At 42.4% G+C, this 230686-nt stretch carries 188 protein-coding genes, 1 tRNA gene and 2 pseudogenes (2 of these 191 running past the window's edge); 106 read left to right on the top strand and 85 right to left on the bottom strand.

Annotated features, from left to right (window positions below; genetic code table 11):
* On the bottom strand, window positions 1–771 hold the 5' portion of the coding sequence (locus L0657_RS22990; RefSeq protein ID WP_235153115.1) for an AGE family epimerase/isomerase. The gene continues 501 nt to the left of window position 1, outside the view; only the first 771 of its 1272 coding nucleotides appear in the window; the start codon lies at window positions 769–771; the stop codon falls past the left edge of the window.
* Window positions 772–1242: 471 nt separating this feature from the next.
* On the opposite strand from L0657_RS22990, the gene L0657_RS22985 reads away from it, so the two are divergent.
* Entirely contained in the window at window positions 1243–2952 is a 1710-nt protein-coding gene (locus L0657_RS22985) for a helix-hairpin-helix domain-containing protein (RefSeq protein ID WP_235153114.1), read from the top strand.
* 120 nt (window positions 2953–3072) lie between these two features.
* Here L0657_RS22985 and L0657_RS22980 read toward each other — a convergent pair whose 3' ends face one another.
* Complete coding sequence (locus L0657_RS22980; RefSeq protein ID WP_235153113.1) at window positions 3073–4518, bottom strand: S41 family peptidase; 1446 nt, start codon at window positions 4516–4518, stop codon at window positions 3073–3075.
* Window positions 4519–4800: 282 nt separating this feature from the next.
* Window positions 4801–5220: a hypothetical protein gene (locus L0657_RS22975; RefSeq protein WP_235153112.1), complete on the bottom strand. Its 420-nt coding sequence runs from the start codon at window positions 5218–5220 to the stop codon at window positions 4801–4803.
* Between the two features lie 523 nt (window positions 5221–5743).
* Between L0657_RS22975 and L0657_RS22970 the strand changes: the two genes are divergently transcribed.
* From L0657_RS22970 to L0657_RS22960, 3 genes are all read left to right on the top strand, one after another.
* On the top strand, window positions 5744–6754 hold the full coding sequence (locus tag L0657_RS22970) for an aldo/keto reductase (protein WP_235153111.1): 1011 nt from the start codon (window positions 5744–5746) through the stop codon (window positions 6752–6754).
* A gap of 66 nt (window positions 6755–6820) precedes the next feature.
* Window positions 6821–7747: an AraC family transcriptional regulator gene (locus L0657_RS22965; protein WP_235153110.1), complete on the top strand. Its 927-nt coding sequence runs from the start codon at window positions 6821–6823 to the stop codon at window positions 7745–7747.
* 125 nt (window positions 7748–7872) lie between these two features.
* Entirely contained in the window at window positions 7873–8556 is a 684-nt protein-coding gene (locus tag L0657_RS22960) for a hypothetical protein (protein ID WP_235153109.1), read from the top strand.
* Between the two features lie 16 nt (window positions 8557–8572).
* Here L0657_RS22960 and L0657_RS22955 read toward each other — a convergent pair whose 3' ends face one another.
* The 6 genes from L0657_RS22955 to L0657_RS22930 form a co-directional block, all read right to left on the bottom strand.
* Window positions 8573–8800 carry a DUF2905 domain-containing protein gene (locus L0657_RS22955; RefSeq protein ID WP_235153108.1) on the bottom strand — a complete coding sequence of 76 codons (228 nt, stop codon included), beginning with the start codon at window positions 8798–8800 and terminating at the stop codon, window positions 8573–8575.
* A gap of 4 nt (window positions 8801–8804) precedes the next feature.
* Window positions 8805–9095, bottom strand: a complete 291-nt coding sequence (locus tag L0657_RS22950; protein ID WP_235153107.1) for a Dabb family protein — start codon at window positions 9093–9095, stop codon at window positions 8805–8807.
* 124 nt (window positions 9096–9219) lie between these two features.
* Window positions 9220–10188 (bottom strand): DUF1080 domain-containing protein, encoded by a 969-nt coding sequence (locus L0657_RS22945; protein ID WP_235153106.1) that lies wholly within the window; start codon window positions 10186–10188, stop codon window positions 9220–9222.
* A 69-nt stretch (window positions 10189–10257) separates the two neighbouring features.
* Complete coding sequence (locus L0657_RS22940; RefSeq protein ID WP_235153105.1) at window positions 10258–10800, bottom strand: SRPBCC domain-containing protein; 543 nt, start codon at window positions 10798–10800, stop codon at window positions 10258–10260.
* 80 nt (window positions 10801–10880) lie between these two features.
* On the bottom strand, window positions 10881–13808 hold the full coding sequence (locus L0657_RS22935; RefSeq protein WP_235153104.1) for a PAS domain-containing protein: 2928 nt from the start codon (window positions 13806–13808) through the stop codon (window positions 10881–10883).
* Between the two features lie 205 nt (window positions 13809–14013).
* Window positions 14014–14430 carry a response regulator gene (locus tag L0657_RS22930; RefSeq protein WP_235153103.1) on the bottom strand — a complete coding sequence of 139 codons (417 nt, stop codon included), beginning with the start codon at window positions 14428–14430 and terminating at the stop codon, window positions 14014–14016.
* Between the two features lie 310 nt (window positions 14431–14740).
* Between L0657_RS22930 and L0657_RS22925 the strand changes: the two genes are divergently transcribed.
* Window positions 14741–14938, top strand: coding sequence for a KTSC domain-containing protein (locus tag L0657_RS22925; RefSeq protein WP_235153102.1), 198 nt, complete (start codon window positions 14741–14743; stop codon window positions 14936–14938).
* Window positions 14939–15021: 83 nt separating this feature from the next.
* Window positions 15022–15399: a hypothetical protein gene (locus L0657_RS22920; RefSeq protein ID WP_235153101.1), complete on the top strand. Its 378-nt coding sequence runs from the start codon at window positions 15022–15024 to the stop codon at window positions 15397–15399.
* A 53-nt stretch (window positions 15400–15452) separates the two neighbouring features.
* On the opposite strand, the gene L0657_RS22915 is transcribed toward L0657_RS22920, so the two are convergent.
* Window positions 15453–16379, bottom strand: coding sequence for a Nif3-like dinuclear metal center hexameric protein (locus tag L0657_RS22915; protein ID WP_235153100.1), 927 nt, complete (start codon window positions 16377–16379; stop codon window positions 15453–15455).
* Window positions 16380–16480: 101 nt separating this feature from the next.
* The gene (locus L0657_RS22910; protein ID WP_235153099.1) at window positions 16481–16786 is read right to left on the bottom strand and encodes a MoaF-related domain-containing protein; all 306 of its coding nucleotides are present in this window, start codon (window positions 16784–16786) and stop codon (window positions 16481–16483) included.
* Between the two features lie 205 nt (window positions 16787–16991).
* Between L0657_RS22910 and L0657_RS22905 the strand changes: the two genes are divergently transcribed.
* The gene (locus L0657_RS22905; RefSeq protein ID WP_235153098.1) at window positions 16992–17486 is read left to right on the top strand and encodes a DUF1772 domain-containing protein; all 495 of its coding nucleotides are present in this window, start codon (window positions 16992–16994) and stop codon (window positions 17484–17486) included.
* Window positions 17487–17502: 16 nt separating this feature from the next.
* Here the strand turns inward: L0657_RS22905 and L0657_RS22900 are convergent, their stop codons facing one another.
* A complete protein-coding gene (locus L0657_RS22900; protein WP_235153097.1) occupies window positions 17503–18522 on the bottom strand; it encodes an AraC family transcriptional regulator in 1020 nt (339 codons plus the stop codon).
* Window positions 18523–18979: 457 nt separating this feature from the next.
* Between L0657_RS22900 and L0657_RS22895 the strand changes: the two genes are divergently transcribed.
* Both L0657_RS22895 and L0657_RS22890 read left to right on the top strand, forming a co-directional pair.
* A complete protein-coding gene (locus L0657_RS22895) occupies window positions 18980–19597 on the top strand; it encodes a YceI family protein (protein WP_235153096.1) in 618 nt (205 codons plus the stop codon).
* 54 nt (window positions 19598–19651) lie between these two features.
* Window positions 19652–20530: a cytochrome c gene (locus L0657_RS22890; protein ID WP_235153095.1), complete on the top strand. Its 879-nt coding sequence runs from the start codon at window positions 19652–19654 to the stop codon at window positions 20528–20530.
* A gap of 110 nt (window positions 20531–20640) precedes the next feature.
* Here L0657_RS22890 and L0657_RS22885 read toward each other — a convergent pair whose 3' ends face one another.
* The 7 genes from L0657_RS22885 to L0657_RS22855 all read right to left on the bottom strand — a co-directional run bounded on the left by L0657_RS22885 (window position 20641) and on the right by L0657_RS22855 (window position 29608).
* Complete coding sequence (locus L0657_RS22885; RefSeq protein WP_235153094.1) at window positions 20641–23043, bottom strand: ABC transporter permease; 2403 nt, start codon at window positions 23041–23043, stop codon at window positions 20641–20643.
* Window positions 23044–23273: 230 nt separating this feature from the next.
* Window positions 23274–23843 carry a peptide-methionine (R)-S-oxide reductase MsrB gene (gene msrB / locus L0657_RS22880; RefSeq protein ID WP_235153093.1) on the bottom strand — a complete coding sequence of 190 codons (570 nt, stop codon included), beginning with the start codon at window positions 23841–23843 and terminating at the stop codon, window positions 23274–23276.
* A 192-nt stretch (window positions 23844–24035) separates the two neighbouring features.
* Window positions 24036–24767: a bacillithiol biosynthesis deacetylase BshB1 gene (bshB1, locus tag L0657_RS22875; RefSeq protein ID WP_235153092.1), complete on the bottom strand. Its 732-nt coding sequence runs from the start codon at window positions 24765–24767 to the stop codon at window positions 24036–24038.
* Window positions 24768–24821: 54 nt separating this feature from the next.
* Window positions 24822–25898, bottom strand: coding sequence for a M23 family metallopeptidase (locus tag L0657_RS22870; protein ID WP_235153091.1), 1077 nt, complete (start codon window positions 25896–25898; stop codon window positions 24822–24824).
* Window positions 25899–25982: 84 nt separating this feature from the next.
* A complete protein-coding gene (gene trxB / locus L0657_RS22865) occupies window positions 25983–26951 on the bottom strand; it encodes a thioredoxin-disulfide reductase (RefSeq protein WP_235153090.1) in 969 nt (322 codons plus the stop codon).
* Window positions 26952–27128: 177 nt separating this feature from the next.
* A complete protein-coding gene (locus L0657_RS22860; protein WP_235153089.1) occupies window positions 27129–29027 on the bottom strand; it encodes an OmpA family protein in 1899 nt (632 codons plus the stop codon).
* Window positions 29027–29608: a 7-carboxy-7-deazaguanine synthase QueE gene (locus L0657_RS22855; protein WP_235153088.1), complete on the bottom strand. Its 582-nt coding sequence runs from the start codon at window positions 29606–29608 to the stop codon at window positions 29027–29029. The genes L0657_RS22860 and L0657_RS22855 overlap by 1 nt, the downstream gene beginning before the upstream one ends.
* A gap of 275 nt (window positions 29609–29883) precedes the next feature.
* Here L0657_RS22855 and mnmE point away from each other — a divergent pair, with 275 nt between their 5' ends.
* From mnmE to L0657_RS22820, 8 genes and pseudogenes are all read left to right on the top strand, one after another.
* Window positions 29884–31251, top strand: a complete 1368-nt coding sequence (gene mnmE / locus L0657_RS22850) for a tRNA uridine-5-carboxymethylaminomethyl(34) synthesis GTPase MnmE (protein ID WP_235153087.1) — start codon at window positions 29884–29886, stop codon at window positions 31249–31251.
* 246 nt (window positions 31252–31497) lie between these two features.
* Window positions 31498–31788: pseudogene (locus L0657_RS28195) on the top strand (nucleotidyltransferase substrate binding protein); the annotation flags it as partial.
* Window position 31789: 1 nt separating this feature from the next.
* Window positions 31790–32119, top strand: a complete 330-nt coding sequence (locus L0657_RS22845; RefSeq protein ID WP_235153086.1) for a nucleotidyltransferase domain-containing protein — start codon at window positions 31790–31792, stop codon at window positions 32117–32119.
* Between the two features lie 182 nt (window positions 32120–32301).
* Window positions 32302–34671, top strand: coding sequence for a class I SAM-dependent DNA methyltransferase (locus tag L0657_RS22840; protein WP_235153085.1), 2370 nt, complete (start codon window positions 32302–32304; stop codon window positions 34669–34671).
* Window positions 34671–36008 (top strand): restriction endonuclease subunit S, encoded by a 1338-nt coding sequence (locus L0657_RS22835; RefSeq protein WP_235153084.1) that lies wholly within the window; start codon window positions 34671–34673, stop codon window positions 36006–36008. The genes L0657_RS22840 and L0657_RS22835 overlap by 1 nt, the downstream gene beginning before the upstream one ends.
* A gap of 162 nt (window positions 36009–36170) precedes the next feature.
* On the top strand, window positions 36171–36590 hold the full coding sequence (locus L0657_RS22830) for a GxxExxY protein (protein ID WP_255718243.1): 420 nt from the start codon (window positions 36171–36173) through the stop codon (window positions 36588–36590).
* A 233-nt stretch (window positions 36591–36823) separates the two neighbouring features.
* Entirely contained in the window at window positions 36824–39913 is a 3090-nt protein-coding gene (locus tag L0657_RS22825; RefSeq protein WP_235153082.1) for a type I restriction endonuclease subunit R, read from the top strand.
* A 25-nt stretch (window positions 39914–39938) separates the two neighbouring features.
* Complete coding sequence (locus L0657_RS22820) at window positions 39939–40847, top strand: DUF5655 domain-containing protein (RefSeq protein ID WP_235153081.1); 909 nt, start codon at window positions 39939–39941, stop codon at window positions 40845–40847.
* A gap of 123 nt (window positions 40848–40970) precedes the next feature.
* On the opposite strand, the gene L0657_RS22815 is transcribed toward L0657_RS22820, so the two are convergent.
* Complete coding sequence (locus L0657_RS22815; RefSeq protein WP_235153080.1) at window positions 40971–41423, bottom strand: lipocalin family protein; 453 nt, start codon at window positions 41421–41423, stop codon at window positions 40971–40973.
* Between the two features lie 246 nt (window positions 41424–41669).
* Between L0657_RS22815 and L0657_RS22810 the strand changes: the two genes are divergently transcribed.
* Window positions 41670–42533 (top strand): SGNH/GDSL hydrolase family protein, encoded by an 864-nt coding sequence (locus L0657_RS22810; RefSeq protein WP_235153079.1) that lies wholly within the window; start codon window positions 41670–41672, stop codon window positions 42531–42533.
* A gap of 76 nt (window positions 42534–42609) precedes the next feature.
* Here the strand turns inward: L0657_RS22810 and L0657_RS22805 are convergent, their stop codons facing one another.
* Window positions 42610–43464, bottom strand: coding sequence for a hypothetical protein (locus L0657_RS22805; protein WP_235153078.1), 855 nt, complete (start codon window positions 43462–43464; stop codon window positions 42610–42612).
* Between the two features lie 489 nt (window positions 43465–43953).
* Between L0657_RS22805 and katG the strand changes: the two genes are divergently transcribed.
* Window positions 43954–46227, top strand: a complete 2274-nt coding sequence (gene katG, locus L0657_RS22800; RefSeq protein WP_255718238.1) for a catalase/peroxidase HPI — start codon at window positions 43954–43956, stop codon at window positions 46225–46227.
* A gap of 63 nt (window positions 46228–46290) precedes the next feature.
* On the opposite strand, the gene L0657_RS22795 is transcribed toward katG, so the two are convergent.
* The 3 genes from L0657_RS22795 to L0657_RS22785 all read right to left on the bottom strand — a co-directional run bounded on the left by L0657_RS22795 (window position 46291) and on the right by L0657_RS22785 (window position 49012).
* Window positions 46291–47619 (bottom strand): glycoside hydrolase family 28 protein, encoded by a 1329-nt coding sequence (locus tag L0657_RS22795; RefSeq protein WP_235153077.1) that lies wholly within the window; start codon window positions 47617–47619, stop codon window positions 46291–46293.
* Window positions 47620–48157: 538 nt separating this feature from the next.
* Window positions 48158–48631, bottom strand: coding sequence for an Hsp20/alpha crystallin family protein (locus L0657_RS22790; RefSeq protein WP_235153076.1), 474 nt, complete (start codon window positions 48629–48631; stop codon window positions 48158–48160).
* A 78-nt stretch (window positions 48632–48709) separates the two neighbouring features.
* Entirely contained in the window at window positions 48710–49012 is a 303-nt protein-coding gene (locus tag L0657_RS22785) for a hypothetical protein (RefSeq protein WP_235153075.1), read from the bottom strand.
* Window positions 49013–49268: 256 nt separating this feature from the next.
* Here L0657_RS22785 and L0657_RS22780 point away from each other — a divergent pair, with 256 nt between their 5' ends.
* Entirely contained in the window at window positions 49269–49493 is a 225-nt protein-coding gene (locus L0657_RS22780; protein WP_235153074.1) for a hypothetical protein, read from the top strand.
* Between the two features lie 515 nt (window positions 49494–50008).
* Window positions 50009–52846: a pitrilysin family protein gene (locus L0657_RS22775; protein ID WP_235153073.1), complete on the top strand. Its 2838-nt coding sequence runs from the start codon at window positions 50009–50011 to the stop codon at window positions 52844–52846.
* A gap of 72 nt (window positions 52847–52918) precedes the next feature.
* On the opposite strand, the gene L0657_RS22770 is transcribed toward L0657_RS22775, so the two are convergent.
* Window positions 52919–54094, bottom strand: coding sequence for an acyltransferase (locus L0657_RS22770; protein WP_235153072.1), 1176 nt, complete (start codon window positions 54092–54094; stop codon window positions 52919–52921).
* 406 nt (window positions 54095–54500) lie between these two features.
* Between L0657_RS22770 and L0657_RS22765 the strand changes: the two genes are divergently transcribed.
* The 3 genes from L0657_RS22765 to L0657_RS22755 all read left to right on the top strand — a co-directional run bounded on the left by L0657_RS22765 (window position 54501) and on the right by L0657_RS22755 (window position 57483).
* Window positions 54501–55208, top strand: coding sequence for a hypothetical protein (locus tag L0657_RS22765; RefSeq protein ID WP_235153071.1), 708 nt, complete (start codon window positions 54501–54503; stop codon window positions 55206–55208).
* Window positions 55174–56637, top strand: coding sequence for a hypothetical protein (locus L0657_RS22760; RefSeq protein ID WP_235153070.1), 1464 nt, complete (start codon window positions 55174–55176; stop codon window positions 56635–56637). Before L0657_RS22765 ends, L0657_RS22760 begins: the two co-directional genes overlap by 35 nt.
* A gap of 87 nt (window positions 56638–56724) precedes the next feature.
* Window positions 56725–57483 (top strand): oxygenase MpaB family protein, encoded by a 759-nt coding sequence (locus L0657_RS22755; RefSeq protein ID WP_235153069.1) that lies wholly within the window; start codon window positions 56725–56727, stop codon window positions 57481–57483.
* Between the two features lie 91 nt (window positions 57484–57574).
* Here the strand turns inward: L0657_RS22755 and L0657_RS22750 are convergent, their stop codons facing one another.
* Together L0657_RS22750 and L0657_RS22745 are read right to left on the bottom strand one after the other, a co-directional pair.
* Window positions 57575–58012: a hypothetical protein gene (locus tag L0657_RS22750; protein WP_235153068.1), complete on the bottom strand. Its 438-nt coding sequence runs from the start codon at window positions 58010–58012 to the stop codon at window positions 57575–57577.
* A gap of 99 nt (window positions 58013–58111) precedes the next feature.
* On the bottom strand, window positions 58112–58849 hold the full coding sequence (locus L0657_RS22745) for an outer membrane beta-barrel protein (protein ID WP_235153067.1): 738 nt from the start codon (window positions 58847–58849) through the stop codon (window positions 58112–58114).
* Between the two features lie 265 nt (window positions 58850–59114).
* On the opposite strand from L0657_RS22745, the gene L0657_RS22740 reads away from it, so the two are divergent.
* A complete protein-coding gene (locus L0657_RS22740; RefSeq protein WP_235153066.1) occupies window positions 59115–60767 on the top strand; it encodes a glycosyltransferase family 39 protein in 1653 nt (550 codons plus the stop codon).
* A 39-nt stretch (window positions 60768–60806) separates the two neighbouring features.
* Here L0657_RS22740 and L0657_RS22735 read toward each other — a convergent pair whose 3' ends face one another.
* Window positions 60807–61802: a hypothetical protein gene (locus L0657_RS22735; protein ID WP_235153065.1), complete on the bottom strand. Its 996-nt coding sequence runs from the start codon at window positions 61800–61802 to the stop codon at window positions 60807–60809.
* A 247-nt stretch (window positions 61803–62049) separates the two neighbouring features.
* Between L0657_RS22735 and L0657_RS22730 the strand changes: the two genes are divergently transcribed.
* The gene (locus L0657_RS22730; protein ID WP_235153064.1) at window positions 62050–64374 is read left to right on the top strand and encodes a DPP IV N-terminal domain-containing protein; all 2325 of its coding nucleotides are present in this window, start codon (window positions 62050–62052) and stop codon (window positions 64372–64374) included.
* Window positions 64375–64519: 145 nt separating this feature from the next.
* Window positions 64520–64690 (top strand): hypothetical protein, encoded by a 171-nt coding sequence (locus L0657_RS22725; RefSeq protein WP_235153063.1) that lies wholly within the window; start codon window positions 64520–64522, stop codon window positions 64688–64690.
* 547 nt (window positions 64691–65237) lie between these two features.
* Here L0657_RS22725 and L0657_RS22720 read toward each other — a convergent pair.
* Window positions 65238–65933, bottom strand: coding sequence for a GNAT family N-acetyltransferase (locus tag L0657_RS22720; protein ID WP_235153062.1), 696 nt, complete (start codon window positions 65931–65933; stop codon window positions 65238–65240).
* 193 nt (window positions 65934–66126) lie between these two features.
* On the opposite strand from L0657_RS22720, the gene L0657_RS22715 reads away from it, so the two are divergent.
* Both L0657_RS22715 and L0657_RS22710 read left to right on the top strand, forming a co-directional pair.
* Window positions 66127–67401 carry an MFS transporter gene (locus tag L0657_RS22715; RefSeq protein ID WP_235153061.1) on the top strand — a complete coding sequence of 425 codons (1275 nt, stop codon included), beginning with the start codon at window positions 66127–66129 and terminating at the stop codon, window positions 67399–67401.
* 275 nt (window positions 67402–67676) lie between these two features.
* A tRNA-Lys gene (locus L0657_RS22710) sits at window positions 67677–67749 on the top strand.
* A gap of 559 nt (window positions 67750–68308) precedes the next feature.
* Here L0657_RS22710 and L0657_RS22705 read toward each other — a convergent pair.
* The 3 genes from L0657_RS22705 to L0657_RS22695 all read right to left on the bottom strand — a co-directional run bounded on the left by L0657_RS22705 (window position 68309) and on the right by L0657_RS22695 (window position 69600).
* Entirely contained in the window at window positions 68309–68596 is a 288-nt protein-coding gene (locus L0657_RS22705; RefSeq protein WP_235153060.1) for a hypothetical protein, read from the bottom strand.
* A 96-nt stretch (window positions 68597–68692) separates the two neighbouring features.
* Window positions 68693–68842 (bottom strand): hypothetical protein, encoded by a 150-nt coding sequence (locus L0657_RS22700; protein ID WP_235153059.1) that lies wholly within the window; start codon window positions 68840–68842, stop codon window positions 68693–68695.
* A complete protein-coding gene (locus L0657_RS22695; protein ID WP_235153058.1) occupies window positions 68839–69600 on the bottom strand; it encodes an MBL fold metallo-hydrolase in 762 nt (253 codons plus the stop codon). Before L0657_RS22695 ends, L0657_RS22700 begins: the two co-directional genes overlap by 4 nt.
* On the opposite strand from L0657_RS22695, the gene L0657_RS22690 reads away from it, so the two are divergent.
* Complete coding sequence (locus L0657_RS22690; RefSeq protein WP_235153057.1) at window positions 69599–69814, top strand: hypothetical protein; 216 nt, start codon at window positions 69599–69601, stop codon at window positions 69812–69814. The two genes, L0657_RS22695 and L0657_RS22690, sit on opposite strands and share 2 nt — an antisense overlap.
* On the opposite strand, the gene L0657_RS22685 is transcribed toward L0657_RS22690, so the two are convergent.
* The 6 genes from L0657_RS22685 to L0657_RS22660 all read right to left on the bottom strand — a co-directional run bounded on the left by L0657_RS22685 (window position 69807) and on the right by L0657_RS22660 (window position 75585).
* On the bottom strand, window positions 69807–70169 hold the full coding sequence (locus tag L0657_RS22685; protein ID WP_235153056.1) for a hypothetical protein: 363 nt from the start codon (window positions 70167–70169) through the stop codon (window positions 69807–69809). The genes L0657_RS22690 and L0657_RS22685 overlap by 8 nt on opposite strands.
* Window positions 70170–70240: 71 nt before the next feature.
* On the bottom strand, window positions 70241–71155 hold the full coding sequence (locus L0657_RS22680) for an SDR family oxidoreductase (RefSeq protein ID WP_235153055.1): 915 nt from the start codon (window positions 71153–71155) through the stop codon (window positions 70241–70243).
* Window positions 71156–71614: 459 nt separating this feature from the next.
* On the bottom strand, window positions 71615–72472 hold the full coding sequence (locus L0657_RS22675; protein WP_310588301.1) for a helix-turn-helix domain-containing protein: 858 nt from the start codon (window positions 72470–72472) through the stop codon (window positions 71615–71617).
* 76 nt (window positions 72473–72548) lie between these two features.
* Window positions 72549–73343, bottom strand: a complete 795-nt coding sequence (locus tag L0657_RS22670) for an SDR family oxidoreductase (protein WP_235153053.1) — start codon at window positions 73341–73343, stop codon at window positions 72549–72551.
* A gap of 467 nt (window positions 73344–73810) precedes the next feature.
* Window positions 73811–74536, bottom strand: a complete 726-nt coding sequence (locus L0657_RS22665; RefSeq protein WP_235153052.1) for a LytTR family DNA-binding domain-containing protein — start codon at window positions 74534–74536, stop codon at window positions 73811–73813.
* On the bottom strand, window positions 74533–75585 hold the full coding sequence (locus tag L0657_RS22660; RefSeq protein ID WP_235153051.1) for a sensor histidine kinase: 1053 nt from the start codon (window positions 75583–75585) through the stop codon (window positions 74533–74535). The genes L0657_RS22665 and L0657_RS22660 overlap by 4 nt, the downstream gene beginning before the upstream one ends.
* 248 nt (window positions 75586–75833) lie before the next feature.
* Here L0657_RS22660 and L0657_RS22655 point away from each other — a divergent pair, with 248 nt between their 5' ends.
* From L0657_RS22655 to L0657_RS22615, 9 genes are all read left to right on the top strand, one after another.
* Window positions 75834–78236 carry a TonB-dependent receptor gene (locus tag L0657_RS22655; protein ID WP_235153050.1) on the top strand — a complete coding sequence of 801 codons (2403 nt, stop codon included), beginning with the start codon at window positions 75834–75836 and terminating at the stop codon, window positions 78234–78236.
* Between the two features lie 593 nt (window positions 78237–78829).
* Window positions 78830–79738 (top strand): AraC family transcriptional regulator, encoded by a 909-nt coding sequence (locus tag L0657_RS22650; protein ID WP_235153049.1) that lies wholly within the window; start codon window positions 78830–78832, stop codon window positions 79736–79738.
* A gap of 335 nt (window positions 79739–80073) precedes the next feature.
* Complete coding sequence (locus L0657_RS22645) at window positions 80074–80415, top strand: hypothetical protein (protein ID WP_235153048.1); 342 nt, start codon at window positions 80074–80076, stop codon at window positions 80413–80415.
* Window positions 80416–80429: 14 nt separating this feature from the next.
* Entirely contained in the window at window positions 80430–81263 is an 834-nt protein-coding gene (locus L0657_RS22640) for a metallophosphoesterase (RefSeq protein WP_235153047.1), read from the top strand.
* Between the two features lies 1 nt (window position 81264).
* Window positions 81265–81849 (top strand): hypothetical protein, encoded by a 585-nt coding sequence (locus L0657_RS22635; protein ID WP_235153046.1) that lies wholly within the window; start codon window positions 81265–81267, stop codon window positions 81847–81849.
* Window positions 81850–81944: 95 nt separating this feature from the next.
* The gene (locus L0657_RS22630; RefSeq protein WP_310588300.1) at window positions 81945–82289 is read left to right on the top strand and encodes a helix-turn-helix domain-containing protein; all 345 of its coding nucleotides are present in this window, start codon (window positions 81945–81947) and stop codon (window positions 82287–82289) included.
* A gap of 246 nt (window positions 82290–82535) precedes the next feature.
* Window positions 82536–83591: an aldehyde reductase gene (locus tag L0657_RS22625; RefSeq protein ID WP_235153045.1), complete on the top strand. Its 1056-nt coding sequence runs from the start codon at window positions 82536–82538 to the stop codon at window positions 83589–83591.
* Window positions 83584–83928, top strand: a complete 345-nt coding sequence (locus L0657_RS22620; protein ID WP_235153044.1) for a hypothetical protein — start codon at window positions 83584–83586, stop codon at window positions 83926–83928. Before L0657_RS22625 ends, L0657_RS22620 begins: the two co-directional genes overlap by 8 nt.
* A 1-nt stretch (window position 83929) precedes the next feature.
* Entirely contained in the window at window positions 83930–84712 is a 783-nt protein-coding gene (locus L0657_RS22615) for an AraC family transcriptional regulator (RefSeq protein WP_235153043.1), read from the top strand.
* A gap of 619 nt (window positions 84713–85331) precedes the next feature.
* On the opposite strand, the gene L0657_RS22610 is transcribed toward L0657_RS22615, so the two are convergent.
* The 4 genes from L0657_RS22610 to L0657_RS22595 all read right to left on the bottom strand — a co-directional run bounded on the left by L0657_RS22610 (window position 85332) and on the right by L0657_RS22595 (window position 90412).
* On the bottom strand, window positions 85332–86231 hold the full coding sequence (locus L0657_RS22610; RefSeq protein ID WP_235153042.1) for an AraC family transcriptional regulator: 900 nt from the start codon (window positions 86229–86231) through the stop codon (window positions 85332–85334).
* Between the two features lie 128 nt (window positions 86232–86359).
* Window positions 86360–87328 carry an SDR family NAD(P)-dependent oxidoreductase gene (locus tag L0657_RS22605; RefSeq protein WP_235153041.1) on the bottom strand — a complete coding sequence of 323 codons (969 nt, stop codon included), beginning with the start codon at window positions 87326–87328 and terminating at the stop codon, window positions 86360–86362.
* A gap of 982 nt (window positions 87329–88310) precedes the next feature.
* Entirely contained in the window at window positions 88311–89000 is a 690-nt protein-coding gene (locus tag L0657_RS22600) for a hypothetical protein (protein WP_235153040.1), read from the bottom strand.
* A gap of 368 nt (window positions 89001–89368) precedes the next feature.
* The gene (locus L0657_RS22595; protein WP_235153039.1) at window positions 89369–90412 is read right to left on the bottom strand and encodes a phosphatidylinositol-specific phospholipase C1-like protein; all 1044 of its coding nucleotides are present in this window, start codon (window positions 90410–90412) and stop codon (window positions 89369–89371) included.
* Window positions 90413–90615: 203 nt separating this feature from the next.
* On the opposite strand from L0657_RS22595, the gene L0657_RS22590 reads away from it, so the two are divergent.
* Together L0657_RS22590 and L0657_RS22585 are read left to right on the top strand one after the other, a co-directional pair.
* A complete protein-coding gene (locus L0657_RS22590) occupies window positions 90616–93699 on the top strand; it encodes a TonB-dependent receptor (protein WP_235153038.1) in 3084 nt (1027 codons plus the stop codon).
* A 45-nt stretch (window positions 93700–93744) separates the two neighbouring features.
* Window positions 93745–95493, top strand: a complete 1749-nt coding sequence (locus L0657_RS22585; protein WP_235153037.1) for a RagB/SusD family nutrient uptake outer membrane protein — start codon at window positions 93745–93747, stop codon at window positions 95491–95493.
* 123 nt (window positions 95494–95616) lie between these two features.
* On the opposite strand, the gene L0657_RS22580 is transcribed toward L0657_RS22585, so the two are convergent.
* From L0657_RS22580 to L0657_RS27965, 3 genes are all read right to left on the bottom strand, one after another.
* Complete coding sequence (locus L0657_RS22580) at window positions 95617–96825, bottom strand: CehA/McbA family metallohydrolase (protein WP_235153036.1); 1209 nt, start codon at window positions 96823–96825, stop codon at window positions 95617–95619.
* A gap of 393 nt (window positions 96826–97218) precedes the next feature.
* On the bottom strand, window positions 97219–97455 hold the full coding sequence (locus L0657_RS28190; RefSeq protein WP_409015098.1) for an IS3 family transposase: 237 nt from the start codon (window positions 97453–97455) through the stop codon (window positions 97219–97221).
* Between the two features lie 247 nt (window positions 97456–97702).
* A complete protein-coding gene (locus tag L0657_RS27965) occupies window positions 97703–97834 on the bottom strand; it encodes a hypothetical protein (protein ID WP_255718206.1) in 132 nt (43 codons plus the stop codon).
* Window positions 97835–97916: 82 nt separating this feature from the next.
* On the opposite strand from L0657_RS27965, the gene L0657_RS22575 reads away from it, so the two are divergent.
* Both L0657_RS22575 and L0657_RS22570 read left to right on the top strand, forming a co-directional pair.
* Window positions 97917–98063 (top strand): hypothetical protein, encoded by a 147-nt coding sequence (locus L0657_RS22575; protein ID WP_235153035.1) that lies wholly within the window; start codon window positions 97917–97919, stop codon window positions 98061–98063.
* On the top strand, window positions 98060–98503 hold the full coding sequence (locus L0657_RS22570; protein WP_235153034.1) for a tyrosine-type recombinase/integrase: 444 nt from the start codon (window positions 98060–98062) through the stop codon (window positions 98501–98503). Before L0657_RS22575 ends, L0657_RS22570 begins: the two co-directional genes overlap by 4 nt.
* Window positions 98504–99098: 595 nt before the next feature.
* Here the strand turns inward: L0657_RS22570 and L0657_RS22565 are convergent.
* The 17 genes from L0657_RS22565 to L0657_RS22485 form a co-directional block, all read right to left on the bottom strand.
* A complete protein-coding gene (locus tag L0657_RS22565; RefSeq protein WP_235153033.1) occupies window positions 99099–101033 on the bottom strand; it encodes a T9SS type A sorting domain-containing protein in 1935 nt (644 codons plus the stop codon).
* A 91-nt stretch (window positions 101034–101124) separates the two neighbouring features.
* Window positions 101125–101895 (bottom strand): SDR family NAD(P)-dependent oxidoreductase, encoded by a 771-nt coding sequence (locus L0657_RS22560; protein ID WP_235153032.1) that lies wholly within the window; start codon window positions 101893–101895, stop codon window positions 101125–101127.
* Between the two features lie 82 nt (window positions 101896–101977).
* Entirely contained in the window at window positions 101978–103009 is a 1032-nt protein-coding gene (locus L0657_RS22555; protein WP_235153031.1) for a zinc-binding dehydrogenase, read from the bottom strand.
* Between the two features lie 54 nt (window positions 103010–103063).
* Window positions 103064–103444 (bottom strand): VOC family protein, encoded by a 381-nt coding sequence (locus L0657_RS22550; RefSeq protein ID WP_235153030.1) that lies wholly within the window; start codon window positions 103442–103444, stop codon window positions 103064–103066.
* The gene (locus L0657_RS22545) at window positions 103441–103836 is read right to left on the bottom strand and encodes a VOC family protein (RefSeq protein ID WP_235153029.1); all 396 of its coding nucleotides are present in this window, start codon (window positions 103834–103836) and stop codon (window positions 103441–103443) included. Before L0657_RS22545 ends, L0657_RS22550 begins: the two co-directional genes overlap by 4 nt.
* A complete protein-coding gene (locus L0657_RS22540) occupies window positions 103833–104624 on the bottom strand; it encodes a sialate O-acetylesterase (RefSeq protein ID WP_235153028.1) in 792 nt (263 codons plus the stop codon). The genes L0657_RS22545 and L0657_RS22540 overlap by 4 nt, the downstream gene beginning before the upstream one ends.
* Before the next feature lie 3 nt (window positions 104625–104627).
* Window positions 104628–106682 (bottom strand): heparinase II/III family protein, encoded by a 2055-nt coding sequence (locus L0657_RS22535; RefSeq protein ID WP_235153027.1) that lies wholly within the window; start codon window positions 106680–106682, stop codon window positions 104628–104630.
* 1 nt (window position 106683) lies between these two features.
* Window positions 106684–107373 (bottom strand): RraA family protein, encoded by a 690-nt coding sequence (locus L0657_RS22530; RefSeq protein ID WP_235153026.1) that lies wholly within the window; start codon window positions 107371–107373, stop codon window positions 106684–106686.
* Window positions 107373–108071 (bottom strand): SDR family oxidoreductase, encoded by a 699-nt coding sequence (locus tag L0657_RS22525; RefSeq protein WP_235153025.1) that lies wholly within the window; start codon window positions 108069–108071, stop codon window positions 107373–107375. Before L0657_RS22525 ends, L0657_RS22530 begins: the two co-directional genes overlap by 1 nt.
* Entirely contained in the window at window positions 108064–109725 is a 1662-nt protein-coding gene (locus tag L0657_RS22520) for a sodium:solute symporter family transporter (protein ID WP_235153024.1), read from the bottom strand. Before L0657_RS22520 ends, L0657_RS22525 begins: the two co-directional genes overlap by 8 nt.
* Window positions 109726–109729: 4 nt before the next feature.
* Complete coding sequence (locus L0657_RS22515) at window positions 109730–111235, bottom strand: glycoside hydrolase family 88 protein (protein WP_235153023.1); 1506 nt, start codon at window positions 111233–111235, stop codon at window positions 109730–109732.
* Between the two features lie 39 nt (window positions 111236–111274).
* Window positions 111275–112777 carry a GH39 family glycosyl hydrolase gene (locus L0657_RS22510; RefSeq protein WP_235153022.1) on the bottom strand — a complete coding sequence of 501 codons (1503 nt, stop codon included), beginning with the start codon at window positions 112775–112777 and terminating at the stop codon, window positions 111275–111277.
* Between the two features lie 12 nt (window positions 112778–112789).
* Window positions 112790–114748: a DUF4861 family protein gene (locus L0657_RS22505; RefSeq protein WP_235153021.1), complete on the bottom strand. Its 1959-nt coding sequence runs from the start codon at window positions 114746–114748 to the stop codon at window positions 112790–112792.
* Complete coding sequence (locus tag L0657_RS22500) at window positions 114748–116130, bottom strand: GH39 family glycosyl hydrolase (RefSeq protein WP_235153020.1); 1383 nt, start codon at window positions 116128–116130, stop codon at window positions 114748–114750. Before L0657_RS22500 ends, L0657_RS22505 begins: the two co-directional genes overlap by 1 nt.
* 115 nt (window positions 116131–116245) lie before the next feature.
* Complete coding sequence (locus tag L0657_RS22495) at window positions 116246–117304, bottom strand: glycosyl hydrolase (protein ID WP_235153019.1); 1059 nt, start codon at window positions 117302–117304, stop codon at window positions 116246–116248.
* A gap of 101 nt (window positions 117305–117405) precedes the next feature.
* Window positions 117406–119118, bottom strand: a complete 1713-nt coding sequence (locus tag L0657_RS22490; protein ID WP_235153018.1) for a RagB/SusD family nutrient uptake outer membrane protein — start codon at window positions 119116–119118, stop codon at window positions 117406–117408.
* A 13-nt stretch (window positions 119119–119131) separates the two neighbouring features.
* Entirely contained in the window at window positions 119132–122185 is a 3054-nt protein-coding gene (locus tag L0657_RS22485) for a TonB-dependent receptor (RefSeq protein ID WP_235153017.1), read from the bottom strand.
* A 284-nt stretch (window positions 122186–122469) separates the two neighbouring features.
* On the opposite strand from L0657_RS22485, the gene L0657_RS22480 reads away from it, so the two are divergent.
* From L0657_RS22480 to L0657_RS22420, 13 genes are all read left to right on the top strand, one after another.
* On the top strand, window positions 122470–123207 hold the full coding sequence (locus L0657_RS22480) for an IclR family transcriptional regulator (RefSeq protein WP_235153016.1): 738 nt from the start codon (window positions 122470–122472) through the stop codon (window positions 123205–123207).
* A gap of 171 nt (window positions 123208–123378) precedes the next feature.
* On the top strand, window positions 123379–124194 hold the full coding sequence (locus tag L0657_RS22475; RefSeq protein ID WP_235153015.1) for a sugar phosphate isomerase/epimerase: 816 nt from the start codon (window positions 123379–123381) through the stop codon (window positions 124192–124194).
* Between the two features lie 523 nt (window positions 124195–124717).
* On the top strand, window positions 124718–125353 hold the full coding sequence (locus L0657_RS22470; RefSeq protein ID WP_255718192.1) for an RNA polymerase sigma factor: 636 nt from the start codon (window positions 124718–124720) through the stop codon (window positions 125351–125353).
* Between the two features lie 90 nt (window positions 125354–125443).
* Window positions 125444–126292, top strand: a complete 849-nt coding sequence (locus L0657_RS22465) for a FecR family protein (protein ID WP_235153014.1) — start codon at window positions 125444–125446, stop codon at window positions 126290–126292.
* A 114-nt stretch (window positions 126293–126406) separates the two neighbouring features.
* A complete protein-coding gene (locus L0657_RS22460; RefSeq protein ID WP_235153013.1) occupies window positions 126407–129895 on the top strand; it encodes a SusC/RagA family TonB-linked outer membrane protein in 3489 nt (1162 codons plus the stop codon).
* A 7-nt stretch (window positions 129896–129902) separates the two neighbouring features.
* A complete protein-coding gene (locus L0657_RS22455) occupies window positions 129903–131732 on the top strand; it encodes a RagB/SusD family nutrient uptake outer membrane protein (protein ID WP_235153012.1) in 1830 nt (609 codons plus the stop codon).
* Window positions 131733–131781: 49 nt separating this feature from the next.
* Window positions 131782–134676, top strand: a complete 2895-nt coding sequence (locus tag L0657_RS22450) for a TonB-dependent receptor (RefSeq protein ID WP_235153011.1) — start codon at window positions 131782–131784, stop codon at window positions 134674–134676.
* Between the two features lie 20 nt (window positions 134677–134696).
* A complete protein-coding gene (locus L0657_RS22445; protein ID WP_235153010.1) occupies window positions 134697–136427 on the top strand; it encodes a RagB/SusD family nutrient uptake outer membrane protein in 1731 nt (576 codons plus the stop codon).
* Window positions 136428–136486: 59 nt separating this feature from the next.
* Window positions 136487–137806 (top strand): Gfo/Idh/MocA family protein, encoded by a 1320-nt coding sequence (locus tag L0657_RS22440; protein WP_235153009.1) that lies wholly within the window; start codon window positions 136487–136489, stop codon window positions 137804–137806.
* An 87-nt stretch (window positions 137807–137893) separates the two neighbouring features.
* Window positions 137894–138862: a hypothetical protein gene (locus L0657_RS22435; protein WP_235153008.1), complete on the top strand. Its 969-nt coding sequence runs from the start codon at window positions 137894–137896 to the stop codon at window positions 138860–138862.
* 2 nt (window positions 138863–138864) lie between these two features.
* A complete protein-coding gene (locus L0657_RS22430; protein WP_235153007.1) occupies window positions 138865–140205 on the top strand; it encodes a choice-of-anchor Q domain-containing protein in 1341 nt (446 codons plus the stop codon).
* 12 nt (window positions 140206–140217) lie between these two features.
* Window positions 140218–141714 carry a glycoside hydrolase family 28 protein gene (locus L0657_RS22425; RefSeq protein WP_235153006.1) on the top strand — a complete coding sequence of 499 codons (1497 nt, stop codon included), beginning with the start codon at window positions 140218–140220 and terminating at the stop codon, window positions 141712–141714.
* A gap of 1 nt (window position 141715) precedes the next feature.
* On the top strand, window positions 141716–143890 hold the full coding sequence (locus tag L0657_RS22420; protein WP_235153005.1) for an SUMF1/EgtB/PvdO family nonheme iron enzyme: 2175 nt from the start codon (window positions 141716–141718) through the stop codon (window positions 143888–143890).
* 127 nt (window positions 143891–144017) lie between these two features.
* Here L0657_RS22420 and L0657_RS22415 read toward each other — a convergent pair whose 3' ends face one another.
* Complete coding sequence (locus tag L0657_RS22415) at window positions 144018–144914, bottom strand: AraC family transcriptional regulator (RefSeq protein WP_235153004.1); 897 nt, start codon at window positions 144912–144914, stop codon at window positions 144018–144020.
* A 151-nt stretch (window positions 144915–145065) separates the two neighbouring features.
* On the opposite strand from L0657_RS22415, the gene L0657_RS22410 reads away from it, so the two are divergent.
* The 3 genes from L0657_RS22410 (at window position 145066) to L0657_RS22400 (ending at window position 149538) form a co-directional block, all read left to right on the top strand.
* Window positions 145066–147186, top strand: coding sequence for a glycoside hydrolase family 36 protein (locus L0657_RS22410; RefSeq protein WP_235153003.1), 2121 nt, complete (start codon window positions 145066–145068; stop codon window positions 147184–147186).
* A gap of 24 nt (window positions 147187–147210) precedes the next feature.
* Entirely contained in the window at window positions 147211–148062 is an 852-nt protein-coding gene (locus tag L0657_RS22405; protein ID WP_235153002.1) for a phytanoyl-CoA dioxygenase family protein, read from the top strand.
* Between the two features lie 99 nt (window positions 148063–148161).
* Window positions 148162–149538, top strand: a complete 1377-nt coding sequence (locus tag L0657_RS22400; RefSeq protein WP_235153001.1) for a sugar porter family MFS transporter — start codon at window positions 148162–148164, stop codon at window positions 149536–149538.
* 528 nt (window positions 149539–150066) lie between these two features.
* Here L0657_RS22400 and L0657_RS22395 read toward each other — a convergent pair.
* Window positions 150067–150969, bottom strand: a complete 903-nt coding sequence (locus L0657_RS22395) for an AraC family transcriptional regulator (protein ID WP_235153000.1) — start codon at window positions 150967–150969, stop codon at window positions 150067–150069.
* A gap of 206 nt (window positions 150970–151175) precedes the next feature.
* On the opposite strand from L0657_RS22395, the gene L0657_RS22390 reads away from it, so the two are divergent.
* From L0657_RS22390 to L0657_RS22355, 8 genes are all read left to right on the top strand, one after another.
* Window positions 151176–152660, top strand: coding sequence for an arabinose isomerase (locus L0657_RS22390; RefSeq protein ID WP_235152999.1), 1485 nt, complete (start codon window positions 151176–151178; stop codon window positions 152658–152660).
* 47 nt (window positions 152661–152707) lie between these two features.
* Window positions 152708–155818, top strand: a complete 3111-nt coding sequence (locus L0657_RS22385) for a TonB-dependent receptor (protein ID WP_235152998.1) — start codon at window positions 152708–152710, stop codon at window positions 155816–155818.
* A 32-nt stretch (window positions 155819–155850) separates the two neighbouring features.
* The gene (locus L0657_RS22380) at window positions 155851–157320 is read left to right on the top strand and encodes a RagB/SusD family nutrient uptake outer membrane protein (RefSeq protein ID WP_235152997.1); all 1470 of its coding nucleotides are present in this window, start codon (window positions 155851–155853) and stop codon (window positions 157318–157320) included.
* A 110-nt stretch (window positions 157321–157430) separates the two neighbouring features.
* Window positions 157431–160214, top strand: a complete 2784-nt coding sequence (locus L0657_RS22375; protein ID WP_235152996.1) for an alpha-L-rhamnosidase — start codon at window positions 157431–157433, stop codon at window positions 160212–160214.
* Between the two features lie 812 nt (window positions 160215–161026).
* The gene (locus tag L0657_RS22370) at window positions 161027–163795 is read left to right on the top strand and encodes a T9SS type A sorting domain-containing protein (RefSeq protein WP_235152995.1); all 2769 of its coding nucleotides are present in this window, start codon (window positions 161027–161029) and stop codon (window positions 163793–163795) included.
* Window positions 163796–164153: 358 nt separating this feature from the next.
* Window positions 164154–165425 carry a polysaccharide pyruvyl transferase family protein gene (locus tag L0657_RS22365; protein WP_235152994.1) on the top strand — a complete coding sequence of 424 codons (1272 nt, stop codon included), beginning with the start codon at window positions 164154–164156 and terminating at the stop codon, window positions 165423–165425.
* Window positions 165426–166339: 914 nt separating this feature from the next.
* Entirely contained in the window at window positions 166340–166861 is a 522-nt protein-coding gene (locus L0657_RS22360) for a DUF4142 domain-containing protein (protein ID WP_235152993.1), read from the top strand.
* Between the two features lie 36 nt (window positions 166862–166897).
* Complete coding sequence (locus tag L0657_RS22355; RefSeq protein WP_235152992.1) at window positions 166898–167653, top strand: OBAP family protein; 756 nt, start codon at window positions 166898–166900, stop codon at window positions 167651–167653.
* Between the two features lie 98 nt (window positions 167654–167751).
* Here L0657_RS22355 and L0657_RS22350 read toward each other — a convergent pair whose 3' ends face one another.
* Window positions 167752–168138: a hypothetical protein gene (locus L0657_RS22350; RefSeq protein WP_235152991.1), complete on the bottom strand. Its 387-nt coding sequence runs from the start codon at window positions 168136–168138 to the stop codon at window positions 167752–167754.
* A gap of 145 nt (window positions 168139–168283) precedes the next feature.
* The gene (locus tag L0657_RS22345; protein ID WP_235152990.1) at window positions 168284–168640 is read right to left on the bottom strand and encodes an SPW repeat protein; all 357 of its coding nucleotides are present in this window, start codon (window positions 168638–168640) and stop codon (window positions 168284–168286) included.
* A gap of 451 nt (window positions 168641–169091) precedes the next feature.
* On the opposite strand from L0657_RS22345, the gene L0657_RS22340 reads away from it, so the two are divergent.
* From L0657_RS22340 to L0657_RS22335, 3 genes and pseudogenes are all read left to right on the top strand, one after another.
* Window positions 169092–169319: a hypothetical protein gene (locus L0657_RS22340; protein WP_235152989.1), complete on the top strand. Its 228-nt coding sequence runs from the start codon at window positions 169092–169094 to the stop codon at window positions 169317–169319.
* Window positions 169320–169683: 364 nt separating this feature from the next.
* A pseudogene (locus tag L0657_RS28185) lies at window positions 169684–169896 on the top strand (cytochrome c oxidase subunit I); the annotation flags it as partial.
* Between the two features lie 70 nt (window positions 169897–169966).
* Window positions 169967–171403, top strand: a complete 1437-nt coding sequence (locus L0657_RS22335) for a cbb3-type cytochrome c oxidase subunit I (protein ID WP_409015096.1) — start codon at window positions 169967–169969, stop codon at window positions 171401–171403.
* A gap of 95 nt (window positions 171404–171498) precedes the next feature.
* On the opposite strand, the gene L0657_RS22330 is transcribed toward L0657_RS22335, so the two are convergent.
* The 3 genes from L0657_RS22330 to L0657_RS22320 form a co-directional block, all read right to left on the bottom strand.
* Complete coding sequence (locus tag L0657_RS22330; protein ID WP_235152988.1) at window positions 171499–172044, bottom strand: ferritin-like domain-containing protein; 546 nt, start codon at window positions 172042–172044, stop codon at window positions 171499–171501.
* Between the two features lie 101 nt (window positions 172045–172145).
* A complete protein-coding gene (locus L0657_RS22325; RefSeq protein WP_235152987.1) occupies window positions 172146–173696 on the bottom strand; it encodes an FAD-dependent oxidoreductase in 1551 nt (516 codons plus the stop codon).
* Window positions 173697–173905: 209 nt separating this feature from the next.
* The gene (locus L0657_RS22320; RefSeq protein ID WP_235152986.1) at window positions 173906–174820 is read right to left on the bottom strand and encodes an LEA type 2 family protein; all 915 of its coding nucleotides are present in this window, start codon (window positions 174818–174820) and stop codon (window positions 173906–173908) included.
* A 534-nt stretch (window positions 174821–175354) separates the two neighbouring features.
* Here L0657_RS22320 and L0657_RS22315 point away from each other — a divergent pair.
* Window positions 175355–175918 carry a DUF892 family protein gene (locus L0657_RS22315; protein ID WP_235152985.1) on the top strand — a complete coding sequence of 188 codons (564 nt, stop codon included), beginning with the start codon at window positions 175355–175357 and terminating at the stop codon, window positions 175916–175918.
* Window positions 175919–176027: 109 nt separating this feature from the next.
* Here the strand turns inward: L0657_RS22315 and L0657_RS22310 are convergent, their stop codons facing one another.
* From L0657_RS22310 to L0657_RS22300, 3 genes are all read right to left on the bottom strand, one after another.
* Window positions 176028–176285 carry a hypothetical protein gene (locus tag L0657_RS22310; RefSeq protein ID WP_235152984.1) on the bottom strand — a complete coding sequence of 86 codons (258 nt, stop codon included), beginning with the start codon at window positions 176283–176285 and terminating at the stop codon, window positions 176028–176030.
* A gap of 154 nt (window positions 176286–176439) precedes the next feature.
* A complete protein-coding gene (locus L0657_RS22305) occupies window positions 176440–177291 on the bottom strand; it encodes a ThuA domain-containing protein (protein ID WP_235152983.1) in 852 nt (283 codons plus the stop codon).
* 42 nt (window positions 177292–177333) lie between these two features.
* Window positions 177334–178071 carry an AAA family ATPase gene (locus L0657_RS22300; protein ID WP_235152982.1) on the bottom strand — a complete coding sequence of 246 codons (738 nt, stop codon included), beginning with the start codon at window positions 178069–178071 and terminating at the stop codon, window positions 177334–177336.
* A gap of 296 nt (window positions 178072–178367) precedes the next feature.
* Between L0657_RS22300 and L0657_RS22295 the strand changes: the two genes are divergently transcribed.
* The 5 genes from L0657_RS22295 to L0657_RS22275 all read left to right on the top strand — a co-directional run bounded on the left by L0657_RS22295 (window position 178368) and on the right by L0657_RS22275 (window position 183478).
* Complete coding sequence (locus L0657_RS22295; RefSeq protein ID WP_235152981.1) at window positions 178368–179360, top strand: DNA/RNA non-specific endonuclease; 993 nt, start codon at window positions 178368–178370, stop codon at window positions 179358–179360.
* A 29-nt stretch (window positions 179361–179389) separates the two neighbouring features.
* Window positions 179390–180586 (top strand): serine protease, encoded by a 1197-nt coding sequence (locus L0657_RS22290; RefSeq protein ID WP_235152980.1) that lies wholly within the window; start codon window positions 179390–179392, stop codon window positions 180584–180586.
* A 285-nt stretch (window positions 180587–180871) separates the two neighbouring features.
* Window positions 180872–182029, top strand: coding sequence for a glycosyltransferase family 1 protein (locus L0657_RS22285; RefSeq protein WP_235152979.1), 1158 nt, complete (start codon window positions 180872–180874; stop codon window positions 182027–182029).
* Window positions 181930–183267, top strand: coding sequence for an amine oxidase (locus tag L0657_RS22280; protein WP_235152978.1), 1338 nt, complete (start codon window positions 181930–181932; stop codon window positions 183265–183267). Before L0657_RS22285 ends, L0657_RS22280 begins: the two co-directional genes overlap by 100 nt.
* Window positions 183230–183478, top strand: a complete 249-nt coding sequence (locus L0657_RS22275; protein ID WP_235152977.1) for a hypothetical protein — start codon at window positions 183230–183232, stop codon at window positions 183476–183478. Before L0657_RS22280 ends, L0657_RS22275 begins: the two co-directional genes overlap by 38 nt.
* A gap of 13 nt (window positions 183479–183491) precedes the next feature.
* On the opposite strand, the gene L0657_RS22270 is transcribed toward L0657_RS22275, so the two are convergent.
* Genes L0657_RS22270 through L0657_RS22260 form a run of 3 tightly spaced genes read right to left on the bottom strand, consistent with a single transcriptional unit; the run spans window position 183492 to window position 187206 of the window.
* Window positions 183492–184508, bottom strand: coding sequence for a glycosyltransferase family 9 protein (locus L0657_RS22270; protein ID WP_235152976.1), 1017 nt, complete (start codon window positions 184506–184508; stop codon window positions 183492–183494).
* Window positions 184505–185491: a glycosyltransferase family 2 protein gene (locus L0657_RS22265; protein WP_235152975.1), complete on the bottom strand. Its 987-nt coding sequence runs from the start codon at window positions 185489–185491 to the stop codon at window positions 184505–184507. The genes L0657_RS22270 and L0657_RS22265 overlap by 4 nt, the downstream gene beginning before the upstream one ends.
* Window positions 185491–187206, bottom strand: coding sequence for a carbamoyltransferase C-terminal domain-containing protein (locus L0657_RS22260; protein WP_235152974.1), 1716 nt, complete (start codon window positions 187204–187206; stop codon window positions 185491–185493). Before L0657_RS22260 ends, L0657_RS22265 begins: the two co-directional genes overlap by 1 nt.
* Before the next feature lie 370 nt (window positions 187207–187576).
* Between L0657_RS22260 and L0657_RS22255 the strand changes: the two genes are divergently transcribed.
* The 20 genes from L0657_RS22255 (at window position 187577) to L0657_RS22160 (ending at window position 213152) form a co-directional block, all read left to right on the top strand.
* Window positions 187577–188581: a glycosyltransferase family 4 protein gene (locus L0657_RS22255; protein WP_235152973.1), complete on the top strand. Its 1005-nt coding sequence runs from the start codon at window positions 187577–187579 to the stop codon at window positions 188579–188581.
* Entirely contained in the window at window positions 188556–189881 is a 1326-nt protein-coding gene (locus L0657_RS22250; RefSeq protein ID WP_235152972.1) for a glycosyltransferase family 1 protein, read from the top strand. The genes L0657_RS22255 and L0657_RS22250 overlap by 26 nt, the downstream gene beginning before the upstream one ends.
* On the top strand, window positions 189868–190449 hold the full coding sequence (locus L0657_RS22245) for an HAD-IIIA family hydrolase (protein WP_235152971.1): 582 nt from the start codon (window positions 189868–189870) through the stop codon (window positions 190447–190449). The genes L0657_RS22250 and L0657_RS22245 overlap by 14 nt, the downstream gene beginning before the upstream one ends.
* Complete coding sequence (locus tag L0657_RS22240) at window positions 190442–191548, top strand: glycosyltransferase family 9 protein (RefSeq protein ID WP_235152970.1); 1107 nt, start codon at window positions 190442–190444, stop codon at window positions 191546–191548. Before L0657_RS22245 ends, L0657_RS22240 begins: the two co-directional genes overlap by 8 nt.
* The gene (locus L0657_RS22235; RefSeq protein ID WP_235152969.1) at window positions 191545–191955 is read left to right on the top strand and encodes a DUF4345 domain-containing protein; all 411 of its coding nucleotides are present in this window, start codon (window positions 191545–191547) and stop codon (window positions 191953–191955) included. The genes L0657_RS22240 and L0657_RS22235 overlap by 4 nt, the downstream gene beginning before the upstream one ends.
* A 126-nt stretch (window positions 191956–192081) precedes the next feature.
* Entirely contained in the window at window positions 192082–193902 is a 1821-nt protein-coding gene (locus L0657_RS22230; RefSeq protein WP_235152968.1) for a glycoside hydrolase family 2 protein, read from the top strand.
* Between the two features lie 270 nt (window positions 193903–194172).
* Window positions 194173–194523 carry a hypothetical protein gene (locus L0657_RS22225; protein ID WP_235152967.1) on the top strand — a complete coding sequence of 117 codons (351 nt, stop codon included), beginning with the start codon at window positions 194173–194175 and terminating at the stop codon, window positions 194521–194523.
* A 133-nt stretch (window positions 194524–194656) separates the two neighbouring features.
* Window positions 194657–195370: a DUF421 domain-containing protein gene (locus L0657_RS22220; protein ID WP_235152966.1), complete on the top strand. Its 714-nt coding sequence runs from the start codon at window positions 194657–194659 to the stop codon at window positions 195368–195370.
* Window positions 195370–196056, top strand: coding sequence for a DUF421 domain-containing protein (locus L0657_RS22215; RefSeq protein WP_235152965.1), 687 nt, complete (start codon window positions 195370–195372; stop codon window positions 196054–196056). The genes L0657_RS22220 and L0657_RS22215 overlap by 1 nt, the downstream gene beginning before the upstream one ends.
* Window positions 196057–196116: 60 nt before the next feature.
* Entirely contained in the window at window positions 196117–197835 is a 1719-nt protein-coding gene (locus L0657_RS22210; RefSeq protein ID WP_235152964.1) for an alpha-amylase family protein, read from the top strand.
* 508 nt (window positions 197836–198343) lie between these two features.
* Window positions 198344–201643 carry a PAS domain S-box protein gene (locus L0657_RS22205; protein ID WP_235152963.1) on the top strand — a complete coding sequence of 1100 codons (3300 nt, stop codon included), beginning with the start codon at window positions 198344–198346 and terminating at the stop codon, window positions 201641–201643.
* A complete protein-coding gene (locus L0657_RS22200) occupies window positions 201640–202041 on the top strand; it encodes a response regulator (RefSeq protein WP_235152962.1) in 402 nt (133 codons plus the stop codon). The genes L0657_RS22205 and L0657_RS22200 overlap by 4 nt, the downstream gene beginning before the upstream one ends.
* A gap of 296 nt (window positions 202042–202337) precedes the next feature.
* Window positions 202338–205439 carry a TonB-dependent receptor gene (locus L0657_RS22195; protein ID WP_235152961.1) on the top strand — a complete coding sequence of 1034 codons (3102 nt, stop codon included), beginning with the start codon at window positions 202338–202340 and terminating at the stop codon, window positions 205437–205439.
* 34 nt (window positions 205440–205473) lie between these two features.
* Window positions 205474–207018: a RagB/SusD family nutrient uptake outer membrane protein gene (locus L0657_RS22190; RefSeq protein ID WP_235152960.1), complete on the top strand. Its 1545-nt coding sequence runs from the start codon at window positions 205474–205476 to the stop codon at window positions 207016–207018.
* Between the two features lie 39 nt (window positions 207019–207057).
* Entirely contained in the window at window positions 207058–208128 is a 1071-nt protein-coding gene (locus L0657_RS22185; protein WP_235152959.1) for a family 43 glycosylhydrolase, read from the top strand.
* A gap of 50 nt (window positions 208129–208178) precedes the next feature.
* A complete protein-coding gene (locus tag L0657_RS22180; protein WP_235152958.1) occupies window positions 208179–209663 on the top strand; it encodes a family 43 glycosylhydrolase in 1485 nt (494 codons plus the stop codon).
* A 75-nt stretch (window positions 209664–209738) separates the two neighbouring features.
* Window positions 209739–210704, top strand: coding sequence for an MBL fold metallo-hydrolase (locus L0657_RS22175; protein WP_235152957.1), 966 nt, complete (start codon window positions 209739–209741; stop codon window positions 210702–210704).
* Between the two features lie 134 nt (window positions 210705–210838).
* Window positions 210839–211330 (top strand): CinA family protein, encoded by a 492-nt coding sequence (locus L0657_RS22170; protein ID WP_235152956.1) that lies wholly within the window; start codon window positions 210839–210841, stop codon window positions 211328–211330.
* Window positions 211323–212288 carry a TIGR03885 family FMN-dependent LLM class oxidoreductase gene (locus tag L0657_RS22165; RefSeq protein WP_235152955.1) on the top strand — a complete coding sequence of 322 codons (966 nt, stop codon included), beginning with the start codon at window positions 211323–211325 and terminating at the stop codon, window positions 212286–212288. The genes L0657_RS22170 and L0657_RS22165 overlap by 8 nt, the downstream gene beginning before the upstream one ends.
* A 195-nt stretch (window positions 212289–212483) precedes the next feature.
* Entirely contained in the window at window positions 212484–213152 is a 669-nt protein-coding gene (locus tag L0657_RS22160) for a DUF6766 family protein (protein WP_235152954.1), read from the top strand.
* A gap of 94 nt (window positions 213153–213246) precedes the next feature.
* Here the strand turns inward: L0657_RS22160 and L0657_RS22155 are convergent, their stop codons facing one another.
* From L0657_RS22155 to L0657_RS22140, 4 genes are read right to left on the bottom strand one after another with little or no spacing between them, the layout of a single operon-like run.
* Entirely contained in the window at window positions 213247–213510 is a 264-nt protein-coding gene (locus L0657_RS22155; protein WP_235152953.1) for a SemiSWEET family sugar transporter, read from the bottom strand.
* 11 nt (window positions 213511–213521) lie between these two features.
* Window positions 213522–215705 carry a glycogen debranching protein GlgX gene (gene glgX / locus L0657_RS22150; protein ID WP_235152952.1) on the bottom strand — a complete coding sequence of 728 codons (2184 nt, stop codon included), beginning with the start codon at window positions 215703–215705 and terminating at the stop codon, window positions 213522–213524.
* Between the two features lie 50 nt (window positions 215706–215755).
* Window positions 215756–216457 carry a DsbA family protein gene (locus L0657_RS22145; RefSeq protein ID WP_235152951.1) on the bottom strand — a complete coding sequence of 234 codons (702 nt, stop codon included), beginning with the start codon at window positions 216455–216457 and terminating at the stop codon, window positions 215756–215758.
* An 11-nt stretch (window positions 216458–216468) separates the two neighbouring features.
* On the bottom strand, window positions 216469–217428 hold the full coding sequence (locus L0657_RS22140) for a manganese catalase family protein (protein ID WP_235152950.1): 960 nt from the start codon (window positions 217426–217428) through the stop codon (window positions 216469–216471).
* Window positions 217429–217619: 191 nt separating this feature from the next.
* On the opposite strand from L0657_RS22140, the gene L0657_RS22135 reads away from it, so the two are divergent.
* Together L0657_RS22135 and L0657_RS22130 are read left to right on the top strand one after the other, a co-directional pair.
* Window positions 217620–218054, top strand: a complete 435-nt coding sequence (locus tag L0657_RS22135) for a hypothetical protein (protein WP_235152949.1) — start codon at window positions 217620–217622, stop codon at window positions 218052–218054.
* A 139-nt stretch (window positions 218055–218193) separates the two neighbouring features.
* The gene (locus L0657_RS22130) at window positions 218194–218724 is read left to right on the top strand and encodes a DUF4142 domain-containing protein (protein ID WP_235152948.1); all 531 of its coding nucleotides are present in this window, start codon (window positions 218194–218196) and stop codon (window positions 218722–218724) included.
* Window positions 218725–218760: 36 nt separating this feature from the next.
* On the opposite strand, the gene L0657_RS22125 is transcribed toward L0657_RS22130, so the two are convergent.
* The 3 genes from L0657_RS22125 to L0657_RS22115 form a co-directional block, all read right to left on the bottom strand.
* Window positions 218761–219189: a response regulator gene (locus L0657_RS22125; RefSeq protein WP_235152947.1), complete on the bottom strand. Its 429-nt coding sequence runs from the start codon at window positions 219187–219189 to the stop codon at window positions 218761–218763.
* A gap of 155 nt (window positions 219190–219344) precedes the next feature.
* A complete protein-coding gene (locus L0657_RS22120; RefSeq protein ID WP_235152946.1) occupies window positions 219345–219590 on the bottom strand; it encodes a hypothetical protein in 246 nt (81 codons plus the stop codon).
* A 103-nt stretch (window positions 219591–219693) separates the two neighbouring features.
* A complete protein-coding gene (locus tag L0657_RS22115; protein ID WP_235152945.1) occupies window positions 219694–220134 on the bottom strand; it encodes a hypothetical protein in 441 nt (146 codons plus the stop codon).
* A gap of 173 nt (window positions 220135–220307) precedes the next feature.
* Between L0657_RS22115 and L0657_RS22110 the strand changes: the two genes are divergently transcribed.
* Genes L0657_RS22110 through L0657_RS22100 form a run of 3 tightly spaced genes read left to right on the top strand, consistent with a single transcriptional unit; the run spans window position 220308 to window position 222538 of the window.
* The gene (locus tag L0657_RS22110; protein ID WP_235152944.1) at window positions 220308–221462 is read left to right on the top strand and encodes a zinc-dependent alcohol dehydrogenase; all 1155 of its coding nucleotides are present in this window, start codon (window positions 220308–220310) and stop codon (window positions 221460–221462) included.
* Between the two features lie 6 nt (window positions 221463–221468).
* The gene (locus L0657_RS22105; RefSeq protein ID WP_235152943.1) at window positions 221469–221948 is read left to right on the top strand and encodes a hypothetical protein; all 480 of its coding nucleotides are present in this window, start codon (window positions 221469–221471) and stop codon (window positions 221946–221948) included.
* Window positions 221949–221980: 32 nt separating this feature from the next.
* Window positions 221981–222538 (top strand): DUF4142 domain-containing protein, encoded by a 558-nt coding sequence (locus L0657_RS22100; RefSeq protein ID WP_235152942.1) that lies wholly within the window; start codon window positions 221981–221983, stop codon window positions 222536–222538.
* Window positions 222539–222651: 113 nt separating this feature from the next.
* On the opposite strand, the gene L0657_RS22095 is transcribed toward L0657_RS22100, so the two are convergent.
* Window positions 222652–223320 carry a PAS domain-containing protein gene (locus L0657_RS22095; RefSeq protein WP_235152941.1) on the bottom strand — a complete coding sequence of 223 codons (669 nt, stop codon included), beginning with the start codon at window positions 223318–223320 and terminating at the stop codon, window positions 222652–222654.
* A 422-nt stretch (window positions 223321–223742) separates the two neighbouring features.
* Here L0657_RS22095 and L0657_RS22090 point away from each other — a divergent pair, with 422 nt between their 5' ends.
* Complete coding sequence (locus tag L0657_RS22090) at window positions 223743–224156, top strand: hypothetical protein (protein WP_235152940.1); 414 nt, start codon at window positions 223743–223745, stop codon at window positions 224154–224156.
* Between the two features lie 37 nt (window positions 224157–224193).
* Here L0657_RS22090 and L0657_RS22085 read toward each other — a convergent pair whose 3' ends face one another.
* Complete coding sequence (locus L0657_RS22085; RefSeq protein WP_235152939.1) at window positions 224194–224679, bottom strand: response regulator; 486 nt, start codon at window positions 224677–224679, stop codon at window positions 224194–224196.
* Between the two features lie 940 nt (window positions 224680–225619).
* Between L0657_RS22085 and L0657_RS22080 the strand changes: the two genes are divergently transcribed.
* The 3 genes from L0657_RS22080 to L0657_RS22070 all read left to right on the top strand — a co-directional run bounded on the left by L0657_RS22080 (window position 225620) and on the right by L0657_RS22070 (window position 228732).
* Window positions 225620–226576, top strand: coding sequence for an MBL fold metallo-hydrolase (locus L0657_RS22080; RefSeq protein WP_235152938.1), 957 nt, complete (start codon window positions 225620–225622; stop codon window positions 226574–226576).
* Window positions 226577–226742: 166 nt separating this feature from the next.
* A complete protein-coding gene (locus L0657_RS22075) occupies window positions 226743–227126 on the top strand; it encodes a DUF302 domain-containing protein (RefSeq protein ID WP_235152937.1) in 384 nt (127 codons plus the stop codon).
* A gap of 226 nt (window positions 227127–227352) precedes the next feature.
* On the top strand, window positions 227353–228732 hold the full coding sequence (locus L0657_RS22070; RefSeq protein ID WP_235152936.1) for a sigma-54 dependent transcriptional regulator: 1380 nt from the start codon (window positions 227353–227355) through the stop codon (window positions 228730–228732).
* 120 nt (window positions 228733–228852) lie between these two features.
* Here the strand turns inward: L0657_RS22070 and L0657_RS22065 are convergent, their stop codons facing one another.
* Window positions 228853–229764, bottom strand: coding sequence for an AraC family transcriptional regulator (locus tag L0657_RS22065; RefSeq protein WP_235152935.1), 912 nt, complete (start codon window positions 229762–229764; stop codon window positions 228853–228855).
* Between the two features lie 611 nt (window positions 229765–230375).
* Between L0657_RS22065 and L0657_RS22060 the strand changes: the two genes are divergently transcribed.
* On the top strand, window positions 230376–230686 hold the start of the coding sequence (locus L0657_RS22060) for a sigma 54-interacting transcriptional regulator (protein ID WP_235152934.1). 2956 nt of this gene lie beyond the right edge of the window; 311 of the gene's 3267 nt are visible here — the first part of the coding sequence; its start codon is at window positions 230376–230378; its stop codon lies off the right edge, out of view.

Genomic DNA, 230686 nt, shown 5'->3' with positions numbered 1-230686 from the left:
CGAAAATCTGTCCCATCCCCAGATGATATCAAATTTGATCTGAGGAGCAACCGACCAGTCTGCCAAGAATTGTGGTATCCCGGTACTGTAGACAGGATGCATGATTTTATTGATCAGCAGCTGGATAATTTCTTCTAGCTTTCTACGATGAACTTGTTGTCCGCTTGCTTCAAACAAAGTGGTAAATGCTTCCATAAGATGCATATGGGCATCCAGCGTTTTTCGGTCTCCGCCCGCAGATCCTGGACCTTTCAGCTCCCATGTACGGGTAAACATTTCAAAATAACCGCCATAATGAGTGTCTGCGCCATGAACTTGTAACAGATTAAAAGTCTTTTCAGCATATTCCAGACCAATCGGATCGCCTGTTGCGAGGGTATATTCACTTAAACTATATATGGCAAAACTAAGACCGTAAACGATCTTTTCATCAATTCTGACATTCCCTTTTCTGTCCATTAGCCAGTAAAAACCCCCATTTTCAACATCCCACATTTTATTGACAAGGAAGTTTACGCCATGTTTTGCAATGGCAGCATATCGGCCTTCACCATAACCAGCGCGGTGAGCAGAAGAAAATGTGAAAACGGTTCTGGTTTGAGCGATCAGTGATTTTTCATCTTCGCCCGAATCATTTCCGTTATTGTCAAAATGCGTGATGAACCCTCCATTTACCTCATCGACACAACGGGTTTCCCAAAAGGGAAGCAGCTCTTTGGTGAGGTGTTGATACGCTTCTTCGCGATACTTTAAAAGCTGCTCTTTATTCATATTCGTTTAAATAATTAAATTTATATATGTCGTAATTATTTGATTTTCAAACTTGTCTCACGTTTTTCAACTTTGTTATGTTGATATAAAATGAGCGTTCAGACAGACTGGCGGAGATCAGATATACTACGCCAATTGTTCGATCCCTGACTATCAATCAGAAGATTTTATAATTATAAATATTTTTATCTGGAATATTATGCTTTATTAAAATGAATCTGTCAGTGTAATTTTTGCGTAATCTTTAGATATGGGATAATTCCTAACTTCTATTGACAGGCTGAAATGCGTAACATGATAAGGTTGATCGTCTTGATTTGATTTTTCCACTTATATAATCCTGCTTAGAAACTTTTAAAGTGACTGGTAATCCCGCCGAAAATTATAAATTGGTGAGCGATTTCAATTCAGTATTTGCAAATGCTGACGCATACTTCGTAATTCGCAGATTATATTTTAATAATGTCGACCATGGGCAACGCCGAAATTGTAGAACTCCTTGAACTAACTGCCAAACTTCTTGAACTTCACGGAGCCGATCCGTTTAAAATAAAGGGTTACGGAGTAGCCGGATTTTATCTGGATAAATATAAGGACGGCGAGTTGGCGCTTATGTCCCTTGAAGAGCTTACAAAACTCCAAGGCGTCGGGAAAAGTACGGCAGGGAAAATCATAGAAATCGTACAGCGGGGGACTTTCAGGGAACTGGAAGAACTGCTGGAAAAGACGCCGCTCGGTGTTCTGGAAATGTTTAGTATCAAGGGGATTGGTGCTAAGAAGATTTCAGTTTTATGGCGAGAACTCGGGATTGATAATCTGCACGAGCTTGAACTGGCTTGTCTAAGCGGAAAAATTGCGAAAGTGAAAGGTTTCGGGGGAAGTACCGAACAAAAGATATTAGAATCACTGGCTTTTTTGAAGGATCAAGCTGGAAAATTGCGCATGGATAAGGCGCACGCTATTGCAGATCTTATAGAAGAAGAATTAAAGAAAATATATCAACAGGTTTCTGTTGCCGGAGAGGTAAGAAGAAAAGCTGAGACAGTCGAAATTATTCGATTGCTGGTCGGTACGGTATCGCCTGCCGGTTTGCAGGAATCGATTGCAGCAATCGAATTTCTTGTGAAAGATGAAATTCATTCCTCTCCGTTTATTTGGCGGGGAAATGTCCTTGACGTTGCCGTTCAGGTGGAAATCCTGGCTGTAGATCCTGATCATTTTGTCAATGAATTATTCCTGGAAACTGCTGCTCCTGAACATTTGGGTATGACGACAATAGATGGCACTTCACTTTGGAGGCATGCAAAATATGATACGATTGAGAGCGAGGCGGCAATTTATGAGCATGCAGGATTGCCATATATTGTCCCTGAAATGCGCGAAGGTTTTGGTGAATTTACATGGTCTGAAAATCATACGCCTGACCAATTGATCACCTGGGACGATCTGAAAGGGATTTTACACAATCATAGCACCTATTCCGACGGACAGCATACGCTCGAACAAATGGCACTTTTCTGCCAGGAACTTGGCTTTGAATATCTGGGTATTGCAGATCATTCGCAAACTGCATCTTATGCCAGCGGATTAAAACCGGAAGACGTATTTCGTCAGCACGAAGAAATCGCCAGGCTCAATGACCGTTTTGCGATGACCGGGCCGGAAAAACGGTTTAAGATATTAAAGGGCATCGAATCTGATATTCTGGGAGATGGTTCGCTGGATTATTCGGACGAAATTTTGTCAAGTTTTGATTACGTTGTCGCATCCGTTCATAGTAATCTTACTATGACTTCGGAAAAAGCAACAGCGCGTCTTTTGAAAGCAATTCAAAATCCATATACAACGATTCTGGGGCATCCGACCGGACGTTTGCTTTTATCAAGAGAGGGTTATCCGATTGATCACAAATTAATTATTGATGCCTGTGCTGATCATAAGGTTGTAATTGAAATAAATGCGTCTCCGTGGCGTCTTGACCTGGATTGGCGCTGGATTTCCTATTGCATGGAGAAAGGTGTGTTGTTAAGTATCAATCCCGATGCGCACAAAAAGGAGGGATATTATGATATGCATTATGGCGTAGCGGTTGCCAGAAAAGGCGGACTCACGAAAAATATGACATTTAACGCCTTTACGTTGGCGGAAATTGAGGAATATTTGAAAATGAGAAAAGGGTAGGCGAGGTTAATCCATGTTAGTTATTACTTAAAAAATCAGGTTCGGAGCAGCAGCTTTTTATTCAAATATTGTTTTTGAATAAAAAGTTGACTGCTCCAAACCTCAATCGGCAGGAAGGGTTTACTTCAATAATTTTGTCAAAGGAGTATCCTTGATCATTCTTTTCTCAGGGATCAGATTATCTTTAAACGGTTCGCTAATGAAAGATTTCACTGATTTGGTCGCCGCAAGTCTGGTTCCGGTAGGGGCAGGAATTCCCATAACGTCAAGCGCCTTTCTTAATAACGTTTCATTTTCGTCTCCGAAAGATTTATAAGGGATCACAGAATCTTCAACCTCATAAGTTGGCGCCATTCCATCGACGGTCCCGTAATCAGATTCATTATTAACATTGGCTGTCTGGCCAAGCATCACATACATACCCCATTTCCAACGGTTTTCGTCGTCGCCGATCAGTGAGCCAAAAAGGTTTTTACCATAGGTATGTTCTCCGATCGTAACAACTTCCATATAAGGGCGTAATCCATTGATAACGAGCTCGCTTGCAGAGGCTGTGCCATTGGAGGTTAGGACAAAAACGCGGCTTAGGTTTGAACCAATATTATTTCCTTCGTCCTGAAAGTTATAATTCAATGCATTTGTGCCATATCTGCTTTGCCAGTAAGCGATGTACTTATCATTCCATTGCTCTTTATAGAAAATTTTCGAGCTGGATATATTTTTACCGATAAGTGAAGCAAGGGTCTCAGCTGAGCTGATATATCCGCCTGGATTGAACCTGAGATCAAGAACCAGTTCGTTGACACCCTGACTTTTAAAAGTTGCAAATACCTGTCTAAGTTCGTTGTCATACTTGCTAACCTCAGCGGTCGTGCCGGGAACAAATTGTGTATAAACAAGATAACCGATCGTTTTGCCATAAGCGCTTTTGGTGATCACACTTGAAAACAAAACCGGATCTTCGCTAATTTCCGCTTTCGTAACGGTAACTGTTTTCGAATTATCAGCCGTTAAAGTTGTCCCGTTCAGGACGCCGAGTGTGAACGTTGCAGTTTCACTGTTTCCGAACAAAGCAGTGTAGTTGCTCGCTGTCAGTTGCGTTCCGCCAACTTTCATAATAATATCTCCACGCTTCAAACCAGCCGCTTCGGCAGGGCTTCCTTTTACGACGTAACTTAAAAAAGCAGCGATGTTTGAATTCGTGTCGTCCGTATAAGAAAGTGTATAATTAATGCCAAAAATTTTACTAACACCGTTAAATTCATTCGTCAGCTGATCAATATCATCCGTTACCATAGAAAACCGGTCCGTTGATATCCTTTGATAAATTAATTTTTCGAAGTAATCATTTGGATTCAGTTCACTGTCCAGGCTACTCTCCGCAGGCATACTTTTATACCAAAAGTATGCATCGTTCATCATTTCATATATCCAGCTGTTAATTGCCTGGTAATCCGAACTGTCAGTTTCCGTCGTTGTCGGGTTCACATCTTTATCCTTACAGCCTGTCACGAAAATTGCTGCGACGAGAAACCCAATTTGGCTGAATCTTTTAAAATTTAACATATTTAGTCAGATTAAAATTGAGTAGCTTCTATGCATAGATTGAAAAACTAGTTGTTATTATTTGTTGTGCACATATGATATTACGTGAGAATAAATTTAAGTGTGGCGACATGCTGCCATTTAATTTCCAACGATATAATTTCTGGATAAAGGTATTTTGGAAGGTAAGCGGAGGAAACTTCTAACATGAAGTTTTATTTTTTTAATTTCTGGCAAATAGAAAAGGCTACCGAAGGGCAGCCTTTTCTATTCCGAATGAAAATAAGCTAAAACTGAAATTGGCTAATCTACACGAAAATGAATAATATCGCCATAAACAATCGAGTCGTCTATCAGTATAGCGTAAGCCCTGTAATAGATGTTATTGGTACATAACTGCGGCCCAATTTTCTGCTTGTAGCCGGCAGTCACAGGTAAATCAAAAATAACTTTAAGATTGTTTTCTATGGTAGGTGTAGCTGTCAAAAGGGCGTGTCCATCAAAATTTGCGCTGTAAACTGCACCGTATTCTTTCACTGGAAGCTCGCCCAATTTTATAACATTGAGAGCAAAGACGATTGAACATTTCAGCTGGTTCGGATTTGAAAATATCGGTAAAGTTTTAAGTTCGATTTTTTCAGGAATATCATGATCGGTACATGAAAAAGAAAGAGCAACCAATACCATCGTGATGGTAAGTAAAAGCCGTAGTTGTTTTTTCATAAGTTGGTGTTTAAAGATATTTTACTATTTATTATTGTAAATGTAATACATAAAACATCAAATTATTTTGATGAATAGTTGGAAATAACCATATTAAATTTCTGATGATCTGGCGGTTGGTGAGGATTAGTAAACGGCTACTATTCTGGTTATCGGAAGAATGCTGCTGTTGGTATACAGTAAATGGTACAGGAGGCGACTGGTATTGTTAGTCGTTAGGTGAAACACTCTAATTTGCAGAAGAAATAAGAACTTCGGATATCCAAAGTTCTTATAAGTAACATTTCTACCTAATTCATTTTGAGATGAATTGGCTGCAAAACTATCACATTTGTTACAAAGGTTACAAGGAATTGACAAGAATATTGAAATTGTAAGCTCGGCTTTCAATCTAAGTTTAAAATAATTGCAGTATAGAATAACCGTCCGGTTTGTATACAATTATAACCGATTTGTATAATTTTCCGGAAATTGAAAGTTTAATCTTTGTGCTGTTAAAAAAATCATTAAACAAACGAATGAAATGAGCAGTATTAAAAAAGTGAAACTAGGGAATCAGGGATTTGAAGTTCCGGTGGAAGGGCTTGGCTGCATGGGTATGACAACAATTGCCGGGCAGGATATTTATGGATTAGCTGATGAAAAGGAATCTATCGCAACCATTCATCGCGCGTTGGAATTAGGCGTTAATTTTCTGGATACCGCCGATTTGTACGGCCCTTTGTTAAACGAGCGATTGGTCAGCAAAGCAATTGCTGGTAACCGGGATAAATATCTGGTTGCAACAAAGTTTGGTTACGAAGTTGGTGATGATGAACAGCTTACCTGGCGTATCAATGGCCGGCCCGACTATGTAAAAAAAGCGATTGATCGTTCATTGAAAAATTTGAAAACCGACTATATCGATCTTTATTACTTGCATCGCGTTGATCCAGAAACTCCGATTGAAGACACGGTTGTAGCGATGGCTGAGCTTGTCCAGTCCGGAAAAGTAAAATATATCGGACTGTCAGAAGTTTCTGCTCAGACGCTTAGAAAAGCAAATCTGATTCATCCGATCACCGCAGTCCAGACAGAGTATTCGCTTTTTGAAAGAACTGTCGAGATCAATGGCTTGTTTGATGCTGTTAATGAGCTAGGTGTGGGTTTTGTATCTTACTCGCCGCTGGGCCGTGGCTTCTTGACGGGAGATATTAAAAGCCCTGATGATTTTACAGCTAACGATTTCAGAAGGTCTATTCCACGTTTTCAGGGAGATAATTTTTATAAGAATCTGGATCTGGTGAAAGAAATTAATATACTTGCGGAAGCGAAAAATATTACGCCTTCACAATTGGCGATTGCCTGGACGCTTGCAAAAGGTACTGTGCCTATCCCGGGAACAAAACGTGTGAAATATCTGGAAGACAATATTGCAGCGGCTGACATTGTTTTCACAGTGGATGAACTTACACACCTGGATTCTATTGTTCCTGCTGGTATCACAGCGGGTGAGCGCTACGACGAAACTTCCATGAGCGGGGTGAACTTATAGGTAAACAAATTTCAATAACAGGAAAGCATTTATCTTTATAATATGCTTTCCTGTTTTAAAAAATATATGATGAAGAAATCATCAACCGGTCCGATCATCTTAAATTCTCTGGCAGAATATCATAATATGGTCGGTTTGCCTAAGCCAGAACATCCGCTGATCAGCGTTATTGAGGTAAAATGCAGCCCGAACATGCCCGATCTTCCTGATGACAAACTGATCATGAATTTTTACAATATATTCCTGAAAAGAAATGTCAGCAATGTGATGTTTTATGGACAGAAATATTTTGATTTCAGCGACGGAATCATGGGTTTCTCTTTGCCAAAGCAGGTTTTCACTCTAAATCGGGAAGCAGATTTTTCGAAAATTTCAGGCTGGATGATTTTGATACACCCTGATTTTATTAGAAAGTATGAGCTGTCAAGACGTATCGGGGCCTACGGTTTTTTCTCTTACGATGTAAATGAAGCGCTTCATCTTTCTGAAAAGGAAGAACGGATTATCGAGCGCATCATGTTGGACATTCGTACGGAATATCAACAGCCCATCGATGGCTTCAGTCAGGATGTTATTATTTCACATCTAGAAGTATTGCTCAATTATTCGAACAGGTTTTACAACCGGCAGTTTATTACCCGAAACATTTCAGAGGAAGATTTGATAGTAAAATTTGAGGTTTTGATTAAAGATATTTTTCAGCAGGAATCTGTCAGCCGGATCCCGGCAGTAAGTGAAATAGCTGAGCAACTAAATGTTTCTTCTCATTATTTGAGTGATATGCTTCGTTCTCTGACAGGTATGAGTGCACAACAGCATATTCATAACCTGTTGATTGATAAGGCGAAAGAAATCTTACTCACTACGAATCTCACAATCAATGAGACTGCATTTAAACTCGGTTTTGAATATCCCCAATATTTTAACCGTTTATTCAAAAGTAAAACCGGTTCTACTCCGGCTGCATTCAGAAAGGGAATACCAGCCAACTAGGACTTTTGAATCACAGAAATCTTAAAATATCTCGACTCCTTTCACTAATTATTTCGATTTTAATTTGCGGCTGTCTAATCATTCGATATATCTTTATGGAATAAAATCCTCTATCAGAAAATTCGATGAAAATTTCTTCACCTGTTGCAGTTCTTTTTGCAGTCCTGCTTACGAGTTTTCTGGCTTTCTCCATTATGAATCCCTTCCTAAGCTTTGGTAATTCCGAAAACTATGGCTTTGATTATTTTAAAGCTTTTCTAATGGATTTTCATTATTTCTGGACATTAGGGATATTTATAATCGGCGTGTTTTCTTATGTTTTTTATACAATAAGCAAGAGTAGGGAAGTCGAAGAAAATACCCACGAGGTCCTTATAGATATGCCGATCGTAACAATTGATTCTATTTCGCCTAATCTGTTCAAGGTCAAAAATATCGGCCCTGCTCCGGCAATTGACGGAGGATTTAGTTTTTTATATAAGAAAACATGGAGTGAAATTCAGACGGCAGGTTCTATGATTCAGGGTGAGGAATTTGTTTTTTCGGGACCGGACATCAATGGCTTTACCGGATTTGAGTATCATGATCTCAGTGGCAATATATACAGCTCCGTAATTTGCAATCTTGAACCCGATTCAATTTACAAAAAAACATATTTTTTCAATTGTGCATTACAAAAAATTAGTAGACGCGCATTATTTAAAAGAGTTAATACTGATCCTTTCCGAACAAAATCGAAGACAAAACTCATGCGGAATGCAAAGAAATTGATAAGCAACCGGGTGAAAGGTTTTGTTCCCGTAAAATAGAAATTACTTAATTTGGTTACCCAAGAATTTTTCGAATTATTACGATAATCAGATTAATCACCACACTGACAATAATCATAGTGGTGATAGGGAAGAAAAATTTAAAGTTGTCTTTTTCGACCCGAATATCCCCCGGCAATTTACCTAGCCAGTTAAGTTTATCGCCTAACAAATAAACTGCTGCTCCGAAAATCACCAGAACGAGTCCTGCGATGATGATGTATTTGCCAGTATTCTGGGACATATTTCTATAATTGCTCGTAATCTATTTCCAAAAAATCTTCTACATCTTTCACCCAAAAGTCCTGAATAAAGGCCTCATGTTTTTCATGACGGGAATATGCGTCATACGCAGCCTGATCCGAAAATTCCATTGTCAAGCCATACTCAAATTTATTTTTCGGACTGACCTGCTTTAAACAATTAAAATTCCGGACGCCGGGTATCGAAACCAATGCTTTTGCGGCATTCAAGAATAAAGTTTCTTCGGCCGAACCCTTTGGATGTTTTAGTTTAAAAATTACGGAATGCTGGATCATGATCGATATGTCAAAAGTTTAAACTAGGATTTATTAGTAAGAAAGAGATCTTTAACCGAAACGTAATCAAGAAAAAGGCCGTTACCTTGGATAAAGATAACGGCCCCATTTCAATTCGAATTAATTATTTCGCCGGAGTAATAATTATGTTTCTGTATTCAACCGGGCCATGATCTCCCTGGATATACAACGGACCAGGTTCGCCTTCGTTACTGTCGAGCGCGCCGCCGGTAATTCCGGGAATTTCCTGATTTGTGATCACCGTTTTGCCATTGACAACGAGTGTCAGCATTCTGCCAATCAATGTAATATCAAAAGATTGCCATTCTCCCGGCTCTTTTGCCATCATTTCACTTGGGCTGATAAAACCATAAACGGCACCTAGCTGATCAACAGCAGGTTCAAGTCCTTTGCCATCGGTAACCTGCATTTCATAACGTCCGCGCAAGTATACGCCACTGTTGCTTCCTTTTGGAATACGGAATTCGACGTGAAGTTTAAAGTCGCTGAATTTTTCATCAGTAATCAAATTCGCACCCGACTTGTCACTTTTCAGCACACCATTTTCCGATACCCACTGATTCGTGCCAACTGCATGCCATCCTTTGATCGCATTTCCATCCGTCAATTTTATAGCTTTTCCCCAAACAGGAGGCGTTGTTCTTTTAAGGGAAGGAGCACGAACGCCTGTCCAAGTATACGTTTTTCCCTCAGGAGTTGTAAGCGAGCCACTTATTTTTTCTCCTTGTAAAGTGCCTTCCAAAGAAAGATCCTTGTCTCCTTTTTCCCACTGTGGAGGAATCGAAAAATTGAATTTCGAGTCTTTGAAATGAACTTCTGAAATTGGACGGGCACTGCCAGAAAATGAAACAAATTGGCCGATCAATGTATGATTGCCTGAATGCCTGACTTCCAGCCAGGAAGGTGACGGCTTACCCGCTACATCCACAGTGATATCCCATCTGCCTTCCAAAGGCGAAGCAAGAGGTTTTGCGTTCGCGTTGATTGAGCAAACGGCTAATAAGAGTGTTACAGCCGACAATAAAATCCGTCGGAAGAATTGATGTTGTTTGGTTTGGAATAATCTGTTCATATAATTTTTATATTGAAAGGCATGAAATTACTTATAAAAATTAAATAAACGATTGTCTTCCTATCGAAATCAACCTCCACCCACCTTTGCCTGTTCTGGAAGTTCGTTATATCCGCCTGACCGGTCGCTCATGCCTTCATCACTCTTAACAGAATCGTTGGTGTTTTTGTCCGATCCTTCAAGATGTGATTTTAAGCTTTCAAGAGCCTTCTTCCAGGCGTCCTGGTGCGAGTTGATAATGTCATCATCTTCCAGCTCTTCTTGTCTGACATGGAGGATACTTCCATTTTCAGTAGTTTCGAAATTGATGGTCAGCTTGTAGGATTCTGCGGGTATATCACCTTTAAATTCCCAGTTCCAGGTGTAAACCAGTTTTTCATTCGGTTTTACTTCTTCGTAATTTCCCTTGACATGATACTCCCCGCTTTTAAACTCGTAAGACACAACACCACCTTCATTTAACTCGTTTGTGACCGCTTCGAGAGAATCGCTCATCGGGTTCCACCATTTTTTGAGATGCTCAGCCTCGGTCCAGGCCTGGTATAATGTTTCGACCGGAACAGTGAACTCCTCACTTAATTCAATAATTTTTGATTTTTTTTGATTAGTCATAATATATAAATTTAAATGCACCTGATAAAAGTTTGCTTATTGTCAAGCTTTTTACCTGGTGCGTCTATAAATATTATGCCTTAACTAAATGGGAAAAAAATGCTGAATGTAGATCCTTTGCCTGGTTCGCTTACAGCAGAAATTGCTCCGCCATGGTTGGACGCAACACGTTCGCAAATCGAGAGTCCGATGCCAGTGCCTTCGAATTCGCTTCGTCCATGAAGCCTCTGAAATAATTGAAAGATCCGCTCCGAATATTTTTGTTCAAATCCAATACCATTATCTGCCACGTCAATCTGATAGTACGTCGGAGAAACCTGTGCGGGATTTACGGATAGCGGCAGTTCACTGGAACTGATTGTTTTACAATTTACAGTAATGATCGGAGCTTTATCTTTTTGGCTGAATTTCAAAGCATTGGATAAAAGGTTTTGGAAAAGTTGGCCGAGCTGCGAATCGTCACCCATGATCGAAGGAAGTTTTTCGACCGTTATTACAGCTTCCGTTTCCTGAATTTTGATTTCCAGATCGGATAATACATTTTGAAGAACACTTGAAAGTGATATTGATTTGCTAACATCCGGCTGATTTGAGATTCTCGAAAAAGCGAGAAGATCTTCAATCAACCCCGACATACGGACGGCTGCGGTTTGCATTCGCAATATCAGGTTGGCCCCATCACCTAACGGTTCAGAATAACGGTTAATAAGCAGATTTCCAAAAGACTGAATTTTTCTGAGCGGCTCCTGCAAATCATGTGACGCCACATAAGCAAATTGCTGCAGACTCTGGTTCGATTGAATAAGTAAGTGATTCGACTGCGCCAGATCTTCATTGGTTGCCATATATTCCTCATTAATCGCAGCCAGCTCTTCGTTCATGGTTTCGAGCTCTTCGGTTCGTTGCTGCACAAGCTGTTCAAGGGTATCCTGAATTTCCCGTTGTTCAGTAATGTCCTGTGCTATACCAATCAGTTTATATGGTTTATTGTCTTTATCAAAAAATGTTTTCGCCCTGGAATGGATATATCGTTTCTTGCCGGACTCAATATTTTCAATCATGTGCTCTTCCTCATAAATACCGCCGCCCTCAGGTTTCAATGCTTCCTGCAATGCTAAACGAATGCGTTCGCGATCTTTATCCGGAATGAAATCGATCCCGTCGTCGAAATTTCTGAAATCTTCCATAACTCCGACCCATTCTTTCATTCTTTCGCCATATCCGATATCTCCCGTTTCCGGATTTATGCTCCATGTTGCTAGTTCCGCCAGTTCTACGGCATCCCTTAGAACCTGTTCAGCTTCCTCAATCTTTTGTCTAACAAGCACCTGCGCGGTAACTTCGATAGCTGTTACTAGCACACCATAATTTTCTCCGGCAGTATTTTGTAATGCTTTGTAATTATAATTGTAATAACCGGAATAAGGCACACCATTGTGTAAAAGATCGATTTTTTCCTCTGGCTGATTATATGAAATTCCGGTACGAAGCACTTCCCGAAGCCGATCCATAAGCTGTGTTTCCAACAGTTCCGGAACTGCTTCCATAAACGGTTTTCCGATAATAGAATCAGTCTTGCCGAGCATTTCCAGCATATTTTCATTGACCGTCCTAATCACCATATCGTTCCCGATAAAGACCATTTTGGCAACCGGTGAATTATAGATAATATTCCTCGCAAAAAGCTCACTTTCTTCGAGCTTTTGTCTGGCCAGAACAGTTTCTGTGACGTCTATACCGATATCAAGAATGGCGTAAACTTTCCCCTCACTATCAAAAAGCGGAGTATAGGTAATGTTGTAATAATTGCTGGTCATTACACCGTCGCGAAGCAAATTTACCTGCGACTCGAACCTTTGCCGCGGCTTGCCCGTATCAAATACTTCCCCAAGTATCCGGATTGATGCCTGGTCGTGCAGTTCAGGAATAACATCATTTAACGCTTTACCTATAATGTCCGGTCCTTTGCCAATGATTTCTATAAAAGCCTGATTAGCTAACTGGATGTGAAGATCACGTCCTACAAAAAGACCCATCGCAGCCGAAGCATTTGCAAAAACTGAACGCAATTTTTCCTCACTTGCTTCAAGAGAGCGCTTTGCATGCACTTCCCGAGTAACATCATGCGCCATGTTCATTATAGCATAAACCTCACCTTGGGAATTGCGCAAAGGTTTGTAGGTATAATCAAAATAGTAAGTGTCTAAAACCCCGTTTACTACCAGATCCGCGGGTGCACTTTTAGCTTCATAAGTTATCCCGGTGTTATAAACCTCATCCAGCAAGTCCTCAAAAGGCTGCCCCTTAATTTCTGGAATTGCTTCAATAACAGGTTTAGAAAGAATGGATTTGTCCTTTCCCCAGTAGCCAAGCATTTTACTATTAGCTACCTCGATCTTATGATCTGTTCCTACAAAAAGGCAAGTTGCAACAGGGGCTTCCTCAACCAGGGAACGAAATTTTTCTTCGCTTGCCCGCAGTACTTGCGTCGCATTTACTCGTTTTTCTACTTCTGTTGCCAATATCAAGGCCTGGTCCCCACATTCTGCTGTTTCCTCAGCGTTATCTGTTTCCAATGGAATCTTCCGATCAAGAATTTCACGGGTAATGTTTTGAACAGTACCGATAATCTTTTCCGGATTTCCATTGTCATCGAAATAAATCTGTCCTTTCGACAATAACCAGCGAGTTTGTCCCTCAATAATGCTGGTAACCCGAAACTCAATTTCGTGAGCGTTGTCATCGTCAACTTTAAAAGGAGCGTGAAATGCTTCCCTGAAACGGTTTTGATCTTCGAAATAAACCAAACCTATGACTTTTTCAAACGAAACTATATCCTCCGTTTGTCCTTGAAAATGGTATAGTAATTTACTTTGGTCACACCACAGAAATGAGTCGGTTAAGAAATCAAATTGCCAGGTCCCAATGCCTGCCGAGCGGAGAGCCAACTGTAACCGCGAAGTTTCTTTAACGTTGTCTGTACTAAATGGCTTAATGTTGCCGTTCATGAATAATTTTCTTAGAATCGTCGATGATAAGTGCTGAGTTTGGTAGGCTTAGTAAATATAGCCGTAATTCAAAAATAGTAAATTTTGAAGTTTATCAACACAAATATTGACATTCAATGATAATCAAGGAGGCTTGCTTATTCGATTTAGCGTCAGCAAATAGTTATAAATTATAGAAAACAGAACAAATTTGTAAGTGGCGGGACTACTTGACACTCTGTTCAAAATCGAGAAAACAAGTTTGTAGTGCTTCCGCAATCTTCATAAAACCATCGAAGTTATTGGGCTTTTTGATATAGGCATTGATGCCGGTCTCATACGCTTTTTGAATAAGCTGTTTATCGGACGATGTTGAAATCATTACTGCCGGAATATGTTTGATTTTTTCGTTTGCACGAATTGTTTGAAGTGCTTCCAGACCAGTTACCCGAGGCATATTCATATCCAGCAAGATCAGAATATTAGCATCTTTTGTATTTTCAGTTTCGATCAGATGCAACAAGTCATCTCCATCGGAAGCTTCAACAATTTTTATTTCCTGGTTGAGTTTACGAATAGCATCAGAAAGAAAAAGACGATCATCCTCATCGTCATCAGCCATGTAAATTATTTTTTGTTTCATTGTAATTCGACAATTTATCTAAGGCGGGTCCTTTTCGCCCGATGACTTTCGAGGCTCATGTTGGTTTTTTTAAAGGTAAGAAAAAAATGTTTCCTGAGTTTTTAGTGAAAGACTGATTTTTATCATGAAAAATCCTCTGTTTTATCGAACATTTTGTTAGTCAACGATATAGGTGATCAATATGTAAAATAATTTCGATTACTAAGGAAAAATAAAATCGAGATAATTCTAATCTAGCGAGATAATTTATATGATCCCAGGCATAATTGTTTCCCTTGTACAATTTATTGATATCCAAAATGCATCTCCTATGCCATCCTCGGTTGTCTCAAACTTTACGTATTTTCTCAAATCAAAAACTTTGCGAATCGTTTTTGTTTCCGGCACGGTGTACGACTACAAAAATGTCCCCGAGGAGGTTTATTTGGAAATGAAGGCATCTTTTTCAAAGGGTACCTATCTCAATGAAAATATAAAGGGTGCTTATGATTTCGACAAAATCGAGTAGGTGGGGAGGTCTCAAAGTTCTGGTATGATTCTTTATTGATCTTATGTTATCAATTTCGATGTATTACAACAATTATTTTAGTTATGAAAAAGACAATCTTAGTTATAGCATTTGCTGCCCTGTCTACCCTGACTTACGCGCAGGATTCAACTCAGAATTTAGCTCAGAAAGCTGGTACAGAGGTTAAAAAAGATGCCAAGGCTGTTGGTAAAGGAGTTAAAAAAGGTGCTAACAAGGTGGGCGATGTAGCGGAAGATGGTTACGATGCGACCAAAAAGGGAGTTAAAAAAGGCGCTAATAAGGTTGGCGATGTAGCCGAAGACGGTTACGACGCTACCAAAAAAGGAGTTAAAAAAGGTGCTAATAAGGTAGGTGACGTAGCAGAGGACGGTTACGATGCAACCAAAAAAGGAGTAAAAAAAGCAGGTAAGAAAGTTGGTGAAAAAGCGGACGATTTATAGAATCAACCACCAGATATTCTTTGAGAACCTGCCCGTCGTTGGGCAGGTTTTTTTCATTTCCAGGTAAATGGGTCTTTCGAAGCGATATGCGTAATCTTGATTTCAGGAAGTTTAGTCTGAAACCATTCTGAAAACCATTCCATACCAGGTTCTTCGCTTACCGAATGGCCAAGGACAATTAAAGAAATTTTCCTTCCAAAAGACCTGGCATCACGAATATATTCGATCGTTTCCCACTCAGGCGATTCACCTACAATAAGTACATCCGGTCTTCCGGTTTCTGCCGTTGACACCTGCCGCTGGCCTCCCCAGGCGCCCGGTAATAAAGCGATTTTTTCACAAGACTGAGCCGGATCGCCGATGGTACGGAGATGGGTGATTCCTAATGTAGTTTGGAGATGTCTGGTCAAATCTGCAAACGTGATTTTGGGAATTTTTAAAATGACTTCGCCGGTTTTGTAATAAGGCAACCAGTTTGCTTTTTTCGCAACTCCGTAACTGACAGCATCCGGTCTTAAAGCGTGACAATAGTCATGAAACCGCCAGATAGCGATCTTATGTTTTTCCAGTAATGCTTGTTTTTCTTTTAAAACCGTGTTGTTTTTTACCCAATCCGCATTGTCACTGTGGTTATAGAATGAGGGCTCATGGGCAATAATGAAGTTTGCGTTAATCCTGACAGCTTCCTCAATGACCGGAATTGTAGGAAACATTGTTGTCACAATTCCGGTAACCAGCTGATCAGCTTTTCCGGATTTTATTGTATCAACCGTATTTGTTTGACGCGACAAATTTCCTTCTTTGAGAATCAAATCAATTACTTCCTGAACGGAAAATGATTTTTTCGCAACTCCATCGTAATCAGCCATGAATGACGAATTCAGAGCCAGAAGCGCAAATGCTCCAAAAGATTTAACACCCTCTTCAATAAATTTTCTTCTATTTATTTCCAGGCTATCGGGCAGAAAAAATTTGTTCATTTTGCTTGGGTTATCTTTATAACAGAAGCGCAAGTTATACCAAGATTGGTTGAGATTTCTTAAAAAATTATTAAATCAGTAAAGATCCGTCATATCGCTTTTTAAATTTTTGAGATGGTCCCTTTCAGGCTTTTAAGTTCGCCTTCCGGTGTCGTCCAGTTGGAATATACAATTCCAAATTCATAATCTTGTACCTGAGAGACGGTGTTCCCATTTTTATCTTTCCAGGTCACCAGAAAAAGTTGAGAACGAAGTTGGGTTAACTTAACTTCGACGGTCTCGGAATTGTTAACTTCCACACCGTCAATTTCTTTGATTAAAAAATGCAATATGCTTTCGCTTTCATAGTGAAGGATTGCCCTTGTGTTACCAAATTGTAGCTGATAATCATTCCCGATGATATCCATAATTTTCCGATTTAGTCCAGCCCAAATTTGGCAAAAACCGGACTGAAATCTGGTTGGGATTCAAGACCAATTGAAGGGGTATTCAGGACATAAGTTCGGGATTGAGACCAGGATTTTCTCTAATTTTATTTGAGTTGTCGGATTTGTTCTATTTTTAATAAATTCTTACTCTCAGCTTTGTGTTCACAATAAAACAGAGGTTTCCATGATGTCATTTTTAAATTTTATTCTTGTATTAGCAACGCTTGCAACTGCTTTGATCGCAGGCTTATTTTACGCATATTCCTGTTCGGTCAATCCCGGGCTTTCCGAACTTTCAGATTCGGAATATATCAAAGCTATGCAGTCGATAAACATTGCAATCGTAAATCCTGTTTTCCTTTCAAGTTTTCTTGGAACATTATTATTGCTGCCTCTCAGTACTTATTTTGTATATCAGGATGGTCTTTCGGATCGGTTCTGGCTTCTTTTTGCGGCGACTTTACTTTATTGGATTGGTACCTTTGGTGTTACCATTTTTGGTAATATTCCGTTAAACGACGCCTTGGCTGATTTTAATACATCCGCTGCTTCCGCCGAAGCAGTCTCTCAGCAAAGGGGAAAATTCGAGCTTCCCTGGAATAGATTACATCAGATCCGAACCATCGCGTCTTTTTCCTCGTTGACACTGGCAATAATTGCTTGTGTGCTACATAAATAATTGGCTGTCAGATTGTTTAGATAGCCCTATGATGATGGATTGCCCTTCCCTTTTTTTGATAAATGGAGGGACTGACACCTATGTATTTTTTAAAAGCTGTCGAGAAATGTTGTGTATGTTCATAACCCAGCGCATCAGCAACTTCATCGATGCTTGTTGAGGAATAAGTAAGCATTGATGAAGCATATTCCATTCTTAATTTTCGGAGATAGTTAAAAACCGTAGTTCCGAACAAAATCTTGAAGCCTCTTTTTACCTTGAATTCATTTAAAAGACAAACCTTGCTTAACTGTGTTAAACTTAGATCTGAAAGAAAATTTGAATCCAGAAATGTTTTTAGTTGATGAAGTTTTTCAGCTTCGTCCGGGCGGATATCCATGGGTATTATAGCGGGAGCTCGAAACTGATTAATTTGCAGCGCAAGAAGTTCAAGAATTCTTGATTGCATCAACAAAATACGCATCGGGTCAGGCTCCGAATATGACCTGAAAGTCTGAATGAGGCGTGTCATTTGCGGCGTCGTTTCCGGATTTATTTTGCTTCCGACAAAAGGCCTTTCCATGCGCAGATTTTCAAGAATATGTTCGCCCCATACGTCGTCATGTCCGAGGCAGGAAACAAAAAAGTCGCGTTGTAAACTGATGTGCAGCATTTCCACATTTTGCGCTCCACTGACCCTGCTCACATCCCTTCCTTCAGGAGAGTATACAAGATTATGGAAGTTTGGACGCATATTGAATTCGTGGCAAAGACCGGAAAATGTCGTGTCCAAACTGCCGTTGAGGAAAAAGTTTATATTGATAGTATCGGTAGAATCTACATCATGAAGTTCAAAGTCATTCAATAGTTCAAACCTCATGTCTGTCACCTGCATATAACCCGTACTCAGCTTTGAAAATTTAATTTTCCCAACAGACGGATGGTAATAGGAAGGCGATTCCGTAACCGATTCCGACGGAATGATTTCCGTGATAGATCTAGGCGCAGACAAGGCCTCGAAATGGGTGATGTCGGAAGCATTGATCACAAATGCCATGGTCGAAGTTGTTCTTTTTTACAAACTAATTATTATAGGGAAGCAAAAATAGTGTTTTTAGTTAACTGCGATCTGCTCTTGGTGAACTGATAATTAAATAGTTAGTGACCGGTATGATCCTCAAAATCTGTGAATTAGAAAATCCGTTTTGCGTACATCATTTTCCATTTCGCGTAGGTTAATCAATTCATTGCTACTCAATTTTGTATCGTCAATCAACAAAAGGAATATCTGATAATTTAAAAGTGTTTGCAGTCGGAAATTACAACTTGTACGAATTCGTCGATAGTCAGAGGAATAGATATGCGTATATATATAGTCGTTATGGTTGGATTAGCTTAAATTTTTGCATTGTCTAGTCGTCATGTTTTATTCCATTTTCTTAAAAGCCATAATTTGGGTTAAAAAACAGATAATAAAATAGTTAAACAAACAATCAAAATTCAACTTATTAGTCATGAAAAAGAAAATTTTGCTATTAACGGCAGCCTCAGCGTTTTTATGTAATTGTACCGATCACGATTTGCAAAACCCTGATAGATTCAGTTTGAACCCGCAGTCCGTTGCCGAATGGAAGGGTTTTTTGAAAACAGGTTATTTCAATAACGGCACTATCAAGGTAGAGAGTGATGATATCAAAGTAGAAAACGGAAAGGTGACCGGCGGCTCTTTCAATATTCCTGTTTCGTCGATCATCAATCTGAACTTGCCCACAGATGAAATCAAAGAGCAGTTGGTTCATCATCTGCAAAGTCCGGATTTTTTTAACATGGCATTGCATCCGAATGTGAGGTATGAGATCACAGATGTTTTGCCATATTCAGCAACAAAAGAGGGAGACGTTGTCGGTGCTAATTATTGGATAAACGGGACTTTGACAATACTCGGCAGACAGAATCCTGTGTCTTTTCCTGCGAAAATAGTGTTGTCGGGAAACTTTTTATCTGTGGAAGCAAATTTGAAATTTGACCGGACGAAGTGGGGGATAACCTATGCCAGCGACCCTGATCTGGCGCCGGAAAATTACATTGAACCAATGATCGAAGTGCATCTTCAATTGTCGGCATCGAAATAGTAAAAAGTGAGCATCAAGCCAATAGGCGGGATAATTCAAATCTTAATATCAGCCATGAGACGTAGAATTTTTAAATGGACAGGCATAATCCTGTTATCAATTGTTGCTTTATTCGCTGCCGGATATGGGATAATTGCCATCAACATTAATAACAGATCTGCGAAGTTTTATCGTTTTGAAAGAAAAATTTTAGATATTAAACAGGACAGCCTGACACTGTCAAAAGGCAAACATCTTGTCGCTATCAAAGGTTGCCAGGATTGTCACGGAAAAGATCTGGCAGGGAAAATTATGATCAATGACGGCGCGGTTGGAAGAATTTCAGCAACTAATCTTACCAAAGGAAAAGGCGGACTACCAATAGATTACAATGACCAGGACTGGATAACTGCGCTGCGCCATGGCGTTGACCGAAATGGTAGGCCTTTGATACTGATGCCCTCGCATGAAACGACGTTATTGTCTGAGCATGATATGGCTGCGATCATCGCTTACTGTAAAAATATTCCTGCTGTAACTAACGAATTACCTCCCATAGAGCTCGGTCCAGTGGCCAATGTCATGAGTTTTTTTGATAAAATGCCACTGCTTTCGGTTGAGAAAATTGATCATGCAAAACCAATGATCATACAGGCAGATACAGTTGTCGGTGTAAAACAGGGCGAATATCTGGCGGTCTCATGCAGCGGTTGTCACCGTGCCGATTTCAAAGGAGGTGATCCACTAGCACCGGGCCTTCCGCCAGTTCCGGATATTACGTCAGGCGGAAATTTGGGTAAATGGACGCAGCAGCAATTTCTTCAAACGCTCCGTACCGGTAAAACTCCTGCTGGACATCAGATGAGCAACGCGGACATGCCCTGGCAAATGACAGCCCAATATTCGGATGACGAATTGGTATCATTGTACGAATTTTTTCAATCAAAAATATAATTTAACTTTTTTAAAGATTGGGAGATCGCTCCTTCCAAGTTCCGAGTAAGAAAAAAGCGCTGTTGGGTGAATGCCTGACAACGCTTTTTATATTACTGATAAAAGAGGATTTATTCGGTTTTGATTGCTCTTACCGGGTTCATTAAAGAAGCTTTGAAAGTCATCAAACTAACCAGAAAAATGACGGCTGAGCAAAAAATAGTGATTACCACAGTGAAATTTACCCAGCTGACATCAATCCGGTAGGCGTAACTTTGCAGCCATTTGTTCAACATGAAGTAAGCCAAAGGAAAAGCGATGACAGCTGATATTCCAATTACGATTACAAATTCCCGAAGAAATAGCAGAACGATACTGACACTTGACGCACCGAGTACTTTTCTGATTCCAACTTCCTTTGTCCGCTTTGAAATATTAAGTGAAACCATTCCCAAAATACCCAGAAAAACAATAATTACCGACAAAACTGAGGCAATGAATGAGGCTTTTTTTAGCTGCATTTCCGTTCGGTAAAGCTTCGTGATACCATCGTCCATAAATACATATTCAAACGGAGCGTCCGGCATAAGCTCCCGCCACTTATTTTCGATCGCTGCCATTTTGTCTCCGATATTTCCCGGGTGCATCTTAAATGACAAATATCTGTAAATGTTAGCATTTCGGATATGGATAAAGGCCAGCGGTTTGATCTGCTCATGCATGGACGCAAAATGAAAATCTTTGGTTACACCACCAATTGTGAAAGGTGTCTGAGAAAAGTGCATGCGGATTTGTTGCCCGATGGCAGCCTGCGGATTTTGAAAACCAAGTGCTTTTGCTGCGGCTGCATTGAGTACAATTTCGTCGGTTTTGTATGTACCTTGATTTGCAAAGAAGAATTTACCTGCTTCCATTTTTAATTTATAGGTATCTGCAAATCTTTCGTCGGTTGAAAGTGTCTCTGTATAGACGGCTTCTGTGGAATCCTGCCCTAGTCTGTATAAGCCGTTACTTCCCCCGGCATTTCCGTTTGGAATTTCGTAGGACAAACTCACCTGACTAATTTCTTTCAAATGAGATAATTCATCCCGGATGCCTTCCATTCTGGTAATTCCTTCGGCAGTCCATTCGCGCGGAGCAGCTACGTAAACGATTGATTCTTTGTTGTAGCCTAAATCTTTATTAAAAAAATAATCAACCTGTTTGGTAATAAGGGAAGCCGCTGAAAAAACAAACAGTGCGATCGCAAACTGCGAGACGATCAGTAATCTTCTGAACAATATATTTTCCTTAACCGATTTCAATTTTCCTTTTACGGATTCAATTGCCGGGAGTGAGGAAAAAATAAATGCGGGATATATTCCCGCCAAAAGGGCCGTTAAGACAGTGAAAAACACGATGATTAAAAGTGAATAGGGGAATAACGAGAACGATGAACGGATCGATTTTCCCAGCATATCTGCAAAATAGGGGCGGGCAATCTCATAAAATCCAACCGACAAAATTATCGCGACGGAAGCCAGAATAAGAGATTCAGCCAGAAATTGTTTGATCAGCTGAGATTGAAGACTGCCGAGCACTTTGCGGACACCAATTTCTTTTAAGCGTGAAGATGAGTTTCCAATTGATATATTAATAAAATTTACAACCGCCATCAACAAAATAAATATCGAAACGCCGGTAAGCGTGTAGATCATCTTTCTGGCCAACCCGTTATTTTGGTTCAGGTAAAATTCTGTTAGCGGCGTGGCATATACTGAAAGATTTGCTCTGATATTGTCATCGGTATGCGTGGACAGAAGTCTTGTAATTGGCTTGTCCAGATCTTCTTTGTTAACACCATCTTTCAATTCAACATAGGTTATCATATATGGATTATTCCAGTTTTCAGCATCCTGCCTGCCTTCCAGGCTGCCCATTGGGATAAATATACTTGCCTGCGATTTCAGCAAATTATTAACCGAATTGTCGGGAAGCGTTTTTAATACGGCTGTAATCTTGTAGTCCTGTTTTTTACCTATGAAATTGTCCAGCGTTAGAATTTCGCCAAGAACATCGGTTTTGCCATAATATTTTATTGCCTTCTCTTCTGTAATGGCGATGGAATTTGGCTGCCGTAAAGCAGAGGAAGCGTCACCGTGAATCAACGGAAAACCGAACATGGTCAATAATGTCGAATCACCTGCCTGAATTTCTTCCCGGAAATGTTTTTCGCCGTGAGAAACTGCAACCGTTATACCGTCAAATCGATAATAGTTGGCAACAAGATTTGGATATTCTTCTTTTAAAGTTTTCCCTAGCGGCCCAAGCGTGGCGATCTCGATTCCCATATCCTCCTTCTTCCATTTACTTTGCAGAAGATATTGACGATCAGCATTTTTAAGCGACTTATTTACTTGCATTTCGCCCCACACGAAACTTCCAATCAAAAATGTAAATGTCATTCCGGCGGACAAACCGAGAATACTGACAAGCGAGAAAAATTTTCTTTTTATCAGATTGCGCCAGGAGATTTTGAGGTAGTTGTTAAACATTTATTTTATTAGTTACGGTTATTCAGTATCAGGTTTTTCAAAATTACCGGAAGTGAGCCTCGTAATCTAACAGGCAGGAGTCATTTAACGCTTTTTAACTTTTCAGACTTTTCTATTCGTGGCAACATAACAATTTTCCAAATGGTATATAAAAAGAGCGTCGTGAAAGAATTCCCATTAAACGGAAATTCTTTCACGACGCTCTTATGACACAGAGTTATGCTGATTATTTACTTTCCGCTCGTATCCTTTTTCTGTTTTTTAGAATAACTCTTTTCAGCAGTTTTTGCTTTTTCAAAATCGAGCACAACGCCGTTGATACAATAACGCAGTCCTGTCGGCGGAGGACCGTCGTCAAAAACGTGTCCCAAATGAGACTTGCAGCGACCGCAAGTCACCTCTGTCCGCTCCATTCCCAGACTTCTGTCTTTGTGGTACACAATCGAAGTTTTGCTTATCGGCTGATAAAAGCTTGGCCAGCCGCATCCGCTGTCGAATTTGGTATCACTTTGAAATAATGCGTTTCCACAAACTGCACAATAATAGGTGCCTATCTCTTTTGACGTTTCAAATTTGCTTGTAAACGGTCTTTCTGTTCCTTTTAAACGCGCAACATCATAAACTTCGGGAGACAAAATCTTCTTCCAGTCCTTATCTGACTGATTTACTTTTGTCGTGTCGGTATGAGAATATACCGGACTCTTTTTTTGCTCGGATTTCTGTTTCTCCGACTGTGCATAACAGCTTTGAAAACAGATCCCAAGAATAAGAAAGGATAACAATGCTAATGTATTTTTCATGTAAATGCGGATTAAATCTATAAAACCATATACGATCAGAAGATGCGCATAGATTTAACAAAATGCTGTTTTTTGTTGTTCCATTTTAGATTCACAATTGTTCGTTTATGAAAAACAATGCATTGACTATAAATAGAAAAAGTCTGAAATCGTGACGATTCAGACTTTACTTTTTCGAAAAACGGTATCCTCTTAAATAAATGACGAAAGGTCTTTTACTCCCAGCATTCTGGAAGTTGTAAATCCTTCTGCAAATTTCACTCCCACCGAATGTCCAAATTCCTGAGCTCTTGCAATTACGAAATTCAGGAAGTCTGGTGATGAGATATAGCTTTGCGGCTCATTGCTGTTGGCATTGTATTCAGGATTGAAAAACTGACTTTTAAATGCACGAATTGCCTGGATTTTCTGATCATGATAATCAGTGATATCCACAACAAAATCAGGTTTTATAAAACGGTCTTGAATCGCATGAAAAACCAGGCGGGGCCGCCACGCTTCTTGTCTGTTACCATTTTCATCAAAAGTTTCAATCATTCGTAACCCGGAATAAAAACAGCTATCTGCGACAATTTTCGCACCGCGGCCGTGGTCAGGATGACGATCATCAATGGCGTTCGTGATAACGATATCCGGTTGATACTTTCTGATATAAGGAATAATAGCTTTTTGCTGTTCTTCTACATTGGCAAAAAAACCATCAGCCAAGCCCACATTTTCCCTAACCTGAATATTGAGTATAGCCGCAGAGTCGGCAGCTTCCTGAATTCTGCCTTCGGGAGTTCCCCGTGTTCCGAGTTCTCCTCTTGTAAGATCAACAATACCTACTTTTTTTCCAAGCGCCATTTGGGCCAGCAACGTTCCGGCGCAGCACAATTCAACGTCGTCAGGATGTGCAGTTATAGCAAGAATATCAAGTTTCATGAGGGATGCAAATTGTATTTTAAAAATAAAGCCGGAATAAATCCGGCTCATTATTTATTTGATTCTAAGTTTTTGTCCTAAGCGTAAAGTAGAACGCGTCGAAATCCTGTTCTTTTTTGCTATGCTTGAAATGGAGACGCCATATTTACCAGCAATGGAAGAAAGCGTATCGCCGGAGCGCACTTTATGTAAAATTGAACGGGAATAAGCAACCGGTGCGTCGCCCGATTCAAATTCACTTTTAGCAGCGCGACCGCCCCGTAAATGGCCCCATGCGTTACTGGTCAGAAGAAAATGATCTGATTTGATCTGTGCATTTTCCCAGTCATAAATATTTCTCGGGTCGAACGGGTTTCCTTCGTAACGGTTTTCATAATGTAAATGAGAACCTGAACTACGACCTGTATTTCCTCCAAGTCCAATCACTTCTCCGGCTTTCACAAGCTGACCGGATTCAACCATTTGTTTAGAAAGGTGGCCATATAATGTTTCCAATCCGTTATAATGGCGAATCAGAACAAATTTTCCATAACCACTTCCGTCCCATGCCACAATCCTGACCATACCATCATACGTTGACCTGACAGTGTCACCTGTTTCAAGATCAAGGTCGGTTCCGTTGTGCCAGCGACCCCAACGATAGCTAAAATTTGAGGTCGTAGGCGTTTTTGGCATTGGTGTGCTCCACATGCGGTTTATGGCAGGATTGTAAAGGGTCAGATCAACCGGTTCGTCAAAATCAAGCGGATTCAGTCCGTATGGATTAATTGTCCGGGCGTCCCAAATCACATAATATTCAGCTGATTTTACCCATTCGTCGCCAACAAGCAGTGAATCAACGACTTCAACAACGTCTGTTTCTCCTTCGTCAATTGTCGCCGTATCTTCGCTGACAACCGGATTTAAAGGTTTTACCGGTTCAAACTGACTTTGAAATTTTAATGTTGAAGTTTCAACCTGAAATTCGTCTTCTGGCTGTGGCGTGCCTACTCTCGTTGGTCCTTCATTGGCATTGCTGCCAGCCTGATTAATCTTTGGATTTTTCTTAAATTTTCCTCGCTCTTGCGCTTGCGTGTTCCAGGGACTCAAACACACGACCATTAGCAAACCTACAATAAGCTTTCCTTTCATAAATATCGATAATATATCGGGCTACCAACTGTGTTTTGCACAAGCTGGTAGCCCGACTTTAATGTCTGATTTCCGGTTTATTTCTTAGTTTGTTTCAAGGATATCGTCGGCAATAATCTCCACTTCGCGTTCCATCAGGAAGCGTTCAGCGTCAAGGGCAGCCATACAGCCAGTACCCGCAGCAGTGATCGCCTGACGATAAACATTGTCCTGAGCATCACCACAAGCGAACACACCTGAAACGTTGGTATGAGCAGAACCTTTGATTGTTTTGATGTAACCAGTTTCATCCATGTCGATGTAACCCTTGAAGATATCGGTATTTGGTTTATGACCGATCGCTACAAAAAATCCGGTAACATCTAACAAAGTTTCTTCGCCGGTTTTATTATTTTTTACCAAAACACTTTCAAGACCTTCTTCACCGTTCAGTCTGACAGTTTCAGTATTCCATAGAATTTCTATGTTTGGAAGTGTTTCCAAACGTTTCTGCATGATTTTAGAAGCACGCATCTCGTCACGACGCACTACCAAATACACCTTGCGAACCAATTTGGCAAGATAACTCGCTTCCTCAGCAGCCGTGTCTCCCGCACCTACAACGACCACATCCTGGCCGCGGAAGAAGAAACCGTCACAAACTGCGCAGGCAGATACGCCATGACCGTTTAATCTTTCTTCACCTTCAATACCAAGCCATTTTGCTGACGCACCAGTTGAAATGATAACAGCGTCTGCCAAAATTTCCTTCTGACCGTCAATAATCACCTTGCGTGGATATGACGTAAAATCAACGGAAGTCGCCATTCCGTAACGGATATCAGCACCAAAACGTTTGGCTTGTTTTTCAAAATTTATCATCATCTCGGGACCTGTAATTCCGTCAGGATATCCCGGATAATTATCTACTTCAGTTGTTATCGTCAATTGACCACCTGGCTGTGCACCCTGATATAATACAGGATTTAGTCCGGCTCTTGAAGCATATATAGCAGCTGTGTATCCGGCAGGTCCGGATCCAATGATGAGGCAATCTACTTTTTCAGATGTCATGTTAGTTCTTACTTAATATTATTCAAATTTCTTAAATCAACGTAATCGACGCCCAGACCGAATTTTTCAGTACTGTTTGGTCGAAGATTTATGAGCATTCTGTATTTTGTGCCCACGGAGGTATAACATTTACCAAATCACAAAAGTGCGAAAATTAACCCCTTTATGCAAATTTCCTTATAAAACGCGCCACTCGATGCGTCTGTTCTTTTGACGGCTTTCTTCCGAATCATTTTTCACCACAGGTTTCGTTTCCCCATATCCCTTTGAGCTCAAACGAGCGGGTTCGACGCCGGATTTCTGCAAATAATCCATAACTGACTGAGCACGTTTTTTCGACAATTCAAGATTGATCTGATCAGTACCTACGTCATCCGTATGCCCGGAAATTTCGATGCTTATCTGTTTATTGGTTTTAAGAAAATCAACCATTCGGTCAAGTTCTACTTTTGACTTTTCGTCCAGAGTAAATTCGCCTGAGTTGAAAAAGATATTATTTAAAATCTCTGCCCGGTCCTTTTCAATAGCTTCCAGCGGAATTTCCAGATTCACCGACGAAACCGAATCTGAGACTGAAAACGTCAGACTTTTAAAAAGATAACCCGCTTTTGAAACGTAAAACGCATACTCGCTTCCCTTGTTCAATACCGCTAAAAAGCTGCCGGTCTGCGCGTCCGACGAAAATTCCGCCACTTTTTGCTGAACTTTCAAATCATACAATTCAATACTCGAAGATAATGGTTGCTGTGTTTTTTTGTCGATAACCTTACCTTTCGCATAACGCGTTGGCGTTACAAGATTTTGAAGCGTGTCGGGTAGGTCAAAGGTGTAAAGCAGCGATCTGCCGGCAGTTTTATCTGAATTGTCATCGGTGTAATATGCTTTTTTCCCGTTAGCAGAAATATAAAGCGCCACCTGATCGGTTTGCGTATTGATAGGATACCCGATATTTTTTGGTGCAGACCAGGTTGTATCTATTTTTTGAGATAAGAAAATATCAAATCCACCCATGCCTGGCAGACCGTTGGAAGCGAAAAATAAGGTTCTTCCATTTGCATGAATAAAGGGAGCGTTGTCATCATCTGGCGTATTAATCCCTGTACCAAGATTTTTCGGCTCCGACCAGCTATCTTTATTTTTTAAAACCGAATACCAGATATCAAGTTTTCCTTGTCCGCCGCGCCGGTCTGAGGCAAAAAACAAAGTTCTGCCATCGGCCGATAAAGAGGGTTGAGATTCCCAATTTCTGGAATTAATTGTTTCACCAAGGTTTTGTGGCGTGCTCCAATCATTTCCCTGTTTTTTCGAAATATACAAATCACAACCTCCGTAGCTATCCGCCCGGTTACAGGCAGTAAGCACCAGCGTTCGTCCGTCGGCCGATATACTGCAAGTGCCTTCGTTATTCGGTGTGTTTATCGTCTTGGAAATTTCTTCCGGCACGTCCCAGCCTCCTGGAATTCTGTGCGTTATATAAATATTTTCGTCTTTATTTTCGGTTAATCCGGTAAATATCAGCGTTTCGTCATCGGCGGTCATGACCGGAAAAAACTGAGAGGTTAAAAAGTTAACCGTGTCACCCATGGATTTTTTCTGAACCTTAACGGGGTGTTGAATTGCACTTTTCGCAAACAAGGCAGAAGCTGAATTTCTTTGAGCCAATCTGGAAAGACTGGATTTGGCAGGTGCCAGCGCAATTACCTTTTCAAAATACACGCGTGCAGAATCATATTTTTCAGCTCGGAACAAATTGCTTCCTAACCAATGATATGCAGATGCGGATTGCGGATCAGCTGGTCGCAAGGCAATGAATTTTGCAAAATGTTTTTTAGCAAGCTCCGTTTTTTTTTGAAGCTCATATATCTGAGCCAGACGCAGATGGATCTCAGCATTATTTGGATCCGTTTCTTCTACTTTTTCGAACAAGACAAGCGCCTCATTGATCTGCCGTGCCTGCCACGCTTTTTGTGCCTTATCAAACGTTTCTTTTCCGCGCCGGGACATGGGCGCATCCTGCGCATAAATTTTGGATATGAAAAAACCTGAAAAAAGCAGTGTCAGAAAAAGGCGGCGCATTATGGAATATTCATGTATTTATGCGTTTGTAACGACATTTTCCACTTCGGATTGTCTTTGATGTAATCTATTATCAAAGGAAGCATCTGTTCGTGTTTACTCCATTCTGGCTGCAATAATAATGTGCAGTTGTCATTCACTTTTGCTGCGTGCTCTTCCGCGAATTCAAAATCACTTTTGTTATATATGATCGCTTTCAGCTCGTTTGCGTTTTCGTAAATATCAGGGTGAGGCGTTTTGAATTTCTTTGGTGAAAAACAAACCCAGTTCCAATGCCCTGTGAAAGGATATACGCCCGAAGTTTCGATATTAGTCTGGAAGCCTGCTTCCTGTAAAGCACCCGTCAGCGCATCCAGATTATACATTAATGGTTCGCCGCCGGTAATCACAGCCAGTCGGCCGCGGTATTCTAGCGCACCATCAACAATCATATTTATTTCCTGTTTCGGGTGTGCGTTGGCATCCCAGGATTCTTTTACATCACACCAGTGGCAACCTACTTCACATCCGCCAAGACGGATAAAATAAGCAGCTTTTCCACTATGCTGGCCCTCTCCCTGCAAAGTGTAAAAAGCCTCCATAACAGGAAGTTGACTAGTGACGATAGGTAATGTTTCAGTTAGCAAAATTCAAAAAGTATGTAAACGATAAATAAAATCAGTGCAAAGATAGAGGGTAACAAAAGAAATCTGGAAATAATTTAAAATCAGATAAAGTCTTTTCAGATTGACTTACTGGCTTTTAAAGAATTTAATTATGCGTTAAATGAATTTGGATTTACGGTTGTTAAACATCAGAATCACTTAAACTTAACATTCAGCCCGGAAAATAGCTGAATGAATACGATATTTGTACTATGAATAATACCCAAATACAACAACAGGAAGCGATTTGCGCTCTGGCGACACCTTCGGGCGTTGGAGCCATTGGTGTAATCCGTGTTTCCGGACTTCATTCGATCTCGATTGTCAACGATATTTTTAAAGGTAAAAACCTGAATTTGGTTGACAGCCATACGGCGCATTTTGGCACAATACAATCGGAAACTGAGTTGATCGATGAGGTTTTGGTGACTGTTTTTAAAACACCAAAATCATTTACGAAAGAAGATTCTGTCGAAATTTCCTGTCACGGCTCAGATTATATCATCAAACAGATTTTGAAACTTCTTATCCAAAAAGGAGCAAGAATAGCGCGTCCGGGAGAATTTACCCAACGTGCGTTTTTGAATGGACAATTTGATTTGGTACAAGCCGAGGCGGTAGCGGATCTCATCGCTGCCGATTCCGAGGCCAGTCATAAAACTGCGATCAATCAATTGAGAGGGGGTTTTTCAAAAAAACTTGCTTCATTAAGAACTGAACTAATCCATTTTGCTTCTTTGGTAGAACTTGAACTCGATTTCGGCGAGGAAGATGTTGAGTTTGCAGAAAGAGACGATTTGAGAAGATTAATTCAAAAACTTCGTAAGACAATAGCGCCTTTAATTGAATCATTTGATTACGGAAACGCGCTGAAAGAAGGCGTTCCGGTAGCGATTATTGGCTCGCCAAATGTGGGGAAATCAACCTTGCTGAACGCACTTTTGAATGAAGAAAAGGCAATCGTAACCAGCGTTGCCGGAACAACCCGTGATGTGATTGAAGATACCATGATTCTGGAAGGATTGAAATTCAGATTTATTGATACGGCAGGAATTCGTGAAACGACGGACCTCGTAGAATCAATCGGAATTGAGCGTTCCCGTGGAGCGATGGAAAAAGCTGATATCGTAATTTTTCTGTTTGACAGCGAGCAGACGTTTTTGGAAAACAAGGAGGTTGCTACGGAACTGGCCGCTGGCAAAGATGTCCTTTGGGTATTTAACAAAATAGATATCGAACCCGAAATTTTCAATAAACTAAAAGCCGAAAATCCTGAAATAATTGGTATTTCCGCCCAAACTCAGGAAGGATTAAAATCTCTGACAGAAGTTTTGGTAAATCGTATTTATGGACAAGCTGCAACGGATACTGTCGTCACAAATCTTCGTCATTATGAACATTTACTAAAAACCCAGGATGCGTTGAATGAAGTAATCAATGGTTTGGATACTGGAATTACTGGTGATTTTTTGGCTCAGGATATCAGGTTGTCGCTGCATCATTTGGGGGAAATTACCGGGACGATTGTTACGGATGATTTGCTGGATAATATTTTCAGTAAGTTTTGTATCGGAAAATAATCCAAAAATAATAATTGGACTCCCTGTTCGCTATATTTAAATTATACAACTGACCGAAGTGCATGTAAACACGTGACCAGCTACTAAAATCAATTTTAATGTTGGAAAGGCTTATGAAAATAGATACTACATATTTAGAAAGATGTAGAGCGGCACTGGGAAAAAGCACATTCATTGCTTATCGAGTCGGAAATAGATACCGTTGAATATGATATGTTTCGTTCGGCCTGAGTCAAAGCGTTTGAGCTTATTCTGGAACAGGCTGGCAAATTATTGCGAAAAGCTATCAAACCCTATTTTCATAGTCCCAAAGAAGTGGATAAAATGGTATTTAAAAACGTGTTCAGAAATGCTGTTTTGCGGGATTTAATGACTGATGAACAATGTGAGCGATGGCTCCAATATAGGGACAATAGAAATAATAACGCGCACGATTATGGGGTAAATTTTGCTAATGAAACGCTTGTGTTTTTACCGCGATTTATACAAGATAGTATTGAGCTGTCTGCTATTTTGAAAAACCAAAATATTGATTAACATGCTATTGAGAGAAAAGGACAAACAAGCGTTACTCGCAATTTTTCAGGAGTCAGAAACTCCTATGGAAGTTTGGGCATATGGCAGCCGTGTAAGTGGAAAGGGTCATAGTGGTAGTGATCTCGATCTGGTGCTGCGAACCAAGGATTTAGCACCATTGCCCTTTGATGCGTACATTATGCTTTGCGAAAAAATCACCGATAGCAATATACCGATCCTGGTTGAACTGAGAGATTGGGCGGTACTGCCCATCTCTTTTCACAAAAATATTGAAGCTAACTACGAGATTTTGTTCTCTTCTATTGTAGATGTGCCGGACGAGTCATTTTAACATTACATAAAGGCAAAACTTTCAAAATCTGTTAGCTGCGGCAATTTTAAAAATCTTACGAAAACGTAGCCTGGCCCCTTTAAAAAATATGGTCACTAAGTCCGTTTCGTTTTGGCAACCCTTCCAAAATCTTCTACTTTTATTGAATGGGAGGTTATATCCCTTCAAGATTACTTTATAATATGAATCATACAGTACACAATAAACTTGTTTCTTTTATCTGGTCCATCGCTGACGATTGTTTGCGTGATGTATATGTGCGTGGAAAATACCGGGACGTAATTCTCCCGATGGTAGTTTTGAGGCGGCTGGATGCTTTGCTTGAACCGACCAAGGACGCGGTTATGGAAGAGCTGGCATTCCAGAAAGACGAAGCCGGTTTTACAGAATGGGACGAAAACGGACTGATGCAGGCTTCCGGTTATGTTTTTTACAATACCAGTCCGTGGACTTTGCAGCGGCTGCACAGCACTGCCACCAACAGCCAGCAGATTTTACAGGGTAATTTTGAAGAATATCTGAATGGTTTCAGTGCGAATGTCAAGGAGATTATCGACAAGTTTAAACTGAAAAGCCAGGTACGCCACATGGCCAATAAGGATGTGCTGTTGAACGTGCTGGAAAAATTTACTTCGTCTTACATCAACCTTACGCCTTTTGAAAAGGTGGATCCGGATGGACGGAAATTGCAGCCGCTTTCTAACCTGGGTATGGGTTATGTTTTTGAAGAGCTGATCAGGAAATTTAACGAAGACAATAACGAAGAGGCCGGGGAGCACTTTACGCCGCGTGAGGTGATAGACCTGATGACGCATATCATTTTTGATCCTATCAAAGATAAATTGCCGCCTGTGATGACGATTTATGATCCGGCTTGCGGGAGTGGCGGTATGCTGACGGAATCCCAGAATTTTATCAAAGACGAAGAAGGCGGAATCCGGGCCAAGGGTGATGTGTATCTGTATGGCAAGGAGATCAACGACGAAACGTATGCGATCTGTAAGTCGGATATGATGATCAAGGGCAACAATCCGGAAAATATCCGGGTGGGCTCTACGCTTTCTACGGATGAATTTGCCGGAACGAGTTTTGATTTTATGCTGTCCAATCCGCCTTATGGCAAGTCATGGGCGAGTGAGCAGAAGTATATCAAGGATGGAAAAGAAATTATTGATCCGCGTTTCCAGATCAGACTGAAAGATTACTGGGGCGTGGAAGATGACGCTGATGCCACGCCGCGTTCGTCGGATGGACAGCTGCTTTTTCTTATGGAAATGGTTTCTAAAATGAAGCCCAGCCATAGTGGATCGCGGATTGCTTCGGTGCATAACGGTTCCAGTTTGTTTACGGGTGATGCCGGTGGGGGCGAAAGCAATATTCGCCGGTATATTATTGAAAATGACTGGCTGGAAGCGATTGTGCAGTTGCCGAATAACTTATTTTACAACACCGGCATTACGACTTACATCTGGATTCTTAGTAATAAAAAAGCACCGCACCGCCAGGGAAAAGTGCAGCTGATCGACGCCGGACAACTTTACCGGAAACTCCGGAAAAACCTGGGTAACAAAAACTGTGAATTTGCTCCTGAACATATCACGGAGATCGTGCGGGTATATACCAGTATGGAAGCTATTGAGCGGGAGGGTGATGAGGGCATTGCTTCACAGGTTTTTGATAATGCAGATTTTGGTTATTACAAAGTGACCATCGACCGGCCGAAACGCCTGAAAGCGCAGTTTACCGAAGAACGCATCGCCGACCTGCGTTTCGACAGATCCCTACGCGAACCCATGACCTGGGCTTATGCCGAATTTGGGGAAGAAGTGTATACCGATATCGCCACGCATGAAAAAGCGATTTTGGACTATTGTGAAAAAAATGACCTGAACCTGAATACCAAACAAGCCAAAGCCCTGACCAGCAAAGAAACCTGGCAGAAACAGCTGGATCTGTTGAACAGCGCGAAGGAACTGCTGACGGCGATGGGTACAGAAGAATTTACAGACTTCAATATTTTCAAGGAAAAAGTAGATGCGGCCCTCAAAAAACAAGGCGCCAAATTGACCTCTTCTGAAAAAAATGCGATCCTGAGTGCCGTAAGCTGGTATGATGCAACGGCGGAAAAAGTTGTAAAAGGCATTACCAAACTCACTGGCGAAAAACTGGAAAAACTGCTCAGTTATCTGGATTGCTCCGAAGAACAACTGGCCGATTATGGTTATTTCCCAACCAGTAAAAAAGGCGAATACCTGCAATACGAAACGGAAAGCGATTTGCGTGATACAGAAAATGTGCCGCTGAAAGAGAATATTTATGAATACTTTTTACGCGAAGTAAAACCCCACGTAACCGAAGCCTGGATAACCCTCGACGCTACGAAGATCGGTTACGAGATCAGCTTTAACAAATATTTCTACCGCCACAAACCTTTGAGAAACATTGAAGAGGTGGCTGCTGATATACTGGCTCTCGAAGCGGAAAGTGACGGGCTGATCCGGGAGATATTGGCGATGGGTGAAAGTGTGGACGTTTTAAATGAAAGTATTTGATGTTTAAGAAATATAGTGAGTATAAGGATTCTGGGGTTGAGTGGTTGGGTGAGGTGCCTGAGAATTGGGTTGTGAAAAAAATGAAATTTTTAGGATTTATTTATCCAGGATTGTCAGGAAAGAAAGGGGATGATTTCAGTAAAGAATACCAAGAGGAATTTAAATATTTTATACCTTTTACTAATATCTGTAATAATCCTAAAATATCACTTGGACAGTATCAATATGTGAAAATTAATGAAGGCGAACTCCAAAACAAGGTTAGGAAAGACGACATTTTGTTTTTAATGAGTAGTGAAACTTTGGAAGAAATAGCAAAGTGCTCTATATACCTAGGAAATGATCAAGAATTGTATTTAAATTCTTTTTGTAAAGGATTCAGAATCATTGATTCTAATGCATTGCCGGAATTTATTAATTATCTACTAACAAGTTCTACTTATCGAAGTTATTTTTCTTTGGTAGGAAGGGGATTTACCAGAATCAATTTAAAACAAGAGTATATCAACGATGCATTTGTGCCATTGCCAAGTAGGAAAGAACAAACCGCCATCGCCAATTTCCTTGATCGCAAAACGGCGCAAATTGACCAGGCTGTTTCCATTAAAGAAAAACAAATCGAACTACTCAAAGAACGCAGGCAAATACTTATTCACAATGCGGTAACGCGTGGGTTGGATTTGGATGTGAAGATGAAGAACAGTGGGGTGGAATGGATTGGGGAGATTCCGGAGCATTGGGAAATCCAGCCAATTAAATATTTATTAAATGGAGTTGTTGATTGCGAACATAGCACAGCCCCGTTTGTAGATGATCCAACCTATTTTGTTGTAAGAACATCCAATGTCAAGAGTGGAAATCTTACTTTGGAGGATGCAAAGTATACTCACGAAAAGGGATATTTGCGCTGGACAAGACGCGGAGTTCCTGAACCTGGTGACATTTTGTTGACGAGGGAGGCGCCAGCTGGAGAAGCCTGTTTAGTCCCTTCGGACATGAAAATTTGTTTAGGACAGAGAATGGTTTGGTTGAAGGTGGACAAAGCAAAACTTGATTCCAAGCTAGCAATCCACCTTATATACTCCAAAATGATCCGAACATATATTGACTTTTTGTCTTCTGGCTCAACAGTATTACATTTCAATATGTCTGACATCAACAATATACCTATAACTCTCATGCCAATAGAAGAACAAATTAGAATACGCGAGTATATTGAAAGTCATTCCCAAAAAATCGCCACTGCCATTTCCCTGAAACAGAAAGAGATTGAAAAGTTAAAGGAGTACAAATCGACGTTGATTAATAGTGCGGTGACGGGGAAAATAAAAGTCTGAACTGTGATTTTTTTGATTTGTGTGATTTTTATGATTTTTTGCATTTGATTAGGAAGTGGCTTTTGATTTTTAGTGAAGTGAAGACAGTTCTAAGAATCAAAGTACAGACAAAAGACATATTGGTGTAATCAAGGCAATCCAAGAATCAAACAAATCATAGTCATGATAAATGACCAGTATAAATATTCTGAGCTGACTTCTAAAATTATTGGGTGTTGTATGAGTGTCCATCGGGCACTTGGGAATGGGTTTCAAGAGGTGATATATCAGAGGGCTTTGGCGATCGAATTTGAGTTGAATGGGATTTTGTTTAACCGGGAATTTGAGATGCCTATTTTTTATAGAGGACAGCGTATTGGTACCAGGCGAGTGGATTTTTTAGTTCAGGAGTTCATATCAGTAGAACTTAAAGCCACAACAAAACTTGAAGATGTCCACTTCGCGCAGGCGATCAATTACCTGGAAGCGTATAATCTGGAAGTAGGATTACTAATCAACTTCGGAGAGACGAGCCTGAATTTCAAAAGATTACTAAATAAGAAGTTCAAGCCAGACAATCCTAATCAACCCAATAATCACTAAAATCGAAAAAAGACAGTCAAAAATCACAGCAATCACAAAAATCAAAAGAATCAAAGTACTGACAAATGGAAGTAGGAAACCAGCCTGAATTTCAAAAGATTACTAAATAAAAAGTTAAATTCAGATAATCCCAATAAACCCAGTAATCACTAAAATCGAAAAAACACAGTCAAGAATCATAACAATCAAAAAAATCAAAAGAATCAAAGTACCCACAATTAGCAATCACACTAATGCCAAGCTCAACGAACGAAGCCGCCCTCGAAGCAACCATTGAAAAGAAATTGACAGGCACAACCCTGGAAGAATATATAAAACCAACTTCACCCGTTCCGTCCTTTGAAGAGCGCGAGCCATTGTACAGAAGCGGACAAGGTTATTATCTGGGACTGGCCCGTGATTTCAATGCGCGTTATGCGGTGGACGAAGTTCGGCTTTGGGATTTTCTGGAAACCACCCAGAAAGATGAGCTGGCCAAATTGCAGAAACAAAGCGACTGGAAACTGAAAATACTGGAACGCCTCGACCGGATGCTGAAGAAGAACGGAATCATCCGGATTTTACGAAAAGGTCTGGATGTTGAAGATGCGCATTTTACATTTTTATATGTGCTGCCGCTTGCCAGCAGCAGCGAGGCGATTAAGCAGAATTTTGAAAGCAACCAGTTTAGCGTAACGCGTCAGGTACGTTACTCCCTCACCAAACCGGGCGAGGAAATTGATATGGTGCTATTTGTGAATGGTTTGCCCTTTGCCACCATGGAACTTAAAAACCAGTGGACCGGACAAAATGCTAAGTTTCATGGGCAAAATCAATATAAAAATGATCGGGACATAAACCAGCCCTTACTAAATTTTGGCCGTTGCATCGTGCATTTCGCGGTGGATACAGACGAGGCCTATATGACCACAAAACTGGATGGAAAAAACACTTTTTTTCTTCCTTTCAACCTTGGAAATGATTTTGGAAAAGGAAATCCCGTAAATCATTTCGGGCATAAGACGGCGTATCTCTGGAACGAAGTGCTGACCCGGCAAAGTGTAGCCAATATCATGCAGCATTTTGTCAGGTTTGATGGAAAAGATACCGATCCACTGGCGAAAAAGCGTCTGTATTTTCCACGGTATCATCAGATGGATGTGGTCAGGAAACTAATCACCGATACCAGTAAATACGGCGTTGGGAAAAGTTATCTGATACAACATTCAGCAGGGTCGGGCAAGTCCAATTCTATTACGTGGGCAGCCTATCAGCTTATCGAAACTTATCCTGAAAATGATCAGGTACCGGGCAGCAAAGGTGTAGAAAACCCGCTATTTGATTCGGTGATCGTGGTGACCGACAGAAGGTTACTCGACAAACAGCTGCGGGAAAATATCCGTGAGTTTTCCGAGGTGAAAAATATCGTTGCGCCAGCCTATTCGTCCAAAGAACTGAAAGAAAGTCTGGAAAGCGGGAAACGGATAATCATTACGACCATTCAAAAATTTCCATTCATTGTAGACGGAATTGCCGATCTGAGCGATAAGCGTTTCGCTGTGATCATTGACGAAGCACATGGAAGCCAAAGCGGAACCGCGGCTGACAATATGAACAGAGCGCTGGGAAGTGCGTCAAACGAGGAAGAAGATCCGGATCCGCAGGATAAAATTATTGAAATTATGCAGTCAAGGAAAATGCGGGGAAATGCGTCTTACTTTGCCTTTACAGCAACACCGAAAAACAGCACGCTCGAAAAGTTTGGCGTTCCGACAGAAAGCGGCGGTTTCCGGCCTTTCCATTTGTATTCTATGAAACAGGCGATTGAGGAAGGTTTTATTCTGGATGTCCTGGCCAATTATACCACTTACCGAAGTTATTACGAAATCGAAAAGTCCATAGAGGACAACCCACTTTTTGATACGGCAAAAGCACAGAAAAAACTCAAAGGTTATGTGGAGCAGCACCGGCAGACCATTGGCACCAAGGCTGAAATTATGCTTGATCATTTTATTTCAAAGGTGGTCAATACCAAAAAACTGAAAGGAAAAGCCAAGGCGATGGTGGTGACGCAAAGTATTGAGTCGGCTGTCAGATATTATTTTGCGCTCAAACAATTGTTGAACGACAGAGGCAATCCGTTCAGTATTGCCATTGCGTTTTCAGGAAAGAAGGAAGTTGACGGAATTGAATATACAGAGGAAGTAATCAATAATTTTCCATCGGCACTTGATTCGGCAAAGCCCAGTGATCCCGGATATATCAGCGACAAAATTGCGCGGTATTTCAACATGGATGAGTATCGCGTGCTGGTGGTTGCCAACAAGTATCTGACCGGTTTCGATCAGCCGAAACTTTCAGCCATGTATGTCGATAAAAAGTTGCAGGGAGTTTTGGCTGTTCAGGCACTGAGCCGGCTAAACCGCTCTGCTGACCAGCTGGGTAAGAAAACCGAAGATTTATTTGTACTTGATTTTTTCAATTCGACTGACGAAATCAAGGCTGCTTTTGATCCATTTTACACTTCCACAACGCTCAATTCTGCCACGGACGTAAACGTATTGCACGATATTAAAAATACGCTGGACGAAACCGGCGTATATGAGTGGGCGGAGGTTGAAGATTTTATTGATAAGTATTTCAAAGGTGTCGATGCACAGGAACTCAGTGTTATTATTGACATCGCCGCGCAACGATTTAATACTGATCTGGAACTGGATGATAATGGGAAGGCAGAGATTAAGATACTGGCCAAACAGTTTGTTAAAATATACGGACAAATGGCATCCATACTTCCTTATGAGATTGTTAACTGGGAAAAACTGTTCTGGTTTTTGAAATTTTTGATTTCGAAACTTATTATCAAAACGGGGGATGAAAAGCTTTATGACGAACTTCTGGACTCGGTTGATCTTTCAACATACGGATTGGAACGTGTGAAGCTGAATGCATCGATAAGCCTGGATGCTTCGGAAACGGAATTGGAACCACAAAATCCAAATCCACGGGGAGCGCATGGTTCTGATGCGACGGAAGATCCGTTGGAGCTTATTGTCAACAGTTTTAATGAACGTTGGTTTCAGGGCTGGGAAGCCACGCCGGAGGAGCAGCGCGTGAAATTCGTAAGTCTGGCAAAATCCATTCAGTTCCACCCGGATTATGAGGAAAAGTTTTTAAACAATCCGGATGTTCAAAACCGGGAGTTAGCTTTCAGAAGAATTTTTGAAGAAGTAATGGGCAAGCAACGCCGGAATGAGCTTGACCTTTACCGGGCGATATCGAAGGATGATGCCACGAAGATGGCTTTTATTGATTCATTAAAACGGGTGTTGGGGGCGGTGTGAGTTCATTTTTATTAAATACTAGTCAATGCAGATATTTACAAACAACAAACAATCCCTGTCCACTTTAAAAGAAATCCCCTTCAAACTGGAACGGGAAATTCAAAATCTCTTTGAACAGAATTTGGAATTGCTCAGCAGTTTGAAACTTGTCAAATCGGAGTTTTCGATACAGAACCGCCGTATCGATACCCTGGCTTTTGATAAGGAGAGCAATGCCTTTGTGATTATAGAATACAAACGCAGCCAGAATTATAGCGTTGTTGATCAGGGTGTTTCGTATCTGAATCTGATGCTGGAATATCGGGCAGATTTTATCGTGGAGTATAATGAAGTGCATGGTGAAAATCTTAAACGTACCGATGTAGACTGGTCGCAGAGCCGGATTATGTTTGTGTCTCCATCGTTTACGGATTTTCAAAAACAGTCGACTAACTTCAAAGATCTTGGAATAGAGCTTTGGGAAATCAAGCAATTGGAAAATCAGATTGTTATTGTTAACCAGATCGGTAAGTCGAAATCTGCACCGAGTATCAGGCAAGTACAACGGAATGATGGGTCTGAGATTGATAAAGTGGTCAGGGAGATTAAGGTTTATACGGAGGATGATCATTTACATGGTAAGAATGATGATATTCGGGAGCTGTATGAAACATTCAAAAACGCTATTCTGAATTTGTCGCCCGATATGGATGTCGATCCAAAGAAATTGTACATCGCATTTAAAAAGCAGAAGAATATTGTTGATGTCGAGATCCAGCAGAAGGTCCTTAAACTCTGGATTAATGTAAAAAAGGGTCAGCTAAAAGATGAAAAGAGATTGGCCAAGGACGTTTCTCTGTCTGGTCATTGGGGCAATGGTGATTATGGAATCATAGTTACGGACACAACAAACCTTGAATATATTATGAGTCTGGTGAAACAGGCTTTGGTTTAATTGGGAAAACGTAGTAGTGCAATATTCAATCAAGGTAGTTTAGGCAGATATTTCGGAGAAAATCAATTGAAAAAAGTTGAGCTGGCAGAGCTTGAAACCAGGACTGACAGCTCATATTTGTTACTAGCGCCTCACATAAATTTCGACTATCTCCTGATTAATATTTAAACTATCAATTTTTTCAATTCCTGTCTGGATCAATGTATCATTACTTAAACGGAGTTTGAAACTGAAATCCCTATTTTCCCAGCCACGGTAATTGCAGTATTCCAAATGTTCTGAATAATCCTGTCCGTTCAATTTATAAGTTCCACTGCCAGCGTCAAATACGGCGGAGTCTCCTTTGGCGCCATTGGTGTCGTGCTTGAAAAATGCGAACGTATCTTCGTTGAAAATTTTGATCATTTCCTGATTTTGAATAGGGAACGTAAGGGTTGTATCCTTGCCCATGATAACTTTACTAGACACCAGTTTCCATGTGCCCAGAATAGGAGATGAATCTTTCTCTGTCGCATTTTTTTGCTCGCAGCTAAAACCAGCAATTAGTATAATTGCGGAAAGTAATTTTATTTTCATTGAATTAGTGTTTACAGGTGATATAAAATTCTGCCGTCCGTTCACACTTTGATAAGTTTTGGACTGTTTTATTTTAATGAGAATATCTGTAATAATAAGGATTTGATTTTACTCCAACCAAATAATGTTCGTCAACAATTTTGTAAAAATTAAATCGGGATAAGTATTTCCTACATTAAACTGTATTTGTTTATTCAAACAGATTTTCCGAATAAGTCTGCCAAATCTCAATTTTAAAACAATGATATGACTAAACACAAGATGATCAATCGTCGACATTTCATAAACAATACACTTCTCCTTGGATTTTTAATATGCATATCCGTAGCGTCTGTTTCCAGAAAGATTACCTGGGTTGCCATTGGCGATTCCATTACTTATCTCAATGACCACCAGGACGAAACTGGCAACAGGATTACGAAAGGTTATATGACCTTAATCACGGAAAAATTTAAAAATATCGAGTACGTTAATCAAGGTCACAATGGCTGGACTTCCATTAATATAGCTGATAAGATTGAATCAATCGGGCTAGAGAGGGCGGATGTTTACACAATATTTCTTGGGACTAACGACTGGTGGCAGGGGAAAACGCTGGGCAATATTTCTGACTATACCGATAATACTGGCTCAAGCACAGTTTACGGTGCATTCCGGATTATCAGTGACAAACTTAAAAATCTTAACAATAAGGCTGAAATCATCCTGATAACTCCCATGCAACGTGGTGATTTTGTTTATATCAATAATGCAAAAAACAATGCTTACGGATCATACAGAACTAAAAAAGAGCAGGAGCTTGAAAATTTCGCAAATGCTGTGGTTGAAATCGGGAAACTTGAAGATTATCCGGTCGTGGATTTATATCACGAAAGTGGCATCACACCGGAAAATATGGTAAACTTCAAGCGGTTGAAAGATCCTCAAACCGGCAAGTATGAAAATTATACCTATCCCGGTTATACGGCAGTTCCATACAATCCCGAAACCGACGAATATCCATATCCTCCCGAAGCGATCAATATGACTTATGATGGTTTACATCCATCGGACAAAGGTTATGAAATAATTGCCAACATGCTGATTGAGAAATGGAAAGGATTGAAGTGAGAAAGTAAGCTATTTGGCCATAAAAAATCCCTGGCCGCAAATTTGCAGTCAGGGATTTTTTTACGGTGATAATATTTTAATAGTATTGAAGGTCCAGCACAATCGGACTGTCAGTTTCCTCTCCGCCATCAACATTGATAAATCCCCTAGTTATGGTTATTTTTTTCGGATAGCCATTTGCCTGATAATCATAAACATAAGTTGATTTTACACCTCTGTTGTCTTTATTATAAACAATCTCCTGCAATGGATTATTCGGACTAACTGCGTAATTCGTAAAGTTTCCTTCCCAGTCAATGCCCAAATCGAAGAATGGATTGGGCTTCGTGTCATAAGTAAATTCTACTTTGTTTGTTTTTGCCGACTGCGATTTTACAACTCTGTAAGTTTGCGCAACATTGTTCTCACCATTCCTCACATACGTAACAACATAGCCATCACCGTTAGAAGGGCTCGCAACTTCCTCTACAATAAATCCTCCCTTATTAAACTTGAAAGTTTTGTTTACTGTTGACGAAGTCAGAAAATCCTGCTCAGCTACCTCACGGATTGAATCCGTTTTGGCTGGCGCATATTGCATAGTAATTCTTGGATCTTGTTTTTCAGAAACAAATTCTGTTTCAGGAGTAATTTGCGCAACTAAAACTTCCGCCTTTTGAGGGGCGCCGCCATTTCTTGTGAAGATACCAGTCTGGAAAAATCGCGGTTTTGAAAATGCAACGTACTTTTTATAGCCGCTCAGATACCCATTCGAATAAGAATATTCGATAAGCAGCTTTCCGTTAAACGTTACGCTTTTCAGTTTAACTCCAACTGTGTCTGTACCAAACGGTGCCTGGTGCTCAATAGCAACAACCGGATCAGGTTCGTTCGCATTCGAATTGCATGAGATGGCCGCCAGCAATACTGCTAAATAGAAAAAATTTTTCATGCCTGGTTTTGTTTTTGATTATCCTTGTAAAAATTATTCTTAATAAACTTATTTTGGAAAATGCATTAAGTGTAAGTTTCTTTAAAGTTAAATTTTAAATAGGAAGGTCAATCACTGAAACTGGCGCATCATCTGGAATAAACGCAAAAGTTAGATGCAATTAGCTAAAATAATTCTACTTGTCATAATTATTTGTTCTACATTTTGAAACACCGCCTTAAATGAAGGCTCCGGCGTATTTATAAAATGAGACTTTGATCAATATTTTGTTTTTTACGTGAAAGCTTTTAACCTTAAAACGTAAGTCCTGAACTTGCTAACGCACTGCTGTTATGCGAATTAGGTAACCAAAATCATTTTTGAATAGATTTTACCTATTTCGTTATAAAATTAATCGATTGTTATTATTTTTCTGAATATTATAACTTTAAAGATCTGCACACGATTTTATGTGTAGTCAAGTGTTTGTTTAATCATGAACTAAATAAAATGGAAAACGGATCAAACGATATCGGCAAATGCCCGTTTCACAATGGCACAATGCAGCACAGTGTTGGCGGCGGCGGCACAAGGAACCGTGATTGGTGGCCTAACCAGTTGAAGCTTAATATTCTGCGTCAACATTCTTCTTTGTCCAATCCAATGGCGGACGATTTTAACTATGCCGAGGCTTTTAAAAGTCTGGACCTGGAAGCGGTAAAACAAGATCTTCATGCCCTGATGACCGACTCTCAGGATTGGTGGCCGGCAGATTTTGGTCATTATGGTCCTTTGTTTATTCGTATGGCATGGCATAGTGCCGGGACTTACCGCGTAGGCGATGGCCGCGGCGGTGCGGGTTCGGGGCAGCAGCGTTTTGCGCCACTGAACAGCTGGCCGGATAATGTCAGTCTTGACAAAGCGCGCAGGTTACTTTGGCCGATCAAGCAAAAATATGGTAAAAAAATTTCCTGGGCGGATTTATTGATTCTTACGGGTAACGTAGCCTTGGAGTCAATGGGCTTCAAAACTTTTGGTTTTGCAGGTGGTCGCGCTGACGTATGGGAGCCGGACGAAGATGTTTACTGGGGATCGGAAACTACATGGTTAGGAAACGATAAGCGTTACGCAGATGGTTCGCCGGGAGTTGCTGACGAAGGTGTTCTGGTTTCGGATGAAAATCCTGGGCGTAACATCCATACACGAAACCTCGAAAATCCGCTTGGAGCAGCGCACATGGGGCTTATCTATGTAAACCCTGAAGGGCCGGACGGGAATCCTGACCCGATAGCATCGGCAAGAGATATTCGTGAGACATTCGGCCGGATGGCGATGAATGATGAGGAAACTGTGGCATTGATCGCTGGTGGACATACATTCGGAAAAACACACGGAGCTGCGCCTTCTGATCACGTAGGTGCAGAACCGGAAGGTGCTGACGTCGACTCACAGGGATTTGGCTGGAGCAATAGTTATGGTTCAGGCAAAGGCGCGGATACAATTACCAGTGGATTAGAGGTAATATGGACTACGACGCCAACGCAATGGAGCAACAACTTCTTTGAGAACCTTTTTGCTTTTGAATGGGAGTTAACCAAAAGTCCAGGAGGAGCACACCAGTGGGTTGCCAAAGATGCGGGGGACATTATTCCTGATGCTTATGATAGCTCCAAAAAGCATGCTCCAACTATGCTTACGACGGATCTTGCTTTGAAATTTGATCCGGCTTATGAAAAAATATCACGTCGCTTTTTAGAAAATCCTGACGAATTCGCTGATGTTTTTGCGAGAGCATGGTTCAAACTTACCCACCGTGATATGGGGCCTCGTGACCGATATTTAGGTCCGGATGTTCCGTCTGAGGAATTAATCTGGCAGGACCCGATCCCGGCAGTTGATCATACCCTGATCGACGAAAATGATACGGCCGGATTAAAATCTAAAATTTTAAGTTCAGGACTGTCGGTTTCAGAACTGGTATCTACTGCCTGGGCTTCGGCTTCTACCTTCCGCGGTTCCGACAAGCGTGGAGGAGCTAACGGTGCACGTGTGAGACTTTCTCCTCAGAAAGACTGGAAAGTGAATAATCCCGTTCAATTGAAAAAAGTACTTGGGGTTTTGGAAGGACTGCAAAGCGATTTTAACAATACACAAGTATCTGGAAAGAAAGTTTCTCTGGCTGACATAATCGTTCTGGCCGGCGTTGCGGGTATTGAAAAAGCGGCGCAGGATGCCGGTCATTCAGTTAATGTTCCTTTTACACCGGGGCGCATGGATGCGTCGCAAGCGCAAACGGATGTTGAATCGGTTGGGTATCTCGAACCTGCTGCTGACGGCTTCCGTAACTACAAGAAAGCAAGATTCTCTGTTTCGACCGAAGAATTGCTTATCGACAAAGCACAACTTCTTACGTTGACGGCACCTGAACTGACGGTTTTGGTTGGAGGAATGCGTGTTTTGGGAGCGAACTTTGACGGATCTAAAAACGGTGTGTTCACGAGTCGTGAAGGCCAACTTACCAACGACTTTTTTGTCAATCTGCTTGATATGAGCACAGCATGGAAATCGATGTCGGAAGACAAAGAGGTTTATTTGGGAACTGACCGTGCCACTGGTCAGCCGAAATGGACTGCTAGCCGTGCAGATCTTGTATTTGGTTCAAATGCAGAATTAAGGGCAATTGCAGAAGTTTACGGAAGTGCTGATGCGCAGGAGAAATTTGTAAATGATTTCGTTAAAGCCTGGGATAAGGTGATGAATCTTGACAGGTTCGATCTCAAATAAATTTTGTTTGAATAGAAAAATACCCTCTTGCCTTTAATTGGTAAGGGGGGATTTATTTTTGTATCATTGAAAGATTTTACCGTTGACTTTTACATTTGTCATTGTAAAATTCTTCACTACCGTTTTGTCATACGACGCATTTTTTGCGGTAATATCGAGCTTGTCAAATCGGAAATTGGAGAGTTTGTCGTATTCTCCGGGACTCACATCAAAAAAGACTTCGCATTTCAGTTTAATATTTTTTAAACTGATATGGTCGCAATAAGATAATGGAACATCTTTCCTGCCTTTAAGATCAAAAAATTGCTTCCATGGTTTTACGTAAATTAAACTATGCGCCTGGCCGTCAATATTTTCAACACTAATAAATTCGTATTTTTGCGGAGTGTCCGGTCTCATTTTTAGCCAAAGAACACGCATTGCATTGGTAATGTGGCAGTCGCGCATTACGATATTTTTGTTGTGAATGGCTTCGCTGCCGCAGGTAAGGGCCGCATGGCAAAAGCCAAACTCACAGTCTTCGATAATGATATTTGAATTGCCTCCGTTGCCAGGTTCCTTATCTGCATAAGGCCCTTTTCCTCCTTTTAGCGCAATCGCATCGTCGTTGACCGCCAGATAACAACCTTTAATCAGCACATTATTGCAAACATCCAGATCGATTGCGTCCGTGCTTGGTGCCTTTATTGGTTCGTGTGGGGCTGTTATGCGTACGTTCAGGATTTTAACATTGTTGCACTGATAGTAATGGCTTGTCCAGAAGCCTGAATTTTGAAGCGTAACATCCTGCACTTGCACGTCGTTACTTTTCCAGATAAATACCAGTCGCGGCCGGGAAACTTCAAGGTTTGTACAATTAGGATTTTCTTTCCTCCTTTGCCAAAATGCCTTCCAATAATTCAGCCCGTTGCCATCTATCGTGCCTTGGCCTGATATTGTAAAACCATTGACGCCATACGCATTCACCAGTGCAGGGAAATAATCCAGACTTTGCCCTTCCATCCGGGATGGCATAATCGGATAATCCGCGATTTTGTCAGAGCCTTTTAGCACTGCACCTTTTGAAATGAAAAGGTGTGTTTTAGGTTTGAAAAACAGTGCTCCGCTTAGGAACGTACCTTTTGGAAAAACAATCACACCGCCACCTTGCTGCTCAGCAATATCAATAATTTTTTGCAGAACAGCTGTTTGCACGACAGTACTATCCATGATCGCGCCGTGCTCAGTGATGATGAATTGCCTGCCAAGATCGTTAATATTAATTTTTGAACTGTCCGAAAACCAGTTTGGTATTTTAGTCCCATCAGGAAAATGGGTCGATTTTTCCATTTGTGCAACCGAAGAAAACGAAACAATTATAAAGCTCAAAAACAGTAAAATTGATTTAATCATCACAGATAATTGTAGTTTGATAGCAACTCAAAATTGCAATTATTTTTTGATTTAATACAGTAAACTGATTGACTGAATGACTAGTGAATAATTAAAGTTGGATACGCAATCTTTCTTTGTTACCGAGCTTCCTGCGCAAATTTTGTGTTCAAATAATAGAGTCCTTGATTAGAATTTTCAGTCTGTTTAAGATATCTCAAAGATTGTTAAATGAAATAATTAATACTTTTCATTATATTGTTTTGGTATTTAAACTGTTAAGATCATGCTGAACAAAATTATGAAGTGGTTTTTATTCGTGGTATTTTCCCCTTTTTATATTTCTACAACGTGGTGGGAAACTTTAAAAGGTGACGCTCAAAAGTTGAAGTAATGGGTTGAAAAAATGACTTTGGTTGTGTTAGATGACTTGCAAGTAAAACAAAAGCAAAGTCAATTCCGGTCAATATATAACCAAATCCAACTTTGCTTTTTGACAAAAACTCAACGATCAATTATGTATACTGATCTGAGGATGCCGTTTTCTAACGCTGTTAAATTAACTTACAGGCACTTCTTGGGCTGGAATATTCGTTGCCAGATTTTTTGGCAAGGTTACAATCAACACTCCATCACGATATGTCGCGCTAATGCTCTCTGTCAAAACTTTACCATTTAACTGAAACGAGCGTTCGAAACTGCCGAATTGGTACTCCTGATGGCTGAAATTAATTCCATCATTTTCCTGCGTTTTTGGAGCTGAATAAGATATAGTCAGGATATCCTCAGTTGCTGAAATCTTGAAATTGCTTTTATTTAGTCCCGCAGCGTACAGCGAAATAATAAAAGAGGAATCATTTTCCTGAATGTTGGCGGCTTTACGATTTGAGAATTGCCCGCCAAAAATTTTATCAAAGCGACCCTTGCGAGCAAAATGCTCAGCGAATTTGCTTTTTAAACCGTTACCACACCCGTGGCCGTTATATCTGAAACCTTGTTCGTTTTGTGAATCTGTTCTTGCTTGATTATACATGACTTTTGAGTTTAATCTGAATGAAAAATTTAAAATTTAAGTAACCTTAGCCGTCCTGCTGGCCCGGCGATTTTACAATTAGTTGATAGGTATAATAGTTGATGAATTTGAAAACTTTGTCGATACAAAAATTGGTTGGCTGGCCATGCCATAATGGTTGCCAATTGGTGTGATACCGCCATTGTAATTTTGAAATTCATGCGGTACGGACATGTTCTGTCTGTCGTCGAAAAGAAGGCGTTTCACCAGCATTACCGCGCCTGCCACGAACAGCATCCCTACTAACAATTTGAATAAAGTGGTAACAATAAGAGCCGCAAGGCCTACGATTACAGTTGCACCGATAAGTCGGGGAAATATAAAACGAGCTTTATTTTTCATGATTTGTTTTGATTAATTTTAAAATGATTGATTTACTTCAACTGATTTTTAAGGTAGACGCGCCAGGATAATTTTTACTTTATGAACCGCTAAATATTTTTTAAAAGGCCAAAAAAGTAGTGAAAGTAACGTTAACAGAATTGCAACAAGTGCCTCTAATTCTGGTCAGTTAAAAAGAATTGATGTTGGTAGAATACTTTAAGTTAGAATCGATGGCATGCTTTTAGCATAGCTACTATAAATAAATGTCAGCACTATGAACGCAAAAAATAGTAAATCAAAAGAATCACTTTCTCCGGGGGCAGTTGTTGCAGGAATCGTACTTGCCGCCGCATATGGCTTCGCAGCCTCAGTGTTATTGACGCCTATGTCAGGAAAGCAGACAAGGTTTCGATTAAAACATTTTTTGGACAGACGACCCGGGCGCAGGTATAATGGGGATTTGTTCAAACAAGATCATGACTTGGTCACCGTCGAATAATTTTAAACTTCATCATCAAGCAAACGTGTTGCCGGATTTATGTCTGGCAACATTTTTTTTGATCAATGATTAAATACAATTTTAAATATTGTGCATAATTCTCTCAAATCAAGCATGAATGGTGAGGTCTTTCGGATACGTTAACCGCCGTTCATTTTCATTTAGTGATCAACGGTAGTCTTTAATTGAACAGATTTTGCCTTAAATTTTTGAAGCGTCAGGCTAATTATTTTAAATTTCTTCTATATCAACAAATTGTTCCAACGTAATGGATTCCATTTTTCGTTTTGCCCAAATGACGGTTTTAAAACGAAAACGTTTGTGCGGTGGTCAGTCAGTCAAGGAATTTACGCTCAGTAGCGTGTAAAATCGAAAGTATTTAAGAACTTACGTTTCGAAAGTGGGTTTACCCAAAATAGCCAATCAATTTCCGAATATGCCTGATTTGAGAAAATCAGAGTGTATCAGAATATTGGGAAAAATAAAATGTTCCAAGTTTAAAACACAGTTTGAAAATGAAAAAACTGATCATTGCGGTAGGCGCTTTGCTTTACTTGCAGGTGCCTGTGACGGTAAACGGACAGGCCAAATTAATTGAAAAGGTCGTTAGAAAAGGCTCGGAAACCATTATTCCTTATGAGCGTTATGTTTTGCCGAACGGACTCACGTTGCTGATCCACGAAGATCACAGTGATCCTCTGGCGCACGTGGATGTTACGTATCATGTAGGTTCTGCTCGTGAAGAGATTGGGAAATCCGGATTTGCCCACTTTTTTGAACACATGATGTTTCAGGGCTCGGACCATGTGGAAGATGAACAGCATTTTAAACTGATTACTGAGGCCGGCGGAACGCTGAACGGGAGTACCAACCGCGACCGGACGAATTATTTTGAAACAATCCCGGCAAATCAGGTTGAAAAAATGTTATGGCTTGAAGCTGACAGGATGGGTTTTCTTCTTGATGCCGTAACGCAGAAAAAATTCGAAGTGCAGCGCGCAACGGTTAAAAATGAGCGCGGTCAGAATTATGATAACCGCCCATACGGACTGGCTGGGGAAATGATCTCCAAAAATTTATATCCCTATGGAAACCCGTACAGCTGGCTTACGATCGGATATATCGAGGATCTGAACCGTGTTGCGGCGGTCGATTTGAAGAACTTTTTTCTTAGATGGTATGGGCCGAACAATGCGGTTGTAACCGTCGGTGGCGATGTAAATCCAAAACAGGTGCTTGCCTGGGCCGAGAAATATTTTGGCCCTATACCGAAAGGTCCTGCTGTTAAACCAGTCGTGCTTCCTGCTCCGGTTCTTGAAAAAGACCGCTATGTGTCGTACACAGACAATTATGCAAAATTGCCGATGTATTATATGGTCTATCCAACTACGCCAACTTACAGTAAAGATGAGCCTGCACTGGACTGTCTTGCTGAAATATTAGGGCAGGGCAACAATTCGCTTTTGTATAAAAACCTGATCAAGGCTAACAAGGCGGTCAATATGTCTGTGAATAACAGTACCACTGAATTATCCGGAGAATTTGGTTTCCGTGTCATTCCTTATCCCGGACAAAAACTTTCAGATATTGAAAAAACGATTAGGGAAACTTTGGTTGAATTTGAGAAACGTGGTGTGAGCGATCAGGATATTTCCAAGTTTAAGAGCCAAAGCGAAGCAAATGTTATTTATGGTCTTGAAAGCGTTTCAGGCAAAGTTTCGCAGCTTGCCAGTTTTTATACTTTCACAGGAAATCCAAATTACATCGGCAAGTTTTTGCAAGACTATGCCTCTGTTACTAAGGAAGATGTGATGCGTGTTTATAACCAATATATCAAGGGTAAACATGCTGTGGTTTTGAGTATTCTTACCAAAGGAAATGAAGATAACAAGGCGGCAGAAGACAATTATACCATTTCTCAGGTAGGTTATAAAGCTCCTGATTATGGATATGCCGGGCTAAAATACAACAAAGCAAAAGATAAATTTGACCGCAGCAAAATTCCTGCGCCGGCAAGTGCGGTTGTTGTAAAAGCACCCGAACTATGGAAAGGCAAGATGGGCGATATCAAGATAATTGGTACCACAGCGAATGAAGTGCCAGCGGTTTATTTGTCGTTAAGTTTTAAGGGAGGAGCATTTCTGGACAGTGCATCCAAATCAGGCACGGCGAATTTGTTCGCTGCCATGATGGGCGAGGATACTAAAAATTATACGTCGGAAGCATTCTCCGTAGCGCTTGATGAGCTTGGAAGCAGCATCGATATTTATGCAGCTGATGACGCGATAAAAGTTCAGGTACGTTCGCTGACAAAAAATATTGATAAAACGATCGCGCTTTTACAGGAACGTTTACTGCGTCCGGCGTTCAATGATCAGGATTTTACGAGAAATCAAAAGCGTTTTTCTGAAAGTATCAAAAATGCGTTGAACCAACCTGCAACTGTGGCAAATCTGGTTTACAATTCTTTGCTTCAAGGTGAAGGAAATCCGCTCGGACGTTCTACTTCGGGATCTCAGGCAACGATTAATAATATCAAACTTGCTGATGTTGATTATTACTATAAAAATAAATTCTCACGAAAAGACGCGGAGATTGTGGTCGTTGGCGATGTTACTGAAAAAGATATTTTATCAAAACTTGCTTTCCTAAGTGAGATGCCGGATAATGAAATCACATTTCCGACATTCCCTGCCGCACCGAAAGTTGAAAAGACAAAAGTGTTTTTCGTAGATGTTCCAAATGCTGCGCAAACCGAATTTCGTGTAGGGAAAGTTACAGATATGAAGTACGATGCCCTTGGTGATTATTACAAATCCAATGTGATGAATTATCCCTTAGGTGCCGCATTTAACAGTCGTCTGAATTTATATCTTCGTGAAGATAAAGGTTGGACTTATGGTGCCCGTTCTTATTTCGCCGGAGACAAATACACTGGAACCTATACTTTTACCTCCGGAATAAAAGCGGAAGCTACGGATAGCGCATTGGTAGACGTGTTAAGAATCATCACGGACTTCGAAACCAATGGGATGACTCCTGAAGAATTGGCATTCACACAGAGTTCAATTACGCAAAGTGAGGCAAGGAAATATGAGACAGGTTTTCAGAAAACAGGATTTCTTAGCAACATCCAGACTTATGATCTGCCTCAGGATTATACCGAAAAACAGAACCAGATTCTAAAAACATTGGGTGCATCGGATCTCAACAAACTGGCATCCGGGAATCTCCCGAATGAGAAAGCGCTGGTAATTGTTTTGGTAGGAGATAAGACGAAATTATTGGATAAAATAACGGCCAAAGGGTTTGAAGTCGTTGAACTTGACCGCGAAGGAAAACCGGTTAAATAGTTATTCTTATGCGTTGAAAACCGGTCTTTCTGTAAACATTTACAGAGAGACCGTTTTTTTTTAACTTTTCCGTCAAAGATATTTTCCAATGAACCTTAATTTTTTCAGAAAATAAGTTGCTATCCAGCTTAGGATAACGGATACTGAAAACGTAATCACAAACTTTAAAATGACGGGAAGTTCCAGATTAAGTAAAAGGTACTGCGTCCACAATACGAATATGTAATGCAAAAGGTAAATTCCATATGCGTTTGCAGAAAGAGAATTCCACCATGTGTTGGTGGCGTTTAAAAATTGTCTGAAAAATGTCAAAAATGCGACACAGCTTAGTACGCAAGAAAGTATCCAGATGGAGCGATAAAGTAGGAAAACTGGTAAAAGCGGAATCTGTTTTGTTTCAACTAAATGTTTCAAAGGCGTTTCGCTTAGTTTCAGAAAGGCGTATGTGATGACACAACCGATAACCCAAACCGGCCATTTCTTCAAAAATGCGGAGTCGATTGAGAAAATTCCCTCGTTCAAGTTCACGCTCCCGATAATCAAACCAAATGAGAAATAGCCGAAATATAATAACACTCTGCTCACCTGGAAATCAAACGGTCCGATGCCTGTCCAGGTACCGGGGCCTGCCCAGAGCAGGAGGGGGATATACAAAAACCATGAGATCAGGTAAAGGTTAAGAATAATTTTGAACGGTCTTGATTTGAGTAAGGAAAGTATGATCCCTGATTTTTGAACATTCGTTTTGAGCAGGGGAAATGAAAGTGCGATGATGAGATTAAAGAAAAATAAAACCCAGATAAACCACGGCGGCCCGACCGGCCAACCTTCTGTCGTGAAATAATCAACGATGTAAAGCTTAACGTCGTTTTTACCATAAGCCAATAAATAGGCGGGATAATATGCCAGCAACATTAACACAGAAACGCCTGTAAGAAACGGTATGAACAATCGGAAAAAGCGATCGCGGATGAAATTTTTCACGCCTTTTCCCAAACCGTTCATGACAAAAATACCACTTATCAGGAACATCAGTGACATAAAAAAAATATCGTTGAAATCTTCAAAAATATCCATTCCGATCCATCTTATTTTATCTACGATGGGATGTGTAGATGCGTTGTAAGCTTGTTTATCGAAAAACGCAAAAGTCGTATATGCTAGCGACGAATGGTGAGCGACAACCAGCAACGTGATGAATCCTCGGAGGTTATCGACCCAGGGAAATCGATTTGTATTTATTTTCATAAAAGGTAAAACGGTACTCAGATCAGATGTCAAAATGATAATAAAAGTTGCATCGTTTCTAAAAGATCGTTGTCAAGTTAATTCAATGAAAAGCACAAATGTTCAATTTTGCAGGTTGCCAGCCTATCGAAATTGATCAGTATTGTTCCAGTGTCGTTTAATCCGGAAATATCAGATCTGGAAATTTTAAAAAAATGATAACGTTCCCGACACCGGTTGCATAGAAAAATTTACATTAATCATTGGTAATACCCTAAAACCTATCTTTATTACGGCCTAAACTGATAATTCCGGATATGGTACTACCGGAATCGTCTTGGCGGATTTTGTCTTACTATACCTGTTAAACGTAGAGCGTTTGGGGTAAATCCAGATCAACTAAGGTCTCTTTAATCAAAAAGTATTAATGAATAATTTTTTAAGAGGAGTGTTTTTCATTCTGGCTTTCCTTCAAATAACACCCGTCTTTTCGCAAATTGATCGAAAATCGGTTGTCGCCAGGCACAATGTAATTTTAAAATCCGTCGATACACTTTCCTCGCTAACCGTTGGTAATGGCAAGTTTGCGTATACAGTCGACGTCACGGGACTTCAATCTTTTCCTGAATACTACGCCAAGGGAGTTCCGTTGGGTACGCAGTCTGAATGGGGATGGCACAGTTTCCCAAATCCCGAAAATTTGAAATTCAGCGAGACTCTGAAACCGTATGATTTTAATGGAAAAGCGGATCGGCTGTATTCGGTACAAATCAATGAGCCTGCAAGAAATAAAAATGCCGTCAGTTATTTCAGAGAAAATCCGGCGCGTTTGCAGCTTGGAAACGTCGGTTTGGAGCTTTTGAAGAAGGATGGCAGTATTGCTAAACCTCAGGATCTGGAAGATATTTATCAGGAACTGAATCCTTGGACCGGTGAGATTATTAGTAACTTTTCTTTGGAAGGTAATGCCGTAAAAGTAATAACGATCGCAGATGCGGAAAAAGATATCATTTCAGTGAAAATTACGTCCGACTTATTAAAACAAAAAAGGATAAAAGTCAGATTCAGATTTCCGTACCCGTCCAACCAGTTTACAGACGTTGGGACAAATTATAAAAAACAATTCGGCACATGAAACCACATTAAGTCAGTCTGGTAATGGTGCTGTTTTTAGCAGGAAGCTGGACAAAGACCGCTACTATGTCGAGGGCAACTGGACGGATAAAGGTATATTAACCAAAACCGCCGAGCACGATTTTACACTTTTACCAGCACCAAAAGATAATTTTCAGCTTACTGTTTCCTTCTCACCAGAAAAGATTTCAGGAAGCTTGCCAGGGTTTACAGAAGTTGAAAAAAGCAGTATCACGGGTTGGAATAAGTTCTGGCTTTCAGGAGCAGCAATAGACCTTGCAGGAAGTACCGACAGCCGGGCTAATGAGCTGGAAAGGCGGATTGTTCTTTCTCAATACCTCACACGGGTCCAGTGTGCCGGAAATTTTCCGCCTCAGGAAACAGGGTTGACCTATAACAGCTGGTATGGAAAACCGCATTTGGAAATGTACTGGTGGCACGCGGCGCACTATGCGCTTTGGGGAAGAACTGAATTGCTGGAAAAAAGTCTGAAATGGTATTTCGATGTGTACAATGGAGCAAAGGAAATTGCAGAAAGACAAGGTTATAAAGGAGTGCGGTGGCAAAAAATGACGGATCATCAGGGCGTGGAATCACCATCTTCGGTCGGTTCATTTTTAATTTGGCAGCAACCGCATGTCATCTACCTGGCTGAGCTGATATATCGGAACAATCCTTCGAAAGCAGTTTTAGAAAAATATCAGAAACTGATCTTCGGAAGCGCAGATTTTATGGCTTCATTTGCTCATTTGGATGCCGAAAGCCAGAAGTATAACCTCGGAAAGGGTATTATTCCGGCGCAGGAATGTTACAATCCGCTTGAAACATTTAACTCACCCTATGAGCTGGCTTACTGGAAATGGGCTTTGCAAGTTGCTCAAAAGTGGAGAGTGCGCTCCGGCTTAAAACCTGATCAGGACTGGCAGAATGTTATTGATAAACTGGCTCCGCTCGCGCAAAAGAATGGCGTTTATAAAGCCGCTGAAAGTGTCGAAGATTCTTACTCGCCATTAAGCAAATACACAATCGACCATCCTGCGGTATTGGCTGCGCTGAGTACCTTGCCGGCCAATGGTGTTGTTGATTCTTTGGTTATGCAGCACACTTATGACACCATTGAAAAAGTCTGGCACTGGGAACGTACCTGGGGTTGGGATTTTCCCATGATCGCCATGACGGCCACGCGTTTAAACAAACCGGAAAATGCGATTGATGCTCTTTTTAAGAATATCAAGACGAATACGTACTTACCCAACGGACATAATTTTCAGGACAAACGCCTGACGATTTACCTTCCCGGAAACGGAGGACTTCTGGCTGCTATCGCATTAATGTGTGCAGGTTCTGACGATATTAAAACTAAAAATCCTGGTTTTCCCAAAGATGGAAAATGGAAAGTAAAGTGGGAAGGTTTAAAACCACAGCCATAATAATCTCCCGATTTTATGTGGGAAGTTTGCGGAATCCTTTTTTCGTTAAACCCGTTTAGGAGACATGATATGGCTAATCAGTTTCAAATGAAGTATTTCGTAGAAGAAGGTTCAATAGTCAGGGAAATTTGGGGTAAGGCAGATTCCATACTTTTCATCTTTGCGGGAGCCTCAGCCGAATTTGCATTAAATAAAGCGGTTGATTGGCTTTATTTTACCGGCCGCCTGCCGGCTGATCCTTTGGGAAGACTTTTCTCAACGGTTTCTTATGCAAGGCAAATTGTGTTTTCCGAGTATGATGCCGCACTGAATTCAATTGACAAAATTGCTGCTATCCACCATGGGGTTGAACAAAGTCGTGGCGCGCAAATCCCTGACTGGGCTTATCGGGACGTTCTTTTTATGCTTATTGATTACTCCATACGGTCATTTGAGGTACTGGAAAGAAAACTGACTGTCGCTGAAAAAGATGATGTGTTCAAGGTATTTCTCGCCGTTGGAGAGCGTATGAAAATCAGAGATTTACCTTCGACTTTTGAAGCTTGGGAAATTATGCGAAAACAGCATTTACAAGATAATCTGTTGCAAAGCGATTTCACTGTGGATTTGTATAAACAATACAGGAAACATTTAGGGCCAATCCGGTATCCGATGTTGAGGCAGGTTCAGATTATGGTGGTGCCGGACAGAGTCAATCAACTATTGTCGCTCGGGAAAATTGAATTTCTAAAACCGGTACTATGGCTTTATAAGGGCTGTCGTTTTTTTGGGTTTGAAAAATTTATTCGGAACGCTATATTACCCACGGATTACAAAAATCAGGTTATTGAACTGGATTTGGTATGAAATTGCACGCAGGTCTGTTGTATGGATTTTAACAAATATGAAAAATGAAGTCCTAGTCGTCCGAAAAAAGAGCGTTTTCTGATTAAAATATTTACGGATTCGTCACCCCGATCGCAGTCAAATCTATGTAGTAGCCATATGCGCCGAATATATATGGTGAAGTGAGAGCACCATAACAGTCTTTGCGCCTGTAAGATACATTGACCTTCAAACCAGGTTTCCTGAATTGAACCGGTAAGGAAAGGGAATCCCGACAGGGAACTAACATGTTTTTTCCTAAACTATATGTCACTCCGTCAAAATCCCTGGGGGCAGTTCTTAATACATACTTATCCGGCCCTTGATTGCCCCCCGGCTGATTGCCCATAATGTGAACGACCACGGCTTCAATATTTTTCTCTTCTTTTTTTACCGATTTACTTTGGCAATCGCATGGCCCAGGCTGTTTATCCGAGTCCTGACATTGGAGATGCAGGAAACATACTGCCAAAGGTGTTAAGGTGAATTTTGCTATTTTGGTAAAATTCATACAAGAAATTTAGATGATGTACGAGATATTAAGAAACCCTTGAATACTCCATAAATCGTATTGAAAAATCGTTGTCTTGACGACTTTGGTACCGATGTTCTAATTCAGTTTTCCAATAATAGAAAGCTGTAAACCCTGATTAGCCCGGATTGTGTAAACCGGAACAGCGACCATTGTATAACCCGGATCAAATAAGGTATAACGGATCGGACGGTTGAATCGGTAAATCAATTCTGCTGAAAAACGTTTGGAAATAGAAAAGCCCAAACCAGCTAAATAACTTAAATCTTTGTCCTGGCCTTTGTTCTGAGGTATGCTGAAATCCGCGTCAAACTTTCTGCCTTCGGTGATTGTCCCGTTTGGTCTTGTGGTTTTTGAATCGAAAGATATTGTGCCTTTATAAATGAAGGACGGCATAATGCCTCCTGTAAAGTACGCTTTAATTTTATCTGGAAATGGGTAGATTTGTACGGAAAGAGGAGCCTGTAAACGGCTGAATTTATTACGGTAATCGTAAATATTCGTAAAGCTAAATGTTCCATCATCCGTCTCCACATTGCGTTGTATCGCGCTCCGCCTTCTCTTGTCTTCTATTTTCTCCCATTCAGGATCCAGAGAAACGGACAGGTATTTCGAAAATTTGTATCCGATTCGGAAACCACCGGAATAACTGAAATCACGTCGATATTCGTCGAAAGTATCTCGGTCTAATTCTTCATTTTTATAAATTCCCGAGCGTCCTGCACTGGCTTTAAATGCAACCGTCCATCTTGAAATTTGTCCTTCCGACGACGAAATTTTCAGAATAAGAAAAACGAGGAATGCATATCTGGCCATTTTCAGTGTGATTATAGATACTTTAATCGAAGACAACTTGGTGCAGATTTTCGTTGGAATTTACAACGTGAAAATATAAAAATAACGAGGAAATTATTTTATCACCTATTTTCATTCCTATCTTGTCGCAAATAATTCAGTTGCGAAATTCATATCAAAAACTGCATATATTCAGACATCAATTTTTTTGATTTTTTCAAACAGATCATTCCAGTAATCGGTTGAAATAAATCAAAGACTAAACAATTATTCGAAAGCTTAATTTATGACAAGCGCAGAACTTTCCCTTAAACGTTATTTTCCCTGGCTTTTATTTCTTGGTATTGTGCTTAACGTACCCGGATTATGGCTCGATATCATGGAACCTGACGGTGCGTTGTATGCCACAATTGCTAAGCGGATTGTTCAGCATAATGATTGGGTTAATCTCTACGGAAACGGTTCTGACTGGTTGGATAAGCCGCATTTTCCGTTTTGGATGGCTGCAATAAATTATAAAATATTCGGTATTAACGGATTTGGGTATAAACTTCCGGCATTTTTTTTCTGGCTCGTCAGCCTGTTTTATACCTACCTGACAGCGCGTGATCTTTTTAACGCTTCCGTAGCCCGGATTTCTGTACTGATTTATGCCGTCGCACTTCACAGTGTACTTGCCAATTTTGACGTTCGGGCAGAGCCGTATCTGACAGCCTGCATCATTGCCGCGATCTGGCATATGTTGGGTATTTACCAGGGAAAGCATTGGAGACATATCGTGGCGGCGGCAGTTTTCGCTGGCTGCGCAATCATGACGAAAGGGATTTTCGTTTTGATAACAATTGCCGGAGGCTGGGTTATATTTTGGATTATCACCAAACAATGGGCTCAGTTTATCAACTATCGGTGGTGGATTTTGCTGATCCTTACTTTAATCTGTATTCTGCCAGAGTTATATTGTCTGTATATCCAGTTTGATATGCATCCGGAAAAGGTAGTTTTTGGCAAGACAAATGTTTCCGGTTTGAAATTTTTCTTTTGGGATAGCCAGTTTGGAAGATTTTTTAACACAGGTCCCATTCGTGGAAAAGGCGATCTCTCGTTTTTCTTGCATACCACTTTGTGGGCATTTCTACCCTGGTCGATCGGACTTGTTGCGGCCGTTGTTTATTTGGTGAAAAATGACAAAGACCGGCAGCCGGTCCGTTGGATTATTTACGGAAGTATGATCATCACTTTTGTCATGTTCTCACTTTCAAAATTCCAGCTTCCACATTATATCGTAATCGTATTTCCCTACTTCTCCATCATTACGGGTTATTTTTTCTATCAAAAATCGGGAGAAATCAGCTTATCCCGATTTGCAACGATTCAGTCTGCATTGTTATTTCTCCTCTGCGCCGCTATTCTCGGCTTGTTATACCTGACCAATATTCCGAACGCTATTCTCTGCGCAGTGATCATGTTGGCCATTGCATTCGGATCGATTTTTATTAAGTCAGAATCTCCGTTGCAGCAAATATTATTTAAAGGTTATGGCTCGGCTGCTATGCTTTACGTATTTTTATTCCTTTTTTTCTACCCGTTTTTACTGCAATATCAGTCGGGTAGGGAGGCTGCGCGTGTGATTCACGCAAAGGATACTGAGATACCCGTTGGGTCTTATCATGCCTTTTCTTATTCATTTGAGTTTTACAGTCCCGGAGATGTTAATCTTTTAAAAACAACTGATCAGCTTGGTGATTTTATCAATAACAATCCATGTTTTTTATATACAACTACTGCGATTGGAGACAGTTTGATAAGTAGCGGTTTAAAAGCAAAAATTCTGCTGACGCCTGAAAACTACCATATCACGATGCTCAAAAAAGATTTTCTGGATCAAAAAACAAGGCATACAAAGGTTGAGAAGAGATATTTGTTGTACATAAACAAATAAACAACTTTGATTTTATTCAGGATTACCAACCAATTTTTCTCAGTCTTCAAGCCCGGTCATATACAAATCAAAACCACCTTTTCCGCCGGGACGGTTTGAAGAAAAAACCAACAATTGATAGGAGAAAGCCTGAGCGTCTACAAAAATAGGCCGATATTCGTCGTTACGCGTATTAATCCGGTTTCCAAGGTTTACCGGAGTTTGCCATTTCCCTTTGACAAGCTTGGATTCATAAATGTCAAAACCGCCAAAACCATCTGGTTTGTTGGACACAAATATCATTTTATTCCCGTCGATAGCAGGGCATTTGTCATCATAGGGTGTTGACAATTCCTCTACTTTTCTTATTGTATAATTCTCAGGATTGACCAGTTTTTGGGCGGTCAAATTCAGAGGCACCGTTACAGGAATGGACACCTCATAAATGTCGAAATTACCTTCCCGGTTTGAACAAAAATAAATTTTGTCTCCTTCCCGCGAAAACGTTGGATATGCGTCATCTGCGGAAGAATTCAGGATATTAAATTTCACAGGTTCTTCGATTTTCGAATTTAAATAAGGAACATATTTGATTTCAAGATTCCCTTCGTAATCGTCAGCATAAAATAAAAGCAGATCATTGCGTTCCGGTGCATTAAGATATCTGGATAATGAAATTGTTTTAGGACCAAAAACGTTGAAATTCCCGTTTGCCTTTTCAGCCATACGTAGCGTTGGATGGTAATGTAAAAAATAATCTTTGTACTTGGTCGCGATATTATCGTAACGTTTTAACCCGAGCCTGCCGTCGTACGAGAATTCAGCCTGAAAATAAACCAGATTTAAGAGATTCTTTTTTTTACGTTTTGAAGAAAAAAGCAAATGGGTCTGGCCGCTTTTATTATAAGCGATATCAGAGTTGTAATCATCAAACTCAGAATTAAACTCTTCCAGATTTACAACCTCACTGAGAAATTTTCCATCCTTTTCACTAAAAAATGGGATGCAGCTAACGATGAAAATGGGTAATAGGAGGCAGATTAAAATTCTTCTCATGGCAGTTGAGTTAATATGACTTTTAGGAGACGCAGTATAACTCGACTTGGTTGGAATCGCAGATAAAGTATTTGTTAATTCATCAATCAAGATTAGAAAGAAAGGGTAGCGCAGTCATTTTTAAATTAATTATAAAAAGTTGGCAAAACAACGATTCAAAACGCTCGCTTGTAAACTGGATTGATATAAAATGTCTATTTTGCGATTTGAAATTATAATTCCAACTCCTGACCTATGACTATTTAACATGAAAAAGTTTGCAGTAATTCTTTTATCCGTTCTGCTGGCCGGGAATGCTGATGCACAAAAGCAGGCTGATCTCACCGCAGAAGATTATAAAAAAGCGGAGAAATTTCTGGCCTACAACACCCAAAATCTGGTAGATAATGTTGCTGGAAAGCCAACCTGGTTTTCGGGTGAAAAATTTTGGTACCGTACTTTAACAGCACAGGGAAGTGAGTTCATAGTGGTTGATGCGGTAAAAGCAAAGCGTCTTCCCGCTTTTAATCATCAGAAATTGGCCGAGGCCATTTCCTCTGCAACCGGGAAAAATTATTCGGCCTCCATGTTGCCTTTCCAAAGCATCGGTTTTTCGCCGGATGAAAAATATGTTACTTTTTCTCAGGGAAATAAGGACTGGAAGTTTGACCTGAAAAGTAGTCAGCTTACCTCAGAAGCGAAAGCGAAATCCGATGATGAGGCAAGAAGCGAGTCGTTGTCTCCGGATGGCAAGAAGGCTATTTATATCAAGGATAATAATTTGTGGGTGAGGGATGTGTCCACAAATCAATCCAAGCAGCTGACAACTGATGGAGTGAAGGATTTCGGTTATGCAACAGATAATGCGGGTTGGCGGCATAGTGATCGCCCGGTTCTGTTGTGGTCTCCGGATTCCAAAAAAATATTTACTTATCAGCAGGATGAACGCAAAGTAGGTGATATGTTTTTGGTGACTACAAACGTCGGACATCCGAAATTGGAATCGTGGAAATATCCTTTGCCGGGCGATAGTGTCATAGCAATGCTTCACCGCGTCATCATCAATGTGGAAACTCCGGCGGTTATTAAGCTAAAAATTTCGCCAGACGCACACCGCGCAACCTTGGGTGATGACATCAGCAGAGGCGGCGTGCTTAGTGATGCCGAATGGAGCCAGGATGGAAGTCAGCTGGCATTTGTATCAACTTCCCGCGACCATAAACAGGAAAGAATCAGGATTGCGGATGCACAGAGCGGAGATGTCAAAGAAATTTTTGAGGAAACTTCGAAGACGCAATTCGAGTCGGGGCATAAAGGAATTAACTGGCGTTTCGTACCATCGTCGAAGGAGATTATCTGGTATTCCGAAAGAGATAACTGGGGACATCTGTATCTGTATGATGCGGAAACTGGAAAGCTGAAAAATCAGATTACAAAAGGTGACTGGCTGGTGACACAGGTTATCAAAATTGATGAAAAAAGCAGGGTTGTCTATTTTATGGCCAACGCCAAAGAGCCAGGTAATCCTTATTTCAGTCATTTTTATAAGATAGGATTTGACGGAAAAAACCTGGTTTCCCTTACACCAGAACCCGGTATGCATTCCGTAGTCTTCTCGACGTCGGGCAACTATTTTGTAGATACCTATTCCCAGCCGGATGTTCCTGCGGTTACCGTTTTGCGTAACGCCAATGGAAAGCTTATTCTTTCCCTTGAAAAAATGGACCTAGCGCGTTTGAAAACGGCTGGCTGGAAGGCGCCAACTCCGTTTTCTGTAAAAGCGTATGATGGAAACACAGATTTGTACGGATTAATGTATACGCCAACAAATATGGATTCTACCAGGAAATATCCGGTTGTTGATTATATCTATCCGGGACCGCAAGGCGGCAGTATTGGATCATGGGCATTCAATGCTTCAAGGAGAGACAATCAGGCTTTGGCGGAATTGGGTTTTGTGGTGATGGAGCTTGAAGGAAGTAGTAATCCTTCCAGATCAAAAAGTTTTCATGATATGAGTTATGGAAACATGGCTGATAATACCCTGCCAGACCAGATTTCTGCGATCAGACAGCTAGCTGGAAAATACAACTGGATGGATACCAGCCGCGTTGGTATCCACGGACATTCGGGTGGTGGTTTTGCTACGGCATGTGCGATGTTCATGTTCCCAGACTTTTTCAAAGTGGGTATTTCTGAATCAGGAAACCACGATAACAGGAATTACGAGGATGACTGGGGCGAGCGTTATATTGGACTTTTAACGGAAACAACAAAAGGTGTTTCGAACTATGAAAACCAGGCGAATCAGGTTCATGCAAAAAAACTGAAAGGGAAATTGATGCTTGCACACGGAATGATGGACGACAATGTGCCACCTTACAACACGATGCTCGTCGTGGAAGCGCTGGAAAAAGCTAATAAAGATTACGATCTTGTCATTTTTCCGAATAGTCGCCATGGATATGGAAGTTATAATCCGTATATGATGAGAAAACGCTGGGACTATTTTGTTAAAAATCTTCTCGGTGTTGAACCACCTAAAGAATATTTGTTGCAGACAAATTCAGATCCAAGAAATTCTGTACGATAAAATAAATAATGAGTTTACTGAAAGGCGCGATGTAATGTCTCGCCTTTTATGTGATAGTCTAACTATAGTTTAGAATCTCACGCATTTTCCCTGCGGTTTGGCATCATTTTTATAATTTATTAGATAGAACTAATTCTTAATAACAATGAAACAATCACAGACATCTAATCCGAAGCCACAGGTTAAGGTTGAAAATAAGGATAATCTTGACAGCCGACATAAGGAGGAAGACATGGTTAAGAAAGACCATATCACCAACAATCAAAAGGAACATCACAGTGAGAATAAGTCGCAAAGTCAAAAACAAAGCAAGTAGTTTTTGATAAAACGGTGAAAATAGAACAATCCCTGCATTAGTTTTTTGACAAACTAATGCAGGGATTGTTAAGTTTAGTGAAATTTGGAAGGCATGTCAAATGAAACTCTCTGGAATTTTCAACTCTTACTGCTGACAAAATTTGCCTTAAAAAATTCTAAGAATTTGTAGCGTAGCTTGTACTACCATCGGACAGATACAGGTTTGGTGAATGAATATTGGGCAAATAAAATTTGAAGAATGTGAAAATTTATACAATGTGATATGGGGTTTTTAAGGAATGTGCAACCTGCATTGAAGTTCTTAACAGTTTTTTTTGTTTAAATATGACTTTGTTATACATTTGTCATTATGCACATTTTAAATGTGTAGAGGAGGGTAAGACTTATAAGAATTCCGGGCTTCCGGAATTCTTTTTTTGTATACGGTTGAGATATGTTAGTCCTGATGGATGTTATTTGCCTTGGTTTATAAAGCTTATGTAAACCCAAAACGAAATAAATTCGCAATAGAGCTTCGAAGTGGATATTTCAAAGCTGATGTTTATTTAGCCTTTATATTGAATTTGCCAAAAGGGAATGATTCTTCTTTCGGTATATCCTAAAATTTCATAGACCTTTCCCGCCCGTATATTGCTGGTTACGAAATGTAGAAACGGAACCGCTTTCTGTTCGATATTTTTTTGAGAAACATGTGCAACTAGCTGTTTGGCGTATCCTTTTCCCGTATGCTGCGGATGTGTAACAACTGCACTTATTTCTGTGAACCCATTCATTTTCATACGTTCTCCTGCCATCGCAACCAGTTTATCGTCCTGCATTATTCCGAAATAATCTCCGAGGAGGGGCGTATTCTTGAAAAAATAGCCGGGTTGAACGAGATTTACCAATTCCAGCATTTCTTCCCTATGATTTTGAGTTAGGGGGACGATCTTGTTATCACCATCAGCCGCATCGAAATTGAGTTCATTGCAAACCATTTGCACGCAATCAAGTCTCGCATTCAGTTTCCAATTGGAAGATAGCTTTGGCAATTCTCCTACGACAAAGAAATTTTCTCCGGGTTTAATCCATTGGTTAATATGGTCCAAATTACCTGTCTGCGGTGCTTCGCAACCTAAAAATGTCAATATATCTGGTGGGTATCTTTTTATTAAATCGCTACCTAAGGCAAAACTTTTCTGTGAACTCTGTAACGAATGCCACACGGGATTATCTAATTTCTGGTACTGATCATTATTCATGTATTAGGAGAATCTAATTATAGTTATAAAGTGGAAACTAAAATACTGCTATTTTCAACTTTAAACCCTCTACACCAAATTCGTCTTGGATTATTATAATTGAAACTATTTTTAAAACAAATTGATCATGAGAACGGTATGTCCTTTGTTGGATTGCCTTTACTAAAAGACTTAACGAAAGCTCTGATCTTTGATGAAATCGCAACTTGCTCCTTCCCGTTGGTACCGAATTATTCCGATCGTCTTCATCACATACAGCCTGGCCTATCTGGACAGAGCTAATTTTGGTTTTGCAGTGGCTGGTGGAATGGCTGCTGATTTGGACATTACGAAAAACACTTCTTCCTTACTTGGCTCGCTGTTCTTTCTTGGTTACTTTTTTTTCCAGATACCAGGTGCACATTATGCCGCCCACAAAAGTGCCAAGAAGTTGATTTTTATCTCATTGATTTTGTGGGGAGCGCTGGCTGCTGCAACCGGAATGGTGAATAGCGTCAGTTCGCTTATCATAATCCGATTTATGCTGGGCGTTGTAGAAAGCGCGGTAATGCCTTCCATGCTAATTTTGCTAAGCCAGTGGTTTACAAAAAAGGAACGATCTCGGGCCAATACATTTTTGATTTTAGGGAATCCGGTAACTGTCTTATGGATGTCCGTTTTGTCAGGGTATCTCATTGATTCTATGGGTTGGCGCTGGATGTTCATCATTCAGGGTGCACCAGGGATAATCTGGGCATTTATATGGTGGAGAATGATCGATGAAAAACCTAGGGATGCCGATTGGTTGACAGAGAGTGAAAAACTTGATATTGAAAAGCAGTTGTTTGATGAACAGATTGGCATAAAGCCTGTAAAAAATTATGCAGATGCTTTTAAATCAAGAGCTGTAATAATGTTGTGTTTTCAGTATCTGTTATGGAGTCTTGGCGTTTATGGATTTGTAATGTGGCTTCCATCAATCATTAAAGCCGCGCCGAACATGGATATCGTCACAACTGGATGGTTATCGGCAGTTCCGTATATTTTGGCTATTATTGGAATGCTTGCAGCATCTTATTTTTCGGACAAGACACTGAATCGCAGGGTTTTTATCTGGCCGTTTCTTCTGGTCGCATCTTTATCATTCTTCTGCGCTAATCTGGTTGGAACCGGTAACTTCTGGCTTTCATTTTCTCTATTGGTTTTGGCAGGGGGGGCTTTGTATGCGCCTTATGGACCGTTTTTTGCAACAATAACAGAAATTCTGCCTAAGAACGTTGTTGGCGGCGCTCTGGGTTTAATCAACAGCATTGGAGCGCTGGGTTCATTTATTGGATCCTATCTTGTAGGATATCTCAATGGGAGCACCGGAGGATTTGAGGCCTCCTATGTTTTAATGGCCGTTGCCCTAATTTTTGCGACGATAATTACGGTGATCGTTATTAAATCACCTGTGACAAAAGAGAATGAGATTCAGTACAAATTTTAGATGACATATTTTGAACGTTATGAAATCAATTTAAAAAAAGCGAGAATTTATTTTAACGTCAATATTCTCAAAACTAGAAACTTAGAAAAATATAAAATTTGGTTTGGAAAATAGTCTATGATTTAATTTGGAACATAAATCAAAATGTTTACTTTTGCATCACAATTGAGGGACACGGAAAGTATTTGAGACAAAATCAGCCCATTTTCCACTGTTTGGAGTTTCGCTTTAACTTTTAAAAAGACAATTTCAGATCGTTCTAATTTTTGTAATAAGATTCCGTAGCTCAGCTGGTAGAGCAATACACTTTTAATGTATGGGTCCTGGGTTCGAATCCCAGCGGGATCACAATAAACAGTATCAAAAGACATCAAACTCCTGCAAATCAACAGATTGCAGGAGTTTTATTTTTGTTGAATATCACAAATTATTCAATTATTCTCAAAAAAAAGGTGAGTAATTCGGTGAGTAAAATCAACAATATTACAACTCACCAGAATCATATTTAATACGTTGATCAATAAGTTGTTAACGTCATTTACATCTTGTTAGCTAAAATTTGCAGAACTAAATTTGTTTAACCTTTAAACTAAAAAGTTATGAAGACAAATTTCAGTCTTCTTTTCTATTTGAAAAAATAAAAGAATTATGTCGGTGGACCGATGCGTATTTTTGCAAGGATGACATCGATTCTCAACGCGCAGAGCTTGCTACCGGCAGGCAATGTCTACCAATCCGTTGGGACAGTGTCACCGGCAGACTTTCCAGAAATAAGGAGGATGCCAGGTCAATCAATTCATATCTATCCAATATGCAGGAAAAGGTTTTAAATCTGCACGGTGATTTTTACAAAAGAAATGAACGGATATGGCGAAAATCATTAGTTACAATACCGGTGCTTCTTCGATTACAGCAGACTGTAATAGGTCCAGTGCATTGCTAGTGTCTCTTCAGGTGGTCTCCAGGTAGTGAATTGGCGCTCGTAAAACCGCTGTTCGTAGGCAAACAATACTTCCAACTGTGCTATGACTTCATCCCGGCTGAACTTATCAATATTGGAGCTGTACTCGTTTCTGATATCGTCAACAATTGTGTTGATGATGGATACTTCTTTTTCAGAAAGAAACAATGCTTCATTTGTAGCGTAGCGACCATATTCGTATCGTTCTTTTTTTTTGCCAGTGATGTGCTCCATAAAAAGTCGGGTCGGATGAACAGCATCCAGCCCTCAGGTTATGTGGCATACCATTCATCATTCGGCGATATCATTGGTCGCATCTTTAAAAATTAGTTAATCCGGAATAACCGCTTCTCCAATTTTTACTATTTTCAATTGATGTTTTATTGTCTTGTCCTCAACCAATGTTCTTAAAATAGTCTCCGGTTCCGACAAAGGTTCGTCTGCCATATCAAAGGTGCCATAATGAAAAGGAATCATCATTTTTGCCCGGGTATCCTTAAATGCCTGAACCGCCTGCAGGGATCCTGATGATTGGGCGACATAAACCAACGAGGCGAATATGCTCCAACCCCAATCAGCGCAACGTCTATATTCGGAAACAATTCACCTGCTTCCTTGTAGTGACTTCCATATCCAGAGTCGCCGCCGTAATAAATTGTTTTGTTCTTGCTTTCTATCGCAAAGGCACCCCATAAGCGCTTGTTCGCATCGTTGACAGAGCGTCGTGAACTGTGCCTGGCAGGCAAAAAACTAATCGCTACCTCATCGTCGAGCTTATATTGCTGATACCAGCCAGCCTCTTGTACATGGCTTTCTCCTACCCATTTACCCAGCAAGTTTTTCATATTTAATCCGGCAAGAAATATCGCATCAGGGTTTTGGATTTGAATAATTTTCAAACTTGCCTCGTCACAATGGTCGAAATGCGAATGCGAAATCAATACATAATCGATATTGTTTAATTTAGCCACTTCGAGCGGGAAATCTGTATAGCGGGTATGCATAGACAGTTTTTCAAAAATAGGATCAATCAATATTTGCTTCCCATTTAATCGAATAAAAAATGTGGAATGTCCCAGTAATACAACCACATCCTCTTTTGTATTCAGGAAGCTGTCCTCTTTTACCACCTGCATACGCCAGGTGTCGTTTTTTTTAGTTTTCTTCTGTGGATTTTTTTCCAACATCCACTTTAAAGCATCATCAAAACTTTGCGTACCCGGAAATTCATGGTTCATGAAACGTCCTTTTTTGTCTATTGGGGTACCCTGCCATGATGATAGAATAGTTTTTAAACCGGGGTTCCTGATACGTGACGCCACAACAGGAACTTTCGATGAGGGCATTCCGAATATCTTGCAGAATACCAAAATTGTTGCAAAAGTAGCAACCAACTTAATAACTCGTCTTTTGTTCATCCAGGTTAGTATTGAGCTTGTGAAGCCTATTTAATATTTACCCAAAGTTCTTCAACGTTAAAACTTATAAGAGAAACGCTGATTTTATAGGGAATCTTAATAGCAGTGTTGCTTCCGTCTTTGACAATCTTTGCGTGTTTCATCAACTCCTCAAGACTTGTCTTATCTTCTTTTCTCCATTTTCCCTTGCCAAAATCCAACACTTTTTTATGCACGATTCTTAACCCATTTAACGAGTCCTTAAAAGCGAAAGGATAAGTATCTCTATAGGAACTGTCCACAAGCAAAGTAATGGGACTACCCGTTTTATTACTAATGTATACTGTTTTAGGCGCGTTACAGGATAAAAGCGTCATTGCGGCTATTGAGATGGCACTTATTAGCTTCATTGTTTTATTTTATTATTTCAATACGGAGATAGAATTTGAGTATGTCTTTACGGGATTTGGGAGGCACTGCACTAGAATTTAACATTAGCCAGCGTTTGCGATATCTCCCATAACTTTAAAGAAACATTGATGTCCTCTGCCTGCCGAGGTATTTTTGCAATAGCTGGAAATCCCCTTGTCTCACTCATTTTGTCTGGTCCATAATACTGGCCGCCTTTAGCCTCCGGAGAAGTGGCTGCATACAATGTAGGCAAGGCTCCCTGTGAAGATGGCTGGAATAAAAACGGAAGAAAAGTTCTCGCCATTCCTGCGGCACTCCATCGTCCTGCACCAGTAATAAGGAGATTAGTCCGGGAAACACCTGGATGGGCAGCTATGCTCAAAATGCCCCAACCGTGCTTGTCACTCTGTCGCTGAAGTTCCAGGGCAAACATCAGGTTCGCAAGTTTTGCTTGACTGTATGCTTTTCCCGGAGCATACGAAGATTTTGACTGAAGATCATCAAAATTGATTACCCCATCCCGATTTGCGATACTTGACACGGTAACAACGCGAGCATCTGGTGATTTACGTAATAATGGAAGAAGCTGTGCTGTCAATGCAAAGTGACCAATATGGTTGGTGCCGAACTGTAACTCGAAACCATCGGCAGTTTCGAGCCGTTTTGGTGGTGTCATCACACCTGCATTATTGATGAGAAGATCGATGGCTTGCCCATTTGAGATCATTTTCGAAGCGAGGGCTTTGATGGATGATAAATTTGCAAGGTCTATTTTTTCAAAACTTACTTTGGCCTTGGGGTTAGTCTGTTTAATTCCCGCAATTGCCTCCGCCCCTTTTTCAGCATTACGCCCCATCACAATCACACTCCATCCTGAGAACGATAACGCCAATGCGTCTTCATAACCGATACCCTCTGTACTGCCTGTAATAATAGCAAACCCACTGTTTCTTTGAGGAATATCAGCCGCTGTCCAATTTTTCATTTGCTGTTGTGTTTGAATGTTTTTTGATGATGCAAAGATGGGTAACAGTAAAAAAACAGATGTAGCCAAAAGTCGTATTGTTGTAGTGGAAAGTATGCATCAATAAAACATTCAATTTTATTAGCTGTCGTGTTTAGAGATTAAGCCTTTCTATGTGTGGTCTTTCTTATTTTCAGTTTACAGGACAAAAGCTATGTGCATATCTTTTATTCCTACCAATAATCCAGACATCCGGATAAAAAGGTAGGAACGTAAGAAATACAAAAAATCAGATGGTATTATTTAGATGTCCTGAAAGGTGTGGGGGAGGTAAAGAAATCAATGGTGAACCCATTTGTTCATTATAATCACCTGAACGGCTGATATTTAGGAAAAGTAACCTTCAAAGTTTCACTGACAGAAGGTTATAACAGGTGCCATTCGTGATGCCGATGGGAGAGGTCTTGCAACAATACAGTTTCAGTTAAAAGACTGCCTAAATTCCAAAGGAGAAAGATTAGTTTTTGTCTTAAATAACTTGCTGAACGATTGCGGATATTCAAAGCCTAATTGGTAAGCAATTTCATTTACCGAAAGATTGGTGGTTGAAAGTTTTTCTTTTGCTTTTTCAATCAGTTTATTGTGAATGTGCTGCTGGGTGTTTTGGCCGGAAATGTTTTTTAAGCAGTCACTTAAATATTTGGCCGACAAATTAAGTTCCGCTGCCAGATATGAAACTGTCGGTAAGCCTTTTTCATGAATTTCTTTTTCAAAAAAATCATTTAACAGGTTTTCAAATTTTTCTAAAAGACCTTGATTGTGGGGTTTTCTTAGAATAAACTGTCTGCTATAGTATCTGTTGCAATAAGTAAGCAGCAACTCAATATTAGAAATCACAACATCCTGACTAAATTCATCTATTGGTAAATTGTATTCTTTTTCAATTTGCTGAAACATCGTTTCAATACACTTTTCTTCGTCTTCCGAAAGAATTAAAGCTTCGTTTACAGCATAATCAAAAAAGCCATAATTCTTCACTTTTTGCCCTAAAGTAGATGTTCTAAAAAAATCAGGATGAATATTCAGCAACCATCCCGACCGTGCCAAAACCTCGCCTGGTTCTAGAATACTTACTTGTTGCGGAGCAAAAAACGACATAATACCTTCATCAAAATCGTATATGGTTTGCCCATATTGCAATTTGCCCGGACAATCTTTTTTCAATACAATTTGATAAAAATCGAAGATTATACGACTTCTGACATCAATTGATATTTGTGCCAAATCCTCAAAGCGTAAGATGCTGAACAAAGGATGTTTCGGTTTTTCAATTCCCAATAACAGGTGGTTTTGGGCTATGGTTTCTACTCTGGTGGTTTGATTAGTGTCTCTTTGCATGGCTGTATTTGCTCAATTATAGCTTCATTTTTTTTCTTTTACTATCGGCAAATAATTTTGCTATCAGTGAGTTAGGAATTAATCCTCCTATTTTTATCAATATGGCATTCATTCTGCCAGATACATGAAATGATTTTTTCTTCTCCCAGGCTTGTATCATTTCGGTAGCCACCTGATCCGAAGTTTGCGTATAAGCACCTTCGGTAAGAACCTTGCCCCAGGCGTTATCATTAGCTGTGGTATTCATAAAATTTGTACTGGTAAAACCAGGATTAAACAACATGACCTTTATTCCATATGGTTTACACTCTTGTGTAAGTGCCTCCGTAAACGAACGAACAAAGACCTTGGAAGCTGCATAAACGGCCATATATGGACTGGGGAAAAAAGCTGCTAATGAGGCGACATTGATAATACTTCCATTTTTATTTTTTATCATATCGGGCAAAAACAAATGACAAAGAGCCACCAATGAGGCATTGTTCAATTGCAACATATCCAGCTCTAATTGCAGGTTGTTTTTTGAAAACTCGCCGCTCGAACCAATTCCCGCATTATTTACTAACAGCGTTACAGAAAAATTTCTATTATTACTTTCTTCAAAAACCAATTTTGCAGCGTCGGGTTTGCTCAGATCAGCCACTATATACTGGGCGGTAATCCCATTTTTAAGAGATAATTCTGCACAAAGCTGTTTCAACTTTTCTTCGTTACGGGCTACTAACAGTAAGTTATGTTTTTTTTCTGCCAATTGATACGCCAAAGCCTCGCCAATGCCGCCTGATGCACCTGTTATCAATGTTACTTTCATTTTTGTTTATCTTTAAATTTACAATACAAATTTCTGAAAGACAATCCTGACAAAAGTGCTCAAATTGCGGTTTGTAGTGTTTGAAATACTAAAATCTATTCAGTTAAACGAAGCTTGAAATTAAATGCGAAAGTTGATACTGCTGAATTGGCTTACCCGCTGGAAAAACTTCCACTCAGTGATACAATAAAATGCCTTATCATATGTAGATGCCGTCGAACTGACAAAAATTAATACCGTACTTATTATCTTCATGTTGTATCAAATTTTATACTCCATCGGCTAACGCTATTTCCTTGTCCTGTATCTGCAAATTTGATTTGAACATATTTTTATTTATCGTAACAGTGATAAGTCACTTGCTTTGATATTTGTTTATGCAAAGTTCATCAGCACTCGGATCATGCTTGTAGCTAAATTTCGCAATGTTGTAGCTGAAAGGAATTGTTGTAAAATCATCAGTGAACCTACTTCCTGCCTATTAATTTTTTCGCAACGAACTCTTCAAAGAAATAACTCCGGTATACATCCCCAATGGGGATTTCACTTTTTTGAATGTAAACCGTATTGTTATCAAAGGAAGTGATATGCTGGACGTTGATGATATGAGATTTGCTGGTTCTTACAAAAAGCTTTGGAGGCAGTTGCTCATGAATCGTTTTGATATTCATTGCCGTGATGATCTTGTTTTCCTGTGTTTGCAGGATAACGTAATCTTTCAGACCTTCAACAAATAAGATATCCTTGAAGTATACTTTAAACGTTCTTCGGTCTGCCCGTACAAAGAAAAAGTCGGAGGCAATAGATTCAATATTGTTGCCAGAGTGATCAATGGATAGAAGCTTTAAATAAGATTGCGCTTTTTCCACGGCTTTCTGAAACCGTTCAAGCCGAACTGGCTTGATCAAATAGTCAATGGCTTCTACATCATAACTATCCAGTGCAAATTCGCTGTAAGCGGTGGTAAAGATTACAAGTGTTTTTCCAGGTATGGTTTTCGCAAAATCAATTCCATTGGTTCCAGGCATCTGGATGTCCAGGAAGATCAGATCTATTGAGTTTTCCTCTAAAAATAGGGACGCTGAGTTGGCATTGCTAAAATTGCCTATAAGCTGGAGCCCCTTAATCTTACTCAGCAATATCTGAATGGCCTCCCGTGCCAAAGGTTCATCGTCTACTATTATACAGGTCATATGCTGAGGGTTAATATTACTAAATATGTATCAGGATTATCTATTATTTGCAGGGCATGTTTACCTGGATAAATTAATTCCAGTCTTCGCTTTACATTAGCCAATCCTAATCCTCCAACTTCGTTTTTAGTCAGTTTGACGTGGGGCTTTGAGTTGACGCACTTAAAACTCAACTCTCCATTATGTACGTCAAAATACAAATGCACGTACGACCTTTTTTCCTGGTCAGCATTGTGTTTTATCGCATTCTCAACAAAGGGGATAAGCAGTAAAGGCGCGATCTGGACTCCGCTTAAATCGCCTTGCTTAGAAACGAGATAGTCAAAATTATCCCTTCGAATCTGTTCCAGATTCAGAAAGTCCTCCAAAAAATGAATATCCCCGGTAAGGAGCACACTGGTTCTGGCACTATCGTACAATTGATACCGAAGCAAATCACTCAACTTCATCAGCACCTGGGATGCTTTTAAAGGATCTTTTTGGGTGAGAACGTTCGCATTATTGAGCATATTAAACAAGAAATGGGGATTGATCTGATTTTTTAACTGCTCTAATTCCGATCGCATCGTTGTTTTTTCCAACTCATTGATTCGTATACTGTCTTTCAAGGAGCGCTGAAATAATTTTATGGCTGTCGAGGACATCATCAGTACAAGCACTATAAAGGATAACGAAAATATTCCTGCGGCCTCTTTGTATGCATCAGCTCTTCTGTATGCACCCAAAATTTTCCAACTGGAAAAATAAATAAAGGCTATTACAGCTATAATGACCAGAACCGATAATACATAAGTTAAATATTGATCCTTAAATAAAAATCGCGGTACGAGCCAATACATGTTTGTATAAAATAAAAGAACAAACATCAGGATGAGTGAAATACGGACAATCGTCATGATCGGCTCAACAAACTGTGGCTGGCTGTTGAACATGACCAAAACGATGAGAAAGATCAGTGTAAAATGCCGGAAAATCCTGTATTGATCAGATACAAAACCTCTAAATACCCAATCTCTTGTCATCATTGCATGATCTGCTGAATTACCCATATCTTATTTCTTAAAGTAAACAAAAGTAAAACGGAATGCCCGTCGGTCTGCCGATTTTATACAAAAGGCACTAACTATTAGATCAAACCCACACAAAGAGTGTACTTTATGCAGTTTTTCCAATCCTTTTTGCAAGAAAACCGATTTGCTATAAAAGCTAACCGGTTTGGTATAAATTCCAAAAATGGCCGGATTGTCGCATCTACTTTTACATTCATCACTGAAAAATAAATTAAAACATGAGTGTTATGAACAACGCAAATCTCCCAAATCGCTTCATTGTATTAAGCTTGCTCATGAGTATGGCCAGCTTCTTATCGTTTGCTCAGTCATCCGGAAATCTGAAAGGTAAAGTTATTGAAAAAGCAACAAAGCAGCCCCTCATAGGTGCCAACGTGTATATCGATGATCTTAAACAAGGAGCTGTAACGGACACATCCGGTGTATTTTCCATCAATGATATACCCGTTGGTGCTCATTCGGTAACGATCTCCTCCGTCGGTTTCCAAAAAAAAATCATCAGCGAAATTATTATCACCAGTAACAAGACTTACTATTCGGAAATAGAGTTGCTGGAAGATGTGTCCGTGCTGAGCGGAGTTACCGTGAAGGGGTTTAGTGGCGAAATGAATCCGTTGACACCGGTTTCTTCGTACTCCCTGTCCCGCGAAGAAATCTTCCGCAATCCTGGCGCTCAGGGCGACATCATGCGTGCGCTCTCGTTTCTGCCGGGTGTGGTCAGTGGTGGTTCCCAATTTTCAGCTATTGCTGCAAGAGGCCAGGGGACGCAGGACAATGTATATATGGTCGACGACATTCCGATGTTTAATCTTTCGCATTTGGAGGCAGAAGGTATTAATTCAGGCTTCAATGATCCGAATGGCGGCAGATTTAGCATTTTCGCCCCCAGGGTAATCGACAATGTACAGTTCCAGAATGGCGGTTTTGATGCGGCGTTTGGGCGTCGGTCATCTTCCTACCTGAGTCTGGGTGTCAAGGAGGGCAACAAGGAAAGCTGGTCGTTCAGCGGGCAGTTTGATTTGCTGGGTGCCACGCTTATCGCTGACGGGCCCGTTTCGAAAAAAACAAGCATTTTTGCCTCAGGCCGTTACCTCAACTTTGGAATGCTACTCAATTTGCTGGGCCAAAATGCCAATACGATCACTTTGGGCGACTATATGGTAAAATCTACCACGCAAATCAACGTACGGAATAAGCTTTCGGTCATAGCGATGTATAATCCCGAAAGTCCTTCCCGAACCATAGATGATGTAGAAGCAGGCGTGAATCTCAATGATGATAACAGCACCGGGACCGCGCTATGGAACCATCAAAGCAGCAATGTGATGGTCGGTGTCAACTTGCAAACACTGCTTGATTCCAAAAGCTATCTCAAAAATGTGCTCTATTACCGATCATCGAGGCTGGATAACAATTTTGGACGATATAATCCTTCGGTTGATTCGGAAGGAGTAGTTGTGGATCCGTTGCACCGGGGATATGTTGCGAATTTAAGGCGTATCCAAAACAACCAGCAGGAGGTAGGATATCGATCTATTTACACAAAAAACTTCGATAAACTAATCCTCACTGCGGGAGTGGACGCAATGATGGTAAATCTGGATTATGAAAGAAGGCTATTCCAGACTGATACGATATTTACACTGCGCACCAGAGACATTAATACAAATTCTCCGCGCTATTACCAGATACTTGACCCTGCCCTTTACAATTCCAGATACGACGGCAGTGCCTTCAATGGGTCGGGTTATGTGACGCTGTCATGGAGACTGTCGAACCGCTTTACGCTTAATCCGGGTGTGCGGTACGATTATACCGGGTTTACCGGGCAGCACACTTTGTCTCCAAGATTGAGCGGCAGCTATGCGGTGAGTGAAAGGCAAAGTCTGAATTTTGCTACCGGGATTTATTACCAGGATGCAGCCTATACCAATGTGGCCGGGCAGTCCAGCGGCAATACCATTTGGAATGAACGCTCGTTTCAATCAATTCTGGGATATAAGTTTCAGATCGCAAACGATTGGAAATTTGTCGCTGAGGGCTGGCACAAGAGATTCGATGATGTCATTGTCCAGCCCAACAGGGTAGAAAGCTATCTGACCAACGATGGTGATGGATACGCATACGGAGCGGATTTCAGCCTTACAAAACGGCTTTCGAGTAAATACTATGGACAGCTTGGCTATTCATTTATGGAAAGCAAAAGGAACGATAACAATGGCTTGGGCGAATACGATTATGCTTTTAATATACCGCATACGATAAGTATTTTGGGAAGTTATAAGCCAAGCGACAAGTGGATTTTCTCGGGAAAATTCAGGTACAGCACAGGCCGGCCAACAGATGCATTTATAATTCATCCTGATGTACTGGGCAATCCGGACAATCAAAAATACGGACAGGAAATCACGCAGGTAAACGGAGACAGGCTACCGGATTTTATCAGCCTGGATCTAAGAGCGGATTATAATGTTCTTACGAAGTGGGGTGTGTTTTCAGCTTTTGTTGATCTCGTTAATGTCTCCAACCGCTTTAATGTGAACTCCGAAATTTACATACCCGAAACAGGCAATGTTTTCAATCTTGGATTAGGGGTATTTCCTACATTCGGCGTACGAGTGGAATTATGAAAAAATATCCTTTTCCATCTGCTGACTGGCTGTAATCAGTTCGAAGTCAGTCCCAACCAGACTAGCAAACGGGATTCACCCACGCAACTGAATGAGAGAAATCTGGCAAAACTTTTTTCAAAGCCGGCTAACCAATGAATTCTTTCGGCGAAAGCCCCTCAAAGTGTTTAGCAATCTGGTACAAGCGGAGAACATTGGCTTAGCATTTGCGAAACTTGAGTTATTGGTTATAACAAACGCGAATATTTTGAAAGATCCAAAACGGTCTTCGATGTCACAAAAAACGATCAGGACAGCAACATCTACTCTTTTGACTACAAGATTGGGCATTTTGGCTACAACCAATATCTGAAAACTGATGAACTTTGCAATAACAAAATATGAAACAAATGGAAATTTGCAAGCCGGCTTATTCCAGCCGTGTTGTTAAGGTATGGAAATCCAGAATTTAAAAAAATAAAACATTGCAAAACCGTAGTCTAAAATAAAAAGAATACTTTGTTGTTTAGTCGGTAATACGTTGAGCGCCTCGAGCCGAGCGCCTCTAGCCGAGCGCCTCTAGCCGAGCGCCTTCAACTTGATAACCTTAATATATGGAAAATAAGAAACCTTACAGAATACAGTCCATCACGGAAATCCATCGGCTAATGGGGTTGGGGAAACCATATCATCCGTTGATAGGCCTCATTGATTTAGCCGGGCTAAAAAATAATACAGGATTGGATGTTGTCATATTTGACCTGTATGTCGTCTCTATGAAGAGGGGATGTGACAAACTAATCTATGGCCAGCAGAAATACGATTTTGACGAAGGACTAATGGCCTTCATGTCTCCCGGGCAGGTTTTGCGTGGTGAAGAGAATGGTGTGCCGCACAAGCTCGAAGGCTGGATGCTTTTTATCCATCCCGATTTTTTATGGAATACCACGCTTGCAAAAAAGATCAAGCACTACGATTATTTTGGTTATTCAACAAATGAGGCGTTATTCCTTTCTGACCACGAGGAAACCCTGGTCAATGGCATTATTTCCAACATCAAAAGCGAATACAAATCCAACATTGACAAATTCAGCCAGGATGTCATCATTGCGCAGTTGGAACTGCTGCTTACTTATGCGCAACGTTTTTATGAGCGCCAGTTTATCACGAGAAAAATAACCAACAGCAGAACTTTGGAGCGAATGGAAGCGGTGTTGAACGAATATTTCAATGACGATGACTTGATGTCTAAGGGATTGCCAACTGTTAAAAACGTTGCGGAGAAACTTAATGTTTCAACTAAGTACCTAGGCAGTTTGCTCAAGCAATTAACCGGCCAGACTACCCAGCAACATATCCACGAAAAGTTGGTAGAAAAGGCCAAGGAGAAATTATCTACGACCGAATTAACGGTAAGCGAAGTTGCCTATGCACTGGGCTTTGAACATTCGCAATCGTTCAATAAGCTTTTTAAGGCAAAGACAAAACAAAGCCCACTGGAATTCAGGCAATCCTTTAACTGACATGTGGGCCTGCTGCATGGATAGCGTGCTGTGTGATTTCCGGGATGTAATGGTAACGTATATGTCCAACAGTTGATGCTCATGGCAGTTATCCGTATTCGGTCGCGCGTAATTGGTAGGTGTCAGTTTAATGTACGGTTGATTTGAGAATACACCCCGTACCATTCGGGGATGTATTTTAAATATGAGAAATCCCTAACATAAAGTGACATGCCCGGTGTCCATACTAATGGGCTATATCTTCAACACCTATTTGTTAAAATGACGAGGCGGCAATGGGCTGCGTTGGGGGCGGATTTTTGAAAAAAACTTTTTTTAACATAAAACAATTACAGATGAAAGTCATTAGCATCATACTCATTTTAATTTCAGCAGCGCTGAGTATCAAACACGGGTGGGACGCGTTTCGTCCACCCAGCCCTGAACAGGCGAAGATGATGGCCAACCTGGGTATTACGGAAACCATTATGCCGTATTTCGGTGTGTTTTCGATCGTCCTGGGATTGACGCTGTTTTTCCCGCAAACCTTTTTCCTGAGCAATATATTTTCAGCCATCACCATTGTTTTGATCATGGCCTTGTCATTGAGAGCGGGTGATACAAAAACGGCATTGATAGAAATTCCCTTCCTGACTTTGCCATTGATATTGATCTGGTTAAAGTATCCTTTTAAATAATGGATACTCACCTCATGAAATGTCAAGATCATTCTCATTCAAACTCATCTTTTTGGGCTAAGCGCTATTGGATTTTTTGCGTTTTACTGCTGACTTGCTGTAACCAAATCGAATTCAGTCCCAACCAAATCAGTGACCGCGATTCGCCGACACAACTGAATGAGAAAAATCTGGCAAAACTTTTTTCAAACCCGGCTGACGACACAGTGACCGTTGTTTTTGTAGGCGACTCACAGCGCTGGTACGATGAGATGGACCGGTTCGTAGAGAAAGTAAACACGCTGAATGCTGTCGATTTCGTCCTGCTGGCGGGTGACATTTCAGACTTTGGTCTTTTACAGGAATTTGAATGGTTGAACAACCGCCTTAGACGTCTCGAAAAACCTTATATCGGCGTCATCGGAAATCACGACCTGGTTGCAAACGGGGAAGAAGTATTTACGAGAATGTTTGGTCCGACGGATTTCTCGTTTGTCTACGACAGTATAAAATTCATTGCACATAACACAAACAGCATGGAATATTCCAGACGCAAAGTTCCTGACATGCCCTGGCTTTCCCATGCATTGTCGGATAGTAAAGATGCTGCGTATATGATTACCGTTTCTCATGTCCCACCATTTAGCGAGCTGGAATTTGATCGGGAACTGGCCGAAACATATCCGTTGCTATTAAGGCAAACGCCTAAAATGCTGCTCTCCCTGCATGGCCACGTCCACCAGCATATGGACTTTTACCCATATGAAGATGGGGTCAGGTATATGACCAGCTATGCTTTCAACCAAAATGCTTTTGTGTTGCTCAAAATTGTCAATGGAAAAGTCTTCAAATCGATAATACATTACTAGAATGAATTTTAAAATGTGGGTAGTTATCCTGCTGCTGACCGGATCAGCAGATCGAAATTCCTATGCGCAAGTCTTGAAAAACCTGGCGCCGGATTATGTTGGGCTGCAATATGCCGGAAGCATTGGATTTATAAGTGTTGGCGGAGGCTACGACTTGTTTAGGCAACGGGTACGCGCCGGTTTGAACTACGGATATGTCCCGAAAGAAATGGGAGGGAATCTCCATTTACTTTCCACATCGCTGTTCTACATTCCACTAAAACTAAAAGTTTCAAATACGGTTACCATTAATCCTCTGGATGTTGGGATGAAAGCGGTATACCATTTTGGCGACCAGTTTTATCTCAACTGGCCTGAAAGATTCCCACGGGGATATTATTGGTGGAAGTCTGCACTCCGGCTTCATCTTGCGACAGAATCATCTGTCACCCATGAGCTGAAAAGTACAGGGAGAATTAAATCTGTAACCGGATATATCGAATTGAACACGAACGATCTGTATCTGATCAGCTATGTGCTTAATCCATCATCATTATCTGTTACGGATATTATTAAGATTGGCTGCGGGCTGAGGATTCATTTTTAATGACTGTTTTACCATCCTGATCACACGGTTTGTGAGCTAAGACTCCTGACGTTTAAAAAGATGCTGCCTAATTTTGGTATCAACTAAATAATAAAATGATGACATCGAAAAAGACAGCGTTCATTCCGGGAGCAAATAAAGGGGTCTGGCTGGCGACCGCAAATATGTTGCTTCAAAAGTTTTCCTACCTGACAGGACGCAGTTTGACTACTTTTAAAAAGGATTTTTATAAAATTTATAAGATAACGCCACAGCGTTGGCTAACGCAAAGACGTTTGGAATTAGCATATTATCATCTTGCTAAGAAAAGCAGAAAACCGGTCGAAGTGTATTTAGAAACAGGTTTTGAAAATTTATCACATTTCTCTTTTGCGTTTAAAAAACAATTTGGGATAACGCCGACAGAACTTGCCAGCGGCGAGAGGCAAACTATTCATTGAGATCGGCCTAATATTGTTGGCTCAGCAATACCTGACTGTAACAGATTTGTCAATGAGAGATATTGACATCATTCCGGCATTGAATACTCTCAAATTTTAATTCTTATCCTAAATTCTTTCGGTTTAAACGATGCATGGCTGTTCCATTAAAAAGGTAAATGGACCTTTTAGCAAAGTGTTATTGGACTTTTCAACAAAGTCCCATTCCATATTTTCTGCAAACTTTGCGATATAAAAAATTAAAAAATGGAAGGTTTAGAGACTGTTTTAGTTACAGGTGGCAATGGTTTTGTTGGCTTGCACATAGTGCTGCAATTGTTGCAAAAAGGATATAAGGTAAGAACTACGCTTCGCTCAATGGCAAACAAGGATAAACTGATTGAAACCTTAAAAGCCAATGGAGTTTCGTCTTTTGAGAATCTCTCGTTTGTTGAAGCCGAACTGGCCAGTGATGATCATTGGCAGGAGGCCATGAAAGATTGCAAGTATGTGTTAAGCGTTGCATCTCCTATGTTTTTTGAAATACCCAAAGATGAAAACAAAGCCATAAGACCTGCCGTGGAAGGCATTCTAAGGGTTTTGAAATTTGCCTGTAACGCCGGTGTAAGACGGGTCGTTATGACTTCGAATTTTGGGGCAGTAGGATTTAGCCAGACCGATAAAAGAAGACAAACTACCGAAGCTGACTGGACAGATCCAAATTTAAAAGGCTTATCAATTTATGAAAAGTCCAAACTTCTGGCAGAACAGGCTGCCTGGGAATTCATCAAAAATCAAAGCGGTAATCTGGAATTTGTAACCATTAATCCTGTTGCCATTTTCGGGCCATCCTTAAACGGGCATGTTTCCGGCAGTTTAGATATTTTGAAAAATATGCTTGATGGCACTTGGAAAGCAATCCCGCCGATCCCATTAAATATCGTAGACGTACGGGATGTAGCACTTTTGCATATCTTGGCTATGGAAAACCCAAACGCGAATGGTCAGCGATTTATAGCTTCGGCAGATGGACAAATTTCAATGCCGGAAATTGCAACATTTTTAAAAACAGCCAGGCCTGAGGTGTCCGGGAAAGTTTCCAGCAAAAAGATCCCAGCCTTTGTGTTAAAAATTGCATCTCTTTTTAATGAGCAGGCAAAGCAGGGGGCCATGTTTATCCGGATGAACCGCAATGTGAGCAATGCAAAAGCAAAAACAGACTTAGGCTGGAAACCGGTAGCCAATTTGGAAGAATCTATCCTGGCATCGGTAGACAGTATGATCAAATTTAACTCAATCCAAAATGACCATAAAAATGGTTAGTAGCCTGCTGATTTTGGTTACCGTTTATTTTGGGGTTAGTCATGGTTCAAGAACCTTCAGCACACCTTCGCCAGCTTATGCAGAAATGATAATACTGCTGGGTATTAACGATACAATCCGAACCATGATCGGGGTCTGGTCTATACTTTCGGCAGTGTTGATCTTATTTCCACAAACTTTTTTTATAGGAAATATTTTACGCGCGGTGTTGCTGATCTTGATGATGGCTTTCGCTTTAAAGGCGGGAAACTATAAATTTGCATTGATAGAAATCCCATTCTTGTTGATGCCCTTGGTATTAATTTATTTGGGCCATCCACTAAAAAACGCTTTTTGAAATGAGGACGATAGCAGATGACACCAGAGTAAACATGTTGAGGGAACAGTTTATTCCTGACCATGTTTTCATATACATTGTCAAAGGAACGATCCGCGTTTATGACGGCACTCAAAGCTATACTTACAGAGCAGGTGATGCCTGTCTCGCCCGTAAAAACAGACTGGCCAAATATGAGTTATTGGATAGCAAAGAAAGGTTTGAACCCATTATTTTTTGCTTCGATCAGCCATTTTTGCAGGACTTTCAAAGCAAGCACAGATCAAAACAAACAACCAGAGGATTGAAGGATACGATTATCGACATCCAAAGTACGGAATTGATTCAAAGTTTCATACAATCCATAAAGCCTTATTATAAAGGTGTTATGCAACTCGATGAAGCGTTTGAAGATCTAAAATATGAGGAGCTTTTAATTATCTTGTTGAAGACCCGACCTGAGCTTGCAGCGGTTTTATTTGAATTTAGAAGACCTGGAAAAATAGATCTGGAAGAATTTATGAACAGTAATTATAAATTCAATGTAAATGTAGAACGTTTTGCTTACCTGACAGGAAGAAGTATATCTGCATTCAAAAGGGATTTTGCAGCAGCTTATCATGAAACGCCCGGCCACTGGCTGGTAAAGAGGAGATTGCAAGAAGCCCATTTCCTTATCAGTCAAGAAAATAAGAAGCCTTCGGATGTCTATCTCGACTTAGGATTTGAAGACCTCTCACATTTTTCCTTTGCATTTAAAAAACAATTTGGAATAGCACCGACGCAATTGGCAGGCCGGCGTTAATTTGTAGTATTACCTATCTGTATAATTTCTTCAATATGGACGACGGAATATAGGAGCTGTAAGAATTTCGGTTGTCTGGAACGCTACACGTAAGGTATCGATGCAGTATAAGCTCTAAGCTAGATCCGTCCGTTATAAACCGTGAAAGCTTTTGGCTTTTCGAGGTATATATACTCCCTCAGATTTTACATGGCCCGCAGTGAGTCCCAGTCTGCGGCTTTCTCCCATTGTCGTTTATCCGCGTATGCGGCAATGGTGGTTAAAGTGTATTCAAGTAGCACTTTATTCTTATGGAACGGGTCAAAGCAGCCCATGTAACTAAAACTGTCTTGCCATAATTATTGTAATCTATAATGCTGCAAAGTTAGCTATTGCCTGTCCGTAAAGGTTTTGTAAAACATCGAAAGTGCTGTTTTGAAACCTCCGGAAGTTCAGCTAGCGTGGGCGCTTGGTTTCGTGGTTTGTCCGCCTGTTGATTTTTTTAGGTCGCCCTTTAGTGTATCAGTTGACTTGCTAATTGGCGCAGTTTCTTTACAAATACGCGATGCCCATTTTGTATTGTTGCACAAGTATTTTGAAGGGTACAATAAAAAGAATATGGCAGGGTCCAGGGAGATTATTAATTAAAGGACTTTCTGAATGCTAATGGCGTTAAGCGAGTCTTCGTTTTAAATAAAGCACTGAACGATTGCGGATGCCCAAAACCTAGTTCGTATGCAATTTCACTGATCGATAAACTGGTAGTAGAAAGTTTTTCCTTTGCCATTTCTATCAGTTTGTTGTGGATATGCTGCTGGGCATTTTGACCGGTAAGAGAACGTAAGAGGTCACTGAGGTAACCAGGTGACAGGTTAAGCATTTTAGACAGATAAAGAACAGTAGGTATTCCTTGATCCAGTGACTTTTCAGGAAAATAATCGTCCAGAATCTGCTCCATCTTTTGATATATGTCGTTGTTTACTGCCTTTCTTGTAATAAACTGGCGCTTGTAAAAACGGTTTGCATAAGCGAGCATCAGCTCAATCTGTGCAATAACAACATCCTGGCTAAACTCATCAATTCGGCTATTCAATTCATCCTCAATGATGCCGAAGATCGACATGATCGTCTTCTTCTCCCGATCAGACAAATGCAGCGCTTCATTGGCGGAATATGAAAAGAACCCATAGGACTTAATCCTCTTGGCCAAGGGGTAAGTCAGAAAGAAGTCCGGATGGATGAGCAAAGTAAATGGAGACCTATCGTTGATATTAAAATCATCAACGCTCCCGATAACCTGGTTTGGCGCTGCAAATAACAGGCCACCTTCCCCAAAATCATATTCAGACTGGCCATAGCGTAACCTTGTGCTGTGTACTGTTTTATAAGAAATCTTATAAAATTTTAGCACATGTGGATTTGGGAAAATATGCAATTTGGTTAAGAGAACCTTGCTTGTAGCACCATCGATCAGACTAATCAGGGGATGCACGGGCATAGGTAGGCCAAATGCCCTGTGCACATCTGATAAAGATTTCATTTGGAGATGTTCGTTTTCTTTCTCTTTCACTCTACAAATTTAATATACTATTGACATTGATTACCATGCAATCGATTATTCCTTAAAGATCTTTCAATCAAGCTAATTGCCTTGATGTCCCAAAGTGGTCAGCGGAGTTTTAAAGACCCCTCATTTGGCTGTATATGGATAAGCGTTTTAGTATCCTTCCATAATTTTATAGCCCTCTCCTCGTCATAGGATAATTTGGAAGACCGCCTTTCTGTTAATTCGCCATCGTTCGTCTGGAAATATTTTCCTGAACCATTCGCATATTCGGGGTCAGCAGTGACCCTGGCAAGACATTCGCCCGAAAATTTAATATCGCCAATGGTCACTCCGCTTTTTTTCAACACCCATGACATAAATGCACTGCCAGCAAGCCACTGCACAGGCTTTGGCATGTTCCTCAAAAATCCGGTTCCAGATGTGGCTCCTGGATCAAAAGCTATGGATAAGATCGAAGAGCCTGCATTTCTCAGGTGTCTATCCAGTTCGTAGGCATAAAGTATCATGTACAGTTTCGAAGTTGCGTAGAGCTTTCCTCTGGAAACGGGCTTTGCTCCGCCTTTACCTGTATTTGCCAGTCCAACTGCGTCATATTCATCGGCAATTCCCATCATTTTTCCGTCTGCTGTATCAGGGTCGTGCGTACCACTGGCAGTGAAAACGATCCGACCGTTGTCTGCAATGCTATCAACCAGCAATTCTAACAATAGCGCATGTCCCAGATAGTTTGTTGCAAGGGTTTCTTCATAACCGTCTACGGTATAGGTTGGTGCTCCATTCAACCGAACACCAGCATTGCAGATAATCGCCATTAGTTTATCAACTTCTCCCTTATCTATCATTTTCTGGCAATTCGAAGCACCAGACCTCACTGAGGCCAAAGATGAAGTATCCATTGCCAATACGCTTACCTTTATCCCATAAGATTTGATTAATTCTTTTGCAAAGTTCTCCATTCGCTCAGGGCTACGGCCTGCCAAGATCAGATTGTATTTATATTTAGAAGCGAGAACTTTGCAGCATTCGATGCCGATCCCGCTGTGTCCACCTGTGATTAGGATTGTAGGCATAATTATTCGTTTAAATTTATCTAAATGTTCAACACCTGTATTAATTACAATACAAAATTCGCCGTATCCAGTCTACAAGTTTTAAGCTAATTGAGGTTTTATGTAGGCAAAATGAGAATGTTGCTGAATAGACGAGGTCTCCAACGAATCAATACCGGGCTGACCAGGTATATCCATCAGTCTGGGTAGAGGAATGTTTCAATTCAAATCGTTTATATTATAGGACAAAGTCACCGTTTTTCCGATTGAGCAATCTTATAAGGGTACGGGGCTTGTGGCGGTTTAGAAAAAGCAAATACTTCACGAATAGCGGGTTTGCAGCCAAGTTTCCCACAATAATGGAATTTATAAATCTTGTATATATAGGTTATGTATTTGCCATCCTTTTTAACTTACGTACGGTATATTAAAATTTAACTATGAGAGTATTTAAAATAGAGCAAAATCCATCTATTGACGAAATGGCTCGAACTCTCGAGAAGGAATTTTCTTCTAGGTATGCTTAGAGCTTTTTCGGTGTAGGTGAAAATAAAACTATTATTGTTCGAAAATCAGAGTTTGTAGGGGCACAAATTTCAAAAAGCGGAAATCAAATAACGGTGTATGCACAGTCTCCAAATGTATTATTGAGCTTTCTAGATCTTTTAATAGGTATTAATATCATTAGATCTTTATTCCATTCTCCCTTTAAAAACCTTGAAGCGGATTTAGTAGTGTTCCTGAAGGACAAATATTCTTAAGCTTAGTAGTTTGAGCTACTATAAAAACGTCGGTTTTGGAGTAACTAAAAATGGGGGTATATCTGAGACTTGCCAAAGACTTTGTAGTTTCAAGGTGATTAGAATTTTATGTGCTTTCAGACTGTCTGAGTTTTAGGGACACTCCTTAGTTTAGGCCAACTTGACTCTTACCTGCTTATTCCTATCCTCAATATGCTTTACATATTAACACTATATTTTAACGCGATATACGAAGTCGATATTTATTGAGGTGTTTTTTTAACCCTTTGGTTTATTGAGTCATTCATTTCAACAAAGTAAACTTCAATTGCTCTTATTAAATCATGATGATATTCGTAATCTGTCAAAGCCATTATTTGTATTCCGCTTTGTAGCTTTTCTTGATTTATTGATTTTATTTTTAATAATGTTTCCTTCTGATTATTTGTTAATGTTTCAACATCCTTATTTAGATTTGAATTGATATCAATTGCTTCTTTAATGTGGAACCATGAACTATTTAAGGTTTTAGAGTAAATGGCTAGGTTATTTATAATCACCCTATGTATCTGATGTGGGGCTGTAATTTTTAGCACTTCATGATCCAGTAAATCCAATTCTTTTACCAATATGGCGCGCAGCTCAATTAAAAATTCTTCGAAAATGGAAGTTAGCGTTGTTAGTGTACTTTTCCGCGTAATGAATGCAGTTCTTTGAGCGGTATATTTTTCAACGATATATAGCTGTCTAAGTTTATATTTAATAGTAGTAGAGTCTTTGCTTGTAATTAGTAAGTTTAACCTTTCAGTGATTTTTTTGTCTAATATAATTTCCTGATTTTTATATGCATTGTTCGTTTGTTTGACGATTTCGTTATGGCTTTCCAGTATCAAAATTATTCTTTGGTCTAGTGCTTCAAGAAATATGGAATTAAAAAAACGTACTTTCTTCATTTCGTTTCCCTAAATGTCGAGATGGTTGATGTTTTATGGCTTAGAAGACGTATGTATTAAGTATTACGTTGGTCATCTTTTCTCTTGTTATTATTTATTCTCCTGCCAGGAGTAGATCCAACAAATTCCTTTCGATAGACAAATCGCAACAATTCTTTTCATCATTGATTTACACTGATGAATCCGGTCTAAGATTGCTCCCCTATTTAATTTTGCATACTTGACAGCAGCAAGTTGTAAAAGGTCCAGTTACAACATTGGCTGAAATCGTGTTACAGCTCAACCTTTTTGCTCAAATGGCAGACTGCAATAGTTAGCGTATGCCACTTAACGGCTAAGACGAACAGGCGCACCTGCTCCGTAAGTTGTTAAAAAAGTGGGTTCTTCCGAAAATAGGTGCTGCCGTCAAAGCTTACAGAATAGTCAGATTCGAAATGGGTGCTTTTCTTGTAATAATCCGTTGTGATTATTTGAGCGCCTGATTTGCAGGCCGCCTCGAAAGTTTTTTTGTCATTCCTCCTCGCTTCCTGCGTATTTGAGTCAGCGCGGGTGCGGATCAGGTAGCCTTTTTTTACCAGATCTGGTATTTCGGCGGCTTTGGCATTATTTCGAATCAAAAAAGCAGCTTCCGGGGTGCCGGGCAATGCATTTGCAAACATTGTCCTGCCGTGCAATGACGGGTGCCCAGCGATGTATAAATCCCGTTTGCTGCCCGAATCATCAAGTACAAACACAAATTTTCCCTTTGCTTGCATCAATGTTGGCCAGTTATCATGCAACACGGCACTTTCCAGGGACTCGTACTTACCCCTCACCATATCGGGTGTGAGAATATGCTTTTCGCCCAGATGTTCAAGAATTGTTTTGTCGAGCTCGTCGAAATGCTTGGCTGCATTGCCTTCCCTTGTGCCTGCATCAGCAACTTTTCCCTTCACTTCAAAAGTAATGTATACCGGCGTATGATCAGGGTGCGCCTCTGACCAGGCTTTCAGGTCTTTAAGGCAATCGATGAACGTGAAATAGTACGTCCGAAAATCAAGGTCAGGCACATGCAGCACCTTGAACCCAGGCTCTTTCATTTTTCCCTCCGGATCATATGGCTTCTGCCCAGCGACCATTTGCAGACCTTTCGGGTTTGCATATTTTCCTCCTTTTTCGTCAGGATACACATCGATTTCAAGGTTGCGCAGGCCAAGATCAAGCTGTGCAATAACCGGAACGTGTTCATAGTCGAGCGCGCTTGCCGAAGCGGAATCTTTTTGAGTAAATGCCTTAAAAAGAGCCGGGTCAATAGCTTGTTTATAGCTATTATGAGAACCGATTATCTGCGTTTTATTAATCTTTAATTTGTCATCCGTTTGGGCAAAAACAGGGAGACTGCATGCGAGCAACAGACTTAATATCGCTTTCATTGAAGATAGTTTCGTTCCCTGCAAAGGTAGCGCGGCTCGAAAAGACGGCAGTATTAAATTTATGTTACCAAACTAGGTTGTTCCTGCGTGATATTGTCGGAAAGCCCTGCAAGTTTATTAATATAATGATAACGAGAAATAAGTTCCACGATACCTCGTCCAAGGTAACTTTGCATCAGATTTTTAGTAAAAACTTAAATTTTATGCGTTCAAAACTACGTCTATCAAAGCTCGTATGTCTTTCCGCATGTTTGCCTTTGGTTGTGTTTAATACTTACAACGCTCAGGCATTCACTGTGAATGTTAATACCAAGCTTTTATTTCAGGCAGAAAGTTTATCTGCAAATGCAGCGTCTGTTGCACAGTCCATCTCGGGTTCTGTTACAGATGAAGCCGGGGCGCCGCTGCCGGGCGCAACGGTTGTCGTTAAAGGAACAACAAGGGGCACATCAACGAATGCCGAAGGGAAATTTGTCATCGAAGCCGATGCAAATGCTGTCCTCCAAGTTTCTTTTATTGGATATGCTACAAAGTCAGTTCCATTGAATGGTGAATCGTCCATCGTAATTCAGCTAAGCCAGGACCTTTCGCAATTGAGCGAAGTTGTGGTTGTGGGTTACGGTACGCAGAAAAGATCGGACATTACCGGTGCCATTTCTTCAATTAGCAGCGAAAGTTTTAACCGCGGTGTTGTTACCAACCCTGGCGAATTGCTGCAAGGTAAATTGGCAGGTGTTTCCATCGCTGCAAACAGTGGTGAACCCGGAGCTGCGCAAGACATTATTATCAGGGGTATTGGTAGTTTGCGCTCAGGAACGCAGCCATTGTATGTGGTTGACGGATTTTTGCTGGATAATTCAGCCACCGGTGTTCCCACCAATCCGCTTAACTTTATCAACCCAAGCGATATTGAAAGTATCGATGTACTGAAAGACGCGAGTGCAACAGCTGTGTATGGATCCAGAGCGTCTAACGGGGTTGTGGTAATTACCACAAAAAAGGGAAAGGGAAAACCTCAATTGACGTTGTCGGCGTCAACCGCAGTTTCGTCAATGGCCAATAAAATTAAGGTTTTTGATGGCGAAACGTTTCGCCGGGAGGTTGTAGCTGCAGGCGGAACATTGCAAGACTTTGGTGCAAACACGGACTGGCAGGATGAACTATCGCAAACAGGTGTATCAAACAACCTGAACTTGTCAATGAGCGGTGCCAATAGCGAGAATTTTTCCTATTTCACTTCCATAGGTTATCAGGATCAGGAAGGGATTTTAAAAAACAGCAGGTTGAAACGTTATTCGGGAAAGTTGAATCTTAACCAAAAGGCATTCAACGGGCGGTTGAACATCGACTATAATTTAACTGCTTCCCGCACGGAGAATTTACGCCCGGACATCATCTCCACGATGAGTGATATGTTGAGCTTGAACCCGACGATAGCTCCTTACACTGACGGGGTTCCAACCTTGTTAAATACAAACGCGTTAAACCCGCTTGCCAGGTATGATTTGTTCAGCGACAAAGCAACTAATCACCGTATTCTGGCCAATATTTCACCATCGATAGAAATCATCGACGGCCTTACTTATAAATTGAATTACGGCGTCGATTATTCTACAACAACCAGAAATCAACAATACAAGCCCTTTCCGACGGTTGTCAATGAGTCCGACGTTTCCCAGGGTGTGCTGGACAATACAATAAGCTCAAATACGAATCAGCTTGTTGAAAATACATTAACCTATAACTGGGTTCGTGACGAGCACAATGTTACGCTCCTGGCAGGTCACTCTTTTCAAAAATTTCTGGACGAAGGCAGGAACACGACATACCGCGGTTTTGCAAACAACAATATCGAACCTATTTATCAGGATCATACTAGCACAACGGCATTTCCAACTGCCGTTAGCTCGGATGCGCTAAGAAACGAGCTGCAATCTTTCTTCGGCCGTGTGAACTACATTTATGCGGATAAATACATGTTGACTGGAACATTCCGCGCCGATGGTTCTTCTAAGTTCGGAGAAAATAATAAATACGGTTATTTCCCTTCTTTCGCATTGGGATGGAACATCAGCCAGGAAGAGTTTATGAAAGGTTCGGCTTTCAACAACCTGAAATTACGCGCAAGCTGGGGACAGACTGGTAATCAGGAAATCCCGTCTAAAATTACCAAAGCCAGCTATTTGGAGCAGCGCCTGCAGACAGGGACTGGAAGCGTAAGTACTTACCCTTATGATACCGATGCTACTTCACTGCAAGGCTATCCATACGGTATTATTTTCACCAGATTGGCAAACCCTAATTTGCAATGGGAAGTTTCTACACAAATAGATTTTGGCATTGACTTCGCGTTACTCAAAAACAGATTGACGGGTACCTTGGATTATTTTAATAAGAAATCTTCCAATATACTTCTGGAAGTCGTTCCTGCCGATCCTGTTCAGCCTACTTCCAGCTACTGGACAAACATCCCGAATATGGAAATCCTTAACAACGGTGTTGAATTAACATTGAACTACCGCAGCGATCCAAAGCGTGACTTTTCGTACAACATCGGAGGTAATCTTACTTACATTCAAAATAAAGTGCAGAATTCACCTTACTCGGTTTTGGCTACCGGGGCAGCGCAGGGTTCAGGCCAGTCGGGTGCGACTATTAATGGCTATATCAATGACCAACCGCTTGGTGCATTTTATATGTATCAGTTTGATGGCATTAATCCGGAAAATGGTCAGAATCTATTCAGGGATACCAATGGAGACGGCGCGACATTGGACAATGACCGTGTTGTGGTGGGTAGCGCGATACCAAAAATCATCTACGGATATAACCTTAATTTAAAATACAAGGCTTTCGATCTGGGATTAAATTTTAATGGTGTTGCTGGTAATAAAGTTTACAACCATACAACAATGACCTTGTTTAGCAGGGCACAATTGGCTAAATCAAACAACTCAACTGATTTTGCTATTCAATACCCAAATGAAACGCTAAGCAATGCTAATGTTGTGTCAACCAGATATCTTGAAAACGGCTCATTCATGAGGTTGAACAATGCTACACTGGCCTACAATCTGAATTTTTCAGGAACCAAGCTGGAAAATGCAATTCAACGTGCCAGCATTACAATAACCGGCCAAAATCTATTTGTCATTAGCAGCTATTCAGGTTTTGATCCGGAAGTTAATACGGGATCAGCTTCGGGTGGAATCCAGACATTCGGAATTGACCGCTTTACTTACCCGAAAGCAAGAACCTTTCTGCTTGGTCTTAATGTGACATTTTAATAGAACATAAACGAATATTTACTATTTGTTGAAAAATAATTCGCAATGAAAAATTTTAAATTTTATAGACCGCTGACCGTTGCAGCATTTTTACTGGCTTTTATCGGTTGTACCACGCTCGAAGAGGATATTCTTGACGAATCGCTCACAGGAACGGGCGAAGCGGAGCTTGTAAGCGGGTCTATTGCTCCTGTATATGGCCTTCTCCGTGCTGGTGTGTGGTTGCATACAAACCAATTCGGACTTCAGGAGGTAGCTTCCGATGAAGGTATCCTTCCTTATCGCGGCGGTACAGACTGGTATGATGGCGGCAAGTTCATTGCTGTTCACCAGCATTTGATGACCCCAAGCAATGGCCTCGTTACCGATACGTGGACGCAAATAACATTAACTTTATCGAGAGCCGTAATTGCTGCGGAAAGATTGAAGGCTGCTGCTGAAAACGGCAATGCAAGTGCGCAGGTAGGTTACTACGAAATGGTAGCCATGAAGGCATACCTGAATATGTTGGCACTGGACAACTGGGGCCTGGTCTTCAAAAAAGAGCTTTCAAGTGACGTTTCTCAAATCCTGAGAGGACAGGAAGCAATTACTTATATCGAAAGCGAGCTTTTATCGGTGGTTGATGTCATCAGCAAAGACAATGACCCGGGCAGGATAAACCAGAATGCGGTAAAGGCTTTCCTGGCGCGTTTGTATTTGAACGCTGCAGTGTATAGGAATCCATACGATACGCCGGAGTTTAGAAAAGAAGATATGGATAAAGTGCTTAAATATACCGATGAAATCATAGCCGGACCGTATTCACTTTCTCCGGAATATTTCGATTTGTTTAGCGATGATAACCATACTAACAAAGAGCTCATTTTTGCACTCGATCAGCGTGGGGTATTAGAGACTGATCACCAGCGATGGGCATATTGGTCTATATCCGGTGACCAGATACCAAGGCCAGAGTTTCCAAATACGCGCGGAACAGATGCGGTCGCAGCAACTCCCGACTATTATCAAACTTGGGTTGATGCTTATGGTAATACGGATCCGGCCGATGCTGATGCACGTTTTTTCAAAAAAGAAACAAACGTACCTGCAAACCTGCAAAACCTGACAGGGGTTACGCCCTTGAACGATGCGGAGCATTATTATTCCGTAGATGCCACGCAGTTTGAAATGGACAGAGGAATTCTACGTGGCATTATCTGGGGACCGAGAAAAGACGGAAGCGGCAATATTTTAAGATCTGCAGACGGCAAGGTTAGGATATATCCGGTGATCAACAGGAGAACTAGTGGAGCGAACCTGACTTACGTAAATCATACCCGCCAGGTTGATTTTACTGGTCCGGGCAGCTTGCACAACACGGGCTACCGCTTTTCAAAGTATCAATTCAGTCATACTGCGAACAATTGCTGCAGTTACAGTAGTGTTGACCTTGTACTGGTACGCCTTGGAGAAATTTACCTGATGCGTGCCGAAGCGAAGCTGAGAAATGGTGACAACGCAGGGGCTTTGGCCGATATCAATACATTGAGAACTTCAAGAAATGCCCGGCTAGCTCAAACTCCGAAGGCGCTGACCAAAATCGACCTTGACATACTATTCCGTGAGTCAGGATTTGAGCTGTATTGGGAGGCGTTCAGAAGGACTTACCAGATCAGGTTTGGAAAATATGAAGGCAGCTGGACAGGAAAAACGGATAACAGTGTCAACAAACGGTTATTCCCAATTCCACAAAGAGCAATCGACGGAGCTTCCAGCGAAGAAGGTTTCTTAGTACAAAATCAAGGATATTAATTTCGTTTCAATAAGGATATCAATTCTGGCTTAAACAAAATATAGGCTGCCCAAAAGGGCAGCCTATATTTTGTTATGTCATCGATCAACTTTACTAAAAAAATTGTCGCGGGTTAATTCACATCAGAAATTAGGGTCAAAGTTAAAAAAGATCGGATTCGAAAGTCCTACCATATTCCCGCTGAGTTTCATAGACTCTGAAACTTGCGGATAAGGCGTTACAGGACCCTCAATGGTCACTCGGTAATAAGTTCGGTTTTCGTCCGAAGGCATATCTGTGAATTCTGCAAACAGTCCGTTTCCATCAGTCAAATCCAATGACTTCCAGAGATTGCTGCTATTTTTGAAAACATTGACTTTGTATTTGCCACCCGGAACGGTATTGCCGGCCAGCTGCACGCGAAATTTCACGGGCTTTCCTGTTGACTTTGTATTATCGCCCATCATCAGGTCCATTTTACCGTCATTGTCAAGATCAGCGGAGAACTCCACCCGAGGGCCGTATGGATTGGAACTAACAGAAACGCGTCCGTTGGTGAGAGCATCAACTACCGCCTGCCCCGTGCGCTCTTTCACGAACACCCAGGTGGTTGGCGTGCCAATGTAGTTATACCGGACACGTTTATTCTCCGGTGTATCCTCGGCCGGATTGTCCGAAAAGCCTCTGTGCGTATCGCTTCCTCCCCGCCCGGTAAGCTTGCGGCCTGAAGACAGCATATCGTCCCATATCATAATCGCTTCAACATTCTTTGGCCATACAGCCGAGTTCCAGACTTCTATCGAGTTCACCATGTCGTACGAAAAGCCGAAATGGTCTTTGCCAATCGGATGGTTGGCCGACAAATGCACGCCCAGTTCTTTTTTTACGCTGCCTATGAGTACATCACGTTGATCGCGCACATCGTACAGTTTCTGGTGATTGTAGGGCTTGGCCGCAAATACATTTCCGTGACCACGGGTAGTTGTCCATTCGGCACCATAGAGCAATATTAGCGAATCAGATTTAAAATCCGGGTCGGCCCAGGTATTGTGCGCTATATCGCCCCGCACGTGGTTATCATGGTCAGTAATGGCAATGAAGCCCATTCCTACGGACCTTGCGTAGCCAAGCGTCTTTTTCATTGTGTTGGTCACCGAATCCCTGCTGTCTGTGCTATGGACGGTGTGCACGTGGAGATCGCCTTTCAGCCAAAAACCCTGGGAAAGGCTGGCGGGAGGGGCAATGGTACCGATTTCCTTTTTGGTGTAAGGATTATCTTTGCGGTCCCGCTGCGCAAAGGCATCGTTACCTGTGAAAAATGCCGCGCCAACAAAAACTCCGGCACATACCATCCCTGTGAACGACGGTGCGGTTCCTTTTTTAGTCAAAAACATAATAAAATTATTAGGGTTATTCTCACCTTAGATTGCCAGTGAAGCTCTTTGCCGCCTATGGCAACTTTTCAAAATTCGGTCAATATACTGACGAAAATAAAGAATGCCGGGAAAAGCGGATGAAGATTATGTTATGATTTAGCTTCCCAAAGGCCATCAGGTTTCAGTGGTGTACCACCAACCCATATTGTATGTTTACATCTGAAAATAAGAATCCGGTGGCACGTTTTTATTCTTATGCGGCAGCAATTCAAAGTAATTATGAACCGCAAATTGATCCCGAGCGCTGATTTGGCCTGTCAAGTCGCTGTGGAGTAGCTCTACTTCGTCTCGGACGCTTGCTACGCAAGTTTAATCGCGCGGCGACCGTCCTTCTTCTTTGTAAACTATGTACACCCTTTTATGATTGTCCCTCCAGCCTTCTCGTTTAAGCAAAACATGAATTCTTTGATATCCATAACAAATTCGCACCTGGGCAATTTCCTTAATTCGATGACGAATAGCCGAATCGTCACGACGATGCGGTTTATAATACGGCACCGGCCGCCCGGCAACAGGATCTTTGTAAACAAACGAACATGCTCGCATAACGGCAACCCGATAATTCTTCATTAAGCTGGCGGCCAGCATCCGTTTTTGGCCGGCCTTAGAGCTTTTTTTTGAGAAAATCCTGTAACATTTGTTCGTCAAGGCTCAACCGCGGTGGCGGGCCACTCTGCTACGAGCTGTTTTAACTTTTGGTTTTCTTCTTCCAGCTTCCGAAGCTCCGGGACACCAAGACCGGCGTACTTCTTTCGATTCGGCGATCCGATTCCAGTTATATTAGGTAGCTTCGCTAACACTCATCTTCTGGCAAACTTCTGCCACCTGGACGCCGGTGTCCGCCTGGCGCAGCGCAAAAATGATGGCACCGGCCACCCTGCTGCGCTTCTGTGAATTTTGCGGCCGCCGCTGCGGTCTTTTTCATAAGCGATTTTTCTGATGGTTAAGTTATCAAAATCGCACGATTTTCTCTGGTTTTAAATGTACAGTTTTCAGGGGGGGAGTCAATGATAAAGAAGAACGGCCTTTTGGAGCTTTCCGAAGTGGAGGCGATTTATCAGAAAGAAATATCCATTGACCATATTGCCGAAGTAAAAGATGCTTTTATTTTCCAACGTTTGCCGGTTTTGCTTACTAAGATATATATAATTTGAGCCTGGAGAATATTGTTCGGGTGGGCAGGGCAGGCGAGAAGTGGCTGATTAAAGATCGGGGCAAAACAGATGTGACCGAAATGGTGCCGATCCTTCCAATTGTTCAGGGGCTAATCGATAAATATAGGAACCACTCGTACTATAAAATCAACAACCGGTCAATTCCGGTGAACAACAGCCATTACTGGAACAATGTATATTTGAAAGAATTGGCTGGAATCCGTAGGGATCTCAACACGCACCTTGCCTCACACACATTTGCAGAAGTCATGCTGAACAGTGGCGTTCCATTGGAAGATATGGGTAAAATACTGGGCGACCGAAATATCCGGACGACACAGCGTTACGCACGTGTCCGCAATAACCGGATCACTGAAAATATGGTCAGGGTGAAAGGAATACTATTTACTAAATCAGGCAAACTAAAAGCGGTAGGCTAAAAAGCAAACCAAGGCTGCTTTTTAGACAGCGGAGGGTTTTAAATTGAGACGCAGCATCAAGGACCGGTATCAAAAGTTATGCGGATCAAAAAGGCTGGAATAAGGACGACTTTTTAAGTGCATCTTCAAAGGTTGGTCCCTGCACCGGCTCGTACGTCGAAGGTATTTTAAAGGGCAGACAGTTGACGGAGCAAACGTTTAATTCCTGCCGCGGCGTCCTTTGGCTTGGCAATATCTATGGTAATGACCGGTTAAAATTTGCTTGCCAAAGAGCGCTCAGTTCAAGCCCTCAGAGCTAGAAAACACTCGCTGGCATCCTAGCAAATAACCTCAATAAAGCTCCTGACTCACTACAAAACACATCGTTACAGGGGCCCTAATATGATAATATTGCCAACAGGCTTTTTTGAAGGCCTTGCGTGGAAGCTGTGGGTCTATTTTCCGAACATGAAAAAATGTTAATTGATAGATGGCCAAAAACGAGGCCGTATTTGGCCTCTATCAACCAACATAAGCCGGTCTGGCAGCTGTGAAATTAATATCCAGTCTGATGATGAGAAGGATCATTTAGCTATTTTTAAAATTTTACACAATCTTACTTAATAAATACACGGGAAGTTTTTACACCAGATCTCTCAAAAACAATTACGTAACTTCCTTTTGCAAGAGAACTTACGTCCACCTTTGTCTCTGTCGTATTTTGCAGAACCGAACATTTCGAAATGAAATTGCCGCCAGAAGAGATTATTTGAATAAGACCATTTGCGTCTGCTGAAGATTCATGCCGCACGATAATAGAATTTGTAGCAGGATTTGGGAAAACCACAACTTTATCTAATTTTTCAGCATTTACATTAACAGCAATAATTTTACTGTATTCAAAAGTGTTATCGAGATCTATCATTTTTAAACGATAATATTGAAGTCCTTTCACCAGATTCCAATCGATAAATTTGTAACTGTTCGCTTGAATTGTATTGTTTGCAGAAACAGAGCCAATCGCCTCGAACATCATTGGGTTATTACCTTTCTCAATTACGTACTCGGATACATTTATTTCAGAAACTGTCGACCAGTGTAAGGTGATCATTTCCTTCTCCATACTTTTCTCCTGGCGTCCTGTGAAGGATACCAAAGTTACAGGGAGTACTCCTGAAACGTATTCGATCGCGCCTAAATCTGGCAGACCGGTTCTTTGAAAATCGTAAAAATCCACAGTTGAAAGTGGCGTCCCTTCTGCTTTATCAATCGCTGGTGAACCATCCATCAATCGAAAATTATTGTTTACTGCATCTTCAAATAGCGGGTCGCTTAAAATGGCGTTGGTCCCTGGATTCCCAAATACATTATTTCCAGAAGAGGGAGACGAATTTGGACCAAAAAGCAGATTATTATCCACAGTGAGGTAATTTTGAGTTCGGGTTTTTATTTGCATCGGACAGTTTGCCACAATGTTATTTCTGACCACAAAGTTGCTGTTGCTCGCGTTGTCAGCATCTATCATAATTCCGAAATTTTCGAACCTGGTGCTTCCCGCCATGCCTCCACACCTCACGACCGTGTTTTGATAAATGGAAAGGTCCCTCATAACGCCCCCCACCAGATAACCAGCGGCTTGTATGCCACCATTTGGATTGTCGTATACGATATTATCGTGTATTTTAACCCCCGTTGAAGTACCGCCTGCTTCAATGGCCGCCACAATTCCTTTGCTGCAGTCATAGACTTTATTGGCATAAACGTCAACGTTGCTTAAATTTCTCTGGTACGCGTCAATGTAGATACCCAGTCGCACAAGGTCAAAAACAATGTTGTGATGAATACTGCCGTTCTTACATTCATTTTTTGCATCAATGCCTTCACCTCCGTTGTTGATGTCAGTCATGCGGTCCGAGACAGAATTATACGCTACTTCAAAACCATTCACCGAAGCCATTGTGATACATTCGTTGGTACCTTGGGCAGCAGACGGGAATTGACAGGCCAGTTGAACCGTGTTGTTTAATACAGTAATGTTTGATGAAGCTGCACCTATTATACCGGATGAACCGGTGTTAAATGTGCTGCAATTCCGGAAGATGATATTGCTGCTGCGATTTGCGTAAAATCCTGCCCAGGTGGAATTTATGATTCTTAAACCATCAACCACGATCCAGCTCTTCGGCGTTGCAGCATCGGCACCAAGGATAGTAAAAAGTCCAAGCCTGTCACCCGAAGTCGGGCTTGCAGACATGCTCCCGTCTATGATCACACTACCTTGCACTTCTGCTCTGTAAATAATCGGCGCAACGGACGTTCCCGAATTTGCTGCGGTAATTCTTGTCGCAGGCATATATGTTCCGGACCTTATCGTTACAATATCCCCGGCAATTGCTACGCTGGCAGCCTTGTTGATGGTCAGATAAGGTTGACTCGTGGAGCCATCATTCAGATTATCATTACCATCCGTAGCGACAAAAATGTCTCTTCCAAAGGCATTAACTGTAATAAACAAAGCAATCAAAAATGCGCATTTTTTAAAACCAGTCATGTTGTTATTTGTTTAAATTTGGAAATTTTCATTAAAACCAACAGGCGGTCAAACCTGCCTCATTACATGCTAAAATTCCATGGGAGAAGCACTACCTTCCCATCCAGCCACCGTCGACAGTTAAGATTGTTCCATTGACATAATCTGATGCAGCAGAGGCGAGGAATACTGCTACTCCTTTAAAGTCCTCCACGTTGCCCCATCTGTTAGCGGGTATACGGCTCAGGATCGCTGTGTTGCGACTTTCATCGGCGCGTAACGCCGTGGTATTGTCTGTTGAAATATATCCCGGGGCGATCGCATTCACACATACTCCACTAGCTGCCCATTCATTAGCCAGGGCTTTTGTCAGCGACCCGATCCCGGCTTTGCTAGCTGCATAACCGGGCACGTTGATTCCGCCCTGAAATGTAAGCAAGGACGCCGTAAAGATGATTTTACCATGCCCTCGTTGTACCATCTCTTTTCCAAACTCCCTTGCCAGGATGAACTGAGCGTTCAGGTTTATTTCAATAATTTCGTCCCAGAATGTGTCCGGGTGCTCAGCGGCAGGTTTACGAAGGATGTTCCCCGCATTGTTTATCAATATATCTACGGATGGACATTCATTTTTCACCTTTTGGATGAGCTTATACAGGTCAGTGCGATTTTTGAAGTCGCATTGATAGCCATAAAACTGCCTTCCCAGTGCATTTATTTCCTTTTCGATTTCACTTCCAGTTGATTCAAGTGAAGCCGAAACACCGATGATATCGGCGCCCGCTTCGGCAAGTGCTATCGCCATCGCCTTTCCGATTCCGCGCTTGCAACCTGTCACCATAGCGGTTTTGCCTGTTATTTTGAAACTATCCAGTACATTCATATCTCGTCTCTGTTTACAATATGTTTTTGATTTCAGTGTGAAATCCGGCCAGTCGACCCGCAGTTGTTTGAAATGGATTTGCTTAAACAGTTGCCATCTGAGGGTTACATTCCAGAATGTATTTCATCCCGGCAGGGTTGCTGTCGATGGTTTCGAAAATCCGCCTGGCATCTTTCAAAGGGGCAATTTCAGTAATCAGTTTGTCAAGTGGTAAAACGCCGGATGCTGCCAGAGCGATTGCTTCTTCAAAGTCTTCCGGCTCATATACACGTGCCCCGATCAACTGGATTTCTTTCCAGAAAAAGCGAAACAAGTCCACCTGCCTGGGTTCCGGATGAATCGCTACCATCACAATCCTTCCGCGCACCCGGCATAGTTGTGTCATCGTCGTAACCGCTGCCTGCACACCGGAAACTTCAAAAACCACATCAGCCATCGCTCCGTCTGAAAATTTATCAACGGCTTTAACCACGTCTTCATTCAGTGGGTTGACCGTGTTGAAACCAAGCGATTGAATAAATGAAATGCGGTTTTCATTGACCTCAGAGACTAGGACATTTGCACCTTTCTGACGAGCCGTGAGTGCAATCAGAAAACCGATTGGCCCTCCTCCAAGTACGACCACGTTTTCCTCCGATTTCAGCCCGGCAAGCCTGATGTCATGGCAGGCCACAGCTAGTGGTTCAATCATAGCGCCCAGTGCCAAAGAGAGGTTTTCCGGCAAACGGTGTAGTGTAAACGCAGGTACGTTCCAGTATTGCTGCATGCCTCCCGCAGAATCGATGCCGATGAACATGAGATTTTGGCCGATATGTCTAAAACCGTTATCAGCAGAAACTTCTGTACCCGGATCTAGTGGCCGAACGGTAACTTTATCTCCTATTTGCCAGCCCGTTACACCTTCTCCAATTTCTTCAATTTCGCCCGAAACCTCATGGCCGATAATTTGAGGCGGCTTCACCCGGGCATCCATTTTGCCGTGATAGATATGTACGTCTGTGCCACAAATGCCAACATAAGCCATTTTTAGACGTACTTCCCCTGCTTTAACCGGTTGTTTTTCAACAGTTTTTAAAGTGAAGGAATGATTCCCTTCATAATGTAATGCTTCCATGTTTTGAGTTTTTTTATTACCAATACACTTAATATTGGTGCTTTTGTGGGAGTTTTATCTTTGTACCAATTGTAATGTATTTCCTTCCGGGTCTTTGAATGTGCGAACTTTTCCTCCACCCGTTGCGGGCGAAAGCGGGCTTGTCCATTCCACGTTGAATGTATCCAAATGAGCAATTCCTGCGTCAATATCATCAACACAATAAGCTACGTGTGACCAACCCAAGGTTAGGTTTGTACGCTCCGGACGAGGACTCCCGTCATTTGGTAAAATTTCTAAAATTGAATTATCAGGGGCTTTCAATAGCCATATGGGTCGGTTATCTCTGAATAGTTTTTCAAAGCCCAATGTTTCGCAATACCAATCGGCAAGCGTATCAACGTTGCCCGCGGCAACGGCAGGGTGATCTAAACCCTTGATTTTAAATGAACTCATAAATTTCTTCTTTCTAAAATTTGAATCATATTCCCTTCACAATCAAAGGCATTTCTTACTTTTCCACCGCCTATGGCATTCATTACTTCACCTCCCCAAACGATGTCTTTTGAGTCTAAAAAAGTGATGGCTTTTTCAATGTTTTCAACCCGAAAAGCCAAATGTGACCAGCCGGGCGTCCAGGTAGAGCGGCTTTGCCTGATGGTTTCATCTTTTGGCATAATTTCGAGTAAAGTATTGTCTGGTGCTTTGAGCATCCACACGGGTTTGAGCGGTTCAACGTTTCGATGTCGAAACCATTTTTCATAACCGAATACTTCACAATACCAGTCAGCCAATTTTTCGACATCATCGGCGGCAACGGCCGGGTGGTCTATTCCTATAAATTTCATTTTCTTTTTATGTAAAATGCCTGAAAAACAGCTGCATATCTTTTTCCCAATTCACGGGCTGATGGACTATCAAAATGGGTATCATCGCCTTTATGTTTTAAGGCTGTCGAACTTACGAATGCAGTGTGTTTGGTCTGGTTTGGTAATTGTTCTATTGCCTCATTTATCGTATTTGCATAAGGGTGGTTTACAATGTAAAAATCTGCTATTAATCCAGCTACAAAAGGCAAGTATTTGATTTTTAGACTTTTGCGAAAGTTTTTGACGAGCAATTCTAGTTTTGTAGAATAAACACCTGACTTTACAGAATCACTGTCTGATTCGCCTTGTTGCCATAAAATGCCTTTCAAGATACCCTTTTTCATCGCTATTTTGGTTCGTCGAATGGCATCGTCGTAGGGGTGAGTTTTAGTTGGTTCGTAATATTTTTTAGGTTCCCATACGCCAATGGGCGAACCACCCACAGCACAAGGAATGAGGCCGATCACAATATTTGTGTCCATTTTAGCCATCTCTTTGGCAAAAGCAAACCCTGGACCTACGCCTGCAACCGTCGGCTTATCAAAGTGCAAAGGTTCGGCAGCTAATTCCCATTGATTACTTTTATTGAGCATCCACACGCGCGGGTGAGTAGTTTTATCTTCGTTCTCCACAACCCCACGCCCTGCCATATTAGACTGTCCGGCCAAAAGATAGAGGTGAAATTGCTTTTTAGCAACTGTTGGTTGCCCGACAACAAAATGTGTCGGTGAAGAAAATAGGATATATAAAAAAACGATGTTTCTCATTGCTTAATCAATTCTTTCCAGTCCGTATTTCTCTTCATTTCTCTTTAAATTCCAAGTGCGTCCATGCCCTGAAATCAACGAGAAAGAATCATCATCATTGATTTTTAATGTCCAAGATTTCGTATCGCTTTTTAACGTATAGTTGTTCCGGTTTACCTCCAGATTCCAGTTAATCAACAAATCAGGTTCATCCAAGGCAATAGCATGAACAACGGTGCGACTCGCTGATTTTTCTTTTTCCGTAAAACGAAATACATAACCATCGCCTGATCTTCCTTCGCCTAATTGGTTCGGCTCGGGGTGATAAGCATCGTGCAGAAATCCGTAAACCGGAAATGAAAATGAGCCATTTCCACCATGGAAGAGCTTAATGCCGGCGTTATTTTTTTGAACAGTTAAGCAGTTATTTTCCTTGTGCCATATTGCTTTTCCATCCCGGTTATTAACCACCCAGTTCCAGACGGTATTAACCGGGTAACCGGCTGTTATACTATCGATTACAAACAGAACGTTACTTCCTGCCAAAATCCAGAACCTTGAAAATTCCTGGATAGGCTGCCCATAAGCCTTACCTACTTCCGAGCCGATGACTGAAATCACATCGTTTTTTTCACAAATCAATCGTTTATCGCCTCGTTCAATTTTCTCACCACCTTTTCCATTAACGATAATTCTTCTCGGAAAAACGCTTTTTTGCTCCAACAATGTGGCTTTTGCCAAATCTTCCTGCAAACCCAAAGATTCTTTTTCAATCAAAAAGGTACAGGTATTGTGGGTTTGTGAACTGCTTTCTAAACCATGAATGAGGTTTCTATAACAAGAATGGCCCGGGTCAGCCAAAAGCCTTTCGTTGTTATGCACCAAAATGAAACTGTTCAAATCTCCATGTAGATGGCCCAAACCGTTGAGTGGTTCGCTTCCTCCGTTGGTGGCAATGATGGTTTTCCCATGCCATGCATCTCTGATAAAAGCACTTCCATTTGAGAAATTAGTCGTCAAAGGCAAATCGGCTTCTTCGGGTGAAATGGTCTTTGATGGGTAAGTTAACAGTGGCAAAGTTAAAAATCCCCAGTCGTTTCTCATGCCCAAAGTTGCCAGGTCGTGTGGCCCTTGTTCAGGCACTATCGTGTAGTATTTTTCAAAAAGCCATTTTGACAAACCCTTTGCGGATTCAGAATGCCCACGAACCGCCATGTGCAAAAGCAGATCGCCGGAAGGGCGAAATGTGGCTGCACTGTCATTAAAATTTGCAGCTCTGGCACGTGGTTCATCGCCCCAGCCAGTGAGTGGTTTGGTATAAAACATACTTGTTACAAACCAGGCAGCCGATGAATCAAAAGATGGAAGAACATCCTGCGCGATTGAAGGGTATTTTCTAAAAACCGCTTCTTTTGCGAAACTGAGAGCCAGCAACAGGTAGTTTCCATATTGCAAAGATTCGCCGTAGGAGCCATCGTCCTGCATTGCGTTATGGCACAGTTTGAGCTCTGGAAGCAATGCAGCTACCGTTTTTTCATCCTCTAAAACGACCGCCGAAACCAACGCCCCGCTGACCATAATGCTTCGCCAATTGGCCAGATGATTATTTGTTTCAATCCATTGACGGCATAACCCGATGCCTTTTTCACGAAGTGCATCGCGGATTTCTGTTTGCTCAATTTCAGAGAATACGTTTTTTGCAAGGTCATAAACTGCGGAAATTCCCCAGCAAATATGCGCAGTTTCCAGATGACCGGTCAATGGTTCCAAATGATCACGAAAAGGCGGACCTATCCATTCATAAGCAGGTTTCCTGACGATGTCAAGGGTAATGGCATGAAGCCAGTCCGCCAGTTCAGGGGAGGAGTTAATTGCATAACACATCGCCGCATCCGACAAATATTCCGCGGCTGAATGCCACCAGATCGTAGTTGCATCCGGTCCCAGCAAATTTCCCCAGGCGACTCGCCGGTTCACTCTTTTTTGAAGTGCAGCATAGAAAATAGAAATCAACGAATCTTGTTTGCCGATTTCTCTCCCTAGGATGTCCTTCTCCGTATCATTCAAAAAAATCGCCATATCAGAAATATCCTCCGTTTTTTACAACATCTGTCGGTTTCATACCACTTTCAACCATGATCCGGATCTCGTCTTCTTTGAAAAGCAGCTTTTCCGCAGCGATCAGCACATCATAGGCAATGGCCTGTGGGATTGAGATTGCGCCGTCAATGTCACCAAAAAGCCAGTCTCCGGGATTGACTATTACTTCACCCATCAGGATCGGCTTTTGGTAATGATACATCCTGAATCTTCCCAACATGCCAGTATTCGCTTTGTATTTATGAAATATCGGAAAGCCCAGATCCAGCAAGGCCATCGTATCTCTGATACCGTTGACTATTGCACCGCGGCAACCGATTTTCATGGCTGCCATGGTCATTACCTCGCCCCATTGCGACGTGACCATATCGCCTGTGCAATCCCATACCACAACAGAATCTTCATGCAAAGCTTCCAGCATTTCTGCCCGCATTTCAAACTCTCCCTCGGTGGTGATATCCGGCCCTCCCTTAACAGTGAATGCCATGCCGGCGAGCTTCATTTGTTCACGTAAAGGCGCAAAAGCAGCAGGCAGACTCGTGGCATGCATATGATAATTGAACCGTAGCACGTCATTTACCGCGCCTGTATATAATTTCAGATAACGTTCCCGCATTTCTGAAACAGGAATCGGGAAGGGTGACTTTGAAATATGTCCGTTGGAATTCATCAGGCTAAGAATTTCATGTTATCAAAATTAATTTCTCTAATCAGCATGTATTCCGGCTGATCCAATACGAAGGTGATCACCCGTGCAACATCCTCAGCTTTAAGGAACTTCTCTCTCGGTACTTGTCTGTCACCCCAATAGTTGCTGTCTACGGGACCCGGATTGATGTCAGTGACTTTGATGCCGAGTTTCAGGGCCTGGTCGGCAAGGCCGCTGCTCAAACCTCTCGCGCCAAATTTTGAGGCACAGTATACTGGCGCTGTTGGATTGGTACGTTGTCCTCCCATGGATATGACCGTGAGAATATGACCAGCCACTTTGGGCTTCATTATTTTCAAAGCTTCGCGATTACAGAGAAAAACACCTTTCACATTGACGTCAAACATTTGTTCGAACGTCTCTAATTCGGTATTAGACAAATCGTTGGTGACTAACCCCAAACCTGCGTTATTGAGTAATGCATCTACCGTTCCGAAGGCTTGCATACAAGCGGCGAAGCCTGCCACTACATCGTCTTCTGACGTAACATCGCCTTTGAAAGACATTAGATTTTGGTGTGAAACTTCTTCGGCAAGTTGGTTTGTTCGACTGAAATCAAACACCTTCGCACCTGATTCCAGCAGCATTAAAGCTGTGGCTTTTCCGATACCGCCTGATGCACCGGTGATAAATATGACTTTGTTGTGTAAATTACTCATTTTGAACGCTTTTAGTTTTGCTGAAATATAAATAAGTTGTAACGCTCATGCATAAAATACCGGCAGCGAGGGCCAATTGACCACTGATAAGACCTCGGGAAGGGAATCCCATAATGACAAACATCGCACCCGTTAACCCGAAGGCAATTCCATACATAAGTTTGAGTGTATCGATAAATTTGTCGTCTGCATTGGTTTCTTTTAGCGGGACAAAAGGTATTGTTAGTTTATGAAAAAAGGCACCGACTTTTTCGTTGTATATTTTGTCTTTTGAGGGAAAAAATCCTGAGGCAATAAAGATGATAATACAAAATACGATCTCGATTAGCGTAGCCACTTCCCAGCTTATGGCCTTGTTGGCGTTCAATATAAAACCCACCATCACTCCCAAAAATAATGTTGCAAGGGCACCCCAAGGCCGTGGCTTTCGCAGTAAGATCCCAAAAATAACGGGGACGATCATGGGTACAGCGAAGATGCCGCCCAATAATTTATTCGCTTCGAATGCGCCACCGAAACTTCCCACAAAAAAGGCCCCAATTGTAACGACAGAGCCAACAGCAAAAGTCATCAGTCTGCCTACCAGCAAAGATTCTTTGCTACTGGCATTGGGCCTGAAAACCCTTTGATAAATGTCGCGGGTCAAAACACTGGCTGTTACGTTATATTCAGCACTTAGCACCGACATGGTAGCCGAAAACATAGCAGCCATCATCAGACCCATAATCCCCTTCGGAAGTAATTTCAGACACAGTGCCACGTACGCCATCTCGGGATTTTCCAGATCAGGTAAAATTACCCGGGCTGCCACTGGTGGGAAAAGAAAAATGAAGGGGAAAATAAAAAAGAAAAATGCTGATAAACCTGCCAGTTTCTGCCCGTCGGTTTCTGTTTTGGCAGAGTAAAAACGTTGTATAAATGTCCAGTTACCCAAATAGCGGATGATAAGAAGCACATAATAGGCAATTAGCCAAAGCGGCATCCCTTTTTTTCCATTGAACCATGTCATATTCTGCGGAATGACCGCCTGCATATTTTCCAGGCCACCAGCAGCACTGTACGCCAGTGGAACTAAAATAAGGGTGGCAAAAAAAAGTATGACGAACTGAACCACGTCAGTTACAATAACCGCCCAAAATCCGCCGATTACCGTATAAAGCGTAACAATAATTCCACAAGAAATGACAGCAGTCTCGAACGAAATCCCCGAAGCGGCAGTGACGAAAAGCCCGATTGAATAGAGTTTTATCATATCATCAAGCAGTTTGAAAACAACACCGCTCCATGAAAAAATCTGGCGAATAGGCGCATTGTAACGGGTCTCAAGAAACTCAACCGGACTCATAATGCCGGCTCTTTTCCAACGTTTGGCAAAGAAAAAGATAGCAATGAGGGAAGGGAAAATAGTGGCCCAAAGCACTGTGATGGCCACCAAGCCATCTGAATAGGCGATACCTCCAAAAGCAACAAAAATAACTGTGCTAAATTTGGTCATGAAATTGCTGATGCCCCCGGCTATCCAAGAGACTCCGCTTCCACCTTTGAAATAATCATTAATATTTTTGACCAGCCTGCCCATAAATATCCCTATACCGGACATGATAATCATATACAGGATGATGGCGGCGTAATCAAGCGTCTGGAGTTTATTCATGTTTTCAAAGGTTTTTTAGGTCTAAATGGGCTAAAAATCCGAGCGTATAGGGAGAAATGACTCGAAATCCGTTTTTTTGCAGGTCATCGCCGCCTTTGTTTACCTGGGCAGTGCCGGTCAAGTAGCCATCTGGTGTCATGTATGGCAAAAGTCCCATGCTTGCATTTTTGGCAGCCTCGGCGGCATTTTTGCCGAGCAATTTGTTTCTGTAACCGTAGCTCAAAGCGGCTGCGATACCGGCAGTACCGGATGTTTCGACACCTGTTTCGGCCAGGTTGAAAAAATTGCACCAAAGTCCGCCTGGAAGTTGATAAGAAATTACTTTTGAAACCGCTTGCTCAAATGACCTTTTCAGCGATTCCTTTTCGGTACTTTCAGGTAAATGCACCAACGTTTTTGCCAAACCCAAAAGATACCAGGCTGCTCCGCGTCCCCAGTTTTCAAAATACAGTTCGCCCTGCTCGGTGCCGCGCTGATAAATACTCTTTCCTTTTTCAAGAATAGAAACCCTCGCCTGTAAAGTCCTGATGGCCAATTGAGCCAGTTCAGGTCGATTCAGCGTTTTTGCTAAAACAGCCAAAGGATAACTCACGGTATAACACTCTTCGGTTTTCAGCATTCGGTTATCGCCGGTTCCGTCGGCAATAACGCCTTCGGAATTGGCATGTGCTTCACAAAATTTAATTGCCGTTTTCAGTAGAGCGTGCCCGGGGTTGGTTTGTGCCAAAATCGCAAATGGTAAAATTGACTCTACGGTATGAATTTCTTCCAGTGTTTTTACATTGTTCAAATTGCAGTACAACAGGCTGTTATTGGCAAAATACAACGCAAGTTGTTGCTCCAAAACCGTTTTTGCTTTTGTCGATTTTTTGCTCATTTCAAGTAGTCCGTCCCAAACAATGCCCTGTTGCCAGCCAAATGTTTGCAGCGATTCGAGCGACATTAGCCGGTCTTGCCAAGCCTCCTTAACCATTCCTTTTTCGTAAACCAATAAGTGAGGCAAATAGGCCGTGGGGGCGGTTTCCTCTGAATTATTGTTGGTGAAAAACCAAAATGGTTTCGTTCCTTTCACCAATTTTATAGTGATTCCTTCGGCAAAAACGGCTTCCAGGTCTTTGGCGGGAATCGGTAATTCAAAAGGTTGCATCAACGCAGCAAACCGCAAATCCCATTCGCCGATTACTTTACCTGTTTCGGCTGTTTTTACCTCTAAAACCAGGATTTCGCGCACATCGGTTGCACTCGTAATTCGTAATGAGGCAAACTGATTTTTAGAAGGAGCCGGCTGATTCCAAAACAATTTCAAACCCTCGCTTCCTGCGGAAATTTCACCATATCCCCAATCGAACGGAATGTATTTTCCTTCCGGCAAAGTCGACGGTGCGCAGGTTACCGTCGCCATCAGGTTCGTATAAAGTTCCTCCCTCTTCAACTTTCCGAAAGCGGAGGTTGAGGCCAGCAGGCTTGCAGAGGCAGCAAGCATTTCACGACGGGTTATTGAAAAATTCATTAAAAAGTATTTATGATCGTTTGAAAATACCTGACCCTCTTATTTAAAAATTATCAACGATTTGTCCGCGATCAACACCGGAGAATCGTATATGGCTATGTTTTTGAGAGTGTACTTATTGCCTTTAACACTATACTGGTCCGCCGGAATTTCGTAGACGCCGCCAGTCAGCATATCGACATAAACAGGGTTTTCAAAATTGCCATTCAGGATGGTGAAATTGATATTTCTGGTCGCGTTCGAGGACGTGGGGATATACTCATTATTCCAAATCGTAAAAACCTGCTTCTTGGTATTTTTATGCTGATAAGCATACACTGCAAGACTTCTGTCGGTCCCTTTATTGTAACGTACTTCGTCCTGTCCAATGGTGGCATTTGTATTGTGCGTGTCTTCCAAATCTTTGATCCTCACCAGCTGATCGTCAAAGACCGAAGCCACATTTTGCATGGCATAATATGCTATTTTCGGCCGAATGGCTCTTTTTGAAGTATCAGATTCAATGATACCTTTTACATTCATTTTCGTGATCGGCCCACTGGTAGCACCGTAGTTCATTTCGATAATCCCGAGGATACTTGACTCGATGTCATGACCCAAATCACCCAGCATTCTTCTGATATTCCATTTGGCCTGAGAAATTTCCGACCAGTCATAATCGCCAATGGCCCCTCTGTTTCCTCCGCCGAAAGAGGGTGAGCCGTTTTCGCCCTGGCGTAATTTTACCTGCGGTGCATACTTGTCCAAAACCAGTCTTAGCTCAGCTACTTTACCATAATTCGCGTCAGGATTGTAGACATAGTCATGGTAAGTCATGTTGTCAAAAAGATTCATTTTGCCTTTATCATGAATCCTTTTGAAAAAGACATCAGCGTACTTTAAATCAATGTGTCCCATGGCCAGGCCCGATATTCTGGCTTCTGGCTGGATGCGTTTGATGATCTCTGCTGTTCTGATATTCAGGTCCGCCACTTTCTCAGGCTTATTTATCTCATTATCCCCGAAGTTTGGTTCGTTCCAGACTTCCCAGTCAGTCACTTTGTCCTTGTAGCGTTCCACAAGGGCTGTAACCCATTTGTCCCAGGCTTTCAGGGCCTGGTCAGAAGATGGAATTCCTGCACTCAGATTAGTACCGCCGCCGCCTTCATAAAGCGTATTGCCATAACCAGTTTCTAACCAAGGCTGTAAACCTCTTTGGTGTGCATCGTCAATGATTTTATCTAACCATGCCCAGTCATATTTATTCTTGATTTTTTCGGTTTTCGCCCAACCAGCCTGCATTCGCAATTTCTTGATACCCAGCGGAACAAGATATTCTTTGTACTGTTCATAATCAGTTAAATCACGGTCAAGTGTTTCGCAGCCAATAATCCAGTTGGAACTGTTGATTTCGCTTGTTTTTTTAGGTTTTATAGTGCCAATCCGCTTCAACGGGATTGAAAAATCCGTTTTCACACGATTGGCAGACGTATCAATTTTTTGGGCAAAACCGAACGTCGAACTTAATGCGATTATGACAATGAATAAGATAGGATATTTCATGTTTTTGATTTTCTAAAATTTCATGTTTGGGATCTCCGCGCTTACATAGTTAAGCCATTCCTGCCTGGTCTTAAATTGAGGCGTTTTGCTCCAACCTGCACCCACATAATAGGTGAGGGGCTTGCCCGATTGGGCATTTATCAAGATATATTTTTCTTTTTCATAATCAGCAAAAGCTTTAAAAACAGCAGGTTGTACATGAACCGCTGTACCTAACTCACCGTTTTTGGGCATATATGATTCCCAAATTGTAAGTGTGCCTTTTTCCGCGTCATTTATTATTTCGGGTTTATTGCTATACGAAATTCCCAGGGCTACAGTCAGGGGTTCTTTTGAATCTGTTATAAACGTACTGGTTACTTTACAAAAGTTCGTTCCCATTTTCAGGCTGATCACCTTCTTTTCACGCACTTTGATCCCATCGGCATCCCAAGCGTCAAAATTGAGTTCAAAAGCAACTTCTTCTTCTGTATTTTTTAGAATCCGGTGTGATGCGTAAGGCTGAGAGATAAAAGGCTTGCCGTTTCTCCAGATAGCTGTGCCGCCCAAACCTCTACCGTAGGCTACATGATAGAAATCGTTACCTTCCCCATGGTCTTCATGATAAGATTTGCCCATGTTATTATCATTATACCATTTTGATATGATGTTATATTCGACTGATTTCGTCCAGATATCAATACCGCTGCTCACTCTGTTTTTCACCGGCGGACCATATACCCGGAAGGCGATACGGTCGTTTTCCCAGCAAATATTTCCGTTGGCTTCGGGCATGTATCTTACATAAGCCTGAGGTTTCATCGGTTTCTCAAAGTCGGCCACATAACATCCCATGCTTTTTGCAGGTGTTATTTCCTTTATTCCCATTTTGGCAGCCTGGGTAAATGCCAACACGACCGGCCCGAATGCATGAATATCGTTGCGTTTCCAGGCATGTTTGATATAATCTTTTTTAGTGCCTTTTCCGGGACAAAGGCAGCCAATGGTGACGTTACTGATGGAGCCGTCAGGTGTGATGTAGGAGGTATATCCGCTCAGTCCTTTCACGAATTGAGGCAAATGAGATTTATCGATAATGCCTTTCTCTATACAAATCCCTAAACCGAACAGCATTAATCCACTTCCCGAAGTTTCTACATAGGAGGTATGTTCGGTCATTTCCTGGTTCCATAATCCTTCCTGATTTTGGTATTTGAGAATAGACGTAAAGAAACTTTTGGCAAGCTCGTTCACTTCTTTTTTCTTCGGATGGGTAGCCGGCAGGTCCCGCACCAGAAATGCCAGCGAAAATGCGCCCCAACCATTTCCGCGGCTCCAGTTGTCTTCCGAAATCGACCCCAATCCCTGAAACCCTCTGCCCTGATGTATCAAACCGCTGGTGTCTTTCAAAATTTTAAACATTTCCAGAGTCTCAAAAACGGCCAGATCTACGTATTCGGGCTTGTTCATGCTCAAGCCGGCGTACAACATATAAGGTGTAACCGCAAAAGCGCAATCAATCATAAATTGATCGAGACTATCTTTAAGCCAGGGAGCGGTGAGCAGTCCTTCGGAGGTACGTTTTTGGTCCTTGAACATCTTGTCGGCATATAGCTCAGTTTGTTCTTTCAATTTGTCCGACTTTTTCAAGTAGTTTAAATAAGCGACCCCACTTCCGCCAGCCTCATAACTGATAAAGCTTCCTCGTCCCTTGATCTCTTTGGTCTTGAACTTCTCGAAAATTTCGATTGTATTGTTTAAAGTTTTAGGGTCTTTTTGTAATACTGCCAGCTCGCTCATTCCATGCATAAATAATACTCCGCCATAAATGCCGAGGTCTATTTCTTTCAATCCTCTTCCCATGGCGATTTCAGCAATGGCTTCTGTACCAATGGGTTTCGTCGACTGCGACAGCGTGTGTAACGGATGTGTGAAACAGATCGCGAATGAACCAAGAGACAAGAAAATGCGCTGCAACAATTTTACTTTCATTATTTCATTAAGGTTAAGATTGATTTGTCCGCAATCAAAACAGGCGAATCATACAACGGAATGTGTCTGAAAGTGTAGGCATTTCCTGATTTCGTCCAGTCCGATTTTGGGATCTCGTAAACGCGACCAGTCATTAAATCCACCCAGACAGGTTGGTTAAAATTACCGTTTTCAATCACAATATCGGTGGGCACGGTTGTAAATGCATTAGCGGGTATTTTGCCATCTAGCCAAATACTTATCACCTGTTTTTTGTTGGTTTTATTTTGGTAACCAAAAACTGAAACTGAGTCTGTGGTGCTGGCTCTCGCTGAAAAACCGGGTACGAGTTCCAACGAATTGTCAAAAACTGATGCAATGTTCTGTACAGCATAGTATGCCACTTTGGGACGGATCGCAGTCTTGGTAAAATCAGATTGGATGAGGCCCTTCATGTTCAGGACCGGCGGGTTTCCTGCATAGGCGATATCAATGATCGTAAAAACGGAAGTTTCAATATCCCTTCCCAAATCTCCCAGCAGCCGGCGCATATCGTATTTTGCCTGACTATATTCTGTCCAGTAAAATTTATCCAGTGCATAACTCGGAATATAACCTGATGGAGCACCGTTTTCACCTTGTCTCAAACGCAGTTTTTTAGAATACTTTTCCATCGTTTTCGTCAGATTCATCACACCCTTGTATGAGTCCTCCGGACGATAAGCGTAGCTGTGATAGGAGATCCAGTGAAACAGATCCAGCTTTTCCTTATCACTGATCACTTTCAAAAAGCGGTCCAAATAAATGGTATCCGTATGCGAAGCAAAGGCCAGACCTGCGATTTTGGCATCAGGTTGAATCCTTTTGATAATTTCGGCCGTGCGGATATTTAATGCTGCTACTGTTTCGGGTTCGTTCTTTTGGCTTGGATGGTCAGGTTCATTCCAAACTTCCCACTCATACACTCTGGTTTTGTAGCGGGTTACCAACGCTTCTACCCAGCGATCATAAGCCGCGTAACCTTCGGGCGATGTGGGCATACTGTTGAGCAAACCTTTTGCGCCGCCACCTTCGTAAACTGGATTTCCATAAGAGGTTTCCAGCCAGGGATTCAGCTTATTGGCTACTGCGAAATCTATGATTCCGTCCAGCCATTTCCAGTCATAAACCCCCTTGACTTGTTCACATTTAGCCCAACCCGCCTGTAATCTTATTTTTTTTACTCCTAAAAGAGGCAAATAGTTTTTATAGGCATTAAAATCTGTAAAATCTCTGTCCAGGGTTTCGCAGCCGACGGTGATGCGGGAGGATTCGATTTCTTTTGTCGACCGTGGTTTCAGCGTTCCGATTTGTTTATAAGAAACCGATAAAGGTGTTTTTACACGTCCTGCGGATGAATCCACAAATTGCGCAAATGAACTTTTAATTGTTAACCGAAAAACCAAAAAGGCCAATCCAAGAATTATTAAGTACTTTTTTATCTGCATAGTATTGAAAGCATTTTTGGCTAGTGATTTCTTATTTCATTTTATCCAGCGTAATGGCTGCCGGATCGTTCATCATTTCCTTGAAATTGAGATTATCTTTAATCCCCACCTTTGCATTTGTCCAGCTGTGCCACTGTAAAAAATAGGCCGCTTTGCCCTTGAAGGCATTCAGAACAGCCATTTGGTCAAACTTGCCGTAACCTTCATTAGATGGCCCAATTTCTCCATTGACCACTATTTTGTTCAACTTTTTTAGTACATCATAATCCTTAAAATCCGGCGTTATGGAATATTGATCAGTACCCACCAAATCAACATAGGCCTCTCCCGGAAACATAACATCGACCGGCGGAACCCAGGTGCCCGGTGCACTTGGCGAGTAAACCCAAAGCAGATTATCAAGTCCGAATTCATTTGTAAATGTATCGTGCATATCTTTCCAAAGCATTTGATAATCAGCTTGATTGGTCGGCTGTTTAGTGTTATTGACACCCCACCAGAACCAGCTGCCGTTTACTTCATGTAACGGTCGCCAGAGCACGATTACGCCGGCGTTTTTCAGTTCTTTCAACGCAGCACCCACTTTTTCAAGTTCATTCCGGTAATTCGTGCGGGCCTGGGATGCAGCGGCTGATTTCAATAATTGACGAACCTGGATGGTATCTTTATTCGTTTCAGAATTCCAACGGACATTGTAACCATCTTTCCAGGGGTTGTCTGCGCTCCAACTAAACGTGACCAATCCTCCTTTTTTCCAGTGTTCAACGGCATACTGATTGTTTAAAGTCATATTTACATTCGAGAAATATCCGTAGTCCAGGCCCAACAAAGCGGGGTATTTGCCTGTGAGATCATAAATACTTTTGAAGTGCTTGGCATAATCGGCTGGTATGTTTGGCGACTCGCTGCATTGTTGCCCCACAATCACCTGGTTATTTTCAATCACTTTTTTGAGGTAGTTCAGCACATCTGACCGGGTGCGGTTTGCTGCTGAGAGGGCATTTACGTTCGTCATTAGCAGATTCTCGGAGGTGGAACTACATCCAATCAAGAGGCTCAAAACGGCTAAGAAATTAATGATCTGCTTCATGTTTTAGTTTTTAGTTTTGATGCAAACAGTCGGGAAAGGATTTCTGCCCGTTAAATCAAAATCTATTTTTATCGGCGACGAATAAAATTTGGAAATCCTGATCAATATCCTGGGTTTTGTTCCAATACTGCATCCTTATTGGCCTGTATTTCTGAGAAGGGAATTGGGAATAGGGCATGGAAGGCCTGAATCGTCGGTCCGCTTAATGCATTATATTTCTTTACCCGTTCCACCAACTTACCCATCCGGGAAAGCGTAATGCGGCGGTCTTCTTCATACATTAACTCTCTTGCCCGTTCATCCAGGATGTAATCCAGTGTAACTTCCGCAGCGGTTACAGGCTTTGCCTTCGCCCTGTTACGCACCAGGTTAATGTCTGAGGCTGCGGATGCGTTATTTCCTTTGAGTAAATATGCTTCTGCTCTCAGCAAGATTGTTTCTGGCAGGCGGATCATATACATATCCCTGAAGGTGGCACCTGCCGTAGCTTTCAAAGTCAACTTAGTCTGGTCTTGTACCACACCCACCGGGTGTTGCCCGGGCGTCGTGATCTTCGATGGATACGGGAACCAGCGCCATTTGCTTGTCGCATTGTTCCAGTTTGGTGCCGGAAAGTCAAGCAAGCTTTTACCAAAATAATTCGGTGAAAGTGGATTGGTGTAGATAAAATCCCTTGGGATGTTAAATGGCGATGTTCTGATATCGGTTACAGACGCATCTAGTTTACGATTATCATTTTTGGGATCTAACCCCCAAATCTCGTAAGTCCAATAATCAGTGGGTTGAACAAATCCAACGCCTCTGCCGCCCGAGTTTAATGTGGAAGCCGACGCGCCATCAACCAAACTGGCTTTTCCATCGGGATCAACGATCGAAAATGAAGCAGGGCCCATAGACCTTTCTAAATTATTCAAAGAACTTCCTGATGAAGTTAATACCCCACCAATCACATCCAGCTCGTACTGAATGACCCAGATAGATTCCAGATTACCCGACTTTCGGTTTTGATTACCTACTCTGAACAAGTCGTAATACACATCGCCCGGACTATTTCTCAAACTGCCGAAACGGTCAGTCATCAATTGCAGATTCGATTTTTCGATTACTTCCGTTGCCGCCGCTATTGCTTTGTCGTAGTCTTTCAGGGATATATATGTTTCTGCCAATAAATGATTGGCTACTGCCTTGCTTAATTTCCCATCTTTTACAGCATCAACATTGGGCAGGTTTGTGGCTGCATCAGTAGCATCAGCAACGATCTGATTCAAAACTTCCACCTTCGGAGCTCTCGTAAAATCACTCTTGGGGTTACTTATTTCTTCAACAATCAAAGGAACATCTCCGAATAAGTGAACCAGTTTGAAATAAGCATATGCCCTGAACAACTTAGCTTCGCTGCTAAAAGCTGTTTTCTGAGCTTCTGTCAGGCTTGACGTTGCTGCCCGTGAAATAATGGTGTTAGCGTTCGCAATAATTTTGTACCACCGGATCCAGTGTTGGTTTGGGATATTTCCCTGAGGAGTTAAAGCCACAGCGTAACTGCCCATACGGTCGGGCGCTAACCTTGCGTTAAATGCAAGGTCTGTCCCTAATACTTCTGAATAAAGGGATGCCCCGCCATCCACGCTCTGAATGGCGCGTATCCTGGCGTATAAGTCCGTAAGGGCAGCGTCAAAGTTGCCTGCATTGATAAAAGAGTTTTCAGGACTGTAAAAATCCAGAGGTTCTTCTTTCAAAAATTTCTCCTCTTTACATGCTGTGAAGAGCAGCACACCAATGATCAGAATGATTGGTTTAGAGATTATATTTTTCATGAGATATCGGAAATTAAAAGGTGATTTCAAGGCCAACGGAATATGATTTAAGCACTGGGAAAGCGTTTATAGACGTTACACCCAAAGCAGTATTGACCGTAGAGCCGTCAACTGGTGTTAAGGTCGTGTTGGTTTCCGGGTCCCATCCTTCCCATTTGGTGAAAGTGAAAAGGTTCTTGCCGCTCACAAATAGCTTTGCGTTTGCCGCCCTGATTTTCCGGGACAATTTCTCGCTAAGGTTATATGACAAAGAGATATCCTGTAACCTCACAAAGTTCCTTTGCACATATTGTCTTGCAAAAGCAGGAGAGGCTATCCAGGGGTTGGGGTATTTCCCATCCGGATTCCGGGGAGACCAAAAATCGGTAAAGTCAAACCAGTTGGAGTTGCTAGCATTTCCCGATGTTCCGTTGTAGCCGTATGGATAATTGGCACTTAAATAGCTGTTTTTACCGCCTTGTACGGAGTTGATAAATGCGCGAAGTGTGAATTGTTTGTAGGAAACCGTGTTTTGAATACCGAACTGATATGCAGGTTCTGTATTGCCCAAAATTTCTCTATCGTCTGCGGCCGTGATCTTTTTATCGCCGTTGATATCTTCCAGCCGGTACGTACCAGCCTGGAAACCCGCCAGTTTTTCATCAGCTAATTGGTAAATACCCTGCGTGTTAAAGTCGTATATGGTACCAATTGGTTTTCCGATAAAAAGTCCGCTTGACACGAGGTCATCTTCAACACCATCGCCGTCATTGTCCTCTCCTAAAATCGTAACCACTTTGTTACGGTTTCTGGTAAAGTTGACAGTCAAATCCCAGGTAAAATCTTTCGTTTTCACCGGCTGTCCGTGGAGCATAAATTCAATACCCTTATTGTTGATCTGCCCCAGGTTAGTGAAGGCATTCGAGAAACCTGAGGTTTGTGGCAATGTTTGTTGCCAAAGCAGGTCCTTGGTATTTGAGCTGTAATATTCAATATTTCCGTCGATCCGGTTGTTCAGAACCGCAAAGTCGAGGCCAATATTGATACCCCGGGTTCGTTCCCATTTAAGGTTTTCATTGGCAAGAGAAGAAACCGATCGGCCGATTGAGGTAAGGCCGCCATCTCCGAAAACATATTTTGAAGCATCATCCGCACTAACCCTCGCCAGCGAGCTATAACGGCCTACTTTATTGCCATTTTCGCCATAACTACCCCGGATTTTCAGGTATTCAATCCCTGGAATTTTAAAGAATTTTTCTTCCGAAATAACCCAGCCTACTCCGATGGAGGGGAAAATGCCCGTTTTGTTTCGCTTAGAAAACCCACTGAAACCATCCCTGCGAACCGTCGCTTTGATCAGGTACCGACTGTTGTAATTATAAGCGATGCTTCCCATTTGGTAAAGCAAAGCCTCTTCCCAGGCTTCGGAGGATATTTTCTGGATTCCGGCCTGCTGCAAACTGTTGTAAGATAAATTCAAGTCCGAAAATCCTGTACCTGAGGCTATGGTACGATTGAATTTCGAAGTATTATAGCCGTACACCGCCGTAGCGTTGATGTTGTGCTTACCAAAGCTTTTGGTGTAGTTAAAAATATTGTCAAGCGTTTGATCATATTGCGTTGCATCATTTTTAGAAGCTGAACCTGTTTGACCCGCACCATAAATGCTGGACGTATAGTTTTTGAAGAATTTAAGGTTATGTCCAAAATTCAGGCGGTAACTAAAACCTGTCAGTCCAGGAATGCGCACGATGCCATAAAAATTGCCTACAAAACGGCTTTGTACCTCATAACGGTCGTTTTCGGTGGCCAGAAACGGGTTAACGTTAAAATCTCCAATGGGATTGATATTGAAATTTCCGTTGGCATCTTTTGGTGTTACAAGCGGACTGGTACCTACAATGGAATTCATGTCCGGCGCGTCTTTAAAAAAGTTGGTAAACGATCCAGAAGTATTGGCACCCAAAGTGAGCCATTTTGCTACTTCCGTATCAAGGTTGATACGCATCGTATATCTGGAATAATCATCGTTTTTAATAAATCCTTTCTCGTTCGTATAACCACCCGACATAAAATAATTCGTCTTGTCAGAACCACCGGAAATACTTATATTCTGATTATTAATCAGGGAATTTTGTGTCAGTTCTCCATACCAGTCATAGTCATTACCCGCATTGAACCCTGCCAGATTAGGTGGCAGGAATTCTGAATTTGCAAACGTCCAGGCAGGATCAACAACTGTATAACCCGACTCCGGAGTAAAGGCTTTTAAATAATTAATGTCCCTGACTTTTTCAAGAAAAGCATCTCTTCGCAACAATTTGGCATTCACTGTTGGTGAGGATATAGCATAACTGCCGGAATATGTAATCGACGGCTTAGTAGCAGAGCGGCCTGTTTTGGTCGTTACCAATACCACACCGTTTGCCGCCTGAGAACCATAGACAGCCTTACTGCTTGGATCTTTCAGCACGTCAACACTGGCAACATCACTGGGATTAATGTCGGAAAGTCGCCCGTTAAAAATGATTCCGTCTACGATGATAAGCGGAGCGGTGTTGCCATTGAGTGTGGAAGTACCTCTGATATTGATCGATGGCTCGTCACCTGCCCGGTTGGTCTGGCTAATCGTCAGACCTGGCAATGAACCTTTTAATGACTGCAAAATACTGACGTTTGGCGATTCCTTAAATGCAACAAGGTCAGCAGAAGCTATGGAACCTGTGAGGTCCTTTTTTTGCTGCGTGCCATAGCCAACAACGACTACCTCTTCCAGCGCCTTATTGTCTTCCTTCAATGTCAGGTTAATGCTTGATCGATTGTTCACAGCCACTTCCTGGGAAAGATAACCGACGAAAGAGAAGACCAGAACGGCGTTAGATTCCGAAACATTCAACTTGAAAATACCTTCTACGTCAGTCGATGTACCCTTTTGAGTACCTTTTAAAACTACACTTACCCCAGGTAGCGCCTGTCCATTTTCATCAGAAATCTTACCTGTCACATCCTGCGCGACAGCTAAACCAGTCCAACACAGAAGCGCAGCGCAAAGCCACCATTTTGTCAATTTGGTAATGAATATTTTCATCTGTTCTAGGTTATACTTTAACAATGATAAATTATACTATCACATTGCAAGATTATTATATTATTGTTAAACAACCAAAAAATACAATAAAAATATTCTTAGGTGAAAAAATATCAGATTTGTAAACCTGGAATTTTGCAATACAATCTTGTTCAAATGGTGTTTTTAGTTAATTAAACATTGAAAAAACCATATTTTAAGTATTTTACACTATTCCAAAATAAATCTGAAACCGATGTTTAATTCTATTATTTTTTTTACTTTTACTCTCACATTGATCAAGTATGGTACAAGTCGTTATAAAGGCACTGGATATTTTGGAACTCGTTGCGCAGCGTAACGGACAGGCAATTTCGCTTACGGAAATCTCGGAAGAACTTCAACTGAATCAGGCAACGGCGGCCAATATCATCAAGACGCTTGCAGAAAAGAACTATCTGGAGCACATTGGTAAAAAGAAGGGATATCGGCTTGGTCCTGGTGCTTTTCAGCTCACCAATGAAGTTGCCTATGGACAGAACCTCGTGAATGCTGCAAAGGAAGAGATGGAAAATCTGACAGCCAGATTAAATGAATCCTGTATATTAGGAACGCTCAGGCACTACAAACGTTATATCCTTCATGTGGTGAACAGCAATCAGGATATTCAGGTACGTATTCGCTCGGAACGAAGTGTTTATGAGACAGCAAGTGGAAGATTGCTGCTTGCATATCTTTCTGAGAAAGAGCGTGAACGGTTTTTGCAGCAAAATGGCCTTCCTGATATGATTACCTGGGAAGAAGGCAGTACGCCGGAGGGCTTGTTGTCTGCTTTGGATTCCATCAGGCAAGAAGGCCTTGCCACGACCTTTTTCAAACACACGCACCTGTTAGGCTTTGCGGTTCCTATTTATGAAAACAAAGTTGTCGTAGCCGGACTTAGCATATTTCTTCCTGAATATCGTTTTTCGGCATCCAGAAAGAGGGAAATCGTGCAGGCTTTGCGCGAGGCAGGGGAAGTAATTACCAGGAAATTATCCTAGATTCCTATGGGGCTTGGACTTTGACCCGGGAGAACACAGGTAAAAAACGTTTAGTGTAGTGTTTGGCTTAGACGATTAAAAATGCTGAAATTTTTTACGAAGTTAATGCGCGAAAGATTAGCCTCTTCATATTAACAATAAATACAAAACGTAGTTCTAATTCAGCTGGTTATGGAAATTAAGTTTTATGCACCGGAATGGGGTAACACTCTTCCGTTTGAACTTTTTTGTGAAAACGTGAAGGCTGCCGGATACAATGGCGTAGAAATGGCTCTTCCCCTTGAAGAAAAAGAAAAACAGAAGATGATAGATTTGCTTGAAGCAAATGAACTTGAACTGATTGGTCAGTATTGGCAATCTTTTGAAAGTGATCTTGATTTGCATGCGAAGAGTTATGAGTTATACCTCAGAAACCTTATATCAGCCAGACCGGTTTTTATAAATTGCCAGACGGGAAAAGACTATTTTACCTTTGAACAAAATCGAGTACTTTTTGAGATAGCCGGGAGGCTTTCAAAAGAATTCAATATCCCAATTGTTCATGAAACCCATCGCGGCAAAAGCTTGTATGCTGCCCATGTCACACAGATGTATCTCACGTTGATTCCTGAGTTGCAACTTACGCTTGATATTTCTCACTGGTGCACTGTCCACGAGTCACTTTTGCATGATCAGACAGAGGCAGTTGACCTGGCTATTTCTCGTACAGTTCATATTCACAGCAGGGTAGGGCATCCCGAAGGGCCCCAGGTGAATGATCCTCGCGCTCCCGAATGGAGGGAAGTCATGGAAGCGCATTTGAGCTGGTGGGATCGCGCAGTTTCAAACAGTAAGGAAAATGGTAAAGTGCTCACAATAACCACGGAGTTCGGCCCCGCTGCTTACATGCCAGTTATGCCTTACACGCAAATACCGCTGGCCAATCAGTGGGATATCAATGTTTTTATGATGAAAATGTTGAAAAAAAGGTATTTGCAGGAAAGCTGATCATAGAGAATTTTATTTGGTAAGCTCTCGAAGCCAGTACTTTAATCTAAGTTTCAGCCGAGTTATAGATAATACTGTATGTTGTCGGCACCTTCTCAATTCATATGCCTTCATTATTCCGGCTTTTATCGATGTAGTGTAACTAAACTTTGTAGCAAAAAGCGCCCTGAGACGTTTGGTGAAGTCTTTCCAGGGTAAAAATAAACTGGATTATTTTCTTGAAAAACTGGACAAATTTATCCGGGCTCACTTTTTCCGCTTCCATAGTTGAAGGTGCCTTAAATCAGTTCTTAAACAATCCGGTACCAGGAAAAACAGCTTCAATGCAAACGTTTGCATTATTTGGATGATTTTTACGGATCAGTGATATCTATATTTTTAGTGTAATGACAAAAATGCTGCGGATGACTGCGTCAGATGGCTTCGAAATGACAAAGGGTAAATCTATAAATTGCCGGTCTTAGTAGAATATTTACATTAAAAATCAGCACAGGTCAATTCAGAGGATTAACTTTTTTATCAAATGATTCGGGATAAACTGACATCTTACGAACATAAAGCATTATGGGATAAATTCCGGTTTGGAAATCAGGATGCATATTCCCGTATTTACGAGCTGTTTGCAGCCGACCTGTATCGTTATGGTTATAACCTCGTTCGGAATAAACAGCTTGTTGAGGATGGTCTGCATGAATTATTCCTGCATATTTATAATAACCGTGAACGTCTCGGACCGACTGATAATATCCGCTTTTACATGTACCGGGCACTTCGTCGCCGGCTCTTGGATTCCCTGACCAGACTGAACAAACTTGATTCATCGGATTACGTTTTTGACAACGCAGAATTTCTGATCCAGTCTTATGAAACCGAGCTCGTTGAGCAGCAGACGCTTGACTATCAGAAAAAGGTTGTCATCGCAGAGCTAAATCAGCTTCCCAAACGCCAGAAAGAGATTTTATATCTGGTTTTTATGAAAGATCTGACTTATCAGCAGGCAGCCGAAGTAATGGGAATAACCATGAAAAGTGTTTATAACTCCGTACATGTAGCACTGTCTGCCCTGCGGATTTCGGTAAACGAGAGGCTGAACAGGGAAGGTATTTTTATCAATATCAGCGTGGCCATGTTGCTGGGCTATTTAACCAGCATGCATTAATATTTATTTTGAAACGGGAAAACGGATTGAAAAGCACGTTTAACATTTGAAACATTGTTTGAGCGCTTACGCAATCTCATTTACAAGGATATGGAAGATAAAGATAAACCGAAGGATTATATAAAAAACATCCGTTTTGAGGAAACAACTCCTTCACAAGCAGACCTTGACAGGCTCAGAAAACGGATATGGAATGATATTGGTGAGCCTGAGAAACGTGCAATTTGGTGGAAACAGTCGAATTTCCTCGTCGCTGCTGCCATTTCAATGCTTATTATTTCGATCGGTATAGGTTGGTGGAGCAGCAGGTCTGAGCAGTATCAGACTGCATATGGAGAAATTCGTAAACTAACATTGGAGGATGGATCTCAGGTGACGCTCAATGCAAATTCTGTGATGCGGATCGGGGATAGGCTCGCTGAAAACGCGGTGCGTGAAGTTTGGCTGGAAGGGGAGGCCTACTTCGATATTGCCAAACGAAAAGGAGCGAAGTTTATCGTTCATACTTCCAAAGCAGATGTGGAAGTGCTCGGTACAGAATTTAACGTTACGACGCGCAGGCAAAATACAAAAGTGATGCTGAATGAAGGAAAGGTAAAACTACACGCGCCACATGTACCGGCCATCATGATGAAGCCAGGTGATCTGGCAACAGTAGGGGATCAAAAACAGCCAATCAAAGTCAGGGTGGTGCGGCCTGAACTGTACGATTCGTGGAAAGAATCAATGTATATCCTCGATGACAAGCCGGTAGGCGAACTCGCGGAGATGTTGCAGGATAATTACGGCATCCGCGTTTCCTTTGCAGACACATCTTTTCTGAACAAAAGACTAAAAGGAAAGTTGAGCCTTAGCTCTCCGTCAGATTTCGTAACAAACCTGGCAACCATTCTTGATTTGGAAGTGGAAAAGAAGGAGGATACTTATCTTTTTAAATAACACGGATAAAAATTAAAAAAATTCAAATAAAAATCATAAAAAAACGGGAAATGTGAATTGTTCACCTGTTTGACATGTGTAAGCGATACAAATCACCAAATCATTGTTTTTACTATGAAAAGAATTCTCCAATTACTTTCCATATCTACTTTGCTGCTCGATGCAGGAGCCTTTTGTGAGGCTTCACCACAGCAAGTCATCGCGGCAGTTTTCCGGAAAGCCGAGCCGGTGCGGCAACAGGAGGACGCAAACAGCGTCATACTTTACCTTGGTAAGCTGGAAGCCATACACAAAGTGAATTTCGTTTATCAGCGCGAATTGATCGATGGTAAACAGCTGCCTTTTTACATCGATGAAAAAGAAAATGTTGAGAGCATCCTCCGGCGAATCCTGCCACCGCTGAATTTAAAGTATAAAAAACTGAAAGGCGGAGGTTATACCATTCTTCCTGCTAAACCTTCAAAGTCAGGAACTGAACGGACTATACCTGTTAAAACTGTTGCGCGGGAGAGCAGCAACCTGATGATGTTGCCCAGGCTGGAAGCCGAACCAACAGGTGCCGTAATAAAAATGGCGGAAGCAATCATCAAAGGAAAAGTGACCGATCAGGTTACCGGAGAGGGTCTTCCGGGCGTGAATATTGTAATTAAAGGAACACAAAAAGGTACTGCAACAGATGTGGACGGCAACTTCGTTCTTCAGGTACCGGATAAATCGGTAACCCTGGTTTTTAGTTTCGTAGGTTATGAAATGCAGGAAGTTGCTTTAAATACCAATTCGGAACTTAAAATAATAATGGCAGCTGATAATAAGTCGCTTGAAGAAGTCATCGTTGTCGGGTTTGGGACCCAGAAAAAAATTAATGCAACCGGTGCGATCTCGACCATTGGGACGAAAGAACTGGTTCAATCACCGGTTGCCAATATCAGTAATTCACTGGTAGGCCGCCTGCCGGGACTTTTTGCAACCCAGTCTGGCGGTGAGCCGGGTAATGATGGATCAAAGATCCGTATCCGTGGAGTTGGGACATTCTCCGGAAATACTGACCCACTTACATTGGTGGACGGTATTCAGGTCGACAATTATAACAACATCGATCCTAACGAAATTGAGTCGGTGACGATTTTGAAAGATGCTTCTTCGACAGCCGTTTACGGTATCAGGGGAGCGAATGGCGTATTGATCATTACTACAAAAAGAGGAAAGGTCGGCCCGCCGAAAATTAGCTACACCTTTAACCAGGGTTTCAACTCGTTTACCGACATGCGCAAGATGATGAACAGCGCAGATTATGCCACACATTTTAACGAAGCGCTGGAAGCAGATGCCTATGTTACCGGCAGCGTATATACACCAAGGTACACAGCCGAAGACATTGAATTATACCGGAACGGGCAGGATCCTGTGTTCCATCCAAACGTAAACTGGGCTGATGTGATGTTTAAAAAGGCATCCAAGCAGTCGCAGCATAATGTCAGTATCAGTGGTGGTACACAAAAGGTACGTTATTTTGTCTCAGCCGGTCTTTTCAATCAGGAGGGGTTGTTTAAAGATACCAAAGAAGTTACTGACGCATTTTCGCCGCAATCCATTTTTCGCCGTTATAATATCCGCTCCAATTTTAACTTTGATCTTACTGAACGCCTGAAAATGTCTCTGGATCTTTCGTCTCAGACGGAAACGCGCAGCGGCAATAACGGAACGAATACGGAACGTGTTGTAGGTGACATCTTTCGGGCCAGTCCGCTGGAAACACCTGGTGTTGTGGATGGCAAGGTGGTTAACATTTTTACAGGAGCGCGTAACAATCCATACGTTTCCTTACTTTATCCCAATCTTGCAGGTGGTCTTAAGAGATCATACCGGAATTACCTGAATGCCAATTTTCGTATGGATTATGATTTGGGATTTCTGCTCGACGGGTTGTCGACGCATGGTAATGTAGCTGTCCAGACATTTAATGATCAACAGATTGTGAACACCAAAACGCTGATCACTTATCTGGCGACTCGGCTTCCTGATGGTACAATCAACTATGTGCCATCCACCACAGATGCACAATTCGGCTTCACGCAGACAGGGACTTACAACCGCAGGATCACAGCGGAATTCGGTATTGATTATAAGAAAAGTTTTGGCAAGCACAACGTAACGGGCCTTCTGCTTTATAACCAGCAGAAAACATTTGATCCGACATTGGCCTTTCTGGTGCCAAAGGGATATCAGAGTTTTGTAGGGAGGGTTACATATGATTACGACGGGAGATACCTGGCAGAAGTAAATGTTGGTTACAATGGAACTGAAAATTTTGCACCAGGTAAACGGTTTGGCTTTTTTCCTGCCTATTCCCTTGGATGGGTAGCATCTCAGGAGTCATTTTTCCCGAAAAACGAGGTAGTGACATTCCTGAAATTCAGGGGCTCATATGGAGAAGTGGGTAATGATAATATCGGAGGGACACGTTTTCTGTACAGGCCAACCAGCTATTCAAGCGTGGCTAACATGTATTATTTTGGAAATGTAGGTTCAACTTACACGGGTTACACCGGTATCCGGGAAGATGCAACCGGTAATCCAAATGTGACCTGGGAGCGTGCGGTGAAGCAAAATGTGGGAATGGAGGTCTTTTTCTGGAAAGATAAGATCAAATTTACGGCAGATCTTTTCAGTGAGCAGCGGAGTGATATTTTAGCCACACGTCAGTCTATATCGTCTATTTCCGGTTTGTCGCAGCCTGCGAATAATCTTGGTAAAATGGAAAATAAAGGCTTTGAAACTGATATTTCATACTCGGGCAATGTTGGTCAGCTCGGCTATCGCATCGGTGCCAATTTCAGCTTTGCAAGAAACAAAGTGCTTTTCAGGGATGAGGTTCCGAACATCTATGCATATCAGAACCGGACCGGGCAGAGACTTGGTCAAAATTTTGGACTGATCGCGCAGGGATTATACAACAGCTGGGAAGAGGTGAATGACCCTTCTCGTCCTGTTTATTCATATTCAAATAATAAAGTCCAGCCGGGTGATATTAAGTATCTGGACTACAATGGTGATGGGCAGATTAACGACTTTGATGCTGTGCCGATAGGTTACTCCAACTTACCTGAAAAAACGTTTGGTGCAACGCTGGGACTTAATTTCAAAGGCTTCGATATTTCTGTTCTTTTTCAGGGCGTAGGCAATGTATCACACTATTACACGCGCTTTCAACGTGGTACGGGTTATGGACAGGCGCCGCCGGAAGGTTCAGCTGAATACATGAACGAGAGCTGGACAGCCGAGCGGTACACGGCCGGGCTGCCAATCAACTTTCCCCGATTTTCTGTCAACAGCAACCCCAATGGGGCCGGTTCGTCCTATTGGCTGGCGGATGCGAGTTACGTCAGGATCAAAAATGCCGAGATCGGTTACCGGTTCGACCAGGGAATCCTGAAAAAACTGGGCATGAGCTCCTGCCGGATTTATGTGAATGCAAATAACTTGTTCACCTGGAAAAAAATGTATCCGGGCATTGATCCTGAAAATACATCAACAGGAGATACCAACACAGAACCATACCCTTTGGTCCGTACAATCAATGCAGGACTTAACCTCAATTTCTGACATCCCGATGAAAAAACGATACCTGATCATTACGCTTATTTGCTGTATGCTGGCCTTATCCTGCGAAAACGAGTTTCTTGATAAAGCCCCCGGCGTAGACCTTACCGAAGATAATGCCTTCCTCGACAAGGCGAGTCTGGAAATTTTCATGGCCACGATTTATAAATACGGTCTTCATTCCAACTTTCGCTATCGGCATCAGGGTGAAACTGTGAATACCACGCAGGCAAATGCATATACCCCCTTTTCGCAGGTGAATGCCACTGATGTGATCCATCCAAGTTCGAGTATCAGCGATGAAGGCGATGCTTCCGAGGCTGCATTTGTCCATTCCAACCGCTGGAATGAGGGTGTGGTGCTACCTGCCACGATTGTAAACCTGGAAGATTACCGCTATTTCATCCGATGGATCGCTTTGCGTCAGATCAACCTGGTTTTGAAGCGTATCGATGAAGTACCTGATGCCGACGAGGCCTATAAAAAGCAGATTCGGGCTGAGGTGAAATTTATTCGAGCATTGAATTACATGGAAATGATCAAACGCTACGGTGGCGTGCCGATCGTTGATCAGGTATTTGAAGCGGAAGTTAAGATTGAAGTGCCCCGCTCTTCCTTTGAAGAATGTGTCAATTTTATTTTAAAAGATATAGACGAAGCCTACACGGATCTTCCCGCAGTATACTCAGCATCTCAAACGGGGCGGGCTACTTCAGTTGCTGCGCTTGCATTAAAATCGGAGGTGTTGTTATATGCAGCGAGCCCACAATTTAACACGGCAACGCCTGTTCTGAACATGGTAAATGCAGCGGACAACAAGCTGATCTGTTATGGAAACTACGACGCTAATCGCTGGAAACTTGCGGCTGACGCTGCCAAACAGGCCATCGATTTAGCACTCGCCAGTGGATATGGACTCATCGACGAGGCAGCGAACAGGAACCCGAAAGACCTGGACAACGGAACACCCGGACCGCTGGGAAACTACCGGGCTTCCTGGGAAACAGCAAACAATAAGGAGCTGATTCTGCTATACCAGGGTGGAGCGGCGGCAGCCGGAGGTATTACCAATATTGGTAATGCACCCCTGACATTTTGGAACGCAGCATGTTATGGTTCATACTGGAGTGGCATTTCGGTTCCCTTGAATTTTATTAAAAAATATGAAAAAATTGATGGCACGCCTCAGACCTGGGATGCTGCCGGAGGAAATGATTTGACCGCCAAATATGCAGAACTGGATCCACGCTTTAAGCAAACAATGTCGTACACCAATAGCTACTATACGGCAAGAGACCCTATTGCACAGATTTACAACGGCGGTAAGGATTACGTCAATTGCAAAGGTGGAGTCTGGCTAAGAAAATACATCCCAAGAAATGCTACCAATGCGAATTTTGTCATGATTGACGCCTTGTTCCGGGTCAACGAATTGTACCTCAATTATGCAGAAGCCCTTAACGAAGCTTCGGGTCCGGTGGCAGAAGCCTATGCAGCTGTAAATGCGATCCGCAACCGGTCTGGCATGCCAAACCTTCCTGCCGGATTGACAAAAGACCAGTTCAGAGAGCGGGTGCGTAATGAAATTGCGATAGAAATGGTCAACGATGACCACCGGTTCTGGGATATAAAACGCTGGCTGATTGCAGAACAGGAAGGCGTAATGACAGGTGCTTTTCAAGGTTTGGAAATTAACAGGTCAGGGAGCACGGGCAACTATAAATATGCCTGGAAACCTTATGTGTTTGAGACCCGCACCTTTAACAAAAATATGTACCTGCATCCTTTCCCGCAGAACGAAGTCATGAAGGGAAACCTCACCCAGAATCCGGGTTGGTAGGGGCAGAAAATATAAATAATCAAGTTCCGGAACAGCAACAATCATTATTATGAAAATATCTTTAATATTCAAAACCTGTATCCTGCTTAGTCCCTTTCTGGTTACGGGGTCACTGAGGGCACAGCGTTCGGGAGCGGCTGACACGGTCGTTATAGCCCAGAAGCCTAATGAGGTCAGCATAGGTTTTGGCAAACAACCTGCCAACCTGGTGACCAGTGCCATTTCAACGGTGCAGGGAACAGAACTGGAAAAGAATTTTACATTGAATCTTGGTAACACGCTCTTTGGCCGTCTGCCTGGTCTTACCGTAGCGCAGGGTGGTTCTGAGCCTGGTGCTTCAACGCCGAGCCTTTTAGTACGAGGGATCAACACCCTCGGCGGTGCAAGTAGTGCGCCATTGTATGTCATCGACGGCTTTATCAGTAATGGCAATGGACCGTCTAATGCATTTATGCAATTGATGCCGGAGGAAATAGAATCTATTTCTGTTTTGAAAGATGCGTCGGCAACCGCTGTCTATGGCGCCAGGGCTGCAAACGGGGTGATTCTGATCACCACAAAAGCAGGACAAAACGGACCATTGAAAGTTTCCTTCACAACCAAGCAGGGATTCAACCAGGCCCAGTATCTTCCCAAATTCCTGAATTCTTATAATTATGCATCGCTTTATAATGAAGCCTTGCGTAATGACGAGTTGACCGAGCGTTATACCCAGGCTGATCTGGATGCCTATCAGAACGGAAGCGATCCATACTTTCACCCGGATGTGAACTGGTACGATCAGGTATTGCGCAAAACTGCTCCTGTATCCGGTTATAACCTTAATTTCAGCGGTGGAGATAACTATGTCCGGTATTTTGTCATGCTCAATGCGTTGAACAGCCAGGGTTTATTCAAGAATTTTGGTGATCAGAATGATGAGAGTTCCAATTCAAAATATTCCAAATACAACTTCCGTACTAACCTGGATGTTAACCTGACGTCGCGTTTGTCAGCCGAATTTAAGATCGCCGGTTCGGTGGAGCAGACTATCAATCCAAACAATTACACCACCGGCGGAACTTTCAACCTGCTTGCATCGCTGCCGCCAAATGCATTCCCGGTATATAATCCGAACGGCTCTTACGGAGGTAATTCGCTGTATGCCAATCCGGTTGGTAATATGTTGTCTACCGGCTTTTATAGAAACAATTCCCGCACGATCTTGTCGTCTTTGAAGCTCACGGAGCAGTTGGATATGCTTATTAAGGGATTAAGTGTATCTGGGGCAGTTTCGATTAACAACTATTTTGAATCGGGCTCGCAGAAGAGCAAGCAATACCCGCGCTTTGCTATCTCTAAAAACGCGGCTGGTGAAACGGTTTATGGGCCAGCCATCGGTCAGCTTACTTCGCTTTCGGGCAGTGAGGTTACCTTAGACCAATACCGTAATCTGATTTTTCAAGCGTTTCTGGACTACAAGCGTGTTTTTGGAAAAAGCAATATTTCCGGAATGCTTATGTTTAATTCAGACAATGTAACATTGTTTGGCTCGACTGCCGAACCGACTGTCCCTTCTGCGAATTCAACGGACGCATATAAGCATAATGCCGCTTCGGGGCGGGTGACTTATGCTTTTGACAACAAGTACATTGCGGAATTTTCGGCATCTTACATGGGCAGCGAGAGTTTTCCTCCGGGAAAACGCTATGGATTCTTTCCGGCTGCATCGGTTGGCTGGGTCGCTTCCAATGAGGGTTTTGTAAAGAATAGTAATGTCATCGATTATCTTAAATTCAGAGCTTCTTATGGCTTGATTGGCAATGATATTATTTCAGGTCTTGGACTGTCGAGCCGGTATGCTTACACACCGACGTTTGGTGGTGCCGGTTATTTCTTCGGTACGGGAAATAATGCGGTAGGTGGTTTTGCAGAAAATAGCATAGCCAATCCGAATCTTACCTGGGAAAAAGAAAAAGTACTGAATGCAGGTGTCGATCTGACCTTATTTAAAAATCTTGACCTGACGGTTGACTACTTTAAACGGGATCGCTATGACATTCTGGTGGCATCCAACAGTACCATGCCGCAGTTTACCGGTATCATCACACCCAATCTGAATCAGGGCAAAACGCAATCCAGCGGGTTTGAGCTTGGCCTTCGTTACAATAGTAAAAAAGAGGCGGCGCTTACCTATTTTGTCGAAGGAAATGTATCGTACTTCAAAAACAAGGTTGTATTTAATGCAGAGGCCTTTCAGTTTAACCAGCAGCTGTATTTCACAGGAAGGCGTATCAACCAGCCAATTGGTTTAAAGGCAATCGGGTTTTACAGTGAGCAGGATATTGCTGACAGACTTATTGATCCGAAAAATGTTCCCGGTGTATTGACGGAGGTTATACGGGCAGGCGATATTAAGTATCAGGATGTTGGCGGTGCGGATGGAAATCCGGATGGGGTTATTGATGCCAACGACCGGGTTGCGATTGGTAATCCGAGCCTGCCTAATTTCACGGCTGGGTTGCATGGCGGGTTAAACTACAAGGGATTTGACCTGGATCTGGTTTTTCAGGGAGTAACAGGCAATACCGTTTACCTTGGCGGAAACTATTTCCACGCATTCCAGGCAAATGGTCAGATCGCGCCGATCGCCGAAGGAAGATGGACGCCGGAGACGGCAGGCTCAGCCAGTTATCCAAGACTATCCTCTAAAGATAACCTTAATAACTACCAGTTTTCTTCTTTCTGGCAGCGTGATGGAAGTTTCATCAAACTGCGTAGTGCCGAGGTGGGCTATATGCTGCCCACGCCGGTATCGGATAAGCTGAGACTGAAAACCATACGGGTTTTTGCAAACGGCACGAATCTATTCTCCTGGGACAAGGTGCCCTACGGCGATCCTGAATCTTTGTCAGGATATCCGGTTACCCGGACAATCACTGCGGGTTTCAGAATTCAGTTGTAATATTTCAAATCAGAAACAGTATGAAAAGATATATCCAAGTATTAACGGCTGGAATTTTATTGACCTTAACAGCTTGCCAGGATCTTGACAGGGAGTTTGTCACCTCAATCGGGAGGAATGAGATCGAGCAGTCCTTTACCAATGTGCAGAATTTACTGAACTCCATCTACGCTGACATACCTGATGGAACGGTATACATCGGCGGTGCAGCGATGATGGCATCCGCTTCGGATGAATCGGAGTTTACAACTGAAAATAATGCCATTCAGGCTTTTAACAGTGGAAGCTGGAGTGCGGTGAGCAACCCCGACCCTGTCTGGGCGACCTACTACCGTGGTATCAGGAAGGTGAACCAGTTTTTGTTATCAACCGATGATATTAATCTGGATCCGTGGAAACTTGATCCGTCGTCATCTGCGCAGGCTGTTTACAATACCAATCTGGCAGCCATTACCAGATGGAAATACGAGTCACGTTTTCTGCGCGCATACTTTTATTTTGAACTTGTGAAACGTTACGGTGGCGTCCCGATTTTAAATAACGTTTTTTCACTGGAAGACGACTACACGAAAGTTGGCAGGAATTCGCTGGAAGAGTGCATTCAGTTTATAACTTCTGAATGTGACTCGGCCGCCGTCAAATTACCGCTCAATGGGTCAACAGCACCATACGTGTCCGGTACAGATTTGGGCAGGGTAACAAAAGTAGCGGCGCTGGCACTGAAAAGCAGGGTGTTATTGTATGCTGCCAGTGAGCTTTTCAACAATCCATCCTGGGCTGGCGGATTTGCCAAACCTGAATTGATCTCTCTGCCGGTAGGTGACCGGGCAGCACGTTGGAAAGCGGCTTCTGATGCTGCCAAGGCTGTTATCGATGCCGATGCACTTCCAAATCTGGGTAACTACAAATCACTGTTTAATACTTTCAACAACAACGAAATTATTTTTACCAGGCGGAATGGTGCGAGCAACCAATTTGAAAAGAATAACTCGCCGATCGGTTTTAATCTCGGGCTAAGCGGCAATACGCCTTCTCAGGACCTGGTGGATGCGTACGAAGTGAAGGTAAACGCGACTACCGCCGTGAAGTTCAACTGGAACGATCCGGTTATGGCTGCTAACCCGTATGCGAACCGTGATCCGCGCCTTGGGATGTCGGTTATCACGAACAACAGCACGTTTGGTACTCCGCAACGAAAAGTCCAGCTTTGGTCAGGTGGACTGGATGGAAAACCGATCATCAATGCTTCCAAAACAGGTTACTATCTCAGAAAATATCAGATCGAAAGCCTCAATCTGCTGAACGGAAATACAGGTGTTCATAGTTGGATCATCATCCGTTATCCTGAAATTTATCTAAATTATGCTGAGGCACTCAATGAATGGAGCCCGGGCAATCCTGATATTAAAAAGTACGTAGATCTGGTTCGCACCAGAACCAGTGTAGCCATGCCGCCGCTGCCCGCCAATTTGTCCCAGGTTGAAATGCGCGAACGAATTCGCAATGAAAAGCGTGTGGAATTTGCTTTCGAGGATCATCGTTTCTGGGACGTACGTCGCTGGATGCTGGCTGAAACGACACTAGGCACTCCTTTGCGCGGGGTTTCCATTTCGAGAGTTAATGACAGCACTTTTACTTACCAACCCACCAAAGTTGAGGATAGAGTCTTTACAGCTAGAATGTACCTTTATCCGATTCCACAGGGCGAGATCAGTATTTCAAGTGCTTTGATACAAAATCCATTGTGGTAGTTTGAAGTCAAAAATGCATTTGAAGAGAAGTAATAATGTTATTGCAAACCAACACAGATATGCAAAATCGTCGTGATTTTATAAAAACTACCGCATTGGGAACGGCGGGGATGCTGACCGTTTCCGACCTGTATGCTTTTCGCGGACAACCTAATGAGAAAGTGGTACTTGGCATGATGGGGACGAACAGCCGCGGGATGTTCCTGGCGAAAACCTTTGCCTCTTTACCCAATGTGGAGATCGCCTATGTCTGTGATCCTGACGCGAAAGTCCTCGAAAAAACGATCACAGAAATTGAGAAGATTACAGGAAAAAAACCGCAGGGATTCAGTGATATAAGAAAAATGCTTGAGAAGAAGGATTTTGATGCAGTCGCCATAGCGGCACCTGATCACTGGCATACCCCGGCGGCTATCGTGGCCTTACAAGCCGGAAAGCATGTTTATGTTGAAAAACCTTGCAGCCATAACCCACGGGAGGGTGAGTTGCTTGTGGAGGCGACTAATAAGTATAAAAAGGTCGTGCAAATGGGTAGCCAGCGACGGACTTTTTGCAATGTAAAAGACATGATTGCGAGATTACATGAGGGCCAGATCGGGCGGGTTTATTTTGCGAGGGGCTGGTATGTAAACAGTCGTAAATCTATCGGAAAAGGTTCGGTAGCGGCGGTTCCTAAAAATCTGGATTTCGACCTGTGGCAGGGCCCGGCACCGCGCCGTGATTACAAAGATAATCTGGTGCATTATAATTGGCACTGGTTCTGGAACTGGGGTACCGGCGAATCACTCAACAATGGTACCCATGAGCTGGATGTAATTCGTTGGGGACTAGGTGTGGACTACCCGACGCAAGTCGTTTCGGCAGGGGGGAGGTTTCATTTTCAGGACGATTGGGAAACGCCGGACACGCAGACTATCACTTATAATTTCGGGAATAATACCGCCTGTACCTGGGAAGGTAGAAGCTGCAATGGCTATAATTCTGAGGGCAGCGGCAGGGGCGTCATTTTTTATGGTGACAAAGGCACGATTGTATACCCGGGAGCCAACAGTTTTCAGGTGTATGACATGGGTAACAAACTGGTTGCGGAGGTTAAGGATGATACGCCGTTCGACGCTACTAATACCGTCAGCCCGTTAGAGAAGCTAGACGGAATGCACCTGGCAAATTTCTGTAAGGCAATCCGTGGAAATGAAAAAATTAATGCACCGATTTTGGAAGGTCATAAATCAACTTTGCTTCCACAGCTTGGCAATATTTCCTACCGGGTAGGAAGAACGTTGAAATGTGATCCGTCAAACGGGCACATTCTGGATGACAAAGAGGCTATGAAACTCTGGTCGAGGGAATATGCTAAGGGTTGGGATGTTATAGTTTGAAGCAATTGCTTGCCTCTCTTTGGATAAGGCGTATTCTCACCTCTGGACATTTAAATTAAATTCACCCAATCATATCCACTGGAACATTTGAAAATAGCTTACATCATAATCGTTTTGCTGACTGTCAGCCTGGGATGCGGCGCGCAGGTAGACAAAACTCAAAAGACGTCAGTTCCGTCCGCATCTCCTGCGGAGCTTATCTTTCAATCTGGTTTTGAAGAGGGATCGAAAGTGATCCCCGACGGCTCCCGGCACGATATGATCGGGCGGGACAATTCGCAGTCGGAAAAAAGTGACTGGGTCAAAGACCTGGAAAATAAAGGCGGCACCACATTCCGGTTTGAATACACCGGAGGGGACGACAGCAAGCGGTATACAGACATTGTTTCGGATCCTGTAAATCCAAAAAATAAAGTGCTCCACTTCTGGCTGAATGACTATTGGCTTGCGAGTGAAAATCAGGAAAAAGCGCGTGTTCAGGCAGATTTGTATGGGATCAAGGGAGGTTACAAAGAATTCTATCAATCGGTGAGGGTATTTCTTGCTGACGATTTTAATACGTTAAAAAAATATCCCAAAGGTGTATCCTGGCTGACCATATCGGAATTCTGGAACAATGAATGGTGGGCGTCCACGGAAAAATATGGCTTCCGGATCACATTAGGGATCGGGAAACCTGCGGGTGAAAGTGATCTGTATTTTATACTAAATGCAGAAAATGCCGGTCAGAAAGAAGTCTGGAAAGCAAAGAATGACAGCGTCAAAGTCCCGGTCGGGAAGTGGTTTACGATGGACTATTATTTCAAAGAAGGGGATAGTCAAACGGGCAGATTTTACATGGCCATTACCCCCGACGGTGGAAACAGACAGGTGGTCTATGATGTAAGAAATTTTACACACAATACCTTCGATCCTGCTCCCAACGGACTTACCGGCTATAATCCGATGAAACTTTACACCTCCAAAGAATTGGTAAGTTTTATGAAATCACAAAGCAAAACGCTGCAAATCTATTGGGACGATTTTAAACTCTGGAAAAATAAACAACCTGAATAAAAATGATGAAATTAAGCGCTTGCATACTATCAGCCATTTGTTTTTTCAATAATGCCTACGCAACCAGTTACTATGTCTCTCCCAATGGAAGTGATGATAACAGCGGAAAATCGCAGGCAAAAGCATTTCAAAGCCTTCAGAAAGGCGCTGATACAGCCCAGCCGGGAGACACCGTTTTTGTGCTCAACGGCACCTATAATACCACTTCTGGGGCTATCCTGAATATAAAAAACTCAGGCAGACAGGATGCTTACATTACCATTAAAGCACTAAAAGGGCACAAACCGAAAATTACAGCCGCCGGAAACGTTTGGAACGCGGTGTCTGTCAATGGCTCTTACATTTTATTGGAAGGCTTTGAACTGGCAGGCAACAATTCCAATCTTACCTACGAGGGAGCGATGACAGTTTACAGCGAGCACATCAATGGCGGAACAAACTACGCCTATTATGCTGGATATAATACCAATGCGATTACAATCGGTGGCCCCAAAAAAGAATCCAGATTTCCCCATCATATCATAGTCCGGCATTGTACCGTACATGATTTTCCAGGTGGCGGCATCAATGCAATCCAGGCGGACTATCTGACGATCGAGAACAATGTTGTTTTTAATAATGCATGGTATATGATGTATGCCGGAAGCGGAATCAGCATTCTTACGCCGTTTAACAGTGATAGAATAACTACCTACAAAAACTTTATACGAAACAATGTCGTCAGTAACAATAAAACGACGGTTCCCTGGGCCCAACTTAAAAGACTTAGTGATGGAAATGGCATTATTATTGACGTTAATCAACATGCTTATGATAATCAGGATGCGGCATCGGCAACGGCTGACCAGGCATATACAGGCAGGACACTGGTTGAAAATAACGTGAGTTTCAATAATGGCGGGTCTGGAATCCATTCGTTCAAAGCCGACCATGTAGATATCATTAATAACACCGCTTACCATAACGGTACGGTCATGAACTATCCAGATATTTACACCAACCAGTGCCACGACGTAAATATCATCAACAACATTATGAATGCGCGGGAAGGCGGGCAGTGCAATTCGATGCCAAAAAATCCGACTGAGATTTATGCCAATAATATTTATTTCAACGGTAAAATCGGTTTTAAAGGGAAGCAAGATATTGAGGCCGATCCGCAATTTGTAAACCCGTCGACAGACCATGCTAAGGCTGATTTTAAGATAAAAAAAGGTAGTCCGGCCATCGATCAGGGAAGTCAGGTTAATGGTCAGTATAGTCTTAAAGATATTCTGGGCATTAGTCGTCCCAAAGGTGCTGCACCAGACCGGGGAGCTTATGAATGTACGGATTGTAAATAATGCAAAAAAAGTATGAGAATCCGTATCCTTTTTTCTGCGCTTTTTGTGGTTTTGTCGACACTGCGAATTATTGCACAGCAATATAATATAACTGACTTCGGTGCCAAAACTGATAGCACATTCCTGAATACCCGGGCCATTCAATCTGCTATTGACCAATGTTTTGCCAAAGGCGGAGGAGAGGTGATGGTGCCTGCGGGTCGCTATTTTACAGGTACCGTTTTTTTGAAATCCAATGTATATCTCAACCTGATGCCCGGAGCCGTGCTGCAAGGAAGTTATGACGCTGCCGATTATCCCGACCATTCGATTGTGGAAGCGAAAAAGTTTGGCACCATTACCCACAACGGTCTGTATGTAGAAAGCATGAAAGCGATCATCATTGCAGACCGCGCTGCTCATACCGGCATATATGGCTTAGGTGCTATCAGGGGCGCAGGCGATGGAAAGGAATTTCAACTTGGGTTAAATAAAGATGGCAGACCCAAAAATCTGTTTTTTATAGGTTGTATGGATGTGCTGTTAAAAGGCATCCAAGTACTCAATTCGGCGCAGATTACCGTTTCAATTTCAGGTTGTGAGCGTGTGAATGTCGACGGAATTTATCTCCGAAGTATGTCCAACTGGAACTGCGATGGCCTGGATATGGATGCGAAAGATGTTACCATCACGAATTGCATTATTGATGCCGAAGATGACGCGCTTTGTTTTAAAAGCGAGTATCTGGAAAAATTCTGCGAGAACATCACGGTCACCAACTGTATACTTTCATCGCTGTGTAACGGAATTAAATTTGGCACCGGCTCCCGGAGTGGCTTTCGAAACATCACAGTAAATAATTGCATTGTAAAAAAAGCATCATATAACGGATACCGTCACTGGAAAATGACACCGGATCTCGTTGATCAGCCTGACCAGCAGAGCGTGAATACTGGAATTGTTATTCTGGGCGTCGACGGGGGAATTGTTGAAAATATCAATATCTCGAATATTGTCATGTCCGATATGCTCAGTCCGATCTTCATTCGGGTCGGGGCCAGGTTTATGAATCCGGATAAAAAACCTTCTGTGATGCGTCACATTTTAATACAGAATATCCGTGCAGAAAGCAGAAGCATCATTCCATCCATCATCGCCGGTTTGGAAAACAGCCTTGTGGAGGATATCACGCTTTCCAATATTGACATTCAAGTTAAGATCGGTGTAAATGCTGAGCTCCTGAAAACTTTTCCAGCTCAAATAAAGGAAGACATAAAAGGTTACCCTGAAAACCGTCTGACTTTCGGTATGCGGTTGCCTGCAAGCGGGTTTTATATCAGGAATGCAAAAGGGATAAGCCTGTCCAATATTTCATTAACATTTCCTGAGCAAGAGTCACGGCCAGCTTTTGTGACGGATCATGTTCAGGGTATTGAATTAAAGGACGTAATAGTAAACGGCCGTAAATTAAGTGATAGCAAAAAAGATTTTTCCCAGTCCGGAAGTGAAAAAATTGATATTCAGAATTAAAATGTTAAATCGTAAATCCTTATATTTTTTCTTATTTTTTTATTTATTCCTGTTCACAAAAGGCTGGTCGCAGGAAAATAATGCGCAGGGACTTACCAAGCGACACTATCAGCTGATCGAAGCGCCCACGAACCCTGAGAAATGGGATGCGTGGCGAAACGAGTTGAAGATCTGGAAGGATTCTACACTTCAATATTTGCATTACAACAATGAAAATTACCGCAATCCTGACTTTAACTGGGCTTCCCATGCATATTCCACATTCTTTTTGATGGCCAATGAAAAGACACTTTATGACCAGAACGGGAATTTCGACATTCGTGCCTGTTTGCAAAAACATGAAGACCAGTACGGTGGTGTGGACGTGGTTGTGCTGTGGCCAACCTATCCGCAGCTGGGTTTTGACAACAGGACACAATTTGATTTCTACCGGAATTTACCCGGCGGTGTCAATGGCCTGAAAAAACTATCTGACGAGCTTCATGCGATGGGCAAGAGGTTGATGATCGCCTACAATCCCTGGGACAATATTGCCAGAAAACAGGGAATTCGGGACGAAGACGAACTTTTGAAAATGGTGAAGGAGATAGATGCTGACGGAGTTTATCTGGATACGATTTCGATCGTGGACGGTTTTTTTGACAATTTACAGCAAGCTAAAAAAGGTGCCATATTTCAGTCTGAGATTCCAATCAACCCCGAAGCATTAAACCTCGTACACCAGTCCTGGCTGGAAGTGGGTTGGAACGAAAAATACAAAAATCTGGAATTTGGCGAAGTGCCGCATCTGGTAAGGAACCACTGGCTGGAACAAAAGCATATGATTTACCGGCTGTCTAGATTCAGTCATGAACAATCAACGCTCATACAAAATGCATGGGTGAATGGCTGCGGACTGGTGATCTGGGAGAATGTGTTTGGAACTGTAAATCCATTAAACCCGCGTGACAGGTATTATTACAAAGCTATATTGCCCGTTCTGCGACAGTACACCGCTTTTTTCACGGAAGGCGATTGGACACCTTTATTTCCTGTTCAATTAAACCGGGTTTTTGCCTCTCAGTGGAAGCTGGGGAATAAAATATTATGGACCATCATCAACCGACAGGAGCAACGGACGACCGGGATGCTTTTTGAACAGGAATATGTGAAAGGAATGCGTTATTTTGATCTGATCAGCGGAGCTGAAATACACACTACAATTGAAAATGGTAAGGTTAGTATCAACGCCGATTTAAAACCTAAAGCCATCGCAGGAATTCTGGCTATCCCCGGAGATGAATGCTCACCAGAATTTTTCGCCTTTCTGAAAAAACAGGCAGAAGCGCGTGAAAAGGCAGATTTTAGTACCGCAGTAATACTTCCTGCACACATATTGGAACCTGTTGGTTTAACACAAAAATACAATACAACGTCGTTTCCTAAGGAAATGTCGCGTATTCCGGTTCCAGCAGATTCTGTGCATATGACTTTTGCCTTTCGCCAGCGGGAATGCGGCTTTTACCCGATCGGAAATTATGTGGATTATTCATACAGCCAGACCCGGAACGAGATCACGACGGCAAAAGTAACGACGAAACTGCATCCGTTTGCAATGGATAGGACCTTGGTTACCAATGCTCAATTTGCCATTTTCCTTAAAGCATCTGGCTACAAACCCAATCATTCTGAAAATTTCCTCAAACATTGGAAAAATGGCAGGCCACCTAAAGGTCTGGAAAATCATCCGGTAACGTATGTTGATCTCCATGATGCGCGTGCCTATGCCAAATGGGCGAAGAAACGTCTGCCCACAGAAGCCGAATGGCAATGGGCTGCGCAGAACAGCGGGGAGGCAACTGCTTATCCCTGGGGCAATACCCTGGACTCTGCTTTTGTTAATTCGGGACAATGGTCTGGCACGACGCCGGTGACCAAATTCGAAAGAGGCAAAACAAAAACGGGCCTTTATGACATGAGCGGGAATGTATGGCAAATGACTGAAAGCGAACGTACAGATGGGTACAATGACTATTGTATTTTACGGGGTGGTGCCTGGTATATCAATCGTGCCTCCGAGTGGTATGCGGACCAGGGCGCTCAGAAAACTAATTTTGGTGCGAAGTACCTGCTTACCTGGCCGGGACTGGACCGGTGTGGGACCGTTGGATTCCGATGTATCGCTGATCTGGAATGATTAAATATTTCGATAAAAGCAAATAAAAAAACGGTGCTCCTTGGAATTGTTCTTCAATGTCTTGCTGTGTACGTTTTTGGTTAGCAATTACTGATCTGCGCTTATTCGATCCACAGAAAATCAAAAACTAATGCATATCAGTACCCTTGTTTTTTCTGTAATTCACCGGCGAAACGCCCATTTGTTGTTTAAATAATCTTGAAAAATAAAAAGGATCGTCAATTCCGATCTGAGAGGCTACTTCATTGATGCGAAGATCGCTGAAATGGAGTAGCTGACATCCTTTTTGGATCCTGAGGTGGTTGAAATATTCAATCGGCGTGTAGCCGGTATCCTGTTTAAATTTTCTTGAAAAAAATGAGATGGATAGGTTCGCAGACTGGGCAATATTATCCAGTGTGATAGCGCGCGAAAGATTTTCCTGCATAAATTTTACCGCCCGGTCCGTCGCGCTGACGTGTGTTGTAACGCCATTTTGCTGGCTAAAAAACTCAGGTGCTATAAAGGTGGAAAGGTAATAGGGCAGGGACAAGTTTGCGAGCAGCAGGTTGGCAGCACTATAACCTTTTAAAAATGTTGTTGCGATCTGTTTGAAAATCACGTTCCGCTCGTCTGAAAAACCTACCTGAATGGGCTGGAAATTTTGGTTTTCTGTACCCATGATCGCATAAGCAGCTTCATTTCCCTGGCTCCCGTTCAGATGGAACCAATAGATACTCCATGGATTTTTTGAGTCTGCGCCGTAAGAATGCGGTATACCGGTTGGAATAACAATTATTTCGCCTGCGTGAACCGTGATATTTTCGTCCTGTATCTGAATCCATCCTTTGCCATCGGTGCAGTATAAAAGGATGACCTGCGAGATTCCGCCGGGTCGCTGGTAATAGTGATGTAATGCCTTTGGGTAAAAACCCATACGGGAAATGAACAGCGACCGGATCAACGGAAGCTCTTCGCAATTTGTAACGGCGATTTTAGGTACCTCAATGATCAATTCTCCTTCAAAACCTCTGCTTTTTCTCATCACACTTTACAAATTGGTTCAAATTGCCGCGTTTTCTTTCAAAGGTATAATAATCCATGTTTAGAGTAAAATCGTTCAGTTGATATTTCCCGGAAAAGATGAATTTTGAATTGTAATAGTACAAGTATAAAAAAATTGAAAATAGCTGTTTATGGCCCGGAAAGTCAATCTGTTCTTATTTGTTTCATTTGTAATTGTGTATAGTAATCTGTTCGCCCAGGACAATTACGCGAAATGGAGCACTTCGGAGCTGGTATTGAATAACGGACTTGTTAAGAGGGTAATCCAGCTACCTGCTTCCGGAGGACAATACTTTACCACTGAATACAAACCGGTGGCGGGTGATTTTAAATATTTTGATAAAAAAAGTCCGGAATTTCAGTTTGAGTTTGATAAAAAAGTTTACTCCGGGCTGGGAGAGTGGACTTTAAAGAATATACAAAAGATCACAGATTCAAAATCAGGTCAGGGTGCTGCCGTGACGCTTTTAAGCAGCGACCATCAGGTGGAGCTCACCGTGAATTATTTGTTATATCCTGATCTGCCTGTTGTTCGTAAAAGCCTAACGATCAAAAATCTTTCCGGCCGCGATGTTCAGCTGGAATCTGTTGATATTGAAAAGTTTAAGGTTACCCCCTACAATGCGACCACTTTCAGCTGGATTTGTCACGATTATGGCCGGCGGCGTTCCATAGGCCCTTATGACGGGAATATGCAGGATGCACTGGTGACGGTGCATAACAGCGACTGGAAGCAAGGAATTGTGATAGGAAACGAAGCATCCGGTGTGGTAAAACATACTTCGGTTTTCTGGGATGAACCTGTGATTTTGAGCGGCCTAACGCACAAGGACGCGCGTTTTCCATTCAGAAAATATATCAATAAAGACGATACTTTTGTAACACCGCAGGTTTTTACCATGGTTTACAACAATCATAAAGATCCGGACGAGATACTTAATTCTGCCGTTCCGGACTTTGTCAGAAAACATATGGGCATACGTCTTTCCGAATTGGAACAGAAGCCTACTTTTATTTACAATACCTGGGTGCCGTTTCGGAAAGATATTAACGAGAAACTTGTGATGGAACTGGCAAAGGCCGCCGCCGTTGCCGGAATGAAAGAATTTATTATCGATGACGGCTGGGCCGATAATTATGGTGACTGGGTGATTGATAAGAAGAAATTCCCTAATGGTCTGAAACCGGTTTTTGACTATATCAAATCCCTGGGGATGAAACCGGGGCTTTGGGTCAGCGTTGGCAGCGCATCTCCGGACAGTAAAGTTTACCAGGCGCATCCGGAATGGTTTGTGCTGGATGAAAAACAGCAGCCTGCCAATTTGCATGAAGATGACCTCAGTATGCGGACAGCCTGTTTCGGTACGGCCTGGAAGGGGTATATCAAGGAAGTATTGCTCAAACTGGCACTGGAATATGGGCTGGAATATCTGAAACTGGATTTTACTGTTGTTACCAGTACTTACCGTTTTGGCAATAAGGTAACAGGCTGTTACGCTGCGGGCCATCCGGGTCATCGCGACCATCACGAATCTTTATATACCAATTACGAAGAAGTATGGAAACTCTTCGATGAGTTGCACGTGGCCAAACCGTCGCTGTTTATTGATTGTACATTTGAAACAATGGGTGGGCTGCAATTGATCGATTACGCCATGCTCAAACATGCAGAAGGCGACTGGCTTTCCAATTTCTATGGGCCCGGAACTCAGGTGGATCTGCGTGTGCGGAATATGGCATGGTGGCGTTCGCCCGCTGTGCCTGCAACGGCATTGGTCATTGGAAATCCTGAAATGCAGGACGAGGGCTGGGCATTGCATATTAAATCACTGGCTGGCGCCTTGCCTATCATGCTGGGTGATCCAAGAAAATTGTCGGGCGACGACCTGAAAAAATATCGTGGTTATGCAGACTGGCTGCAACGCATGGAAAACCGGCATCAGATTATGACTTACAGGCAGGACCTGGCGGGGTTTGGCGAACCCAAGGAAGGTGCCTGGGATGGCTTTCAGCGCATTAACACAGAATCTAAATCCGGCGGAACAATCGGCGTTTTCCGGCAAGGCGGAACCGATCAGGAGCGGCAGGTAACCATCCAATATCTTGACCCGAACAAACGATACAGGATTATAGAAGCTCTGACTGAAAAGAGTATTGCCTCCGGAACAGGAAAAGAGCTTGCCCAATCCGGGTTCCGCGTAAGGCTGGATGAATTGTACGATGGGAAATTATTTGAAGTAATGGTAGAATGATCACGAAATTTAACAGACAAGATTATGGCAAAGCAAACATTGACAACTGAACAGATTAACCAGTATCATACCGACGGCTATCTGATTATCAGAGCATTTTACGATGCTGATGAAGTGGCGAAATTGTATTCCATCGCCATTGAAGACAGCGCGGTAAGCAAACACGCGATCAACGTAAACGATAGCTCAGGCAAACGCAGCAAGCTCTCCCTCTGGTATAAACCCGGCAACGATGTGTACGGATTGCTCACCCGTGGAGAGACGCTGGTTAGGTCGGTTGATCAGTTATTAGATCGCCAGCCTGATGATGAGCAGCATTCGGTATGTCACTATCATTCCAAACTAATGCAAAAAGAGCCGAAGGTGGGCGGTGCCTGGGAATGGCACCAGGATTATGGATATTGGTATAAAAACGAATTCCTGCTGCCTGACCAGATGATGTCTGTCATGTTCGCCATCACGGATGCCAATGAGGAAAACGGCTGTTTGCAGGTTATTAAAGGCTCGCACAAAATGGGTAGGGTGGAGCATGGTTTTTCGGGAGAACAGGTTGGAGCTTCGCAACGTTATGTGGATCTTGCACTGCAAACCATGGAGCGGGTATATGTGGAGCTGAAAGCAGGTGATGTGCTTTTTTTCCATAGCAACATTCTGCACCGTTCAGAGGCCAACTTGTCTGATAATCCAAGGTGGTCTATGATATCGTGTTACAATCGTTCAACGAATATTGGCTATAACGAATCATCGTCATCTTCTGCAAGCATTACACCCATTGAGATCGTCCCGGACAACGCGTTACTGACCTGGGATGCAACCGGATTGGCAGAGGACGGATCAGATTTTTTGAGCAAGGAAGCGGATGTATCTTTGAAGTGAGGCTATCGGCTTTCGGCAGTCGGCTTTCGATAGTCGGACATTGACTCTTGACAGCCGATAGCCAACAGCCATTTTGACCAATATGAAAAACCAATTATTATGGCAGTCGTAATTGCAACCGGACCCGATGTTATTACCGGAAACTATCAAATCAACAAAGGTTACGTCTACCTGATCAGTACCATTGCGGCTTTGGGCGGCGTATTGTTCGGGTTCGACCTGGTCATTATTTCAGGTACAGTTTCTTTTTTTGTAAATCACTTTCAACTCAGTGAGCTTGAAACCGGCTGGGCTGTTGGCTGTATTAATCTGGGTGCCGCCATCGGTGCGGTAATCGGAGGCAGGTTGAGTGATACGCTGGGGAGAAAAAAACTTCTGATGCTTTGTGCAATACTTTTTGCAATAACCGGCGCAGGTACCGGCTGGGCTGGCTCGTTTCCACTTTTTGTCATGTTCAGGATGTTAAGTGGCGTAGCTGTTGGGGCAGCTGCGTTGGTCTGTCCGATGTATGTGGCTGAAATTTCGCCTTCCGCCATGCGCGGCAGGATGGTATCCTTTTACCAACTGTCCATTGTGATCGGGATTTTATTGGCATATCTGTCAAATTATCTGTTGCTGAACACCGGCGAAAATAACTGGCGATGGATGTTTTCTTCCCAATCCGCGCCTTCATTGTTATTCTTGTTTGGCTTGTTTTTTGTGTCCGAAAGTCCGCGTTGGCTCATTGGTAAAGGGAGGAGTCCGGAAGCCGATCAAATTTTGGCGCGGATCGGAGGGGCAAGTTATGCCAGAGCAGAGGCAGAGCAGATCACGTTAAGTTTTGCTGAAAAGTCGGTAACGAAAGTAGCGGACTTATTCAAAAAAGATGTCTGGCATATCGTCTTAATAGGCATCGTAATAGCGGTATGTTCCCAGGCCGTCGGTCAGAATTCGCTCTTTTCCTACGCACCTGAACTTTTCAAAAAAGCGGGAATGGCTCAGGATTCTGCATTTTTACAGTCCATTATCATCGGCGTCATCAATTTTATATTCACTTTTATCGCCATTGCCACGATCGACCGTGCGGGTCGGAAAAAGTTACTCCAGTATGGGTCATTCATGCTTTTCGTCGATGCGATTGCATTGTCGGCTGCATTTTACTTTCAGTTGCCGGGCATTTGGGTACTGATTTTTGTACTTGCCTTCATTGCCATTTATTCTGCCACACTGGGACCTGTAACCTGGGTAGCATTGTCGGAGATTTTTCCTAACAAGATCCGTGGTAATGCATTGGCTGTGGCAACGCTGGCTTTATGGATCGCTAATTTTTTTACTACCTCGCTGTTCCCGGTCATGAACAAGTACTTCGGCCTGTCAGTAACATTTTTAATACATGCGGTGATCTGTCTTGCTTATTTTATTTTTGTTAAAGCACGGGTGCCTGAAACGAAAGGAAAATCACTGGAAGAAATCGAAAAGTTATTGAGCAGGAAATAAGGAAGTCTGTGGCAGGAACGAAAAACACAGTTTACTTGGGGCAGAGGCTATTGGAAAAATGAAATCGGCCCGATTTAAAAGTTTCGGAGTTAACTGTTAATCCTGACCTATTTACAAATCCTTTGGGCAATACTGTCATCATCGTGGCTCGCTGGCTTAGATGGATGAGGCTATATCAAAATATGCAAGCGGCTCGAATTGATGTTATTGGCATCTCAGGTTATGTAGTGATTCAAGCCATTCTTAACGTGGAAAGCGATCAGCAGACATTAGCTTATTTAAGTCGGCTTGACTATTCCTGACGAGCTGCTCGCTTGCAGAACTCGTTTCCGATTTATTAGGAAATTTAAAATTATCACTTTTGTGAAAAACTAATTGACATTTTGACTTATAGCATTTTCTTTTTAACCAAAAAGGGTTTGGAATGGCGCTGTTTCAAAAGGTAACTGCCCAGATGTATCATCTTAGATTTGTGGTGCAGAATTCACTGACAATATATTCTTGCATTGCCTCCAAACTATGGTCATGTTAGACCTGAATTTTCAAGAAATTTTTACGATAATTTGAGGGAGACAATCCGACTTTCTGTTTGAATATTTTAGAGAAATGAAAATCTGAATCAAAACCCAGCTGATCAGAAATATTTCCAATCGAAAGGTCAGTTTCATTTAGAAGCTGCCTTGCGCGTTTAATTCGCAGGTTTAAATGGTACTGACCGGGGGAGGTACCCACAATTCTTTTAAATTCTTTTCGAAACCAAACATAGCTGACATTCAGTTCTTTCGCCAGTTCTTCCAGGTCCAGATCACTTTCCTCATATTCCTGAATTCTAAATTTTGCATGTAGAATGAGCTGATATCTTTGGCTTTGCTCAGGGTTCTTCATGATTGCTGATGCATAAAGCAAAGCTAATACCTGGATTGTAAGACAAGAGGATAGTGTACCACAAGAGTCAGAACTAAAACGAACTGTATCCACTAGATGTGTCAGGACCTGTAACAATTCACTATTAAAACCGATTTGAATTAATGGTTTGTCAGATTGAAAACATGATTGCTCCATCAGGTAATCAGCATAGGAACCCTTGAAACCAACCCAGAATTCTTCCCAGCCCGTCTGTTCCGAAGGGCGATAACGATGCCATACGCCTGGAAAAAGCAGAAAAGCAGTACCTGCCTCAATCATCGTCGGCTTTACGCCATCAGCTTCAAAAATTCCCTGGCCGCGCGATATGTAAACCAATTGAAATTCTTCCAGAACGCGGCCTTTGTCCCAGTCAAATACGTAGTCGCCCGGGTGTTGGTAATCCGGATAACTAACACCTGGCGGATGAATATTATGTCCCACATTGATGACAGCAACTCCCCAGCTGGGCTGATCAAGAGCCTGCTCAACGATGACCTTCTGATAGTATTTTCTAAACAGAGCCATATAGTATCAGATTGGATAGATTAAAAATCAAAAACAATTGGCAAATCTAAGCATTCGCATCATTTATTTGTACAATAGTTCTTAAATATTTACTTATAAAAAGAATGTCATTCGAATGTTGGTTAAATATTTAACTAAAATTTCAACCGGCTCTTTGTTAAAATTTATCTTTTTTGATACTCATTTGTTTTTTTTGATATCAACCAATGCATTCAATACAGCAAAATTCCGTTAGTAAAGTGTTTTCGCACACGTCTGACGACCATAAAAATGTACTCAAAATTGGCCTTTTCGGTATCGGTCTGGATACCTATTGGCCGCAGTTTGAAGGCCTGAAACAGAGACTGTCGGGCTACCTGCAATTCGTTGAACAATGTTTGGGTAAACCGTACACCAGCGTTATAAATCTGGGTATTATAGACAATGCTCAACAAGCCATTAAGGCCGGGCACCAGTTTCGCCAGGCCGATGTAGAAATAATATTTATTTACGCCACTACCTATGCGCTTTCGTCAACAGTATTGCCTGTTGTTCGCCGGCTTGGCGTTCCTGTTGTGATTTTAAATCTTTCTCCTGCGCCAGCCATAGATTATACAAGGATCAATAGTATGAATGACCGTACCCGTATGACCGGGGAGTGGCTGGCGTTTTGTGGATCATGCCCGGTCCCGGAGATCATGAATGTGCTTAAAAGGTCTGGAATTGCCGCTTACCAGGTCACAGGAATGCTTCATGGTGATCCTGTTGTGTGGGAACAAATCGACGAATGGATTGAAGCTTCAAGGGTAGCCAACAGCATGTCTTATAACAACCTGGGATTGCTGGGCAACTATTATAACGGGATGCTGGATATCTATTCCGACCCAACCTTACAATTAATAACGTTTGGAGGTAATGTAACAATTCTGGAGGTAGATGAACTTTCAGCACTCAGGGAGGCTGTCGGAATGGCCGCCATTCAGGATAGGGTCAGTGAATTTTACGAGCGGTTCGATATTCAGGCTGACTGTTCAACGTATGAACTTGAACGTGCTGCAAGAACTTCGGTAGCATTGGATCAGCTTGTTGACAGGCATGCGCTGGGTTCACTGGCTTACTACCACAAAGGTACTGGCAATCCGTCCAATGAGGACACGATGAGCTCCATCATTCTGGGTACTTCGCTGCTGACGGCCAGGGGGATCCCGGTTGCCGGAGAGTATGAAATCAAAAACGTGCAGGCGATGAAAATTATGGACTGTTTCGGAGTAGGAGGATCTTTTACCGAATACTATGCCATGGATTACACAGACGATGTCGTACTCATGGGCCATGACGGACCAGGGCATATCCAGATCGCACAAGGAAAAACCAAGGTAAGGCCACTCGAAGTTTATCACGGCAAGGTGGGGTCAGGTTTATCTGTGGAGATGTCTGTTCGGACTGGTCCCATAACAATGTTGTCCGTTGTGGAAACCATCGCCGGAAAGCTGATGCTGCTTGTTGCCGAAGGTGAATCTGTGGAAGGGCCTATTCTGGAAATAGGGAATACTAACAGCCGGTATCGTTTTTCGCCTGGTGCACGTGCATTTGTGGAACTATGGAACGGGCATGGACCAGCACATCATTGCGCTGTTGGAATTGGACATATCGGTTCAAGGCTAAAAAAGCTGGGAGAGATTCTGAAAATAGATGTCGTTCAGATATGCTGACAGGGGATGCTTTTAAATAAATTTTTCTAATCAATAACAGTTGTACTATGAAACAAATCGACAAATCAAACGTGGCGCTATCCTGTTGCCAAAGGAGGCTGATGCTATTTTGCAGGCTGCTGCTTGCCGGGTTTCTGGTCTTGGGGGCGGACAGACACCTGGCTGCACAGACACCAGTCCGTGTCACTGGAAGGGTGTTGGCATCGGATAATGACGCTGGATTGCCAGGCGTAAATGTGTCTGTTAAGGGAACAACAAGCGGTTCAATTACTGATGCCAACGGTAATTACGAGTTGAGCGTGCCCGATCAAAATGTGACGCTGATATTTTCATTCATTGGTTATGTAAGCCAGGAATTGCCTCTGGACAATAGAACTAATCTGACTGTGACCCTGATTCCGGATGTCAAGGCACTTAACGAAGTCGTGGTAATTGCTTATGGAACCCAGAAAAAAGCTGATGTTACAGGTGCAGTAACCAGTATTAGTGCCAGCGAAATCAAAGATATTCCCGTAACGCAGTTTGCACAGAAACTTCAGGGTAAAACGCCAGGTGTTCAGATTTCACAGACAACCGGCGTTCCTGGGGGAGGTATGTCAATCCGGATTCGTGGTGCTGCTTCGATCAGCGGAAGTAGTCAGCCACTTTATGTAGTGGATGGCTTTCCGATTGTGGGCGATATCAGCAACATTAACCCTGATGAGATTGAAACATTCTCAATCCTGAAAGATGCATCAGCAACTGCGTTGTATGGGTCAAGAGCTTCCAATGGGGTAGTATTGATTACAACAAAAAGAGCTGCAAACGGGCGGTCCACCATCAGCTTTAACGCAAGTTACGGTGTACAGCAGGTGCCTCAGCGTGGCCGGCCGGATATGATGAACGCCCAGGAATTTGCTCAGTACGAGAATGAAGTTTTTCAGGAAAAAATTCGGCTTGGCCAGGCAACAAGCATTCCGATTGAGTACCAAAATCCGGCTCAATATGCCGGAAAGGGGACTGATTGGTATGATCTGCTTTTAAGAGATGCGGCCATACAGAATTACAGTCTGGCGCTGGCCAGCAGTAAAGATAAACTCAGCACGGCAGCTACGGTAGGATACATCAGCCAAAACGGCGTTCTGCTGAATTCCAGCTACAAACGCTATTCGGTTCGTCTAAATTCGGATTATAAGGTCAATAACAAAGTTACCGTTGGTGTAAATCTTGCGCCAAGCTATGTCACCAACGAAGCCCCAAATACAGATGGCAATATTTTCGGCGGAGGTATTATCCAGAGTGCCATTGCCACGTCACCGCTGGCACCTTCGATAAACCCTGACGGGACCATTCCCCTTACGGCCACGTCACCCGGTTTATTTCCTAATCCTAACTGGTACAATGTGGTCCAACAGGTTAAAAACAGTAACCGCACAGGCCGGATTTTAGCCAATGCTTATGGAACACTGGAAATCTTAAAAGATCTGAATTTCAAATCATCGATTAATATTGATTATACCAATCAGCAGTTTAATAATTTTACGCCTTCAACATCGGGCAGCCTGTTTTCTGCGCCACCAATTCAGACAAGTGCTTCCCAGTTGAATAACGTTTTTTATTCCTGGCTGACCGAAAACACCCTGACCTACAAACGCGCTTTTGGCAATCATAACTTTGATGTGCTGGCCGGATATACTGCCCAGAAATTTCGTCAGGATTTTAGCAACATCAGTGCCACTGGCTTCGCCAATGATAAGGTACAAACCCTTAATGCCGGTACGCAGTTCTCCCCAAGTTTTGATCTGCAGGAATGGTCTCTGGTGTCATTCGTGTCAAGATTGAACTATAATTACAAAGGGAAATATCTGCTTTCTGCTTCATTTCGTCGTGATGGTTCGTCACGATTCGCACCAAATACCAAGTACGGTAATTTTCCTGCGATATCTGTTGGCTGGAATGTGTCGGATGAATCCTTTATGACAAAAATTCCTGCTATTTCAACTTTGAAGCTTCGGGCTGGTTACGGCCTCAATGGTAATTTCAACATTGGTAATTATGGCTATCTCGCGCGTACCGGTGCTACTAACTACCCCTTCAACGGTGCGTTGTTCAATGGTACAACCATATCTAACATCGGTAATGATAATCTGAGCTGGGAAAAGTCTAATCAGCTGGACGTTGGCCTTGACATAGGCCTTTTGAAAGGCAGAATTTTTCTGACCTACGATTATTTCCATAAAACCACGTCTGACATGCTGCTCAACGTGGGTGTACCGCGCCAGTCAGGATTTGCTACCATAACTGATAATGTAGGAAAATTCGAATTTCAGGGACATGAATTTGCTGTCAGCACGCAGAACCTGGTAGGAAAGCTTAAATGGTCTACAGATTTCAATATCACCTTTATCAAGAACAACGTGCTGAATCTGGGGCCTTATGATCCTGCTCTTCCAAGGGGCGATGCCAATGGTCCAAACATTATCCAGATTGGCAGTCCTATCGGGTCGTTCTTTGGTTACAAATTCCTTGGGGTATACAAAACGCAGGCTGACCTTGACGCTTCGCCTAAATACCTGGGAGGTGACGGGCCATCCACAGTGGGTACTGTGAAATACGCTGATATAAACGGGGACGGGGTTATTACAGTTGCCGACAAAACCATTATTGGAAATCCGAATCCTAAATTTATGTTCGGTATGACCAACAATCTGTCCTATGGTAACTTTGATTTTAGTACGGTTATTGCCGGGCAATACGGCAATGATATTCAAAACCGGACTCTGGAATATATTCAGAACCTGGATGGCGTCTTCAATGTGACCAAAGATGTGGCCAAAAGGTGGAAATCAGAACAGGACCCGGGAGACGGGGTTCATCCAAGAGCCGTTGTAAGTACACCGCTGGCGCGCAATACCAATTCACGCTGGGTAAGTAACGGCAGCTACCTGACAATCAAAAACATTACCCTGGGTTATACCATTCCCCTTACCAAAAATAACTATTTCAAAAGCATCAGGGCTTATGGAAGCGTGCAGCAGGCATTTGTATTTACCAGCTACAATGGGGCAAATCCCGAAGTAAATGACAGCGGCACAAACGGACTGACTCAGGGTATTGACTATACTTCCTATCCGGTACCACGCACGATCAGTTTTGGTATCAACGTGAATTTGAAATAAGATTATTTTATCGACTTTAATCTACTATAATTATGAAAATAAAATTGCTTATGGCCGGGCTGGTTCTTTTAGGGGCTAGTTCTTGTCAAAATGATTTTCTTGAGCTGACTCCGAAGACCAGTGTCACAGAAGCTGATTTTTTTCAATCTGAGGATGATTTTACAAAAGCTGTTACCGGCATTTACCGACCTTTGCAGGGCCTTTACAATGATGCCTATGTGATGGGCGAGATGCGCTCAGACAATACCTATTACCTTTTCAACAATAGCAACCGGGGTGGACAAATCACGGACAAAGAAAATATTAATACGTTTACGGATGTGGCGACAAATAGCTATATCTTCAATAAGTATATCAATAACTATTCCGGAATTGCCAAAGCAAATGCCGTTTTGGTGCGGATCGATGCAGCTAATATCGGTTCTGATATCAAAAATAATCTGAAAGGTCAGGCAGAATTTCTTCGGGCGTTCTACTATCTGGATCTGGTGCAGTATTTTGGCGGAGTGCCGCTGCAACTGAAAGAAGTGAGAACGGTTGCCGAAGCCAATTTGCCACGTTCGTCGGCTGCTGATGTATACAAACAAATTCTGGCCGATGCTACCGATGCAGCTTCCCTCCTGCCCAAAACCCAGTCTGTAAAAGGCCAGGCGACGCAGGGCTCAGCAAAAATGCTGCTGGCTTATGTTTATATGATTCAAAAACAGTATGCCGAAGCTGAGAAAGTTCTTAAAGACGTGACGGCGCTGGGTTACAGTCTTTTGCCTGATTATGCATCGATATTCGATCCGGCCAATAAAAATAATGCTGAATCAATCTTTGAAGTGCAGTATCTGCAAGGGACCCAGGGCGTTCAAAGTAACTTCGCTTATCAGTTTGCCCCAGGTGTTACCGACACCAAAAACATCACCGGACAGACAGGCAACAGCCAGAACCTGGGAGACTGGAATATTCCTACCAGTGACCTGCTTGCCGCTTACGAATCTGGTGATGCGCGTAAAGCTGCTTCCATAGCCGACAGTTATATTAATCCTGCTGGTGAGGTAGTGGCGCAGCCATTCGTGAAAAAATACCTTCATCCACACGCCCAGTTTAATAACACGAACGACAACTGGCCGGTCTACCGCTATGCCGATGCTTTGCTGTTACTTGCTGAAAGCCTCAATGAGCAGAATAAATCGGCTGAGGCCATTGTGCTTCTCAACCAGGTGCGTACCCGCGCAAAACTTGCTGCTACCACGGCAAACTCGCAGGCTGACCTGCGGATAGCCATTGCAAAAGAGCGCCGGATCGAGCTCGCCTTTGAAAATCACCGTTGGCTGGACCTTGTGCGCACAGGTCAGGCAATCCCGGTCATGACGGCTTATGGAGCCAAACAGCAGGCTATTCGTCCTTATCTGACTGGTAATGTATATAATGTAACGCAGGATCGGTTAATATTTCCTATTCCACAAAATGAGTTGTTGATCAATTTATCATTGGAACAAAATCCTAGTTACTAATTAAAATTGACGCGTGATTACAAATAGAGACTGTTATGAAGGATTTGTTTTCAGATCAACATTGCCTGTATTTGTTATGCTTTTATCTTGCCAAAATATTGAAAACTATAATGAGACTACAGCTTATTTTATTCTTGTTAAGCATATGGGCCACCTCCGTATCTGCACAGCTATTAGTGCATCACCTGCGTTGCGAAGATGCTGAAAATCCTTTGGGCATCGAAACAGCCAGACCACAGCTGAGCTGGCAGCTTTTATCAAAGGAGCGCGGACAGCGGCAAACAGCATTCCGGATACTCGTTGCGGATTCACCCCAGCAACTGGATGCCGGAAAAGGAAACCTGTGGGATTCAGAAAAGCAATTGACGGATGAATCCATTCAAATAGCTTTCTCAGGAGCCAACCTAAAACCAGGCAGAAAATATTACTGGAAAGTAATGGTCTGGGGTAAAGCGGGGAAACCTTCACAGTGGAGCCAGCCTGCCTTTTGGCGAATGGGTTTGCCAGATAAAATAGACTGGGGCAGCGCGCAGTGGATCGGGATGGAAAAAATAGCTGAAACAGACCGCATCGTGCCAGGTATAGATTCATTTGATAAACTGATCGGCAAGCCGGCTCCTGCCAGCAACGTTTTACCGCAGTTTCGCAAACAGGTTTTGGTTCGAAAAAAAATAAAAGCTGCCACTGCCTATATCTCAGGACTTGGCCAGTTTGAATTTTTTCTAAACGGCAAAAAAGTGGGCGATCATGTGCTGGACCCGGGTTGGACAGAGTATTCGAAAGTTGCCCAGTATGTAACCTTCGATCTTACCAATCAGATTAAGAATGGTGAGAATGCCTTTGGTGTAATGTTGGGTAACGGTTTTTACAATATTCCTAATGAACGGTATAAAAAACTAGTGGTCAGTTATGGTTATCCAATGTTCATTGCAAATATTCAACTCGAATATGCGGACGGAAGTTTTGAAAACGTCGTCAGTGATCTGACATGGAAAGCGACCCAAAGCCCTGTAACTTTCAGCAGTGTTTTCGGCGGAGAAGATTATAATGCAACACTGGAAAAATCCGGCTGGATGAGCTTTGGATTCAATGATCAGACCTGGCAAGCGCCGGTAGCGGTGCAGGGGCCCCCTCGTTTGTCATCACAGTTGCAGGATCCAATCAAAATTCATGAGATTTTTACATCCCAAAAACCGGTTAGTCCTAAAAAAGGCATATGGGTTTATGATCTGGGACAAAATATGTCAGGTTTTCCGCAACTGACGGTAAAGGGTGAGAGGGGAGCCAGCGTCAAAATTACTCCTGCCGAACTGCTCACCAACGATAAATTAGCAAACCAGCAGGCTGTCGGATTTCCTGTTTTTTTTAATTACATACTTCGTGGAACCGGCCTAAATGGCCATCAGTCCGAGACCTGGCATCCCCAGTTTACCTATTACGGATTTCGTTATGTTCAGATCGAGGGAGCAGTTCCAGCAGGAGAGCCTAATCCGGAAGGATTGCCTGTGGTTGAAGATATAAAAGGATTGCATACGCGCGCTTCCGCACCTCAGGCAGGTTCATTTTCCAGTTCAAGTGTGCTGTTTAATCAAATCGACACACTCATCGACTGGAGTATCCGAAGCAATATGGCAAGTATACTTACTGATTGCCCTCACCGCGAAAAGCTCGGTTGGCTCGAGGTGGCGCATCTCATGGGAAGTTCAATGCACTATAAATACGATGTGTCCAGATACTTTGCGAAAATCGTTCAGGATATGCAACAGTCGCAGACCGAGGAGGGATTAATTCCAAGTGTCGCTCCCGAATATCCCCGTTTCCCCGGAGCCTTCCGCGATTCTCCCGAATGGGGTAGTGCCAGCGTAATCTTGCCCTGGTATTTATACAAATGGTATGGGAATAAAAAGCTGCTGAAGGAGAGTTATCCAATGATGAGAAAATATATTTCTTACCTGGAGAGTAAAAGTAATGACGGAATTCTGATGCATGGCCTGGGGGACTGGTATGACCTTGGTCCAAAAGATCCGGGTAGTCCGCAGCTTACGCCAGCAGGTGTTACCGCAACGGCGGTTTATTATTATGATTTATCGATCATGGCTCAAACGGCTAAATTACTGGATAAGCCGGGCGAAGCTGAAAATTATGAGCGGCTTGCGCAGAATGTCAAAAAGGCTTTCAATAAGAAGTTTTATAACGAAAAATTAAAGAATTACGCCACAAACAGCCAGACCTCCAATGCTATGGCTCTATACATGGGCCTTGTTGAACCGGAAAACCGGGAGGCAGTGACCCAAAGTCTGATAACGGGCATAAAGGAACGCAATAACAATCTCAGTGCCGGGGATGTAGGTTTTCGTTACCTGTTACTTGCATTACAACAGGCAGGTGCCAGCGAAGTTATCTATGATATGAACAGCAGAACTGACGTTCCGGGTTATGGTTATCAGTTAAAAAAAGGAGCGACTGCATTAACTGAGTCATGGCAGGCGAATACCAATGCCTCAAACAACCACATGATGCTGGGGCATTTGATGGAGTGGTTTTACAGCGGATTGTCTGGCATTCAGGATGCGCCTTCCACTGTTGCGAGCAAGGAAATCATCATTCATCCTGAGCTGGTTGGAGATATTACTTCTGTGAATACCCATTACGATTCTCCGTATGGAAGAATTAGCGTTCAATGTGATATAAAGGATAATATAACAGAAATGAATGTCGAGATCCCTGTCAATAGTTCGGCGGTAATATACATTCCCTCACCGGATCCTTCAAAAATCACAGAGGGCGGCAAACCAGTTTCAGGTCAGCAGGGCATTATGTTTGTAGAGAATAAGGACGGAAAGTCTGTTTTCAAGATCGGTTCGGGCAGTTACAGATTTAAAGCAAGAAAATAGGAAGACAGCCTTTTCAGGCATTCGGCAGACGGAGCTTCCGGGTGATTTCATACCAAAAATGAAAACACCTGGAAGCGTTTGCGTAAAAATAGATTTAACATTTACGGAAGATGGCCAGGTTAAACTTAATTGGAATGAAGAACGAAGAAAAGGCCAGCTTTTTGCATAATTCCAATGGATACAAAACGTAAATGTGGTAATAAGATCAGCCATACCCGTTTAAAAACAGATTGGTCCGGAAGGGTCTGAAAATAAAATCGGCTGGAATGGATATCAGCCATGCTCCATTTTGATTTTCAATAAAGAAGCCTGTTCATTTATACCATATAACGTTGCTTTCCCCCACTTCAAAATCGTGTTACTTCACAAGTTTGAATTGCTTTTGCCAAAAGCCTTATTATTTGTCATTTGGAATCGTACAAATGATTTTTATGTATCCAATTAATTCAAAAAAAAATAAAAATAATTTTAAATCGAGGGGTTCTTTTTCTGGTTCAATGCGTCTTCCTGATATACAACAGCAAAGTATAATTTAGTAATCTCAGAAATTTTGCAAACTATACCATAACGCGCAGGAAAGAATGCTTCGCTTTTAAAAAACGTATTAACATTTTTTTGATTAAAGTTTACGATGTGCATCAGGATATTATCAAATGTTCACAGATGAATGGCTATGTATAAAATTCCGTGTCGTATATATATTACCGTTAATTTAATGATTGCCTTGACTTGTTTAAAGCAGGTGATAAAAAGCAGATCTTTATTGAAATAGTTACCTAAAAATTATAATTTAAATTTTAACATAAATTTTTATGAGATGCACATCTACGCTGGTTGCGCTGTTGCTGGTTGCAATTGTTTTTAAAGTCAACGCTGGAAATGTTATCAGTCCGCAGCTAAACAAGACTGTTTTTGTGGCCTATGAAAAGGTTGAATTATCATTCAATATTGATCAGGTTTATAGCAATCCCTATGATACCGATATCGTGCAGGTTGATGCTGAGGTGACAATGCCCGGCGGCAGTATCCTGACGGTGCCGTGTTTTTATTACGTACCGGCAACGGTGGTGGGGGATGCGTCATCAACGTTCTGGAATGCAACGGAAGATTCAGGTCAGAAACAATGGAAACTTCGTTACAGTCCGGTTGCGCCAGGAAATTATAGCATCCGTATCAAGGTAAATGATGGAGCGGTTAGCACATCGAACCCAGTCACTTTCAATGTGAATTCGGGTATCGGCAAAGGCTTCATACGCGTGGATTCACAAAATAAACAATTTTTAAGATTTGATAATCAGAGCCCTTACTATCCCGTAGGTCTTAATCTTTGCTGGAACAGTGGCACGCTTTCCGGTTTTTATGCCGACTGGATTACCAACAAACTTGTTCCTAACAAAGTGAACTGGACGCGTTACTGGCTTACAGATTTTGCCCGCCAGGCGCTGGAATGGAAACAATCGCATTGGTCAAACTGGTATTCTGGGCTGGGAACGTACAGTCAAAAAGCGGCGGGCGTGCTTGATGAAGTGATAGCGATGCACGAAGAGCATGGGATTTATATGCAGCTTGTTTTGCAGCATCATGGGCAAGTTTCCTCTACCGTCAATGCGGAGTGGGCGGACAATCCCTACAACACTGCTAACGGTGGTTTTCTGACAAATGCCGGTGAGTTTTTTACCAATGCGCAGGCAAAAGAACAAACCAAAAAGCTTTATCGGTATATTGTGGCTCGCTGGGGTTATTCTCAGGCCATTTTGAGCTGGGAGCTGTTCAACGAAGTGGAATTTTCTGACGGGACGGATGCAGGAATCGATGCCTGGCATGATGAAATGAGTCACTTCATCAAAGGTATTGACGTAAATAAACATCTGATTTCAACCAGTTCGGGAGGGGACGATTCTACAACACCTCTGTTTGATGACAATACAGCTATGGATGTATTGCAATGGCATACGTACAGCAACAACATTGAAAATGCTATTTATTCAGGGATAGAGGCTCATAAGTATTTAAGTAAATCAAGTATGAACGGGGAATTTGGAACCGGAACCGCATATCCTGAGGACGGTTCGCATCCTGATAACTGGGGAGATCATGTACGTAAAGCCATGTGGACCGGTATGATGAATGCGTCACCTGCTATGTTCTGGTTTTGGAAAGAATATATTGATGTTAAAAATCTGTCCTCTGTTTTTAAGCCACTGGGTTCTTTTCTTGAGGGTATTGATCTGGTTAAAGACGGAAACGGAACGCCTCAGAAACTGACGTTTGCAAGTGCACCCGTTATCTCAGGAGCGGCAACTGTAACGCCCGGCAATATGTGGCAGTGGGGTGCATATAATGTTCCAAATCCGTTTACCAGTATCATTGGAAATGATGGCTCGGCAAGTAACACGGCGGGTTTGACAAATTACATTCATGGTTCCTGGCAGGGCGATCGTAACCGTTCGTTAAATTTTAACGTAACCTTTTCGGAAACAGGGGATGCTTCTCTTTTTATAGATGGTGTATCCGGTTCGGGAGATAAAAGTATTCAGGTATATCTTGACGATGCTTTGATGCAAACCTGGGTACCGGCTGTGCAGACTTTCACACTTGGTAATATTCCTGCGGGTAACCATACTATCCGTTTCTATAATAGCGGGCAGGATTGGATCCAGTTTAGTAAAATCACTTTCTCGGGTGTGCTGAAATCCAAATCACTGGAAGGTTACGGATATAGCGGGACGGACAAGGCTTATGGCTATATCATTAATCTCGCCTATGGAGAATGGGCATCACCTGACGGGATTACGCCCGTTAGTTCTGCTTCCATTGAAGTTCCGGGATTGGAGCCTGGTTCCTATAATGTAACTTTTACAAATCCGGTAACCGGAAGCACAGAAGCAGTGAACGGCATTCGCTATAATCCTTTGAATGCAGGGAACAGGCAAGCGACTGGCCTGCGCGTTAATGGCAGCCAGGCTGTGGATCCCTTGATACTAAATCTTCCCGCATTCATTAAAGACGTTGCGTACAAAGTAGAATTTTTAAGTCCCCTGCCCGTAAAACTAATTTCTTTTAGCGCCCAGGTACAGGAGACGGATATTGTACTGCAATGGTCAACAACAGAAGAAATGAATAATAATGGTTTTCAGATCGAAAGAAGCCCTGACGCGAAACTATTCAAAACGATTGGATTTGTGAAAGGAAATGGAAGCCAACAGCAATTGTCCCATTATTCATTCGCCGATGCGGATGTAATTCCGGGTAAAACATATTATTACAGACTCAGACAGCAGGATTTTGATGGAAAATCTGAATTTTCCGTAATTATTTCAGCCAAAGTACCTGAGCAGTATGGCCGTGTGTATCCAAATCCGAACAAAGGGAATTTCATTGTAAGTTTTCCCGGCGATGCGATTCAAAGTGTTGAACTTGCTGATGTTACGGGTCGGCGAATGCCAGTGAATACCACCACGACAGGGGCGGGTATTATGAAAGTTCAAACCAAATCGACGCCTAAAACCGGAATTTATTTCCTGAAAATCAGGACCGTAGGTGATGATGATATAAAGAGCAGAAAAGTCATTATTGAGTGACAGAATAGTATCGAAAGCAAGAATCAGGGTTTTTTCGCCATTCAAAATGAGTCAGCAGAAAAATCCTGGTTTATTTAACAAAGTAAACCTCAACTTTAAAATGGCTAATGTTACTTTTTTATTGAAAGATCAAAATTGTTGTTATTGACACTCCATTTCTAAAACAATTGTTTTTCGACTTTTATACCCCTTATTGGCAACAAATGAACATACCTCAAAAGGCGATTGATGCCAACCGTGACATTAAATTACAGCAAAATCCGGGATATTTCGGTGCTTGATCTGTTTACACGATGGTAATTGGAACTGATGCTTTGAACTGCAATTCTATTTAAATTCTTACAATACAAGCCACATTATGAAAAGAAACGTGTTTATCAGGCAAACCGCCTTGTTGTCAGTAGGTTCATTATTAGCGTCATTTATAACAAAATCGTCTACAAAAGCCAATCCAACCATTTTGTTGGTTTCAGGTTGGCAGGATGTAAACATTGGAGATATCGGTCACACACCCGGACTGTTGCATGTGCTGGAGACTTATATACCCGATGCAAAAATTATTCTTTGGAAAAGAAGCAATGGAGAAGAGGTGAAGAAATTACTCAATAAAAATTTTCCAAAAGTTAAAATCATTTACGGGAGCGTAAATAAAGACAAAGACGTGGATAATTCCGAAGTCATTGAAGCCTTTAAAATAGCCGATGTGATGATTCATGGGTCGGGGCCATTGCTGGTTGGTGCTGATAACCTGGCGAGCTGGATGAAACATACTTCCAAGCCCTTTGGTATCTATGGCACCACACTTGAAAACCCAAGCCAATATCACCAAAGTATTCTGCAGAAGGCAGCGTTTATCTATACCCGTGAAACGAAGTCGATCGAACACTTGAAAAAGGCTGGAATCACAGGTGAACACGTTCAATTTGCTCCGGATGCCACATTCTTTATCAACATCCGTGATGATAAAAAAGCCTCCTCATTTTTAAAAGAAAATGATTTGAAAGATAAAAAATTCATTTGCGCTATCCCTCGTCTACGCTACACGCCCTATCATAAGTTTAATGCCAACAACAACGGGTGGAATGCCGACCGGATAAAAATGGTGGAAGAAACCAATGAGAAATATAAAGAGGTTGACCATGCCAAACTGCGGGAAGCGATGATAGCCTGGGTACGGGAAACTGGAAACAAAGTTCTCGTATGTCCCGAAATGACATATCAGGTTGAAATTATGGATGAATTACTTATCAATCCTTTGCCGGACGACGTAAAACCATTTATTGTTAAACGAGGGTACTGGCTTCCAGATGAAGCAGCCTCTATTTATGCCAAAGCACATACAGTGTTAAGTTTTGAGTGTCATTCGCCGATAATAGCCGCTGCCAATGGCACACCATGTTTTTACCTGCGCCAACCCGAAGATACCATCAAAGGGCAGATGTACTACGATTTAGGATTCGATGACTGGACCTTTGAGGTCAATGATACCACTGGCAAACAAATTAGTGACCGCCTGCGCGAAGTGTGGAAAGACTATGACAAATCCAAAGCAGAATTAAAAATCCGTATGGACAAAGTCGCAGGTATTTATAAAACCGGAACTGAGCGGGTTAAAAAGTTGCTAATCTAAGAATTGCGGTTTGAAAAATTCATCCCTCTTAGTCTGGAAAATTTCGGCCGATATCTCGTTGATTTAATTCCTATCTAAATTTAGAACCACCAACGTCTTCATTCCGAGCGTTGGTGGTATTATTTGGCTCCATTTTAGCTTTATTCCTTTGCTAACATTGCCTGTGGGTTTGTACAGAAACTCCTGAGTGGCGTTTTATATTTATTTGGAGCACTGCAAACGGTCGAATCATTTTTTGGAATAATGTTAGTCATGAGCTTTGGTATAGGTTCTTGGGCCATGTTCGTTACCACATGAGCTGAACAATTTGGTACTACGCCACTAAGGTCGGGGGGTACTTTATTAAAAGAAAATATTCTCCTTTTTTCTTCAAACAAAAATATGCTTTTCGCATTTTAGATAGCAATGCTTTGCCAAAACAAACGGCAAGTAAAAGCAATTTTTCAAATGGATTGGCTGGCCGAAGCTACAAAACCTAAGAATCAAAAGCCTTATCAGTTCGCTGAAAGTTTACCTTATTTCAAGTTTTGGGTCGCAATGAATCTTTTGATTTAGCCTCTCCCTGAGATGCTTTGAAAAATAGTTTTTATCTGATTAAGATCACGCAAATACTACGTTTATTGGCTTGTAAAATCTATAATATCTGAACTCACCGGAATTATGTACTGCGGTCTACCTGCCCGATGAAGTATTGCAATTGCCAGATGTTTCTGAAATGAGAGGGACGAATAGTCAATTAATCTGAAAAATCAGGATGTCAAAAATCTGGCATGGTTTTTAATAAGCCACACCGTATTCTTCGTACCCTGGTGCTGCGGAATGATGGGAAGCTTTTAAGTCAGGATAAGTAAACTTTCCACAAAAACGCTGATTTTTTGATTGCAATAATATATTTTCAACTTAATTATAATCCGATGAGAACGATTTTTCTATTAGCAATAGGCACAATATTGGCTGCTTTGTCGCCTCTTTCAGCCCGGTTGGTCAGCGATTCTGTTGATGAGGCCTTTGTAATTGCCGCCGCAGATGGCGGAATGCTTGAAGTAAAGCTTGGAGAGTTGGCGTCAAAACGTGCAACAATGCCGAAACACAAAGATTTCGGTAAAATGATGATTAAGGATCATTCGAAAGTCAACAGCGAGCTAAAAGCATTAGCTAAGAAAAAGCAAATTATTATTCCTGCAAAATTGAGTCAGGCCAAGCAACAGATGTACGATAGTTTGTCCGCCATGAGCGGTGAAAGTTTTGATATGCTTTATATGAATATGATGATCGCGTCACACGAGGAAACGATCGGACTTTTTCAAAAAGAATCAACCAGCGGACAGGACCCGGATATTAAAAAGTGGGCAGACTCGAAAATCCCCGCGCTTAAACATCATCTGGAAATGGCAAAGGCGTTGTTTCCGGATAAGCTGAACGGTACAGGAAAATAACATTAGGAAGTTTTAGCTTATCAACCGCGCTGACAGATGAAAAAAAATATCTCTTTTTATTTATTGATCCCTATTGTAATTTTCTTTTCGTGTGGCGAGCGTAATACTTCCTCAAATGTAGAGGCTCCGGGAGATTCGAAAACGGGAAAAGATAAATTACTGACAACAGGTGCCGACCTTCTTCAATCTAAAAATCCATTGAAAAAATTCAGCACTTATCTGGATGGTTTTCATTTTTATAATGGCAACATAAATGCGCAGATGGAAGCACATCACTATGTCAGCCAGCTTAATGAGGATTTGTACCAGGCTATCATTTTTGATGGGAATAAGGACGATGCGAAAATTATGGGGATTGAATATATAATTACGTCTAAGCTTTTTGCAACGCTCAGCCAGGAAGAGAAACTGCTTTGGCATAGTCACAGCTTTGAGGTGAGCTCTGGTTCCCTGATCGCTCCTGGGATCCCGGAAATTGCAGAACATGAACTAATGGAGAAACTAATTTCTACTTACGGAAAAACAATTCACACCTGGCATACAGATCAACAGCGAACTTTGCCAATTGGAGCACCCATGATCATGATGGGATTTACAAAAGATGGTCAACTTCATAGTGAATTGCTGAATGACAGGGATAAAAGATTTAATATTTCAACCCAAAAGAAGAAAGAAAACCGCATAGATATCCCCGTGCCTAAGCCAGCTTCTGATGCTGATGCCTGGCAAAAAGGGCAGATCAGGCAATTTGTAATTTCTCATAAAGCTGATTCTGCGATCCACAAGCACTGATAATAACCATACGACGAGAACTTCGTTGGTGATATCTTTTGACACTCGTTGTTCAAAACCTACATATATACTAAATCGTAACTTCTATGTTGTCGATTTTATACAACTTTTTGCTCATCTAAGTTTTCTGGCAATGCTGCTTTCGAGTCGGGTGAAGTCGCCAGAGCTGCCAGAGCCTCGAACAGTCCGAAGATCAGAAAAGGCAAATAAACCTTATCAGAGAAACCAAAAAGCCAGGGAGAGCATGCAACGGTAATTCCGGTAATGATGTCTACTATCAGGTGTATCTTCATGGGTACCGCGGCCATGATTCCGCCTTCATAATTCGTGAAAAGCGACATGGTCAGTATCATAAACCCAACAGCTATGACAATCCAGGTGGCAGCAATTACGTCGTTAAAACCTGCTATCCATGGTAAGGCAACAAATGATACGGCGGAAATGTAATCGATGAAGGCGTGTATTCTTGTGCTTAGAAATCTCATAAATAAATCATTAAATGAAGATAAAAACAGAATTGAGATGGTCGGATTAGTAAAAGTCGTGCCTGTCTTTTTATGGGGATTTCTACGCCCTGGAATTGACAGGCACTAACTGCAACGGCTATACTTCTTTTTTCAAGTACTTAGCTTACATTGCTAGTTTTGGCTGGCGGTATGTGGCGGCAGCTGCAACTGTTTCAAAAAGTCCCATGATAAGATGTGGCAGATAAACCTGATCGGAAAAACCCAGAATCCAGGGCGAAGCGGCCAATAGCAGTCCTGTTACAATATCAATATTGAGGTGGACATTCATCGGAATTCTTTTTAAAAACCCGGCTTCGTAATTGGTCAAGACAGACATTAAAAGGATCATTACGCCTACTACCAAAACGACGCGTGAAGCAGTTTCAACATCATCAAAACCCAATATCCATGGAAGCGCAATCAGCAGGATGCCACTTAGATAGTCTAAAATTCCGTGAACCTTTGTGCTTAAAATTTTCATAATTGAAATGGTTAATTAAATGATGAAATAAATTTTTTTGGCTCCCGCCTATGAAAACTGTGCCAGCAACAGCAACGTCTGCTGGGGGCAATAATATCCGCCACCCAAAGCTGACCAGCGTTAGAGCAAATGAAACAGATGATCAGCCAGCCTTAATAATCAAAATCAAATTTTATAAAAGCTTCACGTCTGGAACGGTTTTTTACAACGCGGCGGGAAATAAAAAGAGTATTACGGAGAATTAATTAGCAGGTCAGTTTAAAATCAAAACATTTCAGAACGGTAGTGAAATGGGGCGATTGTGCAAAAGTTTTGCTTTATCCAAATTAAAAAGCTTAACAGCGCTTTTGTCTGTCATATCGATCACTTGGTTGAAACACAAGACACAGCATGACCAAATTGACTCCGTTAACTGATTAACATTTTTTATTAACTTATCAAAACAGAAAAGATGAAACGAATCCTGATTTTAAGCATTTGCGTGGCCATGATGAGTAGCTGCGGCAAAAAGGAAGATACCAAACAAAGTGAGGCGACTGAATCGATGATTGATTCTACTGTTATTGGAAAAGACACATCGCCGGTCGACACGCGCAAAGATTTACCAATGAGTGACGAAAAAAAGAAGTCGATTCCCGGTCAGGCGACTAAGCCGACAACGTCTGACGAGAACAACTAAGCATAAACTATTGATCTAAAAAACGAGTCGACGGCTTAAACCAGCCAAATGCTTATTAGGATATGTCTGGATTGAAGATTATGGTAATGCGTATATCTATGAACGTACTTAGATAAAAATGTTCATTATCGTAGTTTTTGATCCGGACAATTGCCTGTAAATTATCCGCTCTGAATTCTAACTACTGAAATAAACCTCTACATCACTATGTCAATTGCAGCTGAACAAGGAGTGGACCGCACACAGTGATGAGCATCATCATCCACAAAGCTTCTGGTCAAAATATATTTTTTCTCAGGATCATAAAACCATCGCGAAGCAGTATTTGATAACCGGGATATTCTGGGCCATCATCGGCCTTTTTATGTCTGTTGTTTTTAGAATGCAGCTTGGGATGCAGGATGCAAATTTTACGTTACTAAAACCCATACTGGGGAAATGGATTTCGGAAACGGGAAAGTTGGATCCCAATTTTTATTTGGAATTAGTTACCATGCATGGTACCGTTATGGTGTTTTTTGTTCTTACAGCCGGTTTGAGCGGAACGTTCAGTAATTTTTTAATTCCTCTACAGGGGTGCGCGCGATATGGCTTCGGGCTTTATGAATATGCTTTCATAATGGTTCTTTTTTATTTCCAGTGTGATTATGTTTTCTTCACTTTTTATTTCAACCGGTCCCGCCGGTGGAGGCTGGGTGGTGTATCCTCCGCTGAGTGCTTTACCACAAGCGCACCCGGGATCAGGCGTGGGGATGACTTTGTGGCTGGCAAGTATGGCTTTTTTTATTATCTCACAGCTTTTAGGTGGGATCAATTACATTACCACAGTCATAAATTTAAGAACAAGAGGGATGTCATTCAGCCGGCTTCCGCTGACGGTCTGGTCTTTTTTGATAACAGCAATACTAGGGCTTATTTCATTTCCGGTATTACTTTCAGCAGTTTTGCTGCTGATTTTTGACAGACATTTTGGTACCAGCTTTTACCTCTCAGACATTTATATTAACGGGGAAGCCTTGCCCAATGTTGGTGGAAGTTCGATACTTTTCCAGCATTTGTTTTGGTTTCTGGGGCATCCAGAGGTTTATATCGTAATTCTTCCCGGTTTGGGGATAACATCTGAGATTATAGCCACAAACGCCCGCAAGCCAATTTTTGGCTACCGTGCCATGATCGTTTCCATGCTCGGGATTGCGTTTCTGTCGTTTATTGTTTGGGCGCATCACATGTTTGTTTCGGGAATGAATCCATTTTTAGGATTGGTTTTCATGTTTCTGACTTTGATCATCGCGGTACCATCCGCTGTTAAGGCGTTTAATTATATTACCACGCTGTGGCGGGGAAATATTGTTTTTACGCCTGCAATGCTTTTTGCAATTGGTTTGGTGTCATTCTTTGTCTCTGGCGGACTTACCGGGATAATTCTGGGAAACAGCGCACTTGATATTCAGCTACATGATACCTATTTTGTGGTTGCACACTTTCACCTGGTGATGGGCGCTGCTTCTGCCTTTGGATTGCTGGCCGGCGTGTATCATTGGTTTCCAAAAATGTTTGTCAAAATGATGAATTATAAACTTGGCCAAATTCATTTCTGGATGACATTCATCGGCGTTTATCTGGTTTTTATTCCATTACACTACATTGGAATTGCCGGTTTCCCCAGGCGTTATTACGCATTTACCAGCAATGATTTTACAAACAAGTTTATGGATATGAACGAATTTATATTCTTCGCTGCGCTCCTCGCGTTTGTGGCTCAGTTCATATTTCTCTATAATTTTTTATATAGTATTTTCAATGGAAAGACAGCGCTAATTAATCCTTGGCAATCCAATACATTGGAGTGGACATCGCCGGTGGGGTACGGACATGGAAACTGGCCGGGTTACTTACCCGCCGTCTACCGCTGGCCATATGACTACAGCAAACCCGGAGCCAGACATGATTTCATACCCCAAAATATACCCCTGTCAAAAACGCCCGAATCGAATTTCACACACGAAAATGAGCAGATCAAAGACGAGGAAGCGATCGAACAACAGTATTTTAATGATCCATTTAGGAATGACATAAACAATTAGCCTGGTAGCTAAGTGCTGTGATTTTCGTGATCTGTGTAAAACTATAAAAGCCGACTATTTAAATCGGCTTTTATAGTATAAAAATGAATTTATGCTTACTCTACACTTGCCTGCTCATTAACGTAGGACTCAGCAAGTGTTGTCAATATTTGATCTGTTTCGCCTTCCTGATCAAGCGTTTGCTGCAACAGGGTAGCCACTTCTTCATAGCCAAGTGTTCGGGCAATGTTACGAAGTGTTCCGTACGAAGCGATTTCATAATGTTCCACCTTCTGTGCAGCCATGATCAATCCACAGTCACGAACCAAAGTACCTTTTTCCGTGCTTTCGATAATTTCGTTAGCCTCTTCGATGAGTCCCTCCATTGCAGCACATTTTTTTACCTGAGCTTTTTCTCCGATAATTTCAAATACCTGCTCAACTGTGGCAACATGCTCCTCAGTTTGTGTCTTATGCAGATCGAAAGCTGATTTCAGATCTTCTGAGGTTGCACTTTTTGCAAGCTTTGAAAGTGCCTTAGCCAAATTTTTCTCAGCCCAGTAAATGTCTTTCAAGCCATCTACGAACAATACTTTTAATTTTTCACCATCCTGACCTGTAAGTTGTTTCTTCTCGGACGTTTTGTTTTTAGTAGTTTTCATAGTTTTGTTTTTATGTTAAGTGTTGACTTATCGCCGCGTGTTCAGTTAAATACCATGCCAGCCAAAGCCCTGCAATGTGCGGCGTATGTGCCATTAAAAGATCAGTTTTCCTTCAAAATATTTAGTGCAATTTTTTTAAGATTCTCGCGTGCCGGACCGCTCTGAACTGTGCCGTCAGTGTCGAAACGCGCCCCATGACAAGGGCAATCCCAGCTTTTTTCTGTATTGTTCCATTTCACAATGCATTTTGTGTGGGTGCAGACCGGATCGAGTGCCTGCACATCTCCGTTTGAGTCTTTATAAATGGCCAGCTTATGCCCATCATATTCTACAATATCCCCAGAGTCAGCCGGTAACTTGGAAACTGAATCAATTTTTTCCAAACCAAAACGGTCACCTATGAACCGTGCTACGACATCTGCATTTTCTTTTATAGTTTCAGTAAAACCGGCAATGGGCTTGATACGGGCGGGATCGAAGAGTTCTTCATATTCGCTTTCACCTTGCAAGATCAAGTCACTCAAAATCATTGCCGAGAGAGTTCCGAGAATCATTCCGTTCCCATTGAAGCCGGTGGCAGTGTAAATTCCATCAGATGCTCCCGGAAGGCTACCGATGTATGGGAGGCCATCAGCCGGAACGTAATATTGTGCAGACCATCGGGTAAATATTTCTTTTACTGGATAGCATTTTTTTGTAAATTCAATCAAATCCAGAAATGACTGCTTAGGATCGCCATGGCCTGTTTTGTGATCGTGTCCGCCCGCTATCAGATAAGATTGTCCGTCGATGACATGCGTTCTGAAATAATGGTAGGGTTCCTGCATGTCGTATACCAAACCTTCCGGATAGTCGTCATTTGTTAAAGTTGCGGCGATGACATAACTGCGGTATGGAGCATTTCGAAAATGCAGCACATTCACTCCCCCCGGAGGTATATGGGTAGCATACACCACAGCTTTTGCCTTAATTTGCGTAGATGTTGAGGAAGCAGTATGCACATCATTCTGGGAAGTTATATCCTGAATAAGCGTATTTTCAATTAAAACTCCACCGAGTTTAGTGAATTCAGTTTGTAGCGCATGGATATACTTCAATGGATGAAACTGCGCCTGCCGATCAAATACAATAGCTTTCTGGAACGCAACATTGACAGGGACCTGATTGGTAACTGCAACTTCAACGCCCGCCTTGATGGAGCTATTTAAAATGTCATCCAGCTCTTCGGTTTCGTCTTTTGTCTGCGCATATACATATCCCTTTTTCCATTCAAAATCACAATCGATTTCATATGTTTCAACTAATGCATGGATCAGTTCGACAGATTCTTGAATGGAGATAGCGAATTGTTTGGCGGAATTTTCGCTAAACGCACTTTCAACTTCAGAAAAAGTGGTGTCTGCAAACGTATTGATGTGTGCAGTTGTACCACCGGTGGTGCCATAGCCAGGATTATGAGCCTCGGCAATAACACAATGTAAGCCAGCCTTTTGAAGCAGCAAAGCAGTTGTCACGCCCGTAATGCCCGCTCCAACGATAAGCGCATCGTAAGTTTTGGTTGAATCAAATGCTGAATCGGGACTAAACATTGAAACGTTTTTTTGCCAGATACTTTGGTTTCTTCCGTCCCGGGTGTTTTGATTTTTTTCCATACAGTTCAAAGTTTTAGCTTAGTTGATGAAGTAAATTCTTTCAATGGTGAAGAATTAAAGTTAACCTGAACGGTGCTCCGTTCAGGTTTGCAGGGAATTTTTATTGTTTTAACAGCGGCGTTTTCGACCGCCAGTACTCCAAGTTAAATTATCAGTTTGTAGAGTTTAATCTTGAAAAGTCGCGCACCGGCCAGTATTTATTGAAAACTTCAATCTGCCTTCTTCACAATGTTCATGATTTCATCCAATGTGCCTGTGATTGTCGTAGACATTTTACTTTTACTCAACAGCTTATTTTCGGAATCGAGCTTCCCGTTAAACTTGCAGACGAACTCTGTATCCTTTTTATCTGTCAGCATTTTCCAGCCTGTTTTTAACATATTCCCATCTGTAATCCGGGTATGGATGGAAACGTTCTGACTTCCTTTGGCCGGGATTTTAATGAACTTTTCCAACATTCCGCTGAGGTGTAGCGCATCCTCAACTGCGAATTCAAATTTTCCGTCGATCATTTCCAGGGGAAACATGTTTGGATTAAATACTTCTACTTCAATGTCCATTCCCTTACTTTTCAGAGCAAGCGCATTTAAGTCGACATGTTTTATTTTGATTTTAGGAATGCGAAAAGCAGGTAATTTTTTGTTGACGTTCATTATAAATTTACGTTCACCTGCAATGGGCACGTCCACCTCGAAAGAAGCCCTGACGGAATAATTTGCGCTATCTATTTTATGATCGTCAAAATATTTAAGTACCTGCACCATTGGCTTAGCCAGTATCTCCATCGGGAGCGATATCTGAGAGCTGTCGGAAGAGCGTATTATGATCGGATTTTCATAAGCATCTTCAATTACCTTCACAGAATCTATGTAGATCGTATAATTCAGCTTTTTTGTGTTAATGTCCACAGGTAGTGGATTAAAAAGCGTGATTTTACTTAACAAGTTGATTTTTTCAGCATCAATGTTCGTGATGTTAACAGAAGCAACTCCGATAGTAGGCATCACCCTGTCAACTGCTTTTTCTTTCGCCTTGTCAGAAACGGGCGATTTCCACCACCAGAAGCCAGCTCCGGCCAGAAGAATCAATACAATTAACGCAATTATCCATTTGTTGAGATTCATAATATCGAATGTTAATGCTGGGAAAGCAGCTCGGGCATTTGTAAATTCTTATGCCAGCCGTAGACTATAGCAATCTGACCATCATGCAATGGCCTGTTTGCTTATAATTTCGATTTGCAATGGATTGTAAAAATGAATAATGCTTGGCACAGTTTTTATTCGGTCGCGTCAAATTTTTCCTGTTGGAAACGATGAAGCCCTACTTTAGTGGATACTGAGCTTCCTCGAGCCTGGTATATGAAAATGGGTGACATCCAGCTTCAAAATTATTTGATCGCTGAAAAATAACCACAACAGGCCAGTATAAAAGATTATAGTTCGTTCCCTAATTGAGAACTGATATTTGGACGATTTGGAATGGATCTACCTGTTACCAAAAATGTATTTTTCTATGTTAAAAATTTGAGTAATTCTTTCCCCATGAGATGATTACGATGGACATGTCCATAAAAAGCTAAAATAGTGAGTTTGTTAATTTTTGAATGTGTAGGTAAGTTGGATGCCGTTTCCAATGTTAGCTAAAATATGAACGTCATGCGGCGCATTATTCCTAAAACAAAACAAGCAGTCATGATAAATAGCCAGCCGAAGACTAATGTAAAGAAGAATGCACTTAATCGTGTGTTGATGCAAGGTCTCAAAGACGGCCTTGCTACTGAGCATACCTTGATAACAATTCTTCCCGGTTACGCCAGAGTTTCTGTTTCAGCAGAACTAACCTCTACTTTCGACCTCTATGCGACACAGCTTGAAGAGCATATTGATAAGCTCAGACTGGCATTTAAATCTTTAGGCGAAAGACCGGCACAGGGTTCAACGATAATTAGAAAGATTATCATCGAAGTGATTGCATCCAGAGAAGAAGTTTTATCCATTGATATGAAGCTCATAAGAGTCGCTCGGTGCATTATTAATTTTCAAATAATGGAATACAGCACGCTGGAAAAAATTGCACGTTTAAACGACAGCACATATGTTTCCAGTTTGTTATCATTTATAGTCAAGCAGGAAATTGAGCGGCAAAAAGTATTAGGTCGGCTCGAAGCAGAATTTCAGAATAGGATGCAGAATGACAAGGCCGGACAAACAGTCGGATGAATGTTTATCACGCATATTGAAGTCCTGGCTCAGAGTACATCAAGCGATGGAGTCTTTGAAAAATTTTGTTTGAAACAGATTGATGCTTTCGATCCTTCCATATAGTACGTTATTTTAGATTGCATAGAAGACAATTGGCATTAGCCGATTTCAGTTCGTGCTCGACTGCGCTTGTAACTCTTTTGAGCAATACAATTTTATCATTGTAAACCAACGTGTTTTGAGCAATCATAAATGCACGTTGCTGGTTTCCGTCATTATCATTCCTGATCATTACATCCGGATGAACCGGGCAGGTGAAGGCCGCTTTTGCCTTGAGAATTGACATCCGCGCAACAGTGTCAACGTATTCAGTAAAATTATCCATCTTGATGAAGTTCTAACTAACCTATGAAGTTAGTTTGTTACGCCAAAATATTCGAATTTCTTATGTGATGCTTTGATTAAATTTTGTTGAAAAAATAATTATTTAAATCACAATCATTAAAATGTAGCGGTTATAAACTATCAATCTTAGGACTTTATTTGATTGACCAATAAACGGCATTCTCCAGCAAACTCACAAAATTCTCATTCTTCCAAACGGCTGGATCATGGCCCATTGAAGTATAAAATGTTTTTCCTGATCCGACATTTCGGTACCATGCAACTGGCTGATATTTACCCATACCGAAATTTTTGTCATGAACGAAAAACATGTTGCCGCTTGGAAGAATTTTTTCGCCATCAATAAATGCGACGATCTTTACGCCCTTTGGCTGTGAAAAATAGATATACCATTCGTCGGTTTGCTTCCATGACTCAGGCAGGTGATGGGTAATGATGGAATCTGCATTTTTGTCAATATGCACTTGGGCAGCCTGAAGCTGGGGATTAAGAGGGTGGTGTGAAAAACGGGCACCCACAAGGTTTGTATTCATCCATGGCCAGTCGTCATGCGAAAAATCGCCGGTACCATGTATACCGATTAACGTGCCTCCTGAATCTACAAACTGTTTAACCGCTTTTTGCTGTTCAGCACTCAGGATCCTGCCGGTTGCGTTGTTAATGATGATAACTTTGAAATTCCGTAACTGTTCTGGGTTGAAAACGCCGCCTTCTTCCGTCTCGTAGAGGAACCAATTATTTTTCTCGCTTAGGTTCTGAAAGACATGTTTGGCCGCCTCGATAGATTCCGAATGCCGATAACCTGTGGTTTTAGAAAATAACAGCAACGCCGGTTTGTTCGCAGGAAAACTGATTTCAGGTTGATCTGTTTCGAAGCTTACCGGAAACCCATTTTTAATTTTATAGACAACCAGAGCGCCAGCAGCCGCTGCGATTACCACCAGAGCGATTATGGTGCGTAAGAATATTTTAATATTTTTAGTCATAAGATCTAGTGACTGGATACTTTATATTGATTGATCTCACATTCAGTTTGACCTGTCCAGCAATATGTCTAACATCCGTTTGTAGTCATCCAGAAAACCCTTTGTTATCTGATATTGAGGTGTGTCTTCGTAGGACATTTTCGTTATACCATTTTCGTTTAAATGGTAAATCACCGCATTGGGATACGACAGCAGGATAGGTGAGTGAGTAGCGATTATAAGCTGAGACCGTTTTTGCACGAGCTGATCAATGGCAACCAGCGCAGTCATTTGCCGGCTGGGAGAAAGTGCTGCTTCTGGTTCATCAAAAATATAGAGCCCGCTACCTCGCAGTTTCTGGGTCAGAACGGCAAGAAATGCCTCACCATGCGACTTGCTATGCAGCGGTCCTCCATAACTTTTGAGATAGTCTGGGTCATTCAGCTCCTCCATATATGTAGCAACGTTGTAAAAGCTTTCCGCACGAAGGAAATAGTACTCTTTTGGCAGTTTATAACTTCGGATTAATTTCAGATATTCAAATAATCGTGACGCATTATTGTGCGTATTTGCCTGAATACTTTTTGGTCCTCCTTCAAGGCCGAATCCCAATCCCAGGGCAATGGCTTCAATCAAAGTTGACTTTCCGGATCCGTTTTCCCCTACGACGAAGGTTACGTCCGGATGAAATTGCAAGGAGGACAAACCCTTTATGGCTGGTATGTTGAACGGATACTCGTCGCGGGATGGAATCTCATTACTTAGTAATTGAACCTCTCTCAGATATGGCTTGCTTTCCATTTTATTAAATTCTTTCGAAGATCAGCTTCTGATTTTACAACAGTATATTGTAAGAAATATGTAATGATAATGCCTATTCTCCGGCAAAAAAAACGAAGAGAGAATAGATGAAAAAATTCCTGGCCAAGTGTTAATTATCAGGAATCTATTAAAGAATGCAGTGTGATGATTGATCGTCTTATATTGTATAAATAAAGAAGAATAACCGGATAATAAGTATCCTTAAATTTAACAGTTACGAAACAATAATAAATAATACAATTCATAGCTTTAAGTGGTACTAAAATGATAAAATTATGAACAGCATTAGCCTTATAAATAACGAAGCAACGCTTACAATTCCGTTGACGATTACCATAAAGGTTGGAGTACCGTCACAGTCTGAAGGTCTGGGTGAGAATGTGCAGGATACTTCTGCGTTTGAAGTAACACGTCCGGTCAAATATTATGACGGTTACACAGGCTATTCCCCCAACTTTTTAGATTTTGAGGTGCCTCTGCCTACTTTAAATGATGAACAGCAGAGAAACGCGGCGAAGAATAGCTTCGCCACCGAAGATCAAGATTCCTCGGTTTTGCCTTACACAAATTTTAGCGTAGTTATGAACCGCCGTCGCCAGTTAGCATATTATACTGCGGTCAATATTGATGGAGCCCAGTCAATCCGGCCGACGAGGGGAGGAGATAAGTGGTACCTGGATGCTCGTATTGCAGAATCAGAACAAATTGGAGAAGAATTATATAAACGAAATGCACTGGATCGTGGACATCTTGTCAGAAGGCTGGACCCGGTTTGGGGTGTAAATGCCGCCAGGGCAAATGACGATACATTTCATTTTACCAACTGCTCTCCACAGCATGAACGCTTTAATCAGAATAATGAAACTTGGTTGGGGATAGAAAATTTCATTTTGAATTTTGCAGACCAGAAAAACAGAAAATTAAGTGTTTTTACCGGGCCTGTCCTAAACAGTGATGATCCGTTATATAAAGGGGTAAGGTTACCCTTAGCGTTTTGGAAAATTGTCGTTTTTACCCGGAAAACTGGCGAACCCGGAACCGCAGCATTTGTTCTCGACCAGTCAAAATTGATTGAGACGCTTCCCGGTTTAGAGGCGAAATTTGAACCTGGTGCCTATCGCCTCACACTTGATGAACTTTTTGAATTGACTGACCTTGACTTTTCATATCTGAAGCCCCATGAAAGCCCGTTAACTAATAATCAGCTGGAAACGGTGAATGAGAGCAGGATTCCATTAAAGGAAGACTACTCGAATCTGGTATTGTAATATCGACAATCTGAACAAAATAAAAGACCATGCAATTATCGGCAGAAATTAAGCAGGAAACGGCAGATAGGATAAAGGCTACGCAGGTTGAGCGGGAAAGTACCCGGGAGCACATGTTATCCGGCGATTTAATTAGCATAAATAAACCTGACCGTGTAGAAAAGCGAAAAAACCGATTTTTGGGCTATAAAGATTTCGCGGCGACGTTGGGTCATAAAGTGCTTAACGAATTGACCAGATATTCGGTCAATGAGGCGCCGTTTGAAGCGCAAAAAGCTTTTGAAAGGGCGATAAAGGGAAACGATTCATTGCCAGCCTGCTATTTGTCTGATGGAGCAAGAATACGCCGGACGGTTGGCCGGATACATATCTACCAGCGGGAACGTCGGGTATCCTGGGGTACCGGTTTTCTGGTTGGCCCAGGTCTGTTGTTAACAAATCAGCACGTACTTGATTCTCTCGATACTGCCAGGGTCAGTAGGGTAGAGTTTGATTATGAAGAGGATAATACTGGCAGCATTCCACCAACAGCAGTTTTTAATTTCGAGCCCGACATTTTTTTTATGTCAAGTCCCGCGAAAGACGGATTTGACTATGCTCTTGTAGCTGTGTCTCCCAATGCACGACCGGATAGTTCAAAAGGAAATGTTTTGCTGTCTGACTACGGTTATAATTTGCTTTACGAAGACTTAGGCAAATTATTGAAGGGGGAAGCAATTAATGCGATACACCATCCTGAAGGTCAGCCGCGCCGAATCAGCATACGGGAAAACCGGCTAACGGCAATAGACGCTCCGGCATTAAAAGAAAGTTGGATTCACTATGAAACCGATACTGAGGAAGGCTCCTCCGGTTCTCCGTTGTTCAACGATCAATGGGAAGTTGTGGGAATACAACACGCCGGCGTCGAAGCCAGGAATGCTCAGGGCGAAATTTTGGCAATCGGAGGTATTCCCTGGGAGCGTTCTATGGGAGAAAAAGCTAAACTATGGGATGCGAATGAAGGCCTGCGAATTAGCCGTTTTTTATTTGATGTTCAGCGTCGTGTAAAAGCTGTTCGAGAAAATATGGAAGGCAGGCCTGAAGAAGATATAGTCTCGAATGAAGGTTTCGCCCTTTTTGACCAGATGATTAAGCGTACGAAACCTGCCGGAAATACAAATTTGGAAAATAAACCTTCACAACCCAAACGGCCGGAAAAAGATAAATCGTCGTATCCGGAATAGTTGGATAGTGCGTGCGATAAATATCCGGTTGCAGGTCTAGACTTTATAATTAAAAACTTCAATCAAATATGTCAGCGCCGATAGGACCAAGTAAGTTTAATTCATAAATTCTGAAGCGTATGTAAGCTTTAATAAACAATGCAACTAAAATAAAAGTATTTGTTTCAAATTAGGTTTTTGAGGGAGAGGTCGGACTGAATTTCTAATGTTTCATAGAAACACGAAGGTTCTGGCATAATTCTTATTGATGGGTGTCAGTTTTTTAATTTAATAACCGCCTTCAATATGACTACCAACTCACCAAAAGACCTGTTATGTTTTTCTCACTTAAGGTGGGATTTTGTTTTCCAGCGCCCACAGCATTTGATGACACGGTTCGCTGAAAGAGGAAATGTTTATTTTCTGGAAGAGCCCGTGTTTGATAATCCGGACAAACCCTATATATCATTCGAAAAAAAACAAGCCGGATTATGGGTCTGTTTGCCTCATTTGCCCGATGGATTCAGCGACGATGAAGTTATCAAAATGATGAATATCCTGCTGTTGTCATTTTTTAATGGTCGTGATTGCAGTAATTTCATTTTTTGGTACTACAATCCAATGGCCTATGAATACTCTGGCATGTTTACCCCAGCCATGACGGTCTACGATTGCATGGATGAGCTCGCAGCATTCGATTTTGCCCCTCCGCGGATCAAATATGTGGAGCAAAAACTTCTCCAGAAAGCTGACATTGTTTTCACGGGTGGAGCCAGTCTTTATGAAGCGAAAAAAGAAAGCCACCACAATATTCATGCATTTCCAAGCAGCATAGATAAGGCACATTTTGGAGCCGCAAGGAACCACATAACCTCACCGAAAGACCAGGCTGGTATTACGGGAATAAAACTGGGGTTTTACGGTGTTATCGATGAGCGTTTTGATCAGGAATTGATACGTGAAATTGCAGCGCGTCGCCCAGACTGGCAAATTATTTTGATCGGCCCGGCTGTCAAAATTGACCATTCGAAACTGCCGGCTGCTGATAATATTCACTACCTCGGGGCCAAAAGCTACCAGGAATTGCCAGATTACCTTGCGGGTTGGGACGTGGCGTTGATACCATTCCTGCTCAATGAATCCACCCGTTTTATCAGTCCGACAAAAACACCAGAATATCTGTCTGCCGGCAAACCTGTCGTTTCCAGTGCGATAAGGGATGTTGTTGCGCCTTATGGAAATATGGGATTGGTTAGTATTGGCAGCGATGTCGATTCATTTATACTGGCCATTGAATATGAATTGAAAAATTCAGCAGACAAGCAATGGCTTCGCTCGGTAGACGCGTTTCTTGCTGATAAATCATGGGAACATACGTTTTCTGCCATGCTAAAACTCATGCAGAACACGAGAAAAGAAGCCAGACCGGTCGTTTTGGTAAGCAGTTTAAAAAAAGCCAGTTAACCATGTCAGACCAAACCGCTGGGGAAATACCTATGAAATTTGAGACTTTTTGGATGGCCGGTTTTGAATGCACCGATCAATTTAATGCCAGCGGCAACAGGGTTGATATGCTCCAAATGACCGGCCATCTGGATCTTGTCAGGGAAGATTATGCGCGCATTCGTTCTTTGGGAATACGAACTGTTCGCGAAGGAATCAGGTGGAGCGTGGTTGAATATTTACCTTACCGATACAACTTTGACGCAGTTTTGGATATGATGAATGCCGGGAAGGAATTCGGTGTGCAGCAGATCTGGGACATTTGTCATTTTGGTTATCCCACCGACCTCAGCCCATTCCATCCGCATTTCACTTCCCGCTTTGTCGCGCTTTGCGAGGCATTCGTTAATTTTTACACAACAAATAACCCCGGAAAACTCCTTTACGTCACGCCAATCAACGAAGTTAGTTTTATTTCCTGGCTAGGGGGAGTAGCTGGGATGACGGTTCCATACTGTACAAAAAACGGTTGGGAGTTGAAGTATGAGTTGGTGCAGGCGTACATCGCGGGAATAAAAGCGATGAAGACTATCAGCGGGTTAGTCAGGATCGTTACCACTGAGCCGCTGGTGAATATGGTACCAGGCCTGAATCCGACAGCAGAAGATCTGATTGAAGCTGCCAAGGAAAATGAGCAGCAATATCAAACTGTAGACATGCTCTGCGGTCGCATATGTCCGGAATTGGGTGGGCATGAAGATCTTGTGGATATATTAGGCTTTAATTATTACTATAACAATCAATGGATTATAGGTAGTTACGAGTTTCTGATTTGGACCGATCCGATACCTGACCCTCGGTCGCGTGGTCTGGCTGACTTGCTGGAAGCTGCCTGCCTTAGATATGGAAAGCCGTTTATTTTGTCTGAAACGAGCCATCCGAAAGAGGATCGACCGCTGTGGATTAATATGATCTCGTCAGAATGTGCGAAACTGATTGAAAGGGACTTACCTCTGATGGGTGTGTGCCTGTATCCAATTATTGACCGGCCCGACTGGGATCATCCTGAAATCTGGCATCATTCGGGAATTTGGGATAACGACAATTCAAGTAAATACAGCCGTGTTTTACATCTGGAATCAGCAGCTGCTCTTAAAAATGGTCAGAAATTAATTACTCAAAGTCAGGAAAATAAAGTTGCAGAAATGTTATGCCCAAGTTATGAAAATAGGAGAAAAGCTGTTGAAAAGGTTGAGTAAAAAGTATCGACCAGAGGAAATGATTCATCAGAAATTTGAACGATATGACATTAGTTTTAAAACTGATGAAGAGGGAAATCCCATCCTGCTTTTTATAGGTTTGCGGAGAGAAGATGGCAGGATCAAAGGTGAACGTTTTTCCCGTATTTTGATCAAAGAAAAAGATGGAAGTATCCTCAAAGACCATTGGGATTGTAAGGGCAAAATCTGAAAATATTTGATGCTTATGAATTCTGGCTTAAAACGGTTTGTGAAGCAGGGGTACCAAGCAACTGTTGTGTGAGCATCAGCACGTTCTCAAAATCATGTACTTTTGTCCAGTCAATTGTTTTGTGCAAATCTTTGTTTAATGGTCCCCACCGTTCCGGTTCGCCATCCATACTGATGACGATGCTTGGTGTGCGAACGGCTGATGCAATATGGGAAACGCCTGTACAATTGCTGATTAGCAAATTTGCGGTTTTAATAAGCTGCCCGATCTCTCCAAGGCTGGTCTGTCCGGTAAGGCCAATCGCCGGATGTTCCATCAAGTCGATCACAGCCTTTGTAATTTCAGCCTCTTCATAAGTCCCTGTGACAATTACCTTGAAACCTAAGCCAACACAATAGTCGGCCAGAAGCGCGAAATGTGAAGGCGGCCATTGCCTCCATGATCCACGTGAACCGGGATGAACGCAGACATAATTTCCCCCAAACAGAAACGGGTGTTTGGCATACAATTTTTCTTTCTCTATATTCATAATCGGAAATTCCAGGTCAGTTCCTAGTGTAGGAATTCCGAGATGATCAATTAATTTCAAATGCCTGCTGATTTCCGGAATGACTGTCGGATATTCAATAAATAAATCGTCATTTTCGTAATTACCCTGGGAATGAAAACCAGCCACCGGACCATCATGCAGATCTTTCAGCATAGTATTTACAATAGTCCCGTTTCCCTGCATTTGCAAAACCAGATCAAAATTTTCATCACGCATTTTCCTGACAAATTCTATCCATCCGACCTCATAAAATGGCTGTTCCGGTAATCCGGGAAATCCTGGAAAATGTATGAACCGATCAATATACATTGAGAACCGGCCACAAAATGACGCAGCCCAGGGAAGCCCCAGTAGCGTAATTTCTGCATCGGGATATGCAGCCCGCAGCGATCGAAATGAAGGTACGGAACATAACATATCGCCCAATTGCAGCGCTCTGAAAATGGCGATCTTTCTGGTTGTTTCAGGTAAAAATTTCATAGGAAAAAGACTTTATACTTCCAAGAACCACGGAGCGTCCAATACACAGACAGATAAGGAATAATCACTGAAGTCGCCATCATTTCGAGCCGGTGTGAGAATGAGCGATCCGTGCCACTAAGACGGCGTAATGTGAAAGAGCCGATTAAAGTCGCCCAGCCCAACAAGCTGATTACAAAAACCGATACTTCGCCAAGGAATAAGGCGAAAATAGAAACCATGCTCAGGAAAATAATGAGATAGTAATTCCAAACCGGACTGGCTGAAATTCTTTGTTTGTAAAGCTCAGGATGTTTTTTAAAAAGTAAGGCGTTAAACATACTTTTCTGTTGGTCAGCAATACTGATACCCCAGCTCGCTTCTCTTACAGGATGACAAATAATAGCATCAGAATTATGCATGATTGAAACTCCGCTGCTCAAAAACTTGAACTGCAAATCGGAATCTTCACGCCAGGCAATGGGAAATTCTTCGTCAAAACCATTGACCAAATTAAGGGCCAGTTTGTTGCATGCACAGTTTGCGGTGATAAATTCAGCAGTCTCTAAATTGGCAACATTTTTTTCATAATCTGTTGGAATAGAGCGAACAGGCACATGAACCTTTCCGGTAAAACAAACAGGTGCTTTTTGATCTTGTGTACTATAAATTCGATGATATGCTTCCAGCCAGCCGGGTTCAGGAATACAATCGTCATCCGTAAAAACAATGAGTTTGCCGGCACTCATACGCCAGCCTGCATTCCGCGCGGCAGCCGGGCCAAGTTTTTCGGGTAAACTGTGAAAACGGAATTTTAGTCCATTTACTCCTCTTGTCATTTTCGCTACCAACGCAGCAGTCAGCTCATCAGGTCCGTCTGAGACAACGATTACTTCGAAATTCTGCGCCGGAAATATCTGGTTTTGAAGTGCTTCGAGTAACCGCCGCAGCAATACAACGCGACGGTAAGTTGGAATGACAACACTCAGTTGATACGAACACATCACTTCTGAAGAATAAATGAATTAATAATTAATGCATCGAAAGGAGATGTCCAAAAGCACTCAATGGCGTCGCGCGGAGTGCACACAATCGGTTCGCCACGGGTATTGAATGATGTGTTGACCAGAACCGGAACGCCGGTAAGTGCTTTAAATTCTGTGATCAGTTCATGATATAACGGATGCTGATTTTTATTAATCGTTTGCACCCGCGCTGTGCCGTCAGTATGGCGAACAGCTGGGATAAGGTCGGCTTTTTCATTTCTAACCGGAAATACAAAAAGCATAAACGGAGATAGGCCCGCGTTTTCAAACCATTCCGACACATCTTCTTCCAGCACCACCGGAGCCACAGGACGAAAATCTTCGCGATCCTTGATATCGTTCAGTCTTGCCTGCATATCCGGGTGGATCGGCGATGCAAGGATCGATCTCGCCCCAAGTGAGCGCGGCCCAAATTCCATTCTGCCCTGATACCAGGCAATGATCTTATCCTGAGCTAGTATTTGAGCAGTTTCTTTGGCCACATTGTATAATCTTTTATAGGGCATTTTAGCCCAGATCATAAATCGCTCAATCTCATCATCGGAATACTCAGGCCCCCAATAAACATGTTCCATCGGAGAAGTGTATCGACGGTCTGTATTATTTTTATTTAATTGTAAATCAATCCATTGTGCCGCTCCGAGGGCTGTTCCGGAATCACCCGCCGCAGGCTGCACCCACACATTTTTGAAAGGGCCGCGATCACGAATGACGGCGTTCATGACGCAGTTCAGGGCAACGCCTCCTGCCATACACAGATTCTCGTAATGGGTTTGGTCATACAGCCAGTTAACAAGTTTTAGTACCGTTTCTTCCAAAGCTTTTTGAAGCGAATGTGCGATGTTGAAATGTAGTTCATCAAATGAATCATCTTTCGTCCGGCCAGGTCCCCAAAATTCTGCCGGATCAAAATCATCGATTGTGTATTGGCCGTCGTTTCCAACATGAATCACCGATCGGAAATCTTCCAGGTATATGGGCTTTCCATAGGATGCCAAGGCCATAACCTTGTACTCATCAGACGACTGAAGAAAACCCAGATAAGTCGTTATTTTTTCATACAGCATACCCAACGAATGTGGCATGTTAACGGATCCAATCTGTTTTAGTTCATTGGTATCTCCCATAAAGTAACCCGTTGTAGCCAGTTCTCCACGGCCGTCAAGTGTTAAAACCGCAGCGTGGCTAAATGGAGACGGGAAAAAGGCACTCGCTGCATGTGCAATGTGATGGTTAACAAATTCCCATTTATGCGTAAGATCACCTGAGTTTGAAAGACGTTTTTGCAGATGATGCGGGTATCCGTCCCGAAGCTGTTCCGGTGCTTTTCGTATGTAATTTAGAAAAAGTGTGTCCCAACTGTTACGTGCACCAACCGCGACGGCTGTATCGGATTCTTCAAACAGAGTTTCTTCAAAAATAGTAGAATCTTCCACGCCATCCGGATCGAAAGAATAGGCAATCCGGTCAACGTCTTTCAGGGTTAAACCAGCGGTTTTCAGGCAATAGTCGATTGCATGAAAGGGTAGTTCCCATGTAGAAAACGGGACAGGCCGCTTCCCATGTTTGATATGTGTAAATCTTTCTTCTTCGGCGGCGGCAATAATCTTTCCGTCTTTAACCAAAGCGGCAGCCGTATCGTGAAATGCTGCATTAATTCCAAGGATGTACATAAGCGAGTGTCTGTTTGAATTGCAGGCGTGCAGCAACACAAGTATCATGCCAGTCCCAGATTAAATCCACATGTGGAATTTGTTAAAATGGGATGTGAATGTGATGTCCGTTTACCTATAGTGCCCGGTATTATATCAACTGTCGTGAAGCGTCTTAAATATTTTTTGCCATAAGCAGCGTTGCAAAAGCTGTGGATATTTTTTCCAGTGGTTTTTTATTAACAAAAAAACTACTGATCGCTGATACAGAGACGTTCAGCACCGTTTATTTAAAAAAAACATAAAAGACTGGTAATCAGGAAAGCGTTTCTATGCGAATGGCATATTTCTTTTACAAGGGCGCGTCTGTCCAGCGTAAAATGGTAAAATTATGAATACGATTTTCAACGAAAAACCGAGGCTTAAAATTCTGACCTGGCATGTACATGGAAGTTATCTGTACTATTTGTCACAAGGTGATTATGATATTTTTATTCCTGTCAGAAATGAAAAATCCGAAGGCTATTTTGGACGTGGCGAAACCTTTCCATTCGGTCCGAACGTCATCGAGATAGCTGCATCGGAAGTTCGGAATACTGACTTTGACTGTATACTTTTTCAGTCAGAGAAGAATTACCTGATCGATCAGCATGATATCCTGGCCGACTGGCAAAAGCAGCTTCCGCGTTTGTACGTTGAGCACAATACGCCGGAAAGACATCCCACAAATTCACTTCATGTGATGACTGATCCCGCTGTGACGATGGTACACGTAACCCATTTTAACAAGCTGATGTGGGATAACGGCCCGGTCAGGAATATTCAGGTAATCGAGCATGGCGTTTGTATTCCGCCGGTTTCATATCGGGGAGATATTCCAAGGGGAATTGTTGTGATCAACCACATTGAGCAACGAGGAAGAATTACCGGCTGGGATGTTTTTGACGAAGTAAGAAAACACGTTCCGCTGGATTTGGTCGGTATGGGAACTTTGGAATCAGGCGGGCTGGGAGAGGTACTCAATCCGCAGTTGCCTGAATTTATCAGTCATTATCGTTTTTTCTTCAATCCCATTCGGTATACCAGTTTCGGTCTGGCCGTTTGTGAAGCAATGCTTACCGGTATGCCGGTCGTTGCGCTGGCGACGACCGAATATGTAACGGTGCTTAAAAACGGCGAGTCGGGATTTATTGATACTAATATTTCCAGTCTGATCGAGAACATGAAAAAGCTGATTGAAGATCCTGCACTTGCCAAAATCTTAGGAAAAAATGCCCGGCAGGTTGCTCTTGACAAGTTCGATATTGGCCGGTTTACGAGGGAATGGAAAGATATTATTCAACAAACGGTTCAGGGAAACCTCCACAATTATGAAAAGGAAAATAGCATTCATTAGTGAGCATGCGTCTCCGCTTGCCGTTTTGGGCGGAGTTGATGCAGGAGGGCAAAATGTGTACGTTGCTGAAATTTGCAAGGCACTTTCCAAACAAGGATATGACATTGATATTTTCACAAGAATGGATCGTTGCGATCAGCCTCGGATTGTAAACTGGCTTCCAGATATACGGGTTATACATGTTAAAGCCGGGCCTGCTGAGGAAGTTTCGAAGGAATTGCTGCTGGGATACATGGATGAATTTACCAGCGTAATGCTCCGCTTTATTGCAGAATCCGGCATACATTATGATCTGGTGCATGCCAACTTTTTTATGTCCGGACTGGTGGCGTCGCGAATTAAAATGAAGCTTGGAATTCCTTATGTTATTACTTTTCATGCGTTGGGAAAAATACGGATGATCCATCAGAAAGATAAGGACGCGTTTCCGCCCGAACGCCTTGAAATTGAGCAGATGATTGTCGATGACGCCGATCGTATCATCGCAGAATGTCCGCAGGATCAGCAGGATTTGATCGAACATTATCAGGCCGATCCTGCAAAAATATCGGTGATTTCCTGCGGTTTTAATACCGATGAATTTTATCCCTTAGACAAGGCGGAGGCACGTCGGAAACTCGGGTTATCCGGGGACGAAACCGTGTTGCTGCAATTAGGCAGGATGGTCCCGCGAAAGGGGATTGACAACGTGATCAGATCATTGCAGTACCTGAAAGATATTCCACACCTTCGTTTGCTTGTAGTTGGCGGCTGTTCGGAAATGCCAGATTTTGAAAACGATACCGAACTAATAAGACTTCGGGAAGTCGCTCAGGAAGCCGGCGTTGCTGATTTGGTTGATTTTATTGGCCGGCGCGACCGTGATCAGCTGAAATACTATTACCAGGCGGCCGATTTTTTTATTTCTACACCCTGGTATGAACCGTTTGGTATCACCCCGCTGGAAGCTATGGCCTGCGGTACTCCGGTGATCGGTGCCAATGTGGGGGGAATTAAATATACGGTTCGCCATGGGGAAACAGGTTTTCTCGTTCCGCCGCATGATCCTCAGGCGCTTGCAAGCGCAGTGCGTGAAGGAATTTCATGTCCTGAAAAATATCAGAAGCTTTGTGAAAATGCATTACAATGGGTAAACGAAAATTTTACATGGAAATCAGTGGCCTGTGAAATGAGCGGGCTATATGTTGGCATTTTGAACAGAGGTCATGTGTTACCGCGTTATCTGATGCAATTGAAACGCTCGGAAAAAAGGTCTGCACGACAACGGAGAACTAACGCAAGAACTTATGTCATACCCTGAGAAGTCCCGACAAAAGGCAGTTTTTCTTGACAAAGACGGAACGCTCATCAAAGATGTTCCCTACAATGTCGATCCAAAATTGGTGCTTTTCGAACCTGGTGTATTCGATGGGCTTCGTAAGTTTCGGGATCATGGTTTTAAAATAATCATTATTTCAAACCAGCCGGGAATTTCGCTGGGATATTTTACAAAGAAAGAACTTGCCGAGTTGATCTGCTATTTCGAAAAAAGATTTAATGAAAATGGTATGCTTTTGGCGGGCTTTTATTATTGTCCACACTTGCCGGAAACCAGCGACAAATCATGCAAATGCCGAAAGCCAAAGCCAGAACTCTTTTATACAGCTGCCCGCGACCTGGATATTGACCTAAACGCTTCCTGGATCATCGGGGACATTCTGAACGACGTTGAAGCCGGAAACCGAGCTGGTTGTCGTACCGTTTTGATCGATAATGGAAACGAAACTGAATGGGTAAATGGAATTCACCGGACGCCCGACTTTACTGCGAAAAATTTTTCGGAAGCTGCAAATTTCATTACTTCTCAAACGATCCTAAGTTATGCGTGAAAACAGCGATTACCAGAATGTACTGTGCGTGCGGCCCGACAACATGGGTGACGTGATCATGTCTTCTCCTGCGATACGGGCATTAAAGGAAACTTTTGGAAGTCGCATTACGCTTTTGACATCCGCGGCAGGAGCGGTAATTGTTCCATATCTCGACTGTATCGACGACGTGATAATTGCCGATTTACCCTGGGTTGGGACGGGTGGATTGAGCGATTCCGGTCTGCTGAATCTTACTGAGATAATCAAAGCTGGAAATTTTCATGCAGCCATAATATTTACAGTGTATAGTCAAAATGCGCTGCCAACTGCCATGTTATTATACATGGCCGGAATACCTGTAAGAGTAGCTTATGCCAGAGAAAATCCGTACGATCTGCTCACGCACTGGGTTCCTGACAAGGAGCCTTATGAATGCATTTTACATCAGGTGCAGCGGGATTTAAATCTGGTTGCAAACCTCGGGGCGGGAACCGACGATGATCATTTAATTATCAATATGCAGTTTTCCTGCGAGCATTTGTTTTATCAAAAATTATACGATTTATTGCCAGATGCGCCCGGAACATCCTATTTTGTTTTACATCCCTGCGTTTCGGAAGCCAAGCGGGAGTATCCCGTTTCATATTGGATCGAAGTTGGGAAAATGATCATTCGAGAATACAACATGCCGGTACTTATTTCCGGTTCTGCAAAAGAAATTGCCCTTGCTGAAACCATCACAGAAGGCATAGGAGCGCAAGCAACATGTGTGGCAGGCGCCTTTTCGATTGGAGAATTTATTTGTTTGATCAATCAGGCGCACGGTGTTGTTTCTGTCAATACGGGAACGATACACATTGCCGCTGCCAGACAAACACCGATCGTGGTGCTTTATGCGCAGACCAATCCGCAACATACGCCTTGGAAAAGCGAGCAGTCGATCTTGCCTTTTTCGGTTCCGGAACATCTGCAAAGCCGTAATGCGATCATTTGTCATGTTGCCTCCAAATATTATTCAGAAACCGTTCCTTTCCCGGAGCCAACATTAGTTTTGGATGCTTTAGGCAAGCTGGTTGGGGTAGGATGTAACAATGTGTTTGGAAATTTAGAAGAATGAACGGAATTTCGAGCAAGAAACTTTTACAGGTAATGATGTGCCTGCTGGCACTCGCCCCGCTATTAACTGGCATACTTGGATTATCAGGAATTTACAATCCCATCTATCCCGGATTATCGTATTCAGAAAATGTTTTACTCGACAGCAATCTTCGTTTTTTAAATGGTGTTTCAATTGCGTTGGGAATATCCGTGTTTGCAGTTATTCCAAACATTGAAAAAAAGACTTTTAGTTACCGACTTATTTGGGGAATGATATTTCTGGGCGGATTAAGCAGGTTATTGTCTGTCTGGTCATTGGGCCTGCCGCCATTTCCTATGCCAATTTTCATGGCCATTGAAATTCTTGTACCTATTCCGTTTTTATACTGGCAGAATCAAATCGCGCTGAAAGATCGGGATAAGTAACGCCGTTGGAATAACAATCACTTGATGTCAGAGAACGTGGCATAACTATTTACTTGTGGTCAAATATATTTTCCCGAATACCCATTCACTGGACTTCTGGATCGAAAAATCTGAAAACAAGTAAAAATGCAAAATCATACCAATTACGGTTCGTCTGAAAGTAAGGAAGCGTCGCTGGACGCTGGAATAATTCACGAAGATATTCCCAGGGCTGTTCTCCGGCCAAACGAATATGTTTTGCTGGATGGAGAATGGAAATTTGAGATCGATTCTGATGACCGTGGTATCGTTGAAAGTTGGTATACACAGCATGATTTTACGCAAACAGCTGATTGGCCAGGCAGTGTTGAGCAGCATCTGGCTAAAACGCAGGATGACGGTTCTTCCTGGAAAGATCAGATCGTTGTCTGGTATGAACGGGATTTTGAACTGTCAGAGCATTCGTTGTCAGATGAGGCTAGCGACACAATCCTTCAACTTACTTTTGGCGCTTGCGGCTACCAGACTCAGGTTTGGTTGAATGGTATTCTGCTTTCAACCATTGAAGGGGAAGAAATACACCTTGGGGAATATACCTCTTTCTCTTACGAACTGGAAGCTTTGCAGCCAGTCAACCGGCTCACAGTCAGGATTTGCAGTAGTATGGATGCGGATATCCCACGTGGGAAACAGGAATCACATGTTTACAAACGCGGAGGAATCTGGTATCAGACATTTACCGGCGCTGTCCGTAGCATTTGGCTTGAAAGAGTAGAGCGAAATCGTTTACGGTCAAGGGTAGGTGTTGTCAGTATCATTGAGGATGATCTTGTTCGTTTTACGCTGACGACGCGTATTCACGATCCGGGCGAATACAAAATAAAATTGTCAATTTTTCAGGTCGGTGGTGATGCCGATCCCGTGGCGGAAGATGAATATGACCTGGTGCTGGAAGCAGGACAAAAAGCGCAACGGCTTGTGGTCAACCTGGATGAAGCCTTATATTGGTCCGTAGACTCTCCGAACTTATACCGTTTGGTGGCACAATTGATTGATCACAAGGGATCTGTATCTGAAATTCAAACTAAGTTCGGACTCAGGAAATTCGAAGCAAGGGGTAGTCGGCTTTACCTGAATAATGAACCGATTTATATGGATGGCATTTTATACCAGCCAGGTAATTCGACATATGATCAGATAAAAAAACATCTGGTTGCTATCAAAGAGCTGGGATGTAATTTGGTCAGAATACATATTGCCGGCGTGGACCCGCGGGTATACAAACTTGCTGACAAAATCGGACTTTTGTTGTGGGTTGAAGTTCCGAGTCCGCACCAGTCGACCCGAAAAAGCCGCGAAAACCACCGTGCAGAACTTTTGCGTATGCTTACGCTGATTGGAACTCATCCGTCAGTTGTCATCTGGAGCCTTTATAATGAGGACTGGGGAGCACAGGATATCGCCAGTAATGCCGAAACACGTCAGTATATTATCGATGTGTACCATTTCATGAAAATTGCCTATCCGCAATTCCTTGTCGTAGACAATGATGGCTGGCAGCATATTTCCTGCGAAGGAAGGCTGAAATCGGACCTACTAAGTGCGCATTTGTATACCCCGGAACTTGAACAATGGCAAAGGGTACTTGATGAGCTTACTGCGGGCAACATGCAGACCGTCGCCGCTTTTCCGCTTGTTGTCGGAGATCCGTTTTTTTATAGAAAACAGGTGCCGTTGATCGTAAGTGAATGGGGAGGATTTGGTTTCAGGGACTATGGTGGGCCAAAAGACGACGATGACAGGGCGATTCAAATTGATCTCTTTAAGCAAGAGCTCAGAAAACGGTCTATTGCAGGTGACGTCTACACGCAGGCAACCGATATCGAAGAGGAGCGGAACGGACTGATCGATCCGCAGACAGGTGTTCTTCAGGTGCGGCCGGGTTTGCTGTCTTCGAAGGAAATGTAGCCTTCGGTTTACGGATATGGATATTCAAGGGATGTCGCTGGTCAGTCGTGTATCCCTTGGATAATTGTATTTCAGAACATATTTAATAAACATTACTGCTACCAGGTGGCCGTTGCATATGCGAGCATCAGATCGGCATGATATTTATTGTAAGTGGCCACAATTAGTTAATTTTCTCAGGGTACGGGTTCAATCTGAAACTGCTTGGTTTCTAAAATTTAACTTTCCCACGTATATAAATTAGCGTTCAACATAAATGATGAATCAAATATGAAAAGTCTTGCGGATACTACGGAATTGATAGAAACAACTACCAACTTGCTGATGGGTGGTGAAGAATCGCCCACTGCGGAGGCTGGGATTGCCTTAATTGACCAATGGATAACTCCGCTCTCAGAAAGTGAGAACACTAAACCAGTTGCTCAGGAGCTGCAAAAATTAAAAACGCTGATTCAGGCTGATCCCGCCGATTCTGCAACGGTTTATTCTCAAATGGGAGCAGTAGCTGCCAAAGTACTATTTATCGTTCCGGACATCGGAGCCGAAGGAGAAATGTCCTCACTGCTCTCGGCATTGGCCGCTGCATTGCGCATAGGAAGCACCATTGATGAGAACGAATAAAATCCTCCCGGAGCTTGATTAAATTACTAGCTGCGTACTCTTTATCAAAACAGTATTAAATCCATCTCTTCTAAAAACATCATAATACTGGCATACTTTTAATACCATGCGGCAGCTTTCTTAAATAAATTAAATGAAAAAGGAAGATATTGAACCGTGGGACTGGAATCGTATTCTTTTCGGGGAGGCGCCCATGGAGTTTTTGGTGGAAGTTTTTCTCCGGACGGCTATCATGTACGTCGTTTTACTAGTCATTGTCAGGCTGATGGGCAAAAGAATGGGAGGGCAATTGACGGTTTCTGAGCTGGCTGTGATGGTTACGCTCGGTGCGATTGTTTCCCCTGCTATGCAGATTCCGCAACTCGGTGTACTAATGGGAATTATGATACTGATTTGCGCATTAATTTTTCAGAGAGGGCTCAATTTAGCTGAGTTTAGCAGTCGTAAGTTCGAGCGGCTAAGCCAGGGAACTACCGGTACCCTGGTCAAGAATGGCGTGATTCAGTTAAAGGAAATGTCAAGGTCAAAAATTTCCCGGCAGCAGCTTTTTTCGGCAATCAGAGGAAAAAGTATTTACAACCTGGGTGATGTAGGTCGCGTGTATTTTGAAGCGTGTGGGGTTTTTAGCATTTACAGGAAAGACGAAACTTCTCCCGGATTACAGATATTTCCACCCTCTGATCAGGGAATCAATGGCTATTTACAAGAAATTGTTGAAGGTGCCCATGCATGTACGGTCTGCGGAAACGTGAAATTTAATGAAACTGAGAGTCAGTCTTGCAATAATTGTGAAGCCAACGACTGGGTGGTCGCGACAGTAACTTTAACATCCCAAACTGAAAATTAATGAAATCGGAAGATATTAAAATAAATGATTGGCAAAGGATATTTATCGGAGATGTTCCCATCGATTTTTATCCGGAAGTAATAATTAGAATTGCCATTATATACCTCGTATTGATGGTGTCTATGAGGCTAATGGGCAAAAGAATGGCTTCACAATTGAGCCGTAATGAAATGATCGGCATGGTCTCTCTGGCCGCAGCTATCGGGGTGCCGTTGCAGTCGTCGGATCGGGGAATTCTTGCTATTGTCGTTATTGCTGCAATTGTTATTTCCATTCAGCAACTTGTCGCGCGGCTGTCGTCCCGTAATGAAAAAACCGAAACTTTGACCCAAGGGAATATTACCATGTTAATTGAAGACGGCTGCCTGAAATTACATGAAATGAAAAAGGCAGGCATTACGCGGGAACGTGCTTTTTCTCAACTTCGAGGAGACAGCTTAAACCATCTTGGCGAAGTAAAAAGGCTTTACTTTGAAGCCGCAGGAACATTTACTTTGATCAAAAACGATAACATAGTTCCAGGATTACCAATATTACCAATTTGGGACAAGGAGTATCAGGCAGAGTTAAGTGAAGTTTGCGACGATCTGGTTTGCGAGGAATGTGGGAAAGTTTCCAAAGAAAAACACGAAGGGCGACGATGTGAAAATTGTAATCACAGTAAGTTTATTCAGGCAGTAAAATAATTAAAATATTAACATCAGTGTGGGCTGAGTCAAATATTTAATTTTATATAACTCAAAATTATGAAAAACATTTTTCTCTCATTTTTATTGGCTGGTTTTCTGATTCCTGGATTGACGCTATCACAAAATAAGATAGCGGATGTGCAGGTAAAGGAAAACTTCTGGTATAAAAACAGCGTAATTTACAATCTGGAAATAGGTGTTTTCAAAGATAGTGACGGCGATGGACGTGGCGATTTTAACGGGCTGATACAAAAGCTGGATTATCTGAAAATGCTGGGTATCGACGCAATCTGGCTTGCACCGTTTCAGCCTTCGCCCGGCGAAGATGATGGATACGACGTTGCTGATTTCTATGGTGTTGATGAAAAATTGGGAAGCAGCGGGGATTTTGTCGAATTTATGCACCAGGCGCAGAAACGCGGAATAAGAGTCATTATGGATTTGGTAATCAACCATACTTCCGATCAGCATCCATGGTTTCTGAACTCGCGTGAAACCAAAACTTCGAAGTTCCGCGACTGGTATATCTGGTCAAAAGACCGGCCAAAAGATGCAGAAATAGGAATGGTTTTTCCCGGCGTTCAGAAAGAGGTCTGGACAATTGACAATAAAACAAATGAGTATTATTACCATCGTTTTTACAATTTCCAGCCAGATCTTAACTTTTCAAATCCCGAGGTCGTGCAAGAAAGCCAGCGCATTATTGGGTATTGGCTCAATCAGGGCATCGCTGGTTTCAGGCTGGATGCAGTTCCGTTTATTATTGAGGTGCCCAAAACAGGCAGCGAAAAGCCGAAACTTGATTATGATTTCTTGACCGACATCCGTCAGTTTGCACAGTCCAGAAAATCGGATGCAGCCATTTTGGGAGAAGCGAACGTGGACCCAGAGGAAAATCAGAATTATTTCGGAAAGAATGGTGAAGGTATTCAGATGATGTTTAACTTTTATGCCAACCAGTATCTTTTTTATGCACTGGCAACCGGGGATCTCAAACCATTTAAAACAGCCATTGAACAGACAAAGAAAATTCCGGAGGCGTCGCAGTGGGCACATTTTTTGCGAAACCATGATGAGATTGATCTTGGTAGGTTGACGGACAAACAGCGAGACGGAGTGTACAAAAAGTTTGGGCCGGACAAAAATATGCAGTTATATGATCGCGGTATTCGCCGGCGACTGGCTCCGATGCTGGGAAATAACAGAAATCATATCGAGTTGGCTTACAGTTTGTTATATTCATTGCCCGGTTCGCCGGTAATTCGTTATGGAGAAGAGCTTGGGATGGGTGATGACCTTAGTTTGAAAGAGCGTATATCTGTCAGAACACCCATGCAATGGACGGACGAAAAAAATGCAGGATTCACATCTGCCGACACCGCCATCCGGCCGGTAATTAACCAGGGTGATTATGGTTTTCAAAAATTAAACGTGGCAGCGCAAACACGCGATCAGTCATCTTTGCTGAACTGGAATGCCCGGATGATCCGTCTTCGAAAATCCTCTCCTGAGATTGGTCTTGGAACTTACACCGTTTTAGATGTCAGCTCACCGGACGTACTGGCGATTCGTTATGAATATAATGGACAGTTTCTGATTATCGTACATAATTTTAGTGATCAGCCTAAAAGTGCTTCCGTTCCTTCCGGAAAAGCCAGAATCCTGTATGACCTGATGCCGGAACCAAAGGATATGAAACCGGATGGTGGCACGTTTAATGTGTCATTGGCTGGATATGGTTACCGGTGGTATCGTGTTGATCAAATTATTCCTTAATCAAATAGGTTCGAGTGACTAAGTGCTAGGTAAGATTACTGATTTTTCCGTTACTCATGTAGAGTACGCACCCCCAAGTGAGATTCCTTATAGTTGTTCAAATCTCATATTTATATATCGCTGCGGAATTAACTCTTTGAACCCTATCAGGCACATGTTATTGACTTCGAGCTCAGTCCGAAAAATGGCATTTCATTTCTATGATCGTAAAAAAACAATTTTTACAAGTGTAAAAATTATTGAATATCAGGATTTTAATCTGAAAGCCTGATGAGAATCTGAATTTATATGGCAAGTAATATCTATACCAAATGTTCCTATCCACTGGATCGTTTATTGTAGTGAAAATATATAATTCAGTTTTTTTTCACTGATGTGATTTTGAGCATTGATCTTTCCCGAACGGATAACCGATTTTTTAAGTCATTTACAAAGTTTTGATCCTCGTATCATTTCATGACAATAAACACCTTCCATAAGAAGATAAAAAATATTTTAAAAATACGGTATGAACACTGAGCACGATCCGCAGTCGTATGACGCACTTCTTCAATCTGAAAACCAATTCCGTATGCTGGCTGCGCTCAGCTCTGACGCTCTTTATAAAATGAGTCCGGACTGGAAGATGATGATTAACATGAAAGGCTCAGAGTTTCTTGCCAACTCGACATACTCGAATCCGGATTGGTTTGAACAATATATTCCGAAAACTGAGCAGCCAAGGATAAAAGCCGCTATTGAAAACGCCATCGCGGGAAAATGTATTTTTGAGCTTGAACATCAGCTATATCACGCCGATGGTTCGGTTGGTTGGGCATTTTCCAGGGCCGTCCCGGTGTTGGACAGGCAAGGTGAAATCACAGAGTGGTTTGGCACCGCGCGGGATATTACAAGTCGTAAACATGCAGACCAAAGGCAAGTTTTTTTGCTGGAATTCAGCGATAAGCTCAGGGATTTGGAAGATCCGCTTGTTATTCAGCAACAGGCAGCACATTTGCTTGGTAACGAATTAGTTGCAGACCGTGTGTTGTATGCGGAAGTCGTTGGAAATGGTAGCGAATATATCATTGCACAGAATTACCTGGCTTCCCCGGATACTGTCCCTGTCATCGGAAAATTTCCAACAGCAAAATTCGGGCAATGGCTGATTGATGCAGGAATGAAAGGGCAGACAATGGTTGTTGCGGATGTAATGGAAGATAGTCGGATTACATCAACTGAAAAAACTGCTTTCCTCGATATTGGTCTCCGGGCATTTATAACCACTCCGCTCAACAAGGAGGGGAATTGGGTGGCGGCGGTTAAAATACATCAAAACCAACCGCGTCATTGGAGTGCTTTTGAAATATCACTTGTCGAAGAGGTAGCAGAGCGTACCTGGGCCTCGGTTCAGCGTGCGAAAGCTGAGGAGGCGCTGCGCGAAAATGAGGCCATGCTTAAGAGCCAGAAAGAGGCCTTTCAGGCAGCCATCAACGGAGCTTCGCTTGAAGGGTCACTTGATATCCTGATCAACAGTATCATCGGTGAAAAACGAAATAATGGAATTCGGGCGGCCTTTTACCTTGTCGACCAGCATGATGCAAGGGTGCATCCGGTTTACAAAGCAGGAAATATGCCTGAGGCATATTTGAGCGAGGTTGAGCGCCTGGGAGAATCGGCGAAGGATTGTTTAGCAGTTTCTTCGAACCAGCCAGTGATAATAAACGACGTTTTTGAAGATTCTGACTGGGATCATTGTCTGCAATTGGCAAAAGATTATGGTTTTCATGGATGGTGGCTATTTCCCATCGAAACGCATTCAGGGATAATTGTTGGAACTTTTATCATGTATTTCAACGGACCTCGCATGGCAAGTAGCCACGATTTATCTTTCGCAAACTCGGTAACCCAGACAGCAGCCATTATCATTTCCAGGCATAATGAGGTGAAGGAGCGCTTGAAAGTTGTTGAGGCGTTAGCTGATTCAGAAAAGCGGCTTCGTTTCGCTATTGACGCGACGCAACTCGCAACCTGGGAATGGAACCTCATTTCCGGGGAGGTCATCTGGAATGAGCATCATTTCCGCCTTTTGGGGATGGAGATTGAAGAAAAGGTTCAGCTCACAGCTTCGTTTCTTAATAAGGTTCATCCGGACGACCTTTCACGAATAACCGGCGATCTGAACAGAGCTATTGCTGAAAACGGCTTGTATAATACTGATTTCAGGATATTACGTGGCGATAATGGAGCTGTCCGCTGGATGAGTGGCTATGGTCGGGTTACAGAGACGCTGCATGGGGAGCCCGTGCGCATGAGTGGCGTTATGTTTGATATTACAGACCGGAAACAGGCGGAAGAATCGCTGCGTCAGAGCGAGCAACGTCAGCGCGCCATTCTGGAGAGTGCGAAGGACTATGCAATTATTACCCTCGATACTGACCGCAGCATTAGAAGCTGGAATGCCGGTGCTGAAAAGATGATGGGTTATTCCGAAGACGAAATAATCGGATTATCAGTGGATATATTTTTCGTGCCGGAGGACCGCGCAAAAGGCGCACCGGAGCATGAAGTGCAGACAGCGCTTGATACGGGGCGTGCTCAAAACGAACGTTGGCACATGCGAAAAAACGGTTCAAGATTCTATGGATCCGGCGTTACAACTGCGCTTGTCAATGATTCCGGAGATGTAATCGGCGTATTGAAAGTAATGCGAAACCTGACGGCTCAAAAAAATGCCGAACAGGCTTTGCAAAAATCACAGGAGCGTTTGCAGCTAGCGTTGCAGATTCCGACTGTGGGCGTACTTTTCTTCGATGAAGCAGGAACATTTACCGGCGCCAATGAGGCATTTCTTGCCATTAGCGGATTTTCAGCTGAGGCTGTGGAAACACGACAAATAAATACCAGCGAAATGACTATTCCCGAATGGATGCCCAGGACGCTTCAAGCGTTGAAGGAGCTTAGATCCATAGGTCGGAGCACGCCATACGAAAAGCAGCTCCAACGGCCGGACGGCTCCCGCTGGTGGGGCCTGTTTGCTGGTACACGGTTGAGTCAGAGGGAATATGTGGAGTTTGTGCTCGATATTACGCATCGCAAGCAAGCAGAGGAAGCATTGTGGGAAGCTGACCGTCGGAAGGATGAATTTCTGGCACTGCTTGCCCATGAACTCCGAAACCCGATGGCAACCTTGTCCAATACGCTGATGATCCTGGAATTAACAGGTGGCCAGCAAGAGATACTGCCTTTGGAAACGGCTCTTGCCATGATGCGGCGCGAAATGGTCCAGCTGGTAAGGCTCGTAGATGACCTCATGGACGTGAGCCGCATTAATCAGGGTAAAATTGTGTTGAAACTCGAAACTCTTAATTTAAAACGACTTGTAGAAGAAGCACTTTTAGCAACACGCCCGGTGATAGACAATGCTCGACGCACGCTTCTTTCTACGCTGACTGATGCACCTTTATTACTGGAAGGAGACGCTACACGATTGACGCAGGTAGTTCGTAACCTTTTGACCAATGCCACGAAATTTACACACGAGGGCGGGCAGATCTGGATCGACCTGGCCCAGGAAGGTGATATGGCATTATTGAGGGTTCGGGACGATGGGATTGGTATTCCTTCTGATCAACTTGAACATATTTTCGGCTTGTTTGCCCAGGTCGACGCATCACGTACGCGTTCGCAGGGGGGGCTCGGTCTGGGCCTGACACTTGTGCGGGAATTTATTGAAAAACATGGTGGGAGGGTCGAAGCCCGCAGTGAAGGGACGAACATGGGCAGTGAATTTATCATCCAGTTACCACTTTTAAAAACCAGAACATGAATGAAACCACAAAAACGATATCCGGGAAAGTTATTCTGGTTGTTGATGATAATAAGGATGCAGCTACCACGCTGGGCATGTTTTTGACTTTGAATGGATACCAAGCCCATACTTGCCATGGAGGCCGTGAGGCATTGGATATTGTTGCCGTACTAAATCCCGCTTTGGTAATACTGGATCTTGCTATGCCAGACCTGGACGGTTATCAAACGGCGGCGCTGCTTCGCTCTGGCTACGGGCTTTTGCTTCCTTTAATTGCCCTCTCCGGGTATGGCCAGGAGGAGGACAGACGTCTGGCGATTGAGGCCGGGTTCGACGCGCATCTTGTCAAACCCGTAGACTTCGCCGCATTAACAGAATTGCTAAGGGTAATGTTGTCCTCGCCTTCGGTCAGCTAAACTTACATTTTGCGCGTAAAATATTTCTGATGAAGCTTTCCTGATTACCATAACGGTTGATGCAAATTTATTAGACCGTCAATTTTAAAACTTCGTATTGGCCGGTGAAACAGGATTTTTTCAATGTTTTTGCCGGTCACAACTTCCGCGATTAATCCAATCAATAACGAAAATCAATTACAGGAAAATATGCCATTGTAGGAAATTACAATGGCATAGTTTTTTACAATCCGCGTTCCATTTCTTTTCCGCATACGCTTGCCTTTGTCAATTTACTTAAACCAAATTTATTAATCATGCCAAATCGTTATACGCTGATTCAGATGGTGATTTTCCTCTTACTTTTCCACTGGATCGCATCTGCACAAAGCCGGGAAATTACCGGCGTCGTTCAAACAGCCACCGGTGAGACACTGCCCGGAGCCACGGTGATTATCGTCGGCACTAATTCCGCAACCATTACGGATGCCGACGGGAAGTTTTCGCTAACAGCAGAAAATGGTCAAATTCTGAGGATATCTTTTATTGGGTTCTTAACTTCCGAGATGCCGGTATCGGAGCAGTCAACTTACACAATCCAGCTTGCGGAAGACGCTCAAAATCTGGAAGAATTTGTCGTGATCGGTTATCAATCTGTCCGGCGGTCGGACCTGACTGGCGCAACGGGAGTCATCGATGCCGAAAACACGAGCAAGCGTATTGCGCGCTCGGTACCGGAAGCATTGCAGGGAATGACGCCCGGCGTTGCGGTTCGGAACGGTGGCGCGCCAGGACAGGAGGCGGTGGTAAATATCCGCGGGCTAAGTACACTTTTCGGAAACGCAAGCCCGCTCTATGTGATCGACGGTATGTTAGCAGACGCGAATACGACCGTGAACCCGAATGATGTAGAAACAATCCAGGTTTTAAAAGACGCATCTGCTGCTGCAATCTACGGTTCCCGGGCTGCAAACGGTGTCATCATTATCACTACAAAAAAAGGCAAGGAAGGAGCGTTAAAGGTGGATGCATCCGTTCGCGTCGGAATATCGTCGTTACCAAAAAGATGGGATATGATGAATGCCGCAGAATATGTCGCAACCAATACGCGCGCTTACCAGGCAGCGGGTTATGCGTTGCAGCCTGCCGTTTCGGGTTATAACGGAGCCGTTGATACCAATTGGGCCGATGAACTGCTTCATACCGGAAGTATTCAGGACTATAATGTGAGCTTGTCAGGAGGTGGAAAAGATAGCAAATATCTGATATCCGGATCTTATTTCGCAGATGAAGGTGTGCTGAAAGCTCGTAATTTCAAGCGGGGTTCCATGCGGATCAATACCGAAGCAACGCGAAATAAATTCACATTTGGTGAAAACCTGATGATTTCCAGTACCGAACGAAATGCGCCTTTTCAGGGTGGTTTCGCAGAAGGAAATGCCTGGTATGATATGTGGACCAGCTTGCCGATCATTCCCGTTCAGAATGGCGACCTGGTAAGTACTTCCAATCCGGGAGGCTGGGGTTATGGGTCATTCAATGCCCGGTCATTTTCCAGGAACCAGGTAGCTGTTAATGATATTACAAAAACCACCTCTAACTTTTTTAAAGTGCTGGGCAATGCTTACCTGGACTATAAGATTTTAAAAGGTGTAAGTTATCGCTTCAACGCGGGTTTCGAGACCAGTTTTGATAAAACCAATGATGTGCGGAAAGATGGGCTTTGGTACTGGAACCAGTCTCCTGATTTTAGTAGCGTAGGTGAAAACCGTGCACAGTTTTTGAGTTATCTCTTCGAACATACGCTGAATTTCAATTTTACTTTTAACAAGCATACTTTGAATGGCGTGGTTGGTTATACGCAGCAAACCATCCGTAACGATGCCCTGGGCGGTCGCAGATTACAGCTCGGTGTTTACGGTGGCGATTATTTCACAACCATTAATTCAGCAAGCGGAGGAATGACCGCCAGTGGAACACGTTCTCAGACACTTATCAATTCTGCATTAGGCAGGCTTAATTATAATTTTGCAGAAAAATATTACCTGACATTTACATTCCGGGCTGATAAAGATTCTAGGTTTTCTCCTGCGCACCGTACCGGATATTTTCCCTCTGCTGCGGCTTCCTGGAAGATCAGCAATGAGGAGTTTTTTAAATCCGATATCATTACCGAGTTTAAATTGAGAGGCTCGTACGGCGTATTGGGTTCGGCAAATTTGAGTAACTATCAGTTTACAGGCTTTCTAAATCAGGCGCCGCGAGCAGTTTTTGGAACTGAACAAACTGAATTCCCAGGAGCGACGCAGGCAAGGCTCGTATACGAAGATATAAAATGGGAACAAAAAGCGACTACCAATATCGGTGCGGATCTGGTGCTTTTTAATAACAAACTCGCGATCACCATCGACGCATTCCGGTCGGTTGCAAAAGATGTTTTGCTATCCCTGCCGTTGCCGCTTTATATCGGAAATTTACAGGGTGATCCATTGGTCAATATTGGTTCAATAGAAAACAAGGGTGTCGAGCTAGACATCGCCTACCGCCAGACATCCGGAGCCTTTACATGGAGTGTTGCGCCTAATTTCAGTATAATCAGAAATAAGCTGCTCAGTCTGGGTAATCTGGGTGTAGATGAGGAAACGGGTGAGCCCAGAAATTATATCCAGTCGGGTAATACCCGCTCACAGGTTGGTCGCTCGATTGGGGAATATTACCTGATCAAGACTGACGGATTATTTCAAAGCAATGAAGAAGTTCAGGCACACGGCGCCCAGGCGGCTTATGCCAAGCCTGGCGATATCAGGTATGTTAACCGCATTGATCAGGGAACAAACAACGATATCAATGACCGCGACCGCACGTTTGCCGGAACGCCCTGGCCGAAATTAACAACTGGGTTAATCCTTAACGGAACCTGGTCGGGCTTTGCGTTGAATGTTCAATTTTATGGAGCGTTCGGTCAAAAATTATATAATGACGTGAGAAGGGAAATCGATGGTATGGGTTATTCCAATTACCGCCGTGGTATCGATCCATGGACACCCGACAATACAGATACTGACTTTCCAAGACTTGGTGTTTCATACGCGACAGGCTCGGCGGGCGACCCCGCCAGTGCTGATCAGGGTATTATTTCAAATGTGCGTGGCAATACGGACCGTTGGCTGGAAAATGGCTCTTACCTAAGAATAAGAAATGTCGAAATTTCTTATACGATTCCTGAAAAAATTACTGGGAAACTGTCAGTGAGCAATGCCCGGGTGAATATCAGCGCGCAAAACCTGCTGACTTTAACAAAATATACCGGACTTGACCCGGATGTGGTCGGCGCAAATTTTAATCTGGAACCGGGGGTGGATCTGGGAAGTTATCCCTCTTCGCGCATTATTTCTGTTGGCCTGAATCTGGGTTTTTAATCAGCGGTCCATTTTATCTCAAAAGAACATTCAAATGAAAACGATATTTTTTCTAGCCTCATTTATTCTGCTGGTTACCACAGCCTGTGACCGCGATTTTGATCAGCCCAATCCGAACAATCCAACCATTGCTTCATTCTGGACAAGTGAGACAGATGCCATAAAGGGGGTCAATGCAATTTACAGTACCTTTCACCGGACTGCCACGCTTTATTCCCGGTTTCTGTTTTATCACGGTATGCTCCGTTCAGACGAAGGTTATGGCTCGGGCGGTGACATTACATTGAACAATGTCATGAGTTTCAACCAGACCAATTACAACGAGGGACTTACTTCCGGGACCTGGCAAAACCTTTACATTGGCGTTTTTCGTGCCAATCAGGTGATTGCGTATGTGCCAGCGATTGATATGGACGAAACGCTGAAAAACCGTCTGATCGGCGAAGCAAAATTTTTACGCGCTGTGTTTTATTTTAACCTCACTTTGTATTTTGGCCGGCCTCCTCTCGTCCTCGAACCATCCGACCCAACCGACCGTCCTGCAAATGCAACGAATGCAGAAGCATGGGCACAGGTTGAAAATGACCTGGCACAAGCTGCAACCACTTTGCCGCTGAGTTACGCGGGCGACGATCTTGGGCGTGCTACGCGTGGTTCGGCAATGGGTTTATTGGGTAAAACTTATCTGCATCAAGGGAAATATCAGGAAGCCGCAGATGCACTTGCCTGGTTTGTCACTGGTGAAGGAAATGGCCTGTATGAACTTACTGCAAATTATCAGGACAATTTTAAAGCTTCAACTGAAAACAACAGCGAATCGGTATTTGAAATTCAATTCAGTTTTAATCCAAATGAAAATACAGATGACGATGTAGATGAGACCAGAATCAATAATACCGGAACGTCTATTGCGCAGTTTTATGCACCACGCGGAGTAGGATTTTCCGATGGCGGTGCACGCCGTTGGCTTGTGGGTGAATTTAAAGAAGAAAATACGGCGCTGAATACCCAGGATCCAAGGCTTGCAGCGACTTTACTTTTTGATTCGACGGATGTACGCGGCCCGGAATTTACAATAGTTTATGGACAAACTTTTGCCAGCCGTTATGGTACGTCGGGAGGCGAAAGCGGCGCAGTATGGTTCAGAAAACAATTAAATGACAACGAGCCTGGAAGAACGGAGGAAGGTTTCCGTTCGCCAAATAACCATAGATTTCTGCGTTATGCAGATATTCTGCTGATGTATGCCGAGGCACTTAATGGTATTGGGCAGACGGAGCAGGCATATCCCTATGTCGACATGGTACGCGCCCGGGCCGGATTGAGTCCTTTAACGCAAACGATGCCCGGGCTGGACCAAGCCGAATTTTTGGAGCAGATCAAACATGAACGCATCACGGAGCTGACCGGGGAAGGCTGGCGATTCGCTGATTTACAGCGCTGGGGTGATCTGGGCCCGGAACTGGCTGTGCGGGATCCTGAATTTGCCAATTTTGTGAAAGGGAGAGATGAGTGGTATCCAATTCCTCAATTAGATATCGATTTGAATCCAAATCTGACACAAAATCCGAATTACTGATCCGTCTAATTATTTTCTGATTTAAGAAAAATTCAGTTTATGCGATATAAAGTTTTGTACAGACAAATATTGATCTGGTGCGTTTTGATGATATTCATCGATGCGTCTTGTAAAAAGGAGTCGCAGGCGCCGAAGCCGGGTAAGGAGCAGGAAACGACGTTCACAAATCCACTGCTGAATGCTGCCCCGGATCCGTGGCTTATCCAGAAAGACTCGACCTATTATTATTTGCACACACTTGGCAACCGGATTCAGATATGGAAAACGGACAAAATGAGCGAATTAAAAGATGCCACGCCGGTAACAATTTTTACTGCGCCTGCCACAGGAGGAAATTCCAGGGATATCTGGGCTCCCGAGCTGTTTTTTTTAAATAGCAAATGGTACATCTATTACACCGGCTCGAACGGCGACGATCGGGAGCACCGGATGTGGGTACTGGAAAATTCGAGCGCTGACCCCACTCAGGGAACATGGATTGATAGAGGACAACTTATGACACAGCCAGCCGATCTCTGGTCAATCGACGGAACCATATTTCAGAAGGATACCACACTTTTCATGATCTGGTCAGGCAGACCTTTTGTTGCAGGAAGTACTGATTTGACCCAAAACCTGTACATATCCCGAATGCGAAACCCGATTGCACTTACCGGCCCGACAGTCAAAATTTCCTCTCCGCAGTATGATTGGGAAAAGAATGGCTTTGCAGTAAATGAAGGGCCGGAAATTGTGAGAAGTCCGACAGGAAAAGTCCATCTCGTATTTTCCGCCAGCTTCTGTGGCGATGACCGGTACTCGCTTGGACTAATGAGTTTGCAGGACGGAGCGAATCCCCTGGATCCGGCGAGCTGGACGAAAACGCCGGCACCGGTTTTTACAGGTTTGGCATCGGCGAATGCATTTGGGGCGGGGCATAACAGCTTTTTTAAATCCAGAGATGGCAAGGAAGATTGGATTATTTACCATGCAAACTCTGCCGCCGGACAAGGTTGTGGAAATTCACGAAACGTTCGGATGCAAAAATTTACCTGGACTGCTGATGGTATCCCGGTCTTTGGCGAGCCGGTCGCGACAGGACAGGCCATTGCGGTTCCCTCTGGAGAATAGAGATTGTTTCACTTTTACAAACATTTTGTACGTTTCATTAAGATTGATTCATGAAAAAAATATGTATTGCGCTGTTTCTGATTTCAGTACAAATTGCCAATGGGCAGCGGGCAGTTATTCGCGGTGATTTTGCCGATCCGTCTGTGATTAAAGTTGGGGATACCTATTATGCCGCTGCAACAAGTTCCAACTGGGCTCCTGCTTTTCCGGTCATGAAATCAAAAGACCTCAGGAACTGGCAGCAGACTGGTTCGATTTTCCCAGATCTTACCGCCTGGGCAGATTTTTATTACTGGGCACCGGAACTGAATTATGAAAATGGCAAAGTATATGCCTATTATACTGCACACAAAAATGGAGGCAACCTGTGTGTCGGGGTAGCAAGTGCTGATTCGCCGGAAGGGCCGTTTAAAGATCATGGGCCACTGGTTTGCCAGGAAGTTGGGTCAATCGACGGATTTCCTATACGGGATGAAAATAACAAACTGCATCTGATTTGGAAAGAGGATGGAAACAGCGTAGGCAAGCCGACCCCGATCTGGATCCAGCCTATGAATGAAGAGAGAACTGCGCTGACGGGCGAAAAAAAGGAGCTTTTTAGAAATGATGTTCCATGGGAAGCCAATCTGATAGAAGGTGTTTCGGTAATTAAAAACAACGGATATTTTTATTCGATTTATGCGGCAGCGGGATGTTGCGGTCCGGGTTGCACTTATGCTACCGGCATTGCACGCGCCAAAAATTTAATGGGGCCATGGGAAAAATTTAACGGAAACCCAATATTGGCTGGGCAGGGCGACTGGATGTGCCCGGGACACGGAACGGCTGTTACGTACAATGGGAAAAATTACTTTATGTATCACGCCTATGACAAAGCTTCTAACAAATATACCGGCCGTCAGGCGCTTGCGCGGGGCTTTGAATTTACTGCCGACAACTGGATCCGCTTTACCGATGAATTTCTCACGCCGACAAATGAGGAGGTGACTTATACCGTAACCGATGATTTCGATAAAAATCAACTTGATCTGCAATGGAGCTGGTCAGTTTTCAATAAACCTGAGTTTGAAATTAAAAATGGCCGGCTAGGAATTACAATCACAGATACCCGCGAACTCTTTATCGCCCGGCGAATTGATAGTCAGAATTACGAGGCGGTTGTGGAAACGATTCTATCAAAAAATGTTCAAACCGGCGTTGCACTGATCGGGGACGAAAAGAACCTGATTTATGCGGCAGTAAAACAGGACAGTATCAATATTATTCTCCTGAAAGATGGTGCCAGTGCCATCCTGGGGAAATTTTTTGTAGCCGCTGCGGGCAAGCATTTATTCTTGAAAATGAAAGTTAAGAACAATACAGAAATTAGTTTTCATTACAGCCTCAACGGCTTAGATTTTACTTCATTGCAGATTTCGAATCTGGATATTTCGTTTTTACCACCATGGGATAGGGCCGTGCGGGCAGGCATTATTGCCAAAGGCATTGCGGGAGATATGGCATATGTAGAAAAGTTTATTTTTGAAAGTCAGTGATATCGGGATACCATATTAAGTGGCACAATTTTATACATCAGCCGGTCAATTATTTGAAACTAAATGATCGGTGAGATGAAAGAAATAAGTGAGATTGCTCAGGGAAATTATTTTGAAGTGGCCGACGGAGTCTGGGGAATGAAGGATATTTTCGTAAACGTTTATTTCGTTTCAACAGCTGACGGCTGGGTACTAATTGATACGGGTCTCAAAAGCGGGTATGAGAAAATAATAAATGTAGCGGGGCAGCTATTCGGTGATAACGTTGTCCCTGAGGGTATTGTGCTTACTCACGGACATTTTGACCATGTCGGATCTTTGGAAAAATTTGTGCGCGAATGGAAGGTTCCTGTTTATGCACATCATCTGGAACAACCCTATTTAAATGGGAAATCAGCGTATCCGCCTGCTGATTCTACGGTTGGAGGTGGATTGATGTCTGCCTTGGCCGACTTTTATCCGATTGAGCCACTAAATATGAGCGGCGAGGTGGAATCACTTCCATTTAGTATGGAAATTCCGGTACTACCCGAATGGCGTTATATCCATACGCCCGGTCATGCTCCCGGCCATATCAGTTTATGGCGCGAAAAAGACAAGGTGCTGATCGTCGGCGATGCCTTTGTGACAACGAAGCAGGAATCGGCTCTGGCTGCGCTCAGTCAAATTATGGTTTTGTCAGGGCCGCCCAAATACTTCACCTGCGACTGGCAGCTCGCCAAAAAATCCGTGGAGACATTGGCTCTGTTAAATCCTGAGGTTGTTGCAACCGGCCATGGAAAGCCAATGTTTGGTGAACAGATGCGTCAGGATCTCAGGCAACTGGCTTTTGATTTTGATGCAAAGGCTGTACCCTCGCAAGGGCGTTATGTATCTGAACCGGCGATCACTAATCAGTATGGCGTAGTTTTTTTACCTCCCAAAAATTCACGAATGGCTGAAAGGATAGCTATTGCAGCTGGAATCTTGATTCTGGCGGGACTAGGTTTTGTCATTGGAGCTCATCTGAGCAAAAGCAACGTTGCCATTTTTAAAAGCTAAAAATACGATGTAGCCTAGGATTTTAATGAACCGAATGATTACCGAATAAATAGCCTGGCAGTTGCCTGGATTTTCCCACAATCCTCAAATGTCTTGCGACGAATATCCTTCACATTAACTATAACATTACAGTTATGCCATCACAACTCATTATTGACTGCTGCAAACTTTTAAAAGAAAAAGGATTGACAATCGCTTTTGCCGAAAGCGTAACTGCGGGCCGTTTGGCAGCTGAGTTTTCATTAGCCGAAGATTCAGGCAGCGTTCTGAAAGGAGGGCTGGTCTGCTATGATGCCGAGGTAAAAGAAGATGTCCTGGGCATTACTGCTGAGTATATTGAAGAATTTACTCCTGAATCCGCAGAGGTCACGAAGGAGTTAGCTGTCAGGTTGAAAAAACTAATCCGGTCCGACATACAGGTTGCTGTTACCGGGCTTACAACATCGGGAGGCAGTGAATCTTCACGAAAGCCAGTTGGTACAATCTTCCTTCACTTGATAATAAAAGACAATTCTATCGCTGTTAGGGAAGTTTTCGATGGTACGCCCGAGGAGATTGTGCTGATGACAGTGGATCTGGCGGCTAAAACCATCATCAATGAACTAAACAAAAAGGATTATGAGTAAAATTGAGATTGGTTATCACGCCTCTCACGAGCAGTTCAAACCGAGCGAACTAATTAACTTCACGAAACTCGCTCAACAAGAAGGATTTACGAATGCGTTGAGCTCCGACCACTTTTTTCCCTGGGGAGAAACGCAGGGTGAGAGTGGTTTTGCATGGAGTTGGCTTGGAGCTGCCATGCAATCAACCAATTTGCATTTTGGAATCGTAAATGCACCCGGGCAGCGTTATCATCCGGCTATCATTGCACAGGCAGTCGCGACGCTTTGCGAAATGTTCCCACATAGATTCTGGATCGCAGTGGGAAGCGGACAGTTTCTTAATGAGCATGTTACAGCTGAAAAATGGCCGTCGAAGATTGATCGTAACAGGCGATTAAAAGAATGTGTTGACGTAATGCGTGCGCTGTGGTCGGGTGAATCTGTCACACATGACGGTCTAATTCAGGTTTACGATGCGAAATTATATACGCTGCCTGGTTATATGCCTGCCGTGGTAGGCGCTGCTCTGACGGAAAAAACTGCCCGTTGGGTCGGTGGCTGGGCAGATGCCATGATCACCACGTCCAGACCGCCGGAAGAATTGAAAAAAATAATTGCAGCGTTCAGAGAAGGTGGAGGAGAGGATAAGCCGGTGTACCTTAAAGTTCAGTTGTCTTATGATACTACCTGTGAAAAGGCACTTCAAGGCGCGCATCATCAATGGCGAAATAATGTTTTTGCGTCCTCGTTATTGGCAGATATTCGTTCTCCGGAAGGCTTCGATGCAGCTGGAAAAGTGGTTAGGCCAGAGGATATGGAATCTTCGGTAAGAATATCGGACAGCGCCGATCAACATTTGGAGTGGTTATCAAAAGATATTGAAGCAGGAGTTTCACAACTTTATCTTCATAATGTTAACCTAAGCCAGCAAAATTTTATAGAAGTTTTTGGGGAAAAGGTCTTGCCATATTTAAAGTAAATCGACAATTGAAAAGCTGACTCATGTCATGGCAGAGAGAACTAATGATTGGTTATCAATAAATCGGATACTTGTATATTGATTCAGCAAAAACCTTGAAGCCGCAAGTGGATCAGTTTTTACAATGATTAATAGATGCAAATCAATTCAAGCACGATTTATCAAATCAAGAAATAACCTTCAAATCATTAAACCATGATTTCACCGAAACGCCATTCATTTTTCTACAAAAACGGGCTGGGAATTGTCGCCCTTTTCCTGTTTGCCATTACGCTTGTCGCACAGGTGTTTACCGGTTGGAATCTTCATAATAAAGAAATTCAGCAGGATGGAGCATCGGCAATAGGATTGTGGAGTTACCTGCACAGTGGGCATTTCATATCTGCAACCTTCGAAAATTTTGAAAGTGAGTTTCTGCAAATGGCCTTGTATGTTGTCCTCACAGTCGGCCTTCGTCAGCAAGGATCAGCTGAATCCAAGTCGCTTGACGAGCCCGAGGAGGTAGATCGGGAACCGGTAGCCAGCGCCGATGCTCCGTGGCCTGTAAAAAAAGGTGGTTTTATTTTAAAAATATACGAAAACTCTCTTTTCTTAACCTTTCTCATCTTATTTCTGATTAGCTGGGGATTGCATCTTTATGGAAGCTGGATGGACCATAATGCAGAAAATATTTTATTGGGCGAACCTCAGGACAGCGTTGCAGACTACCTGACCCAGGCCAATTTCTGGTTTGAAACTTTTCAGAACTGGCAGAGCGAATTTCTCTCTATTGCAAGTATTGTGCTGCTTACAATTTTCCTGCGTCAAAAGGGATCTGCTGAATCAAAGCCTGTTGACGCGCCTCATTCTGAAACCGGAAAATAGTTTCTGACGATGGAATGGAAATGTCGGCTTGTTAAACCGGTTGTCATTTCCATCGTCAGAGTTTAAACAGTTTACAAATCTGCGTCAAAACAAACTAGTCGTTGTCCTTATATTTATACTTTAAAAAAAGCATCGCCACATTCAGACAAATTGTAAATATGTTTGTTGCAATAATTGGAACATCTTTTTTATCAATGCCATAATAAACCCACAATGCGTTACCAGTAAGCAGTACGACAAACATGGCAGTCGAAACTTCGCTCGCCTTTTTCTTTTTGACCGTCGTCACCAGCTGCGGTATAACCGCCGAGGATGTACATATACCGGCAAGCAGCCCCAACCCTTCTATAAAATCCATTTTTTTAGAAGTTAGTGTGAAGGGGAGGACAAGCACCGGAGCACTACCACGCAATGTCCGAGAATATTAAGCGTTTCACCGGCCTTGACCGTATATTCATTTTCTCCAATAAAATTTTCAGCAGTGTTTATGATAATATGCCAGTCTGATCCGCATTCATCGTTTGGGAGTACAAAATCACGTGGCTCTGGAGCTGCGTGAAAAATGATGAAGAAATGATCATCATAAAGCCTTTTTCCATCCTGATCGACGCACCTAATACCCTGTCCGTTGAGGAATACGCCGAAAGAACGGGCGATGTCCTCGTCCCACTGTTCATCAGGAATTTGTTGCCCATCTGGCACAAACCACATAATGTCCTTCATGTCTGAGCCAGTAACAGGCAAGTCCTGAAACCAACGTCTGCGGCGAAAAGTGGGATGATCTTCACAAAAGTGAATTAAAGACTTGGTAAATTCAAGCAATTTTCGATCTGCTGATTGCCAGTTTAGCCAGGATGTTTCGTCGTCATGGCAATATGCATTGTTATTTCCATGCTGGGTCTTGCCTATCTCGTCGCCAGCAACCAACATGGGCACGCCTTGCGATAGAAACATGGTGGTCAGCAGGTTCCTTTTTTGTCGGTCGCGCAATGAATTAATTTCCGGATCCTCCGTTGGACCTTCGGCTCCGCAGTTCCAGGAGTGGTTGCTATTATCGCCATCGTTATTACCCTCGCCGTTGTCTTCATTATGTTTCTCGTCGTAACTTACCAGATCGTTAAGCGTAAATCCATCGTGGGCCGTGATGAAATTGATACTTGCCGTTGGCCTGCGATAGTCACATTGGTATAGGTCTGGACTTCCTGTGAAGCGGTGTGCAAATGCAGTCATTTTAATGTCGCGTCCCCGCCAGAAATTACGTACCTGATCACGGTAGATGCCGTTCCACTCTCCCCAGCCCACAGGGAATTTTCCAACCATATAACCCTCATCACCAATATCCCATGGCTCAGCTATAAGCTTGACCTGGGAGATAACCGGGTCCTGATAAATAATATTGAAAAATGAACCGAGACTATCAGTTTCGTGCAACGTGCGAGCCAGAGCCACTGCAAGGTCAAATCGGAAACCATCCACATGCATTTCAAGAACCCAGTAACGCAGGCTATCCATGATCAGGGCCAACACATTCGGAAGCTGAACATTCAACGTATTACCTGTGCCGGTGTAATCTTTATAATACCGCATGTCATCAGGCATCAGCCGATAATAGGAAGCATTGTCCAAACCCCGGAAAGACAAAGTAGGGCCGAGATGGTTACCTTCGGCAGTATGGTTATACACCACGTCAAGGATAACTTCAATCCCAGCTTTGTGCAACTCACGAACCATTTCTTTGAATTCATTAACCTGCCCACCTGGCTCGTTGCTACTGCTGTAACGGCAATCTGGTGCAAAAAATCCAAGCGTGTTATAACCCCAGTAATTGGTCAGACCTTTTTCCAGTAAGTGCTGATCTTCTACAAAATGGTGTACCGGCATGAGCTCAACGGCGGAAACGCCTAGTTCTTTCAGATATTTTATGGAAACAGGATGAGCAATTGCAGCGTATGTTCCCCGGATTTCTTCCGGAATTTCTTCATTCAATATGGTAAAGCCTTTCACGTGAACCTCGTAAATGACGGTATTGTGGTAAGGTGTTTCAAGTGTTGTATCTCCTTGCCAGTCAAAGCTGGTATCGACAACCACAGCTTTCGGCATAAAGCCAGCGCTATCAGCCTCACTAAAGCTTAAATCATTTACTTCACTGCCGATTTGATACCCGAAAACCGAATCATCCCACTTGATCGTTCCGTCAATCGCTTTTGCATAAGGATCAATCAGTAACTTGTTGGGATTAAAACGATGTCCCTTTTCAGGTTCGTAAGGCCCGTAAGCGCGGTAGCCATAAAGTTGCCCCGGTTTGAGGCCCGGTACGAAGACGTGCCAGATGTGATGGGTAACTTCCTCAATTTTTATTTTTATATATTCGTCAGATTCATTTTCAGGTTGAAAAAGGCAGAGCTCCATGCCGTCGGCATTTTCGGAAAAAATGGCAAAATTAATCCCTGCCCCCGTCCAGGTCGCGCCTAAGGGGTAAGGTCTGCCTGGAAGTGTTTGTATTTCTGCTCCTTCCGGTGATTCTAGCAGTTCGTTTTCTATACGTCTCTCCATGGTGATAGAAATGTTATTATTTTTCAAAAGTCGATTTAATTCACGGGTAATCAGCTGACTATGCCTGTGTCAGTGGTGGCGACGACTGTCTGGTTTATTTGATCAAAAGCTTCAACAAGTGCTTCGTAGGGACGGAAGCCAGTAAAAATGATACCTTTTCCTGCTTTGGTAAACGTCATGGTCGGAAAGCGTCCGATGCGGCTGTAAGCAACCTGACGAAGATCATTCCGGAACGCATCGCGACTTTCGTCGCCATTGTAGTCAGCCTTAAATCTTTCGAAATTAAAGTTATTTAAAGGTTGAGTGCCCAAAGTTCTAGCAATATCAAGCAGCACTTCTTTTTTAGAAATGTCAAGAGAATCCACCATCACAGCTTTCCAGACTGCTTTCAAATAATTTTCCGATGCTTCGAAATTTTGCATCGCAGCAGTTTTTACAGCTATGCATGCAGGGTACGAGGAAGCTGGCGGCTCGTTCATCCAGATTGTGTCATTGATAACCGCACCGGTTTTATACTGTGCTTCCATCCAGATCGGCCCCATTTGTGCAGGTCTGCTCACAGAATTGAACGGATCATTATATTTCGTCCAGTCCGGAATCATGCCACCCATACAATATGAGTAAGTGATACGGTCTTTGTAATTTTCAAGAAAACGTTGCCAATGGGGTTGAAGAGCCCAGCTCCAGCAACAGAGCGGATCGGTGTAAAAAACAATTTTAACCCGATCCGCCTGATTGTTCGATAATTCCAATGAAATTTTATTTATAGGTCACTAATGAGACCTCCTGTTTTGGTATAGGTACTCCATTGCGCGTCGATTTCAGCAGTGGCGCTGGTTATTTCTTCGTTGCGCAACTTGCTCAATTCTTCGTTCAATTGCTGAACCGACTTTTCTGTCCTGTCCGTCCCGGTTGGAGTAAGGTTGGTAAGTCCGTTAGAATCCATAACATGCTGCAATGGATCTTCAATGTACTGCCACGTCTCTCCAAGCTGAGTGCTGGTTCCCTGGTTCCATGGGCCGGTAGCATCCATTCCGCTCGACATGTTATAGTATAAATTACTGTACCTCGGATCTCCCTGAAGTATTCCCGGAGGAAAGTTTGGCTGAATTGTCGCAAGTGCTGCTTCAAACATTTGGTAATGGGCAATTTCACGCGTCATCAGGAAGCGGAGTGTTTCTTTCACCGATGGATCATCGGTAAATTTCATCAGATACTCGTAAACAAGTTTTGCGCGAGATTCTGCTGCAATGTTCGAACGCAGATCAGCAGTCAAGTCTCCATTAGCGTTAACATAAGCGGCTGTCCACGGGATACCATTACTGTCAGTCAATGCTGGACCACCTCCGGTAAGCACTCCAAATTGAGGATTGATAATAGCTTCGTGAATAAAATCCTCTTTTGCAGCAGTGCCATCCAAAAGCTTCATGATCTCTGATTCTTCCGTGGCGTTTTTCAACTCACCGTTGACACCGCCCAGCAACATCTGAATTGTCGCACCTACGATTTCAAGGTGGCTAAACTCTTCCGTAGCAATGTCCATGAGCAAATCATACTTATCCGGATATGGATTTTTAGCAGTGAATGCCTGGACAAAGTATTGCATGGCTGCTTTGAGCTCACCATTACTTCCTCCAAATTGTTCCAGCAGCAAACGTGCAAATTTAGGGTCTGGCTTTGATACCCTGGCGTTGAATTGTAGTTCTTTTACGTGGTAAAACATAGCATTTTGGGTTTTGTTTCAGATTAAGAATCCGGCCGTTGGTAAAAATTTGTGCCAGTGATCTGGGAACCCTGACAGGCGTTTCAGTTCTACACAGTGGGGAACCACTTAGCATTTACATCTCCTGGCAACCAATCAGTTACTGGCAGGCTTTTTGTTCAGGCCACGGGATTTAAAAAAAACGCAGGATTATGAAGACAGTTAGCATTGCGATATTGATGGTAGGCGTGTTGGGTTGCCTTGGAACAGAGGCCTTTTGTCAAACTAAAAAAATCGAACATTTACCCGATGAAGAATACGCTGCCAACTGGCAGCCGGTATTTTATAAAAAAATTGTTTCTTACGTGCAGCTGCCAGGCGATCCGTTGGAATACAGGAAAATAGATTCCTATGTGTTTTACAGAGCAAAACCAGATATTGACAAGAAGGAAGAGCAGTTAAAATCCGGAGACTTGAAACGCCAGCGATATCTTGGACCTCATCTGGAGAAAACGGGCCGGACATTTATAAAATTATTGGATGATAGTGTCTTGGGTGTTGAGAATAAAAATCTAACGACTCAGGACCAGTTGATGAATAATGAAATGATGTTCGGCGGAATTGGAACAAGTCCATACATCGATTAGCCAATCGGTATCCAGTTCCTTTTTTAGAGATGTAATAATTGCATGGCTTGTATTTACCTATAATCATTAATTTGATGGCACACTTTTTGACCTGCACAGCGAATTTTTCAATCAATCCTAACATTAAACTACGTGTCTCATGAAAGCCTGTTTCCTGATAATAACCTGTATTTCACTGGCAGCATTGCTGGCATTTTCTGATCGTTTCGAAAAAGAGTCTCCTGACAAAAAATTTGTGCTTTCTGCGGCAGATGGCGGAATGCTCGAAGTGAAGTTGGGGGAGCTGGCTATAAGGCAAGGTACGAAAGCTAAAACCAAAGAATTCGGTAAAATGATGATCACCGATCATAACAAAGCGAATAACGAGCTGAAAACTCTGGCCAGCAAAAAAAAGATTGAGATTCCAGCAAAACTGAGTAATACAAAACAACAAATCTATGATAGTCTCGCTGTAATGAGCGGAGAAAAATTTGATATGCTTTACATGAACATGATGATCGCTTCGCATGAAGAAACTGTTGGGCTCTTTCAGACCGAATCAACCAGCGGAAAGGATCCGGAATTTAAAAAGTGGGCAGATTCAAAAATACCTTCGCTGAAACATCATCTTGAAATGTCCAAACAGCTGTTTTCTTCCGAATCACAGCCCACGAAGAGTAATGGGAATTGATTAAGGGTAGTGCAAAGTGCAGAAAATGGTTATTCATTAGTTAACTCGATCTACCCAGAAGTTACAAATGGATTGTACGGTTGTCTTCATGAGCAGGGAATCTATCGGTTTTATTATCACGGCATTCGCTCCCGCCTTATAACATTGCTGAACTTGCTGGTCCGACAGGTAACTTGTCATGACCACTACGGGTGTGTCGTATACAGGTAGACCGGTAGACTTCCCTTCACTTTTAAGTAATTTTAATAAATGCAGTCCATTCATTCCTGGCATGTGCAGGTCTGTTACAATAAGAGATGGCAAATCTTTGGGCTTATTCATTTTCAGAAGTTCCAAATGCTGGTGGCAGGCCTTGGCATTTTCAAAAAACTTAACGGTGCATGGCCGGTCCAGTTCTTTGAGCAGTCTGAAAAATAGGAACTGATAATCAACATTATCGTCAACGACAAAGATTTCACGATTCATAAGATACTTCCTTATTCAATTGGCAAAAAAACTACACAAACTAATATTATACCACCTGCCATGCTTTTTGTCTGCTAAGAATTCAGTGCAGTCGAACACAGCTGGTGGTATAAAATTTTGTTTGTTGGTAGAAACGTTACAGTTCAGCTTCAATTTTACTCCTGATCATGCCCCTGGGTTTTAACAATTTTATTGTAGACACCCAACAACAAAATGGGGGATGCCCACTGCCCCACAAACAGAGCGGTGTGTTTGCGTCCCATGATTTTCAAGGCCAGGGAAACGCCAATTACACCCAATGAAGACCAGAGGAATATGTCTGATGGCAATTTAGCTGTTTGTTCTTCGATCGCTTCTGCAACTTGGCCTTCACCGTGTCCGGCATTTGTCAGATTTTCCATATAAATTTTTGTTTCGTGCGGCGCCTATTTGATAAAAATCATTCCCGCACAAACTGGGGAAATGGGAAGCTTGTAAACAGGTATGCCGTCTTCTGGCCATTAGTTATAATTTTCGGTTGTTTTTGAAAAGTGCTAACGTCGTTGCGAATATGATATGTGCCACCATTAACTGTGCATAAAATTCTTTTTTATTTGTTCTGGGCGGTGCGGAATGAGTTTGGAAAAGTGTCTCCCATGAAAGGATACCAACCAGCCCTGCCCCGCCGCCAAACAGTATTCCATTCTTAACGGAAGATTTCAAATTCGTATTCTTGAAAAATAGCAGGTAGGCGATAGCAAATCCCGCCCCGATCAAATAATGCGACGCCCAGCCCATAGGTTGGGACGCCTCTTTCCCTACCCCGCAGGTCCTGCCAATGAAAGTTGCAAGCAAATCGGGTTCCCGGAAGTTCTCTTTTTCGTGATCAGATACGGCGTAACTGAATAGTGTCATGGCAGTTGTTGCTGCCAAAGATGAAATGACTGTTTTGATAATTGGTTTCATTGCGGATAATTTTTGAAAACTTGGAGATTTAAAAATATTTGACCGGCCGGAAGTAAAATGTTATGCCAGTTATTGCTTTCCAACCGATTCTTTGGTCACCCCATTCCGGTTCGGCATGATTTTTATCTTATCCCGCCGTCAAAAATTCTTTATCACAACCTAAAACGGAAAATATGCTAGCAATGAATTACCGCGGACCTTATCGGGTCCGCGCTGACCGCAACAAGTCAATGCCGCGGATAGAACATTCCGGTGATGCGATTGTGCGGGTGACACGTTCCTGCATTTGCGGGTCAGACCTGCACCTTTATCACGGTCTTGTTCCGGATACCCGTGTAGGGACTACTTTTGGCCACGAGTTCGTTGGCGTAGTTGAGGAAGTTGGTTCAGAGGTAAAAAATCTGAAAGTGGGTGATAATGTGCTCGTCCCTTTTAATATCTCATGCGGTAAATGTGTTTTCTGCGAGCAGGAGCTCTATGGAAACTGTCACGAATCAAATCCGGAAGCAACCGCTGTGGGTGGGATTTTTGGGTATTCCCACACGGCCGGCGGTTACGATGGCGGACAAGCCGAGTATGTCCGGGTTCCGTATGCGGATATTGGACCTATGATTATTCCTGAAGATATTGACCATGACGACGCAGTGCTTCTGACCGATGTCGTACCAACTGGCTACCAGGCGGCGGAAATGGCAGGGATCAAGCCAGGCGACACCGTGGTGGTTTTTGGAGCAGGACCTATTGGAATCATGGCCGCAAAATGCGCCTGGCTTTTTGGTGCAGGGCGCGTAATTGTTATCGATCATATCGAATATCGCTTGGAATTTGTAAAAAAATATGCTCAATGTGAAGCATATAACTTTCGTTCGCTTGAAGATCCGGTATTGTTTATCAAAAAAACGACAGACTGGTTAGGTGCTGACGTTTGCATCGATGCTGTGGGATGCGAAGCGGCTGGAAGCGCCTTTCAAACAATTACAGGTCGAAAGCTAATGTTACAGGCAGGCTCGGCAACTGCTTTGCACTGGGCAATTAATGCAGTCAAAAAGGGTGGGGTGGTGTCCATCGTAGGAGTCTACGGACCAACGGGGAATATCATTCCCATAGGGAATGTAGTGAATAAGGGGATTACAATCCGTGCAAACCAGGCTTCTGTAAAACGACTGCTTCCGCGGTTGATCGAGCACGTGAGAGCTGGGCGAATTGACCCAAAAGGGATTATCACGCATAGAGTACCACTTGAAGAAGTTTCCGACGCTTACCATATTTTTTCCGCCAAACTGGACAACTGTATCAAAACGATTCTGATACCATCCGCCAGAAAATAAGTCAATATGAAAAAGACAGAAAAAGATTATAGCCATATAAATGGTTGGGGAATAGATCAAAACCCTTTGGACGTACCAGCTTATCCGATGAAACATCGGACTGAAAACGATAACAAAGGTATGATTTGGGAAAGACCTACCCAGCAGCCTGCAACAGTGGAAATTCTTCATTCGAATGAACGTCCAGGGCTAACCGCCGTATTCGGAACTCCTGTTCCGCCGTCAGGTATCAGCGGAAATATTCGTCGTTTTGCTTTTAAATACAGCGAGTCACATGCATTACACTGGCTTGCCTTGCTTTTGGCGGACCGTGTTCAAATGTTCGAAGGGCTTGCCGATGATCTGAAATCCGGCCATGTTCCGAACATTTATTCCGAAGTCGGTGGCCGCGCAGCATTAAAACATAACCCTGCCGGAGTCGTCAGGAAAGTTGTAATCAGCGTCGCAGTTGTCACATTGGTCGTGGCCTGGCTGCGTCGTAAATAATTTTTTATCTTCTTATTAAACAAACAAAAGTTATGAAAAAGTTAAATTCAATATTCTTAATTGCCGCAATGACATTTGCTGCGATGGCATGTAGCGATGACGATGATCAGGACGATGTTTCAGCTGTTGTAACCGAAAAAGACAGAACCTTTATGTTAAATGCCGCCGATGGCGGAATGTTTGAAGTGAGGGCTGGCGAACTTGCAGCTGCAAAAGGTGACTCGATGATGAATATGATGGATTCAGATTCTATGAGCGTTCATTCATTCGGGCAAATGATGATAACCGACCACAGCAAAGCAAATGACGAGCTGAAATCATTGGCGAGTGTGCGGCAGGTTACGATACCAACTACGCTGAGTACCGCAAAACAGCAAAAAGTTGACAGTTTAATGGCGGCAAGCGGTGCTGCTTTTGACATGATGTTTACTAAAATGATGGTAGTTTCTCATCAGGAAACTGTAAACTTATTTCAGGCTGGATCAAGCGGCGGCGATGACAATGAGATAAAAGCATGGGCATCCGGAAAGTTGCCAACGCTTATACACCATCTGGAGATGGCTGAAATGATTAGGAACTCAATTCAATAACATTTCGTCTTTGAAGAATCAAGAGCGCAACTAAAAGGGCGCTCTTTTTTGGTCATTACTTTATTAACAGTATTCGTGATGATCTATTCTTATCAAACATTAGTGGCAATGTTTCAACTATTTCTTGTGTGTTCATTTTTTTCAGACGCGAACTGAGCAAGTAACTGATCCATTAAAACCTGGATTTGCGTTACGTTGCGCCGGATCATTTCCAGAGTATAATCCCTGTCTTCTTTTTTTTCCATAAGTTGCAGAAGTCCCGAGGCTCCCGACACGATACCAATAGCACCACGCAAGTCGTGGAAATTTGTTCTTAAAATAGACGTCCACTTATTAATAAAATGTTCGTCATGCGCTTTGTAGTCATGGATATCAATTCCTGTACAAAGATATTCTTCACAAACTCCGTTCGTATAAATAGGCCGTGTGTATTCGCAAATCCAGCGATATTCGCCGCTGCGATGTAAAAGCATGTAGGTGATGCTGAACTCTTTGTTTTCAGAAACAGCCTGTTGCCAGGCATTTTTATATAGTCTGCGACTTTCTGGATGCATATTTTCCGTGAAGTCATGCTCATTTGAAAAGGTTGATCCAGTGTAATCTATCCAGGCCTTGTTGATATATTTACTATTCCCAACCGGGTTAGAAATTCTTAACAATGCGGTAGTATGAGCCAATATTTTCTCGTTAATTGTTTCTTCCTGAGGTGAAGTTTCGCCATGTCTCGCATCAGGCTGCGTATTCTGCATTACTTGGTATTTTGTATTTCGTCCTTGATTCATGATCAGGTTGGTAAGATTGATTATTGACAAGGCACATTTCATGAAATTCACAAGGGAAGCGTCCTGCTGTTATTGGTAAGATTGCCGATATTTGGCTTTTGAAAGGTATTGTCAGGAGCTTTATATGATAGGTTTTTTCCTAACTGTAAGTTGAATCGGATAGAAGCACCCATTCTTCACTCGGTAGTGCGAATACAATATAGTACACTCAAATAATATGCCAATTGTATTATTGAACGAACTTTCCAATCCTTTTTTAACAGAATAATAGGCTTATTCTTAAACGATTCAGTTTGCCCTGACTGGAGATAACTCATAAGTGTCGATTTTACGAAAATAATTTTTGAAATACCCCACGTATTGGCATAAAAGTTTTCGAAAAAATCAATAGATCCTATTCACGAAACCACAAGTTATTATAAATGAAGACGCTGGTATTTTCATCAAAAGTTGTCCCGAATAGTGTGCCGACCGGATTTTTAGGGATATTTAAAATGTTGCATTTGGAAACGGGTGAGTTGTATGTATATAGAGTTCTGATACCAAAGCATATTTATGCCGGATCGCAGGTTGCAGGAAAGGGGAGTGTGCAAGAAGATTCAAATTGGTGTCAAAGCATGTTTTATGCCTTAGCGGAGTTTCTGTCAGTTTACAATACAACTTACGGTCACTTGCCATCTGATAAAAATATCTATCAGGACAGACGTTCATATACATCTGATCAACAGCCATTTGGTACGAAAGTCTATTATCTGGTAGAAAAATCGAAGCGCAGATCTCTGGATGATAAAGAACTGATATTAGAGGACGCCATGGATATAATGACCCGGAACTGAGGCAATTTTGATTTGTGGTTACAAGAACATTAACCAATTATGGGTGAAATTTCATAACAGTTGCAGATGTTGATTGCGTGGAGACAGTTGCAAGTTTATTATGATCGACCCAATAATGGCAGATACGAATCAGCAATTGTTTCAAGTCGTCTAATTCCACAGGTTTACTAAAAAATGACGTGGCACCTGCAAGGTAACAATTGTTAATATCTTCCTGGTTGGCCAGCGCGCTTAACATAATTATTGGTATGGTTTGCCACTGCGTAACCGCGTTCGATGGCGTTTTTCGCAACATTTTCACGACCTCCAGTCCGCTAAGTGTAAGCATTTTCAAATCAAGTATAATTAGTACCGGCCGCCTTCCACGGAAATTTTCATCCGATTGTAAAACCATGTATTTATACAATTCGTGAGCTCCCTGAAAAGATCGGATTTTATATTCAGGCAGGAATTTGTCAAAAATAACGCGTACGATCTGGCGAAAATCGGCTGAATCTTCTACCAAAAATATTTCTTTTTGCATCTTTAATGTAGCTGGTTAAGTTGTAGGTGAAGTTTATTCGTAGCATTCAATAATATTGAACTATGTGTTCAGGCTCATTTTTGCCCGGAGCTTAGTTTCGTTCTGACAAGGCTTCAACCTGCCTTCGATTGCTATAAGGATCGTATACTGTCATGTTTTTCTGCCAGGTGTATCCTCTCTAAGATGCTGTCATTACAGCATCTGCTGTTCTCTATATTATAGCAAAAAGTTGTGCCGACAGTTACAAAATATAGGTAATAGGTCAAAAAAAATCTCAATTCATGGTGAAGCGCCGTTAAACAGCGATTTAAAAATTATTATCTGGATTGAAATATCTGGCAGTGGAGATTTTACCTCAATGTGTCCTAAGGTCGCGAATGAGAGTACAAACGACTTATCACAATCAACTTCTGGAATGGGATTTTCGTCCGTACCGAATGTACACGGCATAATTCTAATACTGCTTAACCCGGAAAAGATTTTAAAGAAATTCATTGTAGTTTATAATGGCGGCAGGGCATGTTCCTTGCCGTCATTTTTATGACATTTGACTAAGCGTTTTGATTTCTGCATTTAAGACATGTAATTGAAATCTTTCTTCTCAAAATCCTTCGGTCGCTTTTTAATTGCTATTTCACCATCTATTCACGAAACGGTGATATATCGCTGACATTTTAAATCAATTTTATGTATAACAAACTGATTATTAATTGATTACGATATGGTATAGTAATTGATGACTAACAAGCTTAATCAGCTTGAATAACGCCCAGTACAGAACCAGAAAAAAAATACCTGATCAGATTGGGTCATTTATTAATACCGATTTATCCTTTACGTATATACAATAGCGAATGCTCCGTTAATTTTTCAAAAGCTGAGCCATAGCCTGATGATTTGTATTATTTACTTTTTTTAAAATTTTAGATTTAATTATGCTATGAGCAATCAAAATGAAGATACTATTAGCCGGCGAAGGTTTATCGCAACGGCGGGACTGATATCAACGGCAATACTTACGCGCCCTGAAAGCTTATTTTCTCAAAAAGAAAGTCCGGTTATAACCATTATGCGAGCTGCGGCAACAGCTAAAATTAACGTAACAAAATTGAGAGGTAACGTGAGTGTATTGGAAGGCTCAGGCGGCAATATTTCGGTTCTGCATGGTCCGGACGGCAAACTGATGGTTGATGCCGGAATCGGTGTGTCAAGACCTAATGTTTTAAACGCTCTAAACTCTCTGAGCGGTGATCCGATTAAGATGTTAATTAACAGCCATTGGCATTTTGACCATGCAGATGGAAACGCCTGGGTACATGAAGAAGGCGCAACCATCATTGCCCATGAAAACACCAGAAAGCACCTTGAAACGACAGTTAAGGTTGATGATTGGGATTATACATTTCCTCCTGCGCCAAGAGATGGGCTTCCAACTGTTCTGTTTAAGGATCAGCATATGGTTGACTTCAACGGTGAATCAATTCAGATAAAAAAATATAAACCTGCACACACCGATAGTGATTTATCCATCTACTTTCCCAAAGCGGATGTTTTACACGTTGCAGATACTTTATGGAATAGTTACTATCCGTTTATTGATTATTCTACCGGTGGAAATATTGACGGTATGATTCTGGCTGCCCAGGCCAATATTGAACGTACTACGAACAAAACCATCGTCGTTCCAGGCCATGGCGAAGTTGGAAATAGGGCAGATCTAGTTGCCTTTCATGAAATGCTTGTAACGATACGGGAAAAAGTTGCGAAGCAAAAAAAAGAGGGCAAGTCACTTGAAGAGATAGTGGCAAGCAAACCAACAGCGGCGTATGACGCAAAGTGGGGTGGATTCGTTATTAGCGGTGCGACTTTTACATATCTGGTGTATAAAGGGGTTTAATTAAAGCAGACTGGAATTTACCATCTTTGGAATATATAAAAGCAGTAATCTTTTATTGCCTGGGCAAAGGATGTCAGATATTAGAAAATTTCACGACGTGAAAAACTTAACCAGATTTGTCATTCGAAAAGCTTTCAAAAATAATCAGTTAAGATAAATATAAGGTATGGAAAATTATGACGGGGTTATAATTAGGCCCACTGATTATTCTGTTGAAGATGCTACGAATCGACTTGTCATTTTATTGCAGAACAAAGGCGCGACAATTTATGCCAGAATAAACCAGCAAACAGAGTCTTATAATGCTGGTCAGAAGATTTTACCCTTAGAATTCATATTGTTTGGCAATCCCCATGGCGGTTCACAGATCATGGCGGAAAATCCGGTGGCGGCCCTTGATCTGCCGTTGAAAATAATTGTATGGGAGGATTCAAGTCACAAGAGGTGGATCGCTTATAACGCGGGTTGGTATTTTCAAAAAAGGTATTCTCTATCTCCCCAATTAGAGACTTTGCTTAATCTTGATAAATTAATTGTAGACGAATTTTGAAAGTGAGTTCGGCTAATAAAAAGTGATTTATCAGTCCTTTAATGAGTTAGACAAAAGGCTTGTTTTCTCAAAGATTTGCGTTGTAGACGACAACCTCTTAAACATACGATCTATTTGATTTTACATTTTTTTATTTCTGGAATAATTATTAAATTTATCAGATACGAGGATGTATTTAAGGGTTGAATGGTCTGTTGTCTATGTCAAATGAAGCTATATACCACCATTGAAAACAAAGATTTTAATCGTCGAAGATCAGTTCATTGAAGCTAATAATCTCCAGATGATTCTTGAACGTGCGGGTTACGAAGTTTGCTCAATCGCGCGCTCCGTTCCAATTGCGCTCAAAATTATCGCCAGGGAAAATCCGGAACTCGTATTGCTGGATATTTTCTTACAGGGAAGTTTGACCGGTATTGACCTCGCCAGGAGTTTAACTGAAAAAAATATTGCATTCGTTTACTTGTCGGCCAATTCGAACGGTCAGATTCTTGATGCTGCAAAGGCAACAAAACCTTATGGCTTTCTGGTAAAACCGTTCAGAGAAAGAGACGTTTTGGTTATGCTTGATGTCGCCTGGTATTTGCATCAGCAGAAACAGGATCTGAGCGAAAAAACAAAAGTCTTCAAAGAGCTGAAGACTGTTCAGCCAGCTGATGAGTTGAAAGACATTATTGGTAAAAGTCCAAAAATGCAGTCCGTTTTGGAGAATATCCGGATTGTCGGACATTCGGATATTTCGGTAATGATTTTAGGAGAAAGTGGTACCGGAAAGGAACTTGTTGCAAAAGGAATACACCAACTGTCTCAACGAAAATTGAGACCGCTTGTGGTTGTCAACTGCGCCGCCCTTCCGGCAAATTTAATTGAATCCGAACTTTTTGGCCATGAAAAAGGGGCTTTTACAGGAGCGTTGAACAAAAGGGTTGGGAAGTTTGAAGAGGCCGATCAAGGAACTATTTTTCTCGATGAAATTGGCGAATTACCTATGGATTTGCAGGTAAAATTTCTTCGTGTATTGCAGGAAATGGAAATTGAACGAATAGGAGGTACTGTTAGAAAAATTAATGTCAGAATAATTGCTGCAACCAATAGAAATCTGGAAGAAGAGGTCGTTGCCGGTCGGTTCAGGTTAGATCTTTATTATCGTCTGAATGTATTTCCAATATTATTGCCTCCATTACGGGAACGGAAGGCGGACATTTTACTTCTCGCGGATTACTTTTTACGGAAATATGCTACGAAGGAAGGCAAGACGATAACCGGTTTTGCCGATCATGTAATTCAAGCTATTCTTGATTATCACTGGCCTGGCAATGTTCGCGAACTGGAAAATCTGATGGCAAGAAGTGTTTTGCTTGCAAATGGATCAATAATTAATTCGCTTATTTTACCAAAAAGTATCCGTCAGTCAGATAAGGCTGTGGAAGCGGAAAGGACCAAGACTATTGAAGAAAATGAACGCGATCATATTGTTCGGGTTTTGGAAAAATGTGACTGGAAAGTTTACGGGGAAGACGGTGCAGCGAAATTGCTGAATATCAATGTGTCAACACTAAATTCTAAAATGAAGAAGTTAGGAATTCAAAAGGGTAAGAGCTTTTGATCAGATTTCGCGAAATTGTCATCGCTGATCTTGCAAATGAAAATTTCTGCGTTTATTGGATTGGGTTATGATATTGTCGAACATTTTTATAAGTTAATTGTTAACCAATTTAGAGTAATTTTATGCGTTGTTTAAGGTCCTTCCAGTCTTGTTTTTAAAATCTGAAAAACAGACGCCGCTGTAATTTTTGAAGAATTTGCTAAAATGAGATGTGTCGTCAAATCCAAGTTCATAGGCAATTTCCTTCATACTTTTTGAAGAATACATTGCCCGTTTTTTTGCTTCAAGTATAACTTTTTGTTGAATATGATAACTCACAGAATAACCCGTAATCCTTTTAATCACGCTATTAAGATGATTCGGGCTAATCGCCAAGTCTGACGCATAGTCAACAACTCTTTTTTTGACAGTAAATTTTGAATTCAGCGAGTCCATAAACAGCTGCTCCAATCGATTGTTTGGTATAATAAATTCAGGTTCTAGGACGGTTTTTCCCGACAGATAGATCAGCAGTATTTTTAACAGACTTCTTAAAACTTCCGATTTTAATGTATAAAGATTTACGTACTCTTTCTGCATAGATTCGATAAGTAATTGCACGTCAGGTTGCATATCTCTGTCGAGCAAGATTTCCACGAACACGTTACTGTTCGATAATTGTAGTACCCGAGAGGTTTCAGAGCTGGTCCGACACAAAAAATCCTCTGAAAATGAAATGGCAAAACCTTCAACGGCGCTGTTGAATTGGAATTCGTATGGCTGACCAGGCGAGAGCAGATAGGCACGGTTGTCCTTCACAATTTGTGTGGTCCATGTTGTTTTAAACTGGCCATTTCCCTTTTTAATCCATATAATTTGGTACAAACCCAGCAGCCCTGAGAAAGGGGCGGCGTGCATATTATTAAACGAATTCGAATCCAGTTCTTTAATTTGAAATGGAAGCCTGATTTTTTGATTATTAGATATAAGCTGGCCGAAAGGTCTTTTCGAAGAAAGCTCAATCTGCTGATATTTGAGTTCCGCGTGGTTCATGGTGAGAAAATTAGGTTGAAGAGAATGATTAATAGCGTTTTTTAGATTTTTGATTTTTCGCGATACCAAATGCTCCGATTTGAACTTATGGATTTCGATTCAAAATCCGGCGTCATCACAAACCGGGAAGTTGCATTTCTCTATTACTTAATCCAGAACTGTGCCAATAATTAAAATATTGAAATTCAGCTAATTGTGAATATTTGACTAAATTTTCGCCGTTAAATATCGCGAATAGACGATGGCAGTACTATCAGTCAATAGTAATGCTCGGAACGATGTAAGTGAATTCGAACAGCTTTTTTCAGGCGGGGAAATGACGCAGAGAATTATTCGGTATTAGCTTATGCTTCCGGTATGGGATGACAACGAAAGTCGGGACCTCTCTTATTTAAATACAATGCAATACCATTTATCTTTCACTTAAACTCAATTTTCAATTCTGGTGAGCTGATGAGGAGATTACTTCGCATCCGTAATCAGACACGTTGCATTAATGAAATGTCAACAATTTTAAGATATTATTAGTGAAATATCACTAACAAAAATATCTAAATAATGGTAATTCACTAATAGACAGCATATTGTATTTTAGGTATAGAAATTGAGGTATGAATGAAACTCAGTTTTCTATCTTAACTCACAAAGCGATGGTGACTTACCTTAAACGCGTAGACATAAATTCGGATCTTTGCAGCCAGAAAGATTTCAGTGATCGAAATGAAAATGCACAATTATCCTCGGTGATTGATAGACACCTGAACTCTCTGCAAAGTCTGCATGCTGAATTGTCTTATGTCATCAAGAATCGTTCTCCTCACGAAGATGAAAAGTCCATCTTGCTTTCTTTAAGCAGCGAAATTGCAGCTATGCGGGATAAGGCGGGACTTTTTAATGTGCTCTGCATGAAACTCAGAGCATT

Source organism: Dyadobacter sp. CY345, from assembly GCF_021502725.1.
GTDB lineage: Bacteria > Bacteroidota > Bacteroidia > Cytophagales > Spirosomataceae > Dyadobacter.
This window is presented reverse-complemented; position numbering and strand designations above follow the sequence as displayed.

What these genes read in the sequence shown, in the direction of transcription:
- L0657_RS22090 (WP_235152940.1), top strand. Translation starts at nt 223,743, where the DNA reads ATGAAGACGCTGGTATTTTCATCAAAAGTTGTCCCGAATAGTGTGCCG.
- L0657_RS22700 (WP_235153059.1), bottom strand. Translation starts at nt 68,842, where the DNA reads ATGATGATTCCTTTTCATTATGGCACCTTTGATATGGCAGACGAACCT.
- L0657_RS22530 (WP_235153026.1), bottom strand. Translation starts at nt 107,373, where the DNA reads ATGAATTCCAACGGACATATTTCAAAGTCACCCTTCCCGATTCCTGTT.
- L0657_RS22715 (WP_235153061.1), top strand. Translation starts at nt 66,127, where the DNA reads ATGAAATCGCAACTTGCTCCTTCCCGTTGGTACCGAATTATTCCGATC.
- L0657_RS22620 (WP_235153044.1), top strand. Translation starts at nt 83,584, where the DNA reads ATGGTTAGTAGCCTGCTGATTTTGGTTACCGTTTATTTTGGGGTTAGT.
- L0657_RS22665 (WP_235153052.1), bottom strand. Translation starts at nt 74,536, where the DNA reads ATGACCTGTATAATAGTAGACGATGAACCTTTGGCACGGGAGGCCATT.
- L0657_RS22750 (WP_235153068.1), bottom strand. Translation starts at nt 58,012, where the DNA reads ATGAATTTTACCAAAATAGCAAAATTCACCTTAACACCTTTGGCAGTA.
- L0657_RS22430 (WP_235153007.1), top strand. Translation starts at nt 138,865, where the DNA reads ATGATGAAATTAAGCGCTTGCATACTATCAGCCATTTGTTTTTTCAAT.
- L0657_RS22360 (WP_235152993.1), top strand. Translation starts at nt 166,340, where the DNA reads ATGAGAACGATTTTTCTATTAGCAATAGGCACAATATTGGCTGCTTTG.
- L0657_RS22585 (WP_235153037.1), top strand. Translation starts at nt 93,745, where the DNA reads ATGAAAAATTTTAAATTTTATAGACCGCTGACCGTTGCAGCATTTTTA.
- L0657_RS22545 (WP_235153029.1), bottom strand. Translation starts at nt 103,836, where the DNA reads ATGAAATTTATAGGAATAGACCACCCGGCCGTTGCCGCCGATGATGTC.
- L0657_RS22300 (WP_235152982.1), bottom strand. Translation starts at nt 178,071, where the DNA reads ATGGAAAGCAAGCCATATCTGAGAGAGGTTCAATTACTAAGTAATGAG.
- L0657_RS22635 (WP_235153046.1), top strand. Translation starts at nt 81,265, where the DNA reads ATGAATTTTAAAATGTGGGTAGTTATCCTGCTGCTGACCGGATCAGCA.
- L0657_RS22375 (WP_235152996.1), top strand. Translation starts at nt 157,431, where the DNA reads ATGAGACTACAGCTTATTTTATTCTTGTTAAGCATATGGGCCACCTCC.
- L0657_RS22410 (WP_235153003.1), top strand. Translation starts at nt 145,066, where the DNA reads ATGGCCCGGAAAGTCAATCTGTTCTTATTTGTTTCATTTGTAATTGTG.
- L0657_RS22460 (WP_235153013.1), top strand. Translation starts at nt 126,407, where the DNA reads ATGAAAAGAATTCTCCAATTACTTTCCATATCTACTTTGCTGCTCGAT.
- L0657_RS22105 (WP_235152943.1), top strand. Translation starts at nt 221,469, where the DNA reads ATGAAAAAGACAGAAAAAGATTATAGCCATATAAATGGTTGGGGAATA.
- L0657_RS22405 (WP_235153002.1), top strand. Translation starts at nt 147,211, where the DNA reads ATGGCAAAGCAAACATTGACAACTGAACAGATTAACCAGTATCATACC.
- L0657_RS22725 (WP_235153063.1), top strand. Translation starts at nt 64,520, where the DNA reads ATGAAACAATCACAGACATCTAATCCGAAGCCACAGGTTAAGGTTGAA.
- L0657_RS22905 (WP_235153098.1), top strand. Translation starts at nt 16,992, where the DNA reads ATGATGTCATTTTTAAATTTTATTCTTGTATTAGCAACGCTTGCAACT.
- L0657_RS22730 (WP_235153064.1), top strand. Translation starts at nt 62,050, where the DNA reads ATGAAAAAGTTTGCAGTAATTCTTTTATCCGTTCTGCTGGCCGGGAAT.
- L0657_RS22440 (WP_235153009.1), top strand. Translation starts at nt 136,487, where the DNA reads ATGCAAAATCGTCGTGATTTTATAAAAACTACCGCATTGGGAACGGCG.
- L0657_RS22890 (WP_235153095.1), top strand. Translation starts at nt 19,652, where the DNA reads ATGAGACGTAGAATTTTTAAATGGACAGGCATAATCCTGTTATCAATT.
- L0657_RS22195 (WP_235152961.1), top strand. Translation starts at nt 202,338, where the DNA reads ATGCCAAATCGTTATACGCTGATTCAGATGGTGATTTTCCTCTTACTT.
- L0657_RS22340 (WP_235152989.1), top strand. Translation starts at nt 169,092, where the DNA reads ATGAAACGAATCCTGATTTTAAGCATTTGCGTGGCCATGATGAGTAGC.
- L0657_RS22520 (WP_235153024.1), bottom strand. Translation starts at nt 109,725, where the DNA reads ATGAATAAACTCCAGACGCTTGATTACGCCGCCATCATCCTGTATATG.
- L0657_RS22755 (WP_235153069.1), top strand. Translation starts at nt 56,725, where the DNA reads ATGAAGTATTTCGTAGAAGAAGGTTCAATAGTCAGGGAAATTTGGGGT.
- L0657_RS22625 (WP_235153045.1), top strand. Translation starts at nt 82,536, where the DNA reads ATGGAAGGTTTAGAGACTGTTTTAGTTACAGGTGGCAATGGTTTTGTT.
- L0657_RS22765 (WP_235153071.1), top strand. Translation starts at nt 54,501, where the DNA reads ATGAATAATTTTTTAAGAGGAGTGTTTTTCATTCTGGCTTTCCTTCAA.
- L0657_RS22745 (WP_235153067.1), bottom strand. Translation starts at nt 58,849, where the DNA reads ATGGCCAGATATGCATTCCTCGTTTTTCTTATTCTGAAAATTTCGTCG.
- L0657_RS22560 (WP_235153032.1), bottom strand. Translation starts at nt 101,895, where the DNA reads ATGAATGTACTGGATAGTTTCAAAATAACAGGCAAAACCGCTATGGTG.
- L0657_RS27965 (WP_255718206.1), bottom strand. Translation starts at nt 97,834, where the DNA reads ATGAAAAAGACCGCAGCGGCGGCCGCAAAATTCACAGAAGCGCAGCAG.
- L0657_RS22555 (WP_235153031.1), bottom strand. Translation starts at nt 103,009, where the DNA reads ATGGAAGCATTACATTATGAAGGGAATCATTCCTTCACTTTAAAAACT.
- L0657_RS22685 (WP_235153056.1), bottom strand. Translation starts at nt 70,169, where the DNA reads ATGAAGCTAATAAGTGCCATCTCAATAGCCGCAATGACGCTTTTATCC.
- L0657_RS22370 (WP_235152995.1), top strand. Translation starts at nt 161,027, where the DNA reads ATGAGATGCACATCTACGCTGGTTGCGCTGTTGCTGGTTGCAATTGTT.
- L0657_RS22845 (WP_235153086.1), top strand. Translation starts at nt 31,790, where the DNA reads ATGCTATTGAGAGAAAAGGACAAACAAGCGTTACTCGCAATTTTTCAG.
- msrB (WP_235153093.1), bottom strand. Translation starts at nt 23,843, where the DNA reads ATGAAAAATACATTAGCATTGTTATCCTTTCTTATTCTTGGGATCTGT.
- L0657_RS22930 (WP_235153103.1), bottom strand. Translation starts at nt 14,430, where the DNA reads ATGAAACAAAAAATAATTTACATGGCTGATGACGATGAGGATGATCGT.
- L0657_RS22680 (WP_235153055.1), bottom strand. Translation starts at nt 71,155, where the DNA reads ATGAAAAATTGGACAGCGGCTGATATTCCTCAAAGAAACAGTGGGTTT.
- L0657_RS22720 (WP_235153062.1), bottom strand. Translation starts at nt 65,933, where the DNA reads ATGAATAATGATCAGTACCAGAAATTAGATAATCCCGTGTGGCATTCG.
- L0657_RS22825 (WP_235153082.1), top strand. Translation starts at nt 36,824, where the DNA reads ATGCCAAGCTCAACGAACGAAGCCGCCCTCGAAGCAACCATTGAAAAG.
- L0657_RS22790 (WP_235153076.1), bottom strand. Translation starts at nt 48,631, where the DNA reads ATGTATAATCAAGCAAGAACAGATTCACAAAACGAACAAGGTTTCAGA.
- L0657_RS22660 (WP_235153051.1), bottom strand. Translation starts at nt 75,585, where the DNA reads ATGGGTAATTCAGCAGATCATGCAATGATGACAAGAGATTGGGTATTT.
- L0657_RS22490 (WP_235153018.1), bottom strand. Translation starts at nt 119,118, where the DNA reads ATGAAAAATATAATCTCTAAACCAATCATTCTGATCATTGGTGTGCTG.
- L0657_RS22135 (WP_235152949.1), top strand. Translation starts at nt 217,620, where the DNA reads ATGAAGACAGTTAGCATTGCGATATTGATGGTAGGCGTGTTGGGTTGC.
- L0657_RS22110 (WP_235152944.1), top strand. Translation starts at nt 220,308, where the DNA reads ATGCTAGCAATGAATTACCGCGGACCTTATCGGGTCCGCGCTGACCGC.
- L0657_RS22185 (WP_235152959.1), top strand. Translation starts at nt 207,058, where the DNA reads ATGCGATATAAAGTTTTGTACAGACAAATATTGATCTGGTGCGTTTTG.
- L0657_RS22480 (WP_235153016.1), top strand. Translation starts at nt 122,470, where the DNA reads ATGGTACAAGTCGTTATAAAGGCACTGGATATTTTGGAACTCGTTGCG.
- L0657_RS22900 (WP_235153097.1), bottom strand. Translation starts at nt 18,522, where the DNA reads ATGGCATTTGTGATCAATGCTTCCGACATCACCCATTTCGAGGCCTTG.
- L0657_RS22655 (WP_235153050.1), top strand. Translation starts at nt 75,834, where the DNA reads ATGAACAACGCAAATCTCCCAAATCGCTTCATTGTATTAAGCTTGCTC.
- L0657_RS22910 (WP_235153099.1), bottom strand. Translation starts at nt 16,786, where the DNA reads ATGGATATCATCGGGAATGATTATCAGCTACAATTTGGTAACACAAGG.
- L0657_RS22425 (WP_235153006.1), top strand. Translation starts at nt 140,218, where the DNA reads ATGAGAATCCGTATCCTTTTTTCTGCGCTTTTTGTGGTTTTGTCGACA.
- L0657_RS22600 (WP_235153040.1), bottom strand. Translation starts at nt 89,000, where the DNA reads ATGAAGAAAGTACGTTTTTTTAATTCCATATTTCTTGAAGCACTAGAC.
- glgX (WP_235152952.1), bottom strand. Translation starts at nt 215,705, where the DNA reads ATGGAGAGACGTATAGAAAACGAACTGCTAGAATCACCGGAAGGAGCA.
- L0657_RS22925 (WP_235153102.1), top strand. Translation starts at nt 14,741, where the DNA reads ATGCCATCCTCGGTTGTCTCAAACTTTACGTATTTTCTCAAATCAAAA.
- L0657_RS22170 (WP_235152956.1), top strand. Translation starts at nt 210,839, where the DNA reads ATGCCATCACAACTCATTATTGACTGCTGCAAACTTTTAAAAGAAAAA.
- L0657_RS22840 (WP_235153085.1), top strand. Translation starts at nt 32,302, where the DNA reads ATGAATCATACAGTACACAATAAACTTGTTTCTTTTATCTGGTCCATC.
- L0657_RS22125 (WP_235152947.1), bottom strand. Translation starts at nt 219,189, where the DNA reads ATGAATCGTGAAATCTTTGTCGTTGACGATAATGTTGATTATCAGTTC.
- L0657_RS22775 (WP_235153073.1), top strand. Translation starts at nt 50,009, where the DNA reads ATGAAAAAACTGATCATTGCGGTAGGCGCTTTGCTTTACTTGCAGGTG.
- L0657_RS22160 (WP_235152954.1), top strand. Translation starts at nt 212,484, where the DNA reads ATGATTTCACCGAAACGCCATTCATTTTTCTACAAAAACGGGCTGGGA.
- L0657_RS22280 (WP_235152978.1), top strand. Translation starts at nt 181,930, where the DNA reads ATGGGAACATACGTTTTCTGCCATGCTAAAACTCATGCAGAACACGAG.
- L0657_RS22580 (WP_235153036.1), bottom strand. Translation starts at nt 96,825, where the DNA reads ATGGTATGTGCCGGAGTTTTTGTTGGCGCGGCATTTTTCACAGGTAAC.
- L0657_RS22690 (WP_235153057.1), top strand. Translation starts at nt 69,599, where the DNA reads ATGAAACGTCCTTTTTTGTCTATTGGGGTACCCTGCCATGATGATAGA.
- L0657_RS22380 (WP_235152997.1), top strand. Translation starts at nt 155,851, where the DNA reads ATGAAAATAAAATTGCTTATGGCCGGGCTGGTTCTTTTAGGGGCTAGT.
- L0657_RS22830 (WP_255718243.1), top strand. Translation starts at nt 36,171, where the DNA reads ATGATAAATGACCAGTATAAATATTCTGAGCTGACTTCTAAAATTATT.
- L0657_RS22495 (WP_235153019.1), bottom strand. Translation starts at nt 117,304, where the DNA reads ATGAAGCAGATCATTAATTTCTTAGCCGTTTTGAGCCTCTTGATTGGA.
- L0657_RS22780 (WP_235153074.1), top strand. Translation starts at nt 49,269, where the DNA reads ATGAACGCAAAAAATAGTAAATCAAAAGAATCACTTTCTCCGGGGGCA.
- L0657_RS22590 (WP_235153038.1), top strand. Translation starts at nt 90,616, where the DNA reads ATGCGTTCAAAACTACGTCTATCAAAGCTCGTATGTCTTTCCGCATGT.
- L0657_RS22295 (WP_235152981.1), top strand. Translation starts at nt 178,368, where the DNA reads ATGAACAGCATTAGCCTTATAAATAACGAAGCAACGCTTACAATTCCG.
- L0657_RS22255 (WP_235152973.1), top strand. Translation starts at nt 187,577, where the DNA reads ATGAATACGATTTTCAACGAAAAACCGAGGCTTAAAATTCTGACCTGG.
- L0657_RS22820 (WP_235153081.1), top strand. Translation starts at nt 39,939, where the DNA reads ATGCAGATATTTACAAACAACAAACAATCCCTGTCCACTTTAAAAGAA.
- L0657_RS22210 (WP_235152964.1), top strand. Translation starts at nt 196,117, where the DNA reads ATGAAAAACATTTTTCTCTCATTTTTATTGGCTGGTTTTCTGATTCCT.
- L0657_RS22130 (WP_235152948.1), top strand. Translation starts at nt 218,194, where the DNA reads ATGAAAGCCTGTTTCCTGATAATAACCTGTATTTCACTGGCAGCATTG.
- L0657_RS22815 (WP_235153080.1), bottom strand. Translation starts at nt 41,423, where the DNA reads ATGAAAATAAAATTACTTTCCGCAATTATACTAATTGCTGGTTTTAGC.
- L0657_RS22220 (WP_235152966.1), top strand. Translation starts at nt 194,657, where the DNA reads ATGAAAAAGGAAGATATTGAACCGTGGGACTGGAATCGTATTCTTTTC.
- L0657_RS22640 (WP_235153047.1), top strand. Translation starts at nt 80,430, where the DNA reads ATGAAATGTCAAGATCATTCTCATTCAAACTCATCTTTTTGGGCTAAG.
- L0657_RS22535 (WP_235153027.1), bottom strand. Translation starts at nt 106,682, where the DNA reads ATGGCGATTTTTTTGAATGATACGGAGAAGGACATCCTAGGGAGAGAA.
- L0657_RS22920 (WP_235153101.1), top strand. Translation starts at nt 15,022, where the DNA reads ATGAAAAAGACAATCTTAGTTATAGCATTTGCTGCCCTGTCTACCCTG.
- L0657_RS22290 (WP_235152980.1), top strand. Translation starts at nt 179,390, where the DNA reads ATGCAATTATCGGCAGAAATTAAGCAGGAAACGGCAGATAGGATAAAG.
- L0657_RS22975 (WP_235153112.1), bottom strand. Translation starts at nt 5,220, where the DNA reads ATGAAAAAACAACTACGGCTTTTACTTACCATCACGATGGTATTGGTT.
- L0657_RS22895 (WP_235153096.1), top strand. Translation starts at nt 18,980, where the DNA reads ATGAAAAAGAAAATTTTGCTATTAACGGCAGCCTCAGCGTTTTTATGT.
- L0657_RS22180 (WP_235152958.1), top strand. Translation starts at nt 208,179, where the DNA reads ATGAAAAAAATATGTATTGCGCTGTTTCTGATTTCAGTACAAATTGCC.
- L0657_RS22270 (WP_235152976.1), bottom strand. Translation starts at nt 184,508, where the DNA reads ATGAAATTTTTACCTGAAACAACCAGAAAGATCGCCATTTTCAGAGCG.
- L0657_RS28190 (WP_409015098.1), bottom strand. Translation starts at nt 97,455, where the DNA reads ATGCGAGCATGTTCGTTTGTTTACAAAGATCCTGTTGCCGGGCGGCCG.
- L0657_RS22200 (WP_235152962.1), top strand. Translation starts at nt 201,640, where the DNA reads ATGAATGAAACCACAAAAACGATATCCGGGAAAGTTATTCTGGTTGTT.
- L0657_RS22400 (WP_235153001.1), top strand. Translation starts at nt 148,162, where the DNA reads ATGGCAGTCGTAATTGCAACCGGACCCGATGTTATTACCGGAAACTAT.
- L0657_RS22120 (WP_235152946.1), bottom strand. Translation starts at nt 219,590, where the DNA reads ATGGAAAATCTGACAAATGCCGGACACGGTGAAGGCCAAGTTGCAGAA.
- L0657_RS22785 (WP_235153075.1), bottom strand. Translation starts at nt 49,012, where the DNA reads ATGAAAAATAAAGCTCGTTTTATATTTCCCCGACTTATCGGTGCAACT.
- L0657_RS22175 (WP_235152957.1), top strand. Translation starts at nt 209,739, where the DNA reads ATGAAAGAAATAAGTGAGATTGCTCAGGGAAATTATTTTGAAGTGGCC.
- L0657_RS22515 (WP_235153023.1), bottom strand. Translation starts at nt 111,235, where the DNA reads ATGAATTTTTCAATAACCCGTCGTGAAATGCTTGCTGCCTCTGCAAGC.
- L0657_RS22390 (WP_235152999.1), top strand. Translation starts at nt 151,176, where the DNA reads ATGCATTCAATACAGCAAAATTCCGTTAGTAAAGTGTTTTCGCACACG.
- L0657_RS22605 (WP_235153041.1), bottom strand. Translation starts at nt 87,328, where the DNA reads ATGCCTACAATCCTAATCACAGGTGGACACAGCGGGATCGGCATCGAA.
- L0657_RS22960 (WP_235153109.1), top strand. Translation starts at nt 7,873, where the DNA reads ATGAAAATTTCTTCACCTGTTGCAGTTCTTTTTGCAGTCCTGCTTACG.
- L0657_RS22650 (WP_235153049.1), top strand. Translation starts at nt 78,830, where the DNA reads ATGGAAAATAAGAAACCTTACAGAATACAGTCCATCACGGAAATCCAT.
- L0657_RS22735 (WP_235153065.1), bottom strand. Translation starts at nt 61,802, where the DNA reads ATGAGAAGAATTTTAATCTGCCTCCTATTACCCATTTTCATCGTTAGC.
- L0657_RS22465 (WP_235153014.1), top strand. Translation starts at nt 125,444, where the DNA reads ATGGAAGATAAAGATAAACCGAAGGATTATATAAAAAACATCCGTTTT.
- L0657_RS22240 (WP_235152970.1), top strand. Translation starts at nt 190,442, where the DNA reads ATGCGTGAAAACAGCGATTACCAGAATGTACTGTGCGTGCGGCCCGAC.
- L0657_RS22915 (WP_235153100.1), bottom strand. Translation starts at nt 16,379, where the DNA reads ATGAACAAATTTTTTCTGCCCGATAGCCTGGAAATAAATAGAAGAAAA.
- L0657_RS22445 (WP_235153010.1), top strand. Translation starts at nt 134,697, where the DNA reads ATGAAAAGATATATCCAAGTATTAACGGCTGGAATTTTATTGACCTTA.
- trxB (WP_235153090.1), bottom strand. Translation starts at nt 26,951, where the DNA reads ATGACATCTGAAAAAGTAGATTGCCTCATCATTGGATCCGGACCTGCC.
- L0657_RS22950 (WP_235153107.1), bottom strand. Translation starts at nt 9,095, where the DNA reads ATGATCCAGCATTCCGTAATTTTTAAACTAAAACATCCAAAGGGTTCG.
- L0657_RS22250 (WP_235152972.1), top strand. Translation starts at nt 188,556, where the DNA reads ATGAAAAGGAAAATAGCATTCATTAGTGAGCATGCGTCTCCGCTTGCC.
- L0657_RS22275 (WP_235152977.1), top strand. Translation starts at nt 183,230, where the DNA reads ATGAAAATAGGAGAAAAGCTGTTGAAAAGGTTGAGTAAAAAGTATCGA.
- L0657_RS22525 (WP_235153025.1), bottom strand. Translation starts at nt 108,071, where the DNA reads ATGAGTAATTTACACAACAAAGTCATATTTATCACCGGTGCATCAGGC.
- L0657_RS22330 (WP_235152988.1), bottom strand. Translation starts at nt 172,044, where the DNA reads ATGAAAACTACTAAAAACAAAACGTCCGAGAAGAAACAACTTACAGGT.
- L0657_RS22970 (WP_235153111.1), top strand. Translation starts at nt 5,744, where the DNA reads ATGAGCAGTATTAAAAAAGTGAAACTAGGGAATCAGGGATTTGAAGTT.
- L0657_RS22980 (WP_235153113.1), bottom strand. Translation starts at nt 4,518, where the DNA reads ATGTTAAATTTTAAAAGATTCAGCCAAATTGGGTTTCTCGTCGCAGCA.
- L0657_RS22870 (WP_235153091.1), bottom strand. Translation starts at nt 25,898, where the DNA reads ATGAAAGGAAAGCTTATTGTAGGTTTGCTAATGGTCGTGTGTTTGAGT.
- L0657_RS22485 (WP_235153017.1), bottom strand. Translation starts at nt 122,185, where the DNA reads ATGAAAATATTCATTACCAAATTGACAAAATGGTGGCTTTGCGCTGCG.
- L0657_RS22350 (WP_235152991.1), bottom strand. Translation starts at nt 168,138, where the DNA reads ATGAGATTTCTAAGCACAAGAATACACGCCTTCATCGATTACATTTCC.
- L0657_RS22645 (WP_235153048.1), top strand. Translation starts at nt 80,074, where the DNA reads ATGAAAGTCATTAGCATCATACTCATTTTAATTTCAGCAGCGCTGAGT.
- L0657_RS22100 (WP_235152942.1), top strand. Translation starts at nt 221,981, where the DNA reads ATGAAAAAGTTAAATTCAATATTCTTAATTGCCGCAATGACATTTGCT.
- L0657_RS22855 (WP_235153088.1), bottom strand. Translation starts at nt 29,608, where the DNA reads ATGGAGGCTTTTTACACTTTGCAGGGAGAGGGCCAGCATAGTGGAAAA.
- L0657_RS22065 (WP_235152935.1), bottom strand. Translation starts at nt 229,764, where the DNA reads ATGAACCACGCGGAACTCAAATATCAGCAGATTGAGCTTTCTTCGAAA.
- L0657_RS22475 (WP_235153015.1), top strand. Translation starts at nt 123,379, where the DNA reads ATGGAAATTAAGTTTTATGCACCGGAATGGGGTAACACTCTTCCGTTT.
- L0657_RS22245 (WP_235152971.1), top strand. Translation starts at nt 189,868, where the DNA reads ATGTCATACCCTGAGAAGTCCCGACAAAAGGCAGTTTTTCTTGACAAA.
- L0657_RS22315 (WP_235152985.1), top strand. Translation starts at nt 175,355, where the DNA reads ATGCGGCGCATTATTCCTAAAACAAAACAAGCAGTCATGATAAATAGC.
- L0657_RS22365 (WP_235152994.1), top strand. Translation starts at nt 164,154, where the DNA reads ATGAAAAGAAACGTGTTTATCAGGCAAACCGCCTTGTTGTCAGTAGGT.
- L0657_RS22265 (WP_235152975.1), bottom strand. Translation starts at nt 185,491, where the DNA reads ATGTGTTCGTATCAACTGAGTGTTGTCATTCCAACTTACCGTCGCGTT.
- L0657_RS22165 (WP_235152955.1), top strand. Translation starts at nt 211,323, where the DNA reads ATGAGTAAAATTGAGATTGGTTATCACGCCTCTCACGAGCAGTTCAAA.
- L0657_RS22310 (WP_235152984.1), bottom strand. Translation starts at nt 176,285, where the DNA reads ATGGATAATTTTACTGAATACGTTGACACTGTTGCGCGGATGTCAATT.
- L0657_RS22140 (WP_235152950.1), bottom strand. Translation starts at nt 217,428, where the DNA reads ATGTTTTACCACGTAAAAGAACTACAATTCAACGCCAGGGTATCAAAG.
- L0657_RS22835 (WP_235153084.1), top strand. Translation starts at nt 34,671, where the DNA reads ATGTTTAAGAAATATAGTGAGTATAAGGATTCTGGGGTTGAGTGGTTG.
- bshB1 (WP_235153092.1), bottom strand. Translation starts at nt 24,767, where the DNA reads ATGAAACTTGATATTCTTGCTATAACTGCACATCCTGACGACGTTGAA.
- L0657_RS22455 (WP_235153012.1), top strand. Translation starts at nt 129,903, where the DNA reads ATGAAAAAACGATACCTGATCATTACGCTTATTTGCTGTATGCTGGCC.
- L0657_RS22230 (WP_235152968.1), top strand. Translation starts at nt 192,082, where the DNA reads ATGCAAAATCATACCAATTACGGTTCGTCTGAAAGTAAGGAAGCGTCG.
- L0657_RS22215 (WP_235152965.1), top strand. Translation starts at nt 195,370, where the DNA reads ATGAAATCGGAAGATATTAAAATAAATGATTGGCAAAGGATATTTATC.
- L0657_RS22320 (WP_235152986.1), bottom strand. Translation starts at nt 174,820, where the DNA reads ATGAATCTCAACAAATGGATAATTGCGTTAATTGTATTGATTCTTCTG.
- L0657_RS22115 (WP_235152945.1), bottom strand. Translation starts at nt 220,134, where the DNA reads ATGAAACCAATTATCAAAACAGTCATTTCATCTTTGGCAGCAACAACT.
- L0657_RS22565 (WP_235153033.1), bottom strand. Translation starts at nt 101,033, where the DNA reads ATGACTGGTTTTAAAAAATGCGCATTTTTGATTGCTTTGTTTATTACA.
- L0657_RS22385 (WP_235152998.1), top strand. Translation starts at nt 152,708, where the DNA reads ATGAAACAAATCGACAAATCAAACGTGGCGCTATCCTGTTGCCAAAGG.
- L0657_RS22235 (WP_235152969.1), top strand. Translation starts at nt 191,545, where the DNA reads ATGAACGGAATTTCGAGCAAGAAACTTTTACAGGTAATGATGTGCCTG.
- L0657_RS22985 (WP_235153114.1), top strand. Translation starts at nt 1,243, where the DNA reads ATGGGCAACGCCGAAATTGTAGAACTCCTTGAACTAACTGCCAAACTT.
- L0657_RS22695 (WP_235153058.1), bottom strand. Translation starts at nt 69,600, where the DNA reads ATGAACCATGAATTTCCGGGTACGCAAAGTTTTGATGATGCTTTAAAG.
- L0657_RS22155 (WP_235152953.1), bottom strand. Translation starts at nt 213,510, where the DNA reads ATGGATTTTATAGAAGGGTTGGGGCTGCTTGCCGGTATATGTACATCC.
- L0657_RS22595 (WP_235153039.1), bottom strand. Translation starts at nt 90,412, where the DNA reads ATGAAAGCGATATTAAGTCTGTTGCTCGCATGCAGTCTCCCTGTTTTT.
- L0657_RS22935 (WP_235153104.1), bottom strand. Translation starts at nt 13,808, where the DNA reads ATGAACGGCAACATTAAGCCATTTAGTACAGACAACGTTAAAGAAACT.
- L0657_RS22225 (WP_235152967.1), top strand. Translation starts at nt 194,173, where the DNA reads ATGAAAAGTCTTGCGGATACTACGGAATTGATAGAAACAACTACCAAC.
- L0657_RS22610 (WP_235153042.1), bottom strand. Translation starts at nt 86,231, where the DNA reads ATGAAATCTTTATCAGATGTGCACAGGGCATTTGGCCTACCTATGCCC.
- L0657_RS22940 (WP_235153105.1), bottom strand. Translation starts at nt 10,800, where the DNA reads ATGACTAATCAAAAAAAATCAAAAATTATTGAATTAAGTGAGGAGTTC.
- L0657_RS22420 (WP_235153005.1), top strand. Translation starts at nt 141,716, where the DNA reads ATGTTAAATCGTAAATCCTTATATTTTTTCTTATTTTTTTATTTATTC.
- L0657_RS22510 (WP_235153022.1), bottom strand. Translation starts at nt 112,777, where the DNA reads ATGAAATATCCTATCTTATTCATTGTCATAATCGCATTAAGTTCGACG.
- L0657_RS22205 (WP_235152963.1), top strand. Translation starts at nt 198,344, where the DNA reads ATGAACACTGAGCACGATCCGCAGTCGTATGACGCACTTCTTCAATCT.
- L0657_RS22095 (WP_235152941.1), bottom strand. Translation starts at nt 223,320, where the DNA reads ATGAATCAAGGACGAAATACAAAATACCAAGTAATGCAGAATACGCAG.
- L0657_RS22450 (WP_235153011.1), top strand. Translation starts at nt 131,782, where the DNA reads ATGAAAATATCTTTAATATTCAAAACCTGTATCCTGCTTAGTCCCTTT.
- L0657_RS22770 (WP_235153072.1), bottom strand. Translation starts at nt 54,094, where the DNA reads ATGAAAATAAATACAAATCGATTTCCCTGGGTCGATAACCTCCGAGGA.
- L0657_RS22345 (WP_235152990.1), bottom strand. Translation starts at nt 168,640, where the DNA reads ATGAAAATTTTAAGCACAAAGGTTCACGGAATTTTAGACTATCTAAGT.
- katG (WP_255718238.1), top strand. Translation starts at nt 43,954, where the DNA reads ATGGAAAACGGATCAAACGATATCGGCAAATGCCCGTTTCACAATGGC.
- L0657_RS22505 (WP_235153021.1), bottom strand. Translation starts at nt 114,748, where the DNA reads ATGAAAGTAAAATTGTTGCAGCGCATTTTCTTGTCTCTTGGTTCATTC.
- L0657_RS22335 (WP_409015096.1), top strand. Translation starts at nt 169,967, where the DNA reads ATGTTTTCTTCACTTTTTATTTCAACCGGTCCCGCCGGTGGAGGCTGG.
- L0657_RS22885 (WP_235153094.1), bottom strand. Translation starts at nt 23,043, where the DNA reads ATGTTTAACAACTACCTCAAAATCTCCTGGCGCAATCTGATAAAAAGA.
- L0657_RS22415 (WP_235153004.1), bottom strand. Translation starts at nt 144,914, where the DNA reads ATGAGAAAAAGCAGAGGTTTTGAAGGAGAATTGATCATTGAGGTACCT.
- L0657_RS22615 (WP_235153043.1), top strand. Translation starts at nt 83,930, where the DNA reads ATGAGGACGATAGCAGATGACACCAGAGTAAACATGTTGAGGGAACAG.
- L0657_RS22260 (WP_235152974.1), bottom strand. Translation starts at nt 187,206, where the DNA reads ATGTACATCCTTGGAATTAATGCAGCATTTCACGATACGGCTGCCGCT.
- L0657_RS22945 (WP_235153106.1), bottom strand. Translation starts at nt 10,188, where the DNA reads ATGAACAGATTATTCCAAACCAAACAACATCAATTCTTCCGACGGATT.
- L0657_RS22395 (WP_235153000.1), bottom strand. Translation starts at nt 150,969, where the DNA reads ATGGCTCTGTTTAGAAAATACTATCAGAAGGTCATCGTTGAGCAGGCT.
- L0657_RS22670 (WP_235153053.1), bottom strand. Translation starts at nt 73,343, where the DNA reads ATGAAAGTAACATTGATAACAGGTGCATCAGGCGGCATTGGCGAGGCT.
- L0657_RS22575 (WP_235153035.1), top strand. Translation starts at nt 97,917, where the DNA reads ATGATAAAGAAGAACGGCCTTTTGGAGCTTTCCGAAGTGGAGGCGATT.
- L0657_RS22740 (WP_235153066.1), top strand. Translation starts at nt 59,115, where the DNA reads ATGACAAGCGCAGAACTTTCCCTTAAACGTTATTTTCCCTGGCTTTTA.
- L0657_RS22705 (WP_235153060.1), bottom strand. Translation starts at nt 68,596, where the DNA reads ATGGAGCACATCACTGGCAAAAAAAAAGAACGATACGAATATGGTCGC.
- L0657_RS22075 (WP_235152937.1), top strand. Translation starts at nt 226,743, where the DNA reads ATGGAAAATTATGACGGGGTTATAATTAGGCCCACTGATTATTCTGTT.
- L0657_RS22305 (WP_235152983.1), bottom strand. Translation starts at nt 177,291, where the DNA reads ATGACTAAAAATATTAAAATATTCTTACGCACCATAATCGCTCTGGTG.
- L0657_RS22085 (WP_235152939.1), bottom strand. Translation starts at nt 224,679, where the DNA reads ATGCAAAAAGAAATATTTTTGGTAGAAGATTCAGCCGATTTTCGCCAG.
- L0657_RS22810 (WP_235153079.1), top strand. Translation starts at nt 41,670, where the DNA reads ATGACTAAACACAAGATGATCAATCGTCGACATTTCATAAACAATACA.
- L0657_RS22550 (WP_235153030.1), bottom strand. Translation starts at nt 103,444, where the DNA reads ATGAGTTCATTTAAAATCAAGGGTTTAGATCACCCTGCCGTTGCCGCG.
- L0657_RS22355 (WP_235152992.1), top strand. Translation starts at nt 166,898, where the DNA reads ATGAAAAAAAATATCTCTTTTTATTTATTGATCCCTATTGTAATTTTC.
- L0657_RS22965 (WP_235153110.1), top strand. Translation starts at nt 6,821, where the DNA reads ATGATGAAGAAATCATCAACCGGTCCGATCATCTTAAATTCTCTGGCA.
- L0657_RS22470 (WP_255718192.1), top strand. Translation starts at nt 124,718, where the DNA reads ATGATTCGGGATAAACTGACATCTTACGAACATAAAGCATTATGGGAT.
- L0657_RS22795 (WP_235153077.1), bottom strand. Translation starts at nt 47,619, where the DNA reads ATGATTAAATCAATTTTACTGTTTTTGAGCTTTATAATTGTTTCGTTT.
- L0657_RS22190 (WP_235152960.1), top strand. Translation starts at nt 205,474, where the DNA reads ATGAAAACGATATTTTTTCTAGCCTCATTTATTCTGCTGGTTACCACA.
- L0657_RS22080 (WP_235152938.1), top strand. Translation starts at nt 225,620, where the DNA reads ATGAGCAATCAAAATGAAGATACTATTAGCCGGCGAAGGTTTATCGCA.
- L0657_RS22860 (WP_235153089.1), bottom strand. Translation starts at nt 29,027, where the DNA reads ATGCGCCGCCTTTTTCTGACACTGCTTTTTTCAGGTTTTTTCATATCC.
- L0657_RS22540 (WP_235153028.1), bottom strand. Translation starts at nt 104,624, where the DNA reads ATGAGAAACATCGTTTTTTTATATATCCTATTTTCTTCACCGACACAT.
- L0657_RS22955 (WP_235153108.1), bottom strand. Translation starts at nt 8,800, where the DNA reads ATGTCCCAGAATACTGGCAAATACATCATCATCGCAGGACTCGTTCTG.
- mnmE (WP_235153087.1), top strand. Translation starts at nt 29,884, where the DNA reads ATGAATAATACCCAAATACAACAACAGGAAGCGATTTGCGCTCTGGCG.
- L0657_RS22805 (WP_235153078.1), bottom strand. Translation starts at nt 43,464, where the DNA reads ATGAAAAATTTTTTCTATTTAGCAGTATTGCTGGCGGCCATCTCATGC.
- L0657_RS22285 (WP_235152979.1), top strand. Translation starts at nt 180,872, where the DNA reads ATGACTACCAACTCACCAAAAGACCTGTTATGTTTTTCTCACTTAAGG.
- L0657_RS22630 (WP_310588300.1), top strand. Translation starts at nt 81,945, where the DNA reads ATGATGACATCGAAAAAGACAGCGTTCATTCCGGGAGCAAATAAAGGG.
- L0657_RS22325 (WP_235152987.1), bottom strand. Translation starts at nt 173,696, where the DNA reads ATGGAAAAAAATCAAAACACCCGGGACGGAAGAAACCAAAGTATCTGG.